Below are 230,686 nucleotides of genomic sequence, written 5' to 3' on the forward strand. Positions count from 1 at the left end.
CATATCTGCCAACTCTTTGTGGAAGACATGGTGCGTCAAGGTGGCGGATCGATTGTCAATATTTCCAGCATCTACGGCGTGGTCTCCAATGACCCCACATTGTACGAAGGGACCGACATGGTCCAACCGCCGACCTATACGTTCGTCAAAGCGGGAATGATCAATTTCACGCGGTATCTGGCGAGTTATTACGGCAAGCAGGGCGTGCGGGCCAATTGCATCAGCCCTGGCGGGTACTTCAACAATCAACCACAATCGTTTGTGGACAACTACACCAAGCGCGTTCCGGTCGGCCGCATGCTGGACAACGAAGACATCAAAGGCGCGGTCGTCTTTTTAGCTTCCGAGGCGAGCAGCTACATCACCGGCGACAACCTGATGGTCGACGGCGGCTGGACCTGCATTTGATATTTATGACGTGTCATTTACCCCGAAGGGGTAACACATGCCAGCCCAGGGCAAGCGGCAAAGCCGCGCCGCCCTGGGGAATGGTTTGATTCGTTCGCACAAACCGAGAAGGGGTTTTTCAACCCAATCAATCATAATTTCGCGATGAACCAGTGATTGAACAACCCCTTCAGGGTTGCGTTCCAATGTCTGTTCTCTAACCTAGGGTGCGCTCATTACATTCGCGACCCTAGGCTAAGATGTCTCACGCCTTCGGCGTTCAAATGCCAACTGAGTTTCTTGGTCATGATGTTGGTCAAGAGACGAAGAACAGAATTCCTGACTGCCCAATCCTAGACGGTCTATCGCCCACGCATTCTGCGATACACCTTTAAATGGCTATCACATAATCAAAACGGACGCTTCCATGCCTCAGTCCACTCCTAGAAAAATCCTCATCGTCGGCGGCGGTTCGATTGGCGAACGACATCTGCGTTGTTTTCGCGATATTGACAATGACGCGGAAGTCGGACTGTGCGATGTCCGCGAAGAAATCCGCAGCCAATTGGCCCAGCGGTACGGTTTGGCGAAAACGTTCGCCGATCTGTCCGAGGCGACTCAACAACACTGGGACGCCGCCGTGATATGTACGCCGGCACATTTACATGTCGCACATGCAGTCGCGTTGGCCGAACATGCAGACGCACTCATGATCGAAAAACCGTTGTCCACGTCGCTGGAGGACATTCCCCGACTGCGTGCTGCCTGGGCGGGACGCGTGGTGAATATCGCCTACGTGCTGCGGGTCAATCCCTTGGTGCAAGCAGCAAAGCAGATTTTGGAATCGGGTGAATTGGGAGACCTGCTGGAAGTCGTTGCCGCTTCCGGGCAACATTTCCCCACGTTTCGACCGGCGTATCGCGAGATTTATTACACGCGACACGAAACAGGCGGCGGCGCGATTCAAGACGCAGCCACTCACCAATTCAACATGGTGCAGTATCTCGCCGGTGATTTTGATTGGGTATTCTGCGACTCCGGGCATCAGGCGCTCGAAGGGGTTGAGGTCGAAGACACGGTGCACCTTACCGGACGAACGGGCGGCGGTCGCACGATGGTCAATGCGTCGCTGAATCAGTTTATGGCCCCCAACGAAACCGTCGTGCGTCTCAATTGCCGCAGCGGGAGCGTGAAGTTGGTCTTCCACGAACAAAACATCGGCACGCTGCGGCACGGCGACGACGATTGGACTTGGAATCCGCCGGCGAAACTGGAACGCGACGACCTCTTCCGCGAACAAGCCCGCCGCTTCCTCGCCGCCGCAGACGGCCAAGAACCAGTCCGCTGCACACTCGACGAAGCGGAGCACACGTTGAAGGTGAATCTGGCGGCGCTGAAATCTGCTGGGCGGGAGCGGGTGGAGATCGTTTGAGCGTGGAGCGTGACGACTAGTCGCAATAAATACCGCAATCCGGCAATGCATCTTCCAGTTGCTCGGCCCCTTCTAAGGTGACGCTAGTACTTTCAGCATAAATTGCTTCGAGCTTGACCAAGTCCTTGAGTTGCATCAGCCCCTCGTCAGTAATTGCTGTGCCCGTTAAGTCCAGACTCCGAAGTTCGGAAAGACCGGCGAGGTGCTGTAGTCCGTCATCAGAAATCTCCGACGTCTTAACAGCAAAAGATTTTTGAAGGCCGAGGTGTTCAAGTTTGGGCAATTCGCGGAGATGAACAAGTGTATCATCGGTGACTTTTGTGAATCCGAGATCGAGACTGCGAAGATTCTTCAGTTCGGCCACGTACTTGAGCCCGGTGCCGTTGATTCGCTTTTCGCTAATGTCGAGACTTTCCAGATTGGAAAGCCCTTTCAAATGAGCCAAGCCCTCATCAGAGTGTTTCACGGCTCGTAGGCCGAGTGATTTTAGTGTGCTGATCGCACCGATGTGCTCTAAACCCTTGTCGGTGATTTGCGTGCCGCCTACGTTCAATGTCTCCAGAATAGGTAACTCCTTCAACATTGCGACTCCGATATCGGAAACCTTTGTGTTTTCGAGGCTCAACTCTGTGAGAGACTTCAAATTGACAATGTGTTTTACCGCTTCATCGCTTATGGGATAAGTTTCTGAAAGCCAAAGCATGCGTAGATTCTCAAGAGCCGAAATCGGTGCCAGCGATGCATCGTCGAGATAGAGATTCCCGATGTGAAGTTCTTGAAGATTCGTCAACTCTTTTAAATGCGCCATCCCTTTCGCCGTGATGCCTTTGTTGTAGTCGATCGACAGATGCTGGAGCGACTTCATTGAGCGAATCGCTGCCAGGCCAGCGTCGCTTATCTCATTCGACGTCAATTCTAATTTACGCAACGACTTGAGCCCCGCTAATTGCTCGACGCCCGCGTCGGATATTTTGTTGAAGCCGAGGGCCAACTCTTCCAATTCGGCTCGAGATGTTATGTATTTTAGCGCGGCGTCGGTGAGTCCTAGCGATGTGAGCTTTAAAGACCTAAGGTGGTCGAATTTGTCGAGGGATGCCAATCCCTCATTAGTGATGCCGTCATTACTGCTCAGGTCGAGTGCGTTAATCACGGTCATATTATTTGACAAGGCCGCTAGCCCGACATCATCTACTCCGCAGGAATCCAGAGTAAGGCGACGTAGCGAAGTCAGCCACTTGAGTTCCTCAAGTTGATTGGGGGTTATCGTGCAGTACCGCAAGGTTAGTTCCCGCAATTCCTTCAGCGAAGTCAATGCTTGAAGACCTTCGTCATCTATTTCTGCATGCACCCAGAGCAAGCTATCCGGCTTGTCCACGGGACCGGAAAACTTTCCTCCGCGCTCTTCGAGAATTGACATGGCTTGTGCTTCTGAAAGAGGATTGTGACTGTTGCACCCTATTATTCCTACCAGAATGGGCAGCACCACGAAGCATGAGATCGCGACGCGAGACTTATCAATTCGAGGGAACATAGCGAGAAACCCCGTATAGTTCTGCGAGAATTTCACGTACAGAGATTCAACCAATACTCATCGTTAGAAGCATAAGGTGATATCGCATTGGCTACTCCAACGAACCCGGCCGGAGTCGCTCTGGGGTGTTGGGGATGCGTTCAACTAGCTCGTTCACTTGACCGTCCCGTTTGTTCAGCGTGAAGGCATCGTACAATTCGCCGGTGGCGGTTTTGGCATCGTAGCGTAATTCGTCGCCGTCGATGCTGATAATTTGATACAGCTGCGTATCCTCCGCACGGCGAACAAACTCGAAATCGTTGCGATCGTACATCTTGGGGCCGCTGACCGAGACGACGTACATCGTCCCCGCCCGAGAGTCATGCACGTTTTTCCCAGTGCCGGCATTTTCGTGGACCATCAAACCGGTGCGGCCGTAGCTGTGGTCATGTCCTTGCAGCACGATATCGACGTGGTGTTTGTCAAAGATCGGCTGCCAAGCATTGCGAATTTCGGGATTGTCACGGCGGCGGCTGGCGGAATAGATCGGCGCGTGTTGCGTAACGATCGTCCAGCGATTGGGATTGTCAGCGAGTACTTCGTCCATCCACTCGGCCTGCTCTTTGATTTTGTCGTTGGTGTTCAGGCAGACGATTCGCACGCCTTGGAAGTCGAGCCAATACACCGTTTCTTCAAGTCCTTGCGGTCCGTTGTCGGGAAACTCAAACGTGGGGCGCCAATGCGGCGCGAGGCGGCGACGGCCGATGGGGTAGGTATTGCCCTGGATATCTTCCTTCGCATACTCGTGATTTCCGGGGATGGCGATGCTGGGGAGCATGCCATTGACCCATCCGCCGGCATCGTGCCACTCGCCCCATTCTTCGTCACGAATCGCATTGTTGATCAAATCGCCGGCGTGCAACATAAATTTCGCGCGGGGAGCATCGGCGTACGCTTCACGAACGACCCGTGCCCAATGCGCTTTCAACGAGTTCTGTGCGTCGCCGAAATAGATGAACGTAAACGGTTCCGGTTTGGAGCTGGGCGTGCGAAAATGGATCCAGGAACTCCAATTCACCCCGTCTCCCACGCGATAGACATAGAGCGTCTTGGGCGTCAAATCGGTGAATTCGGCCGAGTGATAATGCGACTTGCCTAGGTCCGACTCCAACTCCTGTGTCGTGCCATTGATTTGAAGTGCCTTATTCACAAACCAAGGCCCCTGCTCTGCCAGAGCGATTTGTGCGACTGGTTTCGTGACGGACGTATCGGTCCGCCAAGTGACTGTTTGTGTGGTAGCGACATCATTTTTCCAAGTCAGCACAATCCGATCCGGCACCGCGCTGGGTCGATACGTCTCCTGCGCCTTCGCAAGTTGCGGCGCCACCTGCCGTTCGTCCCGCCCTTGCGTTTCTTGGGGAAGAGACAAATAGACCGACGCTCCCAACGCCAAGACTGTTACCGCGCCGCAAAGCAATTTCGTTTTCGTGTTCATGCAACCGTACCTTGTCTATTCGAATGTTTCGCGTAGCGCTGAAAAATTGGAGCAAAACGCGGACGCACCGCGCGGTGAAGAGAGAGAGTCGCGCTCCTCCCTCGGATAACTATCAATGACTCGCGAAGAATCATTGAATTTAGCGCTTTTGCAGAAAGGATGCAACGATGGCCCGTGATGTATGCGCGTTTACATTGCGTGACGCAGTTGATTCCGCTTTGTTAGGAAAAGAAAAACCACGAAAGACACGAAACAACGTTCTTATGTTTCGAATCGAATTCGACCGTGGTGCGTTCATTGGCGTAGCTTGCTCTGCACGATGGCAAGCCGTCGGTTTGGGATTTAAGGTTTGACGCCTTGGAATCTGTGTTTAACTGTGTTCAATCTGTGGCTGATAAACATCACCACTTGGAGATGCCGAGGATTTGGGGGTTGGCGAGCCGCGGTTAATTGTCGGCGATGTTTGCCCCTAGCTGAAATGCGGTAAATACGGCGACCGGAATCCAAATAAAATCGAGCAAGCCGAAGCTAAGAAGAAAAATAAATCCAACCCCCTCAGCTTCGAATTCTTCGTGGCCTTCCTCTTCGAGTTCCAGATCCTTTTCCGCGTTCTCACGCAACTCTTGTTGCTCTTCGGGTGGCATCTCTTCCCAACGTTCGACTGCTTCGGCCCAGATATCCTCCGGATACTCAGACGAAACGTCTTGCCCGACATCGTCCAAACGCCACTGATCGTCAGGCCATTGAATGTCTTGCCCCGCATCCATCCGCTCGTCAACGATTTTATCTGCGACTTGTTGAATCGATAGATCTTCAACATTCGCTGGTGGTCCCATTACAATATCGGTGAGCATAGATGCGATGATCATTGCCGTAATTAATTTAGCGAGAATGATCGCGAACAAGGTAATGACAGCCGCTGTGATTCCCGGTCCAATCCCATCATCCTCCCCGGCGGAAAATCGCACGCCCAACCCCACCAGGAACCCCATCCCCACAGCCATCCAACCAAGTGGAAACGGGATGAGAAAGCCTATAAATGCCCAAAGGCCAAGGCCGACCAGACTGCCAAGTAATCCGCCGATGATCCACACCGGGACCCCCATTCCCATCGACAGCCACCCCGTCTCTTCCTCCAACTCTTCGGACGGGTCCGTTTTTTTCTTCAGTCGCCTTAACTGCGGAAGGGCCAATGCCAATGGCACTTCCTCAGGTTCGTGAACCTCTTCTTCCACTTGCGGGGTCCGTCGGCGTTGGCGGCGGGCACGTCGGTTTTCGTCGATGTCTCGAACGAAAACATTCTCGTCTGGGGCCAACTCCGGAGCTGGCTTGGGCTTGGGCTTGGGTTTCGATTTTGGCCTTGGTTTCTGAATGACAAATTTGCCAGAGCACTTGGGGCAGTCGACGGTCTTTCCAATGGCCCCGGCGCTTTTCACACGGAATGTACTGGAGCAATGTGTGCACTCCACTCTGATCGGATTGCTCATCGACGAATCTCACAGCCACGACTGATTGAGGAAGGGAAGGCGACGAACCATGATCGTCGCTGCGTCGTTTCGCTCACCGTGAGATGGACCGTCTGCGAAACGCTGTCGCTATTCTAACCCCGGTCCTGCCGAAAAATCGAGCAGAAAATCGCAGTATTGAATGCTGAATTCCAAGCTGGCGACTCAATCGTCACCCGTGACGGCGCATCGTCCACACGGTAGCGCCCGCCGTGCTGACCAGTGCTGACAGAAAGAGCATGGTTTTCCAAACCAGCCCCCGTTGCGTTTGGACTGTGCCGGTGAGTTGATAGGGACGAGAGCGGCGCATCGGAATATCCTGCATCGCTCGTTTCGTTCCCGCGAGCCAATGCAGGCTCCGCAGCACAAATGTCCCTGCGGCATACTGACGCGGTCCGGTCATGCCGCGGTTGGTCGCGAACTCGGCGTCGCCCACAACAACCAGCATCGGCGCCGGCGTGGCGCGATCGGTCCGTTCGACCGCAACGGCTAAGGAGACAGGGCCGGGCAAGTCGCTGCCGTCATTCCATTGCGGCATATTTCTGGAGACGACATCGGTTTCCGCCCAACAGTGCGGACCGTCCGGCGAAAGCAGCAGCGGCGTGCAGACCGCAGTTGGCGCAGCTGTGACAGGCAAAAGCCGCACACTCCGCGCCTGCATAAAGTCCAACGAGGCACGTGGCATGGAGCGTGCCAACGGATGATCGCCGTCCGCCGGCAAGGCCCGCACCACCGTCGACAACTGCTTATCAACCGTGGTCGTGACGACAAAATCGTTTCCTATTAACACGCCCCACTTACGCAACAAACGATCCAGTCCTGTGGGGAGCACCGTGCCGTCGCGATGGTTTTGTACAAAATCCAAAAGCAACAACCCGCTGCCGCCATGTTTGAAATACGTCTCCAACTTGGCTGCGTCCGCGGCATCGTATTCAGCCTGCGGTCCGGCAAGCAAGACAACATCGGCGTCGGCCGGAACATGCGTGGCTTGACTCAAGTCGAGCCGTTCCATCTGGACGCCCCCCATCTGCAAGTAGTCGGCCAGTTCGCTGAGCGACCGCGTGCTATCGGAACCTTCGGCGACCAACGACGCTTCTCCATGTCCGGAGAGGCAGTACACTTTCACCTGCGGTTGTCCCTCTGCCAATCGGGCCAAAGCCGCGGTGACCGTTTGCTCGGCAAAGAAATCGACTCCCGCGACGCGTCCCGCCGGGGCTCCGTGAAACTCCGCCAAGTCCTCATGCTGCAAGACCTCATGCCGCGGTTCTTCGCCCGGCAGTTGATATGTGATCACCACGCAAGGTGCGGTGATATCGGGAAAGCGTTGTTTTAAACGCTGGCCGGCCACCGAATCGTTGGCGGTGACGCGCTCGATTTCAAATTTGTCGATATGTTGTTGGTAGCGTTTTAGCAAGTCCGAGAGCATCGCCGCCGAGTCGTCAAAGGTCCGTTCGCGCGCCGTGCGAACCTCGCTTTCGGCAAACAGGGTCACGGTGACTGCTCCTTGAAGTTCAGCCAGCACGTCTTGCGTTTGCGGCGAAAGCGTGAGCCGTCGCTGGGCGGTGACATCCCACGCTTGCGGCGCGACGGCAGCAACTCCCCAATTGGCGGCCAACAGCGCCACCACCACGCACACGCCGCTCGCAACGCCGCGTCGTGCCCGCCGCCAGTATTGGCCCAAGAATTTCATGCCGTCACTCTCAAGTATTTTGATGGGGATTGCTCACTGTGTTTTGCCGTGTTGTTCAATCGTGGCCTCGTGTTGCCTGACAGGCGATCCACAGCAGGCACACGGAGAAGCTGACGTGGCCGCAAATCACACTGGGGTCAATTGCTCCGGTGCTGAATCGCGCCAAATGTTCCCAACAGGCAAAACGCTCCGCGACGGACATCCATGCTTCACCAATGTGCCAATGCAACATGGCTCGCGGCACGAGACTCAGCAGCAACAGCCCAATCATGGCTGAAACCGTCGCCACACTGGCGGCAAAAGGAGCCTTGCAAAGGGTCGTACAAACCATACCGACTGCACAAAGTGATAACGAAATCGTAGCGATGCCAATCACTCCGCCGATCAGATAGCCACGATCGAATTCCAAACCAATCCCGGGCCAGTAACGCAGCGCCAGCAAACAACAGATCCAAGGCAGGACATTGACGACCACTGCAACCCAAGCCGCCGCGAATTTCCCGGTGAGAACCTGCCATGGTTGGACCGGGGTCGTTAATAGCATTTCCCAAATCCCTCGCCGACGTTCGTCCGCGACCATGCCCATCGTCACCACGGGAACAATCAGCATCAGCGAGAACACTAAAAAGACATTCGGTCCCAAAAACTGCGCCAACGGGTCATCCGCCTGACGCAGCGGCACGACGCGTCCCTGCGCTAGCAAGGTCATCAGCAACGAGAAGTGCCAGCCCGCAACGAGAGTTGCCGCCAACAACATCACATAGGCTGCCGGGCGGCGAAAGTGGCCGAGGATTTCCCAGACTGCAATAGAGACGACTGTCGACACATCCCCCAAAACACGTCCTCCAGCCAAACGGAGAACGCTTCCGGATCGTGCGGCAGGTTGTGTATCGTCGCGATGAGAAACAACTGCGGACATCAAGCCGCCTTTCTGGGTTCAGAAAACACGGCCCGGACGAATCGCGTCTCCAGCTCTGGAAGCGAACTGGACAGTTCACGGATCGGCCAACCCTGCTCCACACAAATCTCCGCCACCCGTGGACGTACGTCATGGTCTTTGCCGCAACGGAGTTCAAAACGTTGCCAGTGATCGCCAGATGTGGATTGCTCGACAGCGATAACACTGTCAATGGTCAATAAGGCCGCACGAATTACCTCGGCTGTCCCGGAGACTTCCAATCGGCAATGGTGAAATTCGGTCCCGGTTCCTAAATCGACGTCATCCACGATTCGGCCTTGAGACATGACCAACACGCGACCACAAATGGCCTGGGCTTCGGCTAAGACATGCGTTGAGAGGAGCACCGTGTGCTCGGCGGCCAATTCGGCAACGAGACCTCGGAATTGCCGGACCTGCAACGGATCCAATCCGGCTGTCGGTTCATCAAGGATCAGCACGGTCGGATCGCTCAACAATGCATCGGCCAGCGCCACCCGCCTTCGCTGTCCGTGCGACAAGCGGCCGATGATCCGCTGCCGCAAGTTGACGATTCCACAGGCGTGCAAACAGCGATCGATCTCGCCGCCGCGCGAGCGACGCGGTACGTTTTTCAATTTCGCACGGAATGCCAAAAACTCACTGACGCGCGCATCTGGATAAATCGCGGTCGATTCGGGAAGATATCCAATTTGCCGACGGGCTTCCTGCGCGCGGTCGACTGTATCGAACCCGGCTATGCAAACCGATCCATGGGTCGGCGCGAGGAACGTAGTCAACATCCGCAATGTCGTCGTTTTACCCGCTCCATTGGGACCAATCAGACCGACGATCCTCGGCCCCGGTATCTCAAAATCGATTCCGTTGACCGCTCGCGTTTCCCCAAAGGATTTGACGAGGTTACGGACAACAATCGACATGACGGAACGCCAATCAATTTAGCAAGCGACGGTTCGGGCGGAATGAAGGCGGATTTATACGACGCAGCGGTTCAATCGATCAAGACAAGTCTTCGCGCTCGGCGAATCGTCGATATCGGCCGTTAAAGGGCTATTTGGCGGTCGTTTCGGCGGTTTCGCGGGAATTCGTCGTCCACCGGCCTTGGCAAAATGGCTAATGCCTAGCTAAACTGCATCCCCTCGCGGCGAAATTGCTACAAGATCCCGCGAACTATTTCACAGAAACGGCCTCAATCTCCTTTAGATGACAATAGTTACGATCATGACCAAGAAGCGAGCAGCCACCGAGCGGCAACTGGAAAATGCCAAGCAAGCCCTTGCGGCCCGTGAAGCAACATTGAAAGAATCAGGCGTGGAAACCAAGCGCGACACGATCTGGCGCGGTCTGAACTCCACCGTTCGCGATATTGGCCAACGGCTCAAAGCCATTGCCACAATTGAAGAACGCGAAAAAGCCATGGCGGAACGCCGCTTGGCCCCCGCCAATGAAGCGGCTGCCGAAGAATAAATTCCCTACGGGGAACAGTTGAGGAGAGATGACAGAGTGGCCGATTGTGCAGCACTGGAAATGCTGTGTCTCGGGTAACCGGGACCGGGGGTTCGAATCCCCCTCTCTCCGCTTTTTCCACATTAGCCGGACAGCTAATCCGGCAAATAAGCGTCTAACATCACCACGGGTCCGCGCGGTGTTAATGTGACGGCCTCCACACTCGCTGGAATCAGCCAAGTTTGGCCCAATCCCGCTGACTGTGCTGCGGGATCGCCTTCGACGCTCAATTCTCCGGCTAACACGGAAATAATGTGACACCCACCGCCGGTCTGTAATTCCACCGGCTTGTCGAACGTCCAGCGGTCCCACACAAATTTGTCGCATTCCACAAGCCGCACGACGTGTGAGCGATCCGTAGGAACCGGTGTTTGCAAGGCGACCGGGCCTGTGGTGAAGTCGGTGGCGGCGAGTCCCTGCTCGACGTGCAGTTCGCGCGGCTGACCGTCGGCGCCAATAAAATTCCAGTCGTACAAGCGAAACGTGGTGTCGCTCGCCTGTTGGATTTCCGCGACCAGCAATCCCCCGCCAATGGCATGCACAGTTCCCGCCGGGAGGAACACGCAATCGCCGGCAGTCACTGGAATCGCATGCAGATAGTCCTCGCAGACTCCTTGGGCAATGGCTCGGGCCAATGTGTCACGATCGGTTCCCGGTTTCAATCCGGCATAGACCAAACTGTCCGGTTCGGCCGCCAAGACGTACCAAGCTTCAGTTTTCCCCATATCAGGCGGAGTGAGTTGGGCTGCCATGTCGTCATGGGGATGCACTTGGACCGACAGCGTGCGCTGGGCATCCAGAAATTTATAAAGCAGTGGAAATTCCGCTTGTGCATAGCGAATTCCCAGTAATTGCTCGCCATGTTCAGCAACAACCTGCGATAACGTTTTGCCCGCTAGAGCACCGTTGGCGACAACGCTTTGAGCGTCGCCATGATCGACAATTTCCCAGCTCTCGGCAAAATGGGGCCCCTCACCGATCGGCTTGCCCAGCACAGAGCCCAAACGCCTCCCGCCCCAGGGATAATTGCGAAAAATTGGCCGCATCCGAAATGGATAGAGTGTAATCATGCGTCTTCCCAGGCTGCCCTCTCAGGATTTGGAGGATTCAGTCGGCGACGAATTCCCCGGTGCGGCACAAACTTACTGAACTCCCCAACAAATTGATATTTTGGCCGTAATACTTGAGATGTGAAACAGCGTCAAGGAGCTTATTGGGTTTGACTTACCACGATGTCGCCTCAAAAAATCGGTGAAAATCTAGAGATTCGGATTGTTCTTGGTCTAAGAATCGTAAATACTACTCGCAGATCATTAAACCTCCCGCTGGGAGTCAATTGGGGGATGCGCGTTCACGTCGCTTGCCGCCCCTAGGCATGGGCAGTGTCAGGAAACCGCACGAAGCGGTTGTTGCAGTCGTCTTTACGGAAGAGGCGGGGGAATCGAATGAGGCGAATTGACTACCGGGAAGGACTTCCGGGGGCACACCTCAGCGACGACCAAGCTCCGACATCCCGTCGTGCTGCTGTCTCAATGGTCGACGCGATCATGGAAGAACTCGCGATGCATAATGTCGATCTGGAATCCGTGACCCTCGAAGAAATGAAGCAACTTTTCACCGACGCTTGCCGCGATTCCTAACACGTGCGACTGCGGAACGCGGCGGACATTTTCTCGTTGCTGCACATTATTTGATCAAAGCGGTGGCTGCTTCGGGGAACACCACTTTGAACATCAGCCAAGCCATCAGTAACGTCAGGCTCAAGTTGAGTGTCTGTCCACAGACATACAGAATCAGCGGCTTGCCTCCCTGCAATGACGCTCCCAATTCGCGAAAATTTGTTTCTAGGCCGATGCTGACGAAGGCCAAACAGAAAAACCACCCGCGAAGCGTTTTCGTCGTTCCGCCGATCATGGCATCCAGTACCGCCGGCCCTTCCGGCAGCGTTTCGTGGATGAACGAAAAGAGAATTGAAGCGCCTACGAAACCGACAATAAATTTCGGAAAGCGATACCAGATTTCCCACAGGCTCACTTTTTGCGATTTCTCGCCGCGATCAACATAAATCGTCCAGTACACCGACACGGCAAACGCGATCACGCCGATCAGAATGTTCTGAATCATTTTCACGGTCATCGCAACGGGGGTGTACTCATCCCCCAAAAACTCACCCGCCGCCGCCACCGCCCCGGTGGCATCGATGGTCCCTCCCATCCAGGCAGCGCCCACGGTTTTGTCGATCCCGACTGTGGTGATAAACACCGGCATGATGATCATCATGATCACGGTGAACAACATCGACATCCCGACTGCCAACGTCAGTTCCTCTTTCTTAGCGCGACAGGCAGCTGCGGTCGCAATCGCCGCTGAAACGCCGCACACCGACATGTCGGCGGCGATCGTGATATTCAATGTTCGCGACGCCATGCGGAGAATTCGTTGGCCGAACCAATACGTCGTGGTCAATACGATGGGAGTCACCACCCAGGCAATGATGATCCCCGGTTTTCCCAACGCCAACAATTTGCCGAACAGAATCTCGGCTCCCAAAACCACTAGACCGGTCTTGATATAAAATTCCGTTTTGACAGCCGGTTTGATGAACGCTGGTGTGCCAATCGTGTTGCTAATCAGCAATCCCAACACAATGGCCCACAGCGCATATCCCAGATGATACAACTTAACCGTCGCCTGCCCCGCCATCACAAAGGCCAAAACTGCCAACAAAGCCACCACAAGAAATCCGCAAGCAAAACGAGAAAACGACTCTCCCATTCCGCATTGGCCGATACCGAACATCACCAGACTTGCGGCACAGACAGCAATCGTCCCCAGCAGGACGGAATATTGGCCATCTTTGACCAAAGACACCGCCGGATTGTCCGTCCAACTCCCCGGTTTGCGGATCCATTCCGCCAGCGGGTTCATATATTCTGTCGGCGAATCCTCAAGCTGACCGTAGGCATAGACAGCTGTGAAGGCCACGGCAAGAATCGCTCCGCCCAAAATGACCGCCCACCAATCCTCCGTCAATCCGGAGGCATACGCGGGAAGGACCTCATCGTTTTCTGGTTGGATTTCATCGGCTGCCCTGGGCTCGTCCACCATCAGTGTCTTTCAGTCAGTGCGTGATCTAGGTTGTCGCATCGAGAAGCAAGTTCTCATTCCAAGTGACTGATATTTGCACCCATTCGGTAAAAACGCAAGCCATCCCCGTCCGTCTGCACAGGCTTGTAGAACAATAGCCGGAGCCACGCACCAAAAAAGATTGCGACTCGATATGCGGCCAAACAGCGGTGGATCATCCCGGGCAATCGTCACATTCTGACCAAATCGGCTGAAGCCCCCAAACTTGGTGCTCCTTTTCGCCTCGATCCGGTTGAAAGGTGCTTGCGAATCTGTTAAAAAACCTCGCCGACAAGCATTTAGCGCATCGTGCGGAGCATGTCACGGCGGGACAGGTAGCTCAGTTGGTAGAGCACAGGACTGAAAATCCTGGTGTCGGGGGTTCGACCCCCCCCCTGTCCACTCTACCTAAAGAAAGACCGCACAACGTATTGTGCGGTCTTTCTTTTTTTGTGCGCGACCGATGGTTTCAGTCATCGATGCAATGCCCCCTTGAAAACCAAGGCCGACGAACATTTTCTGCCGGATCGCTGTGATCGCGAGACTCCCGAGTCAGTCGGTCCTTGGCCATCGATGAAGAAAACTTCTCGAATTAGGTTGCCATGCAGATACTTGCATATACAATATAATAAGGAGCAAGCGATATGAATACCAATCAACTCCATCCGACAATTGACTCCATTGCCGGAGAATGCATCGCCGTGCGAATGAGAATGCTCAATCGGGATGTAACGAAGATTTACGACGTCGCCTTAAGACCATTAAGTCTCAAGGTGAGCCAAATGAATATCCTTGTTGCCGCTGGCAAGATGGGTATCGCTCGGCCGGCGGAGGTCTGTGCGAGGTTACATTTGGATGTGTCGACATTGAGCCGCAATGTTGAGCGTATGAAGGCGCGGGGTTGGCTGGAGGTCATTCCAGACGCGGATGGCAGAGCGCAGCCATTCCGTCTCACAAGCGAAGGAGCGAAACTTTTAAAGAAAGCAGTCCCAGCGTGGGAAAAGGCCCAGCATCAAGCTACTGCTCTACTCGGTGACGATTTCGTCGAGTTGTTGGGGCAAACCGCGGAACGGTTGAAATTAGACACTCACTCACATTGATTTTTTTTGGACAATTAGTTGCATATACAAACAATGGAGCCCCCCCGTCATGAAGATCTCCGAACATCCAACCGTCAAGCGGATACACTCCCAACAGACGCCTCGCATTGCTCAAGAATCCAAGCCACTTGATGCCGATTGGCTACGCCAACTCGCTTTTGACGCCGGCGCCGATGATGTTGGCTTCGTCCAGATCGACCGTCACGAAATCGATGATCAACGGGATGACATACTGAATGCATTTCCCCGCACGAAGACCCTCATTAGCTATATCGTGCGCATGCACCGAGAGCCACTCCGCACTCCAGCCCGTAGCGTGGCCAATCTTGAATTCCACCATGTCGGTGACAAAATCAACGAGATCGGCCGTAATCTAGTCAGGACATTGGAAGATCGGGGCATCAGGGCACTCAATCCGGCCATGGGCTTCCCGATGGAGATGGATAAGTTCCCCGGAAAGATTTGGGTCGTGTCGCATAAGCCTATCGCCGTCGCTGCGGGTCTGGGAATGATGGGCATTCACCGTAACGTCATTCACCATAAATTCGGCAATTTCATCTTGTTGGGAACAGTCTTAATTGATGCCGAGGTATCGCAATACGGTCAACCCATCGACTTCAACCCTTGCCTGGAATGCAAACTTTGCGTGGCAGCTTGCCCAGTAGGAGCGATCTCACCGCAAGGTGAGTTCAATTTCTCGGCCTGTTATTCGCATAACTACCGGGAATTCATGGGTGGCTTCACCGACTGGACGGAAGAAGTTGCCGATAGCAAGAACCGCTTTGATTATCGCAAACGCGTGAACGACTCGGAGTCTGCCTCGATGTGGCAGAGCCTTTCCTTCGGTGCGAACTACAAAGCGGCGTATTGCCTGTCCGTCTGCCCTGCGGGTGAGGATGTTATCGGTCCGTACTTGGCTAGCAAAAAGACGCACCTGAAGGAGATTGTAAAACCACTCCAAGAAAAAGAAGAAACAATCTATGTCCTGAAGAACTCTGACGCTGAAGCGTACGTTGCCAAGCGGTTCCCGAAGAAACAAACCAAGTATGTCGGGAATAGCCTGCGGCCCGGCAGCATCAGCGGCTTTCTGCAAGGAGTGCCGCTTGTATTTCAGCCGGGCAAATCAAACGGTCTGAACGCCACATACCACTTTACTTTCACGGGAGATGAAAACCGTAAGGCGACTATCGTGATCCAAGACAAAAAGATTTTCACCGAAGAAGGGCATCACGGAGAACCGGATTTACGTGTCACCGCTGATGCGAAAACGTGGCTCGGTTTTTTAGCGAAAGAGAAGAATATCGCCTGGGCGCTGTTGCGGCGAAAGATCCGTCTCAAGGGTTCCCCGAGATTACTACTAGCATTCGGAAAATGCTTTCCAACGTAGGCGTTGCAGTCGATCTATATCCCAGAGCCCCTTGCCGCCAGACGCAGCAACCAGTGGGTCTGGCCAATACCGCTCAAGTCATTGCCACACAGAAATCGAAGAGGACCAGGTAACGGACAAGCCTTCGGTAGATATGCAACCCATTGCTGGACAATTGGAGACCTTCTCCAAGACTCCATGATGTCCGGCGAATAACAGTGAGAGATATTTTCGCAAATGCCCCTTCGATGAGGCGATGTCGCTGATGTGGTCGCAGGTTGTTGCTACCGCTGTGCTGTTTTTCTCATTAGAATGAACCTCTCCTCAATCCCTGACTGCAACGAGATCAACCATGATTGAAAAAACCGCACGCAAAACACAAATCCAGCGACGGGCATTTCTGCGCGATGGCTCGCTGCTGTTGTGTGGGGCGAGTCTCGGTGGCGCGTTGCCGCGTCGTCTGTTTGCCGACAAGACGGAGGCTGCACAGCCGCTGCGGATCGGATTGGTCACAGATCTGCATTACGCAGACAAGCCGCATGCCGGGTCGCGATATTATCGGCAGAGCTTAGACAAATTGGCCGAAGCGGGGGACGAGTTTCAGAAACAGAAACTCGATTTTGTTGTCGAACTGGGCGATCTGATCGACGCAGCCGACTCGGTGGAGACCGAACTGGGATATCTCACACGCATCAACCGCGATTTTTCAAAAACCTGCAAGACACGGCACTACGTGTTGGGCAATCACTGCGTGCAGACGTTGAAAAAAGAGGAATTCCTGGCGGCGGTCGAACAACCGAAATCGTACTATTCGTTCGATGCGGGGAATTTCCATTTCGTTGTGCTGGACGCTTGTTTTCGCAGTGATGGCGAACCGTACGGCCGGAATAATTTCAAGTGGACTGACCCCAATATCCCCGCAGCGGAATTGGAATGGCTCAAAGCGGATCTCGACAAGACGACCAAGCCGACCATCGTGTTTGGCCATCAACGGCTGGATGTCAGCAACAATCATGGCGTTAAAAACGCCGTCGCCGTCCGCAAGCTTTTTGAAGACTCCCAAAAAGTGTTGGCTGTCTTTCAGGGGCATAGCCACAAAAACGACTATCACCAAATCGGCGGGATCCACTACTGCACGATGGTCGCCATGGTCGAAGGGACGGGACCGGAGAATAACGGGTTTTCCACAATGGCTCTCTCGGGCGACGGCACAATCAAGATTACGGGATTTCGCAAACAAGACCGCTACGAATGGTCGGCGTAACCTGCCTGCCGCACCGCAGCCATCCACACATTCTCAACTGGAGCACTACGATGTCCACCCCCGCCACGCACGGCGACACACATTTGAAGACCATTGGCTACATTCTGTGGATTTTTGGATTCACCGGCGCGCATCGGTTTTATTACGGCAAGCAAATCACCGGCACGATCTGGTTTTTCACGGGCGGACTGTTTTTGATCGGTTGGATCGTCGACCTGTTTCTAATCCCAGGTATGGATCGGCAAGCGGACTTTCGTTTTCAGTCGGGAAAGCTGGACTACACGCTGGCATGGATTTTCCTCACATTCCTGGGCCTGTTCGGCGTGCACCGGTTCTACATGGAGAAATGGATCACCGGGATCATCTACCTGATATCGGGCGGATTGTTTGGTCTTGGCTGGCTGTATGATTTATGGACGCTGAACAAACAAGTCGACGAGATCAACCGCGCAGTAGTTTGAAAGTCGCAGCGATCGAGATTGATGCCCGGGAGACGATTCGTGAGCTCTCCAATTCGTTTTACATGCAAAAACGTATTGCCGGACACGCCTGACGAAATCGCGGCTCACATTCTCGAATTGTCCAATTGGCCCGATTTCACTGGATACGGCCTGTTGCCGGGGATCAAGCAGGCGGAGTTTGAAATCCGTACGCCGGAAGTTGTCGGCACACGTATTCGCGCGACCAATTGCGACGGATCGAGCCACACCGAAGAGATCATCGTCTGGGACCTACCCAGGCGGTTGCAACTCCGCATGCAGGATTTCTCCGCCCCCGTCTCACGCATTGCCAGCCATTTCGATGAGTTCTGGGAGTTCGCTCCCGCCAACAACGGGACCCAAGTCACGCGCACAATGGAGCTACATGCCAAGTCGGCACTGACGCGCCCTCTATTGTGGCTGATCTCGAAGCTCCTCAAACGCGCCATCGCCCGGCATTTGTGCCAGTTGCGTGAGGGCGGTTGAGAGAACTGACCGCGTGCGTGTGGCTTGTCGCTGACGTCGCGAGCGTTAGATTCCTCACGATCCCACCCACTAGAGCGCGTTTGATGGCGCGAATGGCTTTGTATGCGCGTTGATTGCTTTCGCTAGGGTGGGTGCACGAGCAGTAAACGGTGCGCAAAATCGTTATTTTCGATTTTCCCATTAGGCAAGTTGGCGAAATGTTGCGGAATCGGCACATCGGGGGGCTTTCGGAAACATTGATGAGGAATACTTATCAACATTGGTGCCTCCCAATCGGCCCCTATTTGGCCACCTACCAAACCACCGTCGATGACGGCGTCCTTCCCCAGGAAAACCATCTGATGCGAATCCTCATCACCGCAGCTCGCGCTCCCGTCGTTTTGGACATCATGCGTCATCTGACTCGGCATGGGCACGAAGTATTGCTGACTGACAGTCGTGCATTTCCGTTGTCGCGGTTTTCACGCCTCAAATGCAAATACTTCCGAACAAGCTCACCGGGAAGCGATCCGGCGCGCTACCGTCGAGAAATCCGCGAACTGGCTGAGCGGGAATCTGTGGATGTGGTTTTGCCGACTTTTGAAGAAGTCATGCATCTGTCAGAAGGCATCGAAGAATTCGACGGAACAACGCGTGTGTTTTGCGATCACTTTGAGAAGATCCGCGAAATTCATAACAAATTCACCTTCATCGATATCGCCCGCAATGCCGGCATGTCGGTTCCGGATACGTATCTGCTCGATGGGCCGGAGGCTCTACAAGACTTTGCCGACTGCTCGACGGAATTTGTGTTCAAACCTGTCTATTCGCGGTTCGGAGAACAAGTCCTCTTAGGCCCCGACGCCAAACGTTTTACCGAAGTCACTCCCTCGGCGCAATGTCCGTGGGTGGCTCAGGAGTTTCTCGACGGCGATTTGTTCTGTTCGTTCGGCATTGCCCATCAAGGGCACTTGCGGTTGCACTCCGCCTATCAACCGACTTGCTACGCCGGTCGAGCAGGCATCTTGTTCAACAGCGCTCAAGAGAAGGACATCCTCCGGCAAGTCCAACAGTTGGTGAAACATATTGATTTCACCGGGTTCATTTCGTTTGACTTCATTCGCGATCGCCAGGGACGATTCCACGTGATCGAATGCAACCCCCGCTCGACCAGCGGTGTGCATTTCTTAAATGCCACGGATGAAGCAAACGGTATAGACAGTGGTACGTCGCTCAGCCGCGCTATTCTTGAACCGGATGGACCGTTGATTGAAGCTTCGGCCAATCAAACGCGCATGTTGGGCTTTGCCATGGCGATTTATGGCTGGAACAAAAAGAATCACGCTTACGGCACGTTGCCGGTCTGGCAGGGACTGACCGCTGCCAGCGACGTGGTGTTCTCTTGGAAAGACCCGCTGCCCGGCGTGGCTGCTCCCATCATGTTGGCCGAGACGATGATCTCCGCTGTGGCCAACGGCGTGAAGCTGACCCGTTCCGGGACGTACGATCATGAATGGAACGATTTCCGCACAGAAACCTTGGCGAGCGTTTGAACGGAGGCTTGAGGCTTGAGGGGACAGGCTTGAGGATGTTTCGGTTGCCGTTACTCCCTCTCTTCTCACGCCAATTTTCTCGAGTTGACTCTGACTCGCAGCGAGCGTATCATGAGAGCCGCGTTGAGCGCCTCCCCTTAAATTTGTGAATTGATGACAAGGTTTTCGCGTTAATGTCCGCCCGTTCCGTAAGAAATGAAATCCCGAGCAAAGCTGCTGCCGTTGTCGACGGCGGTTGGTGGTTTGGTTTTTATTTTTTTACCCCGCAAGGGATGGGATTTCCGGAGCACTGACGGTCGCGCACAACGCATCGACATTAAACACATTCAAAGCTCTGAAATCCTCGTGGTTTCAGGGCTTTTTTCGTTGGGCGGCCCCAAAAATCACGGTTCAATCACTTAAGCCGCCTGACAGTTTGCATTACTAGCAAAGGATAATGCCGTGATTGTTGTCATGAAAATGGGCGCCACCCCCGCCATGGTGGAACGGATGACTCGACGGATCGAAGACCTCGGGCTCAAAGCTCACGTGATCATCGGAACCGAACGGACAGTGATCGCCGCCGTTGGGGATAAGCGGGACGGTGAGCAGGAGACCCTGGAGTCCTGTGATGAGGTCGACAAAGTCGTGCCGATTTTGGCTCCGTACAAAGTCGCCAGTCGCGAAACGCGTGCCGAGCCGACTTGTGTCACCGCGTTGGATCTCAAAATTGGGGGCGGCCACATTGGTGTGATCGCTGGGCCGTGCTCGGTGGAAAGCGAAGAACAATTACTGACTTCGGCACGGGCGGTCAAAGCGGCCGGGGCGACGGGACTCCGAGGCGGCGCCTTCAAACCCCGCACCAGTCCCTATGCGTTCCAAGGGTTGAAAGAAGACGGCCTAAAGTTACTTGCGGCCGCTCGGGATGAAACGGGACTGGCTGTGGTGACGGAAATCATGACGCCCGGGCATATCGATTTGCTAGTCAAATATGCCGACGTGCTGCAAATCGGCGCCCGAAATATGCAAAACTATCACTTGCTGCAAGCGGTCGGCGATGCGGGGAAACCGGTCGTATTGAAACGCGGTCCCTCAGCCACGATGGACGAATTCTTGTTGGCGGCTGAATACATTTTGGATCGTGGGAACTCGCAAGTCGTATTGTGCGAGCGGGGCGTGCGGACATTCGAGACGCATACTCGCTTCACGTTGCCGTTGGCCAGCGTTCCCTATCTACAACAACGGACACATTTGCCGGTGCTCATCGACCCCAGCCATGGAACCGGGATTGCGTCGTTAGTCCCACCGATGGCTGCCGCGGCTGTTGCGGTCGGATGCGACGGGCTGATGGTGGAAGTCCATCCCGAGCCGTCGAAGGCGCTCAGCGATGGCGCGCAATCGCTCACGCCGAACGTGTTCGCTGAAATGATGGAGACCTGCCGCACGGTGGCCTCGTCGCTTGGTAAACACCTGGGGTGAAACGCCTCCCCGGGCACAGTCGAGCGTTCAACGCTGCACAACAAACAAAAATCCCAAGACCAGCGCCATGAAGATAATAATTGTTGTGAATAAACGACCGGAGCGGAGGAGGATGATCTTGGGCGATTCGTATCGGCTGGCGCTGTAAACAAGGCTGACAACCGCCGCGAGTGGAAAGGCGTACCACAAGAAATTGATCGACGAGAAGAGAATGAGGTTCGACATGCGTTTCGGCCGCGTTTCGCGCTTTTGAGTTGTAAATGGTACAGGGGTGAATCGGCAGGGTGATCGGCTACTTCGCTTGCGCGGGGGTTTCCGGTTCCTTGTCCGATTTCACGTCCTTGTCAGATTCTTCGTCGTCGTCTTCACCGTCGCCGTAGGCAGGGCCTTCGTAGGCGTCGTAAATCGCTAGGACATTGAGCAAGCCGGCGATCATTGTATAGAGAGTTCCCAATTCGAAATACCGGCCGAGTTCGTTGTTTGCCGTTTCTAAATCGGTGGGAGAATAGATCCGACTATCATCGTGCAGCGGAGCGGCATACCAATCGGCGATTGACCGCTTCAATCCGCCTGAGGCCAACCCATTGAATTCCAAATCCTGTCCATCAAAATCGACGGTCCCTTTTAGGTCAAAGGTGAGCCGTCTCTCGCGGAATGGGGCGATCTTGGGGTCGATGCTTCCGCCATCCACCGTTCCTTGAATGGGGTGCTTGCCGGCAAACATGCCTTTGAATGTTCCGGAGTACCCACGTCCAAAACCGGTTCCCACCGGTTCGATTTGTAGTTCCCCAGCGATATGCCCATCCAATTCGACACTGCTGGTGACGTCGCTCAATTTCCCTGAAAATTGCCCTGCTGCCGGTTCATTCAAGATCCGGGGATCCGCGATTTTATCTACGCGTCGCGCTTGGATCACAGCCGGCAAAAACGCCAGTCCGTTCCAGACCTGACAGGCCTGCGGAATAATGCGGTCCTTCTTGCCCCAGTTGATGTAAACAACGGTCCAATCGGACAGGTACATCCCGGTAAAAAACGTCCCCAAGATGCAGACCGAATAGAGCACGCCCTTAAAGGTCCGCCGCTGGTAGAAGTGTCCCAAACCGGGGACTAAAAACGCCAAAATGGCGGCAACGCGAGGATCTCGCAACTGAATTTGTGGGGTTTCGGCCATGTTGCCTAAATGCTGCTACGAATGAGACTTGTCAACAACGCGCAAACGACCCTGGTAGGTCCTGGGGCGCCAATCATCGGCATTGTAGAGCCCCCCTACCGTTCAAGCCAGCCCAGTCGGACAATTCCACGTCGGCTGAGCGGACACATCGGCAAATCGAGACGCACTCCCCCCGACTTCGCCTGGATCGTCACTGAAGGGCATTCGCTGCCGCAGTGAGGATCTTAACGATACGCTGCAAAAATCTGCCGCTCCGAAGACAATCGACGTGATTTCCGGCCGGTGTGCGGGTAAGATGAAGCACACCTCTAGCAGCGATCTCAAAAGCCTTCGGGCCATTAAAATGTGGAATCGCTACGGTTCATTGATTATCTCAGTTGAAGCACCGGAACTAACAATACATTTTCCGGACCTCGGCTTCCCTTTCATAGAACAAGTCTACAAATCTTACCGACACAGTGAGCACGCAGAACGTAGTGTATGCGGTTGTTGCTAAACATCTTCAGATCCCGCCACGACCGGAAGCGTCGGTGACAAACACGATTGAAACACCCGAAGTCATGGACTTTTTAACCATCACACATCCCCACCCCGCGCATGTCGAACAATCGTTTGCGTAGGGGGTTGGCTACTGTGAGTATTCTTTTTTTAATCTCTCTCATGAGGATTCCACAATGAAACGATTCGCAAGTTTTTGTAGTGTGACATTCACTGTCGTTGGCTTGTTATTGGCGAGCACCGCTGTGGCAGCGGAGAAAACCGCGGTCGACCCCTCGGGTACCTGGCGGTGGGAACATGACGAAGGGGGCGAGACCGTTAAGAACGTGCTCAAACTCAACTCCGACGGCAAGAAAGTTACAGGCACCTACCAAGGCCGCCGCGGACCGTTTGAAATCACCGATGGCAAGGTCGATAACGACAAGTTATCGTTTGGTTTTAATGTCGATTATGAAGGTCAGACCATCGAAATCAGTTTTGTGGGAAAAATCAAAGCGGACACAGTCGACGGCACCGTCTCGATGAAATCAGACGAGGGAGCCCGCGACTATCCCTGGACGGCAGAGCGCGGTTTGAAAACGGCCGATACTGTCGGAACATGGAAGCTGTCCATCGAATTGCCGGATGGCAACGTGTTGACGCCCCAATTGAAATTGTCGCTCGCCGATGACAAGAAAGAACTCAAAGGGGAATACACCAGCGACGCCGCCGAACTGGACGTTTCTGACATCAAAGTCAAGAACGGCAAATTGTTCTTCAAGATCAGCGGCGATTTTGGCGGAGGGACATTGACCGCCAATTACAAAGTGCAACCCCGCGGCGATAAGCTCGCCGGAGAGATCGAATACGATTTCAACGGCCAAACGGGTGAACTGGAAGTGACCGGCAAACGGGACGCTGAAAAGAAAGAAGAAGCGAAATAATTCGTTTCTAGCTGGACACTCGACGCTTTAAAAACGAAATAACGCCCCGTCCTTGCAAGTGTGGCAGGATGGGGCGTTCGTTTTTCATTGCTGACAAATCCGCTGGACCAATCAACGCTCGCGCCACAACATCTCGTCGGTGACGCCCGCAGCTGCTTGCGCCGCCGCAATCTCCTGACGAAACCGTTTGGCATCGACCGGGTAGCCTTTGGTCGGTTTCACGCCCGGCAACTGCTTTTGCCAGTAGTGGTTGAATAGCTCCATCGACAATTCGCGGACGTACTTACAAACCAAAGATGCCGCCGCGACCGGAAGATGTTCTTCGGCGCGCGTTTGAAAACGAATCCGTGCTGTGCCGATGCGATAGGAACTGGCAGCACGGCCTTCGGTCTCACGGACGATGAATCGATCCGCGGCAATCTCTTCCAGCAATTCATCGTACCGATTCCGCCCGCCATGTTTGTCGGCGATGACGAGCGTTGGCTGAGGATGATCGAAATCAATCACGCGGCTGAGCAATTGCATGCTGAGCTTGGAGAGCAAGACTCCCTTGGTACCGTATTCGGCCAACAGACGATTGAAGCGACGGGGCGTGACGATATCCGAAACTACCGTTCGCAACCCAATGGAGTGCGTTTGGCAACAGCTGCGCCAACGCGCGCTGATCTCCGGAATGGCCTCACTCTCAATCTTTTGCGGAAGATCCAGATCGCAATTTTCAAACCACGGCCCGCAATCTTCCGAATCGAGGTCACACCCCAGAAGCCGATGGCACAATTCCGTATAGCGTCGCGGCGAATCGCCATTCAGGCCGAGCAGGCAATGCACGGAACGCTCTAATTGCGAGATGCCTTTGCTGGGGCTATAGACTTGCTTGGAATCGGCGACGTGAATTTTCTCAGCGGTCGGCGCCGCTTGATCGACGACGTCGGCGAACGCCTCCCACAGGTTGATATCGTCGGGCTTTTGAGGAATATCCCAAACAGTCGCCGTAATCACCAACGGCCCCAGATTCGGACCGTACCCGGCTTCATCCATGCCGATGATCACGCCCATGTTGTTTTGCACCGTCGATAGAGACGTTTGTGAAATTGCACCCGCACATCCGTGTTTCATCCGTGGCTAAATTTTTAGTCGAATTTTAACATGCCGAACGTCTCGGGCCGGGGGGTGTCGGAGGCGGGGTGCGTCCAACTGTGGATTCCTACGGCGGGAATGGTGCGGATGATCCCCACGTTCCAGACATCATTGCGACTCGGCGGTTGCGGGACAAGCTCGGTCCAGGGGATGGCGACTTCGACGCGCCAACTTTTCTTGTCGCCGCCTGCCTGCACAAAATACTTGGGATTCCAAGTCGCATCGTTCCAACACGCATCGGCCGTCCAACCGCGTTGATCGAATGCGAAGGTGAAATAGGTCGCGTGATCGCGGTCGACATCCAACAACAGTTGCACGCGATCGAAGTGCGACAAATCGGCGTCGTACGTGCGGCCCTCGTTCACCGGCCGGTCATCCGGCGTATCCGGTTCGCGGGGGAAACTGGCAGCGAAATACAGGAATTGTGCATCGTAGGCCAACAAGGCAAATGGCCGGTCGGCGCTGCGTGCGTCGCGATCGGTCCCATCGTTGAGGGGAATTTCCTGAGCGGTTTCCCAACAGCTGTCCGCGAGAACGCCATCCAGCACCGGACGCTGGGCGGTATAGACGCATAAACTATAGGGTTTGGGCGGATGCACGCGTGGAGCGGAAAACCAGATTTCGCTGCCACCGCTGAGCGACCAAGGATCGTCGGATGTCAATTGGCGGAAATGCCGATAGATGCGATCTGCTTCGCCCGGCAAGCCCCGCCGCCGGTACAGTGAGGCCAGTGGAAACTGCGTACGCGGATCGTTGAACAATTCGGGATTCGCCTCGCTCATCAACTTGCCCATCCGTGTGGCATGTGTGTGCCATTCTTTGATGCGTTCCTCCATGCGGAATTGAGAAACACGCGATTCCGTATTTTGAACCTGCTGCACGCCTTCAGCGGCAGCGTTCTCAATTCCGCCGGCCAATTGAAGTTGCGGAGTGTCGTTGGGAACATTATCCAGTTCATTCAAGCGCGTGGTCAGTCGCACGAGGTTTTCAGCGAAGTCGTTTTTACGTGCGTCCATACCCCGGACCGTCTGCGCCCGCGAGAGGCTGCCGGAGCGTTCGTGATTTGCCTGAGTCGCCTCCAACACCAAGCGAATATCGGAAAGCACACTCTGCTTAGATTGCGAATCGAGTTGATCAAATCGCTGACGCTGCCGATTGCGTTGCGGAAGCCGTAACTGGTCGGCGATGCGCTGCTGGTCGCCGCTAATCCGCTCATGCCCTGCTTCCGCCTCACGGGCGCGGCGCCAGGCGACTTCCGAACTGGTCCATAACTGTAATAACCATTGCATCGCTTCGTGTGCGGGAGGTTCGTTGGGAAATTTTTCGACCAGGACCGTCGCTACGGTTTCCGCCAGATCCCAATCTCCCATGTTGCGATAAACCGTGATCAACTCGGCCAACTGCAGCGCCATTTCCGCATCAGTCAGACCGTTGACAAAATCGTTCAATTGGCCCGGCAACTGACTCGCCATCCGCGGATCATCCATGAATTGATCGAGATAGGCCCGCGATTGCTTTTGTTTTTGCGCGATCTTACGTTCAATTCCCATGTCATCCGTCGTTGCCATGAGTTGTCGCCGCGCCGGTCCTCCAGGACTGAGGTGGATGCCACCAAAGAACGCACCGCGGGGAATCCTTGCTTCCTTGCTGCCAGCCGGGGGAATGTCACAATCTTTGAGCAACCGATAGGCCTCGCGTCGCGCGCTGCGGTCTTGCACTTTCGACAATCGCCCGTAGGCACCTGCGGTCGCCATGTGGGTTGATTGCCGAAACTGCGGCAGAAATTGATGCGGATCAATATGGGCTTCGCCGGTGCTCCCGTCGGGCAAGCGCGCATAGATCTTTTTCACCTGCCACGGTTGGAGATTGTTCAACTCGCGCTGCGCGCTGAACAGCGTCGGATCGGCCGCCGCTTGGACTGCTTTGGCGACGGCCTTGTACAAGACGTGCCCGACGGCATCGTCGTCCGCCGGTTGGTTGATGACCACCACATCGGGTCGCCACATACGCAATTCCGTCACCAATTGTCCGACCAAAATGTCGGGGAGTCTGTTTTCGGTGATCGTCATCCATTCGGACCATAAGCGCCGCGAATTTTTACCGAGCCCCGGGACATCAAGCGGCAACCGCCAATAGATATCACCAGCCGATCCTCCCGCCTTGACGACCGCTTCGTGCATGCGGGCATCGAGATCGGTTTGTTCGCTACCTGGACCGGAATCAACGCGTGGGACCAGCGAAACGACACTGCGATAACCCTGTTCACCGGCCAGTTGCGCTTGGAAGTTTACGGAAATCTGATCCTGTCGCGTGAACAGCGACAACAAAGCGGCGCGACGTTGCCCGCCGCGACTGGCTTGCCACGTCTGTCCGCCATCCTTGGTCGTGAGTATCATGCCCAGTGCGCCGACAGCGGCCCCGTCGGTTTCTGATGAGAAGGAGAGCGCCGTGATCGGCGTCGTCTCGCCGGTGAGTTGCCGTTGCCAACTTTTGCCGCCATCGGGCGAATGCCAAATTACACTTCCCGGACGACCGGCGATCCAGATCTTGTCGCCGCGAACCGCCAAGGCGCGGAAATCAAACGTATTGCGAATCTCCGCCGGCAGGGGTGTCGCCGGTCCCTTCCAGGAAACACCGCCGTTAATCGTTGTCCGCACCATGCCACCATCGCCCACCGCCCAAGCACGGCTGGCCACACCGAATTTGACGGCATGCAAACCGGGCAGCCCCAAATCGGTCATCAGGTTTGGATTGACATTTCCTTCGGTAACAACAGCGATGCGCCCGAGCTTTCCGGAGACCAGTCCCCGGTCGACCGCACGGAAATCGCCCGCACGCCAACCACGGACGCGCAATCCCGTCGCCGCAGTCCAGGTTTTTCCCCCATCAGCGGTGATAGAAATCCCCGCCGGCGAATTCGGATCGGTGTCCCCCGCAATCACGCCTGCTTTGAGGCCGAAAAATTTTATTGTGTAAATCTGTGGAATCGCCGACTCGTTAACCACCTGCCAGTTCTGGCCACCATCGGTCGTCTTTACGACCACGCCGCGACTTTGTTGTGTATATGGGATCGTGCCCCCCCCGGCCGCCCAGCCGATTTGGTCGGTCAAAAAGCAAACCGACCGCAACGCAAACGAAACGCCGCTCCGCTGGAGTCGCCACTGTTGGCCTCCATCGGTCGTGTGCCAAATCACGCCATGCTCGCCCACAGCCCAGCCTAGTTTTGCATTCAAAAACTGCACATCATGCAGCTGTGCGTCTTCCTCGACCGGCGCCGGTTGCGGCGCAGCGGTATTGATTGTACCGACTGGTTCCTCCGCAACGGCACTGGTGGAAATGCACGCTCCGAAGGCGCAAACAAAAGCGATCGACCAAAGATTTCGCAGCATTGTGTTGCTCCGCGATTGTTGAGCACTCCCAGAAACAGCGACGAATGGCGCACTTCCGCCGCATTAGCGGGCGGGATTGTATGCGCATGACGCATCTGGCAAAAGGGCGGATTCCCGCTCGCGGCTATCTTGAAACAACAGTTGGGTGCCACTGCTGGCTTGCCCAGCAGTGCCGATCAGAGGACAACACGGCAGCGCTCGATACCATTACCCCTTCGCGCACAGATGAGGGTCATTTTCCAGCACCCGGAACGAAGCGACGACACTGCTGGACGAGCCAGCAGTGACACCCTCGCCGGTTAAGCGCGGGCAGCCAAATCGCGTTGCAGCCGCTGCATCGCTTCTGGAAAGGTCACCTGCGGGGCATAGCCGAAGTCCCGGCGAGCTTTTTCGACGGAATAATAGTGCGAACAGCTCAATTGGGCCGCTAAAAACCGCGTCATCGGCGGCTCGCCCGGCAAGTGCAGCAGGCGATAGACCGTTTCCAAAGCGCCGCCGATACGCAGGGCTGTTTTTGTGGAAACGGAGCGTTTCACCGGCGGGAGGTCTACCAGTGCCAGCAATTGATCGATCCATTGCCACAAATTCACCGGCTCCGGCTCGTTGATGAAATACGCTTGCCCAGCGACGGCGGAGTCTGCATTGAGCGCGTCGGCCGCTTGCAGGTGCGCATGCGCTGTGTTTTCGACGTAGGTCATCGAGACGAGGTTGCTCCCGTCTCCCACGCGCCGCAATCGGCCGGAACGTGCGCGTTGGATCAATCTTGGAACAAGATGATTATCGCGCGGCCCCCATATGAGATGCGGTCGCAGCGCGCAGGTCGCCAACCCCCGCTGGCCATTGGCGGCCAAGACCGCTTGTTCGGCAAGTGCCTTGGTGTGCGGATAATGGCAAGCGTACTCGGTGGGGTACGGCAACGATTCGTCGGCGTTTTCGTGAGACGTGCTGCCAAAAACCACGCTGGGTGAACTGGTGTAGACTAGCTTGGGGACGCCCTGCTGCTGGCAGCCGGCGATGACATGTTCGGTGCCGAGGGTGTTGATTTCGTAATATTGCGACCAGGGTCCCCACACACCCGGTATGGCGGCGGTGTGGAAGACGACATCCATTCCCGCACAAGCGGCGGCGACTGCTGCGGAATCGCGGATATCTCCGCGCTGCACTTCGACGCCCAACTCATTCAATCGTGGATAGTCGCCGCGACAAAAAACGCGCACGTCTTCCCCACGAGTGACGAGTTGCTCTGTGATGTACAGGCCGAGAAAACCTCCGCCGCCGGTGACCAATGCCTTCATGATGTCGCCCGCAATTGTTGTGTCGCCCAGACGCTGAGTTTTTCTCGCGAAATCTTCACATTGTGCCGCACATCGACCGGCAGCGCGCGGTGAAACAGAATCGTTTCAATCGATTCGGTCAGCGGATTCCCGGCGGCACGCTCGGCCAATTCCGCTGTGAATTTTTTTCGGGCTGGTTCGTCTTCCGGATACGCCCCCGCTTCGGGTTCGATGACAATCACTGGCTTTTGTTGTGGGCGTTCGCCCACGCCGACCAATGCGGAGCGAAAGACGCGCGGGTGTTCGTTGAAGATTGCTTCGCAACGGACGGAAAACATGCGACCGGCTGGTGTTTCGACGATGTGCGCTTTGCGGCCGCAAAACCACAACCGTCCCCGTTCATCAAAATACCCAACGTCGCCCATGCGATGCCAGAATGATTCACCATCAGGAATCTTCGCTGCCAGTGTGCCGTCGGGGCGTTGAAAATATTCACGCGTCGCCACTGCGCCTTGCACAATGATTTCGCCGATCTCGCCGGTGGGTAGTTCTTGCACGTCGGCATAGGACGGAATCGGATCGTAGGAAATCTCAATCACCCGCACCGTGATGCCGGGAAACAATTCCCCCACGCACGTCCCGCCGCCGCTGCGCGTTTGCTCAGCCGTCTCGGCCAGCACCTGCCGGCCGGAAATCGATGCGACTGGTAAGGATTCGGTCGCACCGTAGGGCGTGTGGATGTCGGCATCGTCGGACGTGAAGACTTTGTGCATCCGTTCGATGACCGCAATCGGCACCGGCGCACCGGCGGAGAGGACGCGTTTGAGCGTGGGGAATTGTACCCCCTGCTCCACGCAATACCGGCTGACCGCATTCCAAATTGCCGGCGATCCGAACGCTTGTGTGATGCCTTGGTCGTTGATCGCTTCGATGATTTTTTTCGGATCGACTTGCGCCGGACGTGAGGGATCCATGTCGGGAATGACCGTCGTTACGCCCATTGCTGAGTTGAACAACGCGAACAGCGGAAAGCCGGGCAAGTCGATTTCGCCCGGTTGGATGTCGTAAAAATCGCGAATGTCGTCGACCTGCGCCGCGAACATGCCGTGTTCGTACAACACGCCCTTGGCCGGGCCGGTGCTGCCGGAGGTGAAGATGATCGCCGCCGGGTCGGTCGATTTTGTGTCGGGTGCATCGAGCGGTGTCCACGGGCCGCCCAACAAATCGCTATAATTCGGTCCGCTCCAAAACCAACGTTTGCCGACGGTGACGTTGAATCGCGCGTTTGGGACCTTTGACGAAAACAGCTTGCGTGCCGCCTGCGCCAGCGACACCGCGATGAAACCGTCGGGGTCGACCTGGTTCAAACAGCGAAAGACATTTTTGATTCCCATCCCCGGATCGATCAACACCCCCACCGCTCCGGCTTTAAACAGCGCAAAGGTGAGGGCAATGAATTCCAAACTGGGCGGCACAAACAACACCATGCGGTGCCCAGGCTGCACCCCCATCTCGATCAGCCCCCGCGCCAAGCGATCGGTTTCCTGTTCGAGTTGCGCAAACGTCAGATGCGAATACATCACCCGCCCCTGCGCATCGCGCCCAGCAGGAAACACCACCGCCCGCTGATGCGGATAACGATGGGCAATGGCGGAGACCTTAGCGGCGATATTGCCTGATTGAACAGGCGGCGGAGCTGTGGTGGACACGACGATCTTTGATGAACTGAGAGAGTACGGTGGACTGTTTTCTATGCTGCCGAAGATCGTCGCAGAATGCCCCGCGCGTGGCAAGGGTGCGTGGTGAGTCGGTTTGGTTCACCACGGAGGCACGGAGGGCACGGGGGAATGACGGTTTTTTTAGCCACGGATGAAACACAGATTGAACACGGATTCGCGGGCGTGAAACCGCAAAGTCCCAAACCGACGGCTTGCCGTCGTGCACGGCGTTCCTCTTCAAGCAGAGTGACCGAATGACTTCCGACGCAAATACTTTGACCGGATCGGCCGCCATCGATTTTCTAAATGGCCCCTGTGCACCTGAACATCAATCAGCCTCGCCGCAGAAAAAATTTGTGCAGGATGCAAAACGTTAAACGTTAGTGGCACGGATTGAACACGGATGAGGTTGTCGAGCGATTCAAACTGCTATCCGCCAGATTCGGATTCTTGATTGGTCGCTCTTTTAGAAATCGGCATGCGTATTCCTTTAGAAATCACCAAGACGATCAAAATGAAAAGCAGTATTGGCAATGCCAAATATAAGAATATGACGACATAAAACAACCAAGGCATTCTCCCAGGATGGGGGTTCGCTGGAATTTTCCAATCAACGCTTGAAAGCGATGCAACATTCGGGTCGGCGTTGAATTCGTCGAGCGTTAACGGGCCGTCTAAAGCGTTGTCTGAACGATCCACAACGAAGAAATATTCAACAGAGGGATCAGCCAGGGGAAAACCATCACCAGGAAAATTGTTTCGTGCTTTTTGTCCGGTAGTGCGGAGAAAGATGTGATGGGGAGCGACAATGTAACCATTGACCGGCCCGGATTGGCCTCCACGATCTGGCGAATAGATCACAGATCCGTCTGCGTCTCCCAGGCCGATGTCAAACCCATTGGCTCGCACGATATAGTAGCCGGGCGCGATTTCAAGCCAGTAATCACTCATGCCCGCAGCTTGAGTGGAATCTGGCCCGAGAATCAGAATGGCAAACAATATTGTCAGAGCTGTGCGATAGCCCATGAGTGGTGGACTCCTGTAGGGTGGTTTATCCGGCCGATAGTCGTCGTGGGTCGCAGGATGAATTGTGTTGAGTAACGGACCCTACTTACTGTATTTCACCGCATAAGTCCGCGGCCAGATTCAATATCGATCAAATATATTTGATCGTAAAAATCAATCACTTTTACACAATCACCAAGCAATTCGAATCCATTCGAAAAAATATCAGCACCGCCCGTACTCCACACAATCTCCCCCTTGAGAGATAAACGGGCCACTTCCAATTCGCCATGCGAAATCAAACATTGGTGTTTTGGCGAGAAGTAAACTCCAAAACAAGTCGCGCAATCTGACTCTGTGTACCACTCAAGCTGCAGCAACGGCAACGAAAGGGACGCTACGAACGGGCCGACGGCAATATAGCATGAATTCGCATGAATCACGGCTGAGTTTGTATGTATGCCCGAAGCTCCACCACCGGCAACCAAAATGCAAGAAGCGATCTCGTCTCCATCTCGTTCTGTGCGAACACCATGTTTCGATGAATAATGGCCTTCCGACTTTGGGTCAAGAAGGTATTCGTGCTTGAAAGACGCAGCATTGTCGACGGAACCTACCGAATATGTGTGATTATTCGAGACCGTGATACGAATATTGCCATGGGTTAATTCCAACATGCCGCCCTAATCCCCCACCGCCTCGATTGCATGACATTTGTAGTCACTAATCGCTTTCTTCGTTGAGTTACATCTCATCCCGCTGTGAAATAGGAAACTCCTTGCCTGTGGAAATATCAAACAAACGCGGAACATCATCCCAGTCGACGACCTTCAATAAGTCATCTCGGATCTGAAAGCCGTTTGAGTACTGATAGCCCCCTTTGATTTCCCATTTCAGCTCACCTCGATATGTCAAACAGGCAATTCGATTGCTGCCGCGCGTGATGATGTTTTTGCCATTGGCAACTGCGTGAATATCTTCGCATCTGAACTCGTCGACGATCGCTGACCATTCGAGTTGCAGTTTGGGCAAAGATACTGAAGCGACGCAAGAGCCGACGGCGACAACACAGGAATCATCGTGCAAGATCACGGAATGCTCAGTCAGGCTCACTCCGTAACTACGTGCCAGCAGAATGCAGGACGCCACCTCCTCGAACTCATCTGCCACACGAATCACGCAATTCGAGCAGATGTTGGCTCTGTCGGTGCAATCTAAAAGGAATTCGGTTTGATATGAATTGACGTTGTCCGGTGACCCGTAAGTGTATTCCCGATCCTCAGCAATTGTGACGCGGTACGCTCCGTATGTTAATTCGACCATCCGCGCTTACTCCACAACCCCTACCGTCCGATAAACATCAAACCCACCGCCACGATTCGATACCCACGTCAAACGACCGTCCGGGCCCCAACTGGGGAAATTATCGATTCCGCGTTGCTGTGTGATGTTGTGCGGATTGGTGCCGTCGGCGTTCATGGTGAAGATTTCGAAATCGCCGGTGCGGTTGCTGGTGAAGGCGATGGTTTTTCCGTCGGCCGACCAGGCGGGGTAGTTGTCCAGGCCGCGGCTTTCGGTGAGGCGGGTGATGGTTTGGGTGGCGAGGTCGCAGGTCGCTAGCTCGAAATCGCCCCAGCGGTTGGTGGCGAAGGCGATTTTTTTGCCGTCGGGGGACCAGGTGGGGTGTTCGTCGATGGCGGCGTGGTCGGTCAGTCGCTGCATCTCCTTGCCGTCGGGGCGGACGATGTAGAGTTCCTGGTTGCCGTCGCGCGTGGAAGTAAAGGCGATCCACTTTCCGTCGGCGGACCAACTGGGATATTCCTCGTGCGACAGCTTGTCGTTGACGGCAACCGGTTGTAGGTCTTTGCCGTCGATGCCGATCGAATAGACCTCCAGGTCGCCCTGGTTGGGCGAGACTTTGTCGAAGGAGAAGACCAGCCGTTTGCCATCGGGCGAGAAGTGCGCATCGTATTCCGGATCGGTGCGATCAGTCAGCCGCTTTTCGGTTTTGCCGTCAGCCGAGAGCAGATACAGAAAGATCGTCGAGCCCTTGTGCCGCGCGAAACAGAGCCAATTTCCATCCGGGGACCAAACGGGCCGTTGTTTGAAGAGACCATCCTGCGTGAGTCGCTCGACGGCCGGTTCGGCGGCGGTGAGCGAAGCGGCGGTCAGGATGCAGAGGACCAGGGGAATGGCTGTGTGGACGAGATGTTTGATGCGCATCGTGTTGCTCGTAGTTGTCCGGACTCGAAGCGGAGCTTCGAGAAAGTGGGTTCCCAAACTGGAGTTTGGGAACCCGTGATATTTTTTGAGTGAGAATGTCTGTTGTGATGCGGGCCCTCACCCCCGGCCCCTCTCCCAGAGGGAGAGGGGGGAATGGATGCGCCGCTCACCGGGAACGCTTACCTCCCCCGCACTGCCTACTGCCTACTTTTCTCTGGCCACCGGCCACTAAAATCAAACCAAATCCTCAATCGGCGTCCCCAGCGGCGCTAAGCCGGTTGTGGTCAGCTGCGTGGTGCCAATGCCCATTTGGTCCAGGACGGTGGTGAAGAGGTCGGCGGGAGTCACGGCATTGCTGAGGGGATGTTCGGCATGTTTATCGCTGGCACCGACGACGTTGCCGCCGCGAAAACCGCCGCCGGCGACCAGGGCGGAGTAGCAGTGGTGCCAATGGTCGCGGCCCGATTTGTGGTTGATCTTGGGAGTGCGCCCGAATTCGCCGACGGCGACGACGATGGTGTCGCGGAGCATTCCGCGCTGTTCGAGGTCGTCCAAGAGTGTGGAGAGCGATTGGTCCAGCATCCAGGCATGGCGTTCCTGGAATTGTTTGAAGTTGCGGTCGTGCATATCCCAGCCGCCATCGCCCGTGTCTTCGACCGGTTCGACGTGCGATGACCAATTGACTTGTACGAAGCGCGCCCCTTGTTCAATCAACCGCCGCGAGAGCAAACAACATTGCCCGAAGCGGAAGCGGCCGTATTGCGTCCGCAGTGCATCGGGCTCGCGATTCAGATCGAAGACCTTGCGGGCGTCGGGCGAGGTGAGCAGTGAGAAGGCTTGTTGGTAAAAGCTGTCCAACTGTGAGATTTCGGCGGAGGTTTCGACGCGGCGGGTTTGTTGGTCAAACGCATTGAGCAGATCACGGCGCGAGGCTAGTCCGTCGGGGGTCAGGCCGTCGATCAAATCGAGTTGCGGGATTTTGACGCCGGCTTCGGGATCGTAGTCGAGGCGAAACGGATCGTGCAGCGTGCCGAGCGGTCCGCCTCCTTCGCCCGCAATGCGACGATGCCCTTGGTGCAGGTGTCCGCCGAGCGTGACGAAGCGAGGCATTGTCGGTTGGAATCCCAGCAATTTGGATATCACCGCCCCGTGCGCCGGTTTGAGGTCGCCCGGCATGGTTTGTCCGCTGAGGCTAATGGCGCCGCTCTGCGCGCCGGTCAATCCAATCGTCCCGGCGATCCCGTGGTCGTTGGATTCACAGTGCAGTGAGCGGAGGATCGCGTATTTGTCCGCGCGGCGGGCAAGTTGCGGCAGCATCTCGCAGATGTCGATACCCGGCACGTTGGTGGCGATGGGGCTATAGGGGCCGCGGTATTCGACCGGGGCTTTTGGTTTGAGATCGAACGTGTCGAGATGGCTCGGCCCGCCCCACAGCCAAAGTAAAATCACTGATTTGGCCGGAGCGTTGGGTCGCAGTGCGGCTGTGGCTTCGAGTCGTAACAGGTCGCCCAACGACAACCCTAGCGCGGCTAACGAACCGGCGCGCAGAAGTTCGCGACGGGAGATGCCTCCGCAATGCTGAGCACGTTGCCTACCGACGTTGAACATGGCGGCCTTTGTGGAAAATGCAGGATGTTTTTAGGAGAGCCTCGTCGGAAAAATTGTGCAAAAGGCTCGCCATTCGTCCAGGTTCGACTATTGCCGGGCAGGCGTCAAGCGTGATTTCCCGAGGAGTTACCGGTTGCCCAAGACGGGCACCGGGAATTGTCCGGCGGCCCATTTTTCAGCCTCGGGACTGCCGGGGGGGGCGGAGCGGATGCGGACGTGGTAGGTGTTTGAGGGGGAGCGTGCTCCGCCTTGCATGACTTTGCCCACGTATTGTTTTTTGAGCAACGCTTTTTTCATGATGCCCACCTTGGGAAAGTACCAGTCGGCATACATGCCCGCATCGGTTTCGACGGTGACATAAAATGCGAGTTCTCGGAAGGGGCAGATATTCGTCAACTGGCCACCCACCCGGAGTTGCCCGCCCAGATCGACATAGTTAATCGCGGTCAAACCGACCTGGGCCATGCCATCTTCTGTGATCGACTGCCCGGCCACCCGCGTGTCGGCCAGCGACACCCGTTGTCGTTTGAGGCCGACTTTGAGTTGCTGTTTGAAGGTTTTTTGCAGCTCGGCAATATCCTGCCCGAAGGTTTCGCGCAGGTCGGCATCGCGGCGGCCTTCCGGTTCTTGTTCCAGCGGTTCTTTTTCCGCGAGCAGTTTGACGTACTTCAAATACTCCCCTTTGTATTTGGTGACCAACAACCAATGCAAACTCCAGGCGTGACCGTAGGCTTCTCCGACCAGCACGTTACCTTGAAACACCTTGTCGTCGTTGAGCATCGACTTCCAAGAGAGTTGGCCGCCGGCCAGCGCTTGCTGAGCATACCGGCGGCTGATCTTTGTGGGACCGATGGTAATGCGACCGGCGTTGGCTTCGAACCCGGTGGCGATTCCTTCATCGAACCAATGCGGAACCGGTGCCAGACGTTGAAAAAAGTTGCGATTGTACACCTGCTGGTGAATCGCTTCGTGTAAGGGGACCTCAAACGTGCTACAGGTTTTTAAGCGAATTGCCAAGAAGTTGGTCAGCCCCGAATAAAACCCGGCGACGTTTTTGGCCTGCAAGGCCTCAGTTTGCGTCGTCTCGGCCATGTATTTGTCAAAGTCGCCATCCGACTCAAAAATGAGTACCACGAGTGGATATTCCGGTTCCTTGACCGGCACCCGCAACTCGACGAGAAACCGCTTAAAACTGCCCGAGACCTTATCCATAAACCGGGCCGTCTTGCGGAGAAAATTTCGTACGCGGATTTCTGAGGACTTCGGCAGTTCGTCCGACAGCACCAAACCGACTACAAACGGCTCTTCAACGTAGCTGCGAAACCGCGCGCTGCCGAATCGATCCTCCAATTTTATGGCCGCCTCGTCATGCGTGAGAGGTGCGGGGCCCGGTTTGACCTCGTGGTTCGTCACTGCTGCTTGCGGAATCAGTCGGTACTCGCCATCGGGGAGAGCCACAAGATGCGTATCACGGACCGTACGAATCAGTTTGGCTTCCAGGACGACTTGCTGACCGTCGCGATCGTGATAGGTGAAGACGTCGGCTCGCAGGGAGTGTCCGCTGCCAAGCAAACCGATCAGCAGAAATGCAAACAACAGGCGAAATACGGAAATCATTTCACGCCTCAAGCAGAATCAGGGGCAAGCGACAAAAGCGCACAAGGTGCAGCCTATCAAAGCCGCACAGGCAACGCAAAGATTTTGCCAAACCGGCCATCCACGCGTTGACGTTGCGGGCAGGTTTCCCGATGATTGGCGGGACACCCTTTGAGCCCCCCCATATTTAGCCTGCAATGTCCCTCGAATTCTTAAATCCCGCCTTGCTGTTCGGTCTGGCCGCCCTGGCGCTGCCGATTGTCGCGCATTTGCTCAGCAAAAAGCGGTTTGACGTAGTCGAGTGGGGCGCGATGCAGTTTTTGGACCTGGGTAAACGGCGCCGGCGGCGGGTCCGTATTGAGGAACTGCTGCTGCTGTTATTGCGGATGGCGATTGTGGGGCTGTTGGCATTGGCGATCGCGCGGCCAACCGTGTCGGGTGGATTCTTCGCGAATTTCGTCTCGACCGACAACCGCGACATGGTCTTCGTGATTGATGGTTCCTATAGCATGGGGCGGTCCGACGGCGAAACCACGCCGCACAATCAGGCGCAGGCTGTCATCCATAAGCTTCTGAACCACGCGCGACCGGGAGATACGTTTGCCTTATTGGACGCGCGCGACCAGACACGCTTCGTCGGCGATGGCCCACTCCGTGATGCCAACCGAATGCGGACCTTTGTCGATGCACTTCCCCCACCCGCGGGAGCGTCGAACCTTGCCGCCGCAGTAGCCGACGCTTTGCAAATCCTGGGGACGACAAGTCATGTGCGGCGCGACGTGGTTGTCTTGACCGATGGACAAGCCCACGGTTGGCATCCCACCGAAGCGGCGCAGTGGCAGGTGATTGATGAACTGCGCGGCCAACCTGCTGTGAAACCTCAACTCTGGGTGGTCAATTTCCAAGGGGCCGACACGCCTAATAATTTCAGTCTGGATCGTCTGGATGCTTCCCGAGCGCGGGCGCCGGTCGGGTTTCCCGTGCGTGTTTCGACAACCCTGCGTTATTCGAGCGAGGTTGGACCGGGCGAATGCAACGTCTATTTCGAGGTCGACGGGCAACGGTTGGGCGATGCGACCGTTAAATCGCCGCTGTTGGAATCGGGTGGGGAATTCCGTGTGGAGTTTGAACACCGCTTTTCCACAGATGGGTCGCATGTGCTCAGTGTGGTGTTGGATGACGACGCTGTCTCGGGAGACAATCGCGCCGATGTTGCGATTGCCGTAACACAACCGCTGCGAGTCATCTTGGTCGACGGCACTCCGCATCTCGATCCGACACGCAGCGAAACGTTCTTCGCCGAAGCAGCACTCCGGAGCTATGCGGAACAAACCCCTTTCGTCGACAGCCGTGTGGTCACGTCGCAGAACTTGAATCTCTCATCGATCAACCAAGCGGATGTGATTGTGTTGGCCAACGTGGCGACCTTGTCGACCGAACAAGCGGAGATGTTGCGGCAATTTGTTGAAGCCGGGGGCGGGTTGTTGATTGCGCCGGGCCGACTGGTGGAGCCGGAGAATTATCGCACCCTGCTGGGCGATCTGCTGCCGGGGGATTTGATCGAGTTTGTCGAACCGGAAGAGGCCGCACGCTTTGATGTGGCGCAATTACAACTCCCCTGGCAGATTGGCGCCGCCGCCATCGATGAATTGGAGACGGCTCGTTTTTCCGGGTACTGGACCATCACTCCGCACGAACAGGCCCACGTCCCGGCGCGGTTCGTGTCGGGGGATCCGCTGTTGTTGTCTTCTCCGGTCGGTCGCGGACGCGTGATGTTGATGAGCACGCCGTCGGATGCCGATAGCAGTACCTTGCCCACGAAGTCCGTGTATGTCGCTTTGCTACATGAGATGTTGTTTTATTTGGCCGCAGCGGAGGAATTTCCCCTCAATGTCAATGTCGGTGAGCCATTGTTGCAGCCATTGATTGAAGAGGTGGTGGAAGCGGAAATTCGAGTAACTCGCCCCGACGGCACGACGGCAACGCCCGCGATTGGGGGCGAACCTCCGTTGGTCCGGTTTGACGACACGTCTGCGCCGGGCGTCTATGAGCTGGAGCAACCCCGCCGAAATCGCGGCGACACGCGTTCGTCCGTTGCGAAACGGTTTGTGGTGAATTTTGATCGCGGTGAACGCGACCTCACGCCGCTCTCGGTGACAGAGATCGAAGAGCTTTCCGCCGATGGGCGAATCACGTTTGTCGATTCGCCGGACGAATTGGAGACCCAATTGCTGACCGACGATTCCCGGACCGAACTGTGGCAACTGTTGGTCGTGCTGGTCTTCGCACTGTTGTGCCTGGAGATTTGGATGACCCGCCGGTTGGTGCAAGGAGGCCATGCGGTGTTGGATGCGGCCGCGAGCACGGGGCCGCATCCACCGCAGGGTAACGATTAACGCTCGGCGGCAATTTCCCCCCCAACGATTAAAACTGACCTCCGCCTGCACCACCGGGCGAGTGAAGAATGACCCCACCGAAAGGTCCGGGTGCTGGATGCCGCTTTACGAAGTCTGAGACAGTAATTGCCCCGAGTGGCTCCTTCCCTTTGGCAGTGACCAGCAACCCGTAATCACGCACAACGAATGACACTCGTGGATGGAGATCCATGATTGCCTGTAGAGCGGCCGCTAGGGAAATACCTGTATGATTGCAGCTGATTTGAACCATGCCCTCTTCCTTGCCGCCAACGCCTTCTTTCAATGCATTTTTATCCAGGGTGATAGAAAGGTTGTGTAGGTCATTCAGAAAAAGGACAATATCGTCAATTGGCTGGTCTTGGAAATCGAGCTCCGTATTTTGATTCAAAGCTTCGCGCAGCTTCGCCAGCACAGCGGATTCACCGGCATGACTCACACCGATCCGCAGATCCGGCAGTTGTCGAGTCTTAACATCAGCCGCATCGTCGTTCTCTTTCGGCGTTGCGCCGTCTTCGACTTGGCTCTTACTGCCCGTTCTCCTACCACGAACGCGACCCCGTCCCAACATCGTACCAGTTCCCCGTCCCGACATACTCCCCGTCCTCACGACCGGTTTCTGTGTCCCCAACACGTAGGGGATCTTCGCTTTGATCTCGGCCAATTTGGCCTGAGCTTGGATGAGCTCCATTTCCGCTTCTTTTTCTGGAGCCTCGGCGTCCGCGAGTCCAGACTTTGAAACGCCACCTGCCTTAAAAGCGCGACGTATCTCGTCACTCCGTATTCGTGCGTTTTCAACCTTTGCCACGTTACGGTGAACCAACTGGATTTGAGCGTGCCACGCTTCTCGCAACTCCATGACTTGCTGCATGACGTTCAACTGTGCCCGCTTCAGTTGCGCTTCCGCGGCCGTCACCTGGCTAGCGGCGACGCCGATGTCGGGGTTGTTTTCCAGCGCGGTCGCTAACATTTCGGCCAGCGGCGGAATTTCGTCCTCTGTTTTTTCCTTGGCAACTTCGTTGTTCGATTGCTTACCTTTCCCTCGCCGTCCCCCAAACCGGTCGTCATCGTCGTCGTCCGATTTCGCGCGAACCCCACGCCGACGCCCAAAACCAAAACCGCGCCGGTCATCGTCGTCCGGTCGCTTGGCACGCCCACTACGAAGAGTGTTTGAGTCAGTCGGCTCTTTCGTCTTCGCAGGCTCGTCAGCCTTCGTCTCGGGGTCTGCCGCAGGAGTGGACGGAGTGCTCTTCTCTTCCGCCTCTTGTCCGAAGAGCAGGCCGGATTGTGTTATTAGCAGCGTGCAACAAAACACGGCGGCCAATGCCTTAATGAATGAGTAGTTATCCTTGATTGCGCGCATCGTCGGTCTCCCAATGGTGGTCGAGTTTCAAGGCACGGAACAGCCACGTGCCCTCGTCGGATTGTTGATTGACTTCATCTTCAGTAGCAAATCGCAGCGCCATCTGATAACACCGCGCCGCCCCGGCCGGATCTTGTTGTTCCAACAGATATTGATCCCCCAAGTCCCGCAACGAGAGGAACCGCGATTTCTTTTTTCGTGGTTTGTGCTGCAGCGTATTCGACGGCCGTTGCTGATCCTGAGGCTCATCTTGGAATTCAGCATCACTCCCGGTTTTGACAGCGACGACCGGTGCCGTAACCGAAACGGTCTCCGTCGCGATGTCGTCTTCAATCGTCGCGTTCGGCGCTGTGATTTCATGATCAACGACCTCGCGCGCGGTTTCAGGCGACGCGCCGTCGGCCATCAGCGTGACGGTCAGCAGACCGGCCAAATAGCAGCCGACACAAGCCGCAAACATCCCCGCCCGCCGATAATACCGTCGCCGCCGAATCACACCGGTCGTCTCAGATAGAAGTCGCTCCCGTAATTCGCGGACACGGTCATCGGCCGCGGCTGGTTGTTGATGTTCCTGATTCATGAATCCTGCTCCACAAAATAATGCATGCTGTATCACGGTTTGATTCAGAAGGAGTGCCACTGGTTTTGCCAGTGCCTATTCCAATGTCGGCCCTCATTACAAAACACTGGCAGAGCTGGTGCCACCCTGATTTTCTGTTGTTTGAATGCACGATCTCGCTGTGTTCGATGAAATTTCATGGCGACAAATCGTCTCGCTGCAAACATTCCCGGCGGAATGCTTCACGGGCTCGGCTCAATAGCGATTCGATTGCTTTGGGGGTTTGACTGAGGCTGTGGGCGATTTCGGCGACCGGGAGGGCGTCGACGTATTTGGCCCGCAAGACTTGTTCGTATTGGTTGGGGAGTGCCGCCAGTGCTGCGGCGATTTGTTCGGCTTGTTCGCGGTTCTCGGCAGCGGCTTCGGGAGGCAGGCTGATCGCCTGTTCCCAATCCAGTTCTCCCGAGCCCCCCGCTCCGGCCCGTTGCCGGCGAAATTGATTGCGTAACTGATTGGCGGCGATGCCGCGCACCCAAGCTTGAAACGTGCCTTGCCGCGGATCAAAACGGCGAATTCTTCGCACAGCGGTCAGCCAGGTTTCCTGCACCGTTTCTTCCCCCAGCGACGACATCCCGCCGCAGCGCCATTGGACATACCGGTAAAGTGCATCAAAATTCTCGTCATACAGCGCATGCCACGCCTGTTCATCGCCGGCCAACACGGCTCGATGTAAGACGGATTCACGATGAACGGTTTCGTCACAATCCATCTGCCGGCGAGCTTATTGTTGAAGGTTGGTTATTTAACAGACTATTGTCGTTATACCGGCAAATCCTTCGTAAATTCGCGCAGTTTCTTGGAAAAAACCTGAGACATCGGTCATTTCCAGATCGTTTGTTTCTTTCCCGGATACTGTTTGGGAACCAACCTACGTCTTTTTTCATCCGTGTTTCATCCGTGTTCAATCTGTGGCTAAGAAAACTTTCCGCAGGAACCAACGAATCCACGGGCAACGGTACGAAACGTGCACCTTTGCAGAAGTGCTCAACTGAGTTATGCTCAGGTGTCGGCTGTTCGAAGCCTTAGATGTAGGGAGACACTTGTGACTTTTGACGGTCCTTTGATAAAAAAACGATCCGTGAAGACCAAGATTATCGCCACTGTCGGTCCGGCGAGCGAAGACCTGTCGGTGATACGCCGGTTGGCAATTGAGGGGGTCGACTTATTTCGCTTAAATTTCGCGCACGGCGACCTTGACTGGCTGGAGACGATCGTCGAACGCATTCGTCAAATCGAAGTCGAGTTGCAGCGGCCGATCGGGATTCTGGGAGACCTGTGCGGCCCCAAAATCCGTCTCAACGAGTTGCCGGGCGACTTGATCCATTGCAACGAAGGCGAAGTCTTTGAATTTGCCCGTGAAACGGACGTGGATCATCCGCATCGGTTGACCTGTACCTACGAGAAATTGGTCGACGATCTCCGCGTGGGGGATCCGATTCTGATGGCCGATGGAACCGTCTCGATGGTCGTGACCGAATGTTATCCTGAAGAAGGACGAGTGGAATGCATCGTCGAATTGCCCGGCGTCATCCGCAGCAAACAGGGCATCAATCTTCCCGGCGCAATATTGAGCACCCCGAGTTTAACGGCCAAAGACCACAGCGACTTAGCCTGGGCCGTCTCGCATGAGATTGACTTTGTCGGCTTAAGCTTCGTCCGCAGTGCCGAGGACATTTTGTTGTTGCGACGCGAAATCAACGCCTTTGGAGACAAATCACCGCCGCAAATCGTTGCTAAAATCGAAAAAATGGAAGCGGTTGACGATCTGGATCGAATCCTGGAAGCGACCGATGCCGTAATGGTGGCCCGCGGAGATTTGGGGGTCGAAGTTGACATTGCGCAGGTCCCGGTCCTTCAAAAACGAATTATCAACCTCTGCAACCAATACCGCATTCCGGTGATTACCGCCACGCAGATGCTGGATAGCATGGAACGCAGCAACCGCCCCACGCGTGCTGAAGCGACCGATGTGGCCAATGCCGTTTTGGACGGCAGCGATGCGCTGATGCTCTCCGGTGAAACCGCCATCGGTCAATATCCAATTGATGCGGTCACGACAATGAGCCGCATTGCCCACGAAGCAGAACGTCTGGTCCGCACCGATGCGAATGCGGATCGACTGAGCGGACCACGAACCCGGGCGCTGGCCATGACCGAAGCGGTCGCCGCTGGAGCCGGCGCGGCGGCTGAACATCTCAACGCAGACTGGATTGTCGTCGCCACACACAGTGGAAAAACCGCAATGGCTGTTTCCAAGCAACGCCGGCAAGTCGCCATTCTGGGACTCAGCGACCGGGTCGAGACCGCGCGGTGCATGTGCTTGTATTGGGGGGTCACGCCGATGCACACCGACGTGGTCCATAAGCAACCGCAAAAGATCATGAAAGTTGTCGCGGATTGGGGCCGCCGCAATTCGGTGATTGCATCGGGCGATGAAATCGTGCTGATCGCCAGCACCAACTGGTCGACGCGCGGGCACGACTTGATGTTGGTGCATGTCGTGCCTTGAATTGCACAATTCACAACAGGGATTCGTTTGCGTGGGGGTTTCCACTATACTGTCGCTCCGAATTTCCATTTTAACAGTCTCACTTGCCTGCAAACTTGCCTCCATGAAATACGCCCTGATCATTCCCGATGGCTGCGCCGATGAAGCGCAACCCTCCCTTTCTGGCCAGACTCCATTACAAGCCGCGACAACGCCCAACATGGACGCCATTGCCGCGACCGGTATCGTGGGACAAAGCGACAACGTCCCTCCCTCGCTCCCCTCCGGCAGTGATGTCGCCACGATGAATCTGTTTGGTTATGACGCACTCAAATACCACACCGGCCGCGCGCCGCTCGAGGCGGCTGCTCAGGGAATTGTTTTGGGACCGCACGACTGGGCGGTTCGCTGCAATTTGGTGACGATTCAAGATGGGAATATGGTCAGCTTCACAGCCGAACAAATCCCTAATGCACTCGGCGCGCATTTAATCGGCTTGATGCAAAACGCGTGCGGTGATGAGCACTGGGAATTTCATACAGGTGTCAGCTATCGCAATCTGTTGATTTATCGCGGCCAGGGAAATGCTCCACCCTTCGACGCCACCACGACCACCTACCCGCCGCATGACCTGACCGACGGTCCCGTGGCTGGACATCTGCCGTCGGGTACCGGTGCGGAGACGCTTCAACAGTTCATGCAAAAAAGCGAACAGCTCTTTGCGGAAGACGAACAAAACCGCGCCCGCGCAGCCGCTGGGCAATTGCCGGCCAGCTCCATCTGGCTATGGGGCCAAGGCAGCCGTCCGCAGCTGGAACCGTTTCAAGAGCGTTACGGAAAATCGGCCGCGGTGATCACAGCCGTCGACTTGTTGCGGGGCATTGGCCGACTGTTGGATTGGCGAATTGTCGATGTCCCGGGCGCCACCGGTTATCTCGATACGGACTACGCCGCCAAGGGCCGCGCCGCCATCGAGACGCTCGAAGAGGTCGATTTCGTGGTTGTCCACGTCGAAGCGAGTGACGAAGCCTCGCACGAAGGGGACGTCGCTGCCAAAATCGAAGCCTTGGAACAAATCGACCGGCATATCGTGGGACCAGTACACGAGTATTTGAAATCGACCGGCGACTACCGCATTTTGGTTTCGCCCGATCACCCCACGTTCCTCCGCACCAAGACACACGCCCACGGCTTTGTCCCCTTTACCATCGCGGGGACAAACGTCGCTCAAGGCGATGCGGCGACCTATGACGAAGTGACTGCTGCCGCCTCGGGCAGGCAATATGCCGCCGGGTGGAAGCTGATGGCGGACTTCTTAGAGGGAACGTTTTGAGCCGACCGGTTTCCCCGATTCGAGCCACGGCTCAATCTCTTGCTGTTGGCGTAGATTGATCCAGCCCACACGGGGAATGCTTTGAGCCAATTGATAAAAGTGGTTATCGATCAGCCGTCGCGACTGCACGGCGGCAATGTCGCGTTTTTTGGGTAACGACACCGATTTGGCGAACACCAATTCCGCCGCTTCGAAACAGACCGCAGCTCGGGCGGCAATGCTGTCGCTGGTCACTTCCCAGTTGTGGGGTAAGGCCTCGGAACTGGTTTCGTCGTGACGCAAAAATGCTTCACTGGCCAAAACCGTCACCTGCCCCGCTTCGGCGTGAGCTGCTGCCTCTGCAGGGGTAGAAACCGGCACGCATTGCGGTAGCACATTGCACAACAAAGCTTCGTTGATGCTGAGTGACCGGACCGCCAACCAATGCGCGGCTTCGTCGCCCAAGCCGTGCACAGCATCCCAGCGCCGCACGACATCCGCAACGCCTCCGCCCCCCACTGCCAACACCGCCGTCGTCTCCGGGCGCTGCGCCATCAAAGCTTCAATCCGGTCCGCCAGACCGGCAACCTCCAACAAACTGCCACCGATTTTAAAGACAGTGATAGGCATCAAGAACGTAGGGTGCGTCGCGACGCACCTTTCTATACAGGACAAAAGATTAACCCAACGCCAAAAGCCTCAGCAGAGACATTGCAGCTTCAATGGAGCATAGGTCATTGCCCGTTGTGCAAAACCCTCACCCCGGCCCTCTCCCAAAGGGAGAGGGAGATAATATCAACACGGCTCAGCAGGAGCTTCGCCCTCCCGTGACGCGTCATTCACTTAGTCGATGATCTTGTTGATCGGTGTTTCCACAATACCTTGTGCGCCGGCGGTGCGCAGCTTTGGCACGATTTCGCGGACGAACGATTCATCCACAATTGTCGAAACCGCTACCCATTGCGGGTCGGACAGTGAAGCCACGGTTGGTTTTTGCAGCGCCGGCAGTGTACTCAACACTGTTTCCAGGTCGGTCCGCGAGACGTTCATCATCAAGCCCACTTTCCCCTCGGCAGCGAGGCAGGACTGCAACATCAAGGCGATGTTGTCAATCTTCTCTTTTTTCCACGGGTCGGCGATCGAATCGTTGTTGGCAATAAACCGCGTAGTGCTTTGCAATACCTCCGCGACAATCCGTAGATCGTTTGCCCGCAACGATGAACCGGTCTCGGTGACCTCGACGATCGCGTCGGCCAATTTGGGCGGTTTGACTTCCGTGGCTCCCCAGGAGAACTCGACGTTCACGTTTGTATTGTGCTTGGCAAAAAAGGACTTTGTCAAACCGACCACTTCGGTCGCAATCCGCTTGCCTTCCAAATCCTCTGGTTTTTGCACGGGCGAATCTTCCGGCACGCACAGCACCCACCGCACTGGGCGACGGCTGACTTTTGAAAACATCAGCTCGCAGACCTCGGTGACATCGGCTTCGTTCTCGACCACCCAATCGTGCCCGGTAATACCCGCGTCCAACAGTCCCTGCTCGACATACCGCGCCATTTCCTGCGCGCGGATCAACAGGCATTCGATCTCGACATCGTCGATTTCGGGATAATATGAGCGCGAGGAAAACTTGATGTTGTAGCCCGCTTTTTTAAAGAGCTCACCCGTGGCGTCCTTCAAACTGCCGGCGGGGATGCCCAATTTCAAAATCTTTTCAGCCATGGGTGTCGTCAATTCTTCTTGTAGACTTCTTTGGGATCAAATACGCGTTCGCCCACCGTCTGGAAGTTTTCCCCCCCGTCGGTGACCTGGCGGAAGAAACAGCTCCGGTAACCTTCGTGGCAAGCAGCCCCGCCGATTTGGTTGACCTTGATCAGCAGCGTGTCGGCGTCGCAATCAAAGTAGATCGCTTTAACCTCCTGCACGTTGCCGCTCTCTTCGCCTTTGCGCCACAGTTTATTGCGGCTACGGCTGAAATAACAGACGCGGCCGGTCGCCAGCGTCTCTTGGTACGCTTCGGCGTTCATATAAGCCAACATCAACACATCGCCGGTCGCTTCGTCTTGAGCAATCACCGGCAACAGTTCCGCCTTAGAAAAATCAGGTCCGCTCACGGTACAGTTTCCGTTATTTGTGTGGTTAGGTGATTCCATGAGGAGCGCGCCCGTAGGATGCGTCGCGACGCACCTTTTGCACAGAAAAGCACAGACGCCCCAAGCCAGTAAGGTAACACGAACCGCCGCGCGAGGCCAGTTTGTGGGCGGGAAAAGTGAGAGGAGCATTCCACGACGTATAATCGACGCCGAAAATATCATTCACACGTCGAAGACGCAGCTCAGCCGTATCACACCAATTCGCGGATCAACTCACGACGTTCCAGCACGTAGCGTGGGCGACCGGCGAGGTCGTCGAAGGTCATGGCGGGGTCGATGCCCAGGTGACGGTAGAGCATGGCGAGGACGTTTTCCGGCTGGTACGGCGCCTGGGCGGGGATTTCGCCTTTTGAATTCGAGGCTCCCAGAATGCCCGGCTTGAGTCCGCCGCCGGCGAGGGCGACGCTCATTACGGCTCCCCAGTGTCCGCGGCCCGCATCTTTGTTGAAGCGAGGGGAACGGCCGAATTCGCCCATGGCGACTACCAGGACGTTTTGTTGCAGTCCGCGGTCGTAGAGATCGTTTACCAACGCGGCCATGCCGCGGTCGAACTCGACGCCGTTTTTGACGATCCGTTTGGGCAAACTTCCGTGGTGGTCCCAACCGGTGCTGCGGACAGTGACGCAGGTGACTCCCGCTTCGACTAACCGCCGCGCCAACAACATGCCCTGTCCGGCAGTGCTGCGACCATACGCGTCGCGGAGCTTGTCGTCTTCACGAGAAATATCAAACGCCTCGCGTGCGGCGGAGCCGGAGACCATATCGAATGCTTGGGTTGTGAACTGATCGATCGCTGCGGAGGAACCTTCCAGATCCAACATCCGCCGGTCATCATCCAATGCTTTCAGCAATCCGCGCCGATCGTCAAGCCGTCGCATATCCATTCCGCCGGCCAAGGCGAGGTTGCGGACCTTAAAATTCTTCTTCGATGGGTTCTCGATCGTTTCAAACGCATTGCACCCTTTGCCCAAATGCGCCGAGCCGCCGTTACGCATAGTATTGGGGATCGCCACATAAGCGGGCAAGCCCGCGGTGTTCGCGCCGCGAACTTTGTGAATCACCGAGCCGAAGCTAGGCATCTGATTCGGCCCCCCCTTGGGGCCGGTCTTGTAGTAGCCGGTCTGCGACAAATGGCTCGACGGATCGTGACTGTTTTTGCGGTGATGGATCGAACGGATGATCGTCAGCTTGTCGAGAATCTTGGCTTGCTGCGACATCGTCTCGCTGAAGTACGCGCCCGGTTGGTTCGTCTGCACGGTACTCATCGGTCCGCGATATTCCACCGGCGCCAGCGGTTTGGGATCGTAGGTTTCGAATTGCGTCGGACCACCAGCCAGCTCAATAAAGATCACAGCTGTCTTGCGCGAGGCTTGTCCGGCAGCAGCGCGTTGCCGCAGCAAATCGGGCAAGGTCGCCGCCCCCAATCCCGTCAACCCGGCCTGCAGGATCGTCCTCCGTGATACGTTTCCGCAATCGTGTTGAATTGAGACAGGGGTTTGCATCACCGCTCCTTACAAAGACAAAACGAATCGCAGGCCAAACAGTCACGGGCGAACCCATCAACCATTATCAATGTATCGGCTGTGGAGAGGTAGGTCAATTAAAGTTCGGATCTCCCGTTCAAATGGTCGATGACGCGTAAGAGCGCGATGCCATCCCCTGAATGCTTATTATCAGCGAAATGGCTGATTTTAGAAAACGATTCAGGATGATATTGAGTTCTTCCAGAGATGGCTGTCACTGCCAGTGGCCTGTGTATCAAGAGCTTGCTGAATTTACACAGCCGTTTCGGCTTATCTCACGCTGCACATTTTGATTGACGATCAAACTGGCTGGGGGTAGTCTCAATGCGGATTCAAATAGAGAAAAGCAAGGGATACCGTAACAGCCATGACAACTACTGATACGTTTCGGCAAAGCTTGATGGAAGCGGGGCTAGATCGCGTCGCATCCCAACTGACTGACGCGCTTGAGCCCAGTGTCAGCATTCAGACCGCTCCTCTGGCAGACTATGCGATCCCTGTTGGTGCATCCAAGTTCGGCGGCCAACCGGATGTACCCGTTGATTTCGAGTGGCCACTCTGGAACGGCGCACCGCTGTCCTTTCTTGGTCAGATCAACCTCGCAAACATTACACAATATGCCTGCACGGCCGCGTTGCCTCCAACAGGACTCCTCTCATTCTTCTATGATCCAGAGCAGTCCACCTGGGGCTTCGACCCCAAGGATCGTGGCAGTTGGTCTGTTCGGTTTACCTCAAATTCTGATCTTCAGCGAGCAACATTCCCAGCGGGCCTGCCAGATCACGCACGGTATACCCCGTGCCAGCTAACCTTCAGCGATTGCATGACTCCTATCAGCTCGAGATCAGACACCTTCCGAAAACTTAAACTCACTGACGAAGAGTTTAATTTCTACATTCGTCTGATCTACAGTGAGGACTCACTTCGTCACCACCTATTTGGGCATCCGCAGGAAATTCAAGGTGAAATGCAACTCGAATGTCAGTTGGCGTCGAACGGTATCAATTGCGGCGACCTCGAAGGATATGATGATACTCGTGTCCCGATGCTTAAACCTGGTGCTGCCGACTGGCGATTGTTGCTTCAGCTCGATAGCGATGACAACGCTGGCTGGATGTGGGGCGATCTAGGCCGACTGTATTTTTGGATCACAAACGACAGTCTTCAGTCACGCAAATTCGAGAACATTTGGATGGTTCTCCAGTGCGGATGAACGAGGCGAGATAATAAAAAACATACACTGGAACGCGGCCGGTATCGCAATTCGAAAATGTACGTCGCTGGTCCGCGTCCGTCGTGATTTCGGCAACGGAACGAACCTATTTATGGACTTCGCACGCACCGGCGGAACTCATACGACGATGAAGCCCGTGGTCGTTCCCATGAAGATCAGTTTTTATTATTCTCTTTGATTAAACGGACGGAAACACGTCGGTGGTGGACAGAGTCAGTTGTCGCGAGTACGCTGTTGGCCCCTAGAGCTGAATTAACTTCACTTACAAACTTCACAGACAACGGAACAGGCCCCCATGAGTGATCGAATTGTGATGCGTACCGGAGAGTCTCTTGTTGCTGGCGGACCACCGTTTACAGCTGCGGAGCCTGAAGTTGTCATCGGCGAATTGGACGGGCCGGTCGGAACAGCGATTGCCACTTTGACGGGCGGCCAATCGGCTGGCCACTCGAAAGTCTTTGCAATCTTGGACACCGATATTCAGGTGCGGCCAGTGACTCTGATGGTCAGTAAGGTGACGGTCAAGAGCACAGCCTACACGAATATCTTAATGGGGACTGTGCAAGCGGCGATTGCCAACGGTGTCCTCGACGCCGTCCGAGCGGGAGACATTCCCAAGGAAAAAGCCAACGATCTCGGCATCGTTTGCTCGGTTTGGCTGAACCCAGGGGCCGCAACTGAAGAGAACTTGGACCACAAGGCACTTTTTGAAATTCATCGCAAGGCCACGGCACAGGCCATCCACAAAGCCATGCACAACGAACCTTCCATCGACTGGCTCCTCGAGCACCAGGACGAGGTGACTCACAAGTACTACCAGCGCGGTCTTGATGGGACACTCTAGCCAACAGTAAAGATCAGCATTACGGAACTGCTCAGCGCCCATGTTGTGGCCCATCATCCTGCCGATCCAGATTACCTTCGGCGTCTTACTTGTGGTGGTTGTCGTCCTGACAGCATGCGCTTCTCCCAAGTCGTGGGGCCGCATCAAGACGTGTTCTTGGTACTCGACCTTCGCGTTACTTGCGTTCATTCCATCATGCACCGGCATAATGATGGTGGTGGACGCCGTCCGATTCGGTGATTTCCGCTACGCATCGTTCGATGACATTCCGGATTTCCGTTCGCAGCGCTACATGCCGGAGGCTGCCACTGATATTCAAATACGGAAGCACGCCAACGGGTATCTGGCGCGGTACAAGATCTCGGCCGATGATTTCGCAGTCTACTTGGACGAACTCTGGCAGGAGCATGGTCAACATCCCCCATTTGAGCCCAGTGAGTTTGCCAAAAACGGCGACCCCGCGTATCCAGAAAAGTTCGACCTGACGTTTGGTGAACTTGGCTGGGCATTCCCGGAAAACGCGACAGTCTACAAGAGTCCCCGTGAAGCAGATGGCGGTGGTGCCACTTACTATGTTGACATCACGGCCGGACTCGTTTTTCAACGCACCGGATTTTGGTAATCCGCACCGAAGCGATGGCTAACAAGAGCATGCACTGGAAGTGCCGCCAGTGCTGAATCGAACCACAGCGTCCCCGCCCCTCACGTAAATCCGCCCCGCTCCGCACACCTACCCATCCTCGCCAACCGAGTGATCCCCTGCCCCGCTAACAACGGGGCGTCACATCCATTGTTGTTGTTCGTCGTTGGCGAGTGGGCGTAGTAGCGTTCAATTGGAACTGCTGGGATCGAGCTAGCTTGTTATGCTGCAGTTGAATCGGGCGCCGAATTGTTTTGCTATTTCGCCATCGGCAGTCTACTTTGGTATTAGATTTCTGAAAATTCGGCTTAAGAGGACTACATTCGCCACTTGAAATCCCGCGTTTCATGGCTGCCAACCCCAAGGGGGGTAATCAGTTCTATAAAAGAAACGACCACAACAGACTACTGTCAAATCTGGGGTCGGTTCCAGAGGGAAAACACACCATGACGAAGTCCAGAAAACGGATGATCGGTGCTGCTGCCGGTGCTGGCTTATGTGCGATTGCGCGGCTCCTCGTAGTGATTGGGTACTGTTTTTACTTAACCCATTGGGGCAGTCAAACTGGGAAGAGCAGCGAGCTGACAATCTATTGGTTCGCATTGATTTCTGCGCTGATCGGCATACCTATCGGAGCTCTAGCAGGCAGGACGTGCGAACCGAGTTTGGGAGCAGTAATTGGAGGAGCGCTTTCGGGCGGTACGTGCTTTGGGCTTTTTGTTCTCCCAGGCGAATTCATGCTCGCCTTGGTTGAAAATAGCGAATCAAAATCCGCCGAGGTGTGGGAAATTTTTTTCGCATTTGTGCCTATGGTTTTTGCGGGGGCCTGGGCTGGCGGAATAGGCGCAGCTATTGGTCGGAATGCAGGATCAGTATCCAAAGCGGGCCATTAACTACCGCCCTAGCAGACACAAGATCCTCAGAATCATGTTGTAGGGACGGCACACAGCCCACTCGAGCACCCAACGCGCTCCACACTCCTACCCGGCTTCAACCACGTTAGGATCCCTTGCCCCGCGAACAACGGGGCGCCACATCCATTGTTGTTGTTTATCGTTAGCAAGCGTACGTAGCAGTGTGGACAATACCAACGAACTGACGATGGTTGCTGCCCAGGATGCCGGGACCACCATGTGCGTCGAAAACTCTTTTCCGAACAATTCGTTGCTGTAGCTACTGCAAATCCCCACCAGTTCTCCCACGACCACTGCCGGCAAAACAGTTGCGGCAGTCGCGCGGCGGGAGAACATGGCCAGGACGAAGATCGCTCCCAACGGACCGAGGAACATGTTGAAGCCTTTTTGGCACAGGCTGATGATGTCGGTTCCCTTGGACGCGTGGTACAAACCAATCGTGCAGACGACCACAATGATGCCCATCGTGGCTGTCACGGTGCGGGCCAATTTGAGTTCACTGGCAATGGTGCGGCCTTCGGGGTAGAGCCTGCGAAAAAAGTCGACGGTCAGAATTGTCGACACCGAGTTCGAACCGGAATCGATCGTCGACATTGCCGCCGCGAACAAGGCTGCCACCACCATTCCCCGCAAACCAGAGGGGATGTAATAGCGGATGAATTGCGGAAACATGTTGTCCTGCGCGGTTCGCACGGTCGTCATCTCGGGTGAGGTCAGTCCGACTTCGGCGGGGAGGTCGTGCTGGGCGATGAAATACATAATCGACATGCCGACCGCTGCCAAAACGAGGCTCAGTCCAAAACTGGCAAGCGCGCTGACAAGATAACTCTTTCGCGCCGCCCGGATATCCTTAACGGCAAAATAACGCTGCAGAGCCACTTGGTTCGAGCCGTGCGTACAAATGATCCAGAAACACATGCCGATCGCAATTGAAAACACGGTGGAACGATTTCCAATGTCCCAACTAAACCACTCGACCTGTTCATGCTTGTATTCTTGCGAGTACTGAAACCAATCCGACAGCCCCGAATCGGTCATCGAGGCCACGACCCCCATTGCCACAAAGGCACCGGCGATCAGGATGAAGAACTGAATCACATCGGTCCAGACGACCGCCCGAATTCCGCCGAGCGTGGTATACAATACCGAAAACATGCCGACAGCGGCGATAATCACATGTAGGTCCAGATCGCTGGTCGCAATCTGCGTGTCGACCACAGCTGCCGATTCGCCGAAGTATTGATCGAGTTGCAAGTTGGCAATCTCGCCCATGGCTCGCGAGGCGGTCAGCACTACGACCGCCATCCACCCGAAGATTAACAGCATACAAATCACAGCCGCCGTCGCCCGTACGGCATAATTGAACCGCACCTCCAGGTATTCATAGGCGCTGGTCAGCCGCAATTTCATAAAGAAGGGGATCCACAGAAACCACACCACCACCAGTACGACCGGAATCGAAAGTTGTCGTGTGAGGAAACCGATTCCCGTGCGAAACATTTCGCCCGGCATGCCCAGGTAGGTGATGGTTGAAAGCAACGAGGCCAAAATACTCACGCCGACCGCCCACGCCGGCAGATTGCGGCCGCCGACGAAAAAGTCATCCGTCGATTTTTGCCGCATAGCAATCACAAACCCCATGCACAACATGCCCGCCAAGTACAAGCCGATCACTACTAAATCTAAAGTGGTCAATCCCCCATTGGGCAGGCTTGTCTCGGCAGCAAATATGGGCATAGTGCGTGGCTCGTTGTGTTGAATTCAAATGGATGCGCGTGTTTGGTTGGGTGCGTTGAATAATTGTGGGCTGGCTGTTTGGTTGGCGGCCCTCACCCCCGGCCCCTCTCCCGGAGGGAGAGGCGGGACAATATCGGCGAGTTTTATTGTAACCGTGTGCGGGTCGACCCGCACCCGACTTGTGCGTTTTGTGGCGGTGACACTTGATCCGATGGCATGCTTGCGACGACAATCTCCGAAGACGAACACCGGCGCCACATCATTAGGAAAGACCATCGGTTATGAAAAACTCCTCCTGGATATTGTGGATTTTCACCGCACTCACGTTACTTGGATATTTCCCGGCCGTGCACGCGGCGGACGGTCCTCCCAATGTGGTGGTGATCATCACCGACGACCAGGGCTGGGGTGATTTGAGTTTGCACGGCAACACAAATATCAGCACACCGAATATCGATGCGTTGGCCGAAGCAGGCGCTCAGTTTGATCGCTTCTACGTCTCGCCCGTCTGCGCTCCGACACGGGCCAGCCTGCTCACGGGACGCTATCACCCCAGCACCGGTGTGGTGGGTGTCTCGCGTGGACAAGAGCGGATGAATCTCGACGAGGTGACCTTCGCCGACCTCTTCAAAGCCGCCGGCTATGCGACGGGGGGATTCGGCAAATGGCATAACGGTTCGCAATATCCTTATCACCCCAACGGTCGCGGCTTCGATGAATTCTACGGCTTCACGTGCGGGCACTGGGCTAACTATTTCGACACGCTCGTCGACCACAATGGCCAAGAAGTCCGCGGCGAAGGCTATTTGACGGATGAGTTCACCGAGCGGGCAATGAAATTCATCGATGCCAATAAAGATCACCCGTTTCTGTGTTACGTCGCCTACAACACACCACACACGCCGTTTCAGGTGCCGGATGAATTCTTTGATCGCGTCAATGCCCGCGGCTTAACGATGTTCAATCGCGATAAATCGCGCGAACGCGATATCGATACGATCTCTGCCTTAGCAATGTGTGAAAACATCGACTGGAACGTGGGCCGGATTCTTAACAAATTGGAAGAAGACAAAATCGCTGAGAATACAATCGTGATTTACATGTCGGACAACGGACCGAATACCTGGCGCTGGAACGGCGGGATGAAGGGTAAAAAAGGGGCTGTGGACGAAGGGGGCATTCGTTCGCCATTTTTTGTACGTTGGCCGGGACACATTGCTCCTGGAACCAAGAGTGACCGCATCGCCGCGCATATCGACGTTCTGCCGACGTTGGTCGACCTGACGGGGATTGATGTCACCAAATCGGATAAGGCACCCAAACCACTCGACGGCGTGAGCCTTAAGCCGTTGCTGATGGGAGACAGTCAGGATTGGCCGGACCGCATGCTCTTCTCCAACTTCCGCGGACGCTCCAGCGTGAGAACACAGCAATACCGGGCCGATGCCAAGACGCTGTTCGACATGCAGGACGATCCGGAGCAGAGAAATAATCTAGCCAAAGACAAAAAACAGTTGCACCGGGAATTAGCGGCCGCACTGAAAAAATGGAACGCCCAATGGTCCGACAACTCCCCTCGCAGTGCGGACCAGCGGCCTTATCCGGTCGGTGCCCGCCCAACACCACCCACGATGCTGCCGGTACAAGATGGTCAGTTCCACGGCAAGAGATTGCAGTACAGTGCTCCGCCGCCCAATGCCTCGTGGATGGATGGATGGACAAACCGGGCAGATTATCCCTATTGGGAAATCGACGTCATCCACCCCGGTCGGTACGAAGCGATCCTGAAATACACCTGCGCTGAGGACGCTGTCGGGACCGAATTGGAATTGTCATTTCGCGATAGTCACGTCAAAGGAAAAATCAGCGAGGCGTATGATCCTCCGCTGATTGACAGTCCCGACCGCGCAGAGCGTAAAGAATCGTACGAAAAGCCGTTTAAGAGAATGACACTCGGAGAAATTGACCTGGAAAAAGGTCGCGGAAGACTGAAACTCAAGGCATTGAACCAGCCAGGCGAGGAAATCCTGGACCTGCGGGCGATTGAATTGCGACAGATCGACAAATGACAGAGTCAACTAGACAATAGAACCGCCTGTTTAGGCGGGTCGACCCTGGCCTTCGAAGAAATTGGATTTGTCATTCCTAGGCCGGTCGCGCACAATAAGCGGTGGTGGAATTGGGAGCAGGCGTCCTCGCTAGGCGCACCGTGAGGAAAACATGCCAAACGTGCCGCAACAAAATCGCGAACATCCTGTTCAGCAACGGCTGCGCAAAAAAAAGCCGCGCGTCCAGCCTCTGATTGTTCCCGAGGTTCCCGACGCTCCGCAGGAGTTAACGGTTTACGGGCAGGTCTCTGAATTCATCGGCGGATATGTGCGTGAATTCCGCAAGGGCCAAGCGGGTTGGGGCGCGTCGTTTTTGTTTCATGGCGCATTGTTGCTGTGTCTTTACGGCGTGATTATTGGCCTCAAACCGCGCCCTGAGTCGCTAAGTATCGATACGGTGATCGCCGAAGACGCCGGGGATGAGGAGTTTGACACTCTGCTGGATGAGTCGCTGAATCCGGCCGAATTGGAAATGCCCGATGCATCGTCGATGATGCTGGAACAAGAGATCGTGGTTCAAGACAGCGATCTGTTGCTCCCCTCCGGCGATGCCAAAGAGGCCTCTCCCAATTTGATGGCCGGGGAGACCTCCGGGGGCAAAGTGGGCTTTTTCGGAACATCTGCGGTGGGGGATTCCTTTGTTTTCATTGTCGACAGTTCCGGCAGCATGACCGGTGCTCGATTTGAACGAGCCAAACGCGAATTGCGAAGGTCGATCAAACGGCTCAAATCCAATCAAAAATTCCACGTGGTCTTTTTTAATAGCGAGACCATCCCGATGTATGAACCGAACGCACGCGCCGAATTGGTGACCGCCACACGTGCCAATTTGAAGAAAACCGAACGTTGGATTGACCGTCAGCTTCCCTCTTCAACCACCGATCCTGAAGGGGCCATTCGCTTGGCATTGTCATTTAGACCCCAGGTCATTTTTCTGCTCTCCGATGGGGAATTTGACGAACCGCGACGCGCGCGTCAGGCGGCAATTGACGACAACCGCAGCAGCGGCACCACCATTCACACGATCGCCTTCATGTCGCGTGATGGCGAAGAGACGCTCAAACGTATTGCCGACGACCATGGCGGAACGTTCCGCTTCGTCGATTAACGTCTAATCAACCTGCCAGAGAGCCGCCAGCCACTACGACAGTCCATTCTTATCCCTCCCCCTCTGCTCACTAGCCACCTGCGAAAAACCTCGACTGACTATGAACGATGACCAGACTGCGGCAGACTTAATATTAAAATTGATGGGGCGGGAGATCGTCATCGATGTCTCGAGTTCCTATGTGTATGCGGGCACGTTGGTCGAGCAAGATCATCGCTATCTGGTCTTAGAATCGGCCGATGTGCACGACCTGCGGGATACGGCCACCACGCGCGAGCTTTATGTCGTGGACACGCGGCGGCACGGCATCCGCGCCAACCGCCAGCGGGTACTCGTACGACGTGCGGAAATCGTCAGCCTTTCCGCCTTGGAAGATGTGCTGATTTGATTCCAGCGGCAAACACTGATCACTCGCTGGTTAATTCATTTCGCCGATGATTTTGGTTCGACCGTGTCGATCACTTCCACGTGATCGCCGGGAGACAGGCGTTCGTTCCCTTTGACAACCACCTGCTGATCGGCCCGCAACTGCCCCTTGACTTCGATCCACTCCCCGTCGGAAACGCCCATGGCTACGGCCACTGGTTTGACAACCAATTGACCAGACTTTTTTGTGTCCTTCTCGAGGACATATACCACCGGGCGTTCGTCTTTGGCCAGGACCAGGGAGTCCTTGGGAACCATCAGCACCGCTTGCGTGTGAGTCGTGGGAAGCAGGACATGGGCCATCATGCCCGCTTTCAAGATCGGTCCGCCATTGACGATTGGGTTTTTGAGCCGCACCTTGACCGGAATCGCCCGCGACAATTCATCAGCACTGGGGATAATCAGCGCAACATGTCCGGTCAACGTCTGTCCCGGTAAGGCGGCAAACTGCACAGGTACTTCGGACCCGACTCGCAGATGTGCAGCCTGTTCGCTCAACACGCCGGCGCGGACGTCGACCTCGTTCAGTTGGACCACTTCCACCACAGGGTCCCCCTCACCTATCCATTCACCGACTTCCGTATGTTCGGCGGTGATGTAACCGTCGAACGGTGCCACGACGGTGTGGCGGAGAATCTGTTCTTTGATCAAATTCACTTGTTCCGACTGCATGAGCACTTGGGCGCGGGCTTGGGCGATCTTCTCCTTCCGCGGGCCTTGCACAACCAGTGCATGTGCCGCCTTGGCTTCGAGATACATTTGCTCCGCTTGTTCCGTTTCGGACTGCGCCTCCCGCAATTGTTCGTCTGTCACGGTGCGATTCTGCTTAAAGAGCGAAAGTGCCCGCTCAGAATTGGAGACGCGATAATCGAACGCCGCCTTGGTTCCTCGCAACCGTGCTTCGGCTTGAATGATTTCTTCGGGGAGTGATCCGTTCTCCAACTCCGCCAGTTCTTCTTTCCGCAGTTGCAATTCCGCCTCCGCAACAGCGAGTCGGATTTCCAGCATCGACGTGCGGACCTTGGCGAGTGGTTGTTTAGCTTTAACAGCGTCCCCCTCGTTGACAAGAAACTCCAACACGCGACCATCCACAGCACTGCCCACCACACTGGTGCGGAGCGGTTCAACCGTGCCAACAAAGGATCGCCGCATCGTAATTTCTCGCGAAATGACTGGGGCCACTGTGACACGGCTGGCAGGATCTTCCGGCTCTGCCGCCGAAAGTTGCCCGTGCAACTGCCAAAGAGCCATCAAAACCAGTCCTCCGAGCACAGGATTCACTAACCGCAACATTCTTCTCTCCTAGGTATTCAGCGCAAGCGTAGTCGTTTTGATTGATTGTACAGTATGACTGAGGGCAATGGCATCGCCATGCGGAATTGCCTGGATTTCAAGCAGAGGTTCCCCGTCCTTGCAGCCCGGGCCATTTTGCCAACCGCAGGCCTGGCATGCTAAGGGAGACACGCCAATGCCACAACTGCCTTGCCTAAAACATGTTACTCACTTCACCGGGGATCAGAATCCGTTGACAGTTGGTCTCCGGCTGCTAAGATTTCGTTGCATTTTTCCAACAGTACAACTCCCCAAGAAACCGACGAGCAGTTATCATGGGGCTTCGGCTGCCTGGGTGCTGAGAGGTCGGTCTTCTCTTCACAAAGCCATTCATCCAAAGATTTACGAGCGTCAAACCATCCTGGCCACCGTTTGGCGGCACCCTATTGCGAGGCTGCGAATCTATGGCCCATCGATACTTCAAACGGTTTCGCATGGAGATCGATTTATCGCGGCTACAAGAAGGGGTCCCGGAATTGCCGGAAGGGTTTTTCTGGTCCGAATGGGACCCCGCTTTAGTCACCCGGCATGCGCAGGCAAAGTATGCCAGTTTTTCCCGGGAGATTGATGCTCACGTTTTCCCTTGTCTGGGAAATATCGCCGGTTGCCAACGGTTGATGCGCGAGATTGCCCGCCGCGATTCATTTTTACCCACAGCCACCTGGTTAATTTCGACGCAAGGCAACAACAGTCACGACACACAAGATTGCGGCACGATCCAAGGTTTGGCACAGCAAGGACGGATGGGATCGATTCAAAATGTCGGCGTCGCACCGCAACATCGTGGATTGGGACTGGGCCGCGCCTTGGTGCTCAAGGCACTGCGCGGTTTTTATGAAGCCCGGATGCGTCGCGTCTTTTTAGAGGTGACCGCCGACAACGAACCAGCCGTCGAATTGTACCGCTCGATCGGATTCAAGCTGACTCGCACGCTGTATAAAGCAGTCGACGTTGAAACGTCGTCGGTTTCCTAGTGCTGCCTCCCTATCATTTCCATGCGGCAATCGAATGATTCCGTACAAAACTCTGCGGGATTCGTGCTCGTCAAACAACAATCAACCTGACATTTAGAGTGTAAACGCTGCTCTGGAGTGCGTTATGTGGCATCGTGTCTTCGCACGGTGCAATCGCACCAAGCATTGGCGTCGAAACACGGCCGTTGACATTTCAAAGGATTTTGCCCAACACATGCAGGCACAAGATATACGGACAACCCAATTGCCCAACGGGCTGACGCTCGTCATGGAGCGGATGCCCGACGTGCGGTCGGCCGCGTTTTCCATGTTGATTCCCGCCGGCAATATTTACGATCCCCCCGGTCAAGAAGGTTGCGCCGCTGTACTGAGCGACCTCATCACGCGCGGCGCGGGAGATCGCAATAGCCAGCAATTGGCGTTCGATTTAGACAATCTCGGCCTGCAACGCAGCGAATCGGCCTCCGGAAGTCACCTGGGCCTCAGTGGTGCGACCATCGCCGACCGCCTGCCGGATGTGCTGCGGATTTATGCCGACATCGTTCTCCGCCCACAACTTCCCGCGGATCAATTCGATGCCGCCCGCGCCGGTATCGCACAGTCGCTGCACTCGATCGAAGACGAACCACGGCAAAAAGCGATGCAGGAATTGCGCCGTCGCAGTTATCCCTCACCCTGGGGACTGCCCAGCGATGGAAACCTGGAAGGGCTGTCCCAGCTCACCGCTGACACCGTTCGTACCCATTATGAAAACTGTTTCCGCCCTTCGGAAACAATTCTGGGCATCGCCGGCAATTTTGATGTCCAAGCCATTCAGAAGATCGTTGAGGAATGCTTCGGCGAATGGCCAGACAAACCGGCCCCGACTGTTGAAGTGAGTGACTGGGCGCCGAACGTCAGCCATATCGCGCATGAATCGACGCAAACACACATCGGCGTGGCCTACGAAAGTGTGCCCTACCGTGACGAGGGCTACTACAACGCGTGGGCAGCGGTCAATATTCTCGGCGGCGGCATGAGTTCGCGTCTGTTCACCGAAGTCCGTGAAAAGCGCGGGCTCTGTTATTCCGTCTATGCCAGCCTGAGTGCGCTGCGTGATCAAGGCCGGGTGTTTTGTTATGCCGGATCGACCAATGAGCGTGCGCAAGAAACGCTTGACGTTATGTTGGCCGAATTGCAGCGGTTGCCCGAGGGAATCAAAGAAGGGGAACTTGAGCGCTGTAAGGCCGGCGCCAAGAGTTCGCTGATCATGCAACAGGAATCCTCCTCGTCTCGCGCTTCGGCCGTGGCGCGGGATTGGTATCACCTGGGACGCGTCACGACGCTGGATGAGGTGCATCAAAAAGTTGACGCCCTGACCGTGCCTAGTATTCTGAAGTACGTCGACGAACACCCGGCGGACAATTTCACCGTTTTGACTCTCGGCCCTGAATCGCTGGAGGTGAATCTTGGAGTTTCATAAGGCTACTTTGGACAATGGATTGCAAATCGTCGCAGAACAAAGCCCCGCCGCGCACAGCGTCGCGGTCGGCTTCTTCGTGCGGACCGGATCGCGCGATGAGACCCAAGAGGTCTCCGGCGTCAGCCATTTTCTGGAGCACATGGTTTTCAAAGGGACTGACCGGTTCGCAGCCGATGATGTGAACCGCATCTTCGACGAGATCGGCGCCAAGTACAACGCCTCGACCAGCGAGGAAGTGACGTTGTTCTACGGAGCGGTCTTGCCCGAATACCTGCCGAGGATCTTTGACCTCTTGGCCGAGATCCTGCGCCCCAGCTTGCGGACCGACGACTTTGAAATGGAGAAAAAAGTCATCCTAGAGGAAATCGGCCGCTACGAAGATGAGCCGACTTTCACCGCCTATGAAACGCTCATGCAAACCCACTTTGCCGGGCACCCGCTGGGGCAATGCATTTTAGGAACCGTCGACAGCATCAACGCATTGACGGCCGATCAGATGCGGGGGTATTTCAACCAGCGGTATTTGGCCGGTAATATCACGTTGGCGGTCGCGGGAAATTTTGACTGGGACGAAGTTCTAGCGCTCGCAGAGAAGCATTGCATAAATTGGCCCGCCGGCGATCCCGGTCGCACGGTGACCGAAGCGCAACCGCCCGGTGGCGTCGAAGTGATCACCAACCCCAGCAGCCATCACCAACACATCATGCAAATGACCCCCGCCCCCCCCTCGGCGCATCCCGACCGCTATGCGGCGGAATTGTTGGGCGTGATCGTGGGCGATGACAGTGGCAGCCGCATGTATTGGGACCTCGTCGACCCCGGCTACGCCGAAATAGCCGAGATGAGTTACAACGACTACGACGGCAGCGGCGTGTACCTGATGTATTGCGGGTGCGCTCCGGATCAAACCGCTGAGAACATGCGGCGGATCGAAACGATCTTTAACGAGGTGAACGTCAAGGGGGTCACGGAAGAAGAACTGATGCAGGCCAAGAACAAGGTCAGTTCCCGCATCGTCCTTCGCAGCGAACGCCCCATGGGCCGCCTCGGCGCACTGGGCAGCAACTGGTTGTACCGCGGGGAATACCGTAGCGTCGAAGACGACCTGGACGTCATTGATGGCATCACCACCGACGATATTCGCCGTTTGCTGGATGAATATCCGCTGGGCCAAACGACCACCACGGCGGTGGGACCATTGGAATCGTTGAATGGTGAGGCTTCGTAGCGCGGCAAAAACAGAGCAGCCATTTGCGGTTGAGTATTTCACGGACCGCTGGCAATTCATGAATAGCCCCTGTTAATTGCAGCGGTTGCCTGCGGTTCATTGATTGAAACATTCCCAATTTAAGAAGACCTCACGCAAAGCCGCCAAGCCGCAAAGGAAAGCGTTGGATTCCTCAGTGAACTCTTCGCGGCTTTGCGTGAGACTTTTTCGTCTTTTACTTGGCTGCCCACGCTAACATGCTCACGAATCCACCTACCATCGACCGCATCAGTCCCACGCGACGTCCCGATGAAAAAGCGATCGGATACCAGCAGTGGTCGGATCTGTTGTTTGTGCATTGGCGCGTCCCGGCGGAGATGATTGCTCCGTTGTTGCCACCGCGACTGACCCTCGATACGTGGGAAGACGACGCCTGGGTGGGGTTAGTGCCGTTTTATATGTCTAGCGTGCGACCTTGGTGGGCGCCGGCGGTGCCGGGGATATCGAATTTCTGCGAGACCAACCTCCGCACCTACGTGCATCTCGAGGGACAAGACCCTGGAGTGTGGTTTTTTAGCCTCGAAGCAGCGCGGTCGTTGGCGGTCCGTATCGCGCGGCGGTTTTGGAATCTGCCCTACTTCAAAGCCACGATGTCGTTGAACCGCGATGGCAATCAGATCCGTTATCGCAGTCAAAGATTGTGGCCCGAACCGGCACAGGCAGAGACCGACATTGAGGCGAGGATTGGCGATGGGATTACAACTCCGCTGGATGAAGAGGGCCGCGTCGCGGAGGGAACCTTGGAGTTTTTTCTCGCCGAACGCTATTTGCTGTATTCGATTGATCGCGCGGGTCAGTTGTATCGCGGACAGGTGCACCACAGCCCGTATCCGTTGCGGCAAGCGGAAGTATTGCGACTGGAGGAGAGTTTGTTTGCGGCGGCGGGGATGACACCGACTGAGGATTATTGTCACGCGTTGTTTAGCGATGGTGTGGCGGTCGACATCTTTCCACTACGGCCCTGCTAAAAATCCAATCAGCCCGCATGCCGTAACATGCGGGCTGATTCTGAAATGAGTGTTTCGGAAGTTTCCGAGCAAGCTTATGCGGGTGTGACATCCTCTGCCCGCGGGCCCTTGGGGCCTTGCCCTTCGGTGAACTCCACCTGTTGACCTTCGTAGAGTTCCTCGAACGAGGTATTCTGCAACGCTGACGCGTGGAAGAACAAATCCTTTCCGTTTCCGAGATCGATGAACCCAAACCCTTTGTCCGTTAGTTTTTTAATTGAGCCTTGCGGCATGACCGCCTATCCTCACGCAAAAGAAAAATGAAAGTGGACCTTAACCAAATTTCGAGACTACCATCGGATTTTTTGAATATCCACAACTTTTTTTCAAAAAATTCATAAACTTCAAAATTTGTGATTTCGGCGATTTTGCCGCCATTTTGATGCTCTAGAGACTTACACCGCACACCGACCAGGAATCCACTCCCCGCGATGACCACTTTTCAACTGCCACAACTGTTTGCCGCACCAAAGCCAATCATCGGCATGCTACACATCCCCCCCCTGCCCGGCGCACCGCAATTCGGTGGTGATGTCGCGGCGATTCGCGACCATGTGCTGCGCGATGCCGACGCACTCTCCGCAGGGGGCGTCCATGGGTTGATGTTGGAGAATTTTGGCGATACGCCTTTTTATCCCGACTCGGCTCCGCCCCATACAATCGCCCACATGACCTCCCTGGCCATGGAAGTACGGCGAGAGTCGAATCTGCCATTGGGCATCAATGTGTTGCGCAACGATGGCAGGAGCGCGTTGGCGATCGCCCATGCGGTCGGCGCGCAGTTTATTCGCGTGAATGTCCTGTGCGGTGCGCGGGTCACCGACCAGGGGATCATTCAGGGCATCGCTCATGATTTATTACGCGACCGCGCGGCGCTCGGTGCTCAGCACATTCGCATCTTCGCTGACGTGAACGTCAAACACTCGGCAGCCTTGGCGCCGCGCTCGTTGTCCGACGAGGTGGCCGACACGCTCCTCCGCGGCGGCGGCGATGCGTTGATTGTCTCGGGAACCGCTACGGGAACCGCGACTGATTTGGCGGAGATCCAACAAGCCCGTGCCGCCGCCCACGGTGCACCGGTGCTGGTGGGCAGTGGCGTGTCGGCGGAGTCCATCGGAAGCATGGCGCAGCACGCCGATGGTTTCATCGTCGGAACCGCTGTCAAACGAGACGGGATTGTCTCGAACCCCATCGACTCCGCGCGCGTTGCTGCACTGCTCGACGGGTTGTCGTAATCCCTGTCCGGATGGCGATTATTTCACCGCGACCGAAATCGATTCCGGATCGGGAAGGTCCCATTCCCAGCGCGGTTCGTCCGCGCTGACCGCGGGGGTTTCGTTGATCACGCTCATCGACTTCCATTGGCCGGTTAAAAACCGCAACAAAAACCCGAACGAGAGAAACACGATATAGATCATCACGCAGGCCCAAGCCGCGTAGAGGCCCAGGTGATAAACGCGCAGTACAAGAAACGCGGGGATGACCATCAGCGAGAGGCTCGAGAAAAACGTAAACAACAGGCAAAACCGCGTATCGCCCGCGCCGCGAATGGCTGAAGCGAACACGATGTTCATCCCATCGAACAAGGTATAAGCCGCGACAAATTGCAGCAGCACGACGATGGTCGGCTGAATGGCGGCGAACTCCGCCGGATTGCTCCGGGCGGCATAAGGTGCCAATACAATCCCCGGTGCAAAGATCAAGATCACAGCCCAGACGGACATATAGACCGTGGTAAACCCAAAAGCGATCCATGTCGTCCGCACAGCCATTTGCGGACGTCCTTCACCGATCCGTTTTCCAACCAACGTCATCACCGCCGTTCCGAAACCGAGCATCGGCAAAAATAACAGCGAGTTGACATTGAACGCTAAATTCGTGGCCGCCAATTGTTCCTTGCCGATCGCCCCGACCAATAAGATGAATGCCGAAAAGCAGGCGACATCGACGAAGAAATGCACTCCACTGGGAAGTCCGTAGCGCAACAATCGCACAAACATTTCTCGATCGAAATGATAGTTCTTAAGCAATTGATACGGCCGTGCATCCTCGCTGCGGAGCAACAAGACGATAAAGGCAGCGACGCCCAGGCAACTGGCAATCACAGTCGCCCACCCGGCACCGGCAATCCCCATCGCAGGCACACCCCAACCGCCGAACACCAGCCAATAATTCAAGGCGGCGTTTATCACGGTCGCTGCTAGGTTGACCCACATGATGGTCATGGTCCGGCCGCGCCCACTGTAAAAACAGGACAACACCGCCGAGAGCAAAAACGGGGCGGTTCCGACGCAGAGGATGCGGAAATAGGTGCATTCTAAATCTTGTACGGCCTTTTCGTGGCCGACCAGACGGAAGATGCCTTCGGTACAGGGCAGAAAGAACAGCATGATGGCTGCGGCGAAAATACAGAAGTAGATTCCCTGCCACATCGCACCCGCCACGCGGTCCGGTCGTCCGGCTCCTTCGTATTGGGCGACAAACGTGTTGACATACCCGGCGGTGCCGATGGCAATGCTCATCAACGACCAATGCAACAACCCAGACGGCATGGCTGCAGCCAATGCGTCTGTGGAATACCACATCAGGAACATGCGATCCAAGACCTGCATCAGCGACAACGTTCCGGAGCTAATCACTAGCGGAACGGCGATGCGCAGCAACTCGGAGGATGATCCGGGCTTGGGTGGAGTTGTCAGAAATCCTTTCATCGCGCCTTCCGGCGGGGGAGCCGGTCTGATTCTTTTGAGGGAGTGCCGTGTCGGGGTATACGGATTATAGGGAACGTGTGCGTTCTACAAGTCAGAAAAGGACAACGCCTAGCGGGCCGGGGTTCGCCGAAAATCGACTCTCGACGTTCCTGGCCCCCAAATAACCTCTGGATGGCACACGTTCACTGCCCCTACTTTAGGTGCCGTTGTGTGAATCAACTCACAAATTATAGGCTCCCGGATAAATTCTCAGAAAAAATGCTGTTTATGGTCCTCTTGCGCCGGTCGCGTCGCAGATTCCTCCCCCCGGTAGAATCGATCAAGGCCGTAACATCACACGAAACGCTACACTTTCGCGGGCAGCTGCAAACGCCGCTGCGGCATGGTCCAAGGGATACGAATCCCCAATCAATCCCGAAAACGGATAGTCAGCCTCCGTTTGGTCGAGAAATTCCAAGGCTGTGGCTAGGTCGCGGGGAGCGTAGTTATGCAGGCCGCGGATTTCGATCATTTTCCGTACAACCTGCTCGGGAACCACCTCCACAGGCGGGGTGGGAAAGACCGCTCCCACCCACACGGCGCAGCCTCCCACACGCAGAGCCTCCATTCCCTGCCGCATCGCCGCGGGGGCACCACTGACGTCGATGGCCACATCGACTCCCCGTCCCGCAGTAGCCGCCTCAACGGCATCGTCCAAGCTGCTGTCGGCCTCCCCTGCGGCAACGACTTGCGTAGCGCCAAATTCCGTCGCGCGGCTTAATCGCTGCGGATTGACATCGACCACAATCACCTCACGGTAGCCTTGCCAACGCGCCATGGCGGCGGCGGTCAGTCCCAGCATGCCGGCTCCGTGGATCAATAGTGTGCCCTCGGAATGTTGTCCCGCCACCCGTAAGGCAGCTGCCACGGTGGCCGTTGCGCAATTGGCCGGACAGGCAACAGTGTCGGGCAGCGATTCAGGAACGCGAAACACCGGGGTCCCCGCTGCCAGATGACAATATTCAGCCATGCCGCCGCTGAGTGGATGCGCGTCCGTGATTTGTTGATGACCGTATTTGAACAACGTCGCGCACTTTTGTGGCAATTCGTGGCGGCAAAAAAAACAATCCCCACAACTCGCCGCGATGCCCCACGTCACCCGCGCGCCGATTTCGAGCGGCATCCCGAAATGGTCCAGGACCGGAGCCCCGGCGGGTAACTCCGCCACGATGCCCAGGATCTCGTGCCCCAGAATCGTAGGACAGGGGGTGCCGCGGTCGCCGTGGTAGGTATGCAAATCGCTGCCGCACAATGTGCTGCAGGAGACCTTCACAAGGACCTCGCCCGCCTGCAATTTAGGCAATGCGAATTCAATCGTTTCTAGATCACGTCCAGGGCCGTGAAACGTGACGGCGCGAGCAGTAGGTTTCATGGATTTCGTCTCGGTGGTGAGTCAGGAATGCGCGATGCGTTTATCAATTGAAATTGTCCCAGCATTTGCACCGGCGACTGATGGACTGGACCGTTCTTGCCTGAATGCGTTGATCTCTTGTACCATTCGTTGCCGGTCGTTAGCGTCGGTTTAGTCAAGCATAGCCAACAACTCTGGCATTGTAACAACTGAGTTGAACGTCCGATCGCTTTTCCTACAAGTACTTTCAAAACCCTCTGACGCGTCACGTAATCTCTTGTATTATAGATTCCTGAACAGGCGCAACCGGGTTTTGAAACTGGTTCTACGAAGCCGATCTCCCCACAAAGGATACACGGATGGCAAGCAAATCGTATCTGACCGCCCCGACGGAAACTGATAAGATGCCCGGCGGGATCCCGTATATCGTGGGGAACGAGGCGGCGGAACGGTTCAGTTTTTACGGCATGAAGGCGATTTTGTTCGTGTTCATGACCAAGTATCTGGTGAATCATGCCGGCGTTTCGGACGTGATGAGCGATGCCGAGGCGACGACGTACATCCACACCTTCGTCGCAGCGACCTATTTCTGCTCGATTATCGGCGGTTTTTTCTCGGATGCCTTTTTCGGGAAATATCAAATTATCATGGCGCTGTCAGTTGTCTACTGCCTGGGACATCTGGTGTTGGCGATTGATGACACACGGATCGGTTTGCTGTGTGGACTGCTGTTGATCGTGCTCGGTGCCGGCGGCATCAAGCCGTGTGTTTCGGCTCATGTGGGCGATCAATTTGGTAGCAAAAACCAGTATCTCTTGCCGCGGGTGTTTGCGTGGTTTTATTTCTCCATCAATTTTGGCGCATTTTTGTCGACATTGCTCACCCCATATTTTCTCAAGGATCCCCGCTTTGGACCGCATGTGGCATTCGGAGTCCCGGGCGTCCTCATGTTTTTGGCGACGGTCGTGTTTTGGATGGGGCGCTCGAAGTTTATTCATGTCCCGGCGCGCGGATTAGCCACCTTCACCAAATCGTTTCAAGGGGAATCGGGGCGCTCGTTGGCCCACCTGTGTCTCATATTTTTGTTTCTGATCACATTTTGGAGCCTGTTTGATCAAACAGCTTCGCGGTGGGTCGAACAAGCGGGCAAGATGGACAAACGTTTTGACCTATCGTGGCTACCGTTTGCCAGCGAGTCATCATCCATCGAACCGACCGAGTCGCAAATCCAAGCGGCCAATCCGGCATTGATCCTCATTTTGATTCCCCTGTTCTCCTACGGTCTGTATCCGCTGTTGAATCGTCTGTTTGGACTGACGGCACTGCGGAAAATCGGCATCGGCTTTTTTGTGACAGCAGCCGCGTTTGCCGTTTCGGCCTTCATTGAAACCGCGGTACAACAATCCTCGTCACAAGTGGCAATTCTCGCCACGGCCGCTGATGGAACCACCCAGCGCAAGCAATCGGACTTCCTAGCGCCGCGGACGGGAGAGGACTTGTCGACTGTGCGTGACCTGGGTGCATTGTTCGCCAATGAATTCGCGCCCGGCAGCGGCGCAAGCTATGCGATCGAACGCAATTCAAATCCGGCGCTGTTTGACCAGTTTTCTATTGATCCTCAAAAGGGCGTTGTCACCGCCGAATTTCGTAGCGACACCGTCGACCGGCTGCCACACATCGGCTGGCAATTGTTGGCGTACGTCATTTTAACCTCTGCTGAAATCATGGTTTCGATCACCGCATTGGAGTTCGCCTATACGCAGGCGCCCAACGAAGCGAAATCGATTGTGATGTCGCTGTACTTGCTCACCGTATTTTTCGGCAACCTATTCACCGCCGGTGTCAATTTGTTCATCCAAAACAGCGACGGCACCAGCAAACTGGCCGGGGCAGATTATTACTGGTTCTTCACCGGCGCAATGTTCATCACTGCCGTGCTGTTCGTCGGCGTGGCCAGCAAGTACCGCGTTCGCTCTTATATCCAAGGCCCACAGAACGTTGATATTACGGAGGCCTAGTCGCACGCCCGTTTTCTGTGCAATACGGCATTTCTGTTACACACAGCGCTGACGAAGAGTCGCCATTTGGCGGTTGTGAGCATTGCGCCGCCTGCGTGCACCACGGCCTCCTGGGGATCTTTCCCTATTTGATGTTTTTAGGCCACATTTCCGTCTCACCCTCCAAATCGTGAGCTACGTTTTTCAAAGGAACCATTGGTCGCAGTGTGCACTTTTGCGGAGTGCTGCTGCTGCCCGGGCCCTTTGAATTTCATTCTGTCGCACACGATTTTTTCCTTCTGATGGAGTAGGTGACGAAATGGCCGTCCCCAGCCAAGCAGCGCAGCAGCGCGGATTCGATTCTGGTACCACCAGCTTTGAAGATCTCAAGACCCTCATTCATGGAAAATTGGTCGATAAACTCGACCTGTCGCGTTTAGGCGACCTGGAAGGCGAAACGCTCCGCCGCGAAATCCGGCTCGTCGTCGAACACCTGTGCGACAGCGAAAACACACTGCTCAACCGTTCTGAACGCGAACGGCTGATTGAAGAAGTTCTCGACGAAACATTCGGTTTCGGTCCGTTGGAATTGTTGCTGAAAGACAATGAAGTCAGCGACATTATGATTAACGGTCCCAAGCACATTTTTGTGGAAAAAGCAGGTCGTTTGCAACGTTCGCCCGTCGTATTCCGCGACAACGAACACTTGATGCAGATTTTGGACCGCATCGTTTCTAAAGTCGGTCGTCGTGTGGACGAAACGTCCCCCATGGTCGATGCTCGCTTGCCGGACGGTTCACGTTTGAACGCTGTCATCCCGCCATTGGCCTTAGATGGTGCTTCACTTTCCATTCGTAAGTTCGGCTCGAACCCGCTGGCTCTGGAAGACTTGCTCAAATTCGATGCCTTTACGCCTGAGATGGTGATGTTGTTAGAAGGTGCTATCAAAGGCCGGCTGAATACGATCATCAGCGGTGGTACCGGTTCTGGTAAAACGACAATGCTGAATACGCTGTCGAGTTTTATTCAAAACGACCACCGTGTAATTACGATCGAAGACGCGGCCGAACTCCAATTGCAACAGGAACACGTGTTGCGATTGGAAACACGGCCGGCCAATATCGAAGGCAAAGGCCAAGTCAGCGCGACCGACTTGGTGAAAAACGCCCTGCGTATGCGTCCCGACCGAATCATCATCGGGGAATGTCGTGGACCCGAAACGCTGGACATGTTGCAAGCCATGAACACCGGTCACGAAGGCTCGTTGACCACGATTCACGCGAACTCACCTCGGGACGGATGTTCGCGTATTGAAACCATGATCATGATGGGCGGTATTGAAATGCCCATTAAGGCTCTCCGCAGCCAATTCGCCTCGGCCGTAGATTTGATTATTCAATCCAACCGGCTGCAAGGTGGCCCGCGGAAAGTGACGCATATTACCGAAGTGCTCAATCTGGAGCAGGACACGGTGATCATGCAGGATATCTTCTTGTTTGTTCAAGATGGCATTGACGATCAAGGACGCGCGTTCGGCCATTTTGAGGCCACCGGTGTGCGGCCTACGTTCATGGACCGATTGGAACAAGCAGGCGTCCGTCTGCCTGGTAATCTGTTCGCCGCTCGACGGTTAAATTAACGCATAGAATTCTGATGCGGGCCACAAAATCCCCTTAATTTATGAATGGTAAAGTATCATGAGTCCTGTACTTTTGATTTCCATCGCTGCCTTCATCGGCATGGCCGCCTTAGTCGGCGGTATCGTGTTCGTGATGAAGGATTTCGGATCGAGTACTGCTGAGGATCGACTTGACGTTTTAGCCGGACTCAAGACGCCGGAACTGGAATCGCATGGACTATTGAAAGAAGGCGTCGGCGAAGGGCTGTCGGGATTGGCGGGCATGATGCACCGCATCTCCAGTCGGTTCACCAACATGGGCGCCCTGTTTGAACAGGCCGATTCGCCGATCAAACCCGACACGTTCTTTATGCTGACCTTTGGCGTTGCCTTGTTCGGCATGGGCTTGTCTTTCCTGGCCAAAGCCCCGCTCCCACTGGTTCCCCTGGTTGGAGTCGTGACCGGGTCGCTTCCGTTGGGCTGGCTACTGTGGCGACGACGACGACGATTCAATAAATTCGCCAAGCAACTTCCCGATGCCCTCGAACTGGTCGCACGTGCCTTGCGTGCGGGACACAGTTTGGCATCCGGTCTACATGTGGTGGTCCAAGAACTCCCCGCTCCGATCGCGGTGGAATTCGGCATGGTGCACGAAGAGCAAAACTTGGGTGTTCCGATCGAGCAAGCTTTGAAAAGCATGCTCAAACGGATGCCTAACCTCGACTTGAAATTCTTCGTGACGGCCGTTGCCATTCAACGCCAAACGGGTGGTGACTTGGCGGAAATCCTTGACAAAATCGGACACATTATTCGCGAACGTTTCAAAATCCTCGGACAGGTGCAAGCCCTGACCGGTGAAGGCCGGATCAGTGGTGTCGTACTCATGGCCTTACCGATTGTGTTGTTCTTCGTCGTCTGGCACATGAACCCGCCGTACGTGATGTTGTTGTTCACGGACGAGTTGGGACGCAAGATGATCGCTGCCGCAGCCGTACTACAGGTGCTGGGTGCCATCACGATCAAGAAAATCATCAACATTAAGGTCTGACGTCTCGATTGGTAATTATCGCCTGACAGGCGTGCCCTCCAGCACGCTCAACGCGAACGCATACATTTCCGCCGGTTAGGAACAGAGCAATGGAACTTACCACAATACTCCCCTACGCTGTTTTTGGTTGCTTTGCGATCATCAGTTGGATCGTATTCAACGTGCTGACGTCCAAAGATTCGCGGGCCAGCGAACGCTTGGATGAATTAAAAACTCCCGCTCCCCGCTCATTAGATGGTGAGGGGCAAGGCGTGGGGAACATGCTCTCCAAGGCCGCACCGGCGCTGTCCAAGGCGATGAAGCCCAAGACGGAACTCGAAGAGAATCAACTCCGCGTTAAGCTGGCCAATGCGGGATTCAACTCGCCGAATGCCCCGAGTGTTTTTCTGGCTCTCAAATTCGCCGGACTGATCGCTGGATTTCTAAGCGGCGGCGGATTTGGCGTCATCAAATACGGATTAAATTACAACGGACTCGTGTCGTTGGTTGTCGGAGCTGGCATCGGCATGTTCTTACCGGAACTCATTCTCCGGTTCATCACGCACAGTCGGGTCCAAAAAATCTTTCTCTCACTGCCGGACGCTCTCGACTTGTTGGTCGTTTGTGTGGAAGCCGGACTGGGCCTTGATGCCGCCATGCGGCGCGTCTCAGAGGAATTGCAGGACACGGCTCCGGATCTGTGTGCAGAATTCGATTTGTGTAACTTACAACTGCAAATGGGCCGCCAACGCCGCGAAGTGCTCCACGACCTCGGTGTCCGCAGCGGTGTGGATGACCTGAAAGCATTGGCCGCCATTTTGATCCAAGCTGATAAATTCGGTTCCAGTGTCGCCCAAGCTTTGCGGGTCCAATCCGACAGCATGCGAGTGAAACGGTCGCAACTGGCTGAAGAACGTGCGGCCAAGACCGCTGTGCAGATGATCTTCCCGTTGGTGCTGTTCATCTTCCCCGGGATTTTCGTAGTCCTCGTCGGCCCTGCCGCGATCTCAATGATCAACAACTTGCTCACAAAGTAAACCGGTGCATTTTCCCGCGCCGTCACGGTTATCTCACAAAAGCCCTTTCGCGATTCGCGGGAGGGCTTTTTTCGTGTTTCTCTTTGCAAGAAACAAAACGCAAACTCCCCTCGCTGCTCCTTAGAAATATCCCGAGCGGAGCCTTAAATACGACGAACTCTTGCCCTGCATTCGGTCGATGATACTGCAGAGGCAATCGGTAGAATCGTTGTCGTCCCATAACCTTGCCTGAACCGCCTGTAGTGACATTGGCCCGCTGTCTCAAAATGAACCTGTCCGGATTTTTCAAGAACGAATTTCAAAACCGGATTTCGATGGTTTCGGAATCTTGCAAATCCGTGCCAGTGGGATGCGCCTGAGGGTTTTGAATCTACTTGTCAGAGAGTCGTGGCATCGTGATGCGTTCTGGGATCATTCTATTCGCTGCACTGTTGGTCATTGCCAATCTGTCGGTGGTCGCGCGCAGCCAAGAAGTCGATTATCCCAGAGCAACTCCCGTCGAACCCGCGCCGAACATCAAGACGCCCGGTCCGGATATGGGAAATTTTCCCAACGGTTCCTACACGCTCCCCCAAGGTTGGGCGTATCTCGAATTCTCGCCGTTCACGCTCAACGGTCCTGAAACAGGAACGCCAAGTAACTACTCGACTCCATTTCTTTTGCGCTACGGCGTGACCGACAACGTGGAGTTCCGAATCTTCAGCACCGGCATTCAATCCAACTACGGCAGCGGTGACAACACAACCGGCTTTACGCCAACGGCGTTTGATTTGAAAGTGCATTTGTGGGACGAAGACAAGACCGGCTGGGTTCCTTCAACAGCGCTGGAGGTCTGGCTGCAGACCGATTTGACATCGACGGCTGAGGTCTTTGACGATGGTTTCCAACCCGCGGTCAACCTGAACTTCGATAAGTCGTTGCCTTGGAACTGCAGTGTCGAAATAACCATCGGAGTGATCGGGGCTGAGGAATTCGATGGCAGTCAAACGTTTCAAGAGACAGTGCAATGGTCGTTCAGCCGCAACCTGACCGATGATTTCAACATCTTTCTCAACGGCTATCACAATGCAATTGCCGGACCGGGTAACGGCAGTGGCGAGATGATCGGCGCCGGCGCGACTTGGTATGTCTCAGACCGCGTTGCCCTGTGGGGCAGCTACAATGTCGGTCTGAACGACGACGCGCCCACGACATTGTCGCAGTTGGGACTCTCGATCGCCTATTAGGCATCACCCGACTTGTGTTGCCAAATGGTCGCCCATGCCCGAAAATGCAGACTCGCGTCCACTTCAGCGCGTTTTCGACGCGCGTGGCGGTCGCATGCCCCTTTCATAAACGTGAGTAGCGATTGATGTTATTTTTAGGCGAATCAGAACTCCCGGCAGACGCTCACACCTTGGCCGCCGGCTTAACCGAAGGCTTGACCCGCTGGGCGAAATTGCCGGATCCGGGGAAGCCCGTCGTGCAGGTCGACGGCGGAGATCATCCCGACTACCAACGCGTGCATATCGACCTTTCCGGCGCTAAGACAGATGTGGGACTTTCCACTCAACACCCCATCGGGATCGGCGAGACACAACCCGGATTCCGCGTCAGCCAATTCACGGTCGTCAGCCATCCACTGATCTTTCATGAAACCGAGATCTTCGCCGACTTCACGGCCAGCGCGGTGCGGTTCGACTTCGATCGCAACTCCTCCAACTGGCCGGTGGCTGTGCTAGCCGGAGCGGACGAAGGGAATGCCAACTGCCGGATTGGACTGTCCGACCTGGAGACATTGCTGCTGCGAAAAATGCAACCGCTGGTCGCCGGACACGGCATCACCATCGAGAGCAGCGACCTGCACCTGCAATCGACCGGCGGACGGTCGCTGGACGCAAAATTGCGGCTTGGTTTATCCAAGCAAGTCTTCCTCACAATTCACGGCGTCGTGTTGGTCACCGCCCGGTTGGAAATCGACGACGAACTCAACGCCATCGTCCGCTCGGTCGGTTGCGAGGGGGAAGGGGCAGTCGGCTCCACAATCGCCGGCTTTGCCGCACCCTACCTCAAACGGGTCGAAGGGACCGTTGTTCCCCTGTCGACGTTGCCCTTGGGCGAAGTTCAAATGCGCGACGTCCAAGTGCACTGCACCGACGGGCTGCATATCCACGGAACGTTTTCCGGCTAAGCCCGCCGCGATCATTATTCACCGAATTGATTCTGCCAACGAGAGAAATATCCCTATGTCGACCAAGAAACACAATGCAATCTCCCGTCGCGATTTTCTGGCAGCAGCGGCGATGTCGACCGTTGCCGGAACTTCCCTCGCCCAGGCCGACAATACAGCGTCTCCTCCCTTGTTAAAACCGATCCACGATTCGATCGTCTGCCCTTGGACGCCACAGTATCCACGTCACGATCATCAATTGATTTTTCCACTCGACGATGACCGGCTGCTGTTGGTGTGGTGCGAATACTATTCCAACAACCCGGCGGCTGCCACAAAAATTGGACAGGGGGGCATCGGCGACGAGGTTTCCTGCCAGATCTCCTCAATGGTCTCGCATGACCGCGGACGGACGTGGGGGGATCGTACGGTCATGCAAGCCAATCATTGGAAACACAACGTCAAGCATCCCAACTTGGTTCGCCTGTCGCCCGACGAGGTACTGTTTTCCTACGTCGGTTGGGATTCGCCCGCGCAGCGAAACGTCTTTATGCGGCGTTCCACCGACAATTGCCGCACTTGGGGCGAACAGGTCCAGATCTCCGAGCCCGGTTGGTATTGCAACAACGCCGACCGGGCGATCCGCCTCAGTAGCGGCCGTGTGTTGCTCCCCGCGCATGGTCCCTACGCCAAGAACTACATTGGCGGCACTCCTTACAAGGGGGGCGATTTGCATTCGTTTGTGTTTTATTCCGATGACGGTTTCAAAACCTGGAAACGCAGCAGCGACAGCATGACCGCCGTCGGCCGCGGCTGCCACGAACCGACGATCGTCGAACTCAAAGAGGGCCGCCTCCTCTGCCTGCTCCGCAATACGAACCAACGGCAGTATCAAAGTGTCTCTGAAGATGGCGGCGACCACTGGAGTCAGCCGGTACCCACAAAATTGAAATCGCCAGAATCCCCTGCCCTGGTCAAACGCATTCCCACCACCGGCGACCTGCTCGTACTGTGGAACAACGTCGCCTCAAAATCCAACTGGCCCCGCACCCCGCTCACGGCAGCGATATCCAAAGACGAAGGCAAAACCTGGAGCCATTACAAAGACATCGACAACCGCAAAGACCGAGACGCCGCCTACCCATCCGTCACCTTCGTCGGCGACGAGGCCCTCGTCGCCTATTATTCCCGCTCGACGAAATGGAAACGGGACTCGGAGGTGACGCTACGGATTTATGACATCGGGCAGTTTTATGCGTGATAGTGTTTCCCCTGGTTCCCAAACTCCGTTTGGGAACCCACTTTCTCGAAGCTCTGCTTCGAGAAAGTGGGTCAGGCTCCCGCCTGACGCCCCCACCAAACGGCGTGCCATTGAAATCATGGATTGGATCTCTAATCGATGCAATTACTTTCCGGCGCGATATCTGATTCGCTTCAAGCTATAGATTGACCAAAGCTATTCGACGAGGATTGGAACTATGGCAACTCGAAAAAAAGGGCGAAACCGCTTTCGTTTTGCTAGCCGCGAATTTTCGTGGTGGATCGACAACGATACCTTTCTTCGGATATCATCAGTCGACAAGCGCTTCATCGTCTCGTATCTGCTGTTCGATCCGGATTCCGTTGGCCCACTCTTGGTCGTTCATGGCCCCGAGTTTCCTGAAATCCAAGCCGATACAGAACGTCCTATTTGGCTCTCCCCCCCTGAATTTACTGCTAACACCATGGGGCGTAATATTGCTGACCTCCTCAACTGGTGTTTCACGACGAAAAACCATCAACACTTTCAGGGACCGCTGCCTCCATATGTATTTTGAGCAAGCAGGTCGTTCAGCCACCTGTTCCAGGTCTGACTAACCCCATGATTTTAGACAAAGACTTCAAGATCGACATCGGATTCAATCATGACGGTCCCTTTGTACGCGCAACGCACAAACCAACCGGTTTCGAGAAACTGGCGGAGTCCGTCGCTGCTGATTCCATTGGCGCCATGCGCGATGCACTTGTCGCTGAATTGCGTCGCATGATCTATGACCCGGACGACATCCGCGTTGATTACATGCGCACAAATGGTGGTGAAGCCATCCGTGTCGTGCATGTGCCATCAGGACTTGAACGCACCGCTATTCGAAGTGGTGGAAGCCAAGAAACGGATTTACTCGATGAAATTCTGGAAGAATTGTACGCGGGAAGGAAATAAGCAAGTAGGTCAGGCTCTCGCCTGACGCCCCTACCCAACGGCGTACCATTGGAAATGTATACTTCGTTTTCGCGGATACAATGACGATCCGGCGTCAACTCTGATGCGCGTCAGGTGGGAGCCTGACCTACGTTTTCACTCCCCAAAATGCGCCGCTAAAAACTCCAACGTCTTGTTATTCGACCAAGCATGCGGGCCGTCAAAGAAATCGGCGTCGATACGGTCTCCGTGGCCGAGAAGTTTGTAAACGCGTTGCAGTTTTGCAAACCCTTCTCGCGCCTCTGCCACGGGGAAGATCGGGTCGTGGATGCCGTTGATTAGTAGCACCGGGCGGGGGGCGTAGCTGGCGACGACTTCGGTCATGTCGCCGTATTGCATCACTCCCGGGAGGCAGTTGCAGATGCAGTGCGGCATGGCGTAGATCGATGTACGGTAGGAGGAAAACGCGCCGGCGATCATCGCCAGCTTCACCCGCTCATCTAAAATCGGCAGATAGGTCGCCAATGTTCCGCCGCCCGATAGCCCTGCGACGCCGATCCGTTCGCCATCGACTTCGTCGCGGGTTTGCAAAAAGTCAATCACCCGCATCGCATCCCAACACCGTAGGCCTTGCGGCGTCATGCCCATTAGTAGCGTGTTCATCGTCACCTGACGACAACTCCGCTGGACGTGCTTAACGCCGGGATCCTGGTCGCCGTGCGTCTCGTTCCATCCACGCACGACAATCGCCGCGGTCACGTAACCATGCTCGGCCAAATAGACCGCATAGTCGAGTGACAATTCTTCAGTCTTTTTCCGCTCTTTCTCATCCTGCCCTTCGCGAATGTAGGGATAGATCCCACTATGCCCATGCAGGCAGACGATCGCCGGTCTCTTTTCGGCAATCTCGTGCGGCACGAAATAATAGACCGGGACCCAATACGATTCTTCGGAACGGACATAGATTTTGTGCCGCGTGAACTTCTCGAACTTTTCCTCAGTCTCCCATTTGACATCTAACGGTACGCGCTGCGGCATGCGTCCCAGCAGTTGGGTCATCTTGTCGTGGAATTTCGTCTGCCACGCCTCATGCTCGGCAACTGTCGTCGCATCCCAGAGCATGCTCGGCTGGTTCGACTTCCCAAGTTGTTCGAAATTCTTGTTAATTTTTTGTTGGACGATCGTCTCAGCGACCGGTTCGTCGGCGGACGCTGCGTTGGTTAACGTCCCTAGAGTGAGCACTGATAAAACTGAGACGAGACAGGCTTTAAGCAATGGAATGTACATTCAATGGTTCTCTCAACATTTCGCTATATAGTCTGGATAGACTCGAACTGTCACATCTCATCAGTGGGTCAGGATTTTTCTCGGTCTTGCGTCAACCATAACAAAAATGCGTTGGCGATTGATGCGACTGCACCGACAATGACGCGAATCTCCATGTCGCGAATCGGGATCAGCCAATCGGGACCTAAGACGGCTAACGGAAGACTGATCCACATGCCCAAGGTACAGAGCCCATGGATCACTTGAAGTCCCCTCGGTTTATCCGGTCCGGAATTGGTTTTTGACATTTTGAATTTCGCTGTTTGCAAAAACCAGCACGTTGAGGGAATTGTCATTGGGTGCGCGTCTGGGCTATCATAGTTTCTTCCAGAGAATCGTTCCACAAACCGCCGCACGGCGCAATAAAATCATCGGAGCCGAAATCGTGACAGCGCCCACCACGAGCAGAATCACCGACGCCCACCGGCAGCAATATCTAGACGAAGGTTACTTCATCCTCGAAAATGTGATTCCCGCAGACCACCTGGAAATTCTCCGCGACTCCTGCGACCACTTGATCGGACTGATGCACGAGGAGATGGACCGGCTCGGTACCGATCACATTCATATCAGCCATCGCGGCAAACGGTATCACATTGCCAAACAATACGACCAACCGCCGCAGTTGTCGGAATACGTCTTCAGTGACCTGATGGCTGATGTCTGCCGAGCGACGATTGGTGAGACCGCCTATTTGTTTTACGACCAATACGTCGTCAAAGCGGCGGAGCAAGGGATTAAGTTTTCCTGGCACCAGGACGGCGGGTATCTCGGTTTTCCGCACCAGCCTTACGTCACTGTCTGGGCGGCGGTCGACGACATGACGTTGGAGAATGGCACGGCCTATGTGATGCCCTATTCCACGGTCGGCATCCGCTCGCTGGTCGAACACATTCGCGATCCGGAAACGGGTGACAAGGTCGGCTACTTCGGCAAAGAACCGGGTATTCCCGCTGTCGTCCCCGCCGGAAGTTTAGCGGTCTTCAGCTCGCTGTCGTTTCATCGCAGCGGATCGAACACGACCGACCGTTTGCGCCGCGCCTATGTCACACAATATTCGCCCGAACCACTTTATCGCCCCGAAACCGAAGAACTGATGCACCTCGGCGTGCCGTTTTTAGAAAACGGCAATCGTTTGCGCCGCGGCTAAGCAAAAGCCCAAGGAACTCACCATGACAACACATTCCAACGCGCTCACCCGCCGACAATTCAACAGCCTGCTCGGTCTCTCCGCCGCCGGACTAGCCTGCGCCCCGCTGGCAAACGCCGCCGAAAAAACGCTCAAGTTGCGGTACATCGTTGGGTCCTCAATGTATGGCTATACGAAACTGGCAGAGATCCTGCCCGAGGTCCGCAAGACAGGCGCCACGGCAATCGACATTTGGCCCAAGCGGCACGGCGACCAGCGCGAACAACTTGATGAATTGGGCGAAGAGAAATTCGTGGAATTGCTCAAACAAAACGATGTGACTTTGGGCTGCATTACCCAATACCCACTCGGCCCGTTCGGCTTGCAGGACGAAATGCGACTCGCGTCGCGACTCGGTTGCCCGACGATGGTCACTGGCGGCAGCGGCCCGAAGGATCTCAAGGGAAGTGAACTTAAGGCAGCGGTTGGTGCGTTCGTGGAAAAAATGAAACCACATCTCGCCGTGGCCGAGGAAACCGGCGTCACGATCGCGATTGAGAATCACGCCAACAACCTCATCGACTCTCCCGATTCGTTGAAATGGCTGATTGAATTGCGTCCGAGCAAACATCTGGCGGTCGCGTTGGCCCCCTACCATCTGCCACAAGATGAAAAGCTGCTGGCCGATTTGATCCGCACACTGGGCAACGGCATCGCTATGTTTTATGCCTGGGAGCACGGCATGGGCTGCATGACGAAACTGCCTAAAGAACAAGAGTTGATGCAAATGCCGGGGCGAGGCCCACTCGACTTCGCCCCATTGATGGCAGCCCTCAAATCGATCGACTATCAAGGTTGGACAGAAATCTTCATGCACCCCGTCCCGCGTGGAATTCCGATCTTAGAAACCACCACCGAAGTGACCGCCGAAATCAACCGCGCACGGGATTATCTGGCGAAGTTGCTGTAACAACCACGTGGAACAAGGGGGCCACTGGCGGCTTGTCCGCCAGTGTTTTTTCGGTCACACCGTTTGCACTGCTGGACAAGCCAGCAGTGGCACCCGACCAGCAAGATCCACAAGCGGCTCGTCGAGCGCTACACCCTCCCGGATTAGCCAATCATTCTCTCTAAAGTTGTGACGGCGGAATTGGATATGCGAAATTCACGGACCGTTTTCGTTGCGATAACGGCGTTCGTTCTCACGACTGCGACAGCATACTGCCATGCTGCGGAGACGGACGGACCGGCGCCGCCATTCGTTGCGGGGTTTGATCGCTTTGCGCGGCACGGTGACATCACCCCGCTGACCGCCAGCCAGCTTTTGTTCAGCGAACTCAGCTGCACCGCTTGCCATGCTGCGACAGACAACCATCTACAGCCAAAACGCGGCCCTCGGCTCAACGGCATCGCGGATCGCATTGATCCGGATTGGATCAAACAATTCCTCGCCGCTCCCCAGACGGTCAAACCGGGAACGACGATGCCCGATGTCTTGGCGGGACTCAATCAAGCGGACAAACAACAGGCGATCGCCGCACTGTCCGCCTATCTCGCGACGCAACATCAAGCGTTTCCGGAAATCAAAGCCGGAGGCGGCAATCCGGTTCCGCACGAGTTTTGGAATAAGGGAAACGCGCAGCGCGGCAAACAGTTGTATCACCAGGTGGGTTGCGTTGCCTGCCACCAACCCGATGCGGATTATGAAGTCGCCGAAATCAAACCTTCGGCCATCGATGAAATACTGGACCAACTCGATCCCGAAGAACTGGCCGAACTCGGCTTAGCGTCCGCCGCACGCCGCGTGGAATCCGTTCCGCACGGTGACTTGCCGGCGAAGTATACGCCGAAATCTTTGGCGTTCTTCCTGCTCAACCCCGAAGCCGTTCGCCCGAGCGGTCGCATGCCCAGCCTGAAACTACAGGCCGTCGAAGCGGCTGACATTGCCGCGTACCTTCTAAAGGATCAAGACAGACTCGATCCGCCAACACCGCCTGTGGAGGATCCGCAGTTGATCGCCGAGGGGCGTCGATTGTTTCGCGAATTGCGCTGCGTGAATTGCCATGACACAAACGACAAAGCCGACCGCAATCCCGCCAAACCGCTGGCGAAGCTCGATCGTAGTGCCGACCACTCCTGTTTCGTCGCGCCAAGGAACGGAGTCCCTCATTATTACCTCGACCCTCCGCAGGCGGCCACCATCCACGAGGTCCTCGCGACTGGAAAAACCGCAGCCACCGACCCGTTGCAGTTGGCGATGCTACAACTGAATTGCTACGCCTGCCACGATCGCAACGAACAAGGAGGAGTCGGTCGGTTTCGCAAACCCTATTTCGAAACCGTGGGACATGTCGATCTGGGAGACGAAGGCCGTCTGCCGCCGCCATTGACGGGCGTCGGCCGCAAATTGCGTCAAGACTGGATGAAGAAAGTTCTCAACGGCAATGGCGACGTACGGTCGCACATGCACATTCGCATGCCGAAGTTTCCGGCGGCAGCTGTGAAATCGCTCCCGGCACAGTTCGCCCGCGCTGACAAAGCAAAACCGTCATCAGAAAAAGAGGTTTTCGGTCCGCCACAAGACCTCGCTGAGGCGGGCCGCCGTTTGATGGATATCGGTTGCGTGCAATGCCATCAATTTCGTGGTGAAACCTTGCCGGGAACAGTCGGCACCGACTTGGCGGGGATCACCACGCGTGTCGATCCTCAGTGGTTTTACGAATTCTTATTGAATCCCGGCGAGTTGAAAAACCGCACGCGGATGCCGACCTTTTTCCCCGGCGGCACCAGCCAAGACAAAGAGCTACTGGGCGGCGATCCCAAACGTCAAATTGCAGCGATGTGGACTTACTTAAAAGGCCTAGACAAACTCCCGCTCCCAGAGAAAATCGTCCAAGCCCGCTCAGAGAGTTTTGAGCTCATCCCCCGCGACCGGCCGATTGTGTTGCGGACATTTATGGACGAAGCCGGCACGCATGCAATTGCCGTCGGCTTTCCCGAACAGGTCCATTTTGCGTTCGACGCGGAGTCTGTCCGCCTCGCGCATGCTTGGCGGGGTGGGTTCTTGGATGCGTTGGGCACCTGGTTCATCCGCTTCGCTCCCCCCGCCCATCCGCTGGGGGATGCCTCCATGAATCTACCGGCAGGCGTGCCGCTGGCGATTCTCAAAACCGAAAAACAACCCTGGCCGACTGGCGCAGCAGACGACAACCGGTATCGATTTGGCGGATACAAATTAGACAACGATGGCATCCCGACGTTCCTCTACCGCTATGGGCCGTTCGAGATTCAAGACCGCATTGTACCAAGTGACAATCAAGGTTTGCGGCGGCAATTGACGATCGTGAATCGCCATCCTGACAAATCGGCCCCACCGGTTTGGTTTCGTGCCAACCTCGGAAATACGCTCAAACAAGAAGGACCGTTGGCCTACAAAAACGATCATGGTCTGACGGTGACGATGCCAAAAGAACTGGCCGCCCGGGGCCAAATTCGCACATCCGACAAGTTCTCCGAATGGATCGTTCCCATTGATGTCGTCAAGAAAACGACGATCGAGGTGCAATACGCATGGTAGTTCGACTTCTGCTATTTTTGTTCGCCGTTTCGTGCACGTGCCTTCTCAATGTCGCGCGCGCGGCTGACGAGAATGACTTTTATCGATTGGAAACCATTGTCGCTTCGCCGGCAGCGACGGAATCGCGATCCAAGACATGGCGTCCGGCGCCTGACGGTTTGGCGATGGAGGTGAGCGGCATCGCCGTCCTAGACGACAAACGAGTCGCTGTCGCTATACGTAAAGGAGAAGTCTGGATTCTCGGCGGCGTGTATGACGATCCTCCCGAAAACGTCACCTACAAACGATTTGCCTCCGCCCTGCACGAACCTTTGGGGCTGCTCAAGCTGGGGGATTCGTTGTATACGACGCAGCGTAGCGAGCTGACTCGACTGCGCGACAGCGATGGCGACGAGGTGGCCGATGAGTATCTGACAGTTGCTAAAGGCTGGGGCGTCACCGGGCATTATCATGAGTACGCCTACGGCCCCAAACTCGACGGCGACGGCAATCTGTGGGTCACGCTCAATATCGGATTGGGGCTCAAGGGAAAACAGCTGCAGCGTACTGTGCACGAACCAACCCTCAACCTGCGACAGGGACGTTGGCGCGGTTGGGGCATGAAAATCGGCAGCGATGGCGAATTGATCCCCATCTGCGCCGGCATGCGCTCCCCCAGTGGACTGGGTGCCAATGCCGAGGGCGACATGTTCTACACCGACCAGCAGGGGAATTGGGTCGCCACGAATTCACTGCACCATATGCGTGAGGGGGTCTTTTTCCATCATGCCGAAGCGCTCGCCTCAATGAATCTCCCCGGCTCGCCGATCAGCGGGATCGAGAAAATCCCCAACGGCGTCCCTTTTCCCGAAGCGGTCCGACTGCTGCCGCAACTGCAACCGCCGGCGGTTTGGTTTCCTTACAAAAAGGCGGGACAATCGACGACCGACATCATGCTCGATGATAGCGACGGCAAGTTTGGGCCATTCGCGGGCCAACTCTTTATCGGCGAATTCACCCAAGCCGCCATGACCCGCGTGTTTCTCGAAAAAGTCGACGGCGAATATCAAGGCGCCTGTTTCCCCTTTCGTTACGGATTCGCCTCGGCCGTCTTACGAATGGCGCAAGGCACCGATGGCAGCATGTTCGTCGGTTTAACCAATCGCGGTTGGAGCAGTTTGGGAACCGCATCGTACGGGCTGCAGCGATTGATTTGGACCGGCCATACACCCTTCGAGATCAAAGAAATGCGTGCCCGTCCCGATGGGTTTGAATTACTGTTCACCAAACCGGTCGACCGAGAAACCGCCGCCAACGTCGCGTCTTACGCCCTCAAGAGCTACACCTATCTGTATCACTCCACTTATGGCAGCGACGAGATTCAAAACAAGAACCTGACAATCCCCGCAGCGACCGTTTCAGACGACGGCTTACGGGTGCATCTGCAGGTCGACGGTTTACGGGAACTGTTTGTCCACGAACTCACCGCCAAAGGCATCCGCAGCGCCGATGGCAAACCGTTATTGCACCCCGAAGCCTACTACACCCTCAACCGCATCCCCAAAAAATAATCCCCGGGAAAGCGAGGCTCCCTTTGGAGTGACATTGAGTTTTGGCGGTCTAGGTGGCGGGGTACTTTAGCTCCGGCAAGCGGACGATGTGGGTATGCATTGCGTCGCCGTCGAGTTCAATCACGCGGAAGCCCGGGGGCAAGTGGTCGAATTCTAACTCTTCGGTGTGGGGCGAAAACTGAATCGCCGTCGCCGGTGTGGTGTGTACGGGGATCGCGCTCAACATCCCGCTGAATTCTTGGTGAACATGCCCGCAAAAGATTCCGCGAACCTGCGGTGCGGCATGCAGTACCTCCGCCAATTCGTTTGCGTTGCGAAGCATGATCCGGTCCAGCCAGACGCTCGCTACGGAAATCGGCGGATGGTGCATGAACAACAGCGTTGGCTGGTCGGCGTGCTGAGATAATTCATCGGCCAGCCAGGCAATTTGTTCGCCGGACAATTCACCATGCACCGCTCCGGCAACATGCGAATCCAAACCAATCATCCGCCACCCAGCTACGTCGCACGCAAAGGTCACGGGACCGGATGAACCGGCGATTCTCTCAGGAAGAACTTCTCGCATTAGGTCCGAATCGTCATGGTTGCCGGGAATCATCACGCACCGCGGCAACAGATCTGCAAACAATTCACGAGTCTGCTGATAGGCTTCCACATCGCCATAGGCGGCAATATCGCCGGTGAAAACAAACAGATCCGCCGCCGAATAATTCGTGCGTACCAGGGTTAATAAATCCATCAGACAGTCAGCGGTCGGGACACCCCGTAATTCATCGGCACGATTCTTTAATAGATGAAAATCGGAAAGTTGCAGAATCTGTGTGGTCATTGCCGTTATCCCAAAGAGACGTCGTGATACCGATCTATTTGTAGTTCCAAGGATCTTGATCGACAAGCTTACCTTCATCGCAATCGTAGTCGATGCTGGCTGCTAAACCGCTCTATTCGTGGATTCTTCACGCCGTATTCATTACGCTGCAGACTCACGGCGACATGGACACAATTGCGCAGCAGGCTGAATTATAGCGATGACACCAACCGATCCCCTACCGCGCGGCAATGGGCCGCTCTTCCTGGATTGCGATCCCGATGCGGCGCGGGATGCGTTTGCGGAAAAATCGAAGCAACTGCAGTCCAAAGTCATGACCGTTCCCGAAGCCGTCCGGCAATTTGTCAACGATGGCGATTACCTGGCTGCAGGCGGATTCGGCGGGGACCGCATTGCCACAGCCCTGTTGCACGAAATTGTGCGGCAGCAAAAACAGGGACTGGGACTGGCCGGGCATACGGCGACTCACGATTTTCAGATTCTGTGCGCAGGCAATCAAACCGGTCGCGGCCAATTGCTCAGTCGCGTCGATGCTGCCTACATCGTCGGGCTGGAAGCACGCGGACTCTCCCCCCATGCGCGGCGAGTCGTCGAAAGCGGCGAGGTGCAGTTGTGCGAGTGGACCAATTACACGCTCGCCCTGCGATTCCAAGCGGCGGCAATGGGGCTGCCGTATTTGCCCGCAAGAAGCATGCTGGGGACCGATACATTCCAGCAGAGCGCCGCTCAGACCGTCATCTGTCCCTTCACCGGAAAAAAACTCGCCGCCATCCCCGCCCTGTGGCCGGATGTCGCCGTGATCCACGTGCACGAGGCGGATTGTTATGGAAATTGCCGCATTCGCGGCACCTCGGTCACGGACTACCATCTCGCCCGCGCCGCCAAGAAATTGATCATCAGTTGCGAACGGCTGATCGACACAGAGGAGATTCGCCGCGACCCGACCGCCACGATGATCCCGTTTTATTGCGTCGATGCGGTCTGCGAAGTCCCGTACGGTAGTTTTCCCGCCAATATGCCGTATGAATATTTTTCCGACGAAACGCATCTGTGCGAATGGTTGACCACCGAACGCGATCCGGTGCAGTACAAAAAGTACCTGCATCATTATATTTTTGACGTCGCCGATTTCCACGAATACCTCTTGCGTTGCGGTGGTTTGCCCCGTCTGCAAGAGCTGAGGCGGCAAGAACTGTTTCCTGCGGATTGAGCCTGGCAAACCCTCTTGACGAGATTTCTCAAAACCACAAGAATCCCGTTGAATATTCCCCTGCAGCCGCTTTTTCCGACGACATTTCCCGACGAAACGGATCGCCATGGATGGCCTGTTGATCGCCTATTGCAGCCTCGCCAGTGTCGGCCTACTGGTTTGCCTGCTGACGTTGATTCAAACGTGGGAGCACCGTCGTTATCACAGCAAACGGCTCGCGGCCACTGATGAACCGTTTGCGCATCCCCCCGTCATGCTGTTTGTGCCGTGCAAAGGGGTCGATCTGGACTTCGAGAGCAACCTGCAATCGTTGTTCACACAAGAGTATGCGAACTATCAACTTTGCTTCATCGCCGAATCGATCCACGACCCCGCAGTGGCAGTGATTGAACAATTCCAAAAGCAGTTTCCCGCAGTCCCCTGCCGAATCGAAATCGCCGGGCTGGCCAACGATTGCGGGCAAAAGGTGCACAACCTGATCGTCGCGACAACGAACATTCCCGACAACATTGAAGTCTTGGCCTTTGCGGATTCCGATGCCTGTCCCGGCCCGCTGTGGTTGGCGAGAATGGTACGCCGCACCGCGAATAGCCGCACGGGTGTGGTCACCGGCTATCGTTGGTTTGTGCCTGTTCGACCGACTTGGAGCAACCACATCGTCGCCGCCATGAACAATCAACTCGCCGGCAACTTGGGCCTGCGACTGTTCAACCTCGTCTGGGGCGGATCGTGGGCCATGCGCAAAGAGGTCTTTGAGAGGCTGAATTTTCCCCATGCGTGGCAAGGCTGCTTGAATGATGACTTACTCGTGACCCAGGCGGTCCGCAAAGCCGGGCTGAAGGTCGTCTACGAACCGCACTGCCTTGTCGCCTCGGCCGTCGATTTTGATTTCCCGGCGATGTTGGAATTTGCAAGGCGGCAATACTTCCAAGTCCGCATTTACACCCCCCGCTGGTGGTGGCTGGGGCTGGCTGCGGCGGGTTTGGTCAATGTTATGTATCTTGGCTCGGCAATCCTGGCCGTGACCTGGGCGATAACCGGTGGGCCGTTCTTGGTTCCGCTGGTCTGTGGAGCAATCTACTATGCGTGCTCGAGCATGCGAACGGCGCTCCGTCAGCGCACCATGCGGCCGTTTCTACAAATCCCCCCCGCTACGTTTCGCGAGGTCACACGTTTCGAAAGATTCGCCGCACCACTGACTGCGATCTTCCAATTGGTCGCCGTCGTCTCATCGGCCGGGGGACGCCGCATCGTCTGGCGGGGCATCCGGTATTACGTCGCCGGCCCGCATGAGACTTGCATCGAATTCCGGCCTGAGCAGCAAATCAACGACCGAGCGAACGCCGCTTAATTGTTGCCGATATTATTTGCCGGCTCGTTTGACTTCTTGCTGGCGAATGAAGCGGTTGAGCGCTTCGGCCACCCGTCGAGGATGTTGGTAGTGCAGCGAATGCGATGAATTGTCGATCCATTTGAGTTGGATATTGTCCCGCTCTGGAATTCGCAACATCTCGCGTGTCGGTCGTGCGCGGCCACGGTCTCCGTAGATTTCCAACACGGGCAAGGACGTATCTTCCAAGAACGACAGACCGTCCCAAGCCTTCCACACCTTGCCAAACGACGAACGCTGTTCATCGCTCCACTTGGACAACACCTCTTTGCGATAGGCCGCCAATTCGGCCAACTGTTCGTCGGTTAGCGTCGCCCTCATATCGCCACGAAATGCGTCACGCGCCGCATGCCAGCTCGTCCAGCCTTCCAGCGAGATCACACCGCGCAGCTTCTCCGGCGCACGGCGTCCAACTTCCAGCGAGATCATCCCCCCCAGGCTATGCCCGCCGATATAAAACGATTCAAGGCCAAGCTTTTCCGCCACAAACAACGCATCTTGTGCGCATTGTTCAATAGATCCATCCTGCGGCGGAGGCCAACTGCGGCCTAACCCGCGGTTTTCCAGGACGAACAGATTCAGGTCTTTGCCCAAATGCGGCGCCAACTTGGCAAAGGCACGACTGTCAGAAAATGTGCCGGGAATGAGCAGCAACGTCGGTCCGTCGCCCGGCCGATGCGCACAGCACAACTGCCCGTGCTCCATTGGAATCAACCGGTCCTCGAACCCGGTCAGACGTTTCGACTCGCCTGCGACGACCGCGGTCGCACAAATCAGAATCGCCAACACGAAACTTCCGCGACATGCAATCATTCGCATCGACCGCCCCTTGGATCCGACCGCCGGATGTTGCCGGAGTTTTTTTAAGAAAGGATCTTATGCACGACTTCGCCATGTACGTCAGTCAAACGGAAATCGCGCCCGCCGTAACGATAGGTCAGCTTTTCGTGATTCAGGCCTAACAGATGCAGCATCGTGGCGTGCAGGTCGTGAATGTGCACTTTGTCCTCGACGGCAAAATAACCGTAATCGTCGGTCTTCCCGTACCGCATGCCCCCCTTCACACCGCCGCCGGCCAACCACATTGTGTAGCCTTGCGGATTGTGGTCACGGCCGTCACGGTCCCCTTGCGAAACCGGTGTGCGGCCGAATTCGCCGCCCCACAGGATCAATGTATCTTCCAACAATCCCAACCGCTTCATATCGGCTAATAGGCCCGCAATTGGTTTATCGACTTCCTGCGCATTCCGTTGATGGTCCTTGCGCAAACCGCCGTGTTGGTCCCATTTGTAACTGTGCGAGACCTGCACAAATCGCACGCCCCGTTCAGCGAATCGCCGCGCCATCAAACATTGCCGTCCGAAATCTTCAGTGGTTTTGTCATCGATTCCGTATAGCTTCAGGGTTTCTTCCGACTCCGACGAGACGTCCTGCAATTCCGGCGCGGCTGCCTGCATGCGAAACGCCAGTTCGAAGGCGTTGATGCGACCTTCCAACCCCGCGTCCGGTCCCGATTCCTCTAAGCGTTTACGGTTCATCTGCTGCAAAAAGTCCAACTCCATCCGTTGCAAGTCGCGAGGCGTTTTTCCAGTAATGTAGGGAATCTTGGCGTCTTTGGACTGCGTTCCCGCATTGCCCATCGGCGTTCCTTGATAGGCGGCTGGCAAAAATGCGGAACTCCAGTTGTTCATCCCGCCGTGTGTTAAGGAAGGACAGACGGTCACAAAACCGGGCAGGTCTTGGTTTTCGGTCCCCAGGCCGTAGGTGATCCACGATCCCATGCTGGGACGAATGAACGTATCGGTCCCAGTATGCAATTCCAACAGCGCCCCACCATGCCGCGAATTCGATCCGTGCATACCGTTAATGATGCACAAATCGTCGACATGTTTGGCGACGTGCGGAAACAGCGAACTAACCCATGCTCCCGATTCCCCATGCTGACTGAATTTCCAGGGAGACTTGAGCAGCGTGCCGGTTTGACTCGAAAAAACGCGGGGCTTATCAAACGGCAACGGTTTGTTGTCGTCTTCATCTAGTTTGGGTTTGTAATCGAATGTATCGACCTGTGACGGCCCTCCGTGCATGAACAAGAAGATGACCCGCTTCGCACGGGCCGGGAAGTGCGGCTCCTGCGGCGAGAGGGGATTTTGAGCACGATTGGCCCCGTGCGCAGTTTTTCCCGAACCGGACAACAAATCAGCGAGCGCCAACATGCCGAAACCGGCCGCGGATTGTTTGAGCAAATCGCGACGATTGATCACTGGCGTAAATTGATGACAACTTCCAGCCATGGAATACCCTTTATTGGAACGTGTCAATCCACGTAAAGAAACTCGCTCGACGATAACAACACCCGGCACAGACCCTGCCATGCTTGACGTTGGCGGTCCTGCGCATCGGGAATGCCTTGTTCCATTGCGGCGATATAATTGGTTAAAAATTCAAGCGTTTGTGCGGTTTCTTCGGCGCTGGGCGCCCGACCTAAAGTGCGGCGATAACACCAGTTCAATCGCGCGGCATCATCGAACCCGTCGCGACTCAAGAGATCCCGAGCCATCGCCTCGGTCTGCTCCGCCATAAAATCGCTATTGAGCAAGAACAAAGCTTGCGGCGCCACGGTGGTGGTCGCACGGTCGCCGTTGGAGGTACTGGGATCGGGGAAATCGAATGCCTGGAACATTTCAAACAGCCCGCTGCGTATCACTGGCAAGTAAACTGATCGCCGCGTGGATTCATACGGTGTCGCGTTTACCGAGGCGGTGCTCGCCACGTACGCGTGATTTTTTGTGGGCAGCAACGTCCCTCCCATCGTCGAGTCCATCGTTCCGGCAATGCTAAGCACTGCGTCGCGGAGTTCCTCAGCTGTCAGCCGCCGACGATTCATCCGCCACATGTAGACATTCCCCGGGTCTTGTTCCACCGCTGCCGCATCGTACTGCGTGCTCATGCGATATGTCGCTGAGAGCACAAGCCGGCGATGCAGATCTTTCAGCCCCCAGCCCCGCTCGATAAATTCCGCAGCCAAGTGGTCCAACAACGGTTGATTGACCGGGAGTTCTCCGGTGCTTCCAAAATTGTCGGGAGTGGGAACGATGCCCTTTCCGAAATGCCACCGCCAGACGCGATTCACGATCACACGGCTCGTCAGCGGATGGTCGGGGCTGGTCATCCATTTCCCCAGTTCCAAGCGACCACTGCGTTCCTTGCCGATCGGCGTCTGTTGTTCGCCGGCAATCACTTGTAGAAATTGTCGCGGGACCTCGTCTCCCAGGTTAATATGATTGCCGCGAATATTGATGCGCGTATTTTGAATCTCGTCTTCAGTGACCCCCATTCCTTGCGGAAATTCTGGGATCGATGCTTTGAGCTCCTTGATCTCGTCGCGGAGATTTTGAACCACGGCCATCGTCTCGGCGGGATAATCGGCTTCGAGTTTTTCAGAAACCGCAAAGGGCCCTTTTTTATCGTGCAAGACCTGACGAAACGCTTCCAGTTCAGCATCGGGAAGTTGCTTGGCCTCTTGGTCCCCGTCCTTCAACTCTCGCCATGCCATTTGCGCTTTAGCAAATAATTCGCTATAGCGAGTTGCCAAGCGTTGTCGCGACTCATTGCGAAAGTCGCTGAACAGGCCGTTGTCTTTGACCGTTTGCGACGACGATAAAGCGTGCCACTGAGCCAAGACCGAGGAACTGTCCGACTTCGTTTTTTCCAGGTAATCCGCCCATCCGTTGAGGAATACCAATTTCAGATCGTACTTCTTGGCCAACTCCTCCGGGCCGAGCGGGAAGTTCCCCTCAGCTTGAAGCGGCAACAATCCAATTTTGTCAATGTGCGGAAATGGTCCATCACGTTCCAGGCGAATGACGTTCTTCCCCGGCTCCAAGGCAACCACCGATTCGGCATGCCATTTTTGCGAGTCGGGTGTCCAACTCCCTGTCACTTCTTCGGCCACACCGCGAGCACTCGGTTTGCCGTTGATAGACAACTTAATCGGCCGAGACTGCGCGGCGGCTAGACGAATCTCAAACTGATACGTCTGCCCCGGCGCGGGAACATCGATTTCATATTCCACAAAATTCGGCAGCTTGCCGCCGTTCACCAACACACCGATCTTTGTTCCGTAATTCGAAAAATCCTTGTTCAGGTTGCCCCGCGTATAGTCCTCAGCTTCGACAACAATCCCCCCGTCGGGCAACGGCATGGGATTGGGCTGCAAAATCGAAACGAGTGCCTGATCTGCTGTACGGTAACGCAGCAATTCCGTGGCTGCGATCAGGTAATCACCAACCCGCTTGCGCGCGGCAGCCACCAGTTTGCGATTGGCGACGCGCGTCGTTTTCGTCAGCGCAGCTTCCTGATCCTTGACCAGTTGTTCCTGTTGTTTCACTTTGGCGATAGCTGCTGGGGATGCCAGTGGGCGTTCGTACCAATTGGCGACGACTTTGTAGTTCTCCATCGTCTTGGTACTCATGAAAATTCCGGCCAATGAATAATAATCGGCCTGCGGAACCGGATCGAATTTGTGATCGTGGCAGCGGGCGCATCCGATCGTCATGCCCATAAACGCACGGCCGATGGTTTCGACCTGCTCATCGACGATATCGACGCGCATTTTCAACGGGTCGTCTTCAGCCAACATCTTCGGCCCGATCGCCAAAAACCCGGTCGCGACCTGCCGTTCGATGGTCGTCTCAGCATCGTCGACCGCCGGCATCAAATCGCCGGCAATTTGTTCAATCAAGAATTGATCGAACGGTTTGTCTTTGTTGAACGCGGCAATCACATAGTCGCGGTAACGAAAGGCGTTGGCATAGGCCAGATTTTCATCCATGCCGTTGGAATCGGCGTACCGCGCGACATCCAGCCAATGCCGTCCCCACCGTTCCCCGTATCGGGGCGATGCCAACAGACGATCCACGGCGCGCTCATAAGCATCCGCCGAATCATCTGCTTCGAAATCGGCAATCTCTTGCGGTGTGGGAGGCAATCCACACAGATCGAACGTCACCCGGCGAAGCCAAACTCGCTTTTCGGCCTCAGGCGCCGGTGACAATCCCTGTGCTTCCAATTGCGCCAACACAAAATTGTCTAACGGCAAGCGAGGCCAGTCCGCGCGTTGCACAGCGGGAACTTGGGGGGCATGAATCGGCTGGAAGGCCCAGAATTTCTTTTGTTCTTCCGTGAAGAGCGGGCCGTCCTCTTTTTTCATAACCGGCGCCGGACCGGCCGATGGCGGCCAGGGAGCACCCTCGCCAATCCATTTTGTGAGCAGGGCAATCTCCGCGTCCGACAGTCGACCATCGGGCGGCATCTCGACGATGGCATCGGGATCGTAGCTGATCGCTTCTAAAAACAGGCTTTCTTGTGGTGCGGTTGGGTCAAAGATTTCGCCAGAGTCCCCTCCGGTTAAAAATGCCGCTTGTGAATCAAGCCGCAGACCGCCTTGCACTTTTTCCTCGCCGTGACATTTGAAGCACCGCGCCGCAAGCAACGGGCGGACTTTTTTCTCAAAAAACTCCAACTGTCGGGCGGTCGGAGGTTTTGTCTTTGCGACAGGATCGGCCGCTTCCATTCCATTCGGGCTCGCCCACATTGAGGCGACGAGAATGCCGGCCACCAAACATCGTCTCATGAAAATATCCTGACTTCCAGCTTTCATAGAGCATCCGTGGAATCGCGTTCACAAAACAACGCACCCGATCGGGGGGCACTCAAAACATATCAACAAACACGCATGTCTATCTTATCGGATTACTGAGGCGCGTTCCAGACCGCTGCTCTGCGAAAAGCGTGGCCAGAGGATCTTTATTGAGAACCACAACGAAAAAACAGGCCCTCCCGCGTGGTTCGCAGGAGAGCCTGTTCGATTTTAGCAACAACTTTCAAACTTTAAGTGACGGCAATGGCAGCCACTAATACTGGTTGATGTCTTCACTTCCTTGCGTCGTGCCCAAAGCACCCCACACACCGTAATTGCTTTGACCAACCGTATAGAGCGGGAAGTCTTCGGCCAACTGACGGTCGATGACGGGATCGCCTGGGCGGGCAGCCAAATTTCCGGTGTTGATGACTTCGCTGATCCCCCGTACCGAACCATCGCCCATCAGGCAGTTGACACTGGTTTCGTGATAACTTCCCGCACTGACCAGTGCCCAGGAATTATCAACGTCGTTCGGCATACAGGAAGGACTATTGGGCGGTAGAATTGTGTTGAAACCAGCTGACTGCGGCGAGCCTCGGTGCCACATCGCACCTTGATGCTGATCGATCTCCACATCGACATCGACGTCGTACTTCTTACCACCGATTTCTGATTGCAAGCACAGCACCGGGCTATTCAAGACCTGAGTGGTGTAGTTCTTAGCGGTCAAACCCCGCACGTCGCGACCACTGCCGGCTGAGTAGATTCCCCGTTCCGACATGGCAATCGTGTTGCTTGTCCCGTCGCTCATGTCTTTAAAGCTTGTGGAGGAAATGAATCCAAACAAGCCGCGCGTTCCAATCACACCGGTTAAGAACGCTTGATTCGGTCCCGGAGTCGTCGCATTACTGCCGACAAAACTGGGAACCAAGCCGGCGTTATTCACCGTGTCTCCCATGCACATGGCATAGCTACGTTGACCTGAATTGAAGGTGAACGTACCGGTCGGGTTGGACGGACAAATAAATACCGGGATGCGTGCTTGCCAAGGTGTATAAGCAATGTCGTCTGGCGCCCCACCCCAAGGCGGATAAAACCCACCCCCGGGACGCGGAGTCGAAGAGCCCTGAATTCTGCGGTAAAGCGGCGTACGATCCAGGTAAGGCAGCAGTTGAATGAAACCATTCACTTGCAATTCGTTACCGTCCCCATAGAAACCACCGTTGATAATTCCGCCCACTGTTCCCCCTTGCAGGTAGGGAAAAACGTTGAACGCTTCGTGGTATTCATGAAGGGCGAGTCCGAGTTGTTTCAGATTGTTTTTGCATTGAGTCCGCCGTGCCGCCTCGCGGGCATGTTGAACCGCAGGCATGATGAGCGCGACCAAAATCGCAATGATGGCGATCACCACCAATAACTCGATAAGCGTAAACCCTTTTCCGGCGGCTGACCGCGCCGACGTCGTGCGTTTTTGCATTGTTGAACTCCCGGGAGGATCGACAATTGAAACACAAAAAGCATTGCGAACATGCAATACTGTGCGAGACAATAACTGGACACCTTCACAATACGCTGAAATTGCCAGCCTTTTCAACATCAAATTCGCCCAATTATGCAGGCCTGGGGGAATTTACTGGCAACGACAAACAACATCGAACAAGACGTTTTCTTGGAAATTGACAGCTCCGCCATTTTACCTGTATCATGACAACAACAGTCAAAGCATGCCCAAAATCGTGGCAAGCGCTTGCAGTTTTCGAAACTCTTATCAAATTGCCCATGGGGAGACACCCTCTAATGGTCCGCCAGTTTTGTACAACCGCTCTTCAACAGCCGGTTTCAAAACCCTCTAACGCGGCGAGTTGCCCCTTATTATTCAGGCAAAAACTGTTCCCCCCCCGCTTTCTCAGCCTGTTTGTGGTTGCGGGGCTACTGTGTGGATGTGGTGGAGGGTTGTCAGATGTGCCCCCCACTGTCGAAGTGAAGGGCACCGTCACACTCGACAGCTCGCCTCTGACCGACGCCGACGTGGTTTTTTTTGATGGGACTCAGTACACCGCCTTCGGAAAAACTGACGGAACCGGACGCTTTACATTGAAAACGCGTTTCAATTCCGAATTCATCGAACCGGGTGCACCGGCCCGTGAGTACCGCGTCACCGTCAGCAAGATGATCCCCCCCAACGGGATGTCCGAAGAAGACTACCAATCCAAAAAAATGGCGCTTCGTACAAAACGGGAGTCTGGAGAAAAGATTTTGGAATCCGACTACGTACCGTCCAAAATCGAGAGTATCCCCGCAAAGTACTCCGTCGCTTCCCAGACCACGTTGAAGGCCAATGTCAAAGGCAACCAGGAAAATGACTTTTCCTTCCCGCTCACATCAAAATAGCCACCGCGGCAGCATAGCATTAGGTGCTATACGGTGATGACGACTCTTCCTTGGATCCAATGATGTTCGCCGGCAGCGTGCGAACATGAATGTCCTGTTGCGGAAATGCGATCTCGATATTTGCTTCACGGAATCGGCGATCAATATCGGTATGCAGCGCATGTATCACGCCTAAGCGGTTGTCCAGATCGGGCAAATAGACCCGCAATACGTAATTCAATGTGCTGTCGCCAAATCCCTCGAAGGTGGCAAGCGGCCCCGGATCGGTGAGCACAAATTCGTTCGCCTCCGCCGCGGCGAGCAATAAGTCCCGCGCCAACATCGTATCACTGCCATAGGCCACACCCACCTCGATTACCAAGCGGTTGACTTGATCCGTTAACGTCCAGTTCAACAGTCGTCCGGTGATGAACTCTTTGTTGGGGACAATCAGTTCCTTGCGATCCCAGTTGGTGATCGTGGTCGCCCGCATGCGGATCTTTGAGACCTTACCGCTGACATCACCAATCGTAATCACGTCTCCCACACGGATCGGTCGTTCAAACAAAATGATGATCCCCGAAATGAAGTTGGCAAAAATCTCCTGCAGTCCAAAACCCAACCCCAAACTGGCGGCAGCGAACAACCATTGCATCTGCGCCCAGCCGATCCCCACAATTCCCAACGAAACCGCTAGACCGACGACCAGAATGACATAGCGGGCCAAACTCGCAATCGCGTAACGAAAGCCCGGCTCAAACGGCAACCCGCGCAACAATGACATTTCGATCAGACCTGGAATATTTTGCGCCGCCACGACCGCCAAAATTCCCACCAAGACCGCCAATGCAAATTGTACGATCGTAACCGGCTTGACGACCGACTCCAGACTCGAGGTGATTTTCCCCGTCTCCGAATCCGTGTGCTCCACCATTTCTGTGACCGTGGTGTTCCACAGCGTGTATTTATTGAGCACCCCCAGCGCGGGAACGACATCCGCCCAGATCAACCACATCCCGGCCAACGAAACAATCACGATCGCCGTCCGCAGCAGTTTTTGTGCCTGCGAGGAACTGGCGGCGAGATCCATCACCGGTTCTTCAACGATCTGCAGCGGAGCGGCAACCGGTTCTTCAGTTCCTGCGGCGGCAGCGGCAGCAGCAGCGGCGGCGGCTTGTTCTTCCCGTTCTCGTTCCCGTTTGGCCCGCGCTCGCTCCATCGCCAAAGCGCGGCGATGGATCAACAACAGTCGCGTGAGCATGGCATGCACCAACAGTAAGACGATCGACAGCCACACCGTGTCCCGTAGCCGCGTCCCTAAGTGCATCACGGTGTAGTAATATCCCATTAACGCCAACAGGCCCATTCCCACGGGAACCAGCATGCACAGGCCGAAGACCAAGTACCGCAACTGCACGCGCCAGCCGTCGTCATTCCCCCGCACAACCTCTTTCAAAACGCCCGTGTGAGGCCGCAATACGCGTTGCATAAATACTGCCAGCAGGATCAACCAACAGACAACACTCGCCCGCCCCAACGAAGCCTGCCATTGTTCATTGGGTTGTGCACTCATCGTGGCCGCCAAGAACATCAGCGGCAGACTCAACGGCGTCGCCCAGCGCAAATGCGTGCGGATTGTCCGCACGGTGGCATTGGCCCAATAGAAATGCATCTCCGCCAGCCCTTTGGACGCGCAGCATTGGCGAATCACCTCCAGTGGCAGATAAACCGCAGCAGTCGCCGCCAATCCCTGCGAAATAGCCGTAGCAAAAACGGTGCTGTTCGGTTGTGCGGAAATCCGCCAGGAGAAATACCACAAAATCGAAGGCCAGATCGCCGCCACAATGACCGTTAATACTGAGGCCTGCAGTGTCGGACGGAAGACGCGACAATTCCCGCGCGCGGCTTCTTCACCGGCTGTAGCGATCCCGTCACGTAAACGACGGCGATAATAGATCAGCACCAAAAACAAAAACGTCGACAACCCAATTTCCAACAGATCTTCAGGCTTCCAAGAGACAAACGAACTCAGCAATTCCATCCATTGGCTCGGGTTGAACACCCATTTCAGCGCATCCATCGCATCGGCCATCGCCGACGGCCCCAACGCCTCGGTACTACGGATCCACAACACACGTTCGTCAATGTATTTGGCATAGGCATCGGTGACCGTCATCATCTCAGCTTCTTTGAGATTGAGCGCCAACAATGCCCCATTCAGTTTTGTCGAATTGCTTGTCAATTCGTCCAAAACTGTCTTACGGCTTTCCAGTAGTTCGTGGACGGTCGTCTCCAGTTCCGGAGAAGAGGCGGTCTTCAATTCTTTGAACACCCGCGTGGTTGCGGCGTCAATGTCCACCAATTCGTCGCGGTCCTTCTCATACTGAAATGATTCGAAGCTTAAAGTACTGATCTGCTCCTGACGCTCATTGATGTGTTGTTCGTAGTGGGAGGCATTAGGTATCGTGGCGCGCTGGCTGCGTAGCAATTGGCCGATGGCATCGGACTGACCAATGGTATTGATCATGCTCTTTATATCTAAAAACTCGCTATCCAACTCCTTATACTTGGTTTGAACAACTTGCGTTTCTTTTTCGACAGATTGAAGCTCATTGGTGATTTTGATATTTTTTTCTGCTAGCCGTGCATTCTCTTCAGCAAACTCTTTTAGTTCGGGAGCAGCTGAGATGACATCCGCTCGAATCTGTCGCGCGCGTAACTTAGCCTGATGCTGCCGCAACTTATTCACATCCTCCTGCAGCAGTTTGACGATCTTCTCAGATTGTGAAACCTGCAGTGACAACAGATCGCGCCGCACGCGCAACAACCCAGCATTTTCTTCCGCCTTATACAGCGCCACTTCCGTCCGCTCGGCTTGAACCTGCTGGTCGAACTCCATGGCCCGGGCTTCTAGTGCTGTTTTTTGTGCAAGGGCTAACAGAGGCGAATCATCTGCTTTGGGCGGGGCTTTGAGTTGTTCGCGAAGTTTTTCCAGTTGCTGTTGGGCGTTCGAGGCGGCGATCTCCGCCGGTCGCGCTTCACGGCGCGCCCCTTCCACCTTGATGTCGGCCAGCAATTTTCGAAAACCCGTCTGCGGGTCGTCCAGCAACTGTTGCTCCGAACTGAGCATCGTCTCGAATCGCGATAACTTTTCGGCAGCTTCTTCCAAGCTGGCGGGCATTTTCGTGTCATCCCCTTTGGGTGACTCGGTGATTTCCTTAGGCGGATTTTTAGCCAGCTCTAGCTTTTCCTGGGTCTCCTTCAATCGTTGATCAACGGTATCTAGCTTTTGCTGATACGCTTGCTGTTTTTCGCCCCACGACTTGGCAGCGGCCAATGATTTTTTCGCTTGGTTATAAAACTCAACGATCTTGGCTTTCAGCGCCTCGTCCAGACCTTCGGTCCCCTCGACCTCTTTCAGACGGGTGTCGACCATCTCAGCCGTCAGCGCCGGCGGTTTTTTCGGCTCGACAGGCGTCGCAGGGTCCGCTTGCCCCCATGCCGTTGCGTTTAAGCAAAAGAGGACTGCTAACCACATGCAGCACCGGCGCCCATAACCTCGAAGCAAAATACGTTGACTCAGGCAGTTCCGCAAATCCATGTCGTTCCTCAAGCTGATTTCAATAGCGACGAATACTCCATCATTCGGCGACAGTCTATTTCAGGCTGCCGTGCAATGTATAGAGCGATTGCCGACAGTTGCGTTGAAAGTTTCATTCATCCTCGGTGCGACTCGTCAACCGCACACTTCCATCCCGCTCGACCTGTACATGCAACAGATGAGGGTGACAGCAAACCGGACAATCCTCCACGTAATCCTGCTCCCGACCGGCCGAGGGATCGATCGGAATCACGATTTCCTCCCCGCAAACGTCACAGTAATAGGTTGCCTCGTCTTGCATCGCCGCAGCACTCTAGGAAAGCTAGGTAAAAACAGTAACAGCACGATTGTGCCCACGCCTATTTTAGGTTCCAATTGATAAAATCTGTAGCCCTGCACCTGAAGTCCGCACTGCGGAACGATCAGCCGTCAACAAATATCACATAGACTGGGCGACGTGAGACAGCATGGCAAAACTGGGCAAATGGATCGAAAACGTGGGGCCCGACGATCGCATTGTCGACGTCGCCGAGAAAACGCTCAGCATGCGTCTCGAAGCGGTCGAGTATTTTTTGCCCTTGGCTGCAGAAATCGCAGCTGAAAGCGTCGAATACGTCCATCAACTCCGCGTCTCCACCCGCCGTGTCCGCGCCGCTCTTTCGCTTTACGACGAGCTGCTCCCCTCCAAGCGGACGCGGCGAATCAATAAAGACCTCAAATGCATTCGACAAGCTGCCGGCGAAGCCCGTGACTGCGACGTACTCATCGCGCGATTGGAGAGCGGAAACAGCGAGGCAGGCGAGGATTCGAAAACGCAGCGCATCTTGCGTCGCCTAAAACGACAACGCGATTCCGCGCAGGAACCTATTATTGAGATCTTTGAACGGCTGACCTACCATCAACGTTTCCACCGCCGCTGCAACAAACTCTTGGTGCGCATCCGACCGCGCGGAGTCAGCCGGCAGCGAAAGTTAGGGAACCACAAATTTCGAGACTGGGCTCCCTCAGCCTTCGCGCCAATCGTCGAACAATTTCTCCAAGACGTCCCGGGAGACGATTACACTCTCGAAGAGCTGCACCAATTCCGCATTCGGGGCAAGGGACTGCGCTATGCAATGGAATTGCTTGCGCCCGCCTACCCGGCTGAATATCGCGAGCAGCTGTATCCGCGACTCGGGGAATTGCAAGAAGTGCTCGGCGAAATCAACGACCACTGCACCGCCGCCGCCCGTTTCGACCGCTATGCGACCGAAGCGTCAAAAAAGATGGAAAAGAATTTCTTTCGACGGCTGATGCAACAAGAAGAGCAATTTTCCACGGAAGCACAGCAGAAGTTTTCCGAGTGGTGGACTCCGGAATTCCACCAAGAGATCGAAAAGCGACTACGCAGCTTCACGCAATGAAAGCCCGCTTACGCAATCAATTCGGGAATCACATGACCATGCACGTCGGTCAGTCGAAAATCGCGGCCGGCGTAACGATAGGTGAGTTGCTCGTGATCAAAGCCCAGTAGATGCAACATCGTGGCATGTAGGTCATGCACGTGCACCGGTTTTTCTGCGGCGGCAAATCCGAATTCGTCCGTTGCCCCATGCACATAGCCCCCACGAATCCCACCCCCGGCCAGCCAACAGGTGAATCCGTAATGATTGTGGTCCCGGCCGTTGAGTTGTGGGAGTTCGGCAACCGGCGTACGTCCGAATTCGCCGCCCCACAGCACCAACGTCGAATCCAACAGCCCACGCTGTTTCAAATCGGTTAAAAATGCAGCAATCGGTCGGTCCCAGTCGCCGGAAAGTTTGCGATGTTGTTTCTCCAAGTCGCTATGGTTGTCCCAAGGCTGCCCGGCACCGCTCCACAATTGTACGAAACGCACCCCACGCTCCAACAACCGCCGCGTGATCAACAATTGCCGCGCGACGTCGCCGGTGCCATAACGTTCCTGCATCTCCTTCGTTTCCTGGGAAATATCAAACGCATCCGTCGCTTCGCTCTGCATGCGATACGCCAACTCGAAGGATTGAATCCGCGTCTCCAACTGCGCATCCCGCTCCCGGTCGTCCGCATGTTTTTCATTCAGCCGTCGCAAGAGATCCAATTGGCGGCGCTGCACGTCCAACGTTAAATCTTCGTTCTTGATATTCGCAATCAGTTTGTCGACCTGTTTTTGTTGGCTGTTGATGTAGGTGCCTTGAAAGGCTCCCGGCAAAAACGCCGACCGCCAGTTGCGCGTAGCCACGATCGGATATCCCCCCGGGCACATCACGACAAATCCCGGCAGATTCTGGTTTTCCGATCCTAAACCATACGTCACCCAGGCCCCCATACTTGGCCGCGGCAACCGTCCTTCGCCGCAGTTCATCAACATCAACGACGGTTCGTGGTTGGGCACATCCGCATGCATTGAGCGGATCACGGCGATGTCGTCGATGCATTGGGCAGTCTGCGAAAAGAGTTCGCTGACCTCGATACCCGATTCGCCATATTTTTGAAATTGAAACGGCGAGCCCATCAAGGCTCCGGTCTTGCGTTCGGTGCGCAGATTCCCCGTCGGCAATGGCTGACCGTGCAGGCGTTTCAACTCGGGTTTGGGGTCGAAGGTATCGATGTGCGACGGCCCGCCGTTCATAAACAGGTGCACTACCTGCTTCGCCCGCGGCGCAAAGTGCGGCTGCTTGGGCGACAACGGTCCCAGCGGACCAGCACCGGACTCCGCAGCCCCCAATTGGCCCTCATCACGCAACAAATTCGACAGCGCCAACATCCCCAACCCGGTGCCGCTCCGCGCAAGTAATTCACGGCGGGACAGACCCGGATTCCAGGGGCCACTCAAGTTAGGCATCTCTCACAAACTCCCGCTAAACACGCAACGTTTCAATCCACAAACAAAAACTCGTTGGTCATCAGCAACGCCTGAATATACTCCTGCCACTGCTGCTGCGACGGTTCCGCTCCCAAAAACGCGACCGCCAGTTCCCGTTCCAGCTCCGTCGGCGCGCGGCTGAAAAGTATTTTGTGCAGCCGCTCGACGCGCAACGTCGCGTCTGCAACATCGGCGACGTCCGGCCGTGCGGCAATCCGCGTCACGACTTCGTCCACAAACTTGTGGTTCATCAAATACAATGCCTGTGGCGCAATCGTGGTCGCATCCCGTTGAGGACTGGTGGCCGCCGGATCGGGAAAATCAAACGCGCGAAACAACTCCGGAAGGTCCATGCGATCGACGAATGCATAAATCGTTCGACGCGGCGTGAATGGCGTTTTTTCGATATCGACCGCCGGGCCACCGAGCGTTTGCTCCAATTGGTCTGTCACAGCCAAAAGCGAATCCCGCATCGACTCAAAGTCGAGTCGGCGACGATTCATCCGCCACAACAAGCGGTTGCGGGGATCGACCGCCACTGCTTCGTCCCGCGCGTGGCTTTGCTGCCGATAGACCGCCGAGAGCATGACACGGCGATGCAGACGTTTTAACGACCAACCGTCCCGCATGAATTCACTCGCCAAATGATCCAGCAGTGCAGGATGCGTGGGCGCTTCACTCCGCAATCCGAAATCACTCGGCGTCGCGACCAACGCGGACCCGAAATGATTCAACCAGACACGATTGACCAACACCCGCGCGGTCAATGGATTCGCCGGATCGACAATCGCCTGCGCCAATTCCAACCGACCGCTGCCGGTTTGAAACACCTGATCGTCTTCGTGCGTCAGAAACTCCGGAAAGTGCCGCGGCACGCCGGTTCCGGGACGATTGGGATTGCCCCGTAAAAATACCTTGGGAGCATACATTTCCTCCGCATCCAACAACACCATCGCCCGCGGCGGCGCACCGGCTGTTTCCGCAATGTGCTTCTCAACCTCGCCCAGCAATTTCTTGTATTTTGCCTGAGCAGGACGATCGGGAAGCAATGTCAGGAATCCCCAACCGGTCCGCACCGGCACATCGGGTGGCGCTTGCGAACCATAATACACGAGTCGCAAAGCCTCGTCCGACTCGTCGGGCAATTCCGTGGGCAGCGGCTGCTTGGCCTCAGTCGCTTGCTGCAACAGAGCCGTCCATTGGTCGTCGACTTGATTCAACACATTGCTATAACGCTCCGCCAATTCCGACATGCTGGCCGGCGGCGCTGCGCTTAAGGCTTCGAGAACTGCTGGATGAGCCTGCGCTGGGTCAGTCGCGTGTTGCTCGACAATCGCTGCTGCGGTCGCGGCAAATTCGTCAGCGGGAATTTCTGCGCAAGCGTGCCAGATGCTCCAAATTGGATCGTGCGACTTGCGGGCCCGCGTTAAATACGATTGCCAACGTTGGATCATCGTAGGATTCAGATCCCCTTCTTCAACCAACAGCATGAAATCCTCAGTGGGCGGTTGATTCCGTTTGGCATGCGCCGCCATGAGATATTCCGCCGCCCTTTTCCGGGCAGAGGTCACCAGTGCCGTATGCTTTTCCGTTACAAACGCATCCAGCTTCTGTTGTTTGACAGCCAACTCCTCAGCAAACTTACGATGCTCTTCCGTGTCGGGCGGGGCTTCGAACATCGGTGGGATCGTTGGTTCCGTCGAACTACGAAACACGCCGTACAGCCCGTAGTAATCCGCTGCGCTGACTGGATCGAACTTGTGATTGTGACAACGGGCGCAGGAAACAGTCAGCCCCATCAGCCCCCGGGTGACGACATCAATGCGATCGTCGATAATGTCATGGATGTTGCCGGAAAACTGAGCGCCGAGCGTTAAATAACCCATCGCTGTGAGCGGACGCTTGTCCTCGCCCAGGTCCAATTGGTCCGCCGCCAACTGCTCGACAACAAACCGATCGTACGGCAAATCATCGTTCAACGCGCGAATCACATAATCGCGATAGGTGTAGGCCCAATGGTATTTTTTGTCGCCGAAGAAAATGTAACCTTTATTATCCGCATAGCGGGCCACATCCAACCAATGCCGCGCCCACCGCTCGCCATATCGCGGCGAAGCCAACAAGCGATCGATCAGTTTTTCATAGGCGTCGAGTGAGGGGTCGTTTTCAAAAGCAGCCACCTCTGCGGGTGTCGGGGGTAAGCCGATCAAATCAAACGTCGCGCGGCGAATCAACGTTTTCCGATCCGCTTCCGGCGCGGGAGTCAATCCAGCTTGTTCCAATCGCGCCAGAATAAATCGATCGATCGACGTCCGTGACCATTCGGCATCCTGGACCTCCGGCAACGGTGGATCGGTAATCGGTTGAAATGCCCAATGCTGTTTGTACGCGTCGTGGTTCTTTTCCACCGACGGCGTAGAACTCCCGGGCCAGGGCATCCCAATTTTTACCCAGCGCGTCAGAGCGGCAATCTCGTCTGCCGATAATTGCTCGTCGGGAGGCATTTGCACATCCCCGGCATACGCAATCGCCGCCAACAGCGGGCTTTCGCTTGGAGCTTCGCTATCAACAATCGGCCCCGCGTCCCCACCGGCAATCACAGCATCGCGTGAATCGAGACGAATGCCTAATTCCTGCTTTTCCGCCCCGTGGCAGGAATAACACTTTTCAGCAAGCACCGGCCGCACACGTTTCTCAAAAAACTCCGCATCAGCCGGCGAAACCTTCTCGTCACCGTATGTGACCGATATCGCAGACAGGCAGGCAAAGAAGCCGAAAATCACAGCACGCAAAGCAGGCATGAACATCATCCGCGGAAGGAATCACAATTTGAGGCAGGAGTCCCCATTATGTCCCCCCACCAATCCCCTGTCGAGTGGACAAACAACAGAGCCTATTGAAAAAACCAACTGGCCACTGGCCACTGACCACCGGCCACTTTTTTCCGCCTACCGCCTACTGGCCACTGGCCACCGGACACTGGCCACTAATTTCCACCGGCGTCGCCGCCAACGTCTCATCCATCAACCGCTGAACACGGACTTCCAACTGCCGCGTTAACTCCGCCCCAGTGGCACGGTCGCGCGTCACAGGCACCGGCAACGGGTCGCCGAATGTCACCACAGCGTTGCGCGTCCCACGGATGCCCGCCGAGGGCGCATTGAGGAAATCCTCTTCGAACTTGTCAATCGTCTCCGCGATCCGCTCAATCGATGGCCGCTCGGAGACGTAATTCCCCGGATAGCTAAACATCTGCACGACCAAAAACAGATCGTCCATATCGTGCACCAGGGGTTCGCGAGCGGAGTCGGTCTTGTCGAGTTCATCGAGCCGGCTGATCACTTGGCGGCGAAGGTTTTTGACCCGCTCCGGAATGATCAAGCCCTCCGGTTCCTCCACACCATGCCGTTCGGCAAGCCGCTGTAAGATAATGTCGGACAAATCGGCCACGCGTTCAGCCAACGGCCCTGACCGACTGCGGCCGAGATATTCCACCTCTTTGAGTGCGATCATGCCGTCGGCAAAGCGGTAAATCCGGTCGTGCAACGAAAGATCCGTACGCACCCGCCAAGAAATCTGCTCCTCCAACCGCCGCATCACCTGCAACAACTCCGGCGTGGGATCGGTTTGGTATTTATAGTGAATGGCACAGGGAACGACCGTAATCGGACGCTCTGCCTTGCGGGCCGCAGTCATGGCGATGGCAGCGGCGCCCTCGCGAAAGGGGGTGATCCGTTCGTTGAGGTGATAGACTTCCCCCTCAGGAAAAATCACCAACGGATGCGGCCGTTGCTGCACGATCTCGACTGCTTGCTTAAACGCCCGCATGTCGGTCCCTTCACGGTCGACGCTAAAGCAACCGTGGTGCTGCATCACCAAACTTTCCAACCGGCTGGACATGCCAAAGACTTGCCAAGCGGTCATGAAATACAGCGGGCAAGCAAGCACCTCCGCCGCATGATACAGCACATACGAGTCGGCATGGCTCGAATGATTGGGCGTTATCACCACCCCCTGCCCCGCCGCCAAAGCCGCCTGCAAATGTTCCGCACCGCGAACATCGATATCCAACAGCCGATGCTGCCGAATCTGCTGATACCGCCGCAACGATCGCCAGACGCGAATCATAAACGGACTAAGCTTTGGCGGCCACCACTGCGGCGGCGTCTCAAATGGCTGACGATTCATAACACGGCCATCATCCCGGGAAATACAAACGGACAAGCCCCTGTATTTCAACCAGACGCACTGTTTTTCGCAATATCACGTTTCAATAGGCTGTAGGCCTGAGACCGTAGGCTATAGAAAACCGCCACCCAAAAATCCTGGCCACCGGCCACCGGCCACTTCTTTTCTGCCTACTGCCTACTGCCTACTGCCTACTGCCTACTGCCTACCGCCTACCGTCTACTACCTCAAGCCTGTCCCCTCAAGCCTCAAGCCTACTGAAGGTACTGTTCATCCGAAGCAATCCCCATCGGCTGCGGGGTCTCCGGTTTGATGATCTTCCAGGATGCACCGGTTTCGCGCATTGCTTTGTAGTCGCGCGTTTGATAGGCGAATTCTAATTGCGGTGTGGCGAGTGACTTTTCGCCCGCGTGACGGGAATGCATTGCGGAGTCCAAAACCCCGGTCGTCATCAACGTCCGCTCGACCGGATACGGTGCTTTCCCGTGGATGAAGTGGTTCTGAATCGCATGCGAAAGCGCTTTGAACAGACAACGGTTGTCCCACGGGCCGGGATTGAAATACGTAGCGACCGGTTTCGCTTCCCCTTTGACCCGGCAGGCGAAATTCCAGCGGATGCCGCTATTACCCACTTTCAGCACGGTCGCGCGTAAACCGTCTTTGTATTCCAACAGAATTCCGTGCGAAGCAGTTTTGGGATCAATGACCGGCTGCCCCATAAAGTCCGCCTCCGCCTGCATCGCCGCCGCCGCCAGATCGACCGACCAACGCTTGTTAGCGGTCGCCATTAACGCATCGCCGGACAAAAACTGCACGCGGGCAATTCCCGTCTCGCCGCCGCGTCGTCCTTCGACCATCGACTGGAGCACTTCCAAACCGTGAAAGTCATACGATTCCACCCCACCGCCATGGATGGAGATCGCTTCCTCAATCTCCACGCCAATCGGATTGTCAATCATTGGCGCTCGCTGCGCCAACGGCACCGAACTGCCTGCCATGAACGGAATCCCGTGCTGCACGGAGGTGTCATACATCTCCTTGGCCCAGTCCCAGCGATACGAAAGATGCTTGTCGTTGAACACCGGCACAAATCGCTGCGAGCGTTTCATCACAGCCGCGATTTCATCGAAAAACCGTTTCCGCGGGTACTCGACCTGTCCCAGATCATTTTTGGGATAGCTGCCATGCTCGCCGATCGAAAGGACCGCATCGACCGCCAACTCCTTGCCCCCCAAACAGAGCGCGTCGGAAATTGAGTCATAGACTGGCAGTCCATAATTCTTGGCGATCTCCGTCGTCATGTCGCCCTGAGGATGCTGATCGGCATACAAACTGACAACCTCCACCCCGGGGTCGGTCAATTCCCCGTTGAAGATGTACGACTCCAGAAAATTCTCGAGCAACACATGGGTATGCCAACGATGCGCGAAAGCCGTGTACACCACGGCAACTTTGGGGCGTTTTTTTGCGGGTGCGGCGTAGAGACTGTTGGCCAGAAACGGGGAGACCAGTCCACTGGCAAGCGAAGTCTGAAGAAAACGGCGCCGTGAAACGGATAAGTCCAAACCGCTCGCCGGAGTATTGCGTGACATGAGCCGGAGATTCCTGTTGTCGCATTGTGGATAAATCATGATGACTTCCGGGAACTGAGTCCAGACGCATCAATACTTGCTTACTTGATTGTAAGCAGTTCCACAGGTGGGCAACAGTCAACCGGCGATCTCGTCAACGACAAAATACTCGCAAATGTTTGATGTCAAAGCAATCCCAGGGTGGCGCGGCTTTGCCGCTTACCCTGGGCTACGATGTCTCACCCCTGCGGGGTATTTGCGTTCTAACACGCATTAAAATTTGAAGGTATTTTGAATTCCTGAATGTATATTCAAACGGTTCCCCCCAAGTCTCTGCTGAATATGCGGAAATCAAACTCGCATACCCCACACAAATCAGCCCTGACCGCGCCTCGCCTACCGACAGTTTGATGGATTTTATCAGGTTTCCCAGACTATCGACGCCGGTCAGGATGCCAGTTGATAACCGTCCGTGATCACCGAACGTTTCCGCGACTACTCTTGTCTCACATCACAGTAATCACCAAATCTTTCCAAAAGCGGGCACTCTTTTTTCGTGTCTTTCGCTTTTTTCGTGGTTAATTTCTTTTAGATGCAGAGCCAAAATCCACAATGGCTGCGTTGCATTTTCTGTGATTGATCCCTCAACCATTATGGTGGCCCAGCGTATCGGCCCGACGTTTGCATCACACTAAATTCCAGCTAGGTGGCGACCAAATTGACCTCGTCGTATACAATTCACCGATGCCCCTCCTGGCTACACCCCGGAAACTCCCCAGCACCGTTCGAATACTGCGACAATACAATTCATGCCCCGACAAACTTCCAGCCGACAACGGTTTTCTGAGTATCTCGACGCCATCCGTGTCAAATCCGCACCTGCTGATGCTGCGCTCGCAGGTCAGGACAAACTGCGAGAAACTCCGCGACATGATCGATCTTTCTATACGCTGTTGCGGGAATTCCTGAAGTTGCTGACCGGTCATCGAAAAATGATCGCCTTTTCGCTGTTTACGCTCAGCATCTCGACGGTTCTCAAACTCGTCCCCCCCGCCGCCACGAAGATTGCCATCGACTACGTTTTCACCGGCCGGCCGCTACCGGAATCGGTCACGAGTCGTGTCTCCCTCCCCGCCAATCCGCGTGACCTGTTGATCCTCCTGGCGGTCACCGTCATTTCTATTTCGGTCATCGAAATCGTGATTCACGTTTGGGGGCGGTGGTTGGCGACAAAATCGACCAAACTCGTGCAGATGTCGGTCCGCAAACGTGTCTTCGATCATGCGGTGCGACTGCCGCTGCATCGGGTCTATCAACTCAAGTCGGGCGGGGTCACCAGTATTCTGCGGGAGGATGCCGGGGGTGTGGCCGAATTGATTTTCAGCATGCTCTACAATCCTTGGCGGGCGATCATTCAACTGGTTGGCAGTTTGGCTGTGCTGGCCTGGGTTGATTGGCGACTGTTGCTCGGCTCGTTGATTCTATTGCCGGCGGTCTACATCACGCACAGCACTTGGATCAGCCGGATCCGTCCACTGCAACGCGATATTCGTCGGCGCCGTCAGGAAATCGACAGCCACGCTACTGAGGCCTTTGGCGGCATGCGGGTGGTGCGGACCTTCGGGCGTCAACGCAGCGAAGCGGGTCGTTTCACCCGCGGCAATCACCTGATGGCGCGGCAAGAACTGTTGGCCTGGTGGAGGATGCGGATCGTAGAAACGGTTTGGAGCGTACTGATCCCCCTCGCCTCCTCCGGCCTGTTGATCTATGGCGGACTGCAGGTCTTGCAGGGTGAAATCACGCTGGGCGACTTGATGATGTTCCTGTTTTATCTCGCCATGCTCCTCGAACCGGTCGCAGTGTTGGCCAACAGCGCCACGCAATTCCAAAGCAGTCTCGCAGGTTTGGATCGCGTGCTGGACCTGATGGCCGATCCCCAAGAAATGCTGCCGGCCCCCCATGCAGTCTCACTCGATCCGCAAACGGTCGCTGGCCGTTTGACGCTCCGCGATGTCAGTTTTCATTATCCCGGCACCGAGACACCCGTGTTAAAGGACATCAACCTGGAGGTCGAACCTGGCGAAACGTTGGCATTGGTCGGTCCGAGCGGCGCCGGGAAAACGACGCTATGCAACCTGATCGCCCGCTTTTACGACCCCACGTCCGGCGAGATCGATATCGACGGTGTGAATCTCAAAGATATTCGCGTCGAGAGTTATCGCGAATTATTGAGCATCGTCGAACAGGATATCTTTCTCTTCGACGGGACAGTGGCGGAAAATATCGGCTATGGAGCCAAGTCAGCCACAATCGAGGATATCCAAGAAGCCGCCCGCGCTGCCAACGCGGATCTCTTTATCCAGGAACTGCCTGACGGTTATGACACGGTCATCGGCGAACGGGGAGTACGGCTCAGCGGGGGACAACGGCAACGTCTGGCCATTGCCCGCGCGATCTTAGCCGATCCCCGCATTCTGATTTTGGATGAAGCGACCAGCAATCTAGATACCGAAAGCGAACGCCTGATCCAAGACAGCTTGGCGACACTCACCGCTGGCCGGACATGCTTCGTCATCGCGCACCGGTTGAGCACCATCACCGACGCCGACCGCATTTTTGTACTCGAACAAGGCCGGATCGTTGAATCGGGAACGCACCACGGTCTCATGGATCAGAGCAGCCGGTATCGCGAAATGGTAGAATTACAAATGAGTTAACTGCCGCGCCGCTTTCATGACGGACGAGGTGATGGAATTGACTTGTTGGCCTGACCGCAAGAGCATCGCGTTTGTGGATGTCGTGTTCAGTATGAATGACCCCAGCTTATAGCTACGCTGCCATAGAGACACTCGTATGACCCGCGGAATCTTACAGGCCTTGGGGGGATTAGGACTGTTCCTGTTGGGGATGCAGTTGTTGACGCAAGGTCTGCGCTCGACGGCTGACGATCGATTGCGCTGGCTGATTAAACGCTCCACACGCAATCCGCTGCAAGGAGTGGCCACCGGTTGCTTGTCCACAGCCATCGTACAGTCATCCAGCGCGATTACGGTCTTAGCAGTGGGATTTGTCAACGCCGGCATCTTGAGTTTTCCCGAGGCATTGGGAATCATCTTCGGCGCAAATATCGGCACAACGATTACTGGTTGGTTTGTTGCCCTGTTGGGGTTCAATCTACAACTTGACGAATTTGCGATGCCGCTGGTTTTGTTGGGCGTGATCTTCAAAATATTCGGCCGAGGCAAATGCGAAGCGGCGGGAACCGCAATTACGGGATTTGGATTGATCTTTGTGGGCATCAGCACCATGCAACTGGGCATGGCGGAATTCCGCGGCATTGTGACTCCCGAGATATTTCCCTCCGACACGATTCCAGGACGGCTGCTGCTGGTTTTGATCGGCGTGGTGATCACCGTCGTCACGCAATCCTCCAGTGCGGGAGTCGCCGCAGCACTGGTGGCACTGCATGCGAATTCCATTTCGCTCAACCAAGCCGCCGCCATCGTCATCGGCATGAATTTGGGAACGACCTTCACGGCGATGTTGGCCACGGTTGGCGGCAACGTCCAAGCGCGGAGAACCGGTTTCGCACACGTCGCCTTCAATTCGCTGACCGCTATCGGCGCCTTTTTTCTGTTAACACCCTTTTTAGATACGGTCGCAGCTTTGTGGCCCGGCGCGGAGGCGAATTCTCCGGAACTGGTGCTTGTCGGTTTTCATACGTTCTTCAATATGATCGGCGTGATCGCGATTTTGCCTTTCACGCGCACTTTCGCCAACTTGATCGAGCGAATGTTTCCCGAGCGCGGCAATCTCCTGGTGAAACGGCTGGACAAAAATCAGTTATCCACTCCCGTCGCCGCACTGGATGCCGTTTCCGCAACCATCCATGACATCCTCCAGGTCGTCTTCCACGAATTGAGCCGCTGGTTACGACAACCGGCCGCAGTCACGGACGAACAACTCGCACTGGATATTGAAGACGCCCTCGACCAGACGCAGGAATACTTGCAGGCAATTCCCGTCCAGGCCGAGGATCAAATCACCGACCATGCCTTTTTAGCCTGTGTCCACACACTCGACCATTTGCGACGCGTGAATCGGCGACTGCAAGATCAAGCCCGCCTCCGCACCTGTCGCGCGGAACCGGACTTGTCGAATATGGCGGACAAATTGGCGACCGCGTGCGAGCGGATCGCCGAAGAAGAATTCCCACTGTCCCCGGAACAGGCAGAGGCGTACCACGACATCAATCACCAGCTGAAAACTGATATGCGGACATTTCGCGAGCAAGCCGTCTCCACCACCGCGCACGGAAAATTGACACCCAGCGAGGCCATCAAACACATGGATGCCGCGCGTTGGCTGCGGCGAATTGGATACCACGTCTGGCGGGTGGCGTACCACATGTCCGCACAAACAAACGAGGACACCCCCGATTTCAAGCAGAAGTGATCTTAGCAACGCCTTCGTTCCATGTATCGTTACGCATCTGACGACGACATCGGAGAACCAATACCGGAAAAGTCGATATCCCATTCTCTGAGTAGCCGGGTTGCGCGTCGCCGGCGTAAAGCCCGGCGCACCGAAGTTATGGGCCACATCTGTTTCCAGCAAATCAGATAGGCGCCTTTGAACGTGGGAAGATAGTACTGCTGCGTTGAATCCAGATAAAGGAAACCTGTTGCTATCTGATCGTAAAATTCCTTGATCAAATCCTGTTTGAGTTGTTCGACGAGTTGTTCGGTGGGCGGCAGACGTCTCTTCTTTTTGCCGGCTGCGAGTTCTTCAACGGCGCGCTGATGCACACGATAGAGGCGTGACGGTCGCTTGATATCAGAAAACTGTAGGAGCGTTTTGTGCGATACAGGAGCGAACGCGCCCTCCACTGTGTTGTTGGTAGTGCCGATTTCGCTGCCATCATCAAACTCAGTGCTGAACTCCACATGATCGTTTCGCACGGAAATCTTTTTGGCGTCTTCCTGTTCGGTAAAACCCCAGATCACTGCCGCGATGGCTTGGTCTTGTTCCATGGGGTTCACGAACAACATGACAACAGCGATGGCATCCGGAACCAAATCCGGGACCAACACATACTCCACGATGGAAAAACCGACTTGCTCCATTTCGCGGGCCGTCGACTCAAAGAATTCAACTGCGGCTTGCGGGATGGGAGTTATTTCAGGATCAAAGATGTCGAGACTCGGATCCGCGTTATGCTTCAGAGTCGCCTTAATCACCAGTGGTAAGAGCAAGTACGCACATGCGACCAGAACCAACAGGATGAGACCGATTTGCATCGACGGGGCAAGTTCTTGGAATGTTTCGAGCACCAATCCGTTTCCCTAACAGAGATTTTCCTGTCGATGATTTTCGGCCTCACGCACGGTCCATTGTCAGAATGTTACCCTGTATGGGGCGCTCGTTCTATAAATTACCATGCAGTCCGTCACAAGATCCTAGGAGCTTTCAGCACGCGCTCTCGATAGTTACGATTTAACGACCAGCCTAAGGCATCGTAAATTCGTGTCCGTCGGACGGAACCGTCAATACCGGGCAGCGGGCTTTGCGGACGACTTTTTCGGCGACACTTCCGATCAGCAGATGGGAAATCCCGGTGCGGCCATGCGTTCCCATTACGATCAGGTCGATGTCCTTCGCTTTGGCGTATTGAATAATCTCCGAAAATGGAGCCCCTTCGCGAATTTCCTGCACGACATTCTTGACTGAGCCCGCCACCGACGCAGCCGTCTCCTGCAATTTGTTGGTCACTGCGTTATGCAGGTCCTGCATGATTTCGTCCGACACGGCGAAAAATCCGTCCGAACCCATCGCCACTGCCGTATCATTGGCAATCACATGTACCAGATGGATTTCCGCACCAAACTTTTCAGCAAGATTTTGCGCATACTTCAATGCGTTCGCGCCATTGTCGCTGAAGTCGGTCGGCACCAGGATTCGATTCAACATCGTGACAGCTCTCCTACTTTTTGCGTTACTGGATTTCCAGATGTCCAAGTCACTTTAGGCAGTCAATTGTAGCGCGCATGCCGCCAACTGGCCAGACCCTAAGCACTGACTTTTGCGGTTCACCCTGTTTCCCAGTCGGTGGAGTTCAACGACTCGCGAAGCTGCTCGACCGTTCGAATCGCACGCTCACCGGCCGATCCGCCGTCGTCGAATTCATGCAACAGGTATTCCGCCTTTTCAAACGTGCAAAAGCGATCCAACTGCGCATGGAATACCTCGAAGTCCTCGGAACGCAGAGCATCGGGCAAGGAGGCGTATTTTCGAATCAGATGTTGCGGATTGTTGGCGAGAACGATTTCACGGCAGCGCGCCGCAATATCAACACATGCGGCGCGGCATGCGGAAATTCCGGTCAGCAACAGGAATTTATCCCGCTGCGGATACTGCTGTTTCTGTTGTGAGACTTCCGCAAGACGGGCAAATGCCGTCATGGCTGCTTCGTCATTCATGATAATTGCCGGGCGCTGTCAGGAAACCCCGCGGCGAAGCCACAGGCATAAAGACCAAACACAATGAGCGGCCAAGACCACGACCGCTCCCCCACTCCATATCAGCGAATCAATCAAAACGGGATTTGCAGACCATCGTATGCCAATTCAATCCCCTGAGGCAATCGCGAATTCGTCGCTTCGTGTTCCAGGGTGTGTGCAATATGCGTGAAGTAGGTCCGTTGCGGCTTGACCCGCTCAACCACTTCTAATGCCTGTTCGATATTCAAGTGCGTTGGATGCGGTTCCTCACGCAATGCATCTAAGACCAGAACCTCCAAGCCCTCCAACAACGGCCAACTCTCATCGGGAATTTGGCTAACATCGGTACAAAAGGCGACATCGCCAATTCGAAATCCCAACACCGGTAACTTCCCATGCAGCAAACGAATCGGCTGCACAGTTTGCCCCAACAGCGTAAACGGTTCGAGCTCGATGCGCTGAAACTCCAAGGCTGGCACGGCACCGCGATGATTGTTCCGCGGGACTTCAAAGGCGTAATTGTAAGACCTGCGAATCTGCTGCTCGACATTGGCTTCACAATACAGCGGCACCGGCCCCTTGAGGTAAAAGCCGAACAGCCGCAAATCATCCAAGCCAAACAGATGATCAGCATGGCTATGCGTATAGAGAGCTGCGTGAATCAAATCAACTCGCTCTCGCAACAGTTGCATCCGCAATTCCGGCGGGGTGTCGATCAGGAAATTCCCGCCCGGGACCGACACCACAACGCCCGTCCGTGTGCGTTTGTTGCGCGGATTCGTTGACTCACAGACCTCGCAATGACAGCCGATCATCGGCACGCCGTGGCTGGTTCCGGTCCCCAACAGGGTCAATTTTGATGTTTTTGTAGGTGGCAGTGTCGGCATAATATCAATCGAAGGAGGGAAAAGCAGAGGAATTTGGATGATACCGAACGGACCGCTGTTGAACACCCTGTCGTGTGAGCAACAGACCAATATTGCGAGGCGGTCGCCGGTTTCCCACCACGAAACCTAACCTGGCAATGCGGATGAAAACTCGGCTAAAATCACAGTCCCCCGGTTTTGTGCCTCATGCATCAAGATACGTTTGTGCGCAAGCAGTGAAACATCGCGACAGCAAAGTTGTTCTCGCCAGACAGAAAAATAATAACCAACCTCAGGCATAGTGCCATAGAACTATGCCATTCATCGTGTGCAACGAATGCTCTGGAGCGAATGATGACCCAGGCACATGATCAATCAAATCACTGCAATCCAAGTAGGGATTTCCTGTAGTTCGTTGTGGTACACGATCGTTACTGCTTGTAAATTCTTAATGCTTTTCTAGAATGAAATGAGTCGAGTTGGTCGATAAGAGATTGGTCGACTTTTGATTTCTTGCAAACGACGACAACAAGACATTACCATATTTTGGTAGCTCAGACGGGAGGATAGCTGGGCCGCGGTTAAACGCAGGCCCGGGCGAGCGCCTATCCTTCTTCTGGGCTACCTTTTTTTTATGCGCCCACCGCTCACGCCCGCAGCGGAGGGTCGTTCCCCCCCTCGCGCGAATGGACGGGAAAAACCTCAATGGCAGAATCCTCCGAGACAGAGACCCACCAACCAGCCAGTTTCCAAAGCTTACGCGTCTGTTCCTTTGAAAGCCGCAAAGGCAATGAAATGCGGTCGCTGATCGAACGGCACGGCGGTCTGGCAACGATTGCCCCCTCGATGCAAGAAGTACCGCTCGGAGAAAACCCCGAAGCGTTGCAATTTGCCGAAGAGCTATTTGCCGGCCAGATCGACATCATCGCCTTCATGACGGGCGTTGGTGCCAAGGCACTCTTAGCGGCCATCGAAACCCGCTATCCCCGCGAGAAGTTTCTAGACGCGCTGCGGCAAACCCACTGCATTGTCCGCGGCCCGAAGCCGGCCGCCGTATTTCGCAGCTGGAAAGTCCCCTTTGCCGGACAAGCCCCGGAACCGAACACGTGGCGGGAATTGCTCACGGTTTTCGGCGAGGACCTTGCCGGCATAGTCGTTGCCGTGCAGGAGTACGGACGGCCTAGCACCGAGTTTTATGCGGCCTTGGAACAACGTGGGGCAACTGTTCGGCCCGTCACCGTTTATCAATGGGCACTCCCCGACGACACGGAACCGTTGCTTTCAGCAATCCGCGCGACCGTCGCGGGCGACCATGACGTGCTGATGTTCACCAGCGCGCAGCAACTGCACAACACGTTGGAAGTCGCCGAAACGGCGGGATTGAAGCAGGATTGGCTGGACGCTGCGGCGAATTGCGTCATCGCCTCCATCGGTCCCACAGCCAGTGAGCACCTGCATTCCGTCGGTTTGCCCGTGGACCTTGAACCGGACCACCCAAAAATGGGACACTTAGTGCGAGCCGCCGCTCAAGCCGCGCCGAAGATTCTAGAATCCAAACGCGGCAACGATTGAGCAAGCAGCGCGCTGATACTAACGAACGACCTCAATTGCCGCGGAATTGACGCATCTTGACTACTCCCGAACTTCAAAATAGCCGGTTTATGCGCGCTGCTCGCCGCGAACCGGTCGACACGACCCCCATCTGGCTGATGCGACAAGCTGGACGGTACATGCCCGAATACATGGCCATCCGGAACAAAGTCACCTTTCTGGAATTGTGCAAACGCCCCGACTTGGCCGCCGAGGTCACGCTCGTCGCCCGGGAACGCCTAGGAGTCGACGCAGCGATCCTGTTTGCCGACTTGCTCCCGATTCTGGAACCAATGGGCCTGAACTTAGAATACGCCAAGGGCGAAGGCCCCGTGATTCACAATCCGCTCTCGTCGCCGTCCGATGTCGATCGTTGCCACGAGTTGGAGGACATGGAGGCGCTTGGCTTCGTTTTCGAAGCGGTCAAACTCATTCGCCGCGACCTCCCGGCTGACATTCCGCTACTTGGTTTCGCCGGTGCTCCGTTTACATTGGCTTCCTATGCGATCGAGGGGGGTGGCTCGCGGAATTACATTCATACCAAACAGTGGATGTACTCCGATCCAGCCGCTTGGAATACGTTGATGCAGCGGCTGTCCAACAGCGTTGCGCGGTATTTGAAAGCACAAATCGCCGCCGGCTGCCAAGCGGTCCAAATATTTGATAGCTGGGCCGGTTGCCTCTCCCCGGACGATTACCGGCAATACGTCCTGCCACACACCAAAGCCCTCATTGATGCGCTGCCCAAAGACGTGCCGGTGATCAATTTCCTGACCGGCAATCCCGCGCTGTTGCCACTACTACGCGAAGCGGGTGGACAGGTCATCGGAATTGATTGGCGGATCGGACTGGCCGAAGCCTGGGACATCGTCGGCCACGACGTCGCCGTCCAGGGAAATCTTGATCCTGTCTCGTTGATGGCGGATACAAAGGTTTTGCGCAAACGGACGCAAGACGTGATGAATGCTGCTGCAGGACGTCCCGGCCATATTTTCAATCTGGGACACGGAATCATGCCGCAAGTGCCCGTGGAAAATGCGATCGCGCTGGTGGATATGGTCCATGAATTGGGAGCCGCCGGGCCGTCATGAATCCCGCTGCCCCCACCAGCGTGCGCCGCGTCGCTGTGATCGGCGGCGGAATCTCCGGATTGTCCGCAGCGCATCGTCTGACTGAACTGCGTTCCGAATCGCAACAGCCACTGGATATCATGCTCTTCGAAGCGAGCGACCGGTTGGCCGGTGTGATGGGGACCGAGGAAATCGATGGTTACCACGTCGAGACCGGTGCCGATTCGTTCATCACCGACAAGCCGTGGGCCGTCGATTTGGCCAAACGGTTGGGCTTGGAGGATCGTTTGATCTCCCCCGACGCCAATTACCGGCGGTCGTTGGTCCTGCACAACGGCAAACCGCAACCGATCCCTGAAGGGTTCATGCTGCTCGCCCCATCAAAAATCGGCCCCGTCCTCAAATCGCCCCTGCTCAGCCCCTGGGGCAAACTACGGCTGGGAATGGAATACATTCTGCCGCGCGGCAATAACGGACAAGACGAAAGCCTCGCCCATTTCGTGCGGCGACGTCTCGGGCGTGAGGTATTAGACCGAATCGTGCAGCCGTTGGTGGGAGGAATTTATACCTCCGACCCAGAAAAACTGAGTCTTCGTGCAACCCTGCCCCGTTTTCTCGACATGGAAAAAGAGCACCGCAGCTTGATTCGGGCATCACGCCGCCAATCCGCGCGACGCAAAGACAATAGCGGGAGCGGGGCGCGTTATGGATTGTTCGCCACTTTTGCCACCGGAATCTCTGAACTCTTCGCTGCCCTGATCGCCTCACTGAAAAATTGCGACGTCCGCATGAATACCGCCGTCACACGTTTGACGCCCGGCCCCGAGAATGCGTCGGCCACTTTGGAAACGGCCGATGGACGTCACGAAGAATTCGACGCGGTCATCGCCGCCCTGCCCGCTTATCGCGTCGGCGATTTGGTCGCGGCCTTTGCTGCGCCGCTGGCCGCGCAGTTGCAGTCGATCGAGTACGCCTCCAGCGCGATCGTCGTCACCGGGCATCGTCTCGCCGATGTCGCCAATCCGCTCAATGCGTTCGGCTTAGTCATTCCCGCGGTTGAAAACCGCAAAATTCTCGCCGTCTCGTTCACCAGTCGCAAGTTCCCCGACCGCGCTCCCAACGACTGCGTCCAACTCCGCACCTTCGTGGGAGGCGCCATGCAGCCGGAATTGTTGGAATTGGATGACGAACAACTCTTGTCCCTCGTGCGCGGCGAATTGGCGGAGCTACTCGGCGTCCAGGGAGAACCGCAAATCGCCCGCATCGCCCGTTACCAACAAGCCATGCCGCAATACCACGTCGGTCACCTGGAGCGCGTCGAGCGGATCGAAGCCGCAGCGGCCGCCCTCCCCTTTTTCGAACTCGCCGGCAACGCCTACCACGGCGTCGGCATCCCCGACTGCGTACATAGCGGCGAACAAGCTGCCGAACGGGTGTTTTCGAGGATTTGATATGATCGTCCTGCCGCGTGGAATTACAGGATTCACAAATCGAAAAGATCCGCCGCTTCCTGTCAGCATTGAAAAATGCCAATTTCGCAGTGACTGTTATCAGGTCGCTCGTCGGTGCGACGCGGCAGTTCGTTCCATCGATGAACCTTCTGGGGTTGAAAACTTTCGAACTACAGAATTCGCCATTGGTGACGAAAATTTCTTAACTCTCTTGAACATACATTTCCCCTATTTGGCGATGGCGCAAGTGCGACACGTCGGAGATTTGACCCTCAATTTCATCGATGTTCCCGCATTCGCCTCTGAATTTCGTGCTATCGATCGGTACCAGGTCCTAACTGCCGACGACCTAGCACAGCCGATTACTGAATCGATGGTTGGGAATTTGTCGAGGGCCGAATTGCATGAAATGAAATATTGGAATCCGCAAACGATGGGCGAGGTGATATTCAACTATTGGGACTAATGAGCATCAAATAGTCTCGCAAACGTGCGGGAATGTTCCAATTGGCCTCCAGATTTCTCATGCGTGACAATCGCGTACATCCGCCTATAATGTGGTAACTAATGGTTAATAGACCCGTTTTGGCACGGTTCCACAGAACGGTGACAACTCTTTACGCATAGATGGCAGTGGACAGAGCATGAAATCAGCAACCTACGACAGCCAGCTTCGCGAGATCTCCACCAAAATCGAAGCCTGCGAACGCGTGACCTATGACGAAGGCGTGTTTCTGGCCGAGCAGGTCGACGTGCAGACGCTGGGCCGGTTGGCGAATCTTGTCCGCGAACGCAAAAACGGCGATTTCGCGTACTACAACACCAACATGCACCTGAATCCCACGAACGTCTGCGTCTATCGCTGCACGTTCTGTGCGTTTCGATCCGACTTGCATGCGGACAAAGCCTACGAATTCACCGACGATATGATTCGCGAACGGGTCGCCGAAGCCCAGGCGGCCGGTGCCACGGAAATCCATGTTGTCGGCGGCTTGCATCACCAAAAAGATTTTGACTGGTACGTCAACATCATCCGCGTGATCCACGAAGCCTGTCCGGAGATCCATATCAAAGCCTGGACGGCGGTCGAGATCAATTGGTTCTGCTTCAAAACCAAACAATCGATCCCTTGGGTTTTGGAACAGCTCATCAATGCCGGTTTGGGAAGCATGCCGGGCGGCGGGGCGGAGATCTTTCACGAAGATGTCCGCGGCAAAATCTGCGAGCACAAAGCAGACGGCGAAAACTGGATTGATATTCATCGCCAGGCACACAAGCTAGGTCTCCGCACAAACGCGACGATGCTCTATGGCCATATCGAAACCGAAGCGCATCGCGTCGATCACCTCTGCCGACTCCGCGCCCTACAGGACGAAACCGGCGGGTTTCAAACCTTCATCCCACTGGCCTTTCATCCGGAAAACACCGGTTTGGACCAAATCCAAAAGCCAAGCGGATTGACCGACCTGAAGGTCATGGCACTCTCCCGCATCATGCTGGACAACTTCGATCATATCAAAGCGTATTGGATCATGTTGGGGCAAGAGACCGCGCAACTCGCACTCAGTTTTGGCGCCGACGATCTCGACGGCACAGTTGTGCACGAGATCATTTATCACGACGCCGGTGCCCAGACGCCCGAAGGGCTGACGGTCGCGCAATTGACCGATCTGATCACCGAAGCAGGCCGCATTCCGGTCGAACGCGATACGCTCTACCGCAAAGTGATCCGCGACGGGGCTGCCTGGCATATCGGCGAACCGATCCTGACTGGTGCCGGCGTCTAATACCCGGGGCCACTAAGATCGCGTTGATCACTGGAACCTGTCTTTCTGGCGCATTCCATTCTATCGCTATGCGCGGCGCTGACTTCCTTGCCGTTAGATGCCGCCCCAGAATTTGACGGCTTGTGGTGGTGATCGCGTCACGCTGGGCAGGGACGTACTAGGGTTTTGCAGAGACCAGCGCTACGTAGCGCGCGGATTCCCCTAGGCGTCACAAAAAAGGCCCTCCCATGTCCTCCAACGACTCGCACAATAATTCGCAATCCAATTCCCAATCTGCTGTGGCACCCCAAGCTCCAAAAACGGGGCAAGGTTGTGCGAACTGCGAATCCACGGACGATTGGGGCCACTCGTCCTGGTGTCCACGGTGCGGCTGGTACCCGGCTCTCAACACCTGTGTCGAGGTCGATTCCGCTGAGGAAGATGTCCAGCAAGAACAACCGCTGGAATGGTACGAAGTGATTCCTGGCTGGGCTTGGGTTGTGGGCGCCGGCGAAGTCGCCTTGATTGTGCTCAGTATCCTGGGCCGTGTCACGACCGACACGGTCAGCGGCGAACGTGGGCATTGGGCATTGATCCAGTTATTCGTTGGCTTCTGCTCGCTGATGGTTGGGCAAGCCTGGGCCTATATGTATGCCGTGATGAAATCATCCGATTTCGGCCCCACTGATATCTTCTTTCAACCGCTGGCAATTTGGGGGCCGTCGAACCGAATCCTGCCAAAAAGTGCTCCGCGATTGGCCTTGGCCGTCTGGGGCGCCACAGCTGCATTTTTGGCCGTCGCTGTCATCGGTGGAATCAACTACAACGCGTTGTTCGAAGACTGGGGATTTGAAGAACAAGCCCAAGCCAACATGGTCCACGAAATCGTACGACAGGCTCGTGAAGGTGAAGGCGAAGAGTCCCTGGAAGAAGCCATCGACGAATTTGTCGGGGATGAAGAAGACAAAGAAGAGGTCATCATTGAAACCCAGGATCTGGACTGCCTGATCATCGGTTATATCGGGGAGTCGCCTGAAAAATTCACCGGCTTGGTACTGGCCAGTTTGGTGAAGGGTAAACTGCAATACGTCGGCACCGTCTTCAATGGCATCCCCAAAGAAGACCGCGAGATCCTAGCGGATCGCATGGCAACACTTGGTCGCGACCGGCCGTTTGTTAAAGCCAAAGTGGCAGCCAACTGGCTACAACCCACACTCATGTGCCGCATCAATTGCGAAGGACTGACCAAACGCAACAAGTTGAAAAAACCGGCCTTCGTGTCGCGGTTGGCAGATGCAAAATAGTTTCCCTGTCCAATGGCCTCCCCGCTCCAACGGGGAGGCTGCGGGCAGGATCTCTCGACGCATCATTGCGGTGTAGAGCGAGGGTCGCGATGTGTCGTGGCTTGTGGGGCCGGTTGCGAATTGCTGCTCGATTGGGGACGTTCCCAGATTCCAGCGGAATTGCGTAAGATGCGTTTCGCCAATTCCCGCGCATACAGGCGATGTCCCTCTCGCGAATATCCCAACGTCTCTTCTTGGAAGAGCGTAGCGGGGACATCCGAAGCTTGAAACGCCGGCGACGTATCACACATCGTGATCGTTTCTTGCTGGCAGTAGTCGGCCAAAATCTGAAAAGGCCGACGACTCGCGCAATGCGTCCCAACGGGAACACCGATCTCGTTGCGCAGGGCCTCCCCACCACTTGCGGTGGGACAAATCTGCCACGGCACAGGACCAGCGGCCACGAGTAGATCGGCGAATAAACCTCGCGTTAGAGTCTTGAGTTGCTGCAGCGGTTCCATCGATTGCTCAATGTAGGGCGACCAATCGGGTGGATCGTCCTTCAGCCATGCGTAACGGCCAGTGGCGACCGAAATATTGTCAGCCTCCCCATCGCCAATGTTGTCCGCCACCAATTCCGAAGCCGTCCGTTTGCCCCATTGCAGCAGCAACAACAATTCGCAATCGGGCGAGGCCCCGGTATTCGGAGCCGGCAATAATTTGGGATGCGTACAATTCAACGGAAGACCGTCCCGCGACATGGCCGTCATTCGCCGATAGTGGTAATCGTCGGCAACGTCGGACATATCGAAGTTCATCACAAACACATCAGCTTGCAGCGCAGCCAGTTGATGCTTGACCTGCAAATACGACAGCAATGGACAATAGCCCGGGACACCCGCGTTGACGACCTCTACGCGTTGTCGCGTGTATTGTTGCAGCAGCGCTTCCAACTGCCCGGCAAAAGTCTCTTCCTCCGGAACCTCAGTGGCCAACGTTCGTTCATCCCCCAAACAAACAATCCGATACACGCCAGGAGGCTTGGGCACGACGATTTCGTCTCCCCGCAGCCCTAGACTGTTAATGCGGACCGTAACTCCCGGAGTCTCGCCCACCGTTGGCGATTGCTGTGTTTCGGACGGCTTGAGAGCGTGATGCGTCGTCCAAGATCGGTGCACGATCCCTTGATCGAAGATATCACTCCGCGTGATCTGCCCCGTATAGGAATCGTATATGCGCAACCCGACCTCGCCAAGCACTACAAGAATCAGTAGCGCCAACACCGCGTAAATGAGATGTTTGAGATCTGCTAGCCGAGTTCGGATCATCGGGAAATCGAGCCAGGAATGAAGGCGACACCGCCCGTCGTAGATGAGAGGGGGCGGAGTGTAACCCACAACCTAAAAACAAGACAACCCAGCTTTTCCCACAACCATTCTAAGATACCCCAGCGGCTCAGCCGCTTGGTTCGAGCTTCCGCTCGGGTTGTGAGATGCCGCTCCCGGTGGTCGCTGTGCGTTAGATGCATTGCGTCCGCGGGAGGGCGAAGCTCCTGCTGAGCCGCATCAGCTGGCTAGAATCTGCGATATCTACAAGCAGACAACGCGACTTCGAAATGCGTGGCTCGGCGCAACCCTCGCCCTCCCGTCACGCTGTTTTCAACGCGCAGCGACCACCGGGAGCGGCCCGTTTGCACTCCGAGCGGCAGCTCGCACCAAGCGGCTGAGCCGCCCTAGGGTAGTTTAAGGGTCATTCCTTCGCGGATTGCGTTGGGGCTGGACAAGTGCTCAGCGTTTGCGCGAAAGATGTCGAGAGCCTTGCGTCGCGAACCGTAGAATTTCACGGCGATCCGTTCTAGCGAATCACCACGTCGCACTTTGTATTCTCGCGGCGCAGCTGTCTGCGTCGTACCAGCCTCCGAATGACCACTCGAATCGCGGACTACATTTCCCAGTGGACGGCTGCTAACGGGAACAAACAGCGAATCCCGACTGCTGGAGCGTTCGCTGCGGCTGGCTGACGGATTCTCAGCGACGGGGCCGTTGGGTTTCACGATCGGTTTTGCCGGCGCAACATGGCGATTGGGGATAACGATCTTGGTTCCCACGCGGAGTTGATTGGGATTGGCGAGGACATCGCGATTTGCTTCGTAGATATCGACCGCGCGATGACTGCCATCTAAAAACTTGGCAGCGATGCGCGATAAGGTATCTCCCGGCTGAATGATGTAGGTTCGCTGTTGAGTCACTTGCGGACGAATCGGGTGCTGCTTCAGTTCCTCAGCGACTGACGGAGCGACGACGTCCCAGCCTTCATTATGCCGCGGTTGCCGGTCAGTGGTGACCACCGACGGCGTTTCCGATTGAATGGGCGCTGGAATCGCGGTATTGCTTCCGAACGCTTCTTGCGACAGATCATCATCGCCAAGGTTCGACACCCACATCTCAGCGTCGTCTCCGGCATTCTCAGCGACGCGGCCGAGCGTATTGCCACTTTCAACCGGGCGCGAGGTGATCAGTTTCTGATTCCGGGGAGAGTGTTGTTTCGATTCGCTTGCAGCATCGGTTGCGGTCTGTTTGTTGTCGGAGACCAAGTCCGCATCTGCCGCGTCGGTCCCGTTCAACCAGCTCAACCACCCCTCATCTTCTGCAGCGGTTTCATCGGCGTTCGGAGCCGCCGGCGCATCGGAAGGACTTTCAAGCCCCGTGAGATGCGGCGTGTGCGGCCGGTCCAGGATTTCTGCATCGATGTCAGAGAAGTCCTCGTGCGCAGTTTCAGCGCCCGCATCGTCTTGAGATTTACCACACCAAAGGACCATGGCTGCGAACCCCAGAAGCATTATGGCTAATGCTGCGGGTACTTTAAGTTCACGATTCATGATTGATCCATATGTTTTTGCCTTCCCCTGTATCTCGAAATATCGACGGCTGGTCCGAAAAACGAGACCAGATTTTGAGATAATCAGCAAAATGACTGCGCCTGCCTCACCGCGCGCACGGCTGGTTGGGTCATGACCAAAATAGGGCCGCCCCACAAAATCAACATAACCTGCCGCTATTAACGCACCACTACGACTGTCGAGGTCCCTATGCCTTAGAGTTCAAACGAACACTCCTCAGCGCATAAAAAATCCCGCCGTAATGTGCGGCGGGATTTTTTTAAGAATCTTGCGTCTTCCGTCGGCAGCCCCATTCTATTGGGCAAACTCCGGACGGCGGCGGCGGAGCTGATCTTTCAGGCGGTTCACAATGCTGGAGTGCATTTGGCTCACGCGACTTTCAGACAGCCCGAGCGTGTTGCCGATCTCCTTCATCGTCAGTTCCTCATAATAATAGAGGATGATGATCAGCCGTTCGTTACGATTCAGGCCCTTGGTGACCAACTTCATTAGATCGCGACGTTGGATCGATTCGGTGGGATCCTCTCCCTTGCCATCTTCCAACACATCGATTTCGCGCACGTCTTTGTAGCTATCTGTCTCGTACCACTTCTTATTCAAGCTGACGAGATTGACGGCGTTGGCTTCGCTTTTGTGCTTGTTGAACTCTTCGGGCGTGAGTTCCATTTTGGCGGCGATTTCGCTGTCCGTGGGAGGCCGTCCCACTTCGGCTTCCGCTTTTTTCCGCGCATTCTCCAATTTGCTGGCTTTGCTGCGGACCAAACGCGGGACCCAATCCATCGTCCGCAATTCATCGAGCATCGCTCCCCGAATCCGCGGTACGCAATAGGTCTCGAACTTCACACCGCGTTCAAGATCAAACGCATCAATGGCATCCATCAATCCAAAGACGCCGGCGGAAATCAGATCGTTCAGATCCACACCTTCGGGCAATTTGGCCCAGACGCGTTCGGCATTGTAGCGCACCAACGGTAAATACCGTTCCATCAGCTTATTCCGCAACTGTAAATTGGTCTGGTCTTTTTTATATTCTTGCCAGGTTTCCAAAACGAGCGGATCAATTTTTGTTGCCATGCAACCCTCCTTGGTGCGTTACGTTCAACAGACGTGATATCGGCGATTAGAATTTAGTGTCGGTGAATCGGTGTTGTGGTCACCGCTCAGTTATACTGATAACAAGATGCTATCTCCCCATACAAAATAACGCGGCGCTCCTTCAGCTTTTACAAGCCGACTGAAGTCAAGACCTACGACTCCTGAACGGCTGACGGCGCTGTTATGTCGGCGAACTCCGCAACTGCATTTTCTTCGACGACCCGACGAGCAATCTCGCCGACAAACAATCCGATGACGAAGAAGCAGACGGCTTTGGTCCCCGCCGCAATTAACGCGGCATGAAATGCTTCGCCTGTCACGGCCGACTCGATCACCGAGACCGCGAACATGATTAAAGACAACCGAATTGCAAACTGTTTGGCCACGCGTCAATATCCGATATCCACTACTCGGGAAATCGGCATGCCGCGAATCCGTATCCGCGCACAAGATTTCCCCGTTGAGGATATCGGCACTCTGGCCTGAAAACTCTAGCAAAACTTTACTGATCCGCATGCGCCGCAAACTCGCTAAATAACTTCTAGTCTCGCCAACTTGACAAACAGACCGATTCAAGATGCCTGTGCCGCCTCGCGCGGACGACTCGGCCAGATTCGAGAAAAGAAATCGCCGCGGGATTGTTTGACCCGTGAGATGTTCTTAATTCGGCGAGCCAATTGTTCGATCGCACGACTGGCAGGACAACGGGGCGCATGTAACAAAAATGGTGTTTGAAGATTGACCGCTTCGGGAACAGCCGTGTCATAGGGAACGAAGCCCCCGGCCCCCACCTCAGTTTGTAGGAATAACCGCGATGTCTCGCCAATCCGTTCTAAAATCCGCGTCGCTTCCTCACGACTGCGCGCCTGATTGACGACCGCTTCTAAAACCGGAATCTCCGGCGACGACATCAACGCCTTGATTGTAGCGTATGAGTCAGCAATCGAGGTGGGCTCGGGCGTCGTGATGACGAGCACAACATCGGCGGATTCCAAAAACCGCCGCACACGGCGATCGATGCCCGACCCGGTATCGATGATTAAATAATCGTGCGAGTGCTCAAGCTCGACTAACTGGCTCAGCATCTTTTTTTGCACCCGCTCGGGACAGTCCGCCACGTCGACCAAGCCACCTGCTCCCGGGATGACCCGCACACCAGCCGGCCCCGTCCGACAGATCTCGGCCAACGTCCTGACCCCGCTGACCATGTGTGAAAGATTCCAATAACTGTTTTCGTGACACAAGACGTCGATGTTTCCTAACCCCAGATTCGCATCCAGCACGCAAACCTCAGCCCCCGATTGCCGCAACGCAATTGCCATATTCAACGCGAGGTTACTTTTGCCCACCCCTCCTTTACCGCTGGTGATGGCAATCGTCCGTGCGCGCAACGACCTGCCATGCGGGACCACGATGGCATCGCTTTCTTGCTGGTCGACCAGACCTCTTAACACGCGTGCTTGGTCGTTCATTGGATTTGATTCACACCTCGGATTGGTGACAGGCATTCATTTGAGCGACAGAAACGGAAAAACAGAAAATCTACAACAACGCGGCACGGCAACAGGCAATCGCTCAATGATCAAACAGCGACTCACTCCCAAGTACCAACCGCGCCATCCGCTCTGCCTCCGCCGTTTCGATATCGTCGGGGACATCCTGGCCGGTGGTCAAATAGCTGACCGGTGCCTCAATCTTCCGGGCTGAGGACAACAATGCCCCCATGCCGGCTGCCTCATCAAGCTTGGTGAGAATCACCGATGTCGTTCCGGCCACCGCAAATTGCCGAGCAGTCGTTTCCAAACTACGTGCACTCGCCACCAAACTCATCACCAAATGCACTTCGTCAACCTTGGCCTCTAACAAGAAGTTCTGCAACTCTTGAATCTTAGGTTCGTCACGTGGACTACGACCGGCTGTGTCAATCAGCACGAGATCCAACCCGGACAACTCATCCATCGCCCGCCGCATCTCCAAAGGACTAGTGACAACCTTCATCGGCAAATCAATAATCTCGGCATAGGTCCGCAGTTGCTCCACAGCGGCAATCCGATAGGTATCGACGGTCACCAAACCCATGCGAATTCCATCACGCAGACGAAAATTCGCCGCCAACTTCGCAATGGTCGTCGTCTTCCCGACTCCCGTAGGACCCACCAAGGCAACCGTTCTGCGTTGCCCGGGCGTGACGCGAATCGGACCGCTGCAATGCAGCTCGTTTTGGACCATCTGTGACAAACGCGCCTTGGCGAGTTGCACGTCCTGCAACTCCTCGTCAGTACACTCCGCCTTTAGGCGACAAACCATTTCCTGAGCCAGTGTGTCCTCGACTTCACCGTCGATCAATTCCGCATAGAGATGAAACAAATCACTTGGAACCTCATCGCTACGTCGCGCCGCCGCGGTTTGACTCAGCGACTTGACCATCTGCTCAATCGATCGCAACTGGCTCGAAATCGGCGACGAATCCGCAGCTTGCGAACCCGAGGGCTGCGACACAACTGACGGCAATTCCCTCTCCGTGACTGGCTCACGCGTCGGAGCCGGCGGCGGTGAGAGCAATTCCGGCGACGGTGCAAACACCTCCGGAGCCGCCGTTCGCGACAAATCGATCTCCAGCGACACACCGCCGTCATCAACAGGAGCCTTCGGCGGCGAGGCGACTGCGGCGGGTTGAACCGCGCGTGCAGCGGGTGTCCGCACATTCACGCCAGTCCCGGCAGTGACTTCTACACGCTGGCTGGTACGCCGCCATTTGAGAAACCGCGGTTGCGGGATCTCGCGTGTGTGCAAAATCACCGCATCAGGGCCCAATTCGCGCCGCACGACATCCAATGCCTGCTGCATTGTTTCCGCTCGATAAGTCCGCACATCCGCCATTGTCTAGATTCCTTCCAATTCTCACTTCGATCCGCTGAACTCCGGGACACCCCCAACGGGGCCGTGGTTAGCCGGCCGATGCTGCGCCGGCACCCGCAACAGCTTCCACGCCAACCTGACCGATCGCCTCCACCTGTGTATCTCGCGTAATTTCGTTCAAACTCAAAACCGCCAACGACGGCAACACCGCAGACGTAATCTGCTTGAGCGTCGCTCGAATCTGTGGGCTGACCACAATCACCGGCTGATGACCCGCTGCCGTCAGACGCTGCAACTCCTCAGCCACTCCACGCGTGACCGCTTCGGACACCTGCGGCGAAAGCTTCACCACCGTGCCACGCTCACCATGTTCGATCCCCGCCGCGACGAGATCCTCGATCGCCGGATCCATCGTAATGACTCGCAATACGCGATTCTTATCGCGCAACTGCTGACAAATCTGCCGCGACAACCCGTGCCGGACATACTCAGTCAGAATGCCTGTATCCTTCGTCCGATCCGCCCAATCCGTTAACGACTCCAGAATCGCCTCCAAATTGCGAATCGGCACCTGCTCGCGCAACAGATTCGTCAGCACTTGATGCACTTGCGACGTCTTTAACAGGTCAGGAATCAACTCTTCGACCACCTTGGGAGACCGTTCCTTCAAATTATCAATCAATTGATGCACTTGCTGCCGCGACAACAACTCGTCGCTGTGCTGGCGGACAACTTCAGTCAAATGCGTGACAATCACCGCCGCCGGCTCAATCACGCTATAACCCATCAACTCTGCCCGCTCCCGCTGTCCGCTTTCAATCCAGACCGCCGGACGCCCAAACGCCGGCTCAACGGTTTCCACGCCGGGAACCGTCCCGTTGGTCGCACCGGTATCGATCGCCAACAACCCGTCCGGATACGCATCGCCCCAGGCCACCGCCACATCGTTGATCTTGACTTGATACTGCCGCTGCTCGAGACGGATATTGTCGCGAATCCGCACCTTCGGCAGAATGATCCCCAACTCCTGCGCCACTTTGTGCCGCACCCGCGTCACCCGATCCAGCAAATCGCCGCCCGAATTCACGTCGGCCAAACGGATCAAACCAAAGCCCAATTCCAACTCCATCGGATCAACCAGCAAGTTGTCCTCAGGCTTCGGCTCCGGCCGTGCCTTCTCTTCTTTTTCCGCATCTGCAGCAACCTGGGCTACCGCTTTATGTTTACGACTTGTCGTGAGCGAATAACCCACACCGGCACACGCAGCCCCCAAGATAAACAACGGAGGCCCCGGCAAACCGGTAAACGACAATGCCACCAAAAACCCGGCAGCAATCCACATCGCTTGAGGCGAACTAAAGATTTGCCCCACCATGTCGCCCGAAAGGTCACTGTCACTCGACGATCGCGTAATCAACAAGCCGGCTGCTAATGAGATCAAGAACGCCGGTACCTGACTGACCAACCCGTCGCCGATCGTCAATTTCGTAAAGGTTTCGATCGCCACCCGAAATGTCATGTCGTTTTCGACCATACCCATGTAGATCCCGCCGACCAAGTTGATCAACGTAATCACAATCCCGGCAATCGCATCACCACGGACAAACTTACTGGCACCATCCATGGCCCCATAGAAGTCCGCTTGCTGCGAGATCTCTTCCCGCCGCACTTTCGCCTGCTCGGCGCTAATAATTCCGGCGTTCAGATCGGCATCGATGGCCATCTGCTTACCCGGCATTCCATCCAACGCAAACCGGGCCGCTACTTCACTAATCCGCGTCGCCCCCTTGGTGATCACCAAGAATTGAATCACGACGATAATAATAAAGATGATCAGCCCCACCGCCACGCTGTCGCCGGCGACAAACCGCTGAAACGAGGCAATCACCTCTCCGGCGGCAAACTCACCATCGCTGGCACCACGCGTTAAAATCAACCGTGTCGAGGCCACATTGAGCACCAACCGCGCCAACGTGGTACCCAACAGCAACGCCGGGAAGACACTAAAATCGAGCGGTTTACGGGCATAAATCGTAGTCAGCAAGACCACAGCACCGACGGTCAAGTTGCAAGCCAGCAACACGTCCATCGTCCACGCCGGCAGCGGGACCACGAACACAAGGATCGAGGCAAAGATGACCAGCGGGAAGATGAGTTCCCGATACTTAGCCCACATGACTTCCAAACGATGAGACGCCGCAGTTGGCATCCATGCCTCCCGGGAAAGTCGAATTGGAAGAATTTATCCAATTCGAAGAAAATTTAAAGATTTGATTAAAGTTGGCGAAAAAGAGAGCCGGGGGTTGATACTGAAAACTGAGATTACTGTCCAGACGGATTTACTGAGGAGGAGGCGACCCAGCACGGTTTTGAGATACCCGGGAAGAGTTGACAGACCGCCCCGGCACCGCGACATTCAAGGGGAAATTACCCAGTTCCCCTTCCCTCCACGCTCAAGAGTTCACACCCACCATGCCCGATACCCCCGCCACCAAAAAACTCACCGGCCACACCGCTCCGGTGTATGTCGTTGAATATCTCAAATCCAAACCGCAACTCCTCAGCGGCAGTTTTGACAATACGCTCCGACTGTGGGACACTGCCACGCTGAAACCGCTGGAGACGTTCGGTGGGCATACCGATTTGGTGCTGGCCGTCTCAATAGCGCCCGATGACAAAACGGCTGCTTCCGGCTCGCAGGATAAAACGATCCAACTCTGGGCGCTCCCCGATGCTCCGCCCGAAGATCCTAACGCACCGCTCAAGCCGACCGGCGAACTGAAAGGGCACGCGTCGCAGGTCTACAGCGTTGCCTTCAGCTCCGACGGCAAAACGCTCGCCTCCGCCTCAGCCGACAAGACCGTGCGTCTGTGGGACATCGCCACGCTCAAAGAAATCCGTGCATTGCCCGAACAAGGCGGCCCGGTCTATAGCGTCGCTTTCAGCCCGGACGGCCAAACCATGCTCACCGGCGGCGGCGACAAAACAGTCCGCCTCTACAATGTCGCCGACGGCAAAGAACTGCGGCAATTCCCCGGCGCCGAGGATGCGGTCTATACCGTCGCGTATCATCCCGACGGAAAAACCATAGCAGCTGCGGGGCTGGACAAGGTCGTACGCACCTGGAATGTCGATTCGGGCGAACCGGCAACAGTCTACAGCGGCGCGCGAGGCGACATCTATCGCGTGCAATACAACAGCGACGGCAGCCAACTGATGGCGGTCACCTACGCCGCCAACCTCGCCATTTGGAACACGGCGGACGGCAAACTGCACTTTCAAACGGACCTTCCCGGACGCACCACCTACGGCGCCGCCTGGTCCCCCAACGCCCAACAAATCGCCATCGCCGCCGAAGACGGCAACGTCTACCTAATCGACTTGCCAAAACCTGCGTAGCGGCGATCATTGATCTGCGCCAAAAAAGGCCGCGCGCAAAGACGCCAAGCCGCAAAGGGTTGTCCTGCGAAGAGAATCAATTCATTAACACCGATTCCCTTCCCGAGCAGTACGGCGGGAGACTTGCATTCACAATGCATCTTCAAACGCGGCGCGGCAATATCACCACTTTCCTTCTTTGCGGCTCCGCGTCTCTGCGCGCGACCTTTTCGTAGCAACCAAAACGCGTCACAAATTACTGTGCCCCACGATAGACGCTACCAAGTTTGTGCAGGCATTTCGCCCGCGAGGGCTTCGATGCGGCCCGTCATTTCGTCCATGAAGGAACCGCGTTCGCCCGTCCAGCGAAACGACTCTCCCACGAACACATCGCAGAAGAACGGAACAAGCAGCGCTTCGCCGCGCGGCAGCGCCTTGCCGAAACCGTGCATGAAAATCGGGACCACATCCACATCCGGGTGCCGTTTCGAAATGTGGGCGACGCCCGTTTTAAAGGTCTCGATCTGCTCCGGTTCGCCGCGGGTCCCTTCGGGAAACAGAATCACGATTTGATTCTTCTCAATCGCCTCGTTAATCGGCGCCAATGGATCGCGCCGTGCTGTTTTCACCTGCCGCTGTAGCGGAATGATGCCGATGATCTGGGTCGCGAACCATTTCAGCAAGCGGTTACGAAAAAAGTAATCCGCCGCCGCCACCGGCTGCACGTGCCGCAACTCCCGCGTGCTATACAATGTCATCAACGCCAACGCATCGAGATGGCTATTGTGATTCGCCACAATCACCGCCGGCCCCGACCGCGGCAACCGCTCCGCATGCCGCACGTTCATGCCCAAAATAATCAGCATGATCGGCCGCACCACAATCAAGAAAAACAACGCTCGCAAGAAATGATTCATATGCTTTCGCTGCTGAAAAGTACACCACGGCGGGAATTAGACTGTAGGCTGTAGACTCTAGACTGTAGGGTTGCACGATCAGATCATTTCCTACGGCCTACGGTCTAAAACCTAAAGCCTTTTTTTGCCTCCGTGGTGATGATGTCGTCGTCAAAAATAAAGATGATACACAAAGTGAAAAAACAACGGAGCGGTGTAAGTCAAACTGTCTGCCCGATCCAAGATACCGCCGTGGCCGGGAAGAATGCTGCCGGAATCTTTGACGCCCAGATCGCGTTTGATCGCCGAGATGGAGAGGTCGCCTAGAAACCCGGCAACGCCGATCAACAGACCGGCCAGCAAGGACCACTTCGCATCCATCAACGTCAACCGCGGACCGATCAGCCAGGCCAACACGACCGTCGTCGCCACGCCTCCTAAAAAGCCCTCGACCGTTTTGCCGGGGCTGACGTTGGGAGCGATCTTGTGTCGGCCCAATGACTTGCCCCAGACGAACTGGGCGACATCGCCTAACTGCGTGAGCACAACCAGAAAAATCAACAACCCCGGCCCCGGTTGGAGCGCCGCTTCCACGCTCGGCCATGCCGGTGCAGCGCGGCCCGTTTCGACCGGTTTGAGCACCAACAAATAGGCGGCGTGTGACAGGCTGAACACGGTCGTCATCAGCCCCCAATGCACGACTCCGGCCGAGCACAAAAATCCCTCGGTGCGGCCGGTGAAGACCATCCGGGTGGGGATCAATAAAAACATGTACACCGGAATGAAGATGATGAACATCCCGTACCATGACAGGTGCACCCAATAGAACTGCAGCGGAATGCTCAAGTAGGCCCAAAACAGCACGCGGCGATCGGCGCGGCGGGTCGGAATCAGCGACAGATATTCCTTGAGAGCCAGAAAACTGACAAAGCCCAGGAAGCACAGAAACCCCCATTCCGGCAGCGCCAACGAAATGCCAAACAGCCCGGCAATGATCCACCACGTCCGCGTCCGCTTGACCAATTCGCTGTGATCGCGCTGCGGCCGGAATTTGCAAACGGCAAAGACCAACACCGAAGAGACGACCAAGACCCCCAAAATCCCACCGAGCGCGACACGAACTTCGGGCGTAAGATGATCGAACAGGTGCATCCTGAAAATCCTTTACCATTTCGCCGCTATAGGATGTGCGGCATGGACGTCCGGGTTGTTTCAAGGCGTGCATGGTAACGATTTCCTGTTTGGCCTGCATGTCTTAGGAGACAGCAGAATCAGATTGTTTGCGAAGATTGATTGGGATAGGCTGAGAAGTATCGGCAACCAGTGAATCGCCCAATGCCTAATCCAGGACGCTCACCATGACGGATGAATCCTCAAAACGCCGACGCATGCGAATTCGTTTGTTGTTGCTATTTGCCATTTTATTGTTTGTCGTTTGCGCGCCGTGCTTTATGGGTTGTCCGTGGATTGGACGACATATTTATTGCAACCCGCTGACCGTCGACAAAATTGAGCAGTTGGGGGGATCCGTGGAAGGAATCCAAATTGGTAATCGTCCCTGCCAAGAAGTAGTAACAATCAAGCTCGACAATACGGCGTTTGATAATGCGGAAATGCATCGACTCCAAGACTTAGGATACCTTGAGGAACTATCGCTCAATAACACTCCGGTAACGGACGCTGGCTTAGCAAATCTCCAACAACTCACAGGGCTAAAGTCACTCGCACTTTCCGACACGCAAGTTACCAGTGCAGGATTGAACCACATCAAGAGTTTGAACAATTTGATATCTCTTCACCTGAGCCAGACGCTTGTTGATGATGGCGGATTGCAAAACCTTCGTGAAATGAAAAAACTGCGAATCCTATCGCTCAGTAATACTCAAGTAGGCGACGCGGGTTTGGAGAACCTCGAATCGTTGACAGACCTCCATCAGTTGTGGCTCGACGAGACTGAAGTTAGCAACACAGGACTGGTCCACCTCCAAGGGCTAACGAAGCTCGTTTTTCTCCAGTTGAACAACACCGGGATCGGTGATGCAGGATTAGAACGACTGAGCGGACTGACAAATATGTGGTCATTGCTCCTTCACAATAATCAAATCACCGACAAAGGTTTGGATGCTCTTACGCATATGAGCGAGCTTCGATATCTTCGACTCGATGGCAATCAAGTCACTGAAGTTGGATTTAAGGATTTGCAGCAGGCACTTCCCGGCTGTCAAATTTATTGGAAGGCGCCACCTCGTGCCCCACTCACCCCTCCCGCACCGCCATCGACACACTAAAAATCCCCTCATCATCCACCAGCGTCTCCAACTTGCGAAATCCCGCCGCCGCCACCAACTGATCCATCTCCACCTGCGTGCGACAGCGCATCACCCAGGGGTCGCCGTCGCGGTTGGGTAACACGCGGGCAATCATTTCCTGCTGGGGGTGCCACGGCTGATTTGTGTACAGCAACAATCCGCCCGCGGGAATCGCCGCTGCCAGACCACGGAGTGACTCGCGAATTGGGCCGTTATCGGGAAACAATTCGTACAGCCCGCTGACCACAGCGATATTCGGCCGCGGCGTTTGTGCAGCGATCGCGTCCGCATCAAACGCGTCGCTTTGGCGATAATCGACCGATGTGATGCCCATCGATTTCGCCAACGCGCGGCCCCAATCCAAACCGCCAACGTCTCGATCGCACAATACGGTCGACATTTCGACGTCCGCGTGCCGCTGGATCGCCTCCAAGACATACCGTCCCGGTCCGGCAGCAATATCAAGCAACCGCACCGCTTCGCCGCGCTGGGCCGTTCGCGCGATGGCCCGATCCAACAGTTCAAGCATATGCACCTTGCGCTGCCGAATTCCCCGCCAACCGGGAGAATCCAGATAGGCCCGGTCAATCATCCGCCCAATGAACGTCGTCCCCTCTGCCCGGTTGCGATAGACATGGTCCAAAGATTCGCCAGAATCAAACCCGGTCCGCCAACCAATACGCACCCCGCGACTCAATCGCCCCCCGGTATTCATACCCAATTTTTGGAGGGCATACGCCCACCGTTTCGGGGAGAGCAGCGAAAGCGGTTGCTCCAAGTCGTCGCAGATCGATTTGGAATACCCCGACTTGTCCGCCTCCAATAAGGACGCGACCGGTGCCGGGTCCTCGAATTGTCGCTCAATAAATTCCCGCGTCCGTGCGATCGGCAGGTCGCGTTCTTTTTCCCAAAATGTGGAGTGGTAAAACGACGGATACACTTCCCGCTCTTTGACGGCGGACCCGAGCCGATCAAAAAACTGCTGCTGTGGTTTTGATTCCACCACATAGTCAGCACTGGACGACAGTAACAACGTCGGTGCCACAATCGCGCCGGCGTCTTCGATCAATCGTGTGGACGTATGGTGTACATCCAACAGAATGTTCGTGGCGATCTGCGGCGTGATCAATTCATCGTCGGCATACAATTGTGCTTGCTCTTGATCGTGCGTCAGCATTCGCGGTTTGACGTAACTGCGAATGAATGACTTGGGCTTTACCTTTCGCAATAATCGCAACCCGGCAATGGCCCCAGGAACATAGAGCTTAATCCGCAGCGCCGGGGTCGCCAGGACCATCGCCCGTATCGGCGGCGCGTAATCGTGCACCCAAGCGGCCGCCAACACGGCGCCCACGCTTTGAGCGACAACGGCCATGTCGGCAACGGCAATCCCATGCGTTACCGAGAGATGCCGAACAAATTCATCGGCATCGCGAACCATGCGTCCAAAGCTTTCCGCATAACCTCGTTCGCCCGGCGAACGACCATGTCCGCGCGCATCGAAGGCAAAAAACCAAGTCTCCTCCATCCCGATGCGGTCGACAACATCCTGCCAGCGGCCTGAATGTTCATGCCCCCGATGAAACAGCAGCACCGCTTGTGAGGATTTCCCCTGCGGCGCCCACGCCCGATAAAACAACTCAGTGCCGTCACTGGTCGTGAAACAATGTTCCGACGCAATGCGGGTTGCCGGAAGTTGCGTGGATGTGTTTTCGATTTCCGCAATCAGAGTCGCCATTGTCTTTGTCCCCTCAAAACTAGGTCAAGTTGCCTGTTAAGAGAGGGGCGCAGACAGGTAGCCGTATATCACGCGGAATTTGGAGAATTCTCCCCATTTTCAGACGATGCCGCCCGTACTTCCGCCAAACCATGACGGGCGCGGTTCACGATCGTCAATATAAGCAGAACAATCGCGGCGATGAGCAAGCCGTCCAACCACCGCCCGGTCTTCACACCACAGCCGAGCAACAAGCCAATGAAGCCAAACAAAAACGCACGATCGCTCTTCCCCAAGGGACCGTCATAGCGCCGCTCGCTCCCGATTTGCACCGCGATCACGCCGGTCATCTCGCTGATAATGCCTTCAATCACCACCAGCACCACCAACGCCGGGTGCACGCCTGGTACCAGCGCGAACGGCAGATACAGCGCAGCATCGGCGATCACATCTCCCAATTCATTCAGGATCGCCCCCAGCGGCGATTTCATGCCGTGTTCGCGAGCCAACATGCCGTCAACCGCATTGAGCGCCATCCGCACGAATAAAAACGGCGGTACCAATAGCAGCGGCCACCGTCGTTCCGGGTAAATCGCAATACAAGCCCCAACTGCAATCGACAACACGGCCGCCGCCACGGTGACCTGATTGGCCGTCACGCCCGCCGCCGCTAATCCGCGTGTGATCGGTCGTAACAGCGATTGGAACCGCGGCTTCAAATCGTAAATGCTCGGCATAGTTTTCCCATGATATTTGTCATTTCACCGCGTCCTAACGAGGGGCGGGCAGCCCAGTCGCTCACTATAGCATGTCCAAACCGCTGCGCAATATTCACAAACCTTGCCCCACCAAATTCCATCAAGGCAATCATGAGCAACCAATCTACCAAGCATTATCGATCCGATGCCCCGCTATGGAAACAAGCGGCACTCGCCTCCGCTGGGTTGTCGCTGGTGTTCATGCTGGTTTATATGACAACAAACTACATCTCGTCGCTCCGCAGCGACGTGGGAACATGGTACTACGACTGGGAACAGATCATTCCATTTGTGCCGATGATGATCATTCCCTATATGTCGATCGACCTGTTTTTCATAGCCGCTCCGTTTCTCTGCCGTGATCGTGCGGAACTGCGAATCTTGTCTCGGCGAATTTTGCTGGCCATTCTGTTAGCAGGTGGTTGCTTTTTGCTGTTCCCACTGCAATTGGCCGTCGAGCGTCCACCGGTCTCAGGGATGCTGGGAGAATTGTTCAATCACTTTCGCCAATTCGACCTACCCTACAACCTTTGCCCGTCGTTGCACATCGCGCTTCGAAAGATTCTTGCCGTGCATTACGCGCGGCACACCCACGGGGCGGTCCGCTGGGCTTCGAACTTCTGGTTTAGTTTGATTGGCCTGTCGACATTGCTGACTTATCAACATCATGTCGTCGATGTCGCCGGCGGTTTCGTTTTAGCCGCAGTCTGCTTCTACCTCGTCCGTTCGACGCCGTTCCGATTACCGGTCGAGCAGAACAGGGCTGTCGGACGGCGGTATGCCTGCGGTGCGTTCGCCTTGGCCGTTATCGGGATCGGATTCGGTTCGTGGGGGCTTTGGTTATTGTGGCCGGCCGTTTTGGCAGGATTGATCGCTGCGGGGTATTTCGGCATCGGACCAGGAATTTTTGACAAGCGCGGCGGGCAACTGCCATTCAGTTCGAGGCTCATCCTGGCGCCGATGTTATTCGGGCAATACCTATCGTGGTTACATTACCGCCAAGAATGTCGTTCGTGGGACAGCGTGACCGAACAGCTTTGGATTGGCCGACGATTGACGGCCCATGAAGCCGACGAGGCGATTAGCGCAGGAGTCACCGCTGTCGTCGACCTGACCGTTGCATTCTCCGAACCACTCGAATTGCAACGGCTAGATTACCTGCCCCTACCAGTCTTAGATTTGACTGCTCCTACACAGGAGCAACTCGAAACGGCGGTTCAGTTCATCGAAATTCAGGCGCAGCACGGAGTCGTTTACGTGCACTGCAAGATCGGCTATTCCCGTAGCGCCGCCGTAGTAGGAGCTTACCTGCTACATACCGGCATGGCCCGTAACGCAGATGAGGCCATGGCGCAGTTGCGTGCGGCACGTCCAACGATCATGATCCGCCCCGAAGCAGAGGCAGCCATTCGTGGTTATCACACAGCAAAGCTGGGGGCGTGAAATGATGGACCAATAAAAAAAGGAACTCCCCTCCCTGTCAAGAGAGGCGAGTTCCTCGAGTTCCGTGAAATCTGTGCTGTGCCAATTGCGTGCAACTACTTTTCGTCGTTGTAGGTCCGCACGCTGTCTCCGCCTTCTTTGGCTTTTTCTTCTTCACGTTCCTTGGACTTGGTCACCGCTACGGTTACCAAACCTTGAGCTGCTTGGAGTTGACGACCGCTGAAGTACGGCGTGTCCGGACGTCCGATGCGATCAAACTTCTTTTGCGCCAATTGCTGCCAGCTCATATCGTTGGCAAGATGCCACGCAGCTGCCTGAACGGCGGCAAATTCGCTGTTGCCACGGCTCGAACCATAGCTTTCCACCAATTCCAACAACGGTCCGTTGCTGGTGAATTCTTCCAATGGTTTGATTTCATATTCCATTTTGGGACGCGGTTCGGCTTTGCCATGTTCGAGGCAAACCGTTTTGATTTTGATCTTCGCGGTTTTTTCAGCAGGAACGGAAAACAATCCGTTACCACCACCGCCACCACCAAATCCGCCGCCGCCACCGCCGAACCCGCCGCCGCCGCCAACCGCTTGGCCGCCACCGCCGCCTTGTCCGCCGAAGCCTCCACCGCCACCGACATTTCCACCGGCCCCACCAATTTGTTTCATCACGTGCACAGCCGCGAATGCCTTCGGCATTTGGACCGTCAACGGCTTGTCGCTCGTATTGGTGATGAACAGGTTTCCGCCTTTGGAGTCTTTGGCAATGTACGAAACGTCCAGTGACTTCTGTTCGATCCCATCAAACAGCGGCACGACATCCGCAGTCGGATCGAGGGTCAATTTGGTAATGGCTCGGGATTTCGACGCCCCTGTGAGCGTGACAACACCGGCGATTGATAAACAAGTCATCAATAACGCGGTTCGTCCCCGAAACGGCTTGCTAAGGAATCGCGGCAACATGGAACATTTCCTTTCACGGAACGACGGCTATTTGGTTATTCGCCGGAAACTAAGGCACGGAAATCTGCACAGAACTTTTGCTAAAGAAACCGCAGGAACTCAACCATCCCCTCTATTTTCCCTAGACTTACACAAAATTGTATCGCGCCGTCGCCGGCTCGATCAACAATAAGTTCAATGAACTTGGGCAATTTTCCCAGATTCATCCCTCGTCAAAGCCAAAAAAACGGGATTCGCGGGCTGTCATACACGTTTTTCAGACTGCAATCGCTGCGTCAGCACATCACAGCCAGGTATAAGGCAATTGCGAGCATTGCCCAATGCAGTCGCAATTGCCGCACAAGCACCCGACGACTTCGCTAAACGCTAACGAAACAACGGAAAAAAGATGGCTTCTCACGATATCGACGACAACTTGGCGAACCTATGATTTTCCTGCCGCCTATAAACAACTCAACGTAGACAGAGTGTTCGCTTTGCTCGTCCTATCCCGGTTCATAGGTCATAACGTAGAAACCCCGAACAATTCACACCGTTTTTTAAGATTTAGCAAATAATCGATTGCCAACGGCGCGGTACACCTTGAACGAGATGAAACAGTCGTCAAAACCGTAATAACCGAACCGGTCCCGTGCAATGAACTCCAGGCTGTAAACGGCGAGACACTTGATGCCAGATTCCCTGCCGGTATCATGACCAAATTGCCCGGCCTAACCGGGCCATACGCGAAGAATTCGACACGGACATTGAGGAAACCAGCATGACGGGCTACACAGTACACACCGGATCGACGGACGCATTTGCCAACAATTACGACCAGATTTTTGGCGCAAAGAAGAAGGCCAAGAAAAAGACCACCCCCAAAAAGAAGTCCCCCAAAGTCGCCGCCAAGAAGAAGAAAAAACGCTCAAAACCGAAAAAGTAAAACGCGTTTCTCAATGGGGGGGGCAATCCACAGCCCCCGCCAGACTGACGGTCTGCTTACGTCTCCAATCCGCTTGGCAACGTCACCCAACTCCGGCTGTCGTACGATTCCAACACCGCATCTGCGATCCGCTGCGCACTGGCACCATCGTCGAATCCCGGGACGGCATCGCGCTGTTCGATGATCGCCGAGACAAGTTCGTAGACCAGATCGTATCGAAAGACGGTGGCGGGGACACCCTCGCTAGGATCACGCGGGCTGCCGGTCGGCTTGAGAAACTCCGCAGGGACGTCGACCTTTTCGAGCGACTCGCCCCCCTTGCCTAGCAAAATTGTATTCGGCTCGGTGAGTTGATACACGGCTGAGCCTTCACTGCCATTCACCTCGGCCCATTCCCGCCCGAAGCCACCGAAGTGATAGCCCTTCATCACCGTGCTGCCTTCGAACACACCGACTGCGCCTCCAGAGAATTGACCGATCAATGCCGACCAATCGTCGACATCCGAGGGCGGACAGGCCTGTCCATCAGCCGTCTTTTCCCGCGTCGCATATTGCGCAATCGCACCGCAGACCGCTGTCATCGGCCCCATCAAATCTTGTGCGAAATCAATGCGGTGGATCGTCATGTCAAACAGATCCCCTGCTCCGGCCAATTTTTTTGACTGTCGCCAGCCCCAACTCGTTTCCGGCAAATCCAAAAAACGTTGGCTGCGAAAATGCCGCGGCACGCCCAGCGCGCCCGTCGCAACCAGATGCTTCAAATACCGCATCGATGGCGCAAAGCGATACGTAAAAGCGGTCATGTGCCGCACCCCTTGGTCGCGAGCGGCCTGATACATTTCCAACGATTCGGCGAAATTCAGCCCCAACGGTTTTTCGCACATCACATGTTTGCCCCCGGCAATACAAGCCAGTGCGATCTCCTTGTGCGTAAAATTGGGGGTGGCAATGATCACCGCATCGACATCGGGATCAGCCGCCAACTCTTTGTAATCGGTCGTACACCGCGTTGGTCCCCAATCGGTTTGACGCTGCTGCATCAAGTCGGCATTGGGGTCGCAAATCGCCACCAGTTCAGCGCGGGGATCGATCTTGATGCCGGGAACATGGTGGTAGTCGGAAACAGCGCCGGCACCGATGATGCCGAAACGAATGGGAGCGGGCATGGGAGGAAATAGGCCTTCAGCTGTAGTCTTTAGGAATGCTCAAAGCGGGCGTTTGGCTTTAGACTTTAAGGACGTTCGTCCGCTTTCGCAAGGATTGGCCGGGTAGCGGCTCGTTACGAATTCTCTTCGATGGTCTTGCCACTCACGATTTGATCCACAAAGGTAAGCGCCGCTTCACGGGTAGTCATTTCGCCGTCCAATTGGCGATCACGGATTGAATCGAGAATCTCTTTGAATCCCGGCCCCGGCGACAATCCGGCCGCAATCAAATCGCCGCCGTTAATCAATTCGTGAGGATTGAGTTCCTCAGCGGGCGTTTCAGAATAAAACCGTTCTGTGAATTCGACAGCAGTCAAATCCGCCTCGGTCGCGACGGCGGCAATCCGGTTCAGCATGAGCATTTCTTTCGCGCCCGGTTGAACCAACAACCGTTTAAGCACGTGCAGTGGAAGTTGCGGCGCATCGCGAAGTGCGTGCCTATGCTCGACCAACCAACAGGTCCGTTCGGTTTGCTGGTTCGATAGTTTCAAACGGCGGCAAATCTGCTCGACCACCTTCGCGCGCGCTGCGTCACGGGCCGCGGAATCATCGTCTTCCTTACACTGCTGGATGGGGACCTCCCGCAGCAAGACAGCAAAGGCCAACTCAAACGACATCACTTCAAACTCATCCAGCATCCGCAGTGTCTTACCCCAATGCTCGACGGAATCGACTTCGTTCAGATTCGGGATGATCTCCGGCAAAATCATCCGCAGTAGCCCCAATTCGCGCAGCGACTCCAACGCCCGTACCCGCCGAGGGCAAACCAGCATGCGCGCTAATTCGTGCGCGATGCGTTCGACGCTGACGACTGCGATTTCCGTAGCCATTTCCGCAATCGCCGCCGCAGTCGACGGATCGATTGTGAATTCCAATGTGGCTGCAATCCGCACCGCGCGGAGCATCCGTAATTTGTCTTCGGTGATGCGATGATGCGCGTCGCCAATCGCTCGCACGATGCCCAACTTCAGATCCTCCTGCCCACCAACAAAATCCAGGACCTCGTCGTTGATCGGATCGTAGAACATGCCATTGATGGTGAAATCGCGTCGGCGGGCGTCCTCTTCGGGCGTGCAGTATTGAACGGAATCGGGACGACGGCCATCGAGATACGGGCCTTCTTTGCGAAACGTGGCGACCTCGACGTTGTCTTCGCTACGCGGCGCCGTCACCAGCATCACACCGAAACTAGCGCCCACGGGGACCGTGCGATGCCTTCCAAAAACTTTGCGGACCTCCTCCGGACGCGCGTCAGTAGCAACGTCATAATCCGTGGGCGCGCGCTTTAATAACGCATCCCGCACACAACCACCCGCCCACAAAGCTTGGTAACCCGCTTCATGCAATTCCCGCGCAACGTAGAGGGCAAACTCGCGGCGGGTATTGCTGTTGTTCATAGTCTCAACTCTCTGGGTGGCTGATTCGCATTTTAGACCGAAGCCGCGGCCGGGCAAAGCCACAGTCGGTGAGACACGCGCCGCAGCCACTCGGTTCAAGGTTGCCATCGCCAAGAACCTGTTTCAAAACCCGGTTGCGTTTGTTCCGGGAACTTACATCCTATGTATCAGCGAGAGGCGTTAAAGGGGTTTGAAACGACTTCAAGACAAAAAAACGGCGAGCGGAAACGTGATTGTTCCCACTCGCCGAATGCAATTTCCTAATCTGCCGGTCGCCCGAGTTGGGTGACCGATTCGATGCTACGCAACCACTACGGAGTGTGGTTAGGGTCGGCGTCGTATTTGAAGAATTCTCCCGCTTCGCGCATGAACTCCAGGTCCAAGGTGCGAAGCGTACCCACCGCTTCAGACAACGGGGCATCGACAATGCCCATGCCCCGCAAGGCGACCATGCGGCCGTATTGACGGTTGAGCACCAACCGAGCGGCGTTGATTCCCAAGCGGGTTCCCAACACGCGGTCGTAGGCGCTGGGGGGACCACCGCGTTGCAAGTGCCCTAACGTGACGGCCCGCGTTTCGATTCCGGTCCGTTCTTCAATAACTTCAGCCAAGTTATCACCAATCCCGCCAAGTTTTACATGACCAAAGTCATCCACCTCGGCGTCCTGTGTGACCATTCCGCTTTGCGGCAGCTTGGCTCCTTCGCTGGCGATGATCAGGCCGTACGACTTGCCCTCTGCTCGCCGCGCCTTGAGAATATTGCACATCTCGTCGATGTCGACTTCGACTTCCGGCACGAGAATAAAGTCGGCAGCGGTCGCAATTCCGGCGAAGCAGGCGATCCATCCGGCGTGGCGTCCCATGGTTTCGATGACCATCACGCGACGATGCGATTCGGCAGTCGTCCGCAAACGATCCACCGATTCCATCACAATATTGATCGACGTATCAAAGCCAAACGTAAAGTCGGTGCAGCTCAAGTCGTTGTCGATTGTCTTGGGAACACCGACCACGGGAAACTTGCGTTCCGAATACAGCCGGCTGGCCACACCCAACGTGTCGTCTCCCCCAATGGCGATGAGTGCATCGACATCGAGTTCATCAAACGTCTTGATCAAACGATCCGCCAGTTCGGGGTCATCCGGATCTTTATAAGGATTCGTCCGTGAAGATCCTAAAATCGTACCGCCACGAGCGATGATTTCGTCGGTGTCTTGAACGCGGAGATCAGTAAAATTCCCCTCAATCGCGCCGCGCCAGCCTTCAAGCATGCCGATCGATTTTCCGCCGGCATTGTGAATCGTGCGAACCACTGCGCGAATCACTGGGTTCAGACCGGGACAATCGCCGCCACCGGTCAATAATGCAACTTTCATTTTCTCACGTCTCTCTTGTTTGACAAAAACTAACGGTCCGTCGCTTTGGACTGATCCATTCCGCCACTCTATGTGGCCTATTGACTTGTGCAGTGGTGCTGATCATGACAGGCCCCGCACGTTACCATGTTCGTTCAATAAATGTGGTGTCGACTTTACTCTCGGCGAAGGCGTTGTGATCAAAAATCTTACGTGCCAGGGGAATTGTGGTGGCGATTCCTTCCACTTCAAATTCCGCCAACGCCCGCTTCATCGTGGCAATCGCCTCGTCGCGTGTGGGACGGTGCACGATCAGTTTTCCGATCAAGGAATCATAATACGGTCCAACTGTGTAGCCTTCATGAACATGCGAGTCCCAACGCACGCCAATCCCGCCGGGAACGCGCAATTTTGTAATTTTCCCTGGCGAGCCGCGAAAACCGTGGTCGGGATCCTCCGCATTCACGCGGACCTCAATCGCGGCTCCTTCGCACGGAATCCCTTTTTGCTTCCAGGGCAACGCTTCTCCCGAAGCAATGCGAATCTGCTGTTGGATCAAGTCGATGCCGGTCACCATCTCGGTCACCGGATGCTCCACCTGAATCCGCGCGTTCACTTCGATGAAGTAAAACTGATTGTCCTTGTCGACAATAAATTCAACGGTGCCCGCATTCTGGTACCCCGCCGCTTTGACCAACCGCACAGCCGCCTTACAGATGTCTTGTCGCACTGCGGTGGGCAAACTCGAAGCGGGGCTTTCTTCGACGACTTTTTGGTGCCGTCGCTGCAAACTGCAATCCCGTTCCCATAGGTGCACCACATTGCCGTGAGTGTCAGCCAAGATCTGGACTTCGACGTGTCGCGGATGCTCAATGTATTTTTCGAGGTACACGCCGCCATCACTAAAGGCGCTCTCGGCCTCTGCTGAAGCTGCCTTCAGGCCCGACTTCAGCGTGATGTCGTTCATCGCCACCCGCATCCCTTTGCCGCCCCCACCGGCGGTGGCTTTGATCAGCACCGGATAACCAATGCGATTCGCGACCTCTAAGGCCTCCGATTCACTCGTCACCAGCCCGTCGCTGCCGGGGACCACGCTGACCTTGGCTTGCTCCGCAATTCCGCGGGCCGTTACTTTATCCCCCAACTGCGCCATGGCTTCATGCGGGGGACCGATAAATTCGATATTGCAACTGCGGCACACCTCGGCGAAATGTGCGTTCTCTGCCAAAAATCCATAACCAGGATGGATCGCTTGGACATTGCCCAGTTCCGCGACGCTGATGATACGGTTGATCATCAGGTAGCTGTCGGTCGCGGCGGCTGGGCCGATGCAATACGCCTCATCGGCCAATTTCAGATAATGCGCACCGCGGTCCGCCTCGCTGAAGACAGCGACGGACTCAATCTCCAAATCGCGACACGCGCGGAGGACCCGCAAGGCGATTTCACCCCGATTGGCGACTAGAATTCGTTGAAACATGGCACCTTTGTGGGTCGCGCCCACCTCGCGCTCATTTCGTCTCGCTCAACGGCACCAGGACCGTTTCACCCGACGTGCGATAGTTCTGTTTTCGACAACTGGTTCCGTAAAACGACTCGACCTCAAAAATCCCTTGGCCGCTGCGGATTGATGCGTGATGTCTGAAATCGACACAAATCCGGCGACTTAACCTTCATGCGCAGGGTGCGAGCCGTACCGCAGCGCCTCGTCCTCAATTCCTCTTGCGCAACAATTCCTCTTGCGGCGACTGACACCTCAGAGACATCGCGTGACCTTACGCAATCTTCAATCCCGTCGGTCGTGGCGCGTGGCATCCGGTCGACTCTTCGTTTCACCGGTTTCGCATACTGGCCGAAATTGCAAATCAACCGGGCCGCACACGAAACAACGGCTGACCGAATTCCACCGGATCACCATTTTTGACTAGCACTTCAGTAATGGTTCCGGAAACTTCCGCGGGAATCTGGTTGAAGACTTTCATCGCTTCGACAATGCATACAATTGTGTCGCCGGAAACCTTCGAACCAATCTTCACAAACGGAGGATCATCCGGCGTCGGCGATGTGAAAAACGTTCCCACTGTCGGGCTGGTGATCTCAATTGTGCCGTCATCCACCGCAGCAGCTTCCGCAGGCGCACCGGCCGGAGCCGGGTGTGGCGCTGCCGCATAGGCCGCAGCATTGGGAACCATTTGCATGACGTCTTGTGGTCCGCGCCGCAACTTCCAGCGCTGCTCGCCGTTTTGCACATCGACTTCAGTCAGGCCGTGCGCTTCCATCAATTCGATCAGTTCTGTCAAGCGGGCCAAATCGACCGGGCCTTGCGTCGACTGATTTTCGTCAGTCATGTGTTTCGTTCCTATTATTTATTTTGGCGACTCACCAGCGCTTCACCGGACCGCGCTGGGATGCGCCGTTCCGCCAGACACCGAAAGCCGCTGGAGTTCTAATGAGTTTCGCGTTCTCTGCAAGTTACGCGTTATCGGTCAGCTCAAGACAATTTCGTCGAATTTCTTGGGTGAGGAGGTCAACACGTCGTGCCCATCCTTTGTCACCAACACATCATCTTCGATTCGCACGCCTCCCCAACCGGGAAGGTAAATTCCTGGCTCAACCGTCACCACCATGCCCGGCTTCAATTCCATTTCCGTCATGGAATTCAACCGCGGGCCTTCGTGGATATCCAAGCCCAGACCGTGGCCTAGACCATGATTGAATTTCTTCCCGAAACCGGCATCCTCGATCACTTTTCGAGCGGCCGCATCTACATCGCAGCACCGCGCTCCAGGACGGACATTTCGAATCCCCGCGAGTTGAGCATTTAACACAACTCTATATATTTTCTCTAGTTTCGCCGAAATTTTACCGGTCACCAAAACTCGCGTCAAGTCGCTTTTGTACCCCGTTGGCCCATCAGCTCCCCAGTCGACAAGCACAAAGTCCGCGTCGGAAATCAAGACCCGCCTTGGAGTTGCGTGCGGCAGCGCCGCATGGGCTCCCACCGCCACAATCGGAGCAAAGCTCGAACCGGTCGCCCCAAAACTCCGCATCGAATGTTCCAGATCGTGCGCCACCTGAAGTTCCGTCTGCTCACCGCGGAGGGTCGCTTTGAGAACCTCAAACCCTTTCTCCGCCTGCGTCACCGCCTCGCGCAGCGCCGCAACTTCCGAGGCATCCTTACAGAGCCGCAATTCTTCCACAAGCCCTGACACAGGAACGAGTTCCGCACTCTTAAGCGCTGTGCGCAGCCCCTCAGACTCATCGACCGTCGTCGAGTTGCTTTCGAAGCCCAGGTTCGCGATTTTTGCCCGCGCGGCAATTTTGGCCGCAGCCGCAACGATCCCGATCTTTTGTGGACGAATATGGACGTCCAATCCGGGACACTCGTCCGCAATCTGTGTCTCATACCGCCCGTCGCTGATCAAGACCGTGGCGGTTCGGCTCACCAACAGGAAACTGTCGTCCCCGCTAAAACCGGTCAAGTAGGTCACGTTCGTAAAGTTCGTCACCAACAGCGCATCAGCACCGACTGCCTTCAACTTGCGCAGCACGCCGTTACGACGCTTGACGAAACGGTCTGTAGCCATGGGGATCTCCTATCCAAGTGTTCGCGGCTCACCAGTTGTCGACATTTGAGCAATTACGGCCGAATTATTCAACAACCTTGCCGGGATCGCGACATAACAGCAGCTCTATGGTCGTATTGTGACAGCTAGTTGGTGCGGCCCCACGTTGTTCGACTTCCCCCAATCCTCCCACGGTATTTGGGGATGGATGGCTTCAGCGCACGAAAAAACCGCCGACGCGCGGGCGCCGACGGTTGGAAGTTCTTTGACAATTTGTTTCACGCAGCTTGTTGCCGTTTACGTCGCCAGCCGTAGCCGACCAGGGCGAGGCCGCCGATGCCGAGGAGGGCGAATGTGCTGGGTTCGGGGACAACGGCAGCTGAATCGTTCGTGAATGTGAAGTTATCTAGTACAAAAGCAAAAACGGAATCCCCATTTCCCGATAACGTCACCTGACTGATGTCGGCCGCACTGCTCTGAAATCCAAAAAATTCCATGCTAGTTGAGTTGGTGACTCCAAAGTTCTGGATGAAATTGGGACCAGATGTGAACTCAATCGCAATGTCGAAGTCAGTTCCCATCCTATGGTTTGTATCAAACCCAAAAGCTGAAACTGGACTGTCAAACGTAATCGTGAGTTCTCGGTTTGGATCACCTCCGAAGAATGCATCGAGAAATCCCCCTACGTATGCTCCTCCGCTATCGATGTTAAAGAAAAAATTGTAACCAATCGGAGTCGAATAAGTGACCCCCGCCTGGATGTCTCCAGGGAATAAGTTGATACCCGGAAGATTGGTGGCCGAATTTAAAACACCTGTACTGATTGGAAAATGGTAGGTATCGGTGAAATCTTCCAATGTTGTGGGGAGGGGACTGACCGCTGCATCAAAGTTTGCTCGGTTTGAGTAGGTCGTAATTAAACCTGCATCGGAATAGGAAACCAAACCAAGACTGACTAAACCGGTAAGAAGAATCTGTTTCATGATGAAGAATTTTTGAATCGAAGGTGGTGCTGAAAATGAGTCGCTTGCCTATTTCAAGTCACCATTGTGCACCAAGACAACCCGTATAGCAAATAAAAAAATGGCACAATTTCTACAAACTGCCCAGGTTGAGATATGCGGTGTGGCGTTCGCGGCACAAAAACGGCCCGCGAATCGGCAGGCGCTCGCTCCGGTGTTGCCACCGGACTGCCAACTCAGCGGGCCGCGAGTCGGGCAGTGAAACGGCAGGCGTGAAGCAACAACAATCCCCACCGACCTTGCAACTCGTCGGCAACCGATAGGGGCAATGCATCCGGGTGTAGGCTACACCCGGCCGCAATTTCAAACGCGGGAAAACCGGGTGTAGCGGGCATTGATGGCGTGCGCTGCCGAGGAGCGTTTGTGCCGATAAAGGAAGCGGTTCGAGCGACTTTTCGTGATTCTCGAATCCAGTTATTCAACAACCTTACCGGCGGCCATGTGAATCGTCCTCTTTGCCCGCGATGCGGCTTCATCATCGTGTGTCACCAGCAGCACTGCTCCACCCTCATTCGCAAATTCCGTCAGGTGCCCCAGCACCGCCTCGGCGTTTTCGCGATCCAGGTTGCCAGTCGGTTCGTCCGCCAAGATCAACTTCGGCTGATTCAAAAGCGCCCGCGCCAGCGCGGTTCGCTGACGTTCGCCGACGCTCAATTGTCCCGGCACGTGATGCAGACGATGCTCCAACCCAAACTTGGCTAGTAACTCCGACGCCCGCTGCTTCGCATCGGCCGGATGCGTGGGGATTGAGGCGGCGAGCACGTTGTCCAACACGCTGAGATAGGGAATCAAGTGGAACTGCTGGAACACAAAGCCGATTTCTGTCGAGCGGAAGTGCGCGCGGGCATCGGAGGCCATTTTGTAGGGATCCTGCCCGTTGATCATCACCGTCCCCCCATCGGGGGCCAACAGGCCGCCGGCCAGTAACAAGAGCGTCGTTTTTCCCGACCCGCTCTGGCCCCGCACCGCGGTAAATTCTCCTGCCCCCAACTCGAGACTGACCCCATCCAAAGCGCGGACGGTACCGTTGGCTGAGGGATAGATTTTTTGCGCGTCCGTGACTGATAACAGCATAAGTTGCAAATCGATGTGCTTGAATGTTCACGAAAATCGCCCCGCTAACTAGGGGGACGGTACGAATGCAGCGGTCGCGGGAGGTTAATCGCCCTGCAAAACAATCGCCGGATCCTGCCGAGCCGCCAACATAGCCGGCAACCAACTGGCCAGTCCCGAAAGCAACGGCGCGATAATGATCGCCAACAACAGCAACCGGGGTTCAAACAGCCGTGCGGAGTTCACCGAGTTTCTCGCAAAGTCGCTCCAGGAAACGCCGACAAAGTACCCGGCGGCATAACCCAGCAACGCGCCGGCCAGACCGATCAAGATTGCCTTACCCAGGAAAATCAGCAGAATCTGTGTCGATTTCAAACCAATCGCCCGCAAAATGCCGATTTCGTTGCTCCGCTGGCGGACGTTCATCAACGCCAAAAACCCAATCCAAACCCCGCAGCCGATCATCACCACCGGCACCAGCACGGCGGCAAAATCCTCGGTCTGTTTTTCCACGAGTTGTCGTCCCGCGGCCTCGCGCTCAAGCGCTTCCCGCCCCGCGGCTTGCTCATGTTTTAGCGCCGCTGCGGCAGTCGCTTGTGCTTTGTTGCGTGCTTCGGCACGAGCCAATGCCGGGGGGCCGCGTTCGATGACTTGTGTGCCGGGCAAGATAGCAGCGATGTCATTGCGGATTTCAGCAAGGCGGTCCACCGTGGCGCAGTTGCATTCCAACGCCAATATCGCATTGACGAGATTTTGCATGCCGAGCATTTCTTGCGCTTCGGCCAAATTCACCCACGCCGTACTATCGTCCGCTGTCCCGCGTTCGGGATAGGTCTCGGTGATTTTGAATTCACGATCCAGCAACGTCACCGTATCGCCGACCTTCAGCCCCGCCTGCTTGTGCAATTGATATCCCAGCACCATCGTGCCGGCCGGAACATGGTCCAGCAGCGGTTTTTTGGGATCCCGATGCGCCTGCGGAACTTCGCCACGGGTGCCGGTCAGCAAGATCGTGCGATCGTACTCATCCCACCGCAGCTTTTTGGAGACGATCGGCAGCAAGTGATTGATGGTCACAATCCGTGATTCGGCCAGGGTCGTGACAAATGATTCCGGCATCGACTTCGAAGCAGTCCCCTCAACATGCAACTCGTTGAGGTCCTGGTCCTGCGGAAGTATGAGAATGTTGAACCCCAGCCCTTTGGTGATCTTCCGCATGGCGTCGTTCAATTTGGCACCGGCGGCGGCGACCTCTTTTTCCTTTTTGGCGATCGCTTTTTCCACGTCCGCCTGTTTAGCCGCTAGCAACTCGCCCGTGCGGAGTTCGTTGCCCCGTACCAGCGTCATGGCTCCCACGAGCGAACCCACGGCAACTGCCACCGACAGCAGCCCCAGCAGAAAATTGAGTTTGCGATGTGCGATTTCTCGTACGACCAAACGCCAAACATTCATGGAATTGATTCTTTAGAGCGAAAACTCGGAGACTGCCAGGAGATGACTTTGTACCGCGATTCGAGCGATACGTTAAGTCTTCTTGCGAAACAGGAAAATGCTGGCACCAATGATGACTACCACGGCCAAGCCACCGAACATCAATAAGTTGGTCCACAGCGGACTCAGTTCGGGAAAAGAGTAGACTCTCGTATCGAGGCGATTAAGGCTTTCCTCAGCAGGTTCTGGCGATTCACTCGCAACCGATTCGCTTGCAAGGATAGCCACGCTCGTAGTGGGATTTTCCGTAGTGGTTGGATCTGTGGTCGTTGTTTCATCCGTCGTAGCTGTGGGTTGAATGTCTTCCGTAAAACCGCCCAACCCGGCCAACGGAGGCAATGCTTTGTCGATTTCGACTTCTTGTTCAACAAGTCCATCCCAGTCGACCGCCATCACTAAATCGACGCCCGGGTTTTGGTCCTTCACAGTACAGGTGCAGGGGCCGGTCAGATCGACGCCCGCCTGCTGCACGTTCTCAGTTGTGATTCCGCCGCCGATCAGGGCATACAACACGCGGCCGCGGCCAAAGACCGGAAACGCCATCGGCTCGTTGAGATCGTGGAGATCTTCTTCCGAGCCGAGCAACATCTCGACGAACATTTTCTCCGCGGGATCATCCCGAGCGACACGAATCGTCGAAAAGTCGAGTTTTAAGGCGAGTGGATCGACGGAGACTTCGTCCAAATCCTCGGGAGCAATTTCCGGTAACTTCAAAGTTTGGGCCATTTGCTCCGCATGCGTTTCAACAAGCTTGAAAGCAGCTTCATCCTTTTCCTGGTCCCCGCTTTCCAGCAACACCAATACCGCCGTGTCGCCGGTGAGCAAACGTCGAGCGATTTCCCGGCGCGTGGGTGAATCCAGCAATCGTTGCACATTTTCTTCAGTCAGCGGCCCGGCAAATGCATCGACCGGAATGCGTGTGGGGAGCGGATATCGAGCCACCAGCCAAGGCAGCGTCTCGGTTTCTTGAGACTCCCAAATCTTGACCAGCTGCGGATCCGGATCAGCATCCAAATCGACAAGCGTTAGATTCACATTGGCATGGACCTTACCCGCATGGCCGTCGCTGGAGAGCAAATCGGCAACCGCTTGTTGATCCTCGGTCAAGGGACCACGATGGTACACAAGCAGTTCATAGGGATCGGACACCCAACGCTCTAGGGCATATCGAAACACCGGCACCGAACAGGCCAAGGCAGGAACAGCGAGTGCTAAACAGAGCGTCGCAGCGATCACTACAGTCGACTTTTTCACAACAGGCTCTCCAGGAGATGCGTGCAGGAATAAACGAGCGGGAAAATACAAAATAACCACGCCCGTCATTGTACGGTCCCCACGCCTTCACGTCGATGTTCCCAGTCCCCTGCGCTGCGGATATCGCGACCCTTCACACTTTATTCATCGAATCATTTCGCTTATTTCGCCGACACTGCCGTCAATGCATGTTCCACCATCGAGACCAGCGCATCGACAGTGAGCATGTTTTTAATTCCCTCGGCCGAAGGATCGCTCCGGAGCTGATCGATATCTAGAAAGGGATAAGCGGTCTGAAACCGCTGAGCAGATGCCGCCGTGAGGTTTCCAGCATCGTCGGTATCTAAAAACCCAGTGGTGGTCAAATTTTGGAATTTCAGATCGATGCCAAATTTCTTCTGGCACTGAAACGACAGGTCCAACAAATCGATCGATTCCCCCTGCAAATCGTGAAAGAATCGCGAGGAGGGCTCCACCTCATCCGCATCCAGCCCCAGCACATCCATCAGTGCTTGCTGCATCTCTACATAAATTTCTTCGCGTGTCATCAATAGTCTCCCGAACACAAATGCACATTACAGATATAACTTGATGCATACACTAACGCATCATCACACATCCGTAAAGACGTTCCTGGAGAGAAATTCAGAACTTCACCAGTCGCCGAACCCCTTATGGCCAGATCCCCACCAAAAAACCGCCTAAGTCAACATCAGGTGGTCCACTTCAGCCACTCACGTTATAAATGAAGGAGACCTATTCTCCCGAGATTCGGAGATGCGCGTTGCTGGCGTTACTACCGCCCAATGTCGATAATCCAGATCAGTAGCCCCATCCTTCCAGTTTCATAGATCCCCCTGCCCCCGCCTAGCGCGGCGGACTAATTCATGTCGAACGATCCTCCCCCCACAACCCACCGACGGCGGCTGCTAATCGCTCAAGTTGTCGCGTACCTGGCGGCTTGGTGCATCTTGCTCCCGGTAGCGATCTGTCGTTGGGGTGAGACGGGGTTGGACAATGTGGATATTCTTGGCTGGCCTTCCAGTTCTTATTGGGACACGCCGTTGTACCTACCGCTGTTGCTTGTTGCGCCATTGGCGTGGTGGTTCCGCGGGCAGTTGATCGACCGCCGTCGTCGTCGAGACGACAAAAAACCGCGCACGCCGATGTGGACAACCGATGTTTCGCAAATCGGCACAGCCGGTGTACGGGCTTGGATGATGGCGATCGGTTGCGGCGTTGTTGCTTTCTCCGTCAGCGCGCTCATCGCACGCCAATTCGAAGGATTGCCGCCGACCTACCACGATGAATACAGCTATCTCTTTCAGGCCCAAACTTTTCTCGCCGGCAAGGTCTCGTTTCCCAGCCACGAAGCGCCGCGTCTGTTTGATCAGATGCACGTGCTCAATGAAGGGCGGTTTGCCAGCCGCTATTTTCCGGGAACAGGTCTATGGATGGCGCCGTTTGTAGCCATCGGACAACCCTATTGGGGACACTGGTTCGCCGGAGCAGTGACGGCGTTTTTCGTTTTCTGGACTGGGCGTGAATTGGGCGGCGACGGAACTGGTTTCGTTGCGGGATTGCTCATCGCCGTTTCGCCCGGTATGGCGTGGTTCAGCAACATGTTGCTGGCGCATCATCCGACACTCGTCGGCCTCTCGCTGTTTTTGTTTGCCTTCGTGCGTTGGCGGACGCGAAAACGGATTGGCTATGCCCTGTGTGCGGGAATCGGGTTGACGTTTGCAATGTACTGTCGGCCTATGACCGCAGCGGGAGTGGGATTGCCCTTTGGAATTGCGTTCGCCTATTGGTTGGCAACGGCTGGGCGGTCGGCAGCGGTGCCGCTGAAAACACGTTTTCTGCATGCCATTGCGTTGGGAGGGCCGATTGTTGTGGGCATAGCGGCCATGCTGGCCTACAACCATGCGATTACCGGCAGCGCTTTGGAAAGTCCTTACCAACTCTATACCGATATCTACACGCCGCGACATGTGTATGGCTTCAATAACGTCGTGCGGGGTGAGCAACGACTCGGTCCGCGCGTTTTGGATGGCTATGACCGTTGGGCCAAAAACCTAACGCCGAGACTGGCGGCTAAAAACGTCGTGACGCGATCGATTGCCAGTTTACGCTGGACGCTGGACTTTGTGCCGCTGTGCATGGCAGCCATCGTATTCGTCTTGGCTGTGCCCCGTCGTGACGGTAACGCTTGGTTGATGCTTTGGGCGATTGTTTCACTGCATGCTGCGCATATTCCCTACTGGTACGACGGCATTATGCATTGGCATTACGTGTTTGAGTCCGGCCCGCTGTGGTGCATTGTCTTCGCGGTGGCGACAGCGCGTCTGGTCCTGTTTTGGAAAGCAGAAGACCGTCCCTGGATGTCCCGTTGGTGGGCGGTCGTTGTACTGTCGGCGGTCTGGATGAGCTACGGTTCTTTAGATCCGTATTGGGAACCGCGGATTACCGATGAGATCGATTCGGTCAAGTACGGTCGGCGCAAGCATTTTTCGTTTCAACAGTTGATCGCACTGCAGGCAGTGCCAAAACCAGCGGTCGTTTTTGTCGAAGCCGATCCGGCGGACCGGCACATCGACTTCGTGGTGAACACCCCCGATTTGCAAGCGGATGTTTTAGTCGCCCACTATCTTCCGGACGAATATTCCACCGCCGAGCTACAGCGACTGTTCCCCGGTCGCAGTTTGTTTCTCTTCCGCGCTCGGACTGGAGATTTTGGACCGCTGCCGATGAATCGCTAATCAGTGGACAGTCCGCCCGTCATGAAGAGACGCAGCAGATTGAGCGCAGCCTTGGCCACACGGGCCCTTGTGATTCCCGGATCCCCCCCAAGAGTGATCCGCCGCGAAATCGCTTCAGAGTCGCTGGCCAAAGCAATATACGCACAAGGAACCGTTTCGGGTGCGATCTCCTCCGCGCTGGCGGGGCATTCGGTGACAGCCAGCGCATAATCCGCGCTCAATCGCGTTCGACACCCGACCGCCATCGCTTCGGCCACCTCGCCACTAATTGCGCCGTGTGCTGCGAGGACGTCGGCGGGCACGGCCAACAAATCGGTTTTTGCTGAGTCTGTCGGTGCAACGATGCCTCCCAAATAGGCCTGGCCGAGCGCATCGATTTCCGTGAGATGATGCGCCAACAGGCCACCCGTGCCCGACTCAGCCGTTGCCAACGTCTGGCTTCGCTGAGCGAGCAGATCAATGACCACGTGTTGCAGTTCTTGATCTTCTTCACCGAACACCGATTGGCCCATGCGTTCATAAATCAGTGTTTTGGATTCCTGAATTTTACATTCGCACTCTTCCCTGCTTGCGCCGTGCGCTGTGATTCTCAGGGTAATGGTGGCCTTGGAGACAGTGATGCCAATTTCTGGATCGCGTCCACGAGCGGTCAGCCCGGCGAGCCATTGCTCGGCTTGCGATTCGCCGGGACCGAAACAATTGATGCGTGCGGATCGGATAAATTGCGCCGGCCCGTCTTCGTTCTGCAATTTCGGCACGACCTGCTGCTGGAACATTTTGTACATTTCGCTGGGAACACCCGGCATCGCGGCGAGTTTGCAATCGGGGCGACCCTGGTCGCGGGGGATTTCCGCCCAGATCCCCGGCGCTGTGCCGCGGTGATTCGGAATCGGCTGCGTTCCGCGGGGAAACATTGCCTGCACCGAGTTGCGTTCGGGCATCTCACGATTTCGGCTAGCGAATAGTCCCCGAATGAACTCCAACGACGGCTCATCCAATTCGAGCGGCACGGCCAACATTTCGGCAAGTGCCTCACGGGTCAGATCATCTTGCGTGGGCCCCAAGCCACCGGTGATCAGCACCACATCCGCGCGGCTAACCGCGGTCGCCAGTACGTCGACGTTGGCAGCCAAGTCATCGGCGACTGTCGTGTGATAGTGCACTGGAATGCCAATACCGGCGAGTTCTCGACTCAGCCACTGGCTGTTGGTATCCAGCTTAGCGCCGGTGGTCAGTTCTGAACCGATGGAGATAATTTCAGCATGCATGGCAGGGCGATACTCGGTCACTAGCGAAGTACATTCCGGTCGCGGACCGGATTGCACGGGGGCTGTCGTTATTTGGTGGTCTTGACGGCGACAGGCGTGGCGAGTTTTTCGGCATCCAAAATCTCACGGTACAAGCCCGCGGTTTGATCAATCATCTTTTCAATGCTGAATTCGGCAAGCACACGCGCCCGCGCGGCTTCGCCAATCGCGCGAGCGCGATCGGGATGATTCAACAGATCCAGGATTTTTTCGGCCAACGCCTGACTGTTCGACGGCGGAACCATCAAGCCGGTCCGACCATCCTCGACCACACTATAGACTCCCCCCACGCCGGTCGCAATCACCGGCTTGGCCATCGCCATCGGCTCAAGCATGATCGTGCCCAATCCTTGTTGCAGCGAAGGCAGGCAAAATATATCCATGGCGGACAACGACTCATTGAGTTCTGAAAAGTTGGGAACGAAGGTCACTTTTTGGGTGATGCCCAATTCGCGCGTCAATCGCCGCAGGTTGGCCTCTTCCGGACCGGCACCCGCAATCAGAAATTCCACATCGCGTCCGCTCGCCAGAACTTGCTGCGCGGCGCTCAGGAAAAATGGAAAGCCTTTAACTGCTTCCAAGGGACCCGCCGTGCCAACGACCGGAACGTGCCCCGGTTGCAGCGGCGGACGCGTCAGACTAACGTCCGGCATGCCGACACCTGTATGGATGACGGCAATTTGGTTCTCGGCAAAGGAGGTGCGTTCCAACAGATTGGCTTTGACCGATTCACTGACGGCAATAATCTTACGGCACCACTTGAAATCGACACCGAACGTTTCTTTGTCATACAAGTGGTCGTGCACCGTGACGACGTATGGACGTTGCAACCGCCGCGCCAGCCAGCGGCCATCCTGCCACATCTGCCGCGATTGGATATGCAACAAGTCGGGCGGCTTCGACTCGACATCCTTATACATCATATGCCGCACCGCGCGTCCCCAAATTGGAGTCGTCAGACGACGATATTCCCGCAGGCGGACATCGCCCGGCATCTGGCGGCGAATCAGGTCGGCGTCGGTGCAATTCACCGAGACTGTAAAGCCGTTTTTAGGCAGATGCTCAATCAGCCGCATCGTATACGAACAGGTTCCCCGCAATTGGAACGGTCCAGCAAAGAGCATGATGTGCGGTGGAGATGGTGGCATCGGCAATCGACGTTTCAACACGGGCTGCGCGAACCGCGTGGGCGGCAAAACATGACGCCGGAAGAAAAATCGTCTTTAATAAGGAAAAACGGCAGTGCTCCGCAGCATCAGGATCGCTTAGATCGCGGCGGCGAGAGAATTTCGTTGAGGAGAATCGCTTGTGCGGCGGATTCAGGATTGGACAGCATCCGTTGCACTTGAGTGATAATCGTCGGCCCCTGTGGAACAACTTTATCAGACGACTTCGCAGATGTAGAGACTCCGAGATGGGCCGCTACGCTGGCGTCCACATCGTGCCCCAACCGTTTTTCGGTTGCGTCACGCACCGAATGCGACTTCATCCGCTCTTCAATATGCCGCGTCAGATTTCCTCCGAGGTCGCGGTTGCCCGGCCCGATTCGCGTGGAGATCTCGTCGCCCGGGCGTACATGTTTTTCAGGTTTGGGCGGCTCAACTGGTGCAGGTTGAGTCTGACGTGAGCGACGTTCACGAGGTGGGGGTGTCGCCGGGCGCTGCGTGGCTGGGCGCTGCGTGGCTGGGCGCTGCGTGGTTGTGGTGCGGCGTGCCTGTTGCGGCTTTCTTTGCGGTTGATCGCCCCGCTGGTCGGTCACTTCTTGAATGAAGATGTCGATCTCGCTTTGCAGCGAGTCGTCCCGTTTTTTTTGCGGTGGCCGCACGGGACGCGCTGCACGTTCGTTGACCTGTGACTTTTCTTTTAGCGCATTGATGATCCACGACACAATCCCGATCAGTACAAAGATCACCGGGAGTATATCTTCGACGCCCAACGCAAAAACGGCATGTGGCATGATATCACTCATTCCCAAGCCTTATCTCCGATTCTTATGACAATCCGTTTCATGCCGGGTTGCTGCCGACACGACCGTCGCTTCCGCTCCCGGCAATCGCCATACGCATTTTGGTATCGGCTTGCACGTTATGCAGATCATAATAGTCCATCAAGGCCAATTGCCCCGACTGGAACGCGTCGGCGATGGCTTTGGGGACTTCGGCTTCGGCCAAAACGACTTCGGCACGGTTTTGTTGGACTTTGGCAACCATTTCCTGTTCGCGGGCAGCGAATTCCGCCCGCTTCTGTTCCGCCTTGGCTTGGGCAACCCGTGTATCGGCCTCCGCCTGATCGGCCTGCAACCGCGCGCCGACATTTTCGGAAACGTCGATGTCGGCGATATCGATCGAGACGATTGCAAACGCCGTTTGCGCTTCCAATCCCATATCCAACACCTTGCGGGAAATCATGTCCGGATTTTCCAGCACGACCTTATAACTATTCGTCGAACCAATGGCCGAAACAATCCCCTGCCCGACGCGAGCAATGATGGTTTCTTCGGTGGCTCCCCCGATCAGTTGTTTTAAGTTGGTACGCACTGTCACGCGGGCGCGTGCTCGCAATTGAATTCCGTCACCGGCGACTGCGTCCAAGGTTGATTGCCCCTTTTTCACATCGGGACAGTCGATGACTTTGGGATACACGCTGGTCTGCACCGCTTCCAATACATTCCGGCCCGCTAAGTCGATTGCTTGAGCGGTCTCCCAGTCGAGTTCGATGTTCGCACGATGGGCTGCAATCAATGCTTGAATCACACGAGGCACGTTGCCGCGTGCCAAGTAATGCGCCTCGAGTGCCCGCGAACTGATCACGTAGGGCAGCTGTGCTTGGACCGCCATGATCTTACTGCGGACGATCACCGTGGGGTTGATCTTTTGCAGACTCATCTTCACTAGGCTAAACAGGCCGATCCCGGCCCGCGTCATTTTGCACTGGATCCACAAACTGGCGTAGCGTGCAAACACGGCCATCAGCAAAATGGCGCCGAAGAAAACCGCCAAGCCGATGATAATGGTCCATTGAGATGATAATTCGGCGAACAGTTCCATGTCGGTCATTCTCTCGGCGAAAACGGTCGAATTGTCCAAAACGCAGTAACCTTGTCTCTCTGCTGTTTACCCCTCTGACACATTAAAGTCAAGCGGCTCATCACTCTCTGCATCCTCAAGCCCCGTCTCAAGATCAGCATCGCGAATCTCGTTGGGATCGATCACACGGACGATTAACCGATTCGATCGGACGCCTACAACGCGGATTGGCTCGTCACGCTCAACAATCATGCCTTCACTAGAAGCATGAATGCGCTCGCCGTCAACCACCACAATTCCAGCCGGCATCAGCGGAGAAACCGTGCGGCCCTGTTTTCCGATGAGCAGCTTCAATTCTCCAGCGGGTGACGTCTTAGTCAATTGTCGTTCCGCATCATCGGCGCGAAATAAGATGCGTTCCCACAACTTCAACATCCAATACCCCGCCATGGGGAGGGTGATCGCCAGTCCGGCGACGAACCCCCAAAAATAACCGGGGTTGGTTTCCCACCACGCCTGCCAGGCGCAAAACACTGAAGCGGCTAAACAGGCGATGGCGGTCACAAAGATCGCCCCGGCTGATGGAATCAAGACTTCACCGAACAACAGCAGCATTCCGATGATCGCGAGCAAGAACGCCCAATGTTGCGGTCCCCAAGCCGACATGTCTTCGAGCCCCCTCATTATTCTCTATGACCACGGACGCACTGACTGCTTTTCGAGCAGGCGTCCACATACCTCAGTTTATCCGTTCCCGTCAGACTGGCAAGGGGCAGCCGAGCGATGAATCGCCGAAGAGACGTCTCTCCCCGGCTCCGAAACCGACGCGGCGGCTATGCGAATTCGGCGACAATTGTAAAGTCAGAACCACTTTCGTCGCCTGAACCACTTGCTCGATGAGGCTGGTCGTTTCTGGCTGAGACGCGGGTGTTCCCCCCACAAATCGTGTCGAAATGCACGCAACCCTATTGTTGGTTTTGACTTCCTGGCTCTCAAAATTGCCTTCAGCCGCAACAGGCAGTCTGTTTTGAGTTAGGGCGAGCCATGAACCTACCCAAATCTGTCGAAATAATCGGAAAAATTTGTCCAATCGAACCGAGACAGCCGATCTATACAGTGAGTCCCGAACCAGCCTTGCGCCGGTTCTTGATCAGTGGCTTGAGACGTAGACGATGCCAACGACCCTCCGGCAATGACCGGTGGACGTGGAAACAACCACGACAGCACTGTCATTCGAACCAAGTCCTGGACATGACGAACTCGAAAGGAATGGCGTTCAACAGACGGCACGGGACTGCCGCGACCGAAACGCCGAAGCTGACTTTGCGATGATTACCGTCGCGTTTTTGAAGAGACACGAACGTGTCACCAGAGAAAAAGTAGACGAGGCGGCAGAGCATCACAAGGATTTCGCCGACGAGTCGTGTTCAACTGAACTGGCTGGCCCCAATGCCAAGCTGAACGTAAAGAAACTATCAAGGAGAGCATTTCATGCGACGTTACCACTTTTGGTTGCTGGCGCTGGGACTCATGGCGATGACTCCCGCGGTCACGGAAGCCGGTTGGTTCAGCAAAAAGTCTGACAAACCGACAGCCGACAGCAAAGCAGTCAAATCGAATCAACAAGTTGCCGAGCAAATCGGCAAGGCTTTGCGGACTCAGGACTTGAAAGGGCATGACATCTCCGTCGAGTATAAGGGCGGTGTGGCACGTTTGACCGGACATGCCCCGAGCCTGCGTCACAAAGCGGCCATCACCAAGGTGGTCAACGGCGTCTCGGACGTCAAACGGGTTGATAACCAACTGCGGATTTCAGCACCGCGACCGGCCGCAACGGCCCGCACGGCTGCACAACGCCCGACGGCACCGCGTCGTGCGGCTCGGCCTGCAAATCCGTCTGGTATCCAACTCGCCTCAGCTGAGGAAATGCCGCATCACGGCCGCGTAACCCGCGTCCCGACTTCGGTTCCTCGCGAAGCTGTCCAACAGGTCCAACACGTTCAGGGAATGCAACCGCCGGCCGGTGCACCGATCCCGTCGTATGGTGCCATGGCTACCCCCGCCTCACACGCGGTGCAAGACATGCCCAACCTGCCGACGCACGCTTGGCCTGCCTATGCCTCCCACCCTAACTACTCCCAAGTTACGTATCCCAAAGAGTACAGTGCCGCAGCATGGCCGTACATTGGGCCGTTCTACCCCTATCCCCAGGTACCGTTGGGATGGCGGAAAGCACAACTGGAATGGGATGACGGTTACTGGAAGCTGAACTTCAGCCCCCGGACCGAAAAATGGTGGTGGTTCTTGGCTCCCAAGAACTGGTAACCCCCGAAGGGTTAACAGCCATGTAGCAACGATTCAATTGGTGATCTTCAAGATCTCCGGGAGCACCTCTCCCGGAGATCTTTTTATTACCACAACTTGGAAACATCACACGCCGGCATCCTAAAACTTGACCGCGCCTCCAACGAGATGATTGTGTTGCAAGATGGACGAGACCTCGAGAACCGACAAAATCGGCAAAATCGGAAGATTTTCACAAGTTGTGGACTGTCGATTCACGATAACAGTAGCAGGGAAATTAAGTATCACCCAACCAACCGGATCGCCTGATCGGAATCTTTCGGAGAACATTTCCATGAAGAGGCTCAATAAGCTGACGCAAAGGCTGACACTGCTGACCGCGGTGTGCCTCGTCACCTTCACGAGTAGCGGCTGTACATTGGCACGAGGATTCCTCTGGGACCACGCGCTTGTGGCTTCCAAGTTCTGGAAGGCAACGCCGATCATCCCGGTTAGTCCTTACTTCAGCCAATTGATTGAAGATTCATACTGGGAAGAAGAACGGTACAATCGCGTGCCGATTCTGGATCCAGTCGAAGGAGAGAATGCTCCTTTGTTCTGTCAAGATCCACCGTCTGAGGACGAAGTCATGCGGGCTCTGCCGGATGACGTGGGCGGAGGCCTGCCCTTCGTTGCCGAGACGGTTCGCAACAACGTCCGCATCGTCGTAGAGCCCTGTGTCGACCACGTCGGCGAATGTCGGTTCTATCCGATGGCCGGACCGGCAAAATTGCACAAGTGTCACTACAAGTGCACTGTCTACTATGACAAAGTCAAACGTTCGGATTGGCCGATTCCGTTCACGACCGAAGATGCAACCGTGCAAGTGGTCTACATCGACCATGACCACCTGATTCGCTGTGCCGGCGGACCTTCGGACATCTGCGGCGAAGGTTGCGTAGAGTAAGTTCACTAGTAGTTTCGTTTACCTTAAAAGTAGGGAATGGCAATCACGATGAAACACTTTCGCGATCGAGCCTTCAACCAAACTTTCGGGGCGATTGGATAACGACGGACGACACGACTATTGACTCAAAAGCCGCGTCGGCGACATTGCCGACGCGGCTTTTTGTCTTGAGTTCGACAACGACGTCTCGGCCAACGAATACAGACCTATCGTCTTGAAACCGTGATTGCACATATAGCCGTTCAGGGAATGACGTGGCTGTATTATGTTGCCTAGGGATCTAATTTGTGGATTGCTAAGACCAGACCGTTCTCACCAACCACCACCCTTCAAACACGATCCCGCTTGCCGAGTCAGCCTGAATACAGGTAACATAACCAGCTCCGAAGCGGTATTTCTTGCAGTAATTCGACATCACCGCGGACGGGGACGATCGTCGCCCGACTCCGGCACGAAGCAGATCTAGACTTCGCGACGAAAACGTTTTCACGTTTTAAACGGTCAGAGACAGTTAAGGTGAAGGGAATGGCACAAGTCGCATCGAAACGATTCCACACCCTGTTCAACAAGTCGATTTTAGTGCTCGCCTGCGCGACCACTGCTTGCTTGGCATTGGCTGATACTGCATCCGCCGCAGGTCTAGAAAGCTACCGGCTCGCGACGGGATATTATCAACGCGGCAAATGGGCGCTTTCGGTTGATGAATTCCGTACCTTCCTCAAAGATATGCCGGACCACCCCAAGGCGGAAAAGGCCGAGGTTTTTCTGGGGATGGCGTTGGTCAATCTCAAGGAATTCAAACAGGCCCGTGAAGTCTTTCGGTCCTTCATTGCCAAGCACCAAGACAGCCGTTACCTCAGCCACGCCATGTACCGTGTGGGCGAATGTAGTTTCTTGCTGGATGACTATCAGTCGGCTGATGGCGAACTCAATCAGTTTCTGCAAAAGTTCCCCAACGATCCCCTGGCCACCCGCGCGACCTACAATCGCGCCGAAGCGCAATTGGCACTCGCCAAACCGGCAGAAGCAATCGAACTCTACAATACGGTCGCCGCAAACAAAGTCGACCAAGCGTTGGCCAACCAAGCCAAATTCGGTTTGGCGAAGGCCTACGGCCAAATGCAAAAAATGGCTGAAGCCGAAGCAATCTACGCGGAATTGTCGCGGGAGCTAACCGGCGAAGCGGCTGCGGAAGCGCGCATGCTGTTGGCTGACCTCTATTTCGATCAAAACCATCACGACAAAGCAGCGACAGCCTATGCAGGCGTGGTCGAGGAATTTCCCGACAGCCCGTTGGTTGCCAATGCTCAATTAAAACTCGGCAAATCGCTTTTCGGAATTGGTGACTACCTGCGGGCCGCTGACGTTTTAAGCCGTTTGGCGGAAAACGAGCAGCTTTCCGGTGACGCAGGATTTTGGCAAGGCGCTAGTTTGAAATCGGCAGGCCAGTACGCCAAGGCGGCGGAAGTCCTGGCCGCGAATTACGCACAGCTCGGAGACGCCCCCGAAGCCGCCCGCACGTTGTATCACTGGGCCGACACCGAACAGCGACTCAACGAGACCGACAAGTCGGTGGCGCATTATTTAGAACTAATCCGGCGTTGGCCCGAGCATGCGTTGTCCGACGATGCCTTGCACGCTGCGGCGCTGGCGGCACTCAAAGGCAACAAGCATGCTCAAGCCGAAGAACTCATTGCTCGATTCTCGCAAGAATTTCCCACCAGTGGATTGAGATATCGCCAACGCCTGGTCCAAGGACGCATCAATCTGGCGCTGGCCAAGTCGGGGGATCCCAAGCAGACCGCTGAGCGATTCGCCGCCGCGGAACAAGAATTCCGCACTGTGATGCAAGAAAGCGAAATTGAGACGACGCAATTACGAGCGCGTTATTTTCTCGCGTATACGATGTATGAGTTGGGAAAATACCAGCAAGCTCTGGAAGTGATCGCCCCACTGATCGCACAGTTGGATAAAAACCCGACCGACACCGCATACGCTGATGCCTATGTATTGGACGCCCTGTGCCATCTGAAATTGAAGAAATACGGACCAGCCGGAACGTCGGTTTCCGCTTATCTGAAAATGCTGCCAGAGGGCGAATTCGTCTCACAAGCCTTAGGGATCCGCGCACGGGCCGCCGCTAACTTGGGGGATAAAGCCACCGCTGTCGCCGACCATACACAACTCAAATCACGCTGGCCAGACAGCGTAGATTTTGCACGGACGACCGAAGAATTGGCCAATATTGCTTACGACAACAGCGACTTCCCCTGGGCTGCCGAGTTGTATGGGCTTTTAGCCGGAATGGACAAGGATTCGAAATACCGGCCGGTCGGCCTTTCTGGCTTAGGATGGGCGCAATACCAACAAAAACAATACGAACTATCGGCCACCTCCTTCGCCACCTTTGTCACCGATTATCCCGATCACATCCTCGCTGCAGAGTCGGGGTTCAAACATGGTGCCAGCCTGCGCGAACTGGGCAAGACTAAAGAAGCTGCTCAAGTCTTCAAAGATATTTTTGAGACATACACTCCGTCCGCCAAGGCCTTCGTAGCTGGACTGGCAGCGGCGCGGCAGTTGCGAGCCTCGCAGCGCATCGACGATGCCGATGCCATGTACGCTGCTTTGATTGAAAAATATCCCCAGCAAGTCGACTTGGACAAACTGCTCAACGAATGGGCCGTCATGCAGCATGGGGCGGAAAACTACGAACGCAGCGACGCCGTTTGCCGCCGTATTGTGGCAGAATATCCTGACAGCCCGCTCGCCAACGATGCTCGATTGCAATTGGCCATCAGCGATCTGATCGCCGGAAAGTTGGCCGAGGCGCGGCCGGTATTTCAAAAACTCGAATCGAATCCAGACATCACCGATAAAATTCGCGAAGAGGCGCTCTTTCGTTTGATTGCTCTCAATGTCATTGAGGAACAATGGGAGGCGGCCCGTGCGTTGAGCGAACGGTCGCTGGCCGATTTCCCCCAAGGCAAACATCAATGGGACGCGCGGTTTCGAGCGGCCCAGGCCTACTATGAGTTGCGGCAATTCGACAAGGCCCGCCCTGCCCTGGAGGAATTACGAAAAGCCCGCACCAAACCGGCGGTGGCCGACGGCGAATCGACCGGCGGCGAAACCATTGAGACGCTGGATTGGTTCCCTTCGGTTTGGCTGCTCCTGGCTGAGATTCATCTTCAAGAAAAACGTTACGACGATGTCGAGGCCACGGTCGCCGAATTTCGCTCCGTCGCTCCCGACTCTCCCTATCTGTATCAGGCCGATGAAGTGCTCGGACGCAGCTTAAATAACCAAGCCAAATTTAACGAAGCCCGTGAAGCGTTTCGTCGGGTTACAGAAAGCGAATCGGGGCAAAAGACCGAAACAGCTGCCAAGAGTCAATTCATATTGGCGAATACCTATTTTCATCAAAAGGACTACGAGCAGGCAATTGCCGAGTTGTTGAAGGTGGACATCCTCTATGATTTTCCCGAATACCAATCCGCCTCGCTGCTGAGCGTCGGCATGTGCGAAGAAAAGCTCAATCGCTGGGACAAGGCCGCTGAAGCGTATGAGGAGTTGTTGAAACGATTTCCCAAGAGTAAACATGCCGAGAGTGCGAAAGCTCGACTCGCCGATGCCCGCTTGAAAGCATCCCGTTAAACCACCATTCATTCAAAAACCAGTCGCTCGAGACGGATCTCGCCGCTCGTGCCTTGAGATAAGACCTTTGAACGAAGCAATGCGCGCTTCAGCGAACATTGCCCGACTCCGTCACCGGTGCTGAACAACGCCGCGTGGCATTTCCGCGAGCTTCTCGCAAAACGTGATATCGATGGAATCGATCATGTCTTGGAAATACATTGCACCTCTTCGTCTGCCCAGAGGTCATTTCGTCGCCATCATCGTCGGTTGTTGGCTATTGGCGATCATTCCCGGGGTGACATTTGCTCAAGGGACGGGCGAACCTGCGACCGAAACGGAACCGGCGCCGGCGACCGCTCCAGCACAGGCACCCGGTGACGATGCTGCGAATGAGGCAAGTACGCCCGATGCGGCAGCACGCCCGGCGACGTTGTTTGAAAAACTAACCGCTGGCAACATGACTTGGTTCATGCTGCCGATTGTGATTGCCTCGATCATTGCGACCTGGTTTTCGATCGAACGCTTGATGGTACTGCGTCGTCGCACCGTGATCCCCTATGCCTTTGTGACGCGATTTTTAGAACACCTCGAACAAGATCGACTCGACCCGCAATTGGCGGTCAAGTTGTGCGAAGAAAACGGCAGCCCCATTGCACAGGTATTCGCCCACGGCGTCCGCAAATGGGGCAAACCGAGCGTCGAAATCGAACAGGCTATTATCGATGGCGGTGAGCGGCAGGTCTCGAATTTGCGACGGCATTTGCGGGTCCTCAACGGTGTCGCCACGGTGGCGCCTTTGCTCGGGCTATTGGGCACAGTCGTGGGCATGATCATGGCCTTTGATCAAATCGCCGGAGGAACGGCAATGGGCAAGGCCGAACAACTCGCCGGCGGTATTGGTGTGGCACTACTGACGACGGCTGGCGGATTGACCGTCGCGATTCCCTCGTTAATTCTCTACATGTACCTCTCCGGCCGCGTTGACATTCTTGTGATGGAAATGGATGCCCTTGCGCAAAAGGTGGTCGGATTGATCTCCGCGGAGTCGATTGCCGAACGCCGCGAAAATGATCGGCCCTCGCGTAAGAAAGCCAAAGACAAAGTCACGGCCGAATCCGCTTAAGCGTTCGTTAATGTCCATCTACCGCACTCGCCGGGCATTGACGCCGGGGGATGAGTTATGCCACTGAAAGTTCGAGAACACGAAGAACCGACGTTGAACCTGACGCCGATGATCGACGTCGTATTCCTGTTGATCATCTTCTTCATGGTGGGCGCCCGGTTTACGGAGTTGGAACGAGAATTCGACATCAACCTGCCCACCGTCAGCGAAGCGCGGCCGTTGACCAATCCGCCCGACCGTATCGAAGTCAATGTGTTTCGCAACGGCCGCATCAAAGTGGCTGGTCAGTTTCTAACCATCGATGAACTCAACGTACGGTTGCAACAAGCCCAACAACGTTACGCCGATCAGGCAGTGATGATTCGCGCAGATGGCAGCAACGCCTATCAACAGGTGATTGACGTTCTGAGTGTTTGTGAACAGGCCCAAATCAAACATTTCACATTGGCCGCACGCGTCGAAGGTGAGGAACCGCAATGAGTGCGACAATTTTCACCGAACTCGAGAACTGGTTGCCCTCGCTATCATCCAACAATTGGTTGTTGAACGGAGCCTGGGTGGCGCTGGGGTTGGCCACGGTGATTTTGGCATTTATGTTCATCACCGGCCATGGCAATGCGCGGCAAGTGCGGATCTCATTAATGATTTCGATCATTGCCCACTGCGCGCTGGCACTCGGTACGGACAAGATCCCCATTGCCGGCGCCGACATCCGTGTTAAACCCAAAGAGCCATCCTTTGAGATTGAGCAATTGGTGTTCACCGCAATCGACGACCAACAACAAGTCGCCGATCCCAATGCGCCAGCCTGGGATGCCCTAACCCCGACACCGCTGCCCGCCACGCAGCGTCAAAGTTACGAAGATGCGACCGAGGAACTCCCGGAGATTGCCCGTGAAGAGCAGTCGCTGCAAGACCCCGAAACAGTGGCGCTTGCTGATGTTCCCGACGAAATGCCAGAGGACCAACTAGAAATCCCACGCGCCGAAAGCAGTGTCCCGGCGACCGAACGGACAGCCGACGGAACCCAACTCGACAATTACGAAGAAACAGTCGAATCGCGTCCCGATTTGGACATCCCAACACCCCGCTCCGGAGAGCGGCGACCGGAGGACCAAGGGGTGGCGAAATCTGAAATCGAACGCGAAAGTCGACGCGGCCGCACAGAAGACCCCACCGCCAACTTGCGGGAAAGTCAGCGAATGGAAGTGGCCGACGCCACGACAGACCCGACATCACAATTGCAACGCGGTCCGAATTCCGAGGCGGCCAATCGTCGCAATGCGGATGCCGCCGAGACTTTATCAGCAGATGACCCCGGTGCACAGACCGCCCAACGCCGCGAAGAGGTCGGCAAAGGGCGTCCCAAATCTAAGGCCTTTACTCGTCGTGACAATCCCGGAACACCCCCCAGCACGCCTGGATTGGACGACGACGTCGAACGGAATCCTCGACCAGAAAGCGACGATGAACCCGACACGCGATTAGCGACGCGCGAGGGTGGACCACAACCGATTTCCGAAGACGCAAAATTGCGTCTCACTCGCACTGAAACAACGCGATCCGGCGATCAGCGACGTGTGGCCCGCCTGCCCGCCACGTATCAACTTCGCAATGTCGACAACCGTGAGCGAGTCGCCATCCGCCACGGAGCGACCACCGCTTCTGAAGAGGCGGTGGAAGACAGCCTGCAATGGTTGGCCGCGCATCAAAGCGCCGCCGGATTTTGGGATGCCAATGGCTTCACGGAAAATTGCCCCACAGGCGGCGACGTCTGTTGGGGACTGGCCGGACTCAAAGGACACCAGGGTTCCGAAAAAGACAACGTCCCCAAGTCGGGCGTCCAGGCGGACTCGGGGCTGACCGGGTTGGCTGTGTTAGCATTTCTCGGCGCGGGCTATACTCACGAAGAAGGCATCTACGCCGACCAGGTCGACCATGCCTTGCGTTGGTTGATTCGCCAACAAGACGGGGACGGATTTCTCGGCGGCAACGCCACGCATTATGCCAAGATGTATTGCCATGGGATGGCGACGATCGCCCTGGGTGAGGCCTATGGCATGACACAGGATCCCACGCTCCGCGAACCATTGGAAAAGGCGATTGCTTTCATCGTGGGACGGCAGAATCCCAAGGATGGCGGTTGGCGATATACGCCCGGCAAACTGGGCGACGTCAGCATGTTCGGCTGGCAATTGATGGCGCTCAAAAGCGCCGAAACGGCGGGACTCACCTTTCCCGCTGAAACACGTAGCCTGACGATCAATTTTCTCGTCAGGCATTCCCGCGGAAAAAAAAGAGGGCTATCCGCATATCGTCTTGACGACAAAGTCACCCCCGCCATGACCGCCGAAGCACTGTTTTGCAAACAGGTATTGGGCATCAAACGCGAAAACTCGCAAAGCGCCGCCGCCGTCGAATACCTGATGCAGCATTTGCCGAAACAGTCGGAACAAAATTTGTATTACTGGTATTACGGCACGTTGGCCATGTTTCAATACGGCGGGGAGCCGTGGGAACAATGGAACGAACGCGTCCGCGAAACGTTGGTGGAAACACAACGCAAAGACGGACACGCAACCGGCAGTTGGGACCCGCGACCGCCTTGGGGCGACTATGGAGGACGCATCTATTCCACCGTGCTCAGCACGCTCTGCTTGGAAGTCTATTACCGCTTCCTCCCCATGTACCGCGCCGGCGACACCGAGTAATGCACACACTTTAGTACGACAACGCTACTTAAAATATCAGGTCATCCCGTTCAGGGGTGCCGTAACTTGATAAGCGATAGACGATACCGGCATTTCGATAATTTAACTTTGCACTTTCGGATTCACTTACTAACTGTTGATTTCCCGCCCTTCCCTTTTGATACGCGTGCCCATGACCTCCTACGATTCACTGCTCACAGAACTCCGCTCAATCGCCTTATTAGAATCTTGTGGCCACGTCCTCGGTTGGGACGAACAGACCTATATGCCACCCGGTGGTGCGGAACATCGTGCGAATCAACTCTCGCTGCTCGCTGGAATGGTGCACGAACGGGCAACGTCTCCACAATTGGGCGACCTGCTCGCCTCAGCCGAACAAAATGAGAAGTCGGACGACCCTGATTCTCCTACGGCAGCCAATCTTCGCGAAGCTCGGCGGAAGTACGATCGTTCGACGAAACTCCCTCGCAGATTGGTCGAAGAACTCTCACGCGTCTGCACCTTGTCACAACAAGCCTGGGTGCAAGCTCGCAAGGATTCCAAATTTGCCGACTTCCTTCCTTGGTTGGAACAGGTCGTTGCACTTCGCCGCGAGGAAGCCGACGTAGTGGGCTACGGCGATGGTGTGCCCTACGACGCATTGTTGGATGAATACGAACCGGGGATGACCGCCGCTGAGGTGACCACGCTGTTCGCCGGGCTGCGCGACGAATTGGTGCCGTTGATCGCTGAAATCGTCGACTGCGGCCGACAACCGGACATTTCTATTTTGCAACGCAGTTATCCGGTCGATAAACAACGCGACTTCGGCACAGCCGCCGCGACCGCAATTGGTTTTGACTTTCACAAAGGCCGATTGGACGAAGCGGCACACCCCTTTTGCAGCGGCTTCGGCCCGGGCGATACGCGGTTAACCACGCGGTATGATGAACATCATTTCCCCGGCGCATTTTTCGGCACATTGCACGAAGCGGGGCACGGGATCTATGAGCAGGGACTCAATCCCGCCGAATTCGGCACGCCGATGGGGACCTACACTTCGCTCGGCATCCATGAATCGCAATCGCGGTTGTGGGAAAACTTCGTCGGCCGTAGTCGCGCGTTCTGGAATCACTACTACTCCGCCGCACAGCAAACCTTTTCCACCGCCCTGACCGATGTCTCTGAAGAGACGTTTCTGTGGTGCGTAAACGATGTGCGGCCGACATTCATTCGTGTCGAAGCCGACGAAGCGACCTATAACCTGCACATCTTGTTGCGGTTTGAGCTGGAACAACCACTCGTCTCGGGCGATCTCAAACCGGCCGACGTTCCGGCCGCTTGGAACGAAAAGTTCACGCAATATTTCGGCATTACGCCCCCCACCGATGCCATGGGCTGCCTGCAAGACATTCACTGGAGCGGCGGCGGAATTGGATATTTCCCCACGTATTCATTGGGGAACATGTACGCCGCCCAATTCTTCGAAGCGGCCCGCCGCGATCTCGGCGACCTGGACGAACAATTCGCCGCCGGAGATTTCGCGCCGTTAAAAACGTGGCTGAACCAAAACATCCACCAACGCGGCCAACAGTACCGGGCCAACCGACTGGTTGAGGTGGTCACGGGGGAACAATTGGACTATCGACCGCTGGTGCAACATCTTCGCGCGAAGTTTTCTGAGTTGTACGGCCTTTAGTATCGACCTGTGGCTGGAGACGGAGCGACACCCATTGGGATGCGAAGCTAGTGCATCTGCACTTCCAGTATGGTCGCTTCGGGTAGATCCTCCGTGGCGGATTCGCTGTCGGGGGCGGATTCTGGGGGGAGTTTGGCCCACCACGATCTTGCTGCTGCCGTGGTCCACGCACCGGCGTCGTCACACGCGGCCAATGCTTCCTCCAATTCCACGGCAGACTGAAACCGGTCCTGCGGTGTCTTGGCTAAACATCGCATGACAATTGCTTCCAAATCGGTGGGTATGTCGTCATAGAAGGTTGAAGGGGGCACGACATCCTGATGCACATGCGCGAACAGGGCTTTGATCGGCTTGCTCTCCACAAAGACCGGCTGCGCGGTTAGCAGATAGTAGGCCACCGCACCCAACGAATAGATGTCGCTACGGGAATCGGCCGCTTGATCACCGGTGACGGTTTCGGGGGGAGCGTACAGCGGTGATCCCACTAGGGCGCCGTCTAATGTCAAATCCGGCGACCCTTTGGTCGGCAGCGCGGTTTTCACCAAACCGAAATCTAAAAGCTTAGCGACGTCATGCACACCGCCCCGCTGCGCCGCAAAAATATTGCCCGGCTTAATGTCCCGGTGAACCAACCCGCTGGCGTGCGCTTCTTCCAGAGCCGAGGCCACTTGTTTCAGCAAATGAATCACCCGCGCCGCCGGCAATCGACCGTACCGCTCGACGAGTTCCTGCAAGCTCAAGCCGGGAAGGTACTCCATGGCGTAATAAAAGGTGCCGCTATCTGTGTGCCCGTAGTCGTAGATTTCAATCGTGTTTTGATGGGTCAGTTGGGCAGCCGCTTGAACTTCACTTTCAAATCGCGCGATGGCTTCGGGATCCTGTTCGCGGTCACGGCGAATCAACTTCACAGCGCACGGCCGTTTGAGCAATCGATGCTCGGCCAGATAAACTTCACCCATGCCCCCTTCGCCAAGCTTTTTGCGCAATGCATACGAGCCAATTTGGCGGGCATTGACGAAGCTGCGGCGCAGGTCGCCGATTTTGTGCGACCCATAGACCGATGCGACCGCCGCCATGATTAGCCACAACAGCATCCACAAAAATTCGCCGTGACTGAGCAAGTCGACTGGATGCCCTCGCGTTGCTGCCGCCGCGACAGTGACGGCAACTGGTGCTGCCACCATCAGTCCGGTGGCGACCGCCGCGCGCTTCCAAGTGTTGGGAATGAACAGCCCATACAGGTAGATCAACGTCACCCACTCAACAGCGGCATCGGCAGCGAAGAGCGTTAAGAAGACCTTCATCGCACCTGCATGCTGGATACAGAGACAGGCTTCGTCGAATTGTTCCCAGGCAAAATAGGCGCCGGCCAGGCCAAACACGCCGACTTCCACTTTTCGCAGTTGGCACAGCGTGGGGCACCATCGGCTCCACAACAAGAGACAAAACGCCCCCATGCCGACCGTAGTCAGCACGTGCGACGTGAGCATCGTGTCGCTCTCAATTTCTCCAACTGGCGTGTAGGCGAGGTCCAGGACCAAAAAAGCGATAAAGCCGATAAACATCAGCAACGTGGCCGCTTTGAGCCGCACTTTCAAAAGCGTCAGATTTTCGGCCGACAGTTGGGTCGATGCGGCGTTCCCCGCGCCCAACATGGGACAGAACTGCCCCGAAGCAGAAAGTGGGGCTGCGAGACGGTTGCTGACTCTGTCATCCAAGTCGCCGGGAGTTGCCCCAGTATCGCTAACCATCGTCTTTCCTTTTCCAACTCACGCACATGGCGTGGGAGCGATCCCTCGCCTGAATCATGGAGATGCGTCAACCCAGCCTTGGCACGCGTTTCCCGTGGAAAACGCCTCAAGTAAGGGAGTATTCGCCAGGTTTTCCATCACCTTAGATTTCCTGCCATTATAGGCAAAATCAATCCCCCAGGCGAGCGTAAGTAGCACGCCATGCCACAGGGGGCGTGCTTCGAGCGGTCACTGGGGTCTCCATTTTATTTTTGTACGCCGAAAACGAAGAAAACGATTGATTCATCCCTGTCGATTTTGCCGATAACATAAAACAGGCAATTTGGTGTTTTTTGTGTGCCGGTAATCCGCCGGCCGTTTTGAGACATCGATAACCTATTGTCAACGAGATTCCCCATTGAGGCTGTGCGATAAGGCACACAATGAGGATTTACTGAGCGACGCGACGTACTGCGAAATCATCCATCTGCAGATGCTTTCAGACCGCAAAAACTATTCGGTCGAAGACTTACACAGGTCGCGAAATATTGTTTGTTCGTAGCATGAGAAGGAACGGCAACATGCGATACCGGCTCAATTTGATTCTGTTCGGCAGCCTGATCTGGGTCGCCACCGGCTGTTGCTGCTGTTACGACCAGTGTTGCAACTACGGCGGATACGGTTATACCCCAACGGCTTATAACTATGGCGGCGGGTACAACACGGTCGCTACGACGGGCAACACGATGACGCAGACCACTGCCAACTCATCGTACATTGCCAGCAATCAAACCAACTACAATGCGACCGCCGGCGCAGCGACAAACTACGCACCGGTCAATGGCACCTACACCACTCCCAACAACCAAACCATCATGCCACAACAGCAGAGCTCCACGACCGGCAATCTCTGCCCCTGCGAAACGTCGGACTTCAGCAGCGAGACGATTATGCAGGACGTCAACGGGATGTCGATGCCCATGGAAGGTGTGGTGTATGATGCTTCGGATATGTACATGCCGATGATGACGGCACCGCCGACAACGGCAGCGGAACTGAAAACCGAATCGACCAAACCGGGCGAACTCATTCCGGTTCCGCAACCGGAGATTGGCATTCCGACCAGCACGGACGGTCGTCCGCTCGTTCCGCCCGCCCCTGCTCCGCTGGACAAATAGTTGTCCACACAGGTCAGCTGAAATCTCTTGCCACGCGCAGGAATCACTCCGCTTAAGGGACAGGGTCGGCTTTCACGAACAATGCCTTGGGCGGCGCCGTGTAATACTGAAACAAGGCCGGACAGATCCAGCCTTCCATCGGCGGATCATCGAGACGGTAGTAGTTGCCCGTCCCGTCGCTGCGCGTCCAGGTGAGTTTCTTTTCATACCCGGGAAATTCGGCGGCGGAAAACGTCAATCGAAAGCCCTGCTCTGCGTCGGGAATGTCGGCGACAAGCGCGTCGATCATTTCCGGCACGCCAGCAACGAATGGCTCGCGGACCAGCCCCACCGATTCATCATCGAACACCCAAGTGCCCGCGTAGCGGTACGGCTGGATGATCATCACGGAGTTGGAATTCGGCGAATTGCGCGCATCGCCGTTCATCCCATAATACCACGTCAGTCCGCCGGCGATTGCAAGCGCCAAGAAGGAATAAACGATCACACGTCGTGAATCGACAACGGGACGTTTGGACTCGTTCATAGCGAGACTCCGTAGTGGCAAGCGGGATGTGGCAACTGCTTCGTACAGTCTCTCACCTATCGCGACAACAGTCAAATCGAACCCAGCGAAGATGGGCGATTCCCAATGCGCTAGCAGTGCCAACTTGCCGTGACCGCTGCCGACCTTTAGGATGCACGGATCGCATTTCACCGGCAGCCCATTTCCCCGACGCTGTCGTGTTCCACAATAGAAATCGGACCGTGTATGGAAGATGGAAAACCCACCAACGTCCGTTGGACAGTGCTGGCCTTGGCCTGTTTCACGTCGTGGTTTTTGTACTTGCACCGCTACACGTGGAATTTCATCGGCCCGGCATTGGAAACGGAATACGGCTTTAACAAGGCCGAGACGGGGAGTTTGGCGGCTTTTTTTAATATCACCTACGGAATCGGACAAGTCCCGTCGGGCATCTTGAGCGACTTCATGGGGCCGCATTTTTTCCTGGGGCTGATCATCATCGTCTGGTCGTTGGTGTTGCCTTGTCAGGGATGGGTGACGAGCTTTCCCGGACTGGCGACCACACGCTTGGCGTTTGGAGCTGCACAAGCCGGCGCCTATCCCAGCTTGGCCAACGTCTCGCAAGCGTGGTTTCCGCTCTCCAGCCGAACGATCATGCAATCGATCATTGCCACGCTGTTTGGCCGCGGCGGGGGAGCGATGTCCTCCATCATTTTGGCGTCCGTCTTAATGGACTGGTGTGGATTGACTTGGCGAGCCGGATTGCTGGTCATGGGGGGAGTCGGCGCGCTCTTTGGTATTGCCTTCTTGATACTGTTTCGTAACTCGCCACATCATGACCCCCGCGTAAACGATGCGGAACGCGCGCTCATCGACGAAGGCCGGCTTCCCTCAGCTGCCGGAGCGCCGCGCGTCTTACCTTGGCATGTCGTGCTCAAAAACCGCAGCATGTATTTTTTCGTCATCCAGCAATTCACCAGCGCCGGCGCCGACATGGTCTACAGCCTGTTCATGGGGGATTACTTTTTAAACACCAAAGGCTTCTCGCTTGGGAAGACGGGATTGTTGGTCAGCTTGCCGTTGTGGGGAGGAGCCATCGGTGGCGTGCTGGGTGGTTTTTGTAATGACTTTCTGATACGCGTCACGGGGAGCCGACGTTGGTCGCGTAGCGCTGTCGGATTTCTGGGTAAGTTTGTGGCCTGCATGTTGATGTTTGTGGTCATCTCCCGCGAGAGCGGCGTTGCCGCCGGTTGGGCGTTGTTTGCGGTCAAATTCTTCAGCGACTGGAGCCAACCAACGGTCTGGGGGGCATGCACCGATCTGGGGGGACGGTATTCAGCAACAGTCTTTAGCATCATCAATACGTCAGGTACGGTCGGAGGTGTCGTCGCACCGGCGATTTTTGGGGCAGTTCTGGACTTCAACTCGGTGGCGACCATGGTTGAAGGCAAGGAGAAGATGATTGCGAATTACGACGCGCTGTTCTATCTGGTGGCCGCCCTTTACCTAGTCAGCGCCGCCTGTTGGCTATTCATCAATTGCACCGACTCCCTGGAGCGTCATGGAGCCGACGCCAAGGAGGCTTGAGACACATAACCCCTTTACACTCATTCACTTGCGACATCCGCGCAACTGACCATCGATTCTCTAATAAATTCGCAAATTCCCAGAAATTCCCCCCACACATCGTCCGACTATGGCGTATTAAATGTGGGAAACTGAAGAACGAAAGCAGAAGTCTCTTCGCATTTAGCTCGCATTAGTCAGCCAAATCGAGGAAGAATACGACGTGTAAAAGCCGCCTCCGGGCGGCTTTTGCATGCGCGGATCGCTTTTGGGGAATGCAGCCTGACGGTAGTAGTTTACGAGCGGAGCGTTAACGGGGATCGTCAGGATACTCAACCCAGATGCTCCAACAGCTGTCGGGTTCGCCACGGTCAACGTAGTGTTTTTCGATGGCCGCATGAATGACGCGAGGGGCCGCTTGAACCAAGCGGATGTCGCGGTCTAAGATGAACTCCATCGCTTTCAGCGTCCGCTGGGCATCGTCATTGACCGCTGCCCCAGGCGCGGCGATCCATAACTCCTCACCATGCAAAGCAATGGGAATGATCGTGTTTTCTCGCGCGATCGATTCCGGAATCATCTCAATAACCTGCATCGAAATCGGATGTTCCTGGAGCATCGATGCGACTTCTTGCTCAGACGGATCTTCGCTTGAATCGCCCTGGAGATACGAATTCGCCCCAAACCACAGCAAACATCCGCAGTGTGGACAAGGTGCATCGCCGGAGGGCTGTGACGGTTCGATGACGACCGGTTTTCCGCAAATCGCGCAACGGTTGTCATCCCCTTCCGGGGTTCGCGACGAGATTTCCATGACGCCCCCTTCGAGAGTGATTGGCTGCCTCAATTCTACGGGCATTTTCAATCGGCGGGCAAGTTTTTTTCGGGAGTCTGCCGACTTATTCCACTTCCCGCGACCGGCCAGCGGGTGGGGTTTCCACTTGCGTCGTTCCCAATGTCTATGGTACACGAACCGGTACGTGACACGCAGACCATGGCTAAGTTACACTTGCTGTAGCGGCGAAATTCCATTCATTTCTCAGCCGTGCCGCAATTATTGACGTGAAGGTGCAGGTAAGATGAGTTCATTTGATGCTGCCCGGTTATATTTTGAGCAGGCCGCGGAGCACATGGGCCTGTCTCAAAACATGCGAACGTTGTTGTTGACCCCCGAACGAGAACTCAAGGTCCAGGTCGCCATCGAACGCGACAATGGCGAGATCGGGACGTTTATTGGTTATCGCATACAGCACAACAGCGCGCGGGGCCCGATGAAGGGAGGCCTACGGTTTCACCATGAGGTCAATGCCGATGAAGTGTTGACGTTGGCATCGCTGATGACGTGGAAAACCGCGCTGGTCAATATTCCTTACGGCGGAGCCAAGGGTGGGGTCTCGGTCAATGTCCGCAACTTGAGTCCGGGTGAGTTAGAACGACTCACGCGCAAGTTTGTGGATGAGATCCATGACTTCATTGGTCCCGATAAGGATATTCCGGCACCCGACATGGGAACCGATGCCCAGGTCATGGCCTGGATCATGAATCAGTACTCCAAATATCATGGCTTCAACCCCGCCTGCGTCACCGGCAAGCCGTTAGAATTGCATGGAGCAGACGGACGCACCGAAGCCACCGGCCGTGGCGTTGGATTGTGCACGGCGGAGGTCTTGCGCCGTAAAAAAATGGACATCAAAGGCACAACGATCGCGATCCAAGGCTTCGGGAACGTCGGTACGTTCACGGCCAAGTTTCTGCACGACCAAGGCGCCAAGATTGTGGGAGTCACCGATGTTTCCGGCGGTGTCTGGAATCCAGAGGGTTTGGATGTCCCGGAGCTGATCCGTTACGCCCAAGAACATCGCGGCATTGCCGGGTTTGAAGGGACCGAGCCAATCAGTAACGACGATTTGCTCACCAGCGAAGTCGATGTGTTGATTCCCGCAGCTGTCGGCGGCGTGTTGAATGTAGAAAACGCCCCGCACGTGCGAGCCAATATCATTATTGAAGCGGCCAACAACCCGACTGTTCCCGAGGCGGACGAGAGTTTCAATGAACGGGAAATATTAATTCTCCCGGACATTTTGGCAAATGCCGGGGGTGTGATCGTTAGTTATTTTGAATGGGTGCAAAACCGCCAACATTTCCGCTGGGACTTGGAACGGGTGCGTAAAGAACTGGATCGCATCATGCTGGAGAGTCTCAATAAGGTTTGGAAAATTGCTGAGGAAAAAGGAGTGTCGCTCAGGACCGCTTCGTACATTATTGGATTGGGGCGTGTGGGCCGCGCTACCGTGTTGGGAGGAATGTAAAACGTGTCGAAATACACCGCGGCTGATTTTATCGACTGTCCGATTTTCGTGAACATGTCGACCGAGGAATTGCAAAAAGTCGTCAACCTGATGTCGATCGAGGACTACAGAGCCGGAGAGACGATTTTTTCCGAAGGGGACTCGCACGCAGTCATCTGGATCATCATCGAGGGACGTTGCAAAGTCACCAAAAAAACACGCGACGGCGGGCAGCGCGATCTAGCAGTGCTGGCACGGATGCGGACGTTCGGCGAGATGTCGTTTTTCCACCCCGCCCCGCATTCAGCCACCGTCACCGCCGAAACCGATGTGACCGTTGCCCGGCTCGATCGAGCGCGGTTCCACAGTCTGGTCGACCTGGGTTCCCAAGCGGCGCTGAAGATCGCCTACAACACCATCGCCGTCGTCTCGGAACGTTTACGGGCGATGGACGAATACGTTGGGCAAATCATCAAATCGGGCGAAACGCCTCGCAGCGGCCAAGAATGGGGTGAGTTCCGCGCGAAGCTCTACAGCGAATGGCAGTTTTGAGCCGCGGGAAAACCCGCCTCATTCTGCAACATCCGCATCGGTAACATCCGCATCGGTCCCGGCAACCTGTTTGATCGGCTGTGCGGTCTCATCGGACTGCCGAGCCTGCTGCGGGGTTATGAAGATCCCCTTCACGCGCTGCTGCGTACGGCAGAGTGTGAGGCCGTATTTGCGCAAGCTCTTGTCGATGTCTTCCAATCGCCGACGACGAAGCTCAACCAGCGTTTCGGCGCTATAGTAATCGTAGTCGGAATCATCGACATCCGGGACGGTTTCGTGATCGAATTTCAGCGTGACTTGTCCGCTCAGCTCGATCGTATTGACCACAGCCTCGCCAAGTTCTTCCTCAAGGTACTCGACAAAACTGGCGAGACTTCCTTGGTATTCAACCTCCGTCACGCCGTCGCCGTCAGAACTGGTACTCACACTTTGCGAATGATCGTCATCTTTGCGGTTTTCGAGCTTCTTACCAATGTTCCCCGCAGCTTCTTTGAGCGGCATCAGCGTAAGGACGGGAATTGGGCGGACTTCGCGGACAATCTTGATGTCGAACGACGTCTCCAAAGTGCGGCACAATTGGTCGGCCGCATAGGCGCGGGAACCGTTCTTGGGTAGCCCCTTGATGACGACATTGTAACGCCCCTCGGGAAGGCGATTTCCGCCAAAAACGCGCAAGGGCGAAATGCGGCATTCGCCGCAGAGCAACTGCAACAGCAATTCGTCTTTCACACGCAAACGACCGAAGCGATGATCACGTTGTTCTTGCTTCCAGTAACCATGGTGGTTGTCCCAAATGTCATCGTCAGCGTCGCTTTCTTCGATACGGATGATGCTCACATCTTTGGTGCGCGACAGCTCCGTGTCGATGGGCGGCGGCGGTTGGAAGCGCTGTACGTCGGTGGGATCCTCCGCACGTCCGACAATGGAAACGCTGCAGAAAACCAGCAATGCTCCAACCACTTGAAGATAGGGGCGGCATTGTCGTTTTGCAGTTTGCAGCGTGAGGCGGGAGACGGACATGCGTCTCCTCGGTACTGATTGGAACGTGTTGCCCATGTCTCGACTGCCTCCTGCTCCACTCATGCCGCGTATTCTGATGCCGCGAAATTCAAGCGTCCGCCACCTTTGCTCGCATTCTACCCAGGCAGACCGAACGAATGCAAAGAGAATCCGGCAGGGTCGAGCGAAAGCAGGCCGAGAATCGCCGACAAAGTCATTCCGCCAGATCGACCCGAATAATCTCCTTGTCATTGCGGATAAATGCCGATTTCTCGGCAAAGGCGGGATGCGACCAGACCACCGGGCGGCCAAACGCTTCATTCGTCGGTTCGATGGCGTGGAACCGGCTGATTTCGTCGTACCCCTCGGGCGATAATTTGGCGATGATCAAGTCACCGGTTTCACTGAAGAGGAAATACCGGTCTTCCTGTTTGACCAAAAACACAGTGCCGTGATCGGCGCGGCGTTTGCCGCCACTGGTCGGCACGCGGGTTTGCCACAGTCGCTCCCCATCCTCGATGCGGGCACCAACCAGTGCTCCGTCGTGGCAATCGACGCCGTAGATCATCCCGTCCTCAAGAATCGGCGTCGCTTCGGCGGAATAAACGGCCTTCTTGGCTTTTCCCCGCCACAGTTCGCTCACGCCTGGTTTCTCGTAATCCAGTTTCAGCATGACTCCTACGCGACCAATTCCACTGGCAAACAACAAATCGCCTGACTGCCGCGGCGCGATGATCGACATTTCATAGGCGGGTTGCAGCGGTACGCTCCACAATACTTTACCCGACTTGGGGTCTAAGCTATTGAGTTTGTACGGATCCCAGATCAAGAGTTGTTTGATGCCGGCCGCTTCGATCATTGTCGGCGGACAGTAGCCTTGCGGATCAGCAGACAGCGCCCGCCAGACTTCTTTGCCGGTATCCTTATTAAACGCAACTGCCACGCTCCCTTTGCCCCCCACGAGGCAGTACAACAAATCCCCATCCACCAACGGATGCCCGGAGAAACCCCAGATCGGGGCGGTCGTGTTGTATTCTTTGGTCAGGTCCTTCCGCCAGACAAGTTCTCCCTTGTCCGCGGTCAGACAAACCAAGTCCCCCTCGGCGCCCAGTGTGTAGACTTCCCCCCCCGCCACGGTCGGTGTGCAGCGGGGACCAGCGGCATAGGAGAGGTTGTAAGTCCGATCGTATTCGTACTTCCATAGCTCTTCACCCGTTTCGGCCGAGAAACAGAGCACGCGTTCTTTTCCCTTCAGTTTGTTCCGACCGCCCGGGCTGTTGACGATGTCGCCTGACTCTTTGACATAGTCGGTCACAAACACGCGCCCGTCGGCGACCGCCGGTCCGGAATACCCCAAGTCGACCGGCATCCGCCATTTCACCGGTGGTCCATCGGCTGGAAATTTGTCGATGATCCCCGTTTCCCGCCAAATACTATCCCGCTCCGGCCCCAACCATTGCGGCCAGTCGTCGGCATAACCAAACCGAGACAAACTGAGCACCACAATAAAAGCCAACAATTTCGTCTGTCGCATCGCGGATCATCTCCGGGGATTTTAATGTTGCTGAAGAACCGAGCCCGACCTTTGGCCGCAACCACGGAAGATTTGTAACAGTGAATAAACGAGAGGAACTGACTTTGATTAACCCAAGATTGTTTTAGTCTGAACCCCAGCACAGCAGTTTGTTGCCGTTGGCGTTTTGCATTGATTTCGATCTGCCAATATCCCAAACCTTCCCGTCACGCGCAGAATCTTGATTTTACCCAAGAACGCTTTACCACGAAAGCAGCGAAAAACACGAAACAAATATCAGAGCAACGGCGAAGACTTGTGGCGCTTGAGTTGAACTCTTTACAAAAGTTTGGATGAAGAAACGTAAGTTCTTTTTCGTTTCTTTCGTCTTTTTCGTGGTTTATCTTTTCTGAGTACGCCAGACGGCAGTCGTGCAAGCAATGCGCTCACATTGTGCCAACCGCTGCCCAGCCTGTCAAAGCGGATAGGCAGCTGAGTGGCACTTGTGGCAAGCTATGCCCCCAGAGCAGCGACGCGACGCGTGATTTCGTTGTATAGCTCTGCGGGTAAAGCGCCTTTTTCGATGGCGGCGACGTTTTCCGTCAGATGATCCGCATTGCAGGTGCCGACGATCGTGGTATCGCAGTGCGGGTGCGAAATCGTGTACCGCAGGATGAGTTCGGCGCGGTTCATGCCCTCGGTGAGAAGTTCATCCAGCCGGGCGCCGGTCCAGACATCGTTGAGCGCATCGCGTTGAATCTCCGCATCGGGGCCGCCGTGCGCAATTCCCCCGCGAATGATAATCCCGGCGCCGGTCTCGGCTGCTTTCGTAATCCAATCGTGATGCCCCGGTGCGAGGCAGGAATAGGGGATCTGAAATGTGTCGAACACACCCAATTCGATCAGTGCGGGAAGACGGGGTAAGGAACTGGAGGATCCAATAAAGCGAATCACGCCTTGTTCGCGATAGTCCATCATCAAGTCGATCAATCCTGCGTTTTGCAGTCCCTCGGCATCACCTCCGTGGAATTGGAGCAGATCGATATGATCGGTTTGCAGTCGCTCAAGACTCGTTTCGATGTTCCGCTGCACCACCTCTTTGGTCCAAACGTGATCGATCTCGATGTGATCGTCATGTTGCGTATAGGCACAACCGCACTTGGTCGCTAGATAATACTCGTTGCGGCGGGAACCGATGTATTGGCCGATGCGTTGTTCGCTGATTCCGTAATCAGGGGCGGTGTCGATGAAATTGATTCCCACATCCAGCACCGCATTCAGAAACAACTCGGCCGCGGCTTCATCGACCGTGCGGACGCCCCAGGTGTTCGGTCCCCGCAGCCCCATGCTGCCATAGCCGAGTTGTGTGACTTCCAGACCGGTGCGGCCTAATGTTTTTTTAATCATGGTTCATTTCGCGGATAGTGAAACAACGTACCTAAGAATTCCCGCACAGAACCCCGAAGGGGTCGAACATCATAGCCCAGGGGAAACGGCGAAGCCGTGCCCCCCTGGGAAAGCCATCGAACAAACCCTGAAGGGTTTTGTCAACGTTTGTTGAAGATTGCTCGGCGGGTGAATGATTGAACTCCCCCTTCAGGGGAGTCAATTGAAATCGCGCTTGTTCCTAGGGTGCGCTCACTTTGTTCGCGACCCTAGGCTAAGATGAGTTACGCCTTCGGCGTAGGTGGCTTCGTACGCTTAATGTTTGGCTAGAGTTGCTGACTAGTTTTTGCTGATGACGACTTGGTTGGGATGTAGTGTGATGTTTTTGTCGTCGGTTTGCGGAAGTTCTGCGGACGATAAGAGTACAGTGCCCTCCGTCGGAATCGTGACGGCTTCGCCGGGACTTTTGGAGGGTCCCGTGAGCCGTGTTTGCACGATGATCTCTGTTGCGGAATCTTGGCGAAATCGTAGGAAAAAGATATCGGCCTGCGGATCATAACCGGCCGTCATGCGGTCGGCGGATAGCCAGCCGTCGGCGAGGCCTTGTTTTCGCAGTGCGATCAGATCACGGTACCAGGCGAACATCTCCTCGTCGCGGCGGTCGGGGACATCGTGTTTGGCTTGATAAAACGTATCGGATTGCGATGGCAGTAGAAAATCACCCCAGACGTGTTGTGGAAACTCACGGGCCCGTCCGGAATCGACCGCTTGTTTCAGTGTCGCATCTTCGAAGTCGACGAAAAATGGAAATGGCGCATCGATCGCGAATTCCTCGCCCATAAAGATGATCGGGATGCCGGGATACAACAGCGTTAACGCCGCCGCCGCTTTTTGAAATGCCTTGGAGGTCAATTGATGAATCCGTTGGCCCTGCGGGTGATTGCCGACGGAGTCGTGAGTTTGCAAACCGATGATGAACGACTCTATGTAAGACTTACCTTGAGCATTGCGCGACAGGTCTTGGCGTTGCGATGCCTCGATACGTTTTTCGTCGCGACCAAAATAGACAAACCCATGTTGCAGCGCCTCGGCTAAATCGCCAGCGAGGTATTCTCGATGAGCGATCCGTAGATCGGGCAACGCATGTGCATAGATCGCGTGCATCAGGCAATCGCACCAGACTCCGTCGAACGCCAACCGGTCGACTTGGTCATTCAACGACTCCTGATCAAACACGTTCGTCTCGGCGATCAGATGAATCGTGCGGTTAACCGTTTCAGCAAAACGGGACACGTCGCGGCGCAATTCATCAACAATGGCCGGACGGCTGTCGTCTTTGATAAAGTGCGCCGCATCCAACCGCAGCCCATCGAGATGATACTCCTGTAACCAGAACAGAGCATTGTCGATCACAAACTGCCGCACCGGCCCGGAGCCCGGTTCATCATAGTTAAAAGCATCCCCCCAAGGGGTGTGATGTTTCGTGGAAGCGTAGGGACCGAACTCGGTCAGATAATTTCCTTCAGGACCGACATGGTTGTAGACCACGTCTAGGATCACCGCCATTCCCGCCGCATGGCAGGCATCGATGAAATGTTTAAAGTCGTCCGGCGCGCCGTACGTGTTGCGGACGGCGAAGAGGTTCACGCCGTCATACCCCCAGTTCCATTGTCCGGGGGTTTGCGCCACCGGCATCACCTCGACAGCGGTGACTCCCAACGCGGACAATTCGGGCAGTTGTGCCGTCGCCGCTTGAAAGTCCCCTGCTTGTGTGAATGCGCCGATGTGCAATTCATAGATGACCAGATCTCGTTTATCGACGCCGGGCCAGTTTTGATCGGTCCAAGGGAATGCGCGGGGATTGATAATCTGCGACGGCCCATGCACGCCCTCGGGTTGATACCGCGAGGCTGGATCGGGGCGGACCGATCCGCCGTCGAGCCGGTACTGATAACGGGCATTCGCAGCAGCCTCCGGTACAATGCCGGTGAAGTACCCCGTCTCGTCTAATTGCAACGCGTGCGTGATCGTCGTTTGACCGTTGTCGACTTCCACCTCGACACGACTCCGATCGGGCGCCCAGACGCGAAAATGCGTGGACTGATCTCCTATGGGAGTGGCTCCCAATTTTTGGGGCAATGCTTCCTCGCGATCCACCAATCCAAACCAACGGCATCCTTCTCTGACCCCGCTGGTGGCTGGATGGGTCGCAAGATACAACCGGTTTTCCCAACCGGCAGCACGATGCGCCGCATACGCCTGTTGCGCGACTGCACGATCCGCATTCCCGACGACGATCGCCCGGTAACCGGCGGTTAGTGCTGCGAGATCATTTCCCGAATCGCCCGCAAAGACAATTGCATCCTGGTGCAAATCATTCTGCTCGACCCACCAAGCTAAAGCGTGCGCCTTGGACACCCCGCTGGGGAGTAGGTCGATTAAGCCATCCCCATTGAAAGGGTCGACGCTGTGGATGATCGAATAGGGTGCGGCGGTTTGCGACAGTTGCTTTCGGATTTGCTCGACCAACGGGTCCAGCTGCGCGGCATCGGCGTAGTAACTGAGCTTGAACGGTCCCTGTTTTTCTGATTCCTGCAGACGCAACCCGTCGATCGTGGAGAGATGCTGCTTCAATTCATCGATCGGCATTTTAGCGACGATCTCGCCGAGGTGATCCGCATAAGCATCGACCGTCTGCAAAGCGCCGTCGGGTTGCCGATGGAAGATTGACGTTCCCACATCGCAAATCAGCCAGTCTGGTTGTGGCAACTGGTGCTGTTTGATCGCCGATTGAGCAGATGCAAAATGCCGACCTGTGATAAAAATCAATGTGACGTGATGACTCTGCAATTGCGCCGCCAACTGGGGCAAGTCGGCGGTATTTTGAGGATTGTCAGAGAGTGGAATCAGCGTGCCGTCAAGATCGGTCGCCAAGATTTGATTTGTCAAAACGGGGCAGTCGTACTGCGAGGGGGTATTCATTAATTTTCGTCAAGCTGCTCAAACGCGTTTTAACCACAGGATCTGGTATGGTTCCAATTCGACCGGGGCGGAGGTCTCAAATGTTTTCTTTTCAATCACATCTTCAAAAAACCGCCCGATCCCAGCCGTGCGGAGTTTGTTGCCTTCTACGCACTGCACCTCTTCAGAGAAATTCGCCAGCACAATCAGGCGATGCCCTTCAAAGATCCGCAAATAGCCCAGGACATGCGAATTGAACGTGTTGATCAACTCCATATTTTGACCCGCCAAGGCCGGCAAGGATTTGCGGAGGGCAATGAGCTGTTGTGTCGATTTGAAAATGTGATTACGGATCGATCCGTTGCCCGATTCGATATGGTCGTTCAATTCTTCCAGATAGTCCCATTGCATTTTCGGCCGATGAATCCAGCGCGAGTCGCCCGCCTTGGCGGGATCGGTGACGAACTCGTAATCGTTGAGCATGCCCCATTCTTCGCCCAGATAGAGCAAAGGAATGCCCCCGATACTGAGCGTGACGCCATGCAACAGAATCATGCGACGAATCGCCAATTCTTTTTTCTCCTCGTCATCCTCTTCGATTGCCTGCTCTAAACCGGCCAACGAGGCCATCGTTCCCGAAATCCGCATGTCACCGGTTTTGATGTTCTCTTGAAAAGGAATCCCGCGAGCAAACGAACCGGGGAATTGTCCCGTGTAAAACTGATTGAGAAATTGTCGATGATCATACGCATTGATTCCGATCATCGCCGCATCGTCGTCATCGAATGTCCAGCCAATGTCATCGTGGCAGCGCAAGTAATTGACCCAGGCGGTGTGTTCCGGCAAACGGTGCCGGTGCCGCAATGTTTGCATGATCAATCCCACTTGCCGCGTGGCCAACGACTCCCAGAGCAAAGCCATCAACGTGGGGTTGTAAGAGAGTTGGCATTCCTGCGGGCTGATGTATTTGACGACCTCATCCGGATGCACGATCGCTTCGGATTTGAACAACAAACTCGGCGTCGAAATGCGTGCCAAATGATTGAAGGCTTGGATCAATAGATGCGCTTCCGGCAAATTTTCACAGCCAGTCCCCATCTGTTTCCAGATAAAGGCCACCGCATCGAGCCTGAGGACATCGACGCCGACATTGGCCAGGAAAAACATCTCTTCCAACATCGCCCGGAACACGGCGGGGTTGCCGTAATTCAGGTCCCATTGAAAGCTGTTGAACGTGGTCCAGACCCATTGCTGCATGCCATCATGCCAGGTGAAATTTCCGCGTCTTACGGTCGGAAAAATCTCACGGAGCGTCGCTTCGTATTGTTCGGGTACGGTCCGGTCAGGGAATAGGTAATAGAACTCTTGGTATTCCCGATCCCCCGCTTGAGCTTTTCTTGCCCAACCGTGATCGTCAGCCGTATGATTAAAAACGAAGTCTAAGACCAGACTGATCCCGGCGCGTCTGAGGTCGGCGGCCAACATCCTTAGGTCATCGATCGTCCCCAATCGCGGATCGACAGAGCGATAATTGCTAATGGCATAACCGCCATCATTGTTGCCCGGTCGCACGGCGAAGAGCGGCATGAGGTGCAGATAGGAGAGGCCCAATTTCTGAAAATAATCGACGTGCTCACGGGCCTTGACGAGATTGTCGCTGAACAGGTCGACATACAGCGCACCGCCGACGATCTTCTCGGATTGAAACCAATCCGGTTCATTGATGCGGTGGCGGTCCAAATCGCGCAGTTCCACCGGACGGTCGGACCAAGCCTGGGCCGCCGTCTGCAGGATACGCTCGATATGAAAAAAGAAGTCGTACCGCGAACCGTACAAGCGAAACAAAATCTCAAACAGCGGACGCCAGTGCGCGTGTAAGCGGCGCTCGAATTCACTGCGCTGCGCCTCATCAATTTCGTTGTTCCGCCAGACTTCCTCCAACCGCGGCTTGAGTCGTTCCAAAGTCAGATCGGCCTTGAACTCAATCCCTTCGGGAGCGCCGTTATCATTCAATCCGATCATTGGGAATGACGATTTTGTCCAAAAAGTTGTAGTATTGTATACCCTCGAGGATTCCGGCCGCGTTTTCGGCCTTCGCGAAATAAATTCGAGGAAGATTTTTCAGTCGATTCAATTCGCTGCTGTGATTGCCTACAACAACGCCCAACGTTCGCCCCAACAACATGCCGGCGTCGTTGCCGGAATCACCGGCCACCAACACATGCTCCGGAGCGAAGCCCCACTTCCACAGCACGTGCCGCATTGATAAGTCGCTGCCGCCGCGGACCGGGATCACATCAAGGTACATTCCCAACGACATGACTATTTTAGCACGCAAGCCCGCTTCGCGCAGACTTTTTTTAATGGAAGCCAAAGTCGGCGAGATACTGAAATCAACTTCATAACTGATTTTGAAATCCGACTGGTGGCTTTCGTCTTGGATGAACAGTCCAGGCAGATTGTCCAGTACTTCGCGTATTTCGCGAGGTTTCCAAGCGTATCCAATGGACTTTTGCCAACTTTTATCCGGGGTCAGGCTTTCTCCGTAATGTAATTGCGTGCCGCAATCAGTATCCATTAGGTCGGGACGCGGCAACCCCAGTTTTTCCACCAACTCTTGGGCGCTGTCCAATCGACGCCCTGTGGCGATACCAAAACCGACATGATCGTTCTCTCGGATCAAGTCGACAAATTCCGCCAACGAGTCCTCATGGCCGGTCAGTGTATTGTCCAAATCGGTAATGATCAACCGGTCAAATTCCGGTAACCGGCGCGTCATCGGCCGGTTCATGAGCGTTGGGGAGGAGGAGTGCTTATGAATATCATCAAGATCCCGCAAATATCGCTTCGCATGGTTACTCCAGGCATAATTCTTACGCGTGCCTTCGATCCCATTGGACGACCACTCCGACCATTCCTCCGGTTCGGTCAGCGTCCGCAATAACGCATGCTCAATCTCCTCGCGGTTTAATGGATCGACCAACAAGCCGTTGCAACAATTCGCAATAATGTCCCGCGGACCGCCGTCATTTGTAGCCACAATCGGCAATCCGGTAGCCCCCGCCTCGAGTAACGTCAAACCGAATGGCTCGGTCAGTGCCGGATTGATGAAGACTCCCCGCGTCGACTCAGCCAAACGATATAAATCGGGCACATCTTCGGGAGCATGGGTTTTCGGATAAGCAACTTTTCCGTAAAGGTTGTACAGGTCGATGAGGTACAGCACATTGTCGATCACTGTCTGCTGAGCTTTGGGCAGTTCGCGAACGTCGTCGCGGGTCCCCAGCACGAGTACCAGATTGGCATGCTCCTGCAATTGCGGACTTTCACCGTAGACCTTGACCAGCATCTCCAAGTTTTTTCGCTCATCCGGCCGAGCCACCGTCAGGATCATGGGCTTATCAGGCTCGCGGAGGAAGCGGCTTAATTCCTCGGCAATCGGACCGGGGCTCCATTTCTCATCGCGGGGATAAAACTGCGTGAGATCAACGCCGGGGGGGATCACCTCCATCCGATCCGGCACGTAGTGGTCGTAGAGTTCGTACTGTTGATGCACCTCTTGGTTCGTGCTAGTGACCACCATCGACGCCGTCTCGAGCGCCATTTCTTCGGCTTCGATGCGTGTGGTAAATTTGAACCGTTTTTCCAGCGTTTCCTCATCCACGCTTCCCAGCGAAAATCGTTGACGTTTGACGCGTCCCAACGAGTGGCCGGTGAACACAAAAGGAATGTGCAGTAATCGAGCCAATTGCGCACCCACCAAGCCGGCGTCGGCATAGTGCCCATGAATGATGTCCGGCAATCCGGTCCGCTTGAAGTGCGGCAGCGTCTGGTCGATGAACATTTCCAGATAAGGCCACAACGACTCTTTGCGCAGATAGCGTTTGGGACCGCACGGGATTCTGACGATTTTCGCGTTCTCTGAAATCGGCTCTTCTAATTGAGCGTAGTCGTCGTCGAGTTTGGGATCTAAAATCTGCCGCGTGAGCAACTCGACTTCACGAACGTGGGGATGTTCCGCCAGCTCGCGAGCCAACTCCAGTACATATTTGACCTGCCCCCCTGTATCGGCGTCGCGCCCCAATTCCGGATTGCGGGCTCGAATTAAGCCATGAATACTGATCAACGTGATCTTCAAATCTTCGGTTCGCGTGGAGGTTGCAAAAGCAACGCCGTCGGAAACAGAAGGTTCAGAACCGTTTGATAATTCCGTGGACATGTTCACCTCAATAAAATTCAGGATCGGCATGCAAACAGTGTGAAGTTGCTATCGTACCGTTTTCACGAAGCCTACGCATCTGTCGCGTGAATTGTCGCGTTGAATTGTCGCATCCATGCAGGTTGTGTTGTTTAGGATTTTGCGGATCCTCCGTGATCACCGGACGGCTGATGTTCCTTTCTCAGTAAGTCGAACACCGTCTTGACCGGAGAAAATACGTCAATGGGAACTTCAACGAATACCGTATTCCAACCCGACATCGTCCCGTTCCACAGCCCCGGCCGTTCCAAGACCGTAGCAAATTTCTCTCCCACCCGCTTGCGCGTGATGATCGCTCGATCATGATCCACAAAGTTCCGTAGATCGAATGGCTTGCCGTTTTCATCCCGTACTGCTGCGGCGATGAACACCGGATTGAAGTGGGTCGCTTTGCCAAAAATCGCCTGTTGCTCGGAGTTCTCCCCATCAACTTCAGCCGACTCGACGATCTCCGCTGAAATGGTGCCATCCGGTTTCTGAACCCAAAACGGCCCCCCGCCCGGCTCCCCGACATTCTCGACCATACCACACACACGCAGCGGACGTCGCAATTGTGCGATGAGCGCTGCACGCAAAGCTTGTTGGTCAGTGGTTTGTGATTGCAGGGAATTCGGAAATGTGACCTTCACAAAATCGGCGGCAGCAGTCACAGCGGCAGCGTCTCCCGTTTCGAGCGCCCGCAGATGTTGGTGAATTGCAGCTTGCAGACGGACGAGATATCCGCCTAATACCTGCATCCATTTGACGGAAGCGTCTTGTGCATGGGCGTGGCCGACATTGTCGATGTTTTTGATAAAAACCAAGTCGCCTTGAACCTCATGCAGATTCTCAACCAACGCTCCATGTCCGCCCGGACGCATGACCGGTTGCCCCTGCTCATCGCGCAACAGTTCTCCATCATCATCCAAAGCAATCGTGTCGGTCGATGGATGTTGCACAGAAAACCCAACATCGAGTGGAGTGTTTTCGCGTGCAGCAGCAAATTTCCGCAACTGATCGGCAAACAAATCGACGTGGTCTGCACCGACGGTAAAATGCGCCTTCAGCGGTTTCCCTTCCGCTCCGAATCCTGCTTCTGCTTCCAACAGATGCTCTTCAAAGGGCGTCCGCGCCTGGTCGGGATACTGATGGAACTTCACCAAACCTTTGGGAAGCCGTCCGAAATCAAGACCGGGGGAGGAGATGACAGCATTCACCACCACATCGTCGTGGGGAGTGGATGACTGATCGTTGAGGTCAATGCCTTGCTCAGTGAACCACTGTTGCACATCGTCGGCGAATGCAAACTGTTCCAACGCCTCGCGAAACCGCTGCTTGTCCTCATCCGAGGTCACCGCAAACATGCGTGTCGCCGCCCCGGAAGCGGGGACAAACTTCAACCACCGTCCCGCGTCGACCGCTGCGCGGTGCGTCGCGATTAACTCGCTGTGCACATCCGCAGGCAACTGCTCAATCCCATCGCCGGTCGTACATGGTCGGACTAATTCAGGCGCCGGTGGCCGGTTCACCATTTGTGCCTGTTGCCGTTGTACCTCATCAAGACTCACACCATATTGCCGCCAGAATTCCTGGTCGGCATCAGTAAACGACATCAATAAATCCATCCTGAATGACTCTGTTGTGTTAAGGAGAAGTTGGCTTCACGCTCAATACATCCAACGGTGCACTTAACGGGGCACAACTTTGCCGGGAGTGGCGACTGGAATCGTGGCAGCCTGAGGGGCCGGATCCAATTTCGCCGCGCCACCGAAATCCACAGTCCCCGTCTCCTGTACGACTTCCTGATCCTGTTTCAACGGTTTCTGTTTTGTATCATGAAAACGCGCGACCGCAACGGTAATGTTGTCTGCTCCACCGGCGGCATTGGCTTTGTTTACCAAGTCTTCGCATATTTGCCGCGCAGAATTCCGCTTCTGCAGGATGTCGGCAATCTCGTCATCCGTCACATGCTGGTGCAAACCATCGGTGCAAAGCAGCAACGTGTCGCCGATGGACAAACTGGAATTGTAAACCTTGGGATCGATGTCCGGTGACTTCCCCCCCACGACATTCCACAGCATCCCTCCGCCAGATGACTCCTGAGCCTCAGAGATTGTACACTCCCTGGCTTCAGCGCGCGCTCCTGCTAAGGTGTGATCTTGGGTGATCTGCTGCAATTCATTGTCATGGCTGAGATAGCAACGGCTATCCCCCACATGCACCACATGCAATGCGGGCCAGTTGACGATTGCAACGGTCAGCGTCGTTCCCATCCCCTGCTTCGCCACGTTCCATTCCGCTTCATCGTGAATACGTCGCTGACATGATTTAAGCGCCGTGACCAAATCAGCGAAGAGCAAACGTTGATCATCACGTTCGGCAGGATGGCCGAAGGCGGACCAGTACATGCGATTGACCATGCAGTTGATAGTCTCATCAACGGCTAACGTGCTCGCCCGGCTACCCGCTGCGGGACTTCCCAAACCATCGGCCACTAGCAGAACTTTTCCCTGCGAATCGCCCGAGACTCGAGAATGATCATCATAACTTAGTGAGGTCGACTGAATTCGCACAGCTTTGACCAAATCGGCGACCAGATACTGATCATCGTTCTCGGCCCGCCGTTGGCCCCGATCAGTCATGGCAAAGCAATCCATTTTGCTGAGATTCATCATCTCTAAAGTCCTTCCTTTCCCCCGTAACGAGACCCTGGCGACACTTCGAACATCTGCAATTTCGCCTGTATCTCAGTCCGGCCCGCATTGTTTGCCTGGTCGGCAACCTTCCAGAGTGGTTTCCTCACGACCATCGACCGTGAACAGAAAACCGCCAGAATCGGCTTCAATGCGACCGCAACGCAGCCCTTGTCGGCAAAATTTGCTTTGAACGTGCTCAGCAATTGATCGTTTCTGCACTGTTACGGCCCATTCTCGTCGACCGATCGTGCGTACGCTCATACGGGGTGAATCAATAACCACAAGACTCCTTATGAAAAACAGTTCGGACATTTCGTGTCGCTGTGCAGCGACCTACCAACAATAGTGCAAACCGCGTGCCAGGACCGTGAGAACTCCAATCGTTCCGACGGTCGACCTTTCCATCTCACTGTAAAAAGAAATTCTCTCAATTGATCAAGCAGTATGAACGACGGTATCAGCCGAAGCACACTTCTGCGTAAAATGAATTCGCACGAGATCGATAAAGCTGATTTTCAATCAAATCAAGATAAAGCAAGACGATCGTAAGGATGTAGAATGGCTGAGGAACCGGGCAAGATTTTACTCCCTGACGGCACCGTCGCGAGTGAAGAAGAAGAAACGACCACCGAGCGAGGAAAGGATCGCAGCTGGGAAGAGGGCCAATACATTCCCGTGATCATCAAACGCAGCGACGAAGTCCGTCGGCACCCCGATGATTCGTTGGAACATGCGATCGACGACGGTCTGGAACAACTGAAACGACCGGCCGTTTCGCTGTTCTTGTCAGCCATTGCGGCAGGCTTAACCGTCGGCTTTTCTGCGATGGCCGTAGCGATTGTCACGCAGGCCGTTGCCCCACTGGAATCAACCTTGCTGACGCGAATCGCCACGGCAGTTGTGTATCCACTGGGATTTGTTTTGTGTGTCATGAGCGGAGCTCAGCTCTACACCGAACACACCGCCACAGCCGTCTATCCGCTGCTCGACCGCCAAGCAACTTTTAAGATGCTGCTCCGATTGTGGGTCATTGTGATTGCCGGCAATCTCTTTGGAGCGGCGGCAAGTGCGTCTTTGTTAACAATGACTGAAACGGTCATTCAAGCCAAGGCGGGTTACGTGGCGATCGGACACCATTTGGTGGAGTTCGACGCCTTTTCGCTCATTGTCAGCGCACTACTCGCCGGTTGGTTGATGGCCCTCGGCGCTTGGCTGGTGATCTCCACAAGAATCGGCTTTAGCCAGATGGTTTCGATCTACGTGGTGACGTTCCTCATTGGATTGGGAGGACTACACCACTCCATCGCCGGCTCCGCCGAGATGTTCACAGCACTGTTCATCAGCGACGAATTCACACTCCGGCAGACGATGCGTTTCATTGGCCTGGCGCTGTTCGGAAACCTAATCGGGGGCAGCCTGTTTGTCGGAGTGCTGAACTACGCCCACATCCGCAAAACGCAACCCGCCAGCGAAGAGTCATCCATCAAGACTGAGGATTCGTAAACTGAGCGGTGCGATCTGCCGCCTCTAGCGAAAGTCAGGGGCGCATAAAAATGGCCCGCGAATTGGCAGGCGCTCGCCTTGGGTAAACCCAAGCTGCCAACTCAAACGGGCCATGAGTAGACTAACGTGCCCTGTTGCATCTTGCAACAATAATCTTTCGATTTTTTTTCCCCGCCAAGTGAAACGTAAGCCAAACGGGTGTCCACGGTGGGAAATCAGATCCGACCACGACTCAACGCGGTGCCAGTAATCCCGGCCAAGCAATTCAGACGATCGCCAAACACCGCATCCCGGGGTGTGCTCAAACCATCGGGAACAGGAGGCTCCAGAACTCGTCGGTTTGACAACGAACTGGCAACGGTCGAATTCCAACAAAAAAACGACTCACAGCGAATTGCCGTGAGTCGTTTTCAATCAAAAGTGCCCAAGAGAGGACTTGAACCTCCACGGGATTATCTCCCACTAGGTCCTGAACCTAGCGCGTCTGCCAATTCCGCCACTTGGGCTGGGCTGGTGCTCTGGCTGCAATTACTTTTCAGCAAAGCACTTGTGTGGGCCAATCCGTGTTCGATCGTAGTTCACACGGGGAACGCTTATGCGAAGCCCGCTGGCGATTTTCGACGGATTCTGGCCGGTCCCCACGTCTTGCGAGCGTTGGGACATCGAGCATTATACAGATTCGTTCTCAGGTTTCTACTGTGAAAATTGACAAACATTCGCCAAGCCTGGTTGTCGATCGCTATGGCGATTCCAGCAGCAAGCCGACTGCTTCGGGCAGCCATCCGCTGTTCCAGGAATGTTCCCGTTTCGGGCCGTCGCGGTAGAGATGTTTGATTTTCAATTCGTCCATCAGAGCGTGAGCAGCGATGTGCTGTTCTTGGAATCCGCCGCAGCCGGCGAGGATCAGCCGGGGTGTTTTTTGTAACAGCGGGGCGCGATTTTTCAGGAGTGACGTCACACGGTAGTTTTCAAAATTCTCCTGTGTGCCAAATATCGGTCCCATTCCGTATTGGTTCGGCTGAGCGACCATCAGCGGGGCATCCCACGCGGCCGCCTTGCTGAAGAGTTCCGGATGCCGCAACAACAGGCTATAGGCCCCGTAGCCTGATTTGCTGAAACCCACCAACAGCCGCCCGTCCGGAGTCGCATCCGCCGGGTAGGCTTGTTCCACAAAAGGGACGACGACGTTTGTGAAATAGGACTCCTGACGAATCGTTGGATCACTAGGATGATCGGCATACCATGGGAGCGTCGAAAACGTGGGGAACACACAAATCAGATGATGCTGAATGTGCAAATCGTGTTTCACGATTTCCGCCACGGGGTCCCCCCAGCGCTGCCCGTTCCCCGCCTCCACCGGCAAGACGTACAATACCTTGAGCTTCTCCTCTGGTTTTCGCTCGCGCGGCAGCAAGACGCGAATTTGCGTTTCGCCAGCTTGGTAGGGAGAGGTCACAGTGTGGAGACGTACGTCGTGCTTCTCCTTCTGCGCCGTGGAAATCGAAACCTTCTCGTCTGCCAGTGCGGATCCCAAATCTGCTTGCTGCAGGACTAGCAATACCACCACCCAACTCAGCAGCAACTGTCCGCGATAAATGTCACGTGGCATGGATAGGCTCTCTGCAGCTCCATTTTTGTCCGAGCATCGAAACACGTTACGGAATCCTCGGAAGCGGCTGTTGTGCTGACCAGCAGCCAACTGCATGCCCACTGTATCACGTGCGACGGCGTCGGGCTATAATCACAGAGACGAATGATCGCTGCAACAGGACGGTTGCGGCGATTCCACAAACAGAACCGATTTGCTCAAACGATACGAGGAATTCATCATGCGGCGTGGCGGTATGCGATTGGCCATTTTATTGAGTGTCTTGTGCGGATTGACGGGGCGGAGTTGGGCGGAAGAGAAAACCAGCGTCGACACCACGCGGGGCGACCGCATGCTCAAGGCGTACTTCCGCACCGAAACCGCGAAGATTTCCGACGTCTCTTTAAAGGACATCAAAACCGCCGAGGACTGGAAAGCTCATCGCGAATTGTTCCATGCCCAACTGCAGGAAATGCTCGGCCTCGATCCGTTGCCGGAAAAAACGCCTCTGGAGGCAGTCGTTACCGGCACGGTGCAGCATGAAGAGTTCACCGTCGAGAAAGTGCAGTTCCAATCGCGCCCCGGTTTGTACGTCACGGGCAATTTGTATCTTCCCAAGAACCTCGACAAACCAGCGCCGACGATTCTCTACGTCTGCGGACACGGTAAAGTCAAAAAGAACGGCATCAGCTACGGCAACAAGACACACTACCAACACCACGGTGCATGGTTCGCCCGCAACGGCTATGTCTGCTTGATGATCGACACGTTGCAGTTGGGTGAAATCGAAGGACTGCACCACGGAACGCACAACAAGGGCATGTGGTGGTGGAATGCTCGCGGCTATACGCCGGCGGGAGTGGAAGCCTGGAACTGCGTCCGCGCGATCGATTACTTGCAATCGCGCAAGGAAGTCGATCCGGAGCGGATCGGAGCGACGGGACGTTCCGGCGGCGGCGCTTATACGTGGTGGATTTCCGCTCTGGATGAACGAATCAAAGTCGCCGTGCCGGTGGCCGGCATTACCGATTTGGAGAATCATGTCGTCGATGGCGTCGTCGAGGGGCATTGTGACTGTATGTTCATGGTCAATACCTATCGCTGGGACTACGCCCAGGTGGCCGCTCTGGTCGCTCCACGGCCACTATTGATTTCCAACACCGACAAGGACCGGATCTTCCCGCTCGACGGCGTGGTGCGCGTGCACGAGCAGGTCCGCAACATCTACGACTTACTCGGAGCCGGAGATAAACTCGGTCTGCAAATTGTCGAAGGGCCGCACGCCGACACGCAGGTGCTGCGGATCCATGCGTTTCAATGGTTCGATCGCTTTCTCAAAGGGGATTCACCGCTGATCGAAACGGCAGCAACAAAATTCTTCACACCGGAACAGTTGCGCGTTTTTGAAGAAAACCCAACCGACGAGAAAAACACGACCATCCACGAAACTTTTACCCAAACAGCAGACCTACCCGAGTCGATCACGACCGATTCGCAATGGACGGCTGCCCGCGATGGTTGGCTGACGGCGCTACGGGAAAAATCATTCCGCGCCTGGCCCCAAGAAGAGACCGCCGATGCCAGATCGCTCGACCTAAAACCGGCCTTTTCCGTCGCTCGCGACGGCGTGCACTTTAGCGCTTATGATTTCACCTCGCAGGAGAATATCGAACTTCGGTTGTATGTCACGTATCGTGAGGGCTTAAAGCCGAGTGAACTGGATCTGGTCGTGATGAACGTTCTCGACGAAGCGGGCTGGAAGGATTTCCTGGCAATGATGCGTCCGCAGTTTGCCGAGCAACTGGCAGGAGAACAACTGCCCGAAGGTGACAAAAAGGCATTTGCGGAACAACGCGATATGTTCAAAAGCTTCAAGTGGGGTATGGCCTATATCGCTCCGCGTGGCGTTGGTCCCACGATCTGGAATCAAAACAAGAAGAAGAATACACACATTCGCCGACGGTTCATGTTATTGGGACAAACCATTGACGGCATGCGAGTCTGGGACATCCGCCGTGCAGCACAAGCCTTGGAAGCGATCAAGGGATTCCAAGACGTGCCGCTGTGGTTACAAGCACACGGCCATTCGGCGGGACTGGCGTTGTATGCGTCGCTGTTTGAACCGGCGGTGAAGCGGTTGGATCTCTATAACCTGCCCACATCGCATCACGACGGTCCGACGTTCCTCAATGTGCTGCGTTATTTGGACGTCCCACAAGCGGTCACTATGGCTGCCGAGAACACCCAAGTGCGAATTTACGACGGCGAAGCTGCCCATTGGCAATTCGCAGCGGACACCGCCAAGAATCTGGGCTGGGATGAGAAGCAATTGCAAATCCGCAAACCTCCTCAAAAGTAACCCGCCCAGTAGAGCAGACACTACGTACGTCGGAGAACACGATGAAACGATCGGCAATTTTTTTAGCTGTCCTGTGCCTTCTGGGTGTCTGGTCCGTGTGCGGATCCACGGTCGTCGCTGAGGATGCCGCTGTCACCAGTCTGGCTGATCGATATGAATGGGTCAGCGTGAATCCCAAGGCCCCATTCATGCCGCGCGACGGCGCCGGGGCCTTGTCCTATCGCGGGCGGATGTGGCTGATTGGCGGCTGGAACCCGATGCGTCTCAAACGCAAATGCAGTAACGACGTCTGGAGTTCCCCCAACGGCCGCGACTGGACGGAGATTAAGCCGAACACATTTTTGGGGACAGACTTTGATTCCGCCAAAGATTGGGAGGGACGCCATACCGCTGGGTACGCCGTGTTCCAAGACAAAATGTGGATCATCGGCGGCGATCCGCTCCAAGGGCATCACCAAAGTGACATCTGGAATTCGACAAACGGTAAAGATTGGACACTCGTCCTGAAAAAGGCCCCCTGGGGTCCGCGTGCCTTGCACTACACCGTTGTGCATGACGAAAAACTATGGGTCATCGGTGGCCAGACGATGCCGGCATTCGCCCCTGCCGATGAAGCGTTTTATCGCGACGTTTGGAACAGCAGCGACGGCATCCATTGGAAAAAGATCGAGCCGCAAGAACCCTGCTGGTCACCGCGCGGTATGATCGGCGGGGCTGCGGTGCTCAACGGTCGCATCTGGATCCTGGGTGGCGGGACGTATGACACCCCCACCACGCAGCACCGCAATTTCTACAACGACGTCTGGAGCACGACCAACGGCATCGAATGGAAACGACACGCTGCGGCGCCTCCGTGGAAGCCGCGACAATACCACGACGTCGCCGCCTTCGACGGTCGGCTCTGGGTCCTGGAAGGTTGGAACCAAGCGAACCGCAACGACGTCTGGGCCTCGACCGACGGCACCGAATGGCAAGAACTCCCTGGCACCCCCTGGAAACCCCGCCACGCCGCCAGCGCCTTTGTCTTCAAAGATGCCCTCTGGATGGTCGCGGGAAACAACTTCGAAAGCGACGTCTGGAAACTCACCCGCAAACCGTCAAAGCCGTAGGATGCGTCGCGACGCACCATTCTCGCATAGGACAACAGATTCCCCCAACGCACCAATGCGCTGTACACGCATCGGCGAAATATTTTAGCCAAAGAGCACATAGCGGGGATGACCGACCACAGTTGTGCGAAAACCCTCACCCCTGGCCCTCTCCCAGAGGGAGAGGGAGTTTGTGATTGCAGTGCGTCGATCTATTTGATTATGCAAGCATGATCCCCATCATTAGCAAACACGTTCGCCGCAACAACGATCGTCATCAGCGTTTCATCCGTGGCTAAGAGTCCTGAGCACCAGGCAAGTCACACGTAGCGAATTCCCCATAGTCCGGGCGGTCGGCGGACGTTTTGTATTCAAAACTGCGCACGATTTCGCCGTGATGCACGATAAAAGCGCCCGGCATTTGTAGGACGTCGCCGATCATGCGGCCCACGCCGTGGCGTTTGAATATTGTGGCCACCATCCCTCGCCACCAGACCCTCGGACCGGCGACTTGCCGGTGACTCCCGCGTTGTAGTCCAAATTCGCGGTAGACCTCGCACTCGGGATCGCTGATGCGGGGCAGATCGTCCAATCCGTACTTGGCGAAATAGTTCGCAGCGAACTCGTCGTCGTACATGTGAACCAACACGATGCCCACGCCGGCGTGTTGAATCGTGTCGCGTTTCTCTGCGATTTCCGCCAGGGCTTCACGACAAAAGGGACAACCACTGTGCCGCAAGAAGACAACCAGCAACGGGCGTGTCTGTGACAAATCGGCAAGGTTCTCACCGGTATTGGTAACGGCCGCCATCGTGCAAGTTTTCGTAGCATCCTGTTTCATCAACTCGACACCGTTTGCGGATCAGTATTCGTTGGTTCGTCGATTTCGACGCCATTGAGGCTCAGAACCAAACGTTTTTTGAAAGTTTTCTTGAACGACCACGTATGATTCTGGAGTTCACCGATTTCCAATTGGCAGTCTCCCGCAGCCGTCACGTTTAATTGTGTCGTTTTTTTGTCTTTCGGCCGAAACTCGACCTGTTTCACAACTTGGCCATGCGTGCGATCCAGGCTTTCGGCCAATCGCAACAGCACACACAGAATCCGTACCACGCGGCGATGTCGTTTATCCAACTCGGCGAATTGGGGATGTTTCCGGCGGGGATACGATTTGTGGTGATATAACACGGTGACGGCCATGACGGCAATTTCCGTTTCATCGAATCCTAAAAGCTCGGCATTGCGGATGAAATAATAGGAATGCGCGCGGTGCCTGCGATAGGACAAAAAGATCCCCACATCGTGCAACAGACCGGCATACTCCAGCAGTTCCCGTTCGGATTCACCCAGCTTGTGCAGGCCGGCCGCTTTGCTACTGTCGAACAATTGTAGCGCCAGTTCCGCAACGTGCTTGGCGTGGGCTTCTTCGAATCCGCACGAATGCCCTAACTGCAAAATGCTTCGTTTGCGAAACGTGCGATGGTCCATCCACTCGCCGTCGCCGCTGCCGGAGAGGTAATCAATCGGCATTCCTTCGCGCAGTCCGCGATCACTGATGCGGATCTCGGACAGATTCAAATCCTCCATCAACGTGTCGATGATCGCCGCCCCGGGGATGATGATGTCGGCCCGCTCAGGATTGATCCCCGGCACCTTGGCTCGCTCTTCGACCGACAAGCCGCATAAATGGGCGACGACTGTTTTCAAATCGGCCCGTGTCAAAACGTCAACCGAGCCGCTGCCGCTCGGATGACATAACTTGGCCGCGATTTCCGCCAGATTGATCAGCGTGCCCGAACTGCCGACTGCGCGACTGAATTTCAACGGCTTGACCCGCTGTATCGTCCGCACCGACGATTGACGCACATGACGCTGAATTTTTTTATACCGTCGCTGCGTGACCGGACCGGTTTCCAACGGCGAGAAAAACTTTGTAAATAACCGGATCGCCCCCAAATTGAGGGAATCCAGATAAAAGTACTCCTGTTGGTTGCCAACGATGATTTCCGTACTGCCGCCGCCAATGTCGATGAACAGCGCCTTCTCATCTCCCAGTTTCAAGCCGCTGGAAACGCCTAAATAAATCAGCCGCGCTTCCTCCTTGCCGGAAATAATACGGACATCCACACCCGCTTCTCGTCGTAACCGTTTGAGAAACACATCCTTATTGCGGGCATCGCGGCTGGCCGATGTTGCAACGGCCACAATATTCTCAGCATCGTAACCTTGTGCCATTTCCACAAATTTCCGGCACACCAAAGCTGCGCGATGCATCGCCTGTGGTTGCAGCACGTTGGCGATAAACTCCCCTTCTCCGAGCCGCACCACTTCCTTGAGCCGGTTTAACTCCGAATAGGCACGATCGGGATGCGAACGGACAACCAACAGCCGCGCGGAGTTTGTCCCCAGATCGATAAACCCAACAACATGTTCCTCACCAGTACTCAAGTTGCACTCCTCTCACGGCGCGACTGAAAATTGTTCCAGCAAGTGAGCTTCATCGTAATTCTAACAACGCGCTTAACGAAAACGCACTGCTGCAGGCTCGTTTCACCCTCGTTCTTGGTCAATTCCCGTATATGATACGGATTTGCATGGAGAGCATGGGATGGCAATTCACTATCGCGAAGAAACCGCGGACGATCAGCGAGCGATCCACCAAGTCAATACGGCGGCGTTCGGCCAGCCTGCTGAAGGGAACCTCGTTGACCTATTGCGGAACGACGGCTTGGTCGTTGTCTCTTATGTGGCCATCTCGAGCGACACGGTTGTCGGACATATCCTCTTTAGTGAACTGCCAATTGAAACTGAACAAACGACGATACCCGCGGTGGCGTTGGCTCCCATGGCGGTCTTGCCGCAATTCCAAAGGCAGGGCATTGGTTCTGAATTAGTACAGCGCGGTTTGGATATCTGCCGGGAACGGGGACAACAGGCGGTGATTGTTTTGGGGCATCCCGATTACTACCCGCGATTCGGCTTTTCACCCGAGTTGGCCGAACGGATCTCCTCGCCATTTTCCGGCGAAGCCTTCATGGCGCTCGAACTAGTTGCGGGAGTCCTGGAAAATGTCCAAGGGCAGGTTACCTATCCGCCGCCGTTTTTTTCGGTGTGACCTTTTCAAGGGAACCGCCGCGCGATTCTCCACCCCGCACTACCATTGAATATCGTGCGGTGACCTTCGCTCAGTATTCACGCGGGCCTCGGCAATCGTCCCCTGCCCGAGTTTGACCACCCGATGTGCCAAGTGCGAGATGGGGTTGTTGTGCGTAATTAACACGACCGTTTTGCCTAACTCTGTACACAACCGGTCTAATAGCTCCAGCACCATGCGTCCCGTTGACAAATCGAGCGCGCCGGTTGGTTCGTCACAAAGCAGCAACGTCGGATCCTTGGCCAGAGCGCGGGCAATCGCCACGCGTTGTTGCTCGCCACCGGAAAGCTGTGAAGGGAAATGATCTTTGCGATCGCCCAGTCCCACCATTTCCAACACTTCGTCTACGTCCAGCGGTGTTCGAGAAATTTCGGTGGAAACCAGCACGTTTTCGCGGGCCGTCAACGTCGGCACAAGATTGTAGAATTGAAACACGAAACCCACATGCTCGCGGCGATAGGCGGTCAATTCCCGCTCGTTGAGCTGGGCCAAATCGCGGTCTTGGAATAAAACGTCGCCCGCAGTGGGGCTATCAATCCCACCGATGATGTTCAACAGCGTGCTTTTACCCGATCCCGACGGACCGACGATGACCATGATCTCGCCGGCGTAGATCTCCAAGTCGACGTCGTGCAACACGGGCACTTCGACTTCGCCCATGCGATAGGTCTTGCTCACCCCCGAAAGCTGAAACAGTGTCCGTGTCGCTGTGGTTGCCAACAGGTTCCCTCCCTGAATCAAGCGATCGAATCTGCGTCGGGCGCGGACGTCCCCGGAAGCGGAATCGCGCCGGCGGGTGGCGTTCCGTTTCCAGCAGCGATGTATGCGGCTCGTTGTTCCGCATATTCCTCAGCTGTCTGCGACTCATTGCCCGGCTCGTTGGTTGCGGCAGCCGCCTCAAAGTATCGTTTCAAATACGAAACACACCAACCACAGCCCGTTCCCGCGCCGCCGCACTGGCTGACTTGGCTGGGACGTTTCAAGTTGTGAATGCGGATGTAGTTGACAATCTTCCGCTTGCTCACGTGGAAACAGTAGCAAATTGTATCGTCGAGTTCCAAAGCCGGACTCACTTCCCCATCGACCGCAAGATAAAATCAAGCGGCATTATTTTTTGTTCACTTCTCGAATCACGATCTTCCCACCCCCAATTGTCGCACCCAAACCGACAGATTCAAGCAACTGCTCAAAAACTTCTCCCACCGTCACATCTTCATACTCCAACTGCACTGGGTGGTCCCAAATCTTTTTCTCATCCTTCCAGCGACGAACGTCGTAATCCAACGGGACAGCCACCATTTCCGCGAGTTCTTCAAACACCGGACCGAACGTAGCCCCGTCACCCGATCGGTACCGGAGCACCGGTTGGTCCAAGCGTGCGTGGATCTGTTTGTCGGTCAGTGGAGGCGGTTTTGCGGCCGCCTCTTTTTCGGCGCGCTGTTGTTTCTCCGTTTCCGCGATTTCATCGACGATCTGGGTCAATTCATCAATCGAAACGTCATTGGCCGGCGGGGTCTCGTCGCCTTCTTTTTCCTCAGTCGTTTTATCTTTCACCGGTTCTTCGTTGGCGGCGATCACTTGTGGCGGATGTTCGCGGTAATAGGCATCAGTCATCGCCGCTTCGCTTCGCAAAATGGCGGCATCGGTTTGTGTGGAATGAAACTTCACACTGCCATCGGCCATCAATACCCACATCCCGTCCTCTTGACCGCTGCCAAACCCATCAGGCCCGTTGATATACGGCTCGTCAACAAATCCCCGCACCGTCGCCGGACCACCGGCCGCCCAAGAGCCCAAGCGGGACTGAACACCCGCCACCATCATGGTCTGGGCCAATCCGTCTTTGACATCCGCCTCGGTGGTTTTCCGGTCATAGCCAAAAACCCCCGCGCGCTCGTGCGACACAGGAAGTGTCGCGGCATCATCCCCCACACCTGCGATGCCCACAAAATGACTAGCGGGAAAACCATTCTCACCCACCAATTGCTCCAAGTCAGGATTCAAAAACACCGGCATGCGACGTCGTACAAAACGTTGGTTCACCACATCACTCCAGGATTGGTCCCAACGGGGTGCCAATTCGCGCCCCGAGGATTGTGCGGATAAGTGCGCTAACCAACTAAACCGCTCGGTAGGCTCGCCGGAGCCACGCGTCCCTAGTGGAAAATGTCCGGTGTTCTGCCGCTGTTGCTGAATCAATTGGCCAAGGCGAGTTAATTGCCCTTTCGCATCAACCCCCGGTGCGTCCAACAACGAAAGTGTCGGCTCGACGTTGTCGTTGTTCTCGCCACTTTCATCTTTATCCCCCTCGTCGTTCTCAAGGGGAACGTCCGGTGCCTTTTCCTTGGGTGCGGCGGCCAGCGCGGCCTTGGTTGCTGCGACATTCTCGACGCGCGATGGAGCCGAGTCGGTGGCGATGACGACCGCCATACAGATTCCAAAGACGGCAGCAACGGCCCAAGCAATCACATGCGGCTCTTTCCACCAATCGGCATTGCCCGCACCTTCGTCGTCCATTGTTGCGGCGGTTGCGTGAGCGTGCGTTGGGGCCAGTGCTTGTTCAGTCGGCGCATTCTCGCTCGTCACCGACGGGACATCTAAGATTGATACGTGCTGGCCGTCATAGGCTAACCGGAACGCTTCGCCGCAATCGGGGCAAGGAACTTCGCGACCGACCAGTGTACTATCCTTGACCCTCAGCAATGCGGCACAGTGCGGACATTGAAACGAAAATGGTTGCATAACAGTCGGCCCTCACCAGCGACTCACTCGTCTCCAATTGCAGGACATCTACGCTCACCTTCGCGCGTCAAGGTTCCGACGGGGCTGCGGATCCCAACGGCAACGGTTCTTCACCCCGTTCCTTTGCCGCCTTGACGCTTGTGATCACAGCGCGGTCTTGGGCTTCACGGACGACCAGGACCATCCCTTCTTCGGTCAAAATCCGATCCAGCACAGCCGTCGCCGGTGTCTGCTGCATCGTGAATTCCTGTGGTATATTTTGTGTGACTCCGATCAACATCAAGTCATCCCCCAAGATTTCCAGCTCCACACCGGTTTCGCTTGCGATATAGGCAATGGCTTCGTGCAGCGGTGTTCGGCGAAATTCACAGTCAATCGGTTTCGCCAACCGCTGCGCAATGGTTGTCGGAATGGGGGCGGGGTTTGTCGCAGCGACCGTATCGGGTGTCGGCGAGGCTTCGCGCAACGATTCCCGCCACGCCAATCGAGAAGCCAGCGCCAAATTCGGTCCCGCGATTTCTGGAAGCTGCGTCTCCACTATCGCATGCCCCCCTTCCCTTTGAATATTCGTCCTACGTTCCACCGCTAAACACATCGCCGGAAAACGCCCCAACACCCGTTTCGTCCCCAAACTCTCAGGATTCCACAGCGAGACCGTTTCCAACATCGATTCCGGCAATCGCTGCATATTCTCCGTCATCCCCCGCTGTAATCGGTCGAGATCGAAACGGGTTCGAGGCTGCACGACCGCCCGCGAGCGAAACGCTGGCTGTAGCCGCACACCCCACGAAAGAGTGGCCGCATCGTCCCCCAGCCAGTCCAACACGGAGGCCACTAATCTAAATACGTCCTCCGACACCAACGATTCACTATGAATTCGTAAATCAGCCGGTTCGCAAATCACGGTCAATTGGTCGCGACGGTCACTTTGCCGCACAATACGCAGCAAATTTTCGCGCGTCATGGCCGGATTTTTGATTGTTTCGCTCCAATCCGCAACCATGCCTGAGGGGCAAAAGGCAAAGGTTTGCTCATCGATCAACAAATACGACCGTGTCGGACCCACGTAATAGGGTAGCTCGATATCACTTTTCCGTTCCCCCTTAAAGAGCGGGATCAATTCCGAGCGTTTACTCGGTTCGGCCAGCGTAATCAACCCAGCCGTCTCCACGGCCTCTCCGGGTGAGCCGAAATAAAAGCAAAACTTGGCTTCTTGAATTTCTTCGGGAGCGAACAGACACCTCTGCTCGATCCATTCGGTCAGACTCTCCCGCAATGGCTCGCCAAGACAGTCCAACACGTTGCCCCCCGCCGGAGTAGCGGCCCAGATTTCTGCCGGACGCAGATGCACCAGCATGCCCATACCGTGCGGGACGTATCGCAGGTCGATCGCCGGTCCCTTGGTGATTGCCGGCAACGCACTCGTAGTTGCCGGTTGCGTTTGCGCTGACGGAGGCGGTGGCGCTTGATCGGGCGTCGCTGGATTCACATGGGCGACCGCCGGATCTGCACCGCGCTGAGTCAGCCACCATCCGCCACCAATTAGGGCCAAACAGACCACGGCCGCTGCTGCGATCCACACTCCCCCCCGATTGCGTCGACGGCGGGCGCGCAGTTGCGCTGCGACACTCGGTTCATCGGCGACATTAATCTGTATTCCCGCTGCGGGCGCGGGAGTGACAGCTGGCTGAGGAGGTTCCGGTGTCTTGGCCGGTTCCGCCAATTCCAACTCGATTGCCGCCGGATCGGTGAGTGGAAAGCGGGTTTCACATTGCGGGCACTTGCCGATCTTACCCAACAGCTTCGGATCGCGCAATTTTAATTTTGAACCGCACTGCGGACAAGGAATCACAATCGGTTGCATGAAGCGCTCCGAAACTACTGACTTCCAGGGCATCCAGAATCGGCTCAGCTCCTAGCGATCGCCGAGATGCCGGGGTGATCGCAATCAGTTCTTTTCGGCCTGACCGCCGACCTCGGTCATAATCCTCACGAGATCGACAACGGAGTCCGTGTTCATCTTCCGCATAATGCTCGTGCGCTGATTGCGAACGGTGTTAAAACTTGTGCCGAGCTGTGAAGCGATTGTTTTGGTTGGATTCCCCTCAATGATCAACTCCAACACGGTTTTTTCGCGCGGCGTGAGGGTATCGACCCGTACTTGCAACTCGCGATTGCGATTCCATTGCTTCCGTGCCTCGAGGTTTTTCCCCATGGCTTCTCGCACCCGGCGAATCAAATCATCAGCACGAAACGGCTTTTCAATAAAATCAGCGGCCCCGGTTTTCATCGCCCCAACAGCCATCGACACATCGGCGTGGCCGGTGAGAATGATGGTGGTCACCGGAACTTCCATTTTTGACAAATGCCGCTGCAATTCCAATCCGCTCATCCCGGGCATCCGCACGTCCAAAAGCAAACAGCCGGCGCGTTCCGGGTCGAAGCGATCCAAAAACTCCAACGCATCGGAATACATTTCCGTGCGGATTTTCGCGGTGGATAGTAGAGTCGCTAATGAGTCACGGATGATTTGATCGTCATCGATAACAAAGACGGTTGGCTCGTGAGTCATAGGGACGTCCTTTCAATTACAGGCAAGTTGAACCGAAACATCGTCCCGTTGGCTGAGGTGTTGGCCACATACAAGCGGCCGCCGTGAGCCTCGATAATGGTTCGGCTGATGGAAAGCCCCATCCCCATGCCTTTGTCCTTCGTCGAATAAAACTGCTCAAATACGCGTCCCACATCCGTCGAGGCGATTCCCGGACCGTTGTCGGAGACCTCGACATCAATTGTCTCGTCGGCCTTCGTTGAAACGGAAATCACCAACAACGGTTGCTCGATATGCGAACTCTCCATGGCCTCAATGGCATTGCGGACGAGATTGAGAAGCACCTGCTCGATTTGTATACGGTCGGCCAGTACGCCAGGGACCTCATCGGGCGTGCTGATTTGGACCTCAACCCCGGACTGAGCAACGTCTGCGTCAACAAGTGCTAAGACTTCTCGAATCGCGTCACCCAAGTCCACCGCATGATACATAGAATCGCGGCGAACTACTAGTTTTCGCAGTCGTCGCACAATTTCCCCTGCCCGTTGCGCCTGAGCCTCAATTTTGCTCAGGACCTCTGACAGCTTTTCAGAATGCGGTGTCGCCGAGGCGGACTCCAACATCATCAAACAGGCAGCCGCATAGGATGCGATCCCCGAAATCGGCTGATTCAATTCATGCGCGATCCCTGTCGCCATTTCACCCATCGTACTCAACCGTGTGACATGCGCTAGCTCATCACGATGTCGACGGTTCCGCTCTTCTGCTTGGCGTTCCGCCGACACGTCCCGCACAATGGATAATAGTTCGTCCTTGGCACCGACCAGAACGCGTGTTTCATAATCATGGGGGACCCCGTCCAGATCCAAGCGGTATTCAATCACTTGGACCTTACCGGTCTCCGCAGCTCTGCGTTGCGAGTCGACGCAAAGTTGGGCAACGTCGGGTGGCAATACGTCTTCAATTTTCTTTCCTAGAAACTCCTCCCGAGGCAAATACGGAGCAGATTCGGCGGCCGGAATGAAATCGAGGAGCGTCCCGTCCCGATGAATGCGGAAAATCATATCTGGAATCGCTTCGAGCAGCGCGCGTAGTGTCGATTCGCTTTGCCGCAGTTCCTCCTCCACCTGCACGCGGGCGGTCACATCCTGCGTTGTCCCGGAAATCAATACTGCTTTGCCCGAGTCGTCAAACGTCACCTGGGCCTGTCCATGCAGAGATTTCTTTGTACCGCTGGGCAAGATGACCCGGTAGTCGATGCTATAACAGCCTGTCTTTTCTATCGCACCATTGAAGGCATCACGAACAATGTCACGGTCGTCGGGATGGATGGCGTTTAAAAATGCACTGAACGAGGCTTTAAACGTGTTGGGATCCACCTCAAAGATGCGGAACATCTCCTCGGACCACTCCACCAGGTCCGACTCCAAGTTCCAATCCCAATTGCCGAGATGGGCCATCTCTTGGGCGGACTGCAGGCGTTCCTTGCTTTTTCGTATGGTTTCATCCGCAAGCACGCGATGCGTGACATCCAATAACGTGACGACTAACCCGATTACATTTCCGTCACGGTCTTTCACCGGCGTCAACGCCCAATTCCAATAGGTCACCGGTTTCTTTGAATCCAAGACATTGGCAAACGGTTTTGCCCATTCCGAATGTGGCTCGGTCGATTCGATCACCGATTGAAAAACGGTCCGCAATTCGTCGTTGGGATAGACATCAAAGAAATGATCCCCTTCCACAAATCGTGGGCAGATCCCCTCCTCTGCCGCTACGGACCAGGCGCGATTGACCATCAGATAATTCAATTGAACATCCAAATAGGCAATCAGGAATTGCGTATTGTCGAAGATGGCTTCTAACAACTGATGCGCTTCGTTCAACGATGCCTCAGCCTGTTTGCGTTCGTCGATGTCAGTCGCAAATAGGGAGACCCCATCCACTTCGCCATCGCGATAAATCGGACCATATCGGATGCTGTACCAATGCCGTTTTCCCCGCGGGCCGCGCGCCAATGCCTCAACGCTGGCAAACTTTCCGGTTGTAAAAACTTCATCCAACAGTGTTTGTAGTTCATCACGATACGCAGCATCGGCCAGATCGAATACGGAGCGGCCGTGCAACAATTTTCCCGGGACACCCATCGGAGTGCGATTGACATACGTAATCCGCGAGCTGCGATCGACCGTGACCAAATAGTCAGGCGCTGCTTGAACCATGGAGCGCCAGCGCGATTCGGAGGCCTCTAACGCGGCTGTCCGTTCAGCCACCCGCCGTTCCAAATCGCCTTGTGCCGCACGTAGCGATTTCTCATACCGTCGCCGCTCAGTAATGTCGGTGATGACCGAGATATATCCCACGACCTGACCGGAAACGTCGCGTTTGTAATTCCAGTCCATCTGCACATAGAAAATGTGGCCGTCAGCGGCGCGATGCCGCGTGATCAGCGGCTTCGCCGGTGGCTGCTCAGCGAGACACTTTTGAAAATACCGACAAAAGTCGTCCGCCTCCTGTCGAGTCGGCAACAAATCGAGGATCGACCGGCCGATGCGTTCTCCCGGCCGAAAGCCCAACATGCGGTCACATGCCGAATTGCAATACAGCAGCACTCCGTCTACGTTGAACTCTTGAATCCCGTAAGGAACCGTTTCGATCAAAGCATGGTAACGGTCAACACCATTTCGGATTTCGTTCGCCACCAGCTTCGCAGCCGTCACGTTGGTGTTCGTCCCCAACAGTCGCGTCGGTACCCCCTCGGCGTCGCAGATCATACGGCCGCGACAAACAAACCAAAATGCCTGTCCGTTTTTGTGTATAAGCCGTTGCTCGAATTCGAACGAACGCTCACCGTTTTCCAGCGAAGACTGTGATTGCTGACGCGTCCGCTCAAGATCGTCGGGATGGAGTAACTCCGACCAGGCCTCCAACCGATTTGCGATCTCATGATCTTGGTACCCAAGCATTTCCTTCAAGCAAGGATCGATGAACAAATCATTCGTCTGCAGGTCCCAATCCCAAACACCAATTTGGTGTGATATTGCTGTGGCTGTGTACTGCCGGGCAATCTCATGCAGTGAATCAGGCGGATCTCCCGTCGCCTCTCGCTCAACAGAATCATACCCCGCAAGAGTTTCCGACATCGCGGTCGCTGTAACCTTTGCGAATTGCTTGAGCGTCAATTCAGGTTGCTCGCTCCCCAAACGCGCTTGCGCCTTTTCAAACAGCCGGACAACCTCCAGTAAGGAGAGCTCGGCATGCGCGGCTTGTCGCCCCAGTTTCGTAAAGGAGCTGGAATCCTGCGGCTGTGCTGCTACGACACTTTGCCGTAACAATTCATAAAAAGCATCGCAGCATTCCTGAACGGTCATAGATCGGTCAATCTTCGCAAGTGGTCGCGCCGACAGTTTGCAAGGTCGCCCCGGTGGTACGCTGCCGCAACAATATCAAACGACTTTTCTTCGAACATCGCTCGCAACAGACGCTTGACACCGTTCACCGGTTCTTGCAATTGAAGTGACGTCCGATATTAACAATCCATTCGATGGGGGTAAACCACGACTGCGGCTGCCTAGGCAGGGGTAAAACAGATACTCTGCAATTTAGCAATACAAACCGCCGCTTCCCTAAGGCATGTCAACGCAACCTGTTTTTTTGACACGAAAAAAGGCCGCTCCGAAGAGCGGCCTTGGTGTTGCGTGTTTAAATTCAACGCTTGTCGTTACGACTTCGACTGGCGGCGACGCCAACCGCAACCGGCCAATCCGATGGCACCGAGTCCCATCAAAACGAAGCTGGACGGTTCCGGAACGACAGCGGCGGCTCCGAAGTCATTTCGCATGCCACCATCCAGAGCGCTGGTTTCCAGATAATCAACGTAGCCGACCATGTCTGAGTTCCCGGACCCGACGCCCAATTGAACTTGAACGATCGTCGAGTTCTGCAAAATGCTTCCCCAAGTCCCGTCCGCAAACCAATCGTTGAGCGTCAAACTGTTATGCGGTGCGTTAATCACGCCTGTTGCAGTCGTGCTTTCTCGACTGAACATCCACCACGTTCCGTTATCAGCATCGATCGATTGGGTGACCCACGTTCCCACTGGGGTCGTGCCAGCGTTGGGATTGTCGTACGGCTCGTAGATCAGGACTTTATCCCAATCCTGCTCACCAATCCGACCTGACGGACTACCGACGTATTCGCTGGTCTGCAACCCAAGTTTCAGTGCGGGGGCGGCGGCGCCGACCGGGCTGTCTTTGAACCAACTATACTCAGCGGTGAACAAGGAATCGAGAGTACCAAATCCAGTGGTGGTATCGACGCGAGCGATTGTCGCTTTGTCGCTGGCTGTGGGCGACAACAGTTGCACAGCACCGGTTCCAGCAACATTAGTGAAATCAATCCGCTGTGCGATCTCTGCGGGTGTGGTCGCATTGACGCCATTAATTCTTGTGTCTGTTGAAACCCAACCATTGTCACCTAAGGCACCAACGTCAATTGTGGCGGCTGAAGCCGTTTGTGCCAAAGTTAAAGTGATTAGTAACGCGACGCTCATTGCAATCGACTTCATTCGAAGTGACTCCCCTACTTCTCGTAGTAAAACCTGTTGTGAAACCTGACACTTTGCTAACGCAGCAAAAGCAAAATTAACCCAGGCCCGCCCGTTGCATAAACACGGAAATGTTGACCGTGAACAGGTAATCTACCGTATCGATAGGACAGGTACAATGGACTATGCGGAATAGGCAAGATTTTCCGATCTCAGCGATTTCTCCAATTATTCGTGGTCCAGGCGGACTCTACTTTGTTGACTAAATTCCGGGTTTTCCATGAATAGGGCGATCAAGACTGCGGGAACCGCCTGCCTTCCTGTCGGATTCCTCTGGTCAAAACGAGCGATTTCACAATAATTGCGACCTCAGACTCAGGACCGCATTGGGTCGGACTAGGGAGTTCTTTGAGGGAGCGGCGGACGTGGACAGACAACGCCTGGATGGCAGGATCCCCACGGCGAATGCGTGGCGGAGACTTCACAACCGTAGCTGCTGGTTCGTCCTGATTGGGGCCTTGGCCGTGACTTGGTCAAATCTAGGCTGCGCGATGCGCAATGTGGCCCCATTCCCAGAGCAAAGGACCGCCATCTTAGAAGTGGTCCCGTTGGGTACGCCACGGGAAGAGACGGCCGTCTTGCTCAAAGAAGCTGGAATCAGCTACTCGACCTCAGGCGGACCTGAACCGGGCGTCTACTATTGCGAATCGTGGGAAATGGAGCCCGGTGAGCGGTTTCACCTCTTCAGTGAACTGTTATTCGATGAACAGGGACGACTTCAAGACGTTCGCGAGATTCCCAACAATTTCCAACCCTAAACGTCATCCACATCGCGCTCACGAGAATGACATGCCGCACCAAAGAGCAAGCGGACAGTGTCAGTCGATAAATTGCAGCATGCTGGAGCAGAATTTGCATTTGACCATTTGACCGGCATATTTCTGCGCCACTTTCAGCCGTTCTTCACAACTGGGGCAATCGAGGTAAAAACCCAAGTTTTTGATTTTGGGATCACTCAGAGTCAAGGTGAAGGTCTTGCTGCATTTCCGGCAGTTGAGTCGCTTGCCCAAATACTGAGCGTTGATTCGCAGACGTTTGTGACAATGCGGGCAGCCAACGTAATAACCGCGCGGCTTAGCATCCAGGCAACTTTCTATTTCCTTAAGCGGTTCATAGGGCGGAATCTCCACGCTTTCGAGTTCCAGTTCGTCGTTGAGCATCGTGCGGCAATTCACACAACGAAGCAGGTTCGCGGGCATATCTTCGTTACAAGTGGGGCAAGGACCGCCTGGCCAAGCTGGCATTCGTCTTCTTTCAACTTAGTCCGAAAAACTATGATCTCAGCGAATCGGAGGCTTAATGCCGAGACGTTGATGTGACCCGTGACTGCGGGCAAAGGTAATCGATAGGTAAACTGAAATCGCTTAGGGGTGCTTCGTTCAAAATCCACTTTAATTGGTGGATTCCAAACAAGCTAAACTATGAAAACCCCTTAAATATAAACGTCCATGTGCGACTGACGGCGTGCTGTGACTACTGTCACCCAAAGGACTTTTGCCGTAAAGCCGGTATTTGGGAGCGGCGTCGATGACGGCAACCTTCCCATCCTCGGCAATGCAGTAAATTTTTCCATTAATTAACACTGGGGATCCACTGTAATTACCACCGACACGCCGTGTCCAGATGTTGTTTCCCGTTTTTGTCTCCTGACACTTCGCAACTCCATTGTCATTCCAGAGATAAGTATACTCTCCCTTTGTCAGCATTGTAGGAACATAGGGTAATTCCCTCTCTTGGGAATAGACAACAGCGGGGGGATTCTGCAGATTCGCCCCGGTTGGATCGACCGCTATAAGTAGTTTCCCCCGACCACCCCCACCGCACGTAGCCAACAATAAGCCCTCAGAATAGATCGGGGACCCTATTGTCCGGGCGGGAAGCTCTCCCGTTTGCCAATTCTGTCTCCCAGTCAACGGATCAAAACTACTCAGCCCCGCGCCGCGGCTGAGAAAAATGAGTTGCCGGTCGCCGCCAGGTGGCTGGATCAGGATGGGGGTTGTATAGGATGTCCGCTGAATACTACGCGTCACGCTCCAGACAGTCTCGCCGGTCTGTTTGTCAAAAGCCCGAATCCAACTCGGTCCCTCCTGATCTCCGGCCATAATCAACAGGTTATCAACAAGCATGGGCGAAGCCCCCAGACCATGCGTGCTCCCATAGCCCTCCAACCGCCGGCGCCAAACTAACTCACCCGCAAAGTCATAGGCAGACAGAAAAAACGTTTCGTTATCGGCAAAGGCCACATACACAAGTTCGCCGTCGGTCGTCGGGGTACTCGATGCAAAGCTATTTTTGTTGTGTTTGGGATTCGAATTCATGGCGATCGAGCGGCACCAAATCTCTTCGCCCGAATGTGCATTTAAACAAAACAGATGTCGCAACTGACCTTCGTCGGTCGCGGAAGTGACGAACAACTTGTCCTCCCAAATCACGGGAGCAGCATGCCCTTCGCCGGGCAATGAAACTTTCCAGGCATAATCATCTTCGGCCCATTTCGTCGGCAACGCACGCGCGGTGCCCACGCCTGTCCCATTGGGCCCGCGAAAACGCGTCCAATTCTCATCAGCCGTGGCAACTCCGGTCAAGAAGACGAACGCCACCACTAGTATTAAATGCGCGCAGCGCGACACCACGAATTGATTCCGCATATTCTTAGACTCCCAACAGCTCATTAAACATCATTTCCCCGCCCCAGAATTCATTCCGACGACGGCTCCACCGATCTTTTAGAATGCTTGAATCGCCACCGAGAAGCAAGTCAGCAGGGCAACAACGACAAAGCAGATTTTTAGCCCGTGGAAATTCGGCCAGCTCAATGGGGGGGAACCGTGAAAAGGGCGCAACGGGTCAAGACAGAGCAGTATTGCTGCGGCCTTGGTCTTGGGTGTCCTTTTTCCCGACAGCTTGCGCTTCTCCTGCCAGTTTAGAAGAGACCGAGAATTCGTTATGACGGTTCAGCCCAATTCCTGGAACGGCTGACCGCCTCACGCCAGCGTGCGTAGCGTGCATCGCCTTCTTCGGTCGACATTTCTGGAGTGAACTCTCGATCGAGCGCCCAATTCTTGGTCACGTCGGAGCGATCTTTCCAAAAACCAACCGCCAAACCCGCCAAATAAGCGGCCCCCAAGGCTGTCGTCTCGGCAACGACTGGCCGCAGGACAGGGACGCCCAGCACATCCGATTGAAATTGCATCAGCAGGTTATTGGCTGAGGCGCCGCCATCGACTCGCAAATTCTCCAAGGTCACCCCGGAGTCACGTTGCATCGCTTCCAAGACATCCCGTGTTTGAAACGCCATCGATTCCAGCGCAGCCCGCGCCAAATGTCCCTGCGTCGTCCCTCGCGTGAGCCCCACGATCGTGCCGCGTGCATTTTGATCCCAATCGGGCGTTCCCAAACCGACCAGAGCGGGGACAAAGTACACATCCCCCGTATCAGGCACCGTCGCCGCGAGTTTCTCGACATCCGCCGAATCCGTAATCAGTCCTAAACCGTCGCGCAACCATTGCACCACCGCGCCGGCGATGAAAATCGAGCCTTCCAAGCAATAGGTGATTTCGCCACCAATACCCCAAGCGATGGTCGTCAACAGACCGTTTTCTGACTTGACCGCTTTGTCCCCCGTATTGAGCAACATAAAGCAGCCGGTGCCATACGTATTTTTGGCCGTGCCGACCTCAAAACAGGCTTGACCAAATGTGGCAGCCTGCTGGTCACCGGCGATTCCCGCGATCGGGATTTTTCCGCCGAAGAGTTGTTCGTCGGTCTCTCCATAGACTTCGCTGGAATTACAGACGGTCGGGAGCATCGCACGGGGAACATCGAGAATTTTGAGTAACTCGTCATCCCAATCGAGCGTGTGGATGTTGTACATCAATGTGCGGCTGGCATTGGTGTAATCGGTGATATGCACCTTGCCGCCGGTCAATCGCCAAATCAAGTAACTATCGACGGTGCCAAACAGCACGTCTCCTGCCTCGGCCCGTGCGCGGAGACCGTCGATCGTATCGAGGAGATGTTTGACCTTTGTGCCGGAAAAATACGCATCGACAACCAGACCGGTCTTCTCTCGAAACGTCTGTTCGTGCCCCGCGGCCTTGAGTCGATCACAAATCGGCGCGGTCAATCGGCTTTGCCAAACAATGGCATTGTGCACCGCTTTTCCGGTGTTTCGGTCCCACAGAATCGCCGTTTCCCGCTGATTGGTCACGCCAATCGCAGCCACATCCTCGGCCCCAATACCCGCCTCAGCCAGCGCCTGCCGTGCGGTGGCCAACTGCGTCTCCCAGATCGCTTCGGGGTCGTGCTCTACCTCGCCCGGTTTGGGGAAGATCTGTTCAAATTCCTGCTGCGCGGTCGCTACAGCACGGCCGTCATGACCAAAAACGATAGCGCGGCTGGAGGTTGTCCCTTGATCCAATGCCAATACATACTGAGACATGACGCGCTCCACGGAATGCTGAGGAGGAGGGAGGGGCAAAGTCATCGACCGCCGGAATCAAATGATCCGCCGTGAATGCGATCCGCCAACGTTGCTGACGTTGCCTTGCCGATCAAACTGAGCAGTTGAACTGAACAACCGCGCAGAAGGGCAACGAATGACGAACCATGCGCGGGGATTGCGCGAGAGGCGGAATAACAACGGTCTGCTAGAGAGGACTGCTACCAGCCCAGAGACATGTTCGTTTCGATCGCTTTTTGTGCTTCATGCAAATCCACACCCGTATCGAGCATGTACAGGCGAATGGCATGCACTTTATCGCCGGCGGCGCGGGCCAAACAGTCGCGAGCCGTATCGCAAGGGTCGCTGCTGCCTTCAATACCGAGCAAACGTTTGGAAATCACCCACAAGTCACGCGGACGTTGTGTGACGCGCAGAATATCCTCTTCGGGATAGTTCTCTTTAGCGATTGCTTCAGCCTTATCTCGCGTTTCTGCCCACCCCACCATAATGTGGGCACTCGTCTCAATTTCATACAAGGCCATCGGACCGCCTCCTGATTTGTCGTTTGCTTAGTAGAAAAGTGGTTTGCCATCCCCATGACGGATGTCAATGACGTCAAAGTTTGCGCCAATGTCCCTCTCGGGCGGGGATTGAAACCGTTTCCGGAAATCCTCACCCATTCCGGTATCAGCAGCCCTCAGCTCCGCGTCCATTACGATGAGAATCGGGCATGCCATTCTTTGTCGTCGGGATTATAGCCGACTCCAGTCCGTCTCTCCAAGGGTGGAATCAAAGTTGACCAACGATCCTCACAGGTCCTACAAATTTCGCACTCCCCATCACCCCACCCACCGCTCCTCAGCGGCGCTTTTTCGGAGGTAGAACGGTTGTAACGCCCAGATATCCGCAGTGCGCTTTGCTCGAATTTCTTGCTCCCCGAACCGGGCAATCACCGCGGCGTGCGGCATCCAGGTGGCCGGGGGTAAAATTGTGCAACGATCTCGGAATAGCTCCGCGAATTTGATCAACCCGGGGCCCGTCACATGGTCGTGCGGAGTGCATTGGCTGGCGAATTGGTCCGCATCGACGATTGTAATTGCAGATACCGGTTCCCAAATCCCGTGATCATCACGGCCAAATTCAGCGCAGAACAGCTGCTTCCGCTGCGCATCGCTGACCACAAACAGACGCTGCACATCGTCGACCACATTGTGTGCGACGGCAGTCAAGGTGGGTATTGCCGCCACTGGGGCACCGGTGGCATAGGCCAATGTCTTGGCGCAGGTCACCCCAATTCGCAAACCGGTAAAACTGCCGGGCCCTTCGCTGACGGCAACTGCCCGGCAATCGCGTAAATGATATCCATGCTCAGCCAACAGCCCTTGAATTTCCGGAATAAGAGTCTCCGCATGCCGACGATCGGTCTGTAGCGTACGTTCTTCCAAACAGACCCCATTATCGCACAACGCGATGGAACCGGGAATCAGTGAGGTTTCGAGACCGAGGGTTAGCATGTTATTGAGTAGGCAGTTTTAAAAGTGGCCGGTGGCTAGTGGCCGGTGGCCAGAGATTGGTGCATGATGGCCCAAGGGTATTGGGCTGCCAATCCTAAAGTCTACGGACTACGGTCTCAAGCCTGTTCTCGCAAGCCTCAGGCCAATCGGCGCGGCTGGTGTTTTGCTGTCGCGGGATTCGTTATGATTCCTGAGGAGCGAGACTTCACGAGGGCTACGCCAATGCAGCGGAGTTGCATACAAAAAAACAACCACGAAAGACACGAAAAACACGAAAACAAAACAGAAGAAAAACCTAGAAAGACTTGCGGCGCTGAAATAGGACTGAGAACAAAAGTTGGATGAAATACGTAAGTTCTTTTTCGTGTATTTCGTGTCTTTCGTGGTTAATCTTTTTTTTAGGGTCAACTAAAGTTCAGCATGTGGCCCTATGATTCTGAACGTTAATCGCATTAAGCCTCTGCTTGACTCACGTTTTTGATAAGCGAAAAGACATTCCTATGAGCGATCTTGTTGTCCGCCAAGTGACGAAGACGTTTGAAACGCCAGCGGGGGGGTTGGCGGTGCTCTCGGGGAGCGCGTTGGAGATGAGTCGCGGCGAGGCTGTTGCGATTACCGGGCCCTCTGGGTCGGGCAAGAGCACGCTGCTGTATATCATCGGGACGCTGGACCACGCGACGTCGGGAAATGTCTCGATTCTGGGAACCGATCCCGCTCCGATGACGCCGGCCGCTTTGGCGAAGTTTCGCAATGACGAGATCGGCTTCATTTTCCAGGACCATCACCTGTTGCCGCAATGTTCAGTGTTGGAGAACGTGCTGTTACCAACGCTGGCCGGGGCGGGAACTGGAACAGAAGAAGAACAACGTGCGACGCAATTGCTTGAGCGGGTTGGCCTGGGCGAACGCCTCACGCACCGACCGGCGCAGCTCTCCGGTGGAGAACGCCAACGTGTGGCTGTCTGCCGGGCGCTGATCAATCAACCCTCGTTACTGCTGGCCGATGAACCGACTGGTAATCTGGACCGCCAAACAGCGACGGCGGTTGGATCGCTGTTGTTGGAACTCCGTGAAGAGCAAAACACGATGCTGATCACCGTCACGCACAGCACGGAATTGGCGGAGCGGTTTCCTCGCTGGTGCGAACTGGTCGACGGAAAACTCGTCGAACGTAAAACAACCGCCCCCGCTTCCTGACGCGCCAAACCGCTTGCTCGACTGAAAATCATCATGCTACGCAAACTTGTTGTCTCCACGTTGTTTTATTATTGGCGCACGAATCTCGCCGTGCTGCTGGGAGTTGCCGCGGCAACCGCAGTGATTGGCGGCGCGCTGGTCGTGGGCGATTCGGTCAAAGACAGCTTGCGGCAAATGACGCTGGACCGCTTGGGACAAATCGACCATGTCCTGACCGGACCACGATTTTTTGAGGAATCACTGGCTGACCGGCTCGATGCGGAAACCCAAATTAGTGGAAAGTTCCAGCCGCTCGCGCCGGCAATCGTGATGCAGGTCAGCCTCGAAACCGAGCGGACCGGCGATGCGCAACTTTTGCGGCGGGCGGGCCAGGTGAATTTATATGGCATAGATGCGCGGTTGTGGGACCTCACCGAGCATGGCAACACCCCATTGCCGACGGACCAGGACTTAGTCCTCAGCAGCAATCTGGCTGCGGCGCTCGGGGTATCAGTCGGCGATCCGTTGGTGGTCGCGCTCGAGATCCCCAGTTCCGTCCCGCGCGATTCGTTGTTGGGTAAAAATGACGATGATGTGCGCGAGATCGTGCTGACCGTCTCGGCGATTCTGCCGCAAGAATCGGGCGTCGGTCGTTTGGGACTGCACCCCAGCCAACAATTGCCGCTCAACGCATTCATCTCGCTCGACACGCTGCAGGAGACCCTCGATTTGGACCAGCGACGGCGTTCGCGGAGTCTGCCCAACGGTCGCGTCGCACGCATCAACGCCCTATTCGCCGCCGCCAAGTCTTTCACAGACCGCGCCCCGCAAGGTGCCGACGAACTCAATACGGCAGTCAGTGACGTGTTGACGTTGGCCGATTTGGATTTGCGTGTGCGTGAGAACAAAACCCCCGCATATTTATCGCTCGAATCTTCACGGTTGATTTTAGAAACCGCCGTGGCCGATGCTGCGGAGGAACTGGCCGGCAAGGCGGACACGACCTCACCAGTGTTGGTCTATTTGATCAATGAGTTTCGCTCGGGCAAAGCCGATGATGCGTTTTCGATGTACTCCGTCGTCGCCGGTTTAGACGCCGACGTTTTCACTAGCGATGCAAAGAAACCATTCGGGCCATTTGAATTTGTCGGTCCACCACCCCAACAACCGTTGGGTGACAACGACATCATCCTCAACTCCTGGCTGGCTGAGGATCTGCAAGTCGGCGTTGGCGATGAAATTACACTGGCTTACTTTTTGGCGGGGTCGAAGGGCGAATTGGGAGACGATACGCGGACCTTTACGGTGCGTGGCATTACGAAACTCGACGGCACACCGGCGGCGGATCTGGGTTTGACGCCCGAGGTCAAAGGCATTACCGATGTCGACACGATGGACGATTGGGAACAGCCGTTCGAGATGGACATGGGCCGCATTACCTCGCGCGATGATAGCTATTGGACGGAGTATCGCGGCACGCCGAAGGCGTTTGTGACGCTAGAGACTGCCCAGAAACTATGGACTAGCCGTTATGGCGATTTAACGTCGTTTCGATTCGTACCGGGGGACGGCGAAACATTGCAAGCGGCGCGCGAGCGTTGGGAGCGAGAGCTTCCTAAACAATTACCCCTCAAGAAAATCGGCATGGCGTTTCAACCCATCAAAGCGCTGGGCCTGATGGCGGCCAGCGGGACAACTGATTTCAGCGGGCTGTTTATCGGTTTTAGTTTCTTCATCATTCTCTCGGCAACCATCTTAGTCGGGCTGTTGTTTCGACTAGGGATTGAACAACGTGCGGCGGGTGTTGGGCTGTTGTTGGCGGTTGGATTCACCCCGAAACAAACTCGCAACATGTTACTGGCCGAAGGATTGGCGATTGTAGCAACCGGGGGTCTGCTGGGGGTGGGGTTGGCGATTGCTTATGCGCATTTGATGGTGTACGGCTTAAAGACGTGGTGGATCGGCGCGATTGGGACGCGTTTTTTACTGGTCTCGATTCATCCAGGTAGTTTGGCCATCGGCTGGGCGATTTCGGTGATTGTCGCCATGCTCGCCGTTTGGTGGGCCATGCGGGGGATCAATGCGATTCCGGTGCGACGACTGCTTTCCGGCGATGCCCAAAAACTAAAACCAGTTACAACTGCGGCGCCGCGACTCTCGAAAACCTTTAAGATCAGCGCTGGACTGGCAATCTTGCTGACCGTGGGTGTGCTGACCGGGCTGGTTCCGCAGAGTGAAGCCTTCGGCGGGTTCTCTTGGACCATTGTCTGCTTCTTCCTGGTGGGGATTTCGCTGTTGGTGGCATCGCTGGCGCTGTTGTCCTATCGACTGGCAGCGGACACGCGCACGTCGATTCAGGGACGAGGCCTGGCAGGATTGCGACGGCTCAGCCGGCAGAATGCGGCGCGGAATCGGTCGCGGAGCGTGCTGACCGCTGGGTTAATCGCCTCGGCCACATTCGTTGTCGCCGCAGTTGCCGCCGGGCACCGCAACCCGGCTGTCGAACGCCCCGATAAGGACTCCGGCAACGGCGGTTACACGTTCGTTGCCGAGTCGTCACAACCGATTTTGTTCGATCTGAATTCCGAAGAGGGGCGAGCGGAATTTGGCCTCGATGATGACGCTTCTAAAGCGGCGCTGAAGACCCTCCATTCGATCGCGCAATTCTGTGTCCGCCCCGGTGAGGATGCGAGTTGTTTGAACATCTTCCAAACCCGCCTGCCGACGATCCTCGGCGTCCCCCGGCAATTGATCGATCCATCCGATGGCCAACGCCGCTTCAAGTTCGCTGATACGCCCGGCGAGAACCCGTGGAAGTTGTTGGACGAACCGCAGGAAGACGGCACGATTCCCGTGTTGGGCGACATGAATACCCTCATGTACAGTCTGCACAAGGGCATCGGGCAAACGGTCGATGTGCCGGGTGGGAAGAAACTCAAGATCATGGGCATGTTCGACGGCAGCGTGTTTCAGGGACAATTGTTGATGTCGGCGGCGAACTTCGATCGTGTTTTTCCGCATGCAAAAGGAGGCTCGCAATATTTTCTGATCGACGTCGCCTACGACGACAACAAATCGCTCGCCGAAAACCGGCAGGTCGCTGAGGGCGTGGAAAAAGTATTGGAGTCCAAAATCGGTCGTGGATTCGACGCGCAATTTGTCTCGGACCGCTTGGCCAGTTTTTTAGCCGTGCAGAATACGTATCTCTCCACGTTTTTGGCACTGGGGGGACTGGGGCTGCTGTTGGGTACCTTTGGCTTGGCAACAGTGATGCTGCGGAATGTTTTCGAACGGCGGAACGAATTGGCACTGATGCGTGCCGTCGGATTTCGCAACATGAGCCTCGTCTGGCTGGTGCTGTGGGAAAATGGCCTGCTCTTGGTCTGGGGACTGGCAGCCGGAACGCTCTCAGCACTAGCCGCCATGCTCCCACACCTGCTCACAACCGGGGCCGACGTCCCCTGGGGAATGGGTGCGGAAGTCCTAGCGGCGATCTTCCTAGCCGGCATGTTCGCCGCACTGTTCGCCGTCCGCAAAGCAGTCCAAACCCCCGTGCTGGAAACACTGCGCGGCGAATAAAACCAAAACACCCCAAGGGTGGCCGCGATAGCTCCGCTATCGGGGCGGGCGCAGCCCGCAAGAAGCCGCAATGTCCGCGTGATTTTAGAGGGAAGTTCGACAGACCAAGGAACGTCGAATTGCGGCTTCTTGTGCCGTAGGCACACCGATTGCTTCACAATCGCTCCCACCCCTGTGAACTAATTTCATATTCTATGTGTCGTGTTCATCCTCCGCCGTTGAGATTTATCTCTCGACGGACACTCCTTACATCGTTGGAAAAGGCAAATGGATACGGGACCACCACGGCGACAAATTCGGGCACAGTTTGATGACCACACAATACGTGTCTACCAAGCGTATTCACCGCACATCGCAACGCGGGCATTGCGTGCCCAAACGTTCGTTGCGCCGTTTAAGATGTCGCGGATGACGTGGATCAAACCGTCGTTTCTGTGGATGATGTACCGTTGCGGTTGGGGAAGAAAACCGGGGCAGGAGAGCGTCTTGGCGATAGATATTTCGCGAGCAGGATTCGAATGGGCGCTTCACAATAGCTGCCTAAGCCATTTCGATGCTGCCCACGACGAAACCGAGGAACAATGGACTCTCCGCAAAGAAAATTCCCCCGTGCGAATTCAGTGGGATCCGGAACGCGATATCCGGCTGGAACGATTGGAACATCGGTCGATTCAAATTGGACTGTCCGAGGCTGCCATTGAGAAATATGTCCACGAATGGATTCAACGTATCAGCGATGTCACGGAGTTGGCCCATAAACTCGAAACTGCAGTCGCTAATAACGATGCCGCATCAGTGCAGTCTTTACTGCCCGCGGAACTCCCCTATTCGGTTCCGGGTGAGATTCAATCGCGCATCGGTATGCTGATCGACGAATAGAACAGAAATCCCCAGGGTGGCCGCGATAGCTCCGCTATCGGGGCGGGCGCAGCCCGCAAGAAGCCGCGATTTCAGCGTGATTTTACAGGGGAGTTTGACAGACCAAGGAGCACCGAATTGCGGCTTCTTGTGATTGTAGCACACCGATTGCTTCGCAATCGCTGCCACCCCTGTGTTTGTGGGGAGCTTTATTTTTGGACCAGGGCTACGGCTTCGGGGAGTTGAATTGTTCCCTCGTACAGCGCGCGGCCGATGATCGCTCCGTTTAAGCCGGGATGTTGTCGCTCGACTTCTAGCAAAGCTTCGATGTCTTTGAGTGTCGTCACGCCGCCCGAGGCAATGACGGGGATGCCGGTCTTTGCCAATTCGGCAAAGTCCCGCAGTGTGCCGTCATCGATGCCGGCCATCATGCCGTCGTTGGCGATGTTGGTGTAAATCACCGCTGCCAGGTCTAGCCCGGCGTATTGTTGTGTTAGCTCGATGGCCGAAGTTTTGGAAACTTCCAGCCAGCCTTCGGTGGCGACCATGCCGTCGCGGGCATCGACGCCCAAAATCAGCCGACCGGGATATTTTTCCGCCATTTCGCGAAACCAGTCGGGGTGCTTCAGCGCCTGTGTGCCGACAATCACCCGCTGAATGCCGACATCGTCGAGCAACAATTGGATCGACGCTTCGTCGCGGATCCCGCCGCCAAGTTGGCAGGGAATACTGACCCGCTCGACAATCGCCCGCACGGCATCGAGGTTCACCGGCCGACCGACTTTGGCACCGTCCAAGTCGACCAGATGCAACCGGCTGGCTCCTTCGCTTTCCCAACGCGCAGCCATCTCGGCTGGATTATCGCCAAAGATCGTTTCTTGGTCGTAATCACCTTGTCGCAGGCGGACACATTTTCCGTCACGCAGGTCAATCGCGGGGAGCAATTCCATGAGCAATTATTTTCAAAAGCAAGTCGAGGAGTACCAAACCAAAGCGGCCACGCGGGCGTTTAGAGTTCGGCGAAATTTTTCAGCAATCGCAATCCGACCTTTTGACTTTTCTCGGGGTGGAATTGCGTGGCGAACATGTTGCCCCGTGCGATCATTGAGACAAAGTCGATCCCATAGTCGCTCGTGGCGGCCACAACCGATTTGTCCTGCGGGGCGACATAGTAGCTGTGCACGAAGTAGAAATAGGCATCGTCGGGGATCCCCGCCAACAGCGGCTGCTCGCCGGAGACCTTCAGCCGATTCCATCCCATGTGGGGAACTTTGAGGTCGTCAAAATCGGGAAAGCGGACCACTTCGCCGGGGATGACGGCCAATCCGTCGTAGCGGCCATCCTCGTGGCTGACCTCCAGCAGCATCTGCAGTCCCAGGCAAATCCCCAGAAAAGGGCGGTCGGCGGCAATGTGGGCCAGAATCGGCTCGACCAATTCCTGTTTGTGCAGTTCGGCAATCGCATCGCGAAAAGCGCCGACTCCCGGCAGAATCAGTTTTTCCGCCAAAGCAATTTCGCCGCGGTCCGATGAGACGCGCGCATCAATCCCCACGCGCTCACACGCCTTTTGCACGCTCCGCAGGTTGCCCATTCCGTAGTCTACGATGGTAATCATGTCGGGATTTTAGCGGAATGCCGACAGCAAGGCGAGTGAACCGGCGGCGTGTGGATTGAGAAATCAAATCAGACGGAATGGTCTACGAAAAAACGGCGAGCATAAACTCGCCGTTCGCCAAATTCCTCCCCTCTCCCTCTGCAACAAATTGCATCTATACAAGGGGAACCAATCATCGGGTGGCAGCGATTGCCAACGGCAATCGGTGTGCCGTAGGCACAAGAAGCAGCAGTTTCAGCTGTCCCTGCCGATAAGATTTTGCTCGTTTCAGAGCGCGGGAATTGCGGCTTCGTGCGGGCTGCGCCCGCCCCGATTGCTGCCGCAATCGCGGCTACCCCGAACTCTATACCATCCGAACACTTGCTTGATTACTTATCTCGTAGATGCAATTGATTGCTCTGGGAGAGGGGCCGGGGGTGAGGGCCCGCCAACCAGTAGATCGACCGAATTCAATTGTAGTGACAACAAACGGCGAACCAAGGTTCACCGCTCACCTTAAAAGCGGTACTTGGGGCTGTCCTTTTCGAAATCATCGCTCCGCAATTCGGTCTCAAAATTAATATTCGAAAAGGCGTAGTATTCTAAGAAGGTTTCTTCGTCCAACTGTTC

General features: G+C 55.5%; 181 protein-coding genes and 3 tRNA genes (2 of these 184 only partly in view). 77 read left to right on the forward strand and 107 right to left on the reverse strand.

Annotated elements, in window-relative coordinates:
* Window positions 1-408 carry the 3' portion of an SDR family oxidoreductase gene (locus Mal52_RS16320; protein WP_197534250.1) on the forward strand. Its footprint begins 381 nt before the window's first position, so 408 of the gene's 789 nt are visible here — the last part of the coding sequence; the start codon falls outside the window, past its left edge; it ends in the stop codon at window positions 406-408.
* A 406-nt stretch (window positions 409-814) separates the two neighbouring features.
* Window positions 815-1,819: a Gfo/Idh/MocA family protein gene (locus Mal52_RS16325; RefSeq protein WP_145377250.1), complete on the forward strand. Its 1,005-nt coding sequence runs from the start codon at window positions 815-817 to the stop codon at window positions 1,817-1,819.
* Window positions 1,820-1,835: 16 nt separating this feature from the next.
* Here the strand turns inward: Mal52_RS16325 and Mal52_RS16330 are convergent, their stop codons facing one another.
* The 6 genes from Mal52_RS16330 to Mal52_RS16355 all read right to left on the reverse strand — a co-directional run bounded on the left by Mal52_RS16330 (window position 1,836) and on the right by Mal52_RS16355 (window position 9,876).
* Window positions 1,836-3,236 carry a leucine-rich repeat domain-containing protein gene (locus tag Mal52_RS16330; RefSeq protein ID WP_197534251.1) on the reverse strand — a complete coding sequence of 467 codons (1,401 nt, stop codon included), beginning with the start codon at window positions 3,234-3,236 and terminating at the stop codon, window positions 1,836-1,838.
* Between the two features lie 205 nt (window positions 3,237-3,441).
* Window positions 3,442-4,824, reverse strand: coding sequence for a purple acid phosphatase family protein (locus tag Mal52_RS16335; protein ID WP_145377252.1), 1,383 nt, complete (start codon window positions 4,822-4,824; stop codon window positions 3,442-3,444).
* A gap of 446 nt (window positions 4,825-5,270) precedes the next feature.
* Window positions 5,271-6,059: a hypothetical protein gene (locus Mal52_RS16340; protein WP_145377253.1), complete on the reverse strand. Its 789-nt coding sequence runs from the start codon at window positions 6,057-6,059 to the stop codon at window positions 5,271-5,273.
* Window positions 6,060-6,501: 442 nt separating this feature from the next.
* A complete protein-coding gene (locus Mal52_RS16345) occupies window positions 6,502-8,019 on the reverse strand; it encodes a GldG family protein (RefSeq protein ID WP_145377254.1) in 1,518 nt (505 codons plus the stop codon).
* A gap of 55 nt (window positions 8,020-8,074) precedes the next feature.
* Window positions 8,075-8,938, reverse strand: a complete 864-nt coding sequence (locus tag Mal52_RS16350) for an ABC transporter permease (protein ID WP_145377255.1) — start codon at window positions 8,936-8,938, stop codon at window positions 8,075-8,077.
* Window positions 8,938-9,876, reverse strand: coding sequence for an ABC transporter ATP-binding protein (locus Mal52_RS16355; RefSeq protein WP_145377256.1), 939 nt, complete (start codon window positions 9,874-9,876; stop codon window positions 8,938-8,940). Before Mal52_RS16355 ends, Mal52_RS16350 begins: the two co-directional genes overlap by 1 nt.
* Before the next feature lie 301 nt (window positions 9,877-10,177).
* Between Mal52_RS16355 and Mal52_RS16360 the strand changes: the two genes are divergently transcribed.
* Window positions 10,178-10,423 carry a hypothetical protein gene (locus Mal52_RS16360; protein WP_145377257.1) on the forward strand — a complete coding sequence of 82 codons (246 nt, stop codon included), beginning with the start codon at window positions 10,178-10,180 and terminating at the stop codon, window positions 10,421-10,423.
* 22 nt (window positions 10,424-10,445) lie between these two features.
* Window positions 10,446-10,534: transfer RNA gene (locus Mal52_RS16365), tRNA-Ser, on the forward strand.
* Between the two features lie 23 nt (window positions 10,535-10,557).
* Here the strand turns inward: Mal52_RS16365 and Mal52_RS16370 are convergent.
* A complete protein-coding gene (locus tag Mal52_RS16370) occupies window positions 10,558-11,532 on the reverse strand; it encodes a type I phosphomannose isomerase catalytic subunit (protein WP_145377259.1) in 975 nt (324 codons plus the stop codon).
* A gap of 375 nt (window positions 11,533-11,907) precedes the next feature.
* Here Mal52_RS16370 and Mal52_RS16375 point away from each other — a divergent pair, with 375 nt between their 5' ends.
* On the forward strand, window positions 11,908-12,102 hold the full coding sequence (locus Mal52_RS16375; RefSeq protein WP_145377261.1) for a hypothetical protein: 195 nt from the start codon (window positions 11,908-11,910) through the stop codon (window positions 12,100-12,102).
* Window positions 12,103-12,148: 46 nt separating this feature from the next.
* Here Mal52_RS16375 and Mal52_RS16380 read toward each other — a convergent pair whose 3' ends face one another.
* On the reverse strand, window positions 12,149-13,570 hold the full coding sequence (locus tag Mal52_RS16380; protein WP_145377264.1) for a YeiH family protein: 1,422 nt from the start codon (window positions 13,568-13,570) through the stop codon (window positions 12,149-12,151).
* A gap of 347 nt (window positions 13,571-13,917) precedes the next feature.
* Between Mal52_RS16380 and Mal52_RS16385 the strand changes: the two genes are divergently transcribed.
* The 8 genes from Mal52_RS16385 (at window position 13,918) to aroF (ending at window position 21,273) form a co-directional block, all read left to right on the forward strand.
* Window positions 13,918-13,990, forward strand: a tRNA-Phe gene (locus tag Mal52_RS16385).
* Between the two features lie 242 nt (window positions 13,991-14,232).
* Window positions 14,233-14,688: a MarR family winged helix-turn-helix transcriptional regulator gene (locus Mal52_RS16390; protein ID WP_145377266.1), complete on the forward strand. Its 456-nt coding sequence runs from the start codon at window positions 14,233-14,235 to the stop codon at window positions 14,686-14,688.
* A 49-nt stretch (window positions 14,689-14,737) separates the two neighbouring features.
* Window positions 14,738-16,075, forward strand: coding sequence for an SCP2 sterol-binding domain-containing protein (locus Mal52_RS16395; RefSeq protein ID WP_145377268.1), 1,338 nt, complete (start codon window positions 14,738-14,740; stop codon window positions 16,073-16,075).
* A 331-nt stretch (window positions 16,076-16,406) separates the two neighbouring features.
* Complete coding sequence (locus Mal52_RS16400) at window positions 16,407-17,318, forward strand: metallophosphoesterase (RefSeq protein WP_145377270.1); 912 nt, start codon at window positions 16,407-16,409, stop codon at window positions 17,316-17,318.
* A gap of 50 nt (window positions 17,319-17,368) precedes the next feature.
* On the forward strand, window positions 17,369-17,779 hold the full coding sequence (locus Mal52_RS16405; RefSeq protein ID WP_145377271.1) for an NINE protein: 411 nt from the start codon (window positions 17,369-17,371) through the stop codon (window positions 17,777-17,779).
* 39 nt (window positions 17,780-17,818) lie between these two features.
* A complete protein-coding gene (locus Mal52_RS16410) occupies window positions 17,819-18,283 on the forward strand; it encodes an SRPBCC family protein (RefSeq protein WP_197534252.1) in 465 nt (154 codons plus the stop codon).
* 239 nt (window positions 18,284-18,522) lie between these two features.
* On the forward strand, window positions 18,523-19,815 hold the full coding sequence (locus Mal52_RS16415; RefSeq protein WP_197534253.1) for an ATP-grasp domain-containing protein: 1,293 nt from the start codon (window positions 18,523-18,525) through the stop codon (window positions 19,813-19,815).
* A 441-nt stretch (window positions 19,816-20,256) separates the two neighbouring features.
* Window positions 20,257-21,273, forward strand: coding sequence for a 3-deoxy-7-phosphoheptulonate synthase (aroF, locus tag Mal52_RS16420; protein WP_145377277.1), 1,017 nt, complete (start codon window positions 20,257-20,259; stop codon window positions 21,271-21,273).
* A 27-nt stretch (window positions 21,274-21,300) separates the two neighbouring features.
* Here the strand turns inward: aroF and Mal52_RS16425 are convergent, their stop codons facing one another.
* Window positions 21,301-21,498, reverse strand: a complete 198-nt coding sequence (locus tag Mal52_RS16425; protein WP_145377279.1) for a hypothetical protein — start codon at window positions 21,496-21,498, stop codon at window positions 21,301-21,303.
* Window positions 21,499-21,565: 67 nt separating this feature from the next.
* A complete protein-coding gene (locus Mal52_RS16430; protein ID WP_145377281.1) occupies window positions 21,566-22,444 on the reverse strand; it encodes a DUF6677 family protein in 879 nt (292 codons plus the stop codon).
* A 674-nt stretch (window positions 22,445-23,118) separates the two neighbouring features.
* On the opposite strand from Mal52_RS16430, the gene Mal52_RS16435 reads away from it, so the two are divergent.
* A complete protein-coding gene (locus Mal52_RS16435; RefSeq protein ID WP_145377283.1) occupies window positions 23,119-23,865 on the forward strand; it encodes a hypothetical protein in 747 nt (248 codons plus the stop codon).
* 111 nt (window positions 23,866-23,976) lie between these two features.
* Here the strand turns inward: Mal52_RS16435 and Mal52_RS16440 are convergent, their stop codons facing one another.
* From Mal52_RS16440 to Mal52_RS16485, 10 genes are all read right to left on the reverse strand, one after another.
* Complete coding sequence (locus tag Mal52_RS16440; RefSeq protein WP_145377284.1) at window positions 23,977-24,981, reverse strand: ribonuclease H family protein; 1,005 nt, start codon at window positions 24,979-24,981, stop codon at window positions 23,977-23,979.
* 14 nt (window positions 24,982-24,995) lie between these two features.
* Entirely contained in the window at window positions 24,996-28,391 is a 3,396-nt protein-coding gene (locus tag Mal52_RS16445) for a YCF48-related protein (protein WP_145377286.1), read from the reverse strand.
* 299 nt (window positions 28,392-28,690) lie between these two features.
* Window positions 28,691-29,686, reverse strand: a complete 996-nt coding sequence (locus tag Mal52_RS16450; protein WP_145377288.1) for an NAD-dependent epimerase/dehydratase family protein — start codon at window positions 29,684-29,686, stop codon at window positions 28,691-28,693.
* On the reverse strand, window positions 29,683-31,374 hold the full coding sequence (locus Mal52_RS16455; protein ID WP_145377290.1) for a fatty acid CoA ligase family protein: 1,692 nt from the start codon (window positions 31,372-31,374) through the stop codon (window positions 29,683-29,685). Before Mal52_RS16455 ends, Mal52_RS16450 begins: the two co-directional genes overlap by 4 nt.
* Before the next feature lie 438 nt (window positions 31,375-31,812).
* The gene (locus tag Mal52_RS16460; RefSeq protein WP_145377291.1) at window positions 31,813-32,409 is read right to left on the reverse strand and encodes a hypothetical protein; all 597 of its coding nucleotides are present in this window, start codon (window positions 32,407-32,409) and stop codon (window positions 31,813-31,815) included.
* Between the two features lie 95 nt (window positions 32,410-32,504).
* Window positions 32,505-33,065 carry a hypothetical protein gene (locus Mal52_RS16465; RefSeq protein WP_145377293.1) on the reverse strand — a complete coding sequence of 187 codons (561 nt, stop codon included), beginning with the start codon at window positions 33,063-33,065 and terminating at the stop codon, window positions 32,505-32,507.
* Window positions 33,066-33,132: 67 nt separating this feature from the next.
* Window positions 33,133-33,711: a hypothetical protein gene (locus tag Mal52_RS16470; RefSeq protein WP_145377295.1), complete on the reverse strand. Its 579-nt coding sequence runs from the start codon at window positions 33,709-33,711 to the stop codon at window positions 33,133-33,135.
* A 6-nt stretch (window positions 33,712-33,717) separates the two neighbouring features.
* The gene (locus Mal52_RS16475; RefSeq protein WP_145377297.1) at window positions 33,718-34,611 is read right to left on the reverse strand and encodes a TolB family protein; all 894 of its coding nucleotides are present in this window, start codon (window positions 34,609-34,611) and stop codon (window positions 33,718-33,720) included.
* Between the two features lie 234 nt (window positions 34,612-34,845).
* On the reverse strand, window positions 34,846-36,219 hold the full coding sequence (locus tag Mal52_RS16480; protein ID WP_145377299.1) for a DUF1501 domain-containing protein: 1,374 nt from the start codon (window positions 36,217-36,219) through the stop codon (window positions 34,846-34,848).
* A gap of 126 nt (window positions 36,220-36,345) precedes the next feature.
* The gene (locus Mal52_RS16485; RefSeq protein WP_145377301.1) at window positions 36,346-37,836 is read right to left on the reverse strand and encodes a DUF1570 domain-containing protein; all 1,491 of its coding nucleotides are present in this window, start codon (window positions 37,834-37,836) and stop codon (window positions 36,346-36,348) included.
* A 176-nt stretch (window positions 37,837-38,012) separates the two neighbouring features.
* On the opposite strand from Mal52_RS16485, the gene Mal52_RS16490 reads away from it, so the two are divergent.
* Window positions 38,013-40,211, forward strand: coding sequence for a BatA domain-containing protein (locus tag Mal52_RS16490; protein WP_145377304.1), 2,199 nt, complete (start codon window positions 38,013-38,015; stop codon window positions 40,209-40,211).
* Window positions 40,212-40,239: 28 nt separating this feature from the next.
* Here the strand turns inward: Mal52_RS16490 and Mal52_RS16495 are convergent, their stop codons facing one another.
* The 3 genes from Mal52_RS16495 to Mal52_RS16505 all read right to left on the reverse strand — a co-directional run bounded on the left by Mal52_RS16495 (window position 40,240) and on the right by Mal52_RS16505 (window position 42,920).
* Window positions 40,240-41,592, reverse strand: coding sequence for a TolC family protein (locus Mal52_RS16495; RefSeq protein ID WP_145377306.1), 1,353 nt, complete (start codon window positions 41,590-41,592; stop codon window positions 40,240-40,242).
* Window positions 41,573-42,172 (reverse strand): hypothetical protein, encoded by a 600-nt coding sequence (locus Mal52_RS16500; protein ID WP_145377308.1) that lies wholly within the window; start codon window positions 42,170-42,172, stop codon window positions 41,573-41,575. Before Mal52_RS16500 ends, Mal52_RS16495 begins: the two co-directional genes overlap by 20 nt.
* Window positions 42,173-42,347: 175 nt before the next feature.
* On the reverse strand, window positions 42,348-42,920 hold the full coding sequence (locus tag Mal52_RS16505) for an RNA polymerase sigma factor (protein WP_145377310.1): 573 nt from the start codon (window positions 42,918-42,920) through the stop codon (window positions 42,348-42,350).
* A gap of 369 nt (window positions 42,921-43,289) precedes the next feature.
* On the opposite strand from Mal52_RS16505, the gene pyk reads away from it, so the two are divergent.
* Window positions 43,290-44,720, forward strand: coding sequence for a pyruvate kinase (gene pyk / locus Mal52_RS16510; RefSeq protein ID WP_231962374.1), 1,431 nt, complete (start codon window positions 43,290-43,292; stop codon window positions 44,718-44,720).
* Window positions 44,721-44,823: 103 nt separating this feature from the next.
* Window positions 44,824-46,032, forward strand: coding sequence for a cofactor-independent phosphoglycerate mutase (locus Mal52_RS16515; protein ID WP_145377311.1), 1,209 nt, complete (start codon window positions 44,824-44,826; stop codon window positions 46,030-46,032).
* Here Mal52_RS16515 and Mal52_RS16520 read toward each other — a convergent pair.
* The 4 genes from Mal52_RS16520 to Mal52_RS16535 all read right to left on the reverse strand — a co-directional run bounded on the left by Mal52_RS16520 (window position 46,015) and on the right by Mal52_RS16535 (window position 49,666).
* Window positions 46,015-46,641, reverse strand: coding sequence for an amino acid kinase family protein (locus tag Mal52_RS16520; protein WP_145377313.1), 627 nt, complete (start codon window positions 46,639-46,641; stop codon window positions 46,015-46,017). The genes Mal52_RS16515 and Mal52_RS16520 overlap by 18 nt on opposite strands.
* A 213-nt stretch (window positions 46,642-46,854) precedes the next feature.
* Window positions 46,855-47,733, reverse strand: a complete 879-nt coding sequence (hisG, locus tag Mal52_RS16525; protein ID WP_145377315.1) for an ATP phosphoribosyltransferase — start codon at window positions 47,731-47,733, stop codon at window positions 46,855-46,857.
* A gap of 8 nt (window positions 47,734-47,741) precedes the next feature.
* A complete protein-coding gene (hisI, locus tag Mal52_RS16530; RefSeq protein ID WP_145377317.1) occupies window positions 47,742-48,125 on the reverse strand; it encodes a phosphoribosyl-AMP cyclohydrolase in 384 nt (127 codons plus the stop codon).
* 230 nt (window positions 48,126-48,355) lie between these two features.
* Window positions 48,356-49,666, reverse strand: a complete 1,311-nt coding sequence (locus Mal52_RS16535; protein ID WP_145377319.1) for a DUF1501 domain-containing protein — start codon at window positions 49,664-49,666, stop codon at window positions 48,356-48,358.
* 388 nt (window positions 49,667-50,054) lie between these two features.
* Between Mal52_RS16535 and Mal52_RS16540 the strand changes: the two genes are divergently transcribed.
* The 4 genes from Mal52_RS16540 (at window position 50,055) to Mal52_RS16555 (ending at window position 53,298) form a co-directional block, all read left to right on the forward strand.
* Window positions 50,055-50,900 carry a YwqG family protein gene (locus Mal52_RS16540; protein WP_145377321.1) on the forward strand — a complete coding sequence of 282 codons (846 nt, stop codon included), beginning with the start codon at window positions 50,055-50,057 and terminating at the stop codon, window positions 50,898-50,900.
* A gap of 316 nt (window positions 50,901-51,216) precedes the next feature.
* Window positions 51,217-51,765: a formaldehyde-activating enzyme gene (gene fae, locus Mal52_RS16545; protein ID WP_145377323.1), complete on the forward strand. Its 549-nt coding sequence runs from the start codon at window positions 51,217-51,219 to the stop codon at window positions 51,763-51,765.
* 40 nt (window positions 51,766-51,805) lie between these two features.
* Complete coding sequence (locus tag Mal52_RS16550) at window positions 51,806-52,387, forward strand: hypothetical protein (protein WP_197534255.1); 582 nt, start codon at window positions 51,806-51,808, stop codon at window positions 52,385-52,387.
* Window positions 52,388-52,851: 464 nt separating this feature from the next.
* Complete coding sequence (locus Mal52_RS16555) at window positions 52,852-53,298, forward strand: hypothetical protein (protein ID WP_145377325.1); 447 nt, start codon at window positions 52,852-52,854, stop codon at window positions 53,296-53,298.
* 87 nt (window positions 53,299-53,385) lie between these two features.
* Here Mal52_RS16555 and Mal52_RS16560 read toward each other — a convergent pair whose 3' ends face one another.
* Window positions 53,386-55,056 carry a sodium:solute symporter family transporter gene (locus Mal52_RS16560; protein WP_145377326.1) on the reverse strand — a complete coding sequence of 557 codons (1,671 nt, stop codon included), beginning with the start codon at window positions 55,054-55,056 and terminating at the stop codon, window positions 53,386-53,388.
* 281 nt (window positions 55,057-55,337) lie between these two features.
* Between Mal52_RS16560 and Mal52_RS16565 the strand changes: the two genes are divergently transcribed.
* The 3 genes from Mal52_RS16565 to Mal52_RS16575 all read left to right on the forward strand — a co-directional run bounded on the left by Mal52_RS16565 (window position 55,338) and on the right by Mal52_RS16575 (window position 58,660).
* The gene (locus Mal52_RS16565) at window positions 55,338-57,125 is read left to right on the forward strand and encodes an arylsulfatase (protein ID WP_145377328.1); all 1,788 of its coding nucleotides are present in this window, start codon (window positions 55,338-55,340) and stop codon (window positions 57,123-57,125) included.
* Between the two features lie 151 nt (window positions 57,126-57,276).
* Window positions 57,277-58,272, forward strand: a complete 996-nt coding sequence (locus Mal52_RS16570) for a vWA domain-containing protein (protein WP_145377330.1) — start codon at window positions 57,277-57,279, stop codon at window positions 58,270-58,272.
* A gap of 100 nt (window positions 58,273-58,372) precedes the next feature.
* Entirely contained in the window at window positions 58,373-58,660 is a 288-nt protein-coding gene (locus Mal52_RS16575; protein ID WP_145377332.1) for a hypothetical protein, read from the forward strand.
* 35 nt (window positions 58,661-58,695) lie between these two features.
* On the opposite strand, the gene Mal52_RS16580 is transcribed toward Mal52_RS16575, so the two are convergent.
* Window positions 58,696-59,991, reverse strand: coding sequence for an efflux RND transporter periplasmic adaptor subunit (locus tag Mal52_RS16580; RefSeq protein WP_145377334.1), 1,296 nt, complete (start codon window positions 59,989-59,991; stop codon window positions 58,696-58,698).
* Window positions 59,992-60,434: 443 nt separating this feature from the next.
* Between Mal52_RS16580 and Mal52_RS16585 the strand changes: the two genes are divergently transcribed.
* The 4 genes from Mal52_RS16585 to Mal52_RS16600 all read left to right on the forward strand — a co-directional run bounded on the left by Mal52_RS16585 (window position 60,435) and on the right by Mal52_RS16600 (window position 64,701).
* Entirely contained in the window at window positions 60,435-61,004 is a 570-nt protein-coding gene (locus Mal52_RS16585) for a GNAT family N-acetyltransferase (protein WP_145377336.1), read from the forward strand.
* A 214-nt stretch (window positions 61,005-61,218) separates the two neighbouring features.
* Entirely contained in the window at window positions 61,219-62,466 is a 1,248-nt protein-coding gene (locus Mal52_RS16590) for a M16 family metallopeptidase (RefSeq protein WP_145377338.1), read from the forward strand.
* Window positions 62,453-63,694: a M16 family metallopeptidase gene (locus tag Mal52_RS16595; RefSeq protein WP_145377339.1), complete on the forward strand. Its 1,242-nt coding sequence runs from the start codon at window positions 62,453-62,455 to the stop codon at window positions 63,692-63,694. The genes Mal52_RS16590 and Mal52_RS16595 overlap by 14 nt, the downstream gene beginning before the upstream one ends.
* Before the next feature lie 236 nt (window positions 63,695-63,930).
* Complete coding sequence (locus Mal52_RS16600) at window positions 63,931-64,701, forward strand: YqjF family protein (RefSeq protein ID WP_145377341.1); 771 nt, start codon at window positions 63,931-63,933, stop codon at window positions 64,699-64,701.
* Between the two features lie 74 nt (window positions 64,702-64,775).
* On the opposite strand, the gene Mal52_RS16605 is transcribed toward Mal52_RS16600, so the two are convergent.
* Window positions 64,776-64,973, reverse strand: coding sequence for a cold-shock protein (locus Mal52_RS16605; RefSeq protein WP_145377343.1), 198 nt, complete (start codon window positions 64,971-64,973; stop codon window positions 64,776-64,778).
* Between the two features lie 198 nt (window positions 64,974-65,171).
* On the opposite strand from Mal52_RS16605, the gene Mal52_RS16610 reads away from it, so the two are divergent.
* Window positions 65,172-65,975 (forward strand): BtpA family protein, encoded by an 804-nt coding sequence (locus tag Mal52_RS16610; protein ID WP_145377345.1) that lies wholly within the window; start codon window positions 65,172-65,174, stop codon window positions 65,973-65,975.
* A gap of 18 nt (window positions 65,976-65,993) precedes the next feature.
* Here the strand turns inward: Mal52_RS16610 and Mal52_RS16615 are convergent, their stop codons facing one another.
* Complete coding sequence (locus Mal52_RS16615; protein WP_145377347.1) at window positions 65,994-67,451, reverse strand: MATE family efflux transporter; 1,458 nt, start codon at window positions 67,449-67,451, stop codon at window positions 65,994-65,996.
* A 319-nt stretch (window positions 67,452-67,770) separates the two neighbouring features.
* On the reverse strand, window positions 67,771-68,862 hold the full coding sequence (locus tag Mal52_RS16620) for a zinc-binding dehydrogenase (protein WP_145377348.1): 1,092 nt from the start codon (window positions 68,860-68,862) through the stop codon (window positions 67,771-67,773).
* 338 nt (window positions 68,863-69,200) lie between these two features.
* Between Mal52_RS16620 and Mal52_RS29845 the strand changes: the two genes are divergently transcribed.
* The 9 genes from Mal52_RS29845 (at window position 69,201) to Mal52_RS16660 (ending at window position 78,869) form a co-directional block, all read left to right on the forward strand.
* Window positions 69,201-70,859, forward strand: a complete 1,659-nt coding sequence (locus tag Mal52_RS29845) for a POT family MFS transporter (protein ID WP_197534256.1) — start codon at window positions 69,201-69,203, stop codon at window positions 70,857-70,859.
* A gap of 298 nt (window positions 70,860-71,157) precedes the next feature.
* Window positions 71,158-72,477 carry a TadA family conjugal transfer-associated ATPase gene (locus Mal52_RS16630; protein WP_145377350.1) on the forward strand — a complete coding sequence of 440 codons (1,320 nt, stop codon included), beginning with the start codon at window positions 71,158-71,160 and terminating at the stop codon, window positions 72,475-72,477.
* Window positions 72,478-72,535: 58 nt separating this feature from the next.
* On the forward strand, window positions 72,536-73,504 hold the full coding sequence (locus Mal52_RS16635) for a type II secretion system F family protein (protein ID WP_145377352.1): 969 nt from the start codon (window positions 72,536-72,538) through the stop codon (window positions 73,502-73,504).
* Window positions 73,505-73,593: 89 nt separating this feature from the next.
* Window positions 73,594-74,520, forward strand: a complete 927-nt coding sequence (locus tag Mal52_RS16640) for a type II secretion system F family protein (RefSeq protein WP_145377354.1) — start codon at window positions 73,594-73,596, stop codon at window positions 74,518-74,520.
* Between the two features lie 398 nt (window positions 74,521-74,918).
* Entirely contained in the window at window positions 74,919-75,746 is an 828-nt protein-coding gene (locus Mal52_RS16645) for a transporter (RefSeq protein WP_145377356.1), read from the forward strand.
* A gap of 125 nt (window positions 75,747-75,871) precedes the next feature.
* Window positions 75,872-76,690, forward strand: a complete 819-nt coding sequence (locus Mal52_RS29850; protein WP_197534257.1) for a hypothetical protein — start codon at window positions 75,872-75,874, stop codon at window positions 76,688-76,690.
* A gap of 55 nt (window positions 76,691-76,745) precedes the next feature.
* Window positions 76,746-77,930: a sialidase family protein gene (locus tag Mal52_RS16650; protein ID WP_197534258.1), complete on the forward strand. Its 1,185-nt coding sequence runs from the start codon at window positions 76,746-76,748 to the stop codon at window positions 77,928-77,930.
* Window positions 77,931-78,147: 217 nt separating this feature from the next.
* The gene (locus Mal52_RS16655) at window positions 78,148-78,486 is read left to right on the forward strand and encodes a hypothetical protein (RefSeq protein WP_145377360.1); all 339 of its coding nucleotides are present in this window, start codon (window positions 78,148-78,150) and stop codon (window positions 78,484-78,486) included.
* A gap of 44 nt (window positions 78,487-78,530) precedes the next feature.
* Window positions 78,531-78,869: a hypothetical protein gene (locus Mal52_RS16660; protein WP_145377362.1), complete on the forward strand. Its 339-nt coding sequence runs from the start codon at window positions 78,531-78,533 to the stop codon at window positions 78,867-78,869.
* 135 nt (window positions 78,870-79,004) lie between these two features.
* On the opposite strand, the gene Mal52_RS16665 is transcribed toward Mal52_RS16660, so the two are convergent.
* Complete coding sequence (locus Mal52_RS16665; protein ID WP_145377364.1) at window positions 79,005-80,135, reverse strand: alpha/beta hydrolase family protein; 1,131 nt, start codon at window positions 80,133-80,135, stop codon at window positions 79,005-79,007.
* 68 nt (window positions 80,136-80,203) lie between these two features.
* Complete coding sequence (locus Mal52_RS16670) at window positions 80,204-80,422, reverse strand: hypothetical protein (RefSeq protein WP_145377365.1); 219 nt, start codon at window positions 80,420-80,422, stop codon at window positions 80,204-80,206.
* Between the two features lie 137 nt (window positions 80,423-80,559).
* Here Mal52_RS16670 and Mal52_RS16675 point away from each other — a divergent pair, with 137 nt between their 5' ends.
* The 4 genes from Mal52_RS16675 to Mal52_RS16690 all read left to right on the forward strand — a co-directional run bounded on the left by Mal52_RS16675 (window position 80,560) and on the right by Mal52_RS16690 (window position 86,430).
* Window positions 80,560-81,324, forward strand: a complete 765-nt coding sequence (locus Mal52_RS16675; protein WP_145377367.1) for a phytanoyl-CoA dioxygenase family protein — start codon at window positions 80,560-80,562, stop codon at window positions 81,322-81,324.
* Window positions 81,325-81,346: 22 nt separating this feature from the next.
* Window positions 81,347-82,273: a sugar phosphate isomerase/epimerase family protein gene (locus Mal52_RS16680; protein ID WP_145377369.1), complete on the forward strand. Its 927-nt coding sequence runs from the start codon at window positions 81,347-81,349 to the stop codon at window positions 82,271-82,273.
* Between the two features lie 186 nt (window positions 82,274-82,459).
* On the forward strand, window positions 82,460-84,880 hold the full coding sequence (locus Mal52_RS16685) for a c-type cytochrome (protein WP_145377371.1): 2,421 nt from the start codon (window positions 82,460-82,462) through the stop codon (window positions 84,878-84,880).
* Window positions 84,874-86,430 carry a DUF7133 domain-containing protein gene (locus Mal52_RS16690; RefSeq protein ID WP_197534259.1) on the forward strand — a complete coding sequence of 519 codons (1,557 nt, stop codon included), beginning with the start codon at window positions 84,874-84,876 and terminating at the stop codon, window positions 86,428-86,430. The genes Mal52_RS16685 and Mal52_RS16690 overlap by 7 nt, the downstream gene beginning before the upstream one ends.
* Window positions 86,431-86,479: 49 nt before the next feature.
* Here Mal52_RS16690 and Mal52_RS16695 read toward each other — a convergent pair whose 3' ends face one another.
* Entirely contained in the window at window positions 86,480-87,259 is a 780-nt protein-coding gene (locus Mal52_RS16695) for a phosphodiesterase (protein WP_197534260.1), read from the reverse strand.
* 199 nt (window positions 87,260-87,458) lie between these two features.
* Between Mal52_RS16695 and Mal52_RS16700 the strand changes: the two genes are divergently transcribed.
* Together Mal52_RS16700 and Mal52_RS16705 are read left to right on the forward strand one after the other, a co-directional pair.
* The gene (locus Mal52_RS16700) at window positions 87,459-88,469 is read left to right on the forward strand and encodes a CoA transferase subunit A (protein ID WP_145377375.1); all 1,011 of its coding nucleotides are present in this window, start codon (window positions 87,459-87,461) and stop codon (window positions 88,467-88,469) included.
* A 106-nt stretch (window positions 88,470-88,575) separates the two neighbouring features.
* The gene (locus Mal52_RS16705; RefSeq protein ID WP_145377376.1) at window positions 88,576-89,820 is read left to right on the forward strand and encodes a glycosyltransferase family 2 protein; all 1,245 of its coding nucleotides are present in this window, start codon (window positions 88,576-88,578) and stop codon (window positions 89,818-89,820) included.
* Window positions 89,821-89,832: 12 nt separating this feature from the next.
* Here the strand turns inward: Mal52_RS16705 and Mal52_RS16710 are convergent, their stop codons facing one another.
* The 4 genes from Mal52_RS16710 to Mal52_RS16725 form a co-directional block, all read right to left on the reverse strand.
* A complete protein-coding gene (locus tag Mal52_RS16710) occupies window positions 89,833-90,678 on the reverse strand; it encodes an alpha/beta fold hydrolase (protein ID WP_145377379.1) in 846 nt (281 codons plus the stop codon).
* Between the two features lie 44 nt (window positions 90,679-90,722).
* Window positions 90,723-92,153 carry a DUF1501 domain-containing protein gene (locus tag Mal52_RS16715; RefSeq protein ID WP_145377381.1) on the reverse strand — a complete coding sequence of 477 codons (1,431 nt, stop codon included), beginning with the start codon at window positions 92,151-92,153 and terminating at the stop codon, window positions 90,723-90,725.
* 23 nt (window positions 92,154-92,176) lie between these two features.
* Window positions 92,177-95,494 (reverse strand): DUF1553 domain-containing protein, encoded by a 3,318-nt coding sequence (locus tag Mal52_RS16720; RefSeq protein ID WP_145377383.1) that lies wholly within the window; start codon window positions 95,492-95,494, stop codon window positions 92,177-92,179.
* Between the two features lie 280 nt (window positions 95,495-95,774).
* Complete coding sequence (locus tag Mal52_RS16725; RefSeq protein ID WP_197533242.1) at window positions 95,775-96,980, reverse strand: DUF1559 domain-containing protein; 1,206 nt, start codon at window positions 96,978-96,980, stop codon at window positions 95,775-95,777.
* A 227-nt stretch (window positions 96,981-97,207) separates the two neighbouring features.
* Between Mal52_RS16725 and Mal52_RS16730 the strand changes: the two genes are divergently transcribed.
* Entirely contained in the window at window positions 97,208-97,894 is a 687-nt protein-coding gene (locus Mal52_RS16730; protein ID WP_145377387.1) for a carboxypeptidase-like regulatory domain-containing protein, read from the forward strand.
* Between the two features lie 19 nt (window positions 97,895-97,913).
* On the opposite strand, the gene Mal52_RS16735 is transcribed toward Mal52_RS16730, so the two are convergent.
* Both Mal52_RS16735 and Mal52_RS16740 read right to left on the reverse strand, forming a co-directional pair.
* Window positions 97,914-101,411 carry a mechanosensitive ion channel domain-containing protein gene (locus tag Mal52_RS16735; RefSeq protein ID WP_197534261.1) on the reverse strand — a complete coding sequence of 1,166 codons (3,498 nt, stop codon included), beginning with the start codon at window positions 101,409-101,411 and terminating at the stop codon, window positions 97,914-97,916.
* A 175-nt stretch (window positions 101,412-101,586) separates the two neighbouring features.
* The gene (locus Mal52_RS16740; RefSeq protein ID WP_145377391.1) at window positions 101,587-101,775 is read right to left on the reverse strand and encodes a CPXCG motif-containing cysteine-rich protein; all 189 of its coding nucleotides are present in this window, start codon (window positions 101,773-101,775) and stop codon (window positions 101,587-101,589) included.
* Between the two features lie 166 nt (window positions 101,776-101,941).
* Between Mal52_RS16740 and Mal52_RS16745 the strand changes: the two genes are divergently transcribed.
* Window positions 101,942-102,877: a CHAD domain-containing protein gene (locus Mal52_RS16745; RefSeq protein WP_145377393.1), complete on the forward strand. Its 936-nt coding sequence runs from the start codon at window positions 101,942-101,944 to the stop codon at window positions 102,875-102,877.
* Between the two features lie 8 nt (window positions 102,878-102,885).
* Here Mal52_RS16745 and Mal52_RS16750 read toward each other — a convergent pair whose 3' ends face one another.
* From Mal52_RS16750 to Mal52_RS16765, 4 genes are all read right to left on the reverse strand, one after another.
* Window positions 102,886-104,316 carry a DUF1501 domain-containing protein gene (locus Mal52_RS16750; RefSeq protein ID WP_231962375.1) on the reverse strand — a complete coding sequence of 477 codons (1,431 nt, stop codon included), beginning with the start codon at window positions 104,314-104,316 and terminating at the stop codon, window positions 102,886-102,888.
* 32 nt (window positions 104,317-104,348) lie between these two features.
* Window positions 104,349-107,138, reverse strand: coding sequence for a PSD1 and planctomycete cytochrome C domain-containing protein (locus Mal52_RS16755; RefSeq protein ID WP_197534262.1), 2,790 nt, complete (start codon window positions 107,136-107,138; stop codon window positions 104,349-104,351).
* Between the two features lie 154 nt (window positions 107,139-107,292).
* Window positions 107,293-108,525, reverse strand: coding sequence for a lysophospholipid acyltransferase family protein (locus tag Mal52_RS16760; protein ID WP_145377397.1), 1,233 nt, complete (start codon window positions 108,523-108,525; stop codon window positions 107,293-107,295).
* A 254-nt stretch (window positions 108,526-108,779) separates the two neighbouring features.
* On the reverse strand, window positions 108,780-110,117 hold the full coding sequence (locus Mal52_RS16765) for a hypothetical protein (RefSeq protein WP_145377398.1): 1,338 nt from the start codon (window positions 110,115-110,117) through the stop codon (window positions 108,780-108,782).
* A gap of 788 nt (window positions 110,118-110,905) precedes the next feature.
* On the opposite strand from Mal52_RS16765, the gene Mal52_RS16770 reads away from it, so the two are divergent.
* Window positions 110,906-112,813 (forward strand): ABC transporter ATP-binding protein, encoded by a 1,908-nt coding sequence (locus tag Mal52_RS16770; protein WP_145377400.1) that lies wholly within the window; start codon window positions 110,906-110,908, stop codon window positions 112,811-112,813.
* Between the two features lie 136 nt (window positions 112,814-112,949).
* Entirely contained in the window at window positions 112,950-114,551 is a 1,602-nt protein-coding gene (locus Mal52_RS16775; protein WP_145377402.1) for a Na/Pi cotransporter family protein, read from the forward strand.
* 29 nt (window positions 114,552-114,580) lie between these two features.
* Here the strand turns inward: Mal52_RS16775 and Mal52_RS16780 are convergent, their stop codons facing one another.
* The 4 genes from Mal52_RS16780 to Mal52_RS16795 all read right to left on the reverse strand — a co-directional run bounded on the left by Mal52_RS16780 (window position 114,581) and on the right by Mal52_RS16795 (window position 117,483).
* Window positions 114,581-115,429: a hypothetical protein gene (locus Mal52_RS16780; RefSeq protein WP_145377404.1), complete on the reverse strand. Its 849-nt coding sequence runs from the start codon at window positions 115,427-115,429 to the stop codon at window positions 114,581-114,583.
* A gap of 175 nt (window positions 115,430-115,604) precedes the next feature.
* On the reverse strand, window positions 115,605-116,066 hold the full coding sequence (locus Mal52_RS16785; protein ID WP_145377406.1) for a universal stress protein: 462 nt from the start codon (window positions 116,064-116,066) through the stop codon (window positions 115,605-115,607).
* Window positions 116,067-116,185: 119 nt separating this feature from the next.
* Complete coding sequence (locus Mal52_RS16790) at window positions 116,186-116,575, reverse strand: hypothetical protein (protein ID WP_145377408.1); 390 nt, start codon at window positions 116,573-116,575, stop codon at window positions 116,186-116,188.
* Window positions 116,576-116,688: 113 nt separating this feature from the next.
* A complete protein-coding gene (locus Mal52_RS16795) occupies window positions 116,689-117,483 on the reverse strand; it encodes an MBL fold metallo-hydrolase (protein ID WP_145377410.1) in 795 nt (264 codons plus the stop codon).
* 684 nt (window positions 117,484-118,167) lie between these two features.
* Between Mal52_RS16795 and Mal52_RS29855 the strand changes: the two genes are divergently transcribed.
* The 5 genes from Mal52_RS29855 to Mal52_RS16815 all read left to right on the forward strand — a co-directional run bounded on the left by Mal52_RS29855 (window position 118,168) and on the right by Mal52_RS16815 (window position 124,643).
* A complete protein-coding gene (locus Mal52_RS29855; protein WP_197534263.1) occupies window positions 118,168-119,034 on the forward strand; it encodes a uroporphyrinogen-III synthase in 867 nt (288 codons plus the stop codon).
* 56 nt (window positions 119,035-119,090) lie between these two features.
* A complete protein-coding gene (gene hemE / locus Mal52_RS29860) occupies window positions 119,091-120,143 on the forward strand; it encodes a uroporphyrinogen decarboxylase (protein ID WP_197534264.1) in 1,053 nt (350 codons plus the stop codon).
* The gene (gene hemG / locus Mal52_RS16805; RefSeq protein ID WP_145377411.1) at window positions 120,140-121,573 is read left to right on the forward strand and encodes a protoporphyrinogen oxidase; all 1,434 of its coding nucleotides are present in this window, start codon (window positions 120,140-120,142) and stop codon (window positions 121,571-121,573) included. The genes hemE and hemG overlap by 4 nt, the downstream gene beginning before the upstream one ends.
* 644 nt (window positions 121,574-122,217) lie before the next feature.
* Window positions 122,218-123,360, forward strand: coding sequence for an aminofutalosine synthase MqnE (gene mqnE, locus Mal52_RS16810; RefSeq protein ID WP_145377413.1), 1,143 nt, complete (start codon window positions 122,218-122,220; stop codon window positions 123,358-123,360).
* A 227-nt stretch (window positions 123,361-123,587) separates the two neighbouring features.
* A complete protein-coding gene (locus Mal52_RS16815; RefSeq protein WP_145377415.1) occupies window positions 123,588-124,643 on the forward strand; it encodes an ATP dependent DNA ligase in 1,056 nt (351 codons plus the stop codon).
* 62 nt (window positions 124,644-124,705) lie between these two features.
* On the opposite strand, the gene Mal52_RS16820 is transcribed toward Mal52_RS16815, so the two are convergent.
* The 7 genes from Mal52_RS16820 to flhA all read right to left on the reverse strand — a co-directional run bounded on the left by Mal52_RS16820 (window position 124,706) and on the right by flhA (window position 133,684).
* Window positions 124,706-125,950: an SGNH/GDSL hydrolase family protein gene (locus Mal52_RS16820; RefSeq protein WP_145377417.1), complete on the reverse strand. Its 1,245-nt coding sequence runs from the start codon at window positions 125,948-125,950 to the stop codon at window positions 124,706-124,708.
* Window positions 125,951-126,354: 404 nt separating this feature from the next.
* Window positions 126,355-127,500: a LysM peptidoglycan-binding domain-containing protein gene (locus tag Mal52_RS16825; RefSeq protein ID WP_145377419.1), complete on the reverse strand. Its 1,146-nt coding sequence runs from the start codon at window positions 127,498-127,500 to the stop codon at window positions 126,355-126,357.
* A gap of 315 nt (window positions 127,501-127,815) precedes the next feature.
* Window positions 127,816-128,595 carry a FliA/WhiG family RNA polymerase sigma factor gene (locus Mal52_RS16830; RefSeq protein ID WP_145377421.1) on the reverse strand — a complete coding sequence of 260 codons (780 nt, stop codon included), beginning with the start codon at window positions 128,593-128,595 and terminating at the stop codon, window positions 127,816-127,818.
* A 173-nt stretch (window positions 128,596-128,768) separates the two neighbouring features.
* Entirely contained in the window at window positions 128,769-129,002 is a 234-nt protein-coding gene (locus tag Mal52_RS16835; RefSeq protein WP_145377423.1) for a hypothetical protein, read from the reverse strand.
* Window positions 129,003-129,188: 186 nt separating this feature from the next.
* Window positions 129,189-130,088 (reverse strand): P-loop NTPase, encoded by a 900-nt coding sequence (locus tag Mal52_RS16840; protein WP_197533247.1) that lies wholly within the window; start codon window positions 130,086-130,088, stop codon window positions 129,189-129,191.
* 103 nt (window positions 130,089-130,191) lie between these two features.
* Window positions 130,192-131,496: a flagellar biosynthesis GTPase FlhF gene (gene flhF, locus Mal52_RS16845; protein ID WP_145377427.1), complete on the reverse strand. Its 1,305-nt coding sequence runs from the start codon at window positions 131,494-131,496 to the stop codon at window positions 130,192-130,194.
* Between the two features lie 67 nt (window positions 131,497-131,563).
* On the reverse strand, window positions 131,564-133,684 hold the full coding sequence (flhA, locus tag Mal52_RS16850; protein WP_231961900.1) for a flagellar biosynthesis protein FlhA: 2,121 nt from the start codon (window positions 133,682-133,684) through the stop codon (window positions 131,564-131,566).
* 263 nt (window positions 133,685-133,947) lie between these two features.
* On the opposite strand from flhA, the gene Mal52_RS16855 reads away from it, so the two are divergent.
* Window positions 133,948-134,874, forward strand: a complete 927-nt coding sequence (locus Mal52_RS16855) for a WD40 repeat domain-containing protein (RefSeq protein WP_145377429.1) — start codon at window positions 133,948-133,950, stop codon at window positions 134,872-134,874.
* Between the two features lie 257 nt (window positions 134,875-135,131).
* On the opposite strand, the gene Mal52_RS16860 is transcribed toward Mal52_RS16855, so the two are convergent.
* A complete protein-coding gene (locus Mal52_RS16860) occupies window positions 135,132-135,770 on the reverse strand; it encodes a lysophospholipid acyltransferase family protein (RefSeq protein ID WP_145377431.1) in 639 nt (212 codons plus the stop codon).
* Window positions 135,771-135,920: 150 nt separating this feature from the next.
* Entirely contained in the window at window positions 135,921-136,901 is a 981-nt protein-coding gene (locus Mal52_RS16865) for a phosphatidate cytidylyltransferase (RefSeq protein ID WP_145377433.1), read from the reverse strand.
* A gap of 206 nt (window positions 136,902-137,107) precedes the next feature.
* On the opposite strand from Mal52_RS16865, the gene Mal52_RS16870 reads away from it, so the two are divergent.
* Complete coding sequence (locus tag Mal52_RS16870; protein ID WP_145377435.1) at window positions 137,108-138,037, forward strand: leucine-rich repeat domain-containing protein; 930 nt, start codon at window positions 137,108-137,110, stop codon at window positions 138,035-138,037.
* Here Mal52_RS16870 and Mal52_RS16875 read toward each other — a convergent pair.
* Together Mal52_RS16875 and Mal52_RS16880 are read right to left on the reverse strand one after the other, a co-directional pair.
* Window positions 138,006-139,796: a bifunctional alpha/beta hydrolase/class I SAM-dependent methyltransferase gene (locus tag Mal52_RS16875; protein WP_145377437.1), complete on the reverse strand. Its 1,791-nt coding sequence runs from the start codon at window positions 139,794-139,796 to the stop codon at window positions 138,006-138,008. The two genes, Mal52_RS16870 and Mal52_RS16875, sit on opposite strands and share 32 nt — an antisense overlap.
* Before the next feature lie 68 nt (window positions 139,797-139,864).
* Window positions 139,865-140,512 carry a CDP-alcohol phosphatidyltransferase family protein gene (locus Mal52_RS16880; RefSeq protein ID WP_145377438.1) on the reverse strand — a complete coding sequence of 216 codons (648 nt, stop codon included), beginning with the start codon at window positions 140,510-140,512 and terminating at the stop codon, window positions 139,865-139,867.
* A gap of 132 nt (window positions 140,513-140,644) precedes the next feature.
* On the opposite strand from Mal52_RS16880, the gene Mal52_RS16885 reads away from it, so the two are divergent.
* Window positions 140,645-141,976: a phosphatase PAP2/dual specificity phosphatase family protein gene (locus tag Mal52_RS16885; protein ID WP_197534266.1), complete on the forward strand. Its 1,332-nt coding sequence runs from the start codon at window positions 140,645-140,647 to the stop codon at window positions 141,974-141,976.
* A 95-nt stretch (window positions 141,977-142,071) separates the two neighbouring features.
* On the opposite strand, the gene Mal52_RS29870 is transcribed toward Mal52_RS16885, so the two are convergent.
* Window positions 142,072-142,929: a hypothetical protein gene (locus Mal52_RS29870; protein ID WP_197533249.1), complete on the reverse strand. Its 858-nt coding sequence runs from the start codon at window positions 142,927-142,929 to the stop codon at window positions 142,072-142,074.
* 760 nt (window positions 142,930-143,689) lie between these two features.
* Between Mal52_RS29870 and Mal52_RS29875 the strand changes: the two genes are divergently transcribed.
* Entirely contained in the window at window positions 143,690-143,854 is a 165-nt protein-coding gene (locus Mal52_RS29875) for a hypothetical protein (RefSeq protein WP_197534267.1), read from the forward strand.
* A gap of 56 nt (window positions 143,855-143,910) precedes the next feature.
* Here Mal52_RS29875 and Mal52_RS16900 read toward each other — a convergent pair whose 3' ends face one another.
* The 11 genes from Mal52_RS16900 to Mal52_RS16950 all read right to left on the reverse strand — a co-directional run bounded on the left by Mal52_RS16900 (window position 143,911) and on the right by Mal52_RS16950 (window position 156,745).
* Complete coding sequence (locus Mal52_RS16900; protein ID WP_145377442.1) at window positions 143,911-145,020, reverse strand: Gfo/Idh/MocA family protein; 1,110 nt, start codon at window positions 145,018-145,020, stop codon at window positions 143,911-143,913.
* A gap of 113 nt (window positions 145,021-145,133) precedes the next feature.
* Window positions 145,134-146,456: a CCA tRNA nucleotidyltransferase gene (locus tag Mal52_RS16905; protein ID WP_145377443.1), complete on the reverse strand. Its 1,323-nt coding sequence runs from the start codon at window positions 146,454-146,456 to the stop codon at window positions 145,134-145,136.
* 311 nt (window positions 146,457-146,767) lie between these two features.
* Complete coding sequence (locus Mal52_RS16910) at window positions 146,768-147,832, reverse strand: 6-phosphofructokinase (RefSeq protein WP_145377445.1); 1,065 nt, start codon at window positions 147,830-147,832, stop codon at window positions 146,768-146,770.
* A gap of 121 nt (window positions 147,833-147,953) precedes the next feature.
* Window positions 147,954-149,291 (reverse strand): acetyl-CoA carboxylase biotin carboxylase subunit, encoded by a 1,338-nt coding sequence (gene accC / locus Mal52_RS16915; protein ID WP_145377447.1) that lies wholly within the window; start codon window positions 149,289-149,291, stop codon window positions 147,954-147,956.
* A gap of 385 nt (window positions 149,292-149,676) precedes the next feature.
* A complete protein-coding gene (gene accB, locus Mal52_RS16920) occupies window positions 149,677-150,159 on the reverse strand; it encodes an acetyl-CoA carboxylase biotin carboxyl carrier protein (RefSeq protein WP_145377449.1) in 483 nt (160 codons plus the stop codon).
* A gap of 138 nt (window positions 150,160-150,297) precedes the next feature.
* On the reverse strand, window positions 150,298-151,398 hold the full coding sequence (locus Mal52_RS16925; protein ID WP_145377451.1) for a M24 family metallopeptidase: 1,101 nt from the start codon (window positions 151,396-151,398) through the stop codon (window positions 150,298-150,300).
* A 257-nt stretch (window positions 151,399-151,655) separates the two neighbouring features.
* Window positions 151,656-152,360, reverse strand: coding sequence for a PEP-CTERM sorting domain-containing protein (locus Mal52_RS16930; RefSeq protein WP_145377453.1), 705 nt, complete (start codon window positions 152,358-152,360; stop codon window positions 151,656-151,658).
* 453 nt (window positions 152,361-152,813) lie between these two features.
* On the reverse strand, window positions 152,814-153,473 hold the full coding sequence (locus tag Mal52_RS16935) for an ABC transporter ATP-binding protein (RefSeq protein ID WP_145377454.1): 660 nt from the start codon (window positions 153,471-153,473) through the stop codon (window positions 152,814-152,816).
* A gap of 84 nt (window positions 153,474-153,557) precedes the next feature.
* The gene (locus Mal52_RS16940) at window positions 153,558-154,904 is read right to left on the reverse strand and encodes an ABC transporter permease (protein ID WP_145377456.1); all 1,347 of its coding nucleotides are present in this window, start codon (window positions 154,902-154,904) and stop codon (window positions 153,558-153,560) included.
* A gap of 72 nt (window positions 154,905-154,976) precedes the next feature.
* Complete coding sequence (locus Mal52_RS16945) at window positions 154,977-156,197, reverse strand: hypothetical protein (protein WP_145377458.1); 1,221 nt, start codon at window positions 156,195-156,197, stop codon at window positions 154,977-154,979.
* 161 nt (window positions 156,198-156,358) lie between these two features.
* Window positions 156,359-156,745, reverse strand: coding sequence for an acyl carrier protein (locus Mal52_RS16950; protein ID WP_145377460.1), 387 nt, complete (start codon window positions 156,743-156,745; stop codon window positions 156,359-156,361).
* A 339-nt stretch (window positions 156,746-157,084) separates the two neighbouring features.
* On the opposite strand from Mal52_RS16950, the gene Mal52_RS16955 reads away from it, so the two are divergent.
* Window positions 157,085-158,956, forward strand: coding sequence for an ArnT family glycosyltransferase (locus Mal52_RS16955; protein WP_145377462.1), 1,872 nt, complete (start codon window positions 157,085-157,087; stop codon window positions 158,954-158,956).
* Here the strand turns inward: Mal52_RS16955 and Mal52_RS16960 are convergent.
* From Mal52_RS16960 to Mal52_RS16980, 5 genes are all read right to left on the reverse strand, one after another.
* Entirely contained in the window at window positions 158,953-160,224 is a 1,272-nt protein-coding gene (locus Mal52_RS16960) for a CinA family nicotinamide mononucleotide deamidase-related protein (protein ID WP_145377464.1), read from the reverse strand. The genes Mal52_RS16955 and Mal52_RS16960 overlap by 4 nt on opposite strands.
* 68 nt (window positions 160,225-160,292) lie before the next feature.
* A complete protein-coding gene (locus tag Mal52_RS16965) occupies window positions 160,293-161,411 on the reverse strand; it encodes a glycosyltransferase family 4 protein (protein ID WP_145377466.1) in 1,119 nt (372 codons plus the stop codon).
* Window positions 161,412-161,518: 107 nt separating this feature from the next.
* A complete protein-coding gene (locus tag Mal52_RS16970) occupies window positions 161,519-162,220 on the reverse strand; it encodes a hypothetical protein (protein WP_145377468.1) in 702 nt (233 codons plus the stop codon).
* A gap of 49 nt (window positions 162,221-162,269) precedes the next feature.
* Window positions 162,270-163,310 (reverse strand): flotillin-like protein FloA, encoded by a 1,041-nt coding sequence (gene floA / locus Mal52_RS16975; protein ID WP_145377470.1) that lies wholly within the window; start codon window positions 163,308-163,310, stop codon window positions 162,270-162,272.
* Between the two features lie 66 nt (window positions 163,311-163,376).
* Window positions 163,377-163,955 (reverse strand): NfeD family protein, encoded by a 579-nt coding sequence (locus Mal52_RS16980; RefSeq protein ID WP_197533251.1) that lies wholly within the window; start codon window positions 163,953-163,955, stop codon window positions 163,377-163,379.
* 825 nt (window positions 163,956-164,780) lie between these two features.
* Here Mal52_RS16980 and Mal52_RS16985 point away from each other — a divergent pair.
* The 7 genes from Mal52_RS16985 (at window position 164,781) to Mal52_RS17015 (ending at window position 175,690) form a co-directional block, all read left to right on the forward strand.
* Complete coding sequence (locus tag Mal52_RS16985; protein ID WP_145377474.1) at window positions 164,781-165,614, forward strand: BON domain-containing protein; 834 nt, start codon at window positions 164,781-164,783, stop codon at window positions 165,612-165,614.
* A 313-nt stretch (window positions 165,615-165,927) separates the two neighbouring features.
* On the forward strand, window positions 165,928-166,539 hold the full coding sequence (locus Mal52_RS16990; protein WP_145377476.1) for a hypothetical protein: 612 nt from the start codon (window positions 165,928-165,930) through the stop codon (window positions 166,537-166,539).
* A 525-nt stretch (window positions 166,540-167,064) separates the two neighbouring features.
* Window positions 167,065-170,196: a tetratricopeptide repeat protein gene (locus Mal52_RS16995; RefSeq protein WP_145377478.1), complete on the forward strand. Its 3,132-nt coding sequence runs from the start codon at window positions 167,065-167,067 to the stop codon at window positions 170,194-170,196.
* A 184-nt stretch (window positions 170,197-170,380) separates the two neighbouring features.
* Window positions 170,381-171,301: a MotA/TolQ/ExbB proton channel family protein gene (locus Mal52_RS17000; RefSeq protein WP_145377480.1), complete on the forward strand. Its 921-nt coding sequence runs from the start codon at window positions 170,381-170,383 to the stop codon at window positions 171,299-171,301.
* 57 nt (window positions 171,302-171,358) lie between these two features.
* Window positions 171,359-171,781, forward strand: a complete 423-nt coding sequence (locus Mal52_RS17005) for an ExbD/TolR family protein (RefSeq protein ID WP_145377482.1) — start codon at window positions 171,359-171,361, stop codon at window positions 171,779-171,781.
* The gene (locus tag Mal52_RS17010) at window positions 171,778-174,012 is read left to right on the forward strand and encodes a prenyltransferase/squalene oxidase repeat-containing protein (RefSeq protein ID WP_145377484.1); all 2,235 of its coding nucleotides are present in this window, start codon (window positions 171,778-171,780) and stop codon (window positions 174,010-174,012) included. The genes Mal52_RS17005 and Mal52_RS17010 overlap by 4 nt, the downstream gene beginning before the upstream one ends.
* A gap of 172 nt (window positions 174,013-174,184) precedes the next feature.
* Window positions 174,185-175,690, forward strand: coding sequence for a carboxypeptidase M32 (locus Mal52_RS17015; protein WP_145377486.1), 1,506 nt, complete (start codon window positions 174,185-174,187; stop codon window positions 175,688-175,690).
* Between the two features lie 47 nt (window positions 175,691-175,737).
* On the opposite strand, the gene Mal52_RS17020 is transcribed toward Mal52_RS17015, so the two are convergent.
* Window positions 175,738-177,441, reverse strand: a complete 1,704-nt coding sequence (locus Mal52_RS17020) for a serine/threonine protein kinase (RefSeq protein ID WP_145377488.1) — start codon at window positions 177,439-177,441, stop codon at window positions 175,738-175,740.
* 560 nt (window positions 177,442-178,001) lie between these two features.
* Here Mal52_RS17020 and Mal52_RS17025 point away from each other — a divergent pair.
* Window positions 178,002-178,598 carry a hypothetical protein gene (locus Mal52_RS17025; protein ID WP_145377490.1) on the forward strand — a complete coding sequence of 199 codons (597 nt, stop codon included), beginning with the start codon at window positions 178,002-178,004 and terminating at the stop codon, window positions 178,596-178,598.
* A gap of 52 nt (window positions 178,599-178,650) precedes the next feature.
* Here Mal52_RS17025 and Mal52_RS17030 read toward each other — a convergent pair whose 3' ends face one another.
* Window positions 178,651-179,124: a DUF6717 family protein gene (locus tag Mal52_RS17030; protein ID WP_197534268.1), complete on the reverse strand. Its 474-nt coding sequence runs from the start codon at window positions 179,122-179,124 to the stop codon at window positions 178,651-178,653.
* A gap of 225 nt (window positions 179,125-179,349) precedes the next feature.
* Here Mal52_RS17030 and Mal52_RS17035 point away from each other — a divergent pair, with 225 nt between their 5' ends.
* Entirely contained in the window at window positions 179,350-180,690 is a 1,341-nt protein-coding gene (locus tag Mal52_RS17035) for an MFS transporter (protein WP_145377492.1), read from the forward strand.
* 289 nt (window positions 180,691-180,979) lie between these two features.
* On the opposite strand, the gene Mal52_RS17040 is transcribed toward Mal52_RS17035, so the two are convergent.
* A complete protein-coding gene (locus Mal52_RS17040; RefSeq protein WP_197534269.1) occupies window positions 180,980-181,483 on the reverse strand; it encodes a GspE/PulE/PilB domain-containing protein in 504 nt (167 codons plus the stop codon).
* Between the two features lie 265 nt (window positions 181,484-181,748).
* Here Mal52_RS17040 and Mal52_RS17045 point away from each other — a divergent pair, with 265 nt between their 5' ends.
* Window positions 181,749-182,978, forward strand: coding sequence for a Glu/Leu/Phe/Val family dehydrogenase (locus Mal52_RS17045; RefSeq protein WP_145377496.1), 1,230 nt, complete (start codon window positions 181,749-181,751; stop codon window positions 182,976-182,978).
* Window positions 182,979-182,981: 3 nt separating this feature from the next.
* Window positions 182,982-183,509: a cyclic nucleotide-binding domain-containing protein gene (locus Mal52_RS17050; protein ID WP_145377498.1), complete on the forward strand. Its 528-nt coding sequence runs from the start codon at window positions 182,982-182,984 to the stop codon at window positions 183,507-183,509.
* 18 nt (window positions 183,510-183,527) lie between these two features.
* Here the strand turns inward: Mal52_RS17050 and Mal52_RS17055 are convergent, their stop codons facing one another.
* The 8 genes from Mal52_RS17055 to Mal52_RS17090 all read right to left on the reverse strand — a co-directional run bounded on the left by Mal52_RS17055 (window position 183,528) and on the right by Mal52_RS17090 (window position 197,280).
* A complete protein-coding gene (locus Mal52_RS17055) occupies window positions 183,528-184,529 on the reverse strand; it encodes a DUF3738 domain-containing protein (protein WP_197534270.1) in 1,002 nt (333 codons plus the stop codon).
* 193 nt (window positions 184,530-184,722) lie between these two features.
* Window positions 184,723-186,042 (reverse strand): PQQ-binding-like beta-propeller repeat protein, encoded by a 1,320-nt coding sequence (locus Mal52_RS17060; RefSeq protein WP_145377503.1) that lies wholly within the window; start codon window positions 186,040-186,042, stop codon window positions 184,723-184,725.
* Between the two features lie 492 nt (window positions 186,043-186,534).
* The gene (locus Mal52_RS17065; protein ID WP_145377505.1) at window positions 186,535-187,428 is read right to left on the reverse strand and encodes an aldo/keto reductase; all 894 of its coding nucleotides are present in this window, start codon (window positions 187,426-187,428) and stop codon (window positions 186,535-186,537) included.
* Between the two features lie 318 nt (window positions 187,429-187,746).
* Window positions 187,747-190,389: a malto-oligosyltrehalose trehalohydrolase gene (gene treZ / locus Mal52_RS17070; RefSeq protein ID WP_145377507.1), complete on the reverse strand. Its 2,643-nt coding sequence runs from the start codon at window positions 190,387-190,389 to the stop codon at window positions 187,747-187,749.
* An 18-nt stretch (window positions 190,390-190,407) separates the two neighbouring features.
* A complete protein-coding gene (locus Mal52_RS17075; protein ID WP_145377509.1) occupies window positions 190,408-192,390 on the reverse strand; it encodes an amylosucrase in 1,983 nt (660 codons plus the stop codon).
* Window positions 192,374-194,587 carry an HAD-IIB family hydrolase gene (locus Mal52_RS17080; protein ID WP_145377511.1) on the reverse strand — a complete coding sequence of 738 codons (2,214 nt, stop codon included), beginning with the start codon at window positions 194,585-194,587 and terminating at the stop codon, window positions 192,374-192,376. The genes Mal52_RS17075 and Mal52_RS17080 overlap by 17 nt, the downstream gene beginning before the upstream one ends.
* A gap of 131 nt (window positions 194,588-194,718) precedes the next feature.
* Complete coding sequence (locus Mal52_RS17085) at window positions 194,719-196,218, reverse strand: DUF4301 family protein (RefSeq protein WP_197534271.1); 1,500 nt, start codon at window positions 196,216-196,218, stop codon at window positions 194,719-194,721.
* A gap of 75 nt (window positions 196,219-196,293) precedes the next feature.
* The gene (locus Mal52_RS17090; RefSeq protein ID WP_145377515.1) at window positions 196,294-197,280 is read right to left on the reverse strand and encodes a PP2C family protein-serine/threonine phosphatase; all 987 of its coding nucleotides are present in this window, start codon (window positions 197,278-197,280) and stop codon (window positions 196,294-196,296) included.
* Between the two features lie 579 nt (window positions 197,281-197,859).
* Here Mal52_RS17090 and Mal52_RS17095 point away from each other — a divergent pair.
* Window positions 197,860-198,804 (forward strand): formate/nitrite transporter family protein, encoded by a 945-nt coding sequence (locus Mal52_RS17095; RefSeq protein ID WP_145377517.1) that lies wholly within the window; start codon window positions 197,860-197,862, stop codon window positions 198,802-198,804.
* Between the two features lie 421 nt (window positions 198,805-199,225).
* On the opposite strand, the gene Mal52_RS17100 is transcribed toward Mal52_RS17095, so the two are convergent.
* Window positions 199,226-199,310 (reverse strand) — tRNA-Leu (locus Mal52_RS17100).
* Window positions 199,311-199,543: 233 nt separating this feature from the next.
* Entirely contained in the window at window positions 199,544-200,413 is an 870-nt protein-coding gene (locus Mal52_RS17105) for an alpha/beta hydrolase-fold protein (protein WP_197534272.1), read from the reverse strand.
* Window positions 200,414-200,633: 220 nt separating this feature from the next.
* Here Mal52_RS17105 and Mal52_RS17110 point away from each other — a divergent pair, with 220 nt between their 5' ends.
* The gene (locus Mal52_RS17110) at window positions 200,634-202,751 is read left to right on the forward strand and encodes an alpha/beta hydrolase (protein ID WP_197534273.1); all 2,118 of its coding nucleotides are present in this window, start codon (window positions 200,634-200,636) and stop codon (window positions 202,749-202,751) included.
* Window positions 202,752-202,792: 41 nt separating this feature from the next.
* Entirely contained in the window at window positions 202,793-203,860 is a 1,068-nt protein-coding gene (locus Mal52_RS17115; RefSeq protein ID WP_145377521.1) for a Kelch repeat-containing protein, read from the forward strand.
* 274 nt (window positions 203,861-204,134) lie between these two features.
* On the opposite strand, the gene Mal52_RS17120 is transcribed toward Mal52_RS17115, so the two are convergent.
* Together Mal52_RS17120 and Mal52_RS17125 are read right to left on the reverse strand one after the other, a co-directional pair.
* Window positions 204,135-204,680, reverse strand: coding sequence for a peroxiredoxin-like family protein (locus Mal52_RS17120; protein WP_145377523.1), 546 nt, complete (start codon window positions 204,678-204,680; stop codon window positions 204,135-204,137).
* On the reverse strand, window positions 204,680-206,287 hold the full coding sequence (locus tag Mal52_RS17125; RefSeq protein ID WP_145377525.1) for a Ppx/GppA phosphatase family protein: 1,608 nt from the start codon (window positions 206,285-206,287) through the stop codon (window positions 204,680-204,682). Before Mal52_RS17125 ends, Mal52_RS17120 begins: the two co-directional genes overlap by 1 nt.
* A gap of 160 nt (window positions 206,288-206,447) precedes the next feature.
* Here Mal52_RS17125 and Mal52_RS17130 point away from each other — a divergent pair, with 160 nt between their 5' ends.
* Entirely contained in the window at window positions 206,448-206,954 is a 507-nt protein-coding gene (locus tag Mal52_RS17130; protein ID WP_145377527.1) for a GNAT family N-acetyltransferase, read from the forward strand.
* A gap of 39 nt (window positions 206,955-206,993) precedes the next feature.
* Here the strand turns inward: Mal52_RS17130 and Mal52_RS17135 are convergent, their stop codons facing one another.
* The 7 genes from Mal52_RS17135 to Mal52_RS17165 form a co-directional block, all read right to left on the reverse strand.
* Entirely contained in the window at window positions 206,994-207,653 is a 660-nt protein-coding gene (locus Mal52_RS17135; RefSeq protein ID WP_145380688.1) for an ABC transporter ATP-binding protein, read from the reverse strand.
* A gap of 77 nt (window positions 207,654-207,730) precedes the next feature.
* Entirely contained in the window at window positions 207,731-208,066 is a 336-nt protein-coding gene (locus Mal52_RS17140) for a (2Fe-2S)-binding protein (RefSeq protein WP_231962377.1), read from the reverse strand.
* Window positions 208,067-208,100: 34 nt separating this feature from the next.
* Window positions 208,101-209,735 carry an MJ0042-type zinc finger domain-containing protein gene (locus tag Mal52_RS17145; RefSeq protein WP_145377529.1) on the reverse strand — a complete coding sequence of 545 codons (1,635 nt, stop codon included), beginning with the start codon at window positions 209,733-209,735 and terminating at the stop codon, window positions 208,101-208,103.
* Window positions 209,736-209,802: 67 nt separating this feature from the next.
* Entirely contained in the window at window positions 209,803-211,599 is a 1,797-nt protein-coding gene (locus tag Mal52_RS17150; protein WP_145377530.1) for a hypothetical protein, read from the reverse strand.
* Window positions 211,600-211,683: 84 nt separating this feature from the next.
* On the reverse strand, window positions 211,684-212,307 hold the full coding sequence (locus tag Mal52_RS17155) for a response regulator transcription factor (protein WP_145377532.1): 624 nt from the start codon (window positions 212,305-212,307) through the stop codon (window positions 211,684-211,686).
* Window positions 212,304-215,657, reverse strand: coding sequence for a PAS domain S-box protein (locus tag Mal52_RS17160; protein WP_145377534.1), 3,354 nt, complete (start codon window positions 215,655-215,657; stop codon window positions 212,304-212,306). The genes Mal52_RS17155 and Mal52_RS17160 overlap by 4 nt, the downstream gene beginning before the upstream one ends.
* A 350-nt stretch (window positions 215,658-216,007) precedes the next feature.
* Window positions 216,008-216,853 carry a PEP-CTERM sorting domain-containing protein gene (locus tag Mal52_RS17165; protein WP_145377536.1) on the reverse strand — a complete coding sequence of 282 codons (846 nt, stop codon included), beginning with the start codon at window positions 216,851-216,853 and terminating at the stop codon, window positions 216,008-216,010.
* Window positions 216,854-217,257: 404 nt separating this feature from the next.
* On the opposite strand from Mal52_RS17165, the gene Mal52_RS17170 reads away from it, so the two are divergent.
* A complete protein-coding gene (locus Mal52_RS17170; protein WP_145377537.1) occupies window positions 217,258-217,650 on the forward strand; it encodes a hypothetical protein in 393 nt (130 codons plus the stop codon).
* A gap of 60 nt (window positions 217,651-217,710) precedes the next feature.
* On the opposite strand, the gene Mal52_RS17175 is transcribed toward Mal52_RS17170, so the two are convergent.
* The 5 genes from Mal52_RS17175 to tsaB all read right to left on the reverse strand — a co-directional run bounded on the left by Mal52_RS17175 (window position 217,711) and on the right by tsaB (window position 222,850).
* Window positions 217,711-218,136, reverse strand: a complete 426-nt coding sequence (locus Mal52_RS17175; RefSeq protein WP_145377539.1) for a hypothetical protein — start codon at window positions 218,134-218,136, stop codon at window positions 217,711-217,713.
* 147 nt (window positions 218,137-218,283) lie between these two features.
* Window positions 218,284-219,540 (reverse strand): outer membrane protein assembly factor BamB family protein, encoded by a 1,257-nt coding sequence (locus tag Mal52_RS17180; protein ID WP_197534274.1) that lies wholly within the window; start codon window positions 219,538-219,540, stop codon window positions 218,284-218,286.
* A gap of 296 nt (window positions 219,541-219,836) precedes the next feature.
* A complete protein-coding gene (gene glpK / locus Mal52_RS17185; protein ID WP_145377543.1) occupies window positions 219,837-221,333 on the reverse strand; it encodes a glycerol kinase GlpK in 1,497 nt (498 codons plus the stop codon).
* A 221-nt stretch (window positions 221,334-221,554) separates the two neighbouring features.
* Window positions 221,555-221,878 carry a DUF6793 family protein gene (locus tag Mal52_RS17190; protein WP_145377545.1) on the reverse strand — a complete coding sequence of 108 codons (324 nt, stop codon included), beginning with the start codon at window positions 221,876-221,878 and terminating at the stop codon, window positions 221,555-221,557.
* A gap of 297 nt (window positions 221,879-222,175) precedes the next feature.
* Entirely contained in the window at window positions 222,176-222,850 is a 675-nt protein-coding gene (tsaB, locus tag Mal52_RS17195) for a tRNA (adenosine(37)-N6)-threonylcarbamoyltransferase complex dimerization subunit type 1 TsaB (protein WP_145377547.1), read from the reverse strand.
* A gap of 500 nt (window positions 222,851-223,350) precedes the next feature.
* On the opposite strand from tsaB, the gene Mal52_RS17200 reads away from it, so the two are divergent.
* From Mal52_RS17200 to Mal52_RS17210, 3 genes are all read left to right on the forward strand, one after another.
* Entirely contained in the window at window positions 223,351-224,046 is a 696-nt protein-coding gene (locus Mal52_RS17200; RefSeq protein ID WP_145377549.1) for an ABC transporter ATP-binding protein, read from the forward strand.
* A gap of 33 nt (window positions 224,047-224,079) precedes the next feature.
* Window positions 224,080-227,604, forward strand: a complete 3,525-nt coding sequence (locus Mal52_RS17205; protein WP_145377550.1) for an ABC transporter permease — start codon at window positions 224,080-224,082, stop codon at window positions 227,602-227,604.
* Between the two features lie 267 nt (window positions 227,605-227,871).
* Window positions 227,872-228,483: a DUF4291 domain-containing protein gene (locus Mal52_RS17210; protein WP_145377552.1), complete on the forward strand. Its 612-nt coding sequence runs from the start codon at window positions 227,872-227,874 to the stop codon at window positions 228,481-228,483.
* Window positions 228,484-228,671: 188 nt separating this feature from the next.
* Here the strand turns inward: Mal52_RS17210 and hisA are convergent, their stop codons facing one another.
* From hisA to Mal52_RS17225, 3 genes are all read right to left on the reverse strand, one after another.
* Window positions 228,672-229,412, reverse strand: coding sequence for a 1-(5-phosphoribosyl)-5-[(5-phosphoribosylamino)methylideneamino]imidazole-4-carboxamide isomerase (gene hisA / locus Mal52_RS17215; RefSeq protein WP_145377554.1), 741 nt, complete (start codon window positions 229,410-229,412; stop codon window positions 228,672-228,674).
* A gap of 59 nt (window positions 229,413-229,471) precedes the next feature.
* Window positions 229,472-230,077, reverse strand: a complete 606-nt coding sequence (hisH, locus tag Mal52_RS17220; RefSeq protein WP_145377556.1) for an imidazole glycerol phosphate synthase subunit HisH — start codon at window positions 230,075-230,077, stop codon at window positions 229,472-229,474.
* Window positions 230,078-230,572: 495 nt separating this feature from the next.
* A protein-coding gene (locus Mal52_RS17225) for a DUF1571 domain-containing protein (protein ID WP_145377558.1) crosses the window boundary here: on the reverse strand, window positions 230,573-230,686 show its final stretch. 897 nt of this gene lie beyond the right edge of the window; the window shows 114 of its 1,011 coding nt (coding positions 898-1,011); its start codon lies beyond the right edge, outside the window; its stop codon occupies window positions 230,573-230,575.

The sequence above is a fragment of the Symmachiella dynata genome (genome assembly GCF_007747995.1).
GTDB classification, from domain to species: Bacteria; Planctomycetota; Planctomycetia; order Planctomycetales; family Planctomycetaceae; genus Symmachiella; species Symmachiella dynata.

Excerpts from the sequence above, each read along its gene's own strand:
- Mal52_RS16380 (WP_145377264.1), bottom strand. The coding sequence starts at position 13,570 with ATGGTGGACGAGCCCAGGGCAGCCGATGAAATCCAACCAGAAAACGAT.
- Mal52_RS16930 (WP_145377453.1), bottom strand. The coding sequence starts at position 152,360 with ATGAAACAGATTCTTCTTACCGGTTTAGTCAGTCTTGGTTTGGTTTCC.
- Mal52_RS16610 (WP_145377345.1), top strand. The coding sequence starts at position 65,172 with ATGACCACTTTTCAACTGCCACAACTGTTTGCCGCACCAAAGCCAATC.
- Mal52_RS17135 (WP_145380688.1), bottom strand. The coding sequence starts at position 207,653 with ATGGGCGAAGTCGAAGTGCCCGTGTTGCACGACGTCGACTTGGAGATC.
- Mal52_RS16745 (WP_145377393.1), top strand. The coding sequence starts at position 101,942 with ATGGCAAAACTGGGCAAATGGATCGAAAACGTGGGGCCCGACGATCGC.
- Mal52_RS16575 (WP_145377332.1), top strand. The coding sequence starts at position 58,373 with ATGAACGATGACCAGACTGCGGCAGACTTAATATTAAAATTGATGGGG.
- Mal52_RS16335 (WP_145377252.1), bottom strand. The coding sequence starts at position 4,824 with ATGAACACGAAAACGAAATTGCTTTGCGGCGCGGTAACAGTCTTGGCG.
- Mal52_RS17130 (WP_145377527.1), top strand. The coding sequence starts at position 206,448 with ATGGCAATTCACTATCGCGAAGAAACCGCGGACGATCAGCGAGCGATC.
- Mal52_RS16560 (WP_145377326.1), bottom strand. The coding sequence starts at position 55,056 with ATGCCCATATTTGCTGCCGAGACAAGCCTGCCCAATGGGGGATTGACC.
- Mal52_RS16465 (WP_145377293.1), bottom strand. The coding sequence starts at position 33,065 with ATGTTGGAATTAACCCATGGCAATATTCGTATCACGGTCTCGAATAAT.
- Mal52_RS16860 (WP_145377431.1), bottom strand. The coding sequence starts at position 135,770 with ATGAATCATTTCTTGCGAGCGTTGTTTTTCTTGATTGTGGTGCGGCCG.
- Mal52_RS16905 (WP_145377443.1), bottom strand. The coding sequence starts at position 146,456 with ATGAACAACAGCAATACCCGCCGCGAGTTTGCCCTCTACGTTGCGCGG.
- Mal52_RS16460 (WP_145377291.1), bottom strand. The coding sequence starts at position 32,409 with ATGGGCTATCGCACAGCTCTGACAATATTGTTTGCCATTCTGATTCTC.
- Mal52_RS16830 (WP_145377421.1), bottom strand. The coding sequence starts at position 128,595 with ATGGCAACAAAAATTGATCCGCTCGTTTTGGAAACCTGGCAAGAATAT.
- hisA (WP_145377554.1), bottom strand. The coding sequence starts at position 229,412 with ATGGAATTGCTCCCCGCGATTGACCTGCGTGACGGAAAATGTGTCCGC.
- tsaB (WP_145377547.1), bottom strand. The coding sequence starts at position 222,850 with ATGCTAACCCTCGGTCTCGAAACCTCACTGATTCCCGGTTCCATCGCG.
- Mal52_RS17105 (WP_197534272.1), bottom strand. The coding sequence starts at position 200,413 with ATGCCACGTGACATTTATCGCGGACAGTTGCTGCTGAGTTGGGTGGTG.
- Mal52_RS29845 (WP_197534256.1), top strand. The coding sequence starts at position 69,201 with ATGGCAAGCAAATCGTATCTGACCGCCCCGACGGAAACTGATAAGATG.
- Mal52_RS17145 (WP_145377529.1), bottom strand. The coding sequence starts at position 209,735 with ATGCAACCATTTTCGTTTCAATGTCCGCACTGTGCCGCATTGCTGAGG.
- Mal52_RS17120 (WP_145377523.1), bottom strand. The coding sequence starts at position 204,680 with ATGAAACAGGATGCTACGAAAACTTGCACGATGGCGGCCGTTACCAAT.
- Mal52_RS16540 (WP_145377321.1), top strand. The coding sequence starts at position 50,055 with ATGACAACTACTGATACGTTTCGGCAAAGCTTGATGGAAGCGGGGCTA.
- Mal52_RS16785 (WP_145377406.1), bottom strand. The coding sequence starts at position 116,066 with ATGTTGAATCGAATCCTGGTGCCGACCGACTTCAGCGACAATGGCGCG.
- Mal52_RS16435 (WP_145377283.1), top strand. The coding sequence starts at position 23,119 with ATGAAACGATTCGCAAGTTTTTGTAGTGTGACATTCACTGTCGTTGGC.
- Mal52_RS17005 (WP_145377482.1), top strand. The coding sequence starts at position 171,359 with ATGCCACTGAAAGTTCGAGAACACGAAGAACCGACGTTGAACCTGACG.
- Mal52_RS16825 (WP_145377419.1), bottom strand. The coding sequence starts at position 127,500 with ATGAATCGTGAACTTAAAGTACCCGCAGCATTAGCCATAATGCTTCTG.
- Mal52_RS17040 (WP_197534269.1), bottom strand. The coding sequence starts at position 181,483 with ATGGAAATCTCGTCGCGAACCCCGGAAGGGGATGACAACCGTTGCGCG.
- Mal52_RS16605 (WP_145377343.1), bottom strand. The coding sequence starts at position 64,973 with ATGCCGCAAGGCTCAATTAAAAAACTAACGGACAAAGGGTTTGGGTTC.
- Mal52_RS16990 (WP_145377476.1), top strand. The coding sequence starts at position 165,928 with ATGAAGAGGCTCAATAAGCTGACGCAAAGGCTGACACTGCTGACCGCG.
- Mal52_RS17045 (WP_145377496.1), top strand. The coding sequence starts at position 181,749 with ATGAGTTCATTTGATGCTGCCCGGTTATATTTTGAGCAGGCCGCGGAG.
- Mal52_RS17200 (WP_145377549.1), top strand. The coding sequence starts at position 223,351 with ATGAGCGATCTTGTTGTCCGCCAAGTGACGAAGACGTTTGAAACGCCA.
- Mal52_RS16960 (WP_145377464.1), bottom strand. The coding sequence starts at position 160,224 with ATGCATGCTGAAATTATCTCCATCGGTTCAGAACTGACCACCGGCGCT.
- Mal52_RS17175 (WP_145377539.1), bottom strand. The coding sequence starts at position 218,136 with ATGCCAGCTTGGCCAGGCGGTCCTTGCCCCACTTGTAACGAAGATATG.
- Mal52_RS16955 (WP_145377462.1), top strand. The coding sequence starts at position 157,085 with ATGTCGAACGATCCTCCCCCCACAACCCACCGACGGCGGCTGCTAATC.
- glpK (WP_145377543.1), bottom strand. The coding sequence starts at position 221,333 with ATGTCTCAGTATGTATTGGCATTGGATCAAGGGACAACCTCCAGCCGC.
- Mal52_RS16580 (WP_145377334.1), bottom strand. The coding sequence starts at position 59,991 with ATGTTGCGGTTAGTGAATCCTGTGCTCGGAGGACTGGTTTTGATGGCT.
- hemG (WP_145377411.1), top strand. The coding sequence starts at position 120,140 with ATGAATCCCGCTGCCCCCACCAGCGTGCGCCGCGTCGCTGTGATCGGC.
- Mal52_RS16755 (WP_197534262.1), bottom strand. The coding sequence starts at position 107,138 with ATGCCTGCTTTGCGTGCTGTGATTTTCGGCTTCTTTGCCTGCCTGTCT.
- Mal52_RS16485 (WP_145377301.1), bottom strand. The coding sequence starts at position 37,836 with ATGATTTCCGTATTTCGCCTGTTGTTTGCATTTCTGCTGATCGGTTTG.
- Mal52_RS16820 (WP_145377417.1), bottom strand. The coding sequence starts at position 125,950 with ATGATCCGAACTCGGCTAGCAGATCTCAAACATCTCATTTACGCGGTG.
- Mal52_RS16725 (WP_197533242.1), bottom strand. The coding sequence starts at position 96,980 with ATGCAAAAACGCACGACGTCGGCGCGGTCAGCCGCCGGAAAAGGGTTT.
- Mal52_RS16515 (WP_145377311.1), top strand. The coding sequence starts at position 44,824 with ATGAAATACGCCCTGATCATTCCCGATGGCTGCGCCGATGAAGCGCAA.
- Mal52_RS17060 (WP_145377503.1), bottom strand. The coding sequence starts at position 186,042 with ATGCGACAGACGAAATTGTTGGCTTTTATTGTGGTGCTCAGTTTGTCT.
- Mal52_RS16415 (WP_197534253.1), top strand. The coding sequence starts at position 18,523 with ATGAGGAATACTTATCAACATTGGTGCCTCCCAATCGGCCCCTATTTG.
- Mal52_RS16760 (WP_145377397.1), bottom strand. The coding sequence starts at position 108,525 with ATGAATCGTCAGCCATTTGAGACGCCGCCGCAGTGGTGGCCGCCAAAG.
- flhF (WP_145377427.1), bottom strand. The coding sequence starts at position 131,496 with ATGGCGGATGTGCGGACTTATCGAGCGGAAACAATGCAGCAGGCATTG.
- Mal52_RS17000 (WP_145377480.1), top strand. The coding sequence starts at position 170,381 with ATGTCTTGGAAATACATTGCACCTCTTCGTCTGCCCAGAGGTCATTTC.
- Mal52_RS16705 (WP_145377376.1), top strand. The coding sequence starts at position 88,576 with ATGGATGGCCTGTTGATCGCCTATTGCAGCCTCGCCAGTGTCGGCCTA.
- Mal52_RS16325 (WP_145377250.1), top strand. The coding sequence starts at position 815 with ATGCCTCAGTCCACTCCTAGAAAAATCCTCATCGTCGGCGGCGGTTCG.
- Mal52_RS17085 (WP_197534271.1), bottom strand. The coding sequence starts at position 196,218 with ATGTCGTTTACTGATGCCGACCAGGAATTCTGGCGGCAATATGGTGTG.
- Mal52_RS17065 (WP_145377505.1), bottom strand. The coding sequence starts at position 187,428 with ATGATTAAAAAAACATTAGGCCGCACCGGTCTGGAAGTCACACAACTC.
- Mal52_RS17010 (WP_145377484.1), top strand. The coding sequence starts at position 171,778 with ATGAGTGCGACAATTTTCACCGAACTCGAGAACTGGTTGCCCTCGCTA.
- Mal52_RS17115 (WP_145377521.1), top strand. The coding sequence starts at position 202,793 with ATGAAACGATCGGCAATTTTTTTAGCTGTCCTGTGCCTTCTGGGTGTC.
- Mal52_RS17180 (WP_197534274.1), bottom strand. The coding sequence starts at position 219,540 with ATGCGGAATCAATTCGTGGTGTCGCGCTGCGCGCATTTAATACTAGTG.
- Mal52_RS16765 (WP_145377398.1), bottom strand. The coding sequence starts at position 110,117 with ATGTCACGCAATACTCCGGCGAGCGGTTTGGACTTATCCGTTTCACGG.
- Mal52_RS16475 (WP_145377297.1), bottom strand. The coding sequence starts at position 34,611 with ATGCGCATCAAACATCTCGTCCACACAGCCATTCCCCTGGTCCTCTGC.
- Mal52_RS16505 (WP_145377310.1), bottom strand. The coding sequence starts at position 42,920 with ATGGATTGTGACGAAACCGTTCATCGTGAATCCGTCTTACATCGAGCC.
- Mal52_RS16740 (WP_145377391.1), bottom strand. The coding sequence starts at position 101,775 with ATGCAAGACGAGGCAACCTATTACTGTGACGTTTGCGGGGAGGAAATC.
- Mal52_RS16720 (WP_145377383.1), bottom strand. The coding sequence starts at position 95,494 with ATGAGACGATGTTTGGTGGCCGGCATTCTCGTCGCCTCAATGTGGGCG.
- Mal52_RS16350 (WP_145377255.1), bottom strand. The coding sequence starts at position 8,938 with ATGTCCGCAGTTGTTTCTCATCGCGACGATACACAACCTGCCGCACGA.
- Mal52_RS16355 (WP_145377256.1), bottom strand. The coding sequence starts at position 9,876 with ATGTCGATTGTTGTCCGTAACCTCGTCAAATCCTTTGGGGAAACGCGA.
- Mal52_RS16855 (WP_145377429.1), top strand. The coding sequence starts at position 133,948 with ATGCCCGATACCCCCGCCACCAAAAAACTCACCGGCCACACCGCTCCG.
- Mal52_RS17155 (WP_145377532.1), bottom strand. The coding sequence starts at position 212,307 with ATGACTCACGAGCCAACCGTCTTTGTTATCGATGACGATCAAATCATC.
- Mal52_RS16950 (WP_145377460.1), bottom strand. The coding sequence starts at position 156,745 with ATGACACGCGAAGAAATTTATGTAGAGATGCAGCAAGCACTGATGGAT.
- Mal52_RS17205 (WP_145377550.1), top strand. The coding sequence starts at position 224,080 with ATGCTACGCAAACTTGTTGTCTCCACGTTGTTTTATTATTGGCGCACG.
- Mal52_RS17095 (WP_145377517.1), top strand. The coding sequence starts at position 197,860 with ATGGCTGAGGAACCGGGCAAGATTTTACTCCCTGACGGCACCGTCGCG.
- Mal52_RS29875 (WP_197534267.1), top strand. The coding sequence starts at position 143,690 with ATGACGGGCTACACAGTACACACCGGATCGACGGACGCATTTGCCAAC.
- Mal52_RS29855 (WP_197534263.1), top strand. The coding sequence starts at position 118,168 with ATGGCAGAATCCTCCGAGACAGAGACCCACCAACCAGCCAGTTTCCAA.
- Mal52_RS17150 (WP_145377530.1), bottom strand. The coding sequence starts at position 211,599 with ATGCAACCGATTGTGATTCCTTGTCCGCAGTGCGGTTCAAAATTAAAA.
- Mal52_RS16885 (WP_197534266.1), top strand. The coding sequence starts at position 140,645 with ATGAGCAACCAATCTACCAAGCATTATCGATCCGATGCCCCGCTATGG.
- Mal52_RS16500 (WP_145377308.1), bottom strand. The coding sequence starts at position 42,172 with ATGAATCAGGAACATCAACAACCAGCCGCGGCCGATGACCGTGTCCGC.
- Mal52_RS16445 (WP_145377286.1), bottom strand. The coding sequence starts at position 28,391 with ATGCTGCGAAATCTTTGGTCGATCGCTTTTGTTTGCGCCTTCGGAGCG.
- mqnE (WP_145377413.1), top strand. The coding sequence starts at position 122,218 with ATGAAATCAGCAACCTACGACAGCCAGCTTCGCGAGATCTCCACCAAA.
- Mal52_RS16495 (WP_145377306.1), bottom strand. The coding sequence starts at position 41,592 with ATGCGCGCAATCAAGGATAACTACTCATTCATTAAGGCATTGGCCGCC.
- Mal52_RS16650 (WP_197534258.1), top strand. The coding sequence starts at position 76,746 with ATGTCGACCAAGAAACACAATGCAATCTCCCGTCGCGATTTTCTGGCA.
- Mal52_RS16570 (WP_145377330.1), top strand. The coding sequence starts at position 57,277 with ATGCCAAACGTGCCGCAACAAAATCGCGAACATCCTGTTCAGCAACGG.
- Mal52_RS16750 (WP_231962375.1), bottom strand. The coding sequence starts at position 104,316 with ATGCCTAACTTGAGTGGCCCCTGGAATCCGGGTCTGTCCCGCCGTGAA.
- Mal52_RS16520 (WP_145377313.1), bottom strand. The coding sequence starts at position 46,641 with ATGCCTATCACTGTCTTTAAAATCGGTGGCAGTTTGTTGGAGGTTGCC.
- Mal52_RS16630 (WP_145377350.1), top strand. The coding sequence starts at position 71,158 with ATGGCCGTCCCCAGCCAAGCAGCGCAGCAGCGCGGATTCGATTCTGGT.
- Mal52_RS16660 (WP_145377362.1), top strand. The coding sequence starts at position 78,531 with ATGATTTTAGACAAAGACTTCAAGATCGACATCGGATTCAATCATGAC.
- Mal52_RS16690 (WP_197534259.1), top strand. The coding sequence starts at position 84,874 with ATGGTAGTTCGACTTCTGCTATTTTTGTTCGCCGTTTCGTGCACGTGC.
- Mal52_RS17015 (WP_145377486.1), top strand. The coding sequence starts at position 174,185 with ATGACCTCCTACGATTCACTGCTCACAGAACTCCGCTCAATCGCCTTA.
- Mal52_RS16565 (WP_145377328.1), top strand. The coding sequence starts at position 55,338 with ATGAAAAACTCCTCCTGGATATTGTGGATTTTCACCGCACTCACGTTA.
- Mal52_RS16425 (WP_145377279.1), bottom strand. The coding sequence starts at position 21,498 with ATGTCGAACCTCATTCTCTTCTCGTCGATCAATTTCTTGTGGTACGCC.
- fae (WP_145377323.1), top strand. The coding sequence starts at position 51,217 with ATGAGTGATCGAATTGTGATGCGTACCGGAGAGTCTCTTGTTGCTGGC.
- Mal52_RS16710 (WP_145377379.1), bottom strand. The coding sequence starts at position 90,678 with ATGCGAATGATTGCATGTCGCGGAAGTTTCGTGTTGGCGATTCTGATT.
- Mal52_RS16375 (WP_145377261.1), top strand. The coding sequence starts at position 11,908 with ATGAGGCGAATTGACTACCGGGAAGGACTTCCGGGGGCACACCTCAGC.
- Mal52_RS16870 (WP_145377435.1), top strand. The coding sequence starts at position 137,108 with ATGACGGATGAATCCTCAAAACGCCGACGCATGCGAATTCGTTTGTTG.
- Mal52_RS16730 (WP_145377387.1), top strand. The coding sequence starts at position 97,208 with ATGACAACAACAGTCAAAGCATGCCCAAAATCGTGGCAAGCGCTTGCA.
- Mal52_RS16665 (WP_145377364.1), bottom strand. The coding sequence starts at position 80,135 with ATGTACATTCCATTGCTTAAAGCCTGTCTCGTCTCAGTTTTATCAGTG.
- Mal52_RS16700 (WP_145377375.1), top strand. The coding sequence starts at position 87,459 with ATGACACCAACCGATCCCCTACCGCGCGGCAATGGGCCGCTCTTCCTG.
- accB (WP_145377449.1), bottom strand. The coding sequence starts at position 150,159 with ATGACTGACGAAAATCAGTCGACGCAAGGCCCGGTCGATTTGGCCCGC.
- Mal52_RS16795 (WP_145377410.1), bottom strand. The coding sequence starts at position 117,483 with ATGCCGACACTGCCACCTACAAAAACATCAAAATTGACCCTGTTGGGG.
- Mal52_RS16450 (WP_145377288.1), bottom strand. The coding sequence starts at position 29,686 with ATGAAGGCATTGGTCACCGGCGGCGGAGGTTTTCTCGGCCTGTACATC.
- Mal52_RS16390 (WP_145377266.1), top strand. The coding sequence starts at position 14,233 with ATGAATACCAATCAACTCCATCCGACAATTGACTCCATTGCCGGAGAA.
- Mal52_RS17160 (WP_145377534.1), bottom strand. The coding sequence starts at position 215,657 with ATGACCGTTCAGGAATGCTGCGATGCTTTTTATGAATTGTTACGGCAA.
- Mal52_RS16490 (WP_145377304.1), top strand. The coding sequence starts at position 38,013 with ATGTCCCTCGAATTCTTAAATCCCGCCTTGCTGTTCGGTCTGGCCGCC.
- Mal52_RS16395 (WP_145377268.1), top strand. The coding sequence starts at position 14,738 with ATGAAGATCTCCGAACATCCAACCGTCAAGCGGATACACTCCCAACAG.
- Mal52_RS16600 (WP_145377341.1), top strand. The coding sequence starts at position 63,931 with ATGCTCACGAATCCACCTACCATCGACCGCATCAGTCCCACGCGACGT.
- Mal52_RS17165 (WP_145377536.1), bottom strand. The coding sequence starts at position 216,853 with ATGAAGTCGATTGCAATGAGCGTCGCGTTACTAATCACTTTAACTTTG.
- Mal52_RS16840 (WP_197533247.1), bottom strand. The coding sequence starts at position 130,088 with ATGAACGACCAAGCACGCGTGTTAAGAGGTCTGGTCGACCAGCAAGAA.
- Mal52_RS17025 (WP_145377490.1), top strand. The coding sequence starts at position 178,002 with ATGCGATACCGGCTCAATTTGATTCTGTTCGGCAGCCTGATCTGGGTC.
- Mal52_RS16680 (WP_145377369.1), top strand. The coding sequence starts at position 81,347 with ATGACAACACATTCCAACGCGCTCACCCGCCGACAATTCAACAGCCTG.
- Mal52_RS16620 (WP_145377348.1), bottom strand. The coding sequence starts at position 68,862 with ATGAAACCTACTGCTCGCGCCGTCACGTTTCACGGCCCTGGACGTGAT.
- Mal52_RS16695 (WP_197534260.1), bottom strand. The coding sequence starts at position 87,259 with ATGACCACACAGATTCTGCAACTTTCCGATTTTCATCTATTAAAGAAT.
- Mal52_RS16940 (WP_145377456.1), bottom strand. The coding sequence starts at position 154,904 with ATGAATGTTTGGCGTTTGGTCGTACGAGAAATCGCACATCGCAAACTC.
- Mal52_RS16470 (WP_145377295.1), bottom strand. The coding sequence starts at position 33,711 with ATGGTCGAATTAACATACGGAGCGTACCGCGTCACAATTGCTGAGGAT.
- Mal52_RS17035 (WP_145377492.1), top strand. The coding sequence starts at position 179,350 with ATGGAAGATGGAAAACCCACCAACGTCCGTTGGACAGTGCTGGCCTTG.
- Mal52_RS16965 (WP_145377466.1), bottom strand. The coding sequence starts at position 161,411 with ATGCCACCATCTCCACCGCACATCATGCTCTTTGCTGGACCGTTCCAA.
- floA (WP_145377470.1), bottom strand. The coding sequence starts at position 163,310 with ATGGAACTGTTCGCCGAATTATCATCTCAATGGACCATTATCATCGGC.
- treZ (WP_145377507.1), bottom strand. The coding sequence starts at position 190,389 with ATGAATACCCCCTCGCAGTACGACTGCCCCGTTTTGACAAATCAAATC.
- Mal52_RS16875 (WP_145377437.1), bottom strand. The coding sequence starts at position 139,796 with ATGGCGACTCTGATTGCGGAAATCGAAAACACATCCACGCAACTTCCG.
- Mal52_RS16535 (WP_145377319.1), bottom strand. The coding sequence starts at position 49,666 with ATGCAAACCCCTGTCTCAATTCAACACGATTGCGGAAACGTATCACGG.
- Mal52_RS17020 (WP_145377488.1), bottom strand. The coding sequence starts at position 177,441 with ATGGTTAGCGATACTGGGGCAACTCCCGGCGACTTGGATGACAGAGTC.
- accC (WP_145377447.1), bottom strand. The coding sequence starts at position 149,291 with ATGTTTCAACGAATTCTAGTCGCCAATCGGGGTGAAATCGCCTTGCGG.
- Mal52_RS16980 (WP_197533251.1), bottom strand. The coding sequence starts at position 163,955 with ATGTCGGCTTGGGGACCGCAACATTGGGCGTTCTTGCTCGCGATCATC.
- Mal52_RS16735 (WP_197534261.1), bottom strand. The coding sequence starts at position 101,411 with ATGTGGTTAGCAGTCCTCTTTTGCTTAAACGCAACGGCATGGGGGCAA.
- Mal52_RS16865 (WP_145377433.1), bottom strand. The coding sequence starts at position 136,901 with ATGCACCTGTTCGATCATCTTACGCCCGAAGTTCGTGTCGCGCTCGGT.
- Mal52_RS29850 (WP_197534257.1), top strand. The coding sequence starts at position 75,872 with ATGTTATTTTTAGGCGAATCAGAACTCCCGGCAGACGCTCACACCTTG.
- Mal52_RS17090 (WP_145377515.1), bottom strand. The coding sequence starts at position 197,280 with ATGATGAATCTCAGCAAAATGGATTGCTTTGCCATGACTGATCGGGGC.
- hisG (WP_145377315.1), bottom strand. The coding sequence starts at position 47,733 with ATGGCTGAAAAGATTTTGAAATTGGGCATCCCCGCCGGCAGTTTGAAG.
- Mal52_RS16370 (WP_145377259.1), bottom strand. The coding sequence starts at position 11,532 with ATGATTACACTCTATCCATTTCGGATGCGGCCAATTTTTCGCAATTAT.
- Mal52_RS16655 (WP_145377360.1), top strand. The coding sequence starts at position 78,148 with ATGGCAACTCGAAAAAAAGGGCGAAACCGCTTTCGTTTTGCTAGCCGC.
- Mal52_RS16715 (WP_145377381.1), bottom strand. The coding sequence starts at position 92,153 with ATGGCTGGAAGTTGTCATCAATTTACGCCAGTGATCAATCGTCGCGAT.
- Mal52_RS16815 (WP_145377415.1), top strand. The coding sequence starts at position 123,588 with ATGTCCTCCAACGACTCGCACAATAATTCGCAATCCAATTCCCAATCT.
- Mal52_RS16880 (WP_145377438.1), bottom strand. The coding sequence starts at position 140,512 with ATGCCGAGCATTTACGATTTGAAGCCGCGGTTCCAATCGCTGTTACGA.
- Mal52_RS16615 (WP_145377347.1), bottom strand. The coding sequence starts at position 67,451 with ATGAAAGGATTTCTGACAACTCCACCCAAGCCCGGATCATCCTCCGAG.
- Mal52_RS16330 (WP_197534251.1), bottom strand. The coding sequence starts at position 3,236 with ATGTCAATTCTCGAAGAGCGCGGAGGAAAGTTTTCCGGTCCCGTGGAC.
- Mal52_RS16970 (WP_145377468.1), bottom strand. The coding sequence starts at position 162,220 with ATGCCACATGCCGTTTTTGCGTTGGGCGTCGAAGATATACTCCCGGTG.
- Mal52_RS16645 (WP_145377356.1), top strand. The coding sequence starts at position 74,919 with ATGCGTTCTGGGATCATTCTATTCGCTGCACTGTTGGTCATTGCCAAT.
- Mal52_RS16430 (WP_145377281.1), bottom strand. The coding sequence starts at position 22,444 with ATGGCCGAAACCCCACAAATTCAGTTGCGAGATCCTCGCGTTGCCGCC.
- Mal52_RS16585 (WP_145377336.1), top strand. The coding sequence starts at position 60,435 with ATGGCCCATCGATACTTCAAACGGTTTCGCATGGAGATCGATTTATCG.
- Mal52_RS16685 (WP_145377371.1), top strand. The coding sequence starts at position 82,460 with ATGCGAAATTCACGGACCGTTTTCGTTGCGATAACGGCGTTCGTTCTC.
- Mal52_RS16640 (WP_145377354.1), top strand. The coding sequence starts at position 73,594 with ATGGAACTTACCACAATACTCCCCTACGCTGTTTTTGGTTGCTTTGCG.
- Mal52_RS16550 (WP_197534255.1), top strand. The coding sequence starts at position 51,806 with ATGTTGTGGCCCATCATCCTGCCGATCCAGATTACCTTCGGCGTCTTA.
- Mal52_RS16670 (WP_145377365.1), bottom strand. The coding sequence starts at position 80,422 with ATGTCAAAAACCAATTCCGGACCGGATAAACCGAGGGGACTTCAAGTG.
- Mal52_RS16770 (WP_145377400.1), top strand. The coding sequence starts at position 110,906 with ATGCCCCGACAAACTTCCAGCCGACAACGGTTTTCTGAGTATCTCGAC.
- Mal52_RS16935 (WP_145377454.1), bottom strand. The coding sequence starts at position 153,473 with ATGCTGTTATCAGTCACGGACGCGCAAAAAATCTATCCCTCAGCCAAC.
- Mal52_RS16440 (WP_145377284.1), bottom strand. The coding sequence starts at position 24,981 with ATGAAACACGGATGTGCGGGTGCAATTTCACAAACGTCTCTATCGACG.
- Mal52_RS16480 (WP_145377299.1), bottom strand. The coding sequence starts at position 36,219 with ATGTTCAACGTCGGTAGGCAACGTGCTCAGCATTGCGGAGGCATCTCC.
- Mal52_RS16635 (WP_145377352.1), top strand. The coding sequence starts at position 72,536 with ATGAGTCCTGTACTTTTGATTTCCATCGCTGCCTTCATCGGCATGGCC.
- Mal52_RS16985 (WP_145377474.1), top strand. The coding sequence starts at position 164,781 with ATGCGACGTTACCACTTTTGGTTGCTGGCGCTGGGACTCATGGCGATG.
- Mal52_RS16900 (WP_145377442.1), bottom strand. The coding sequence starts at position 145,020 with ATGCCCGCTCCCATTCGTTTCGGCATCATCGGTGCCGGCGCTGTTTCC.
- Mal52_RS16925 (WP_145377451.1), bottom strand. The coding sequence starts at position 151,398 with ATGGCTACAGACCGTTTCGTCAAGCGTCGTAACGGCGTGCTGCGCAAG.
- Mal52_RS17030 (WP_197534268.1), bottom strand. The coding sequence starts at position 179,124 with ATGAACGAGTCCAAACGTCCCGTTGTCGATTCACGACGTGTGATCGTT.
- Mal52_RS16775 (WP_145377402.1), top strand. The coding sequence starts at position 112,950 with ATGACCCGCGGAATCTTACAGGCCTTGGGGGGATTAGGACTGTTCCTG.
- Mal52_RS17190 (WP_145377545.1), bottom strand. The coding sequence starts at position 221,878 with ATGGCCTTGTATGAAATTGAGACGAGTGCCCACATTATGGTGGGGTGG.
- Mal52_RS29870 (WP_197533249.1), bottom strand. The coding sequence starts at position 142,929 with ATGTTGCCGCGATTCCTTAGCAAGCCGTTTCGGGGACGAACCGCGTTA.
- Mal52_RS16360 (WP_145377257.1), top strand. The coding sequence starts at position 10,178 with ATGACCAAGAAGCGAGCAGCCACCGAGCGGCAACTGGAAAATGCCAAG.
- Mal52_RS16400 (WP_145377270.1), top strand. The coding sequence starts at position 16,407 with ATGATTGAAAAAACCGCACGCAAAACACAAATCCAGCGACGGGCATTT.
- Mal52_RS16590 (WP_145377338.1), top strand. The coding sequence starts at position 61,219 with ATGCAGGCACAAGATATACGGACAACCCAATTGCCCAACGGGCTGACG.
- Mal52_RS17075 (WP_145377509.1), bottom strand. The coding sequence starts at position 192,390 with ATGATCGGATTGAATGATAACGGCGCTCCCGAAGGGATTGAGTTCAAG.
- flhA (WP_231961900.1), bottom strand. The coding sequence starts at position 133,684 with ATGCCAACTGCGGCGTCTCATCGTTTGGAAGTCATGTGGGCTAAGTAT.
- Mal52_RS16910 (WP_145377445.1), bottom strand. The coding sequence starts at position 147,832 with ATGAAAGTTGCATTATTGACCGGTGGCGGCGATTGTCCCGGTCTGAAC.
- Mal52_RS16345 (WP_145377254.1), bottom strand. The coding sequence starts at position 8,019 with ATGAAATTCTTGGGCCAATACTGGCGGCGGGCACGACGCGGCGTTGCG.
- Mal52_RS16790 (WP_145377408.1), bottom strand. The coding sequence starts at position 116,575 with ATGAATGACGAAGCAGCCATGACGGCATTTGCCCGTCTTGCGGAAGTC.
- Mal52_RS17055 (WP_197534270.1), bottom strand. The coding sequence starts at position 184,529 with ATGTCCGTCTCCCGCCTCACGCTGCAAACTGCAAAACGACAATGCCGC.
- hisH (WP_145377556.1), bottom strand. The coding sequence starts at position 230,077 with ATGATTACCATCGTAGACTACGGAATGGGCAACCTGCGGAGCGTGCAA.
- Mal52_RS17080 (WP_145377511.1), bottom strand. The coding sequence starts at position 194,587 with ATGTCCACGGAATTATCAAACGGTTCTGAACCTTCTGTTTCCGACGGC.
- Mal52_RS17110 (WP_197534273.1), top strand. The coding sequence starts at position 200,634 with ATGCGGCGTGGCGGTATGCGATTGGCCATTTTATTGAGTGTCTTGTGC.
- Mal52_RS16405 (WP_145377271.1), top strand. The coding sequence starts at position 17,369 with ATGTCCACCCCCGCCACGCACGGCGACACACATTTGAAGACCATTGGC.
- Mal52_RS16555 (WP_145377325.1), top strand. The coding sequence starts at position 52,852 with ATGACGAAGTCCAGAAAACGGATGATCGGTGCTGCTGCCGGTGCTGGC.
- Mal52_RS17210 (WP_145377552.1), top strand. The coding sequence starts at position 227,872 with ATGGATACGGGACCACCACGGCGACAAATTCGGGCACAGTTTGATGAC.
- Mal52_RS16995 (WP_145377478.1), top strand. The coding sequence starts at position 167,065 with ATGGCACAAGTCGCATCGAAACGATTCCACACCCTGTTCAACAAGTCG.